General features: G+C 56.6%; 222 protein-coding genes, 2 tRNA genes, 1 other RNA gene and 1 pseudogene (2 of these 226 cut by a window edge). 128 read left to right on the plus strand and 98 right to left on the minus strand.

What is annotated here, in order from left to right; all coding sequences use genetic code 11:
* Positions 1–328: the final stretch of a DMT family transporter gene (locus tag OS190_RS02190; protein WP_267157022.1), read on the plus strand. It extends 542 nt beyond the left edge of the window; the window shows 328 of its 870 coding nt (coding positions 543–870); its start codon lies off the left edge, out of view; it ends in the stop codon at positions 326–328.
* Between the two features lie 63 nt (positions 329–391).
* Positions 392–1384 carry a GlxA family transcriptional regulator gene (locus tag OS190_RS02195; protein WP_267157023.1) on the plus strand — a complete coding sequence of 331 codons (993 nt, stop codon included), beginning with the start codon at positions 392–394 and terminating at the stop codon, positions 1382–1384.
* Between the two features lies 1 nt (position 1385).
* On the opposite strand, the gene OS190_RS02200 is transcribed toward OS190_RS02195, so the two are convergent.
* Complete coding sequence (locus OS190_RS02200) at positions 1386–2012, minus strand: class I SAM-dependent DNA methyltransferase (RefSeq protein WP_267157024.1); 627 nt, start codon at positions 2010–2012, stop codon at positions 1386–1388.
* Between the two features lie 39 nt (positions 2013–2051).
* A complete protein-coding gene (locus OS190_RS02205) occupies positions 2052–2570 on the minus strand; it encodes a glutathione peroxidase (protein WP_267157025.1) in 519 nt (172 codons plus the stop codon).
* A gap of 138 nt (positions 2571–2708) precedes the next feature.
* Between OS190_RS02205 and msrB the strand changes: the two genes are divergently transcribed.
* Both msrB and msrA read left to right on the plus strand, forming a co-directional pair.
* On the plus strand, positions 2709–3152 hold the full coding sequence (gene msrB / locus OS190_RS02210) for a peptide-methionine (R)-S-oxide reductase MsrB (protein WP_267157026.1): 444 nt from the start codon (positions 2709–2711) through the stop codon (positions 3150–3152).
* On the plus strand, positions 3149–3658 hold the full coding sequence (gene msrA / locus OS190_RS02215) for a peptide-methionine (S)-S-oxide reductase MsrA (protein WP_267157027.1): 510 nt from the start codon (positions 3149–3151) through the stop codon (positions 3656–3658). The genes msrB and msrA overlap by 4 nt, the downstream gene beginning before the upstream one ends.
* A 24-nt stretch (positions 3659–3682) precedes the next feature.
* Here msrA and OS190_RS02220 read toward each other — a convergent pair whose 3' ends face one another.
* From OS190_RS02220 to OS190_RS02265, 10 genes are all read right to left on the minus strand, one after another.
* Positions 3683–5689 carry a hydantoinase/oxoprolinase family protein gene (locus OS190_RS02220; RefSeq protein ID WP_267157028.1) on the minus strand — a complete coding sequence of 669 codons (2007 nt, stop codon included), beginning with the start codon at positions 5687–5689 and terminating at the stop codon, positions 3683–3685.
* Between the two features lie 64 nt (positions 5690–5753).
* Positions 5754–6782, minus strand: coding sequence for a tRNA epoxyqueuosine(34) reductase QueG (gene queG, locus OS190_RS02225; RefSeq protein ID WP_267157029.1), 1029 nt, complete (start codon positions 6780–6782; stop codon positions 5754–5756).
* Positions 6783–6848: 66 nt separating this feature from the next.
* A complete protein-coding gene (gene fzlA, locus OS190_RS02230; RefSeq protein WP_267157030.1) occupies positions 6849–7514 on the minus strand; it encodes an FtsZ-binding protein FzlA in 666 nt (221 codons plus the stop codon).
* 57 nt (positions 7515–7571) lie between these two features.
* Positions 7572–8240 (minus strand): monofunctional biosynthetic peptidoglycan transglycosylase, encoded by a 669-nt coding sequence (mtgA, locus tag OS190_RS02235; protein ID WP_416237359.1) that lies wholly within the window; start codon positions 8238–8240, stop codon positions 7572–7574.
* 111 nt (positions 8241–8351) lie between these two features.
* A complete protein-coding gene (locus tag OS190_RS02240) occupies positions 8352–9266 on the minus strand; it encodes a Hint domain-containing protein (protein WP_267157032.1) in 915 nt (304 codons plus the stop codon).
* Between the two features lie 139 nt (positions 9267–9405).
* The gene (gene gltB / locus OS190_RS02245) at positions 9406–13938 is read right to left on the minus strand and encodes a glutamate synthase large subunit (RefSeq protein ID WP_267157033.1); all 4533 of its coding nucleotides are present in this window, start codon (positions 13936–13938) and stop codon (positions 9406–9408) included.
* Positions 13935–14366: a GFA family protein gene (locus OS190_RS02250; RefSeq protein WP_267157034.1), complete on the minus strand. Its 432-nt coding sequence runs from the start codon at positions 14364–14366 to the stop codon at positions 13935–13937. The genes gltB and OS190_RS02250 overlap by 4 nt, the downstream gene beginning before the upstream one ends.
* 126 nt (positions 14367–14492) lie before the next feature.
* Positions 14493–15926: an NAD(P)-dependent oxidoreductase gene (locus OS190_RS02255; protein WP_267157035.1), complete on the minus strand. Its 1434-nt coding sequence runs from the start codon at positions 15924–15926 to the stop codon at positions 14493–14495.
* Between the two features lie 155 nt (positions 15927–16081).
* Positions 16082–16888, minus strand: a complete 807-nt coding sequence (locus OS190_RS02260) for an undecaprenyl-diphosphate phosphatase (protein WP_267157036.1) — start codon at positions 16886–16888, stop codon at positions 16082–16084.
* A complete protein-coding gene (locus tag OS190_RS02265; RefSeq protein WP_267157037.1) occupies positions 16888–17874 on the minus strand; it encodes a complex I NDUFA9 subunit family protein in 987 nt (328 codons plus the stop codon). Before OS190_RS02265 ends, OS190_RS02260 begins: the two co-directional genes overlap by 1 nt.
* A gap of 174 nt (positions 17875–18048) precedes the next feature.
* Between OS190_RS02265 and OS190_RS02270 the strand changes: the two genes are divergently transcribed.
* Positions 18049–18134, plus strand: a tRNA-Leu gene (locus OS190_RS02270).
* Positions 18135–18625: 491 nt separating this feature from the next.
* Here OS190_RS02270 and OS190_RS02275 read toward each other — a convergent pair.
* The 4 genes from OS190_RS02275 to OS190_RS02290 form a co-directional block, all read right to left on the minus strand.
* Positions 18626–19426 carry an SDR family NAD(P)-dependent oxidoreductase gene (locus OS190_RS02275; RefSeq protein ID WP_267157038.1) on the minus strand — a complete coding sequence of 267 codons (801 nt, stop codon included), beginning with the start codon at positions 19424–19426 and terminating at the stop codon, positions 18626–18628.
* A complete protein-coding gene (locus OS190_RS02280) occupies positions 19423–20595 on the minus strand; it encodes a Gfo/Idh/MocA family protein (RefSeq protein WP_267157039.1) in 1173 nt (390 codons plus the stop codon). Before OS190_RS02280 ends, OS190_RS02275 begins: the two co-directional genes overlap by 4 nt.
* The gene (locus tag OS190_RS02285; protein ID WP_267157040.1) at positions 20595–21650 is read right to left on the minus strand and encodes a sugar phosphate isomerase/epimerase family protein; all 1056 of its coding nucleotides are present in this window, start codon (positions 21648–21650) and stop codon (positions 20595–20597) included. The genes OS190_RS02280 and OS190_RS02285 overlap by 1 nt, the downstream gene beginning before the upstream one ends.
* Positions 21651–21733: 83 nt before the next feature.
* Positions 21734–22591, minus strand: a complete 858-nt coding sequence (locus tag OS190_RS02290; protein WP_267157041.1) for a sugar phosphate isomerase/epimerase family protein — start codon at positions 22589–22591, stop codon at positions 21734–21736.
* A gap of 269 nt (positions 22592–22860) precedes the next feature.
* Between OS190_RS02290 and OS190_RS02295 the strand changes: the two genes are divergently transcribed.
* The 4 genes from OS190_RS02295 to OS190_RS02310 all read left to right on the plus strand — a co-directional run bounded on the left by OS190_RS02295 (position 22861) and on the right by OS190_RS02310 (position 26681).
* Positions 22861–23748: a sugar phosphate isomerase/epimerase family protein gene (locus OS190_RS02295; RefSeq protein WP_267157042.1), complete on the plus strand. Its 888-nt coding sequence runs from the start codon at positions 22861–22863 to the stop codon at positions 23746–23748.
* A 73-nt stretch (positions 23749–23821) separates the two neighbouring features.
* Positions 23822–24991 carry a mandelate racemase/muconate lactonizing enzyme family protein gene (locus tag OS190_RS02300; protein ID WP_267157043.1) on the plus strand — a complete coding sequence of 390 codons (1170 nt, stop codon included), beginning with the start codon at positions 23822–23824 and terminating at the stop codon, positions 24989–24991.
* Between the two features lies 1 nt (position 24992).
* On the plus strand, positions 24993–25688 hold the full coding sequence (locus OS190_RS02305; RefSeq protein ID WP_267157044.1) for a FadR/GntR family transcriptional regulator: 696 nt from the start codon (positions 24993–24995) through the stop codon (positions 25686–25688).
* Between the two features lie 12 nt (positions 25689–25700).
* The gene (locus OS190_RS02310; RefSeq protein ID WP_267157045.1) at positions 25701–26681 is read left to right on the plus strand and encodes an NAD(P)-dependent oxidoreductase; all 981 of its coding nucleotides are present in this window, start codon (positions 25701–25703) and stop codon (positions 26679–26681) included.
* A 4-nt stretch (positions 26682–26685) separates the two neighbouring features.
* Here the strand turns inward: OS190_RS02310 and OS190_RS02315 are convergent, their stop codons facing one another.
* The 6 genes from OS190_RS02315 to OS190_RS02340 all read right to left on the minus strand — a co-directional run bounded on the left by OS190_RS02315 (position 26686) and on the right by OS190_RS02340 (position 32363).
* Positions 26686–27756: an ABC transporter ATP-binding protein gene (locus OS190_RS02315; protein WP_267157046.1), complete on the minus strand. Its 1071-nt coding sequence runs from the start codon at positions 27754–27756 to the stop codon at positions 26686–26688.
* A complete protein-coding gene (locus OS190_RS02320; protein ID WP_267157047.1) occupies positions 27756–28844 on the minus strand; it encodes an ABC transporter ATP-binding protein in 1089 nt (362 codons plus the stop codon). The genes OS190_RS02315 and OS190_RS02320 overlap by 1 nt, the downstream gene beginning before the upstream one ends.
* Positions 28844–29086 (minus strand): hypothetical protein, encoded by a 243-nt coding sequence (locus tag OS190_RS02325; RefSeq protein WP_267157048.1) that lies wholly within the window; start codon positions 29084–29086, stop codon positions 28844–28846. The genes OS190_RS02320 and OS190_RS02325 overlap by 1 nt, the downstream gene beginning before the upstream one ends.
* Positions 29083–30045 (minus strand): carbohydrate ABC transporter permease, encoded by a 963-nt coding sequence (locus OS190_RS02330; RefSeq protein WP_267157049.1) that lies wholly within the window; start codon positions 30043–30045, stop codon positions 29083–29085. The genes OS190_RS02325 and OS190_RS02330 overlap by 4 nt, the downstream gene beginning before the upstream one ends.
* A 1-nt stretch (position 30046) precedes the next feature.
* Entirely contained in the window at positions 30047–30952 is a 906-nt protein-coding gene (locus OS190_RS02335) for a carbohydrate ABC transporter permease (RefSeq protein WP_267157050.1), read from the minus strand.
* A gap of 100 nt (positions 30953–31052) precedes the next feature.
* The gene (locus OS190_RS02340; protein WP_267157051.1) at positions 31053–32363 is read right to left on the minus strand and encodes an ABC transporter substrate-binding protein; all 1311 of its coding nucleotides are present in this window, start codon (positions 32361–32363) and stop codon (positions 31053–31055) included.
* Between the two features lie 318 nt (positions 32364–32681).
* On the opposite strand from OS190_RS02340, the gene OS190_RS02345 reads away from it, so the two are divergent.
* The 7 genes from OS190_RS02345 (at position 32682) to OS190_RS02375 (ending at position 41319) form a co-directional block, all read left to right on the plus strand.
* Positions 32682–33872: a Tm-1-like ATP-binding domain-containing protein gene (locus OS190_RS02345; protein ID WP_267157052.1), complete on the plus strand. Its 1191-nt coding sequence runs from the start codon at positions 32682–32684 to the stop codon at positions 33870–33872.
* 8 nt (positions 33873–33880) lie between these two features.
* Entirely contained in the window at positions 33881–34732 is an 852-nt protein-coding gene (locus OS190_RS02350) for a phosphoenolpyruvate hydrolase family protein (RefSeq protein ID WP_267157053.1), read from the plus strand.
* Between the two features lies 1 nt (position 34733).
* A complete protein-coding gene (locus OS190_RS02355; protein ID WP_267157054.1) occupies positions 34734–35171 on the plus strand; it encodes a cupin domain-containing protein in 438 nt (145 codons plus the stop codon).
* Positions 35164–36327, plus strand: coding sequence for a M24 family metallopeptidase (locus OS190_RS02360; protein ID WP_267157055.1), 1164 nt, complete (start codon positions 35164–35166; stop codon positions 36325–36327). The genes OS190_RS02355 and OS190_RS02360 overlap by 8 nt, the downstream gene beginning before the upstream one ends.
* A gap of 156 nt (positions 36328–36483) precedes the next feature.
* Positions 36484–37002 carry a GbsR/MarR family transcriptional regulator gene (locus OS190_RS02365; RefSeq protein ID WP_267157056.1) on the plus strand — a complete coding sequence of 173 codons (519 nt, stop codon included), beginning with the start codon at positions 36484–36486 and terminating at the stop codon, positions 37000–37002.
* A complete protein-coding gene (locus tag OS190_RS02370; RefSeq protein WP_267157057.1) occupies positions 36992–38200 on the plus strand; it encodes an efflux RND transporter periplasmic adaptor subunit in 1209 nt (402 codons plus the stop codon). The genes OS190_RS02365 and OS190_RS02370 overlap by 11 nt, the downstream gene beginning before the upstream one ends.
* The gene (locus OS190_RS02375; RefSeq protein ID WP_267157058.1) at positions 38197–41319 is read left to right on the plus strand and encodes an efflux RND transporter permease subunit; all 3123 of its coding nucleotides are present in this window, start codon (positions 38197–38199) and stop codon (positions 41317–41319) included. Before OS190_RS02370 ends, OS190_RS02375 begins: the two co-directional genes overlap by 4 nt.
* Positions 41320–41371: 52 nt before the next feature.
* On the opposite strand, the gene OS190_RS02380 is transcribed toward OS190_RS02375, so the two are convergent.
* From OS190_RS02380 to OS190_RS02390, 3 genes are read right to left on the minus strand one after another with little or no spacing between them, the layout of a single operon-like run.
* Entirely contained in the window at positions 41372–42220 is an 849-nt protein-coding gene (locus OS190_RS02380) for a fumarylacetoacetate hydrolase family protein (protein WP_267157059.1), read from the minus strand.
* Between the two features lie 11 nt (positions 42221–42231).
* Positions 42232–44031 carry an IlvD/Edd family dehydratase gene (locus tag OS190_RS02385; RefSeq protein WP_267157060.1) on the minus strand — a complete coding sequence of 600 codons (1800 nt, stop codon included), beginning with the start codon at positions 44029–44031 and terminating at the stop codon, positions 42232–42234.
* Positions 44028–44786: an SDR family oxidoreductase gene (locus tag OS190_RS02390; protein ID WP_267157061.1), complete on the minus strand. Its 759-nt coding sequence runs from the start codon at positions 44784–44786 to the stop codon at positions 44028–44030. Before OS190_RS02390 ends, OS190_RS02385 begins: the two co-directional genes overlap by 4 nt.
* 225 nt (positions 44787–45011) lie before the next feature.
* Here OS190_RS02390 and OS190_RS02395 point away from each other — a divergent pair.
* The 3 genes and pseudogenes from OS190_RS02395 to OS190_RS02405 all read left to right on the plus strand — a co-directional run bounded on the left by OS190_RS02395 (position 45012) and on the right by OS190_RS02405 (position 48256).
* A pseudogene (locus tag OS190_RS02395) lies at positions 45012–45881 on the plus strand (sugar kinase).
* A 118-nt stretch (positions 45882–45999) separates the two neighbouring features.
* Positions 46000–47034 (plus strand): LacI family DNA-binding transcriptional regulator, encoded by a 1035-nt coding sequence (locus tag OS190_RS02400; RefSeq protein ID WP_267157062.1) that lies wholly within the window; start codon positions 46000–46002, stop codon positions 47032–47034.
* 1 nt (position 47035) lies between these two features.
* On the plus strand, positions 47036–48256 hold the full coding sequence (locus OS190_RS02405) for a winged helix-turn-helix domain-containing protein (protein WP_267157063.1): 1221 nt from the start codon (positions 47036–47038) through the stop codon (positions 48254–48256).
* On the opposite strand, the gene OS190_RS02410 is transcribed toward OS190_RS02405, so the two are convergent.
* The gene (locus OS190_RS02410) at positions 48236–49027 is read right to left on the minus strand and encodes an IclR family transcriptional regulator (RefSeq protein ID WP_267157064.1); all 792 of its coding nucleotides are present in this window, start codon (positions 49025–49027) and stop codon (positions 48236–48238) included. The two genes, OS190_RS02405 and OS190_RS02410, sit on opposite strands and share 21 nt — an antisense overlap.
* Positions 49028–49308: 281 nt before the next feature.
* On the minus strand, positions 49309–50016 hold the full coding sequence (locus OS190_RS02415; protein WP_267157065.1) for an aspartate/glutamate racemase family protein: 708 nt from the start codon (positions 50014–50016) through the stop codon (positions 49309–49311).
* Positions 50017–50187: 171 nt separating this feature from the next.
* Between OS190_RS02415 and OS190_RS02420 the strand changes: the two genes are divergently transcribed.
* From OS190_RS02420 to OS190_RS02460, 9 genes are read left to right on the plus strand one after another with little or no spacing between them, the layout of a single operon-like run.
* Positions 50188–51426: an NAD(P)/FAD-dependent oxidoreductase gene (locus OS190_RS02420; RefSeq protein ID WP_267157066.1), complete on the plus strand. Its 1239-nt coding sequence runs from the start codon at positions 50188–50190 to the stop codon at positions 51424–51426.
* A gap of 32 nt (positions 51427–51458) precedes the next feature.
* Entirely contained in the window at positions 51459–52448 is a 990-nt protein-coding gene (locus OS190_RS02425; RefSeq protein WP_267157067.1) for a TRAP transporter substrate-binding protein, read from the plus strand.
* Positions 52449–52499: 51 nt separating this feature from the next.
* Positions 52500–53306 carry a class I SAM-dependent methyltransferase gene (locus OS190_RS02430; protein WP_267157068.1) on the plus strand — a complete coding sequence of 269 codons (807 nt, stop codon included), beginning with the start codon at positions 52500–52502 and terminating at the stop codon, positions 53304–53306.
* Complete coding sequence (locus OS190_RS02435) at positions 53303–53824, plus strand: TRAP transporter small permease (RefSeq protein ID WP_267157069.1); 522 nt, start codon at positions 53303–53305, stop codon at positions 53822–53824. Before OS190_RS02430 ends, OS190_RS02435 begins: the two co-directional genes overlap by 4 nt.
* A 4-nt stretch (positions 53825–53828) precedes the next feature.
* Complete coding sequence (locus OS190_RS02440) at positions 53829–55139, plus strand: TRAP transporter large permease (protein ID WP_267157070.1); 1311 nt, start codon at positions 53829–53831, stop codon at positions 55137–55139.
* Between the two features lie 12 nt (positions 55140–55151).
* Entirely contained in the window at positions 55152–56087 is a 936-nt protein-coding gene (locus tag OS190_RS02445; RefSeq protein ID WP_267157071.1) for a hypothetical protein, read from the plus strand.
* Positions 56080–56817, plus strand: a complete 738-nt coding sequence (locus OS190_RS02450) for a 5-oxoprolinase subunit B family protein (RefSeq protein WP_267157072.1) — start codon at positions 56080–56082, stop codon at positions 56815–56817. Before OS190_RS02445 ends, OS190_RS02450 begins: the two co-directional genes overlap by 8 nt.
* Positions 56814–57842, plus strand: a complete 1029-nt coding sequence (locus OS190_RS02455; protein ID WP_267157073.1) for a 5-oxoprolinase subunit C family protein — start codon at positions 56814–56816, stop codon at positions 57840–57842. The genes OS190_RS02450 and OS190_RS02455 overlap by 4 nt, the downstream gene beginning before the upstream one ends.
* Before the next feature lie 2 nt (positions 57843–57844).
* Entirely contained in the window at positions 57845–58612 is a 768-nt protein-coding gene (locus OS190_RS02460; protein ID WP_267157074.1) for a LamB/YcsF family protein, read from the plus strand.
* A 159-nt stretch (positions 58613–58771) separates the two neighbouring features.
* Here the strand turns inward: OS190_RS02460 and OS190_RS02465 are convergent, their stop codons facing one another.
* Positions 58772–61711, minus strand: coding sequence for an ABC transporter transmembrane domain-containing protein (locus tag OS190_RS02465; protein ID WP_323370556.1), 2940 nt, complete (start codon positions 61709–61711; stop codon positions 58772–58774).
* A 198-nt stretch (positions 61712–61909) separates the two neighbouring features.
* Here OS190_RS02465 and OS190_RS02470 point away from each other — a divergent pair, with 198 nt between their 5' ends.
* The 4 genes from OS190_RS02470 (at position 61910) to OS190_RS02485 (ending at position 68959) form a co-directional block, all read left to right on the plus strand.
* Positions 61910–62290, plus strand: coding sequence for a DUF3307 domain-containing protein (locus OS190_RS02470; RefSeq protein ID WP_323370574.1), 381 nt, complete (start codon positions 61910–61912; stop codon positions 62288–62290).
* 313 nt (positions 62291–62603) lie between these two features.
* Complete coding sequence (locus tag OS190_RS02475) at positions 62604–64697, plus strand: DUF4214 domain-containing protein (protein ID WP_267157076.1); 2094 nt, start codon at positions 62604–62606, stop codon at positions 64695–64697.
* A 310-nt stretch (positions 64698–65007) separates the two neighbouring features.
* Positions 65008–68520 carry a S8 family serine peptidase gene (locus OS190_RS02480; protein WP_267157077.1) on the plus strand — a complete coding sequence of 1171 codons (3513 nt, stop codon included), beginning with the start codon at positions 65008–65010 and terminating at the stop codon, positions 68518–68520.
* Positions 68513–68959: a hypothetical protein gene (locus tag OS190_RS02485; protein WP_267157078.1), complete on the plus strand. Its 447-nt coding sequence runs from the start codon at positions 68513–68515 to the stop codon at positions 68957–68959. Before OS190_RS02480 ends, OS190_RS02485 begins: the two co-directional genes overlap by 8 nt.
* An 8-nt stretch (positions 68960–68967) precedes the next feature.
* On the opposite strand, the gene OS190_RS02490 is transcribed toward OS190_RS02485, so the two are convergent.
* From OS190_RS02490 to leuC, 6 genes are all read right to left on the minus strand, one after another.
* Complete coding sequence (locus tag OS190_RS02490; protein WP_267157079.1) at positions 68968–70095, minus strand: NAD(P)/FAD-dependent oxidoreductase; 1128 nt, start codon at positions 70093–70095, stop codon at positions 68968–68970.
* A 172-nt stretch (positions 70096–70267) separates the two neighbouring features.
* Positions 70268–71374 (minus strand): 3-isopropylmalate dehydrogenase, encoded by a 1107-nt coding sequence (leuB, locus tag OS190_RS02495; RefSeq protein ID WP_267157080.1) that lies wholly within the window; start codon positions 71372–71374, stop codon positions 70268–70270.
* 67 nt (positions 71375–71441) lie between these two features.
* A complete protein-coding gene (locus OS190_RS02500; protein ID WP_323370557.1) occupies positions 71442–72380 on the minus strand; it encodes an endonuclease/exonuclease/phosphatase family protein in 939 nt (312 codons plus the stop codon).
* A 29-nt stretch (positions 72381–72409) separates the two neighbouring features.
* Positions 72410–73234 (minus strand): hypothetical protein, encoded by an 825-nt coding sequence (locus OS190_RS02505; protein ID WP_267157082.1) that lies wholly within the window; start codon positions 73232–73234, stop codon positions 72410–72412.
* A 316-nt stretch (positions 73235–73550) separates the two neighbouring features.
* A complete protein-coding gene (leuD, locus tag OS190_RS02510; protein ID WP_267157083.1) occupies positions 73551–74156 on the minus strand; it encodes a 3-isopropylmalate dehydratase small subunit in 606 nt (201 codons plus the stop codon).
* 139 nt (positions 74157–74295) lie between these two features.
* Positions 74296–75702 (minus strand): 3-isopropylmalate dehydratase large subunit, encoded by a 1407-nt coding sequence (gene leuC, locus OS190_RS02515; protein ID WP_267157084.1) that lies wholly within the window; start codon positions 75700–75702, stop codon positions 74296–74298.
* Between the two features lie 250 nt (positions 75703–75952).
* Here leuC and OS190_RS02520 point away from each other — a divergent pair, with 250 nt between their 5' ends.
* The 4 genes from OS190_RS02520 (at position 75953) to rlmH (ending at position 79144) form a co-directional block, all read left to right on the plus strand.
* Positions 75953–77293, plus strand: coding sequence for a mechanosensitive ion channel family protein (locus tag OS190_RS02520; protein ID WP_267157085.1), 1341 nt, complete (start codon positions 75953–75955; stop codon positions 77291–77293).
* Positions 77294–77348: 55 nt separating this feature from the next.
* Complete coding sequence (locus tag OS190_RS02525) at positions 77349–78074, plus strand: hypothetical protein (RefSeq protein WP_267157086.1); 726 nt, start codon at positions 77349–77351, stop codon at positions 78072–78074.
* Positions 78075–78286: 212 nt separating this feature from the next.
* Positions 78287–78655: a ribosome silencing factor gene (gene rsfS, locus OS190_RS02530; protein WP_267157087.1), complete on the plus strand. Its 369-nt coding sequence runs from the start codon at positions 78287–78289 to the stop codon at positions 78653–78655.
* Between the two features lie 18 nt (positions 78656–78673).
* Positions 78674–79144, plus strand: coding sequence for a 23S rRNA (pseudouridine(1915)-N(3))-methyltransferase RlmH (gene rlmH / locus OS190_RS02535; protein ID WP_267157088.1), 471 nt, complete (start codon positions 78674–78676; stop codon positions 79142–79144).
* A gap of 46 nt (positions 79145–79190) precedes the next feature.
* Here the strand turns inward: rlmH and OS190_RS02540 are convergent, their stop codons facing one another.
* The 4 genes from OS190_RS02540 to OS190_RS02555 form a co-directional block, all read right to left on the minus strand.
* Positions 79191–79571 (minus strand): VOC family protein, encoded by a 381-nt coding sequence (locus OS190_RS02540; protein WP_267157089.1) that lies wholly within the window; start codon positions 79569–79571, stop codon positions 79191–79193.
* A gap of 68 nt (positions 79572–79639) precedes the next feature.
* Positions 79640–80380: an AraC family transcriptional regulator gene (locus OS190_RS02545; protein ID WP_267157090.1), complete on the minus strand. Its 741-nt coding sequence runs from the start codon at positions 80378–80380 to the stop codon at positions 79640–79642.
* Positions 80381–80492: 112 nt separating this feature from the next.
* A complete protein-coding gene (locus OS190_RS02550; RefSeq protein ID WP_267157091.1) occupies positions 80493–80846 on the minus strand; it encodes a hypothetical protein in 354 nt (117 codons plus the stop codon).
* A 45-nt stretch (positions 80847–80891) separates the two neighbouring features.
* Positions 80892–81578: a DUF599 domain-containing protein gene (locus OS190_RS02555; RefSeq protein WP_267157092.1), complete on the minus strand. Its 687-nt coding sequence runs from the start codon at positions 81576–81578 to the stop codon at positions 80892–80894.
* Positions 81579–81679: 101 nt separating this feature from the next.
* Here OS190_RS02555 and OS190_RS02560 point away from each other — a divergent pair, with 101 nt between their 5' ends.
* The 7 genes from OS190_RS02560 to OS190_RS02590 all read left to right on the plus strand — a co-directional run bounded on the left by OS190_RS02560 (position 81680) and on the right by OS190_RS02590 (position 88322).
* The gene (locus OS190_RS02560) at positions 81680–83128 is read left to right on the plus strand and encodes an FAD-linked oxidase C-terminal domain-containing protein (RefSeq protein WP_267157093.1); all 1449 of its coding nucleotides are present in this window, start codon (positions 81680–81682) and stop codon (positions 83126–83128) included.
* Positions 83129–83183: 55 nt separating this feature from the next.
* On the plus strand, positions 83184–84302 hold the full coding sequence (locus OS190_RS02565) for an FAD-binding protein (protein ID WP_267157094.1): 1119 nt from the start codon (positions 83184–83186) through the stop codon (positions 84300–84302).
* Positions 84299–84655, plus strand: a complete 357-nt coding sequence (locus tag OS190_RS02570; RefSeq protein ID WP_267157095.1) for a hypothetical protein — start codon at positions 84299–84301, stop codon at positions 84653–84655. The genes OS190_RS02565 and OS190_RS02570 overlap by 4 nt, the downstream gene beginning before the upstream one ends.
* Before the next feature lie 24 nt (positions 84656–84679).
* The gene (glcF, locus tag OS190_RS02575; protein WP_267157096.1) at positions 84680–86023 is read left to right on the plus strand and encodes a glycolate oxidase subunit GlcF; all 1344 of its coding nucleotides are present in this window, start codon (positions 84680–84682) and stop codon (positions 86021–86023) included.
* A 97-nt stretch (positions 86024–86120) separates the two neighbouring features.
* Complete coding sequence (locus OS190_RS02580; protein ID WP_267157334.1) at positions 86121–86909, plus strand: trypsin-like serine peptidase; 789 nt, start codon at positions 86121–86123, stop codon at positions 86907–86909.
* Positions 86909–87724, plus strand: a complete 816-nt coding sequence (locus OS190_RS02585; RefSeq protein WP_267157097.1) for a trypsin-like serine peptidase — start codon at positions 86909–86911, stop codon at positions 87722–87724. The genes OS190_RS02580 and OS190_RS02585 overlap by 1 nt, the downstream gene beginning before the upstream one ends.
* Before the next feature lie 127 nt (positions 87725–87851).
* Positions 87852–88322, plus strand: a complete 471-nt coding sequence (locus OS190_RS02590; RefSeq protein ID WP_267157098.1) for an Hsp20 family protein — start codon at positions 87852–87854, stop codon at positions 88320–88322.
* 219 nt (positions 88323–88541) lie between these two features.
* Here OS190_RS02590 and OS190_RS02595 read toward each other — a convergent pair whose 3' ends face one another.
* On the minus strand, positions 88542–90455 hold the full coding sequence (locus tag OS190_RS02595) for a vWA domain-containing protein (RefSeq protein WP_267157099.1): 1914 nt from the start codon (positions 90453–90455) through the stop codon (positions 88542–88544).
* A complete protein-coding gene (locus tag OS190_RS02600) occupies positions 90452–90985 on the minus strand; it encodes an RNA polymerase sigma factor (protein ID WP_416237360.1) in 534 nt (177 codons plus the stop codon). The genes OS190_RS02595 and OS190_RS02600 overlap by 4 nt, the downstream gene beginning before the upstream one ends.
* Positions 90986–91112: 127 nt before the next feature.
* Between OS190_RS02600 and OS190_RS02605 the strand changes: the two genes are divergently transcribed.
* Complete coding sequence (locus OS190_RS02605; RefSeq protein ID WP_267157100.1) at positions 91113–91802, plus strand: lysozyme family protein; 690 nt, start codon at positions 91113–91115, stop codon at positions 91800–91802.
* A 34-nt stretch (positions 91803–91836) separates the two neighbouring features.
* Here OS190_RS02605 and OS190_RS02610 read toward each other — a convergent pair whose 3' ends face one another.
* Positions 91837–93306, minus strand: coding sequence for an NAD-dependent succinate-semialdehyde dehydrogenase (locus tag OS190_RS02610; RefSeq protein ID WP_267157101.1), 1470 nt, complete (start codon positions 93304–93306; stop codon positions 91837–91839).
* A gap of 265 nt (positions 93307–93571) precedes the next feature.
* Between OS190_RS02610 and OS190_RS02615 the strand changes: the two genes are divergently transcribed.
* The 8 genes from OS190_RS02615 to OS190_RS02650 all read left to right on the plus strand — a co-directional run bounded on the left by OS190_RS02615 (position 93572) and on the right by OS190_RS02650 (position 102288).
* The gene (locus tag OS190_RS02615) at positions 93572–94795 is read left to right on the plus strand and encodes an MFS transporter (RefSeq protein WP_267157102.1); all 1224 of its coding nucleotides are present in this window, start codon (positions 93572–93574) and stop codon (positions 94793–94795) included.
* Positions 94796–94902: 107 nt separating this feature from the next.
* A complete protein-coding gene (locus OS190_RS02620; RefSeq protein ID WP_267157103.1) occupies positions 94903–95979 on the plus strand; it encodes a coiled-coil domain-containing protein in 1077 nt (358 codons plus the stop codon).
* A gap of 182 nt (positions 95980–96161) precedes the next feature.
* A complete protein-coding gene (locus OS190_RS02625) occupies positions 96162–97283 on the plus strand; it encodes a hypothetical protein (protein WP_267157104.1) in 1122 nt (373 codons plus the stop codon).
* 72 nt (positions 97284–97355) lie between these two features.
* Entirely contained in the window at positions 97356–99293 is a 1938-nt protein-coding gene (locus OS190_RS02630) for an AAA family ATPase (protein WP_267157105.1), read from the plus strand.
* Positions 99290–99895 (plus strand): hypothetical protein, encoded by a 606-nt coding sequence (locus OS190_RS02635; protein ID WP_267157106.1) that lies wholly within the window; start codon positions 99290–99292, stop codon positions 99893–99895. Before OS190_RS02630 ends, OS190_RS02635 begins: the two co-directional genes overlap by 4 nt.
* 145 nt (positions 99896–100040) lie before the next feature.
* Positions 100041–101381 (plus strand): DUF6638 family protein, encoded by a 1341-nt coding sequence (locus tag OS190_RS02640; RefSeq protein WP_267157107.1) that lies wholly within the window; start codon positions 100041–100043, stop codon positions 101379–101381.
* Positions 101378–101644, plus strand: coding sequence for a hypothetical protein (locus tag OS190_RS02645; protein WP_267157108.1), 267 nt, complete (start codon positions 101378–101380; stop codon positions 101642–101644). The genes OS190_RS02640 and OS190_RS02645 overlap by 4 nt, the downstream gene beginning before the upstream one ends.
* Before the next feature lie 11 nt (positions 101645–101655).
* Complete coding sequence (locus OS190_RS02650; protein ID WP_267157109.1) at positions 101656–102288, plus strand: DUF1523 family protein; 633 nt, start codon at positions 101656–101658, stop codon at positions 102286–102288.
* A gap of 5 nt (positions 102289–102293) precedes the next feature.
* On the opposite strand, the gene OS190_RS02655 is transcribed toward OS190_RS02650, so the two are convergent.
* Entirely contained in the window at positions 102294–103871 is a 1578-nt protein-coding gene (locus OS190_RS02655) for a DUF5928 domain-containing protein (RefSeq protein ID WP_267157110.1), read from the minus strand.
* A 141-nt stretch (positions 103872–104012) separates the two neighbouring features.
* On the opposite strand from OS190_RS02655, the gene OS190_RS02660 reads away from it, so the two are divergent.
* Positions 104013–104831 (plus strand): sulfotransferase family protein, encoded by an 819-nt coding sequence (locus tag OS190_RS02660; RefSeq protein WP_267157111.1) that lies wholly within the window; start codon positions 104013–104015, stop codon positions 104829–104831.
* 97 nt (positions 104832–104928) lie between these two features.
* Here the strand turns inward: OS190_RS02660 and OS190_RS02665 are convergent, their stop codons facing one another.
* Positions 104929–105888 (minus strand): hypothetical protein, encoded by a 960-nt coding sequence (locus tag OS190_RS02665; protein ID WP_267157112.1) that lies wholly within the window; start codon positions 105886–105888, stop codon positions 104929–104931.
* A 193-nt stretch (positions 105889–106081) separates the two neighbouring features.
* On the minus strand, positions 106082–106936 hold the full coding sequence (locus OS190_RS02670) for a LysR family transcriptional regulator (protein ID WP_267157113.1): 855 nt from the start codon (positions 106934–106936) through the stop codon (positions 106082–106084).
* Between the two features lie 197 nt (positions 106937–107133).
* On the opposite strand from OS190_RS02670, the gene smpB reads away from it, so the two are divergent.
* From smpB to OS190_RS02690, 4 genes are read left to right on the plus strand one after another with little or no spacing between them, the layout of a single operon-like run.
* Positions 107134–107622 carry an SsrA-binding protein SmpB gene (gene smpB, locus OS190_RS02675; protein ID WP_267157114.1) on the plus strand — a complete coding sequence of 163 codons (489 nt, stop codon included), beginning with the start codon at positions 107134–107136 and terminating at the stop codon, positions 107620–107622.
* On the plus strand, positions 107615–108259 hold the full coding sequence (locus OS190_RS02680) for a glutathione S-transferase family protein (RefSeq protein ID WP_267157115.1): 645 nt from the start codon (positions 107615–107617) through the stop codon (positions 108257–108259). The genes smpB and OS190_RS02680 overlap by 8 nt, the downstream gene beginning before the upstream one ends.
* A gap of 47 nt (positions 108260–108306) precedes the next feature.
* Positions 108307–109161, plus strand: coding sequence for a 3-mercaptopyruvate sulfurtransferase (gene sseA, locus OS190_RS02685; RefSeq protein WP_267157116.1), 855 nt, complete (start codon positions 108307–108309; stop codon positions 109159–109161).
* Positions 109161–110345: an amino acid aminotransferase gene (locus tag OS190_RS02690; RefSeq protein WP_267157117.1), complete on the plus strand. Its 1185-nt coding sequence runs from the start codon at positions 109161–109163 to the stop codon at positions 110343–110345. Before sseA ends, OS190_RS02690 begins: the two co-directional genes overlap by 1 nt.
* 70 nt (positions 110346–110415) lie before the next feature.
* On the opposite strand, the gene OS190_RS02695 is transcribed toward OS190_RS02690, so the two are convergent.
* On the minus strand, positions 110416–111690 hold the full coding sequence (locus tag OS190_RS02695) for an ammonium transporter family protein (RefSeq protein WP_267157336.1): 1275 nt from the start codon (positions 111688–111690) through the stop codon (positions 110416–110418).
* Positions 111691–111770: 80 nt separating this feature from the next.
* Positions 111771–112109 (minus strand): P-II family nitrogen regulator, encoded by a 339-nt coding sequence (locus OS190_RS02700; protein WP_267157118.1) that lies wholly within the window; start codon positions 112107–112109, stop codon positions 111771–111773.
* Between the two features lie 253 nt (positions 112110–112362).
* On the opposite strand from OS190_RS02700, the gene OS190_RS02705 reads away from it, so the two are divergent.
* The 8 genes from OS190_RS02705 (at position 112363) to OS190_RS02740 (ending at position 121449) form a co-directional block, all read left to right on the plus strand.
* Complete coding sequence (locus OS190_RS02705; RefSeq protein ID WP_267157119.1) at positions 112363–114582, plus strand: transglycosylase domain-containing protein; 2220 nt, start codon at positions 112363–112365, stop codon at positions 114580–114582.
* Positions 114583–114703: 121 nt separating this feature from the next.
* Positions 114704–116437, plus strand: coding sequence for a type I secretion system permease/ATPase (locus OS190_RS02710; RefSeq protein ID WP_267157120.1), 1734 nt, complete (start codon positions 114704–114706; stop codon positions 116435–116437).
* Positions 116434–117759: an HlyD family type I secretion periplasmic adaptor subunit gene (locus tag OS190_RS02715; protein ID WP_267157121.1), complete on the plus strand. Its 1326-nt coding sequence runs from the start codon at positions 116434–116436 to the stop codon at positions 117757–117759. Before OS190_RS02710 ends, OS190_RS02715 begins: the two co-directional genes overlap by 4 nt.
* 65 nt (positions 117760–117824) lie before the next feature.
* Positions 117825–118283: a RidA family protein gene (locus OS190_RS02720; protein WP_267157122.1), complete on the plus strand. Its 459-nt coding sequence runs from the start codon at positions 117825–117827 to the stop codon at positions 118281–118283.
* Positions 118280–119041 carry a glycerophosphodiester phosphodiesterase family protein gene (locus OS190_RS02725; protein ID WP_267157123.1) on the plus strand — a complete coding sequence of 254 codons (762 nt, stop codon included), beginning with the start codon at positions 118280–118282 and terminating at the stop codon, positions 119039–119041. Before OS190_RS02720 ends, OS190_RS02725 begins: the two co-directional genes overlap by 4 nt.
* Before the next feature lie 49 nt (positions 119042–119090).
* Positions 119091–120278, plus strand: a complete 1188-nt coding sequence (locus OS190_RS02730; protein ID WP_267157124.1) for a GNAT family N-acetyltransferase — start codon at positions 119091–119093, stop codon at positions 120276–120278.
* Complete coding sequence (locus tag OS190_RS02735; RefSeq protein WP_267157125.1) at positions 120275–120583, plus strand: 4a-hydroxytetrahydrobiopterin dehydratase; 309 nt, start codon at positions 120275–120277, stop codon at positions 120581–120583. Before OS190_RS02730 ends, OS190_RS02735 begins: the two co-directional genes overlap by 4 nt.
* On the plus strand, positions 120583–121449 hold the full coding sequence (locus tag OS190_RS02740; protein WP_267157126.1) for a mechanosensitive ion channel family protein: 867 nt from the start codon (positions 120583–120585) through the stop codon (positions 121447–121449). The genes OS190_RS02735 and OS190_RS02740 overlap by 1 nt, the downstream gene beginning before the upstream one ends.
* 48 nt (positions 121450–121497) lie before the next feature.
* Here the strand turns inward: OS190_RS02740 and OS190_RS02745 are convergent, their stop codons facing one another.
* Positions 121498–121986 carry a peroxiredoxin gene (locus tag OS190_RS02745; RefSeq protein WP_267157127.1) on the minus strand — a complete coding sequence of 163 codons (489 nt, stop codon included), beginning with the start codon at positions 121984–121986 and terminating at the stop codon, positions 121498–121500.
* A 107-nt stretch (positions 121987–122093) separates the two neighbouring features.
* Here OS190_RS02745 and OS190_RS02750 point away from each other — a divergent pair, with 107 nt between their 5' ends.
* The gene (locus OS190_RS02750; protein WP_267157128.1) at positions 122094–123302 is read left to right on the plus strand and encodes an NAD(P)/FAD-dependent oxidoreductase; all 1209 of its coding nucleotides are present in this window, start codon (positions 122094–122096) and stop codon (positions 123300–123302) included.
* Positions 123299–123859 (plus strand): 16S rRNA (guanine(966)-N(2))-methyltransferase RsmD, encoded by a 561-nt coding sequence (gene rsmD / locus OS190_RS02755; protein WP_267157129.1) that lies wholly within the window; start codon positions 123299–123301, stop codon positions 123857–123859. The genes OS190_RS02750 and rsmD overlap by 4 nt, the downstream gene beginning before the upstream one ends.
* Here the strand turns inward: rsmD and OS190_RS02760 are convergent.
* The 3 genes from OS190_RS02760 to sfsA all read right to left on the minus strand — a co-directional run bounded on the left by OS190_RS02760 (position 123843) and on the right by sfsA (position 126758).
* Positions 123843–125054, minus strand: coding sequence for an aminotransferase-like domain-containing protein (locus OS190_RS02760; protein WP_267157130.1), 1212 nt, complete (start codon positions 125052–125054; stop codon positions 123843–123845). The genes rsmD and OS190_RS02760 overlap by 17 nt on opposite strands.
* Positions 125055–125198: 144 nt before the next feature.
* Entirely contained in the window at positions 125199–126011 is an 813-nt protein-coding gene (gene map, locus OS190_RS02765; RefSeq protein ID WP_267157131.1) for a type I methionyl aminopeptidase, read from the minus strand.
* 33 nt (positions 126012–126044) lie between these two features.
* The gene (sfsA, locus tag OS190_RS02770) at positions 126045–126758 is read right to left on the minus strand and encodes a DNA/RNA nuclease SfsA (RefSeq protein WP_267157132.1); all 714 of its coding nucleotides are present in this window, start codon (positions 126756–126758) and stop codon (positions 126045–126047) included.
* 47 nt (positions 126759–126805) lie between these two features.
* Between sfsA and OS190_RS02775 the strand changes: the two genes are divergently transcribed.
* The 4 genes from OS190_RS02775 to OS190_RS02790 are packed head-to-tail and all read left to right on the plus strand — an operon-like array spanning position 126806 to position 129759.
* Positions 126806–127525, plus strand: a complete 720-nt coding sequence (locus tag OS190_RS02775; RefSeq protein WP_267157133.1) for a competence/damage-inducible protein A — start codon at positions 126806–126808, stop codon at positions 127523–127525.
* Positions 127522–128268 (plus strand): GNAT family N-acetyltransferase, encoded by a 747-nt coding sequence (locus OS190_RS02780; protein ID WP_267157134.1) that lies wholly within the window; start codon positions 127522–127524, stop codon positions 128266–128268. The genes OS190_RS02775 and OS190_RS02780 overlap by 4 nt, the downstream gene beginning before the upstream one ends.
* Complete coding sequence (locus OS190_RS02785) at positions 128258–128827, plus strand: peroxidase-related enzyme (protein ID WP_267157135.1); 570 nt, start codon at positions 128258–128260, stop codon at positions 128825–128827. The genes OS190_RS02780 and OS190_RS02785 overlap by 11 nt, the downstream gene beginning before the upstream one ends.
* Positions 128824–129759 (plus strand): OmpA family protein, encoded by a 936-nt coding sequence (locus OS190_RS02790; protein ID WP_267157136.1) that lies wholly within the window; start codon positions 128824–128826, stop codon positions 129757–129759. Before OS190_RS02785 ends, OS190_RS02790 begins: the two co-directional genes overlap by 4 nt.
* Before the next feature lie 7 nt (positions 129760–129766).
* Here OS190_RS02790 and OS190_RS02795 read toward each other — a convergent pair whose 3' ends face one another.
* The 4 genes from OS190_RS02795 to OS190_RS02810 all read right to left on the minus strand — a co-directional run bounded on the left by OS190_RS02795 (position 129767) and on the right by OS190_RS02810 (position 134818).
* On the minus strand, positions 129767–130489 hold the full coding sequence (locus OS190_RS02795; protein WP_267157137.1) for a hypothetical protein: 723 nt from the start codon (positions 130487–130489) through the stop codon (positions 129767–129769).
* Positions 130490–130667: 178 nt separating this feature from the next.
* Positions 130668–131573 carry a LysR family transcriptional regulator gene (locus OS190_RS02800; protein WP_267157138.1) on the minus strand — a complete coding sequence of 302 codons (906 nt, stop codon included), beginning with the start codon at positions 131571–131573 and terminating at the stop codon, positions 130668–130670.
* Positions 131574–131716: 143 nt separating this feature from the next.
* Complete coding sequence (locus tag OS190_RS02805) at positions 131717–132658, minus strand: CorA family divalent cation transporter (RefSeq protein ID WP_267157139.1); 942 nt, start codon at positions 132656–132658, stop codon at positions 131717–131719.
* A gap of 132 nt (positions 132659–132790) precedes the next feature.
* Positions 132791–134818, minus strand: coding sequence for an NADPH-dependent 2,4-dienoyl-CoA reductase (locus OS190_RS02810; RefSeq protein WP_267157140.1), 2028 nt, complete (start codon positions 134816–134818; stop codon positions 132791–132793).
* Between the two features lie 193 nt (positions 134819–135011).
* Here OS190_RS02810 and OS190_RS02815 point away from each other — a divergent pair, with 193 nt between their 5' ends.
* A complete protein-coding gene (locus OS190_RS02815) occupies positions 135012–135494 on the plus strand; it encodes an RNA pyrophosphohydrolase (protein ID WP_267157141.1) in 483 nt (160 codons plus the stop codon).
* Positions 135491–135967 (plus strand): hypothetical protein, encoded by a 477-nt coding sequence (locus OS190_RS02820; RefSeq protein WP_267157142.1) that lies wholly within the window; start codon positions 135491–135493, stop codon positions 135965–135967. Before OS190_RS02815 ends, OS190_RS02820 begins: the two co-directional genes overlap by 4 nt.
* On the opposite strand, the gene OS190_RS02825 is transcribed toward OS190_RS02820, so the two are convergent.
* Genes OS190_RS02825 through nth form a run of 3 tightly spaced genes read right to left on the minus strand, consistent with a single transcriptional unit; the run spans position 135964 to position 138211 of the window.
* Positions 135964–136554 (minus strand): GNAT family N-acetyltransferase, encoded by a 591-nt coding sequence (locus OS190_RS02825; RefSeq protein ID WP_267157143.1) that lies wholly within the window; start codon positions 136552–136554, stop codon positions 135964–135966. The genes OS190_RS02820 and OS190_RS02825 overlap by 4 nt on opposite strands.
* 4 nt (positions 136555–136558) lie before the next feature.
* Positions 136559–137548 carry an adenosine kinase gene (locus OS190_RS02830; protein WP_267157144.1) on the minus strand — a complete coding sequence of 330 codons (990 nt, stop codon included), beginning with the start codon at positions 137546–137548 and terminating at the stop codon, positions 136559–136561.
* A gap of 12 nt (positions 137549–137560) precedes the next feature.
* Positions 137561–138211 (minus strand): endonuclease III, encoded by a 651-nt coding sequence (gene nth / locus OS190_RS02835; RefSeq protein ID WP_267157337.1) that lies wholly within the window; start codon positions 138209–138211, stop codon positions 137561–137563.
* 91 nt (positions 138212–138302) lie between these two features.
* On the opposite strand from nth, the gene OS190_RS02840 reads away from it, so the two are divergent.
* The 3 genes from OS190_RS02840 to OS190_RS02850 all read left to right on the plus strand — a co-directional run bounded on the left by OS190_RS02840 (position 138303) and on the right by OS190_RS02850 (position 140615).
* On the plus strand, positions 138303–139172 hold the full coding sequence (locus OS190_RS02840) for a methylated-DNA--[protein]-cysteine S-methyltransferase (RefSeq protein WP_267157145.1): 870 nt from the start codon (positions 138303–138305) through the stop codon (positions 139170–139172).
* Between the two features lie 121 nt (positions 139173–139293).
* Positions 139294–139965, plus strand: a complete 672-nt coding sequence (locus tag OS190_RS02845) for a YiaD family glycine zipper/OmpA-like lipoprotein (protein ID WP_267157146.1) — start codon at positions 139294–139296, stop codon at positions 139963–139965.
* Between the two features lie 113 nt (positions 139966–140078).
* Entirely contained in the window at positions 140079–140615 is a 537-nt protein-coding gene (locus tag OS190_RS02850; protein ID WP_267157147.1) for an NADPH-dependent FMN reductase, read from the plus strand.
* Here the strand turns inward: OS190_RS02850 and OS190_RS02855 are convergent.
* Positions 140612–141019 carry a VOC family protein gene (locus OS190_RS02855; RefSeq protein ID WP_267157148.1) on the minus strand — a complete coding sequence of 136 codons (408 nt, stop codon included), beginning with the start codon at positions 141017–141019 and terminating at the stop codon, positions 140612–140614. The two genes, OS190_RS02850 and OS190_RS02855, sit on opposite strands and share 4 nt — an antisense overlap.
* 69 nt (positions 141020–141088) lie before the next feature.
* Here OS190_RS02855 and OS190_RS02860 point away from each other — a divergent pair, with 69 nt between their 5' ends.
* Positions 141089–141844, plus strand: coding sequence for an HTD2 family dehydratase (locus OS190_RS02860; protein ID WP_267157149.1), 756 nt, complete (start codon positions 141089–141091; stop codon positions 141842–141844).
* Between the two features lie 2 nt (positions 141845–141846).
* On the opposite strand, the gene OS190_RS02865 is transcribed toward OS190_RS02860, so the two are convergent.
* Positions 141847–142884 (minus strand): NAD(P)/FAD-dependent oxidoreductase, encoded by a 1038-nt coding sequence (locus OS190_RS02865; RefSeq protein ID WP_267157150.1) that lies wholly within the window; start codon positions 142882–142884, stop codon positions 141847–141849.
* 53 nt (positions 142885–142937) lie between these two features.
* On the opposite strand from OS190_RS02865, the gene mnmC2 reads away from it, so the two are divergent.
* Positions 142938–143612: a tRNA (5-methylaminomethyl-2-thiouridine)(34)-methyltransferase MnmC2 gene (gene mnmC2 / locus OS190_RS02870; protein WP_267157151.1), complete on the plus strand. Its 675-nt coding sequence runs from the start codon at positions 142938–142940 to the stop codon at positions 143610–143612.
* On the plus strand, positions 143609–144487 hold the full coding sequence (locus OS190_RS02875) for a DMT family transporter (RefSeq protein WP_267157152.1): 879 nt from the start codon (positions 143609–143611) through the stop codon (positions 144485–144487). Before mnmC2 ends, OS190_RS02875 begins: the two co-directional genes overlap by 4 nt.
* Here OS190_RS02875 and OS190_RS02880 read toward each other — a convergent pair.
* A complete protein-coding gene (locus OS190_RS02880) occupies positions 144443–146419 on the minus strand; it encodes a lytic transglycosylase domain-containing protein (protein ID WP_267157153.1) in 1977 nt (658 codons plus the stop codon). The two genes, OS190_RS02875 and OS190_RS02880, sit on opposite strands and share 45 nt — an antisense overlap.
* Positions 146420–146537: 118 nt before the next feature.
* On the opposite strand from OS190_RS02880, the gene dapA reads away from it, so the two are divergent.
* A complete protein-coding gene (gene dapA / locus OS190_RS02885) occupies positions 146538–147413 on the plus strand; it encodes a 4-hydroxy-tetrahydrodipicolinate synthase (protein WP_267157154.1) in 876 nt (291 codons plus the stop codon).
* An 82-nt stretch (positions 147414–147495) separates the two neighbouring features.
* On the opposite strand, the gene OS190_RS02890 is transcribed toward dapA, so the two are convergent.
* The 7 genes from OS190_RS02890 to pdxR form a co-directional block, all read right to left on the minus strand.
* Entirely contained in the window at positions 147496–148368 is an 873-nt protein-coding gene (locus OS190_RS02890) for a dimethyl sulfoxide reductase anchor subunit family protein (protein ID WP_267157155.1), read from the minus strand.
* Positions 148368–149114: a 4Fe-4S dicluster domain-containing protein gene (locus tag OS190_RS02895; protein WP_267157156.1), complete on the minus strand. Its 747-nt coding sequence runs from the start codon at positions 149112–149114 to the stop codon at positions 148368–148370. Before OS190_RS02895 ends, OS190_RS02890 begins: the two co-directional genes overlap by 1 nt.
* A 79-nt stretch (positions 149115–149193) precedes the next feature.
* Complete coding sequence (locus OS190_RS02900; RefSeq protein ID WP_267157157.1) at positions 149194–152007, minus strand: molybdopterin oxidoreductase family protein; 2814 nt, start codon at positions 152005–152007, stop codon at positions 149194–149196.
* A 13-nt stretch (positions 152008–152020) separates the two neighbouring features.
* Positions 152021–152779, minus strand: coding sequence for a sulfite exporter TauE/SafE family protein (locus tag OS190_RS02905; RefSeq protein WP_267157158.1), 759 nt, complete (start codon positions 152777–152779; stop codon positions 152021–152023).
* The gene (pta, locus tag OS190_RS02910; RefSeq protein WP_267157159.1) at positions 152772–153773 is read right to left on the minus strand and encodes a phosphate acetyltransferase; all 1002 of its coding nucleotides are present in this window, start codon (positions 153771–153773) and stop codon (positions 152772–152774) included. Before pta ends, OS190_RS02905 begins: the two co-directional genes overlap by 8 nt.
* A gap of 36 nt (positions 153774–153809) precedes the next feature.
* On the minus strand, positions 153810–155591 hold the full coding sequence (xsc, locus tag OS190_RS02915; protein ID WP_267157160.1) for a sulfoacetaldehyde acetyltransferase: 1782 nt from the start codon (positions 155589–155591) through the stop codon (positions 153810–153812).
* A 113-nt stretch (positions 155592–155704) separates the two neighbouring features.
* Positions 155705–157168, minus strand: a complete 1464-nt coding sequence (gene pdxR, locus OS190_RS02920) for a MocR-like pyridoxine biosynthesis transcription factor PdxR (RefSeq protein WP_267157161.1) — start codon at positions 157166–157168, stop codon at positions 155705–155707.
* Positions 157169–157596: 428 nt separating this feature from the next.
* Here pdxR and OS190_RS20530 point away from each other — a divergent pair, with 428 nt between their 5' ends.
* Together OS190_RS20530 and OS190_RS02930 are read left to right on the plus strand one after the other, a co-directional pair.
* Complete coding sequence (locus OS190_RS20530; protein WP_416237365.1) at positions 157597–157779, plus strand: hypothetical protein; 183 nt, start codon at positions 157597–157599, stop codon at positions 157777–157779.
* A gap of 150 nt (positions 157780–157929) precedes the next feature.
* Positions 157930–158454 carry a GNAT family N-acetyltransferase gene (locus OS190_RS02930; protein ID WP_267157163.1) on the plus strand — a complete coding sequence of 175 codons (525 nt, stop codon included), beginning with the start codon at positions 157930–157932 and terminating at the stop codon, positions 158452–158454.
* Between the two features lie 169 nt (positions 158455–158623).
* Here OS190_RS02930 and OS190_RS02935 read toward each other — a convergent pair whose 3' ends face one another.
* Both OS190_RS02935 and OS190_RS02940 read right to left on the minus strand, forming a co-directional pair.
* Entirely contained in the window at positions 158624–158884 is a 261-nt protein-coding gene (locus OS190_RS02935) for a YMGG-like glycine zipper-containing protein (RefSeq protein WP_267157164.1), read from the minus strand.
* A 158-nt stretch (positions 158885–159042) separates the two neighbouring features.
* A complete protein-coding gene (locus tag OS190_RS02940) occupies positions 159043–160452 on the minus strand; it encodes an aminotransferase family protein (protein WP_323370562.1) in 1410 nt (469 codons plus the stop codon).
* A 295-nt stretch (positions 160453–160747) separates the two neighbouring features.
* Here OS190_RS02940 and OS190_RS02945 point away from each other — a divergent pair, with 295 nt between their 5' ends.
* From OS190_RS02945 to OS190_RS02960, 4 genes are all read left to right on the plus strand, one after another.
* Entirely contained in the window at positions 160748–162514 is a 1767-nt protein-coding gene (locus OS190_RS02945) for a DUF4214 domain-containing protein (RefSeq protein ID WP_267157165.1), read from the plus strand.
* 370 nt (positions 162515–162884) lie between these two features.
* Positions 162885–163880, plus strand: coding sequence for a taurine ABC transporter substrate-binding protein (locus OS190_RS02950; RefSeq protein WP_267157166.1), 996 nt, complete (start codon positions 162885–162887; stop codon positions 163878–163880).
* Between the two features lie 106 nt (positions 163881–163986).
* A complete protein-coding gene (locus tag OS190_RS02955) occupies positions 163987–164793 on the plus strand; it encodes a taurine ABC transporter ATP-binding protein (RefSeq protein ID WP_267157339.1) in 807 nt (268 codons plus the stop codon).
* Entirely contained in the window at positions 164790–166058 is a 1269-nt protein-coding gene (locus tag OS190_RS02960) for an ABC transporter permease (RefSeq protein ID WP_267157167.1), read from the plus strand. Before OS190_RS02955 ends, OS190_RS02960 begins: the two co-directional genes overlap by 4 nt.
* 149 nt (positions 166059–166207) lie before the next feature.
* On the opposite strand, the gene OS190_RS02965 is transcribed toward OS190_RS02960, so the two are convergent.
* Complete coding sequence (locus tag OS190_RS02965) at positions 166208–168310, minus strand: DEAD/DEAH box helicase (protein WP_267157168.1); 2103 nt, start codon at positions 168308–168310, stop codon at positions 166208–166210.
* 210 nt (positions 168311–168520) lie between these two features.
* Between OS190_RS02965 and OS190_RS02970 the strand changes: the two genes are divergently transcribed.
* Positions 168521–169045 (plus strand): MarR family winged helix-turn-helix transcriptional regulator, encoded by a 525-nt coding sequence (locus tag OS190_RS02970; RefSeq protein ID WP_267157169.1) that lies wholly within the window; start codon positions 168521–168523, stop codon positions 169043–169045.
* 190 nt (positions 169046–169235) lie between these two features.
* Entirely contained in the window at positions 169236–171401 is a 2166-nt protein-coding gene (gene selD / locus OS190_RS02975) for a selenide, water dikinase SelD (RefSeq protein ID WP_267157170.1), read from the plus strand.
* Here the strand turns inward: selD and mnmH are convergent.
* Complete coding sequence (gene mnmH / locus OS190_RS02980) at positions 171394–172440, minus strand: tRNA 2-selenouridine(34) synthase MnmH (protein ID WP_267157171.1); 1047 nt, start codon at positions 172438–172440, stop codon at positions 171394–171396. The genes selD and mnmH overlap by 8 nt on opposite strands.
* A gap of 165 nt (positions 172441–172605) precedes the next feature.
* Here mnmH and OS190_RS02985 point away from each other — a divergent pair, with 165 nt between their 5' ends.
* Positions 172606–173235, plus strand: a complete 630-nt coding sequence (locus OS190_RS02985) for an MSMEG_1061 family FMN-dependent PPOX-type flavoprotein (RefSeq protein ID WP_267157172.1) — start codon at positions 172606–172608, stop codon at positions 173233–173235.
* 174 nt (positions 173236–173409) lie between these two features.
* On the opposite strand, the gene OS190_RS02990 is transcribed toward OS190_RS02985, so the two are convergent.
* Together OS190_RS02990 and OS190_RS02995 are read right to left on the minus strand one after the other, a co-directional pair.
* A tRNA-Ala gene (locus tag OS190_RS02990) sits at positions 173410–173485 on the minus strand.
* Positions 173486–173578: 93 nt separating this feature from the next.
* Entirely contained in the window at positions 173579–173911 is a 333-nt protein-coding gene (locus tag OS190_RS02995; RefSeq protein ID WP_267157173.1) for a TIGR02300 family protein, read from the minus strand.
* A gap of 122 nt (positions 173912–174033) precedes the next feature.
* Here OS190_RS02995 and OS190_RS03000 point away from each other — a divergent pair, with 122 nt between their 5' ends.
* The gene (locus OS190_RS03000; protein ID WP_267157174.1) at positions 174034–174720 is read left to right on the plus strand and encodes a M48 family metallopeptidase; all 687 of its coding nucleotides are present in this window, start codon (positions 174034–174036) and stop codon (positions 174718–174720) included.
* Here the strand turns inward: OS190_RS03000 and OS190_RS03005 are convergent.
* The 3 genes from OS190_RS03005 to OS190_RS03015 are packed head-to-tail and all read right to left on the minus strand — an operon-like array spanning position 174717 to position 175527.
* Entirely contained in the window at positions 174717–175034 is a 318-nt protein-coding gene (locus OS190_RS03005) for a DMT family transporter (RefSeq protein ID WP_267157175.1), read from the minus strand. The two genes, OS190_RS03000 and OS190_RS03005, sit on opposite strands and share 4 nt — an antisense overlap.
* The gene (locus OS190_RS03010) at positions 175031–175255 is read right to left on the minus strand and encodes a helix-turn-helix transcriptional regulator (RefSeq protein ID WP_267157176.1); all 225 of its coding nucleotides are present in this window, start codon (positions 175253–175255) and stop codon (positions 175031–175033) included. The genes OS190_RS03005 and OS190_RS03010 overlap by 4 nt, the downstream gene beginning before the upstream one ends.
* A complete protein-coding gene (locus OS190_RS03015) occupies positions 175252–175527 on the minus strand; it encodes a hypothetical protein (protein ID WP_267157177.1) in 276 nt (91 codons plus the stop codon). Before OS190_RS03015 ends, OS190_RS03010 begins: the two co-directional genes overlap by 4 nt.
* A 230-nt stretch (positions 175528–175757) precedes the next feature.
* Between OS190_RS03015 and OS190_RS03020 the strand changes: the two genes are divergently transcribed.
* Together OS190_RS03020 and OS190_RS03025 are read left to right on the plus strand one after the other, a co-directional pair.
* Complete coding sequence (locus tag OS190_RS03020; protein WP_267157178.1) at positions 175758–176408, plus strand: GntR family transcriptional regulator; 651 nt, start codon at positions 175758–175760, stop codon at positions 176406–176408.
* Between the two features lie 160 nt (positions 176409–176568).
* Positions 176569–177021, plus strand: coding sequence for a GNAT family N-acetyltransferase (locus OS190_RS03025; RefSeq protein WP_267157179.1), 453 nt, complete (start codon positions 176569–176571; stop codon positions 177019–177021).
* Here the strand turns inward: OS190_RS03025 and OS190_RS03030 are convergent.
* Positions 177018–177980 carry an acetyl-CoA carboxylase carboxyltransferase subunit alpha gene (locus tag OS190_RS03030; RefSeq protein WP_267157180.1) on the minus strand — a complete coding sequence of 321 codons (963 nt, stop codon included), beginning with the start codon at positions 177978–177980 and terminating at the stop codon, positions 177018–177020. The two genes, OS190_RS03025 and OS190_RS03030, sit on opposite strands and share 4 nt — an antisense overlap.
* Positions 177981–178059: 79 nt before the next feature.
* A complete protein-coding gene (locus tag OS190_RS03035; protein WP_267157181.1) occupies positions 178060–178656 on the minus strand; it encodes a LysE family translocator in 597 nt (198 codons plus the stop codon).
* A gap of 72 nt (positions 178657–178728) precedes the next feature.
* On the opposite strand from OS190_RS03035, the gene OS190_RS03040 reads away from it, so the two are divergent.
* Entirely contained in the window at positions 178729–179181 is a 453-nt protein-coding gene (locus OS190_RS03040; RefSeq protein WP_267157182.1) for an Lrp/AsnC family transcriptional regulator, read from the plus strand.
* A gap of 19 nt (positions 179182–179200) precedes the next feature.
* Here OS190_RS03040 and OS190_RS03045 read toward each other — a convergent pair whose 3' ends face one another.
* Positions 179201–180157 (minus strand): L-malyl-CoA/beta-methylmalyl-CoA lyase, encoded by a 957-nt coding sequence (locus OS190_RS03045; RefSeq protein ID WP_267157183.1) that lies wholly within the window; start codon positions 180155–180157, stop codon positions 179201–179203.
* Between the two features lie 250 nt (positions 180158–180407).
* Here OS190_RS03045 and dgcN point away from each other — a divergent pair, with 250 nt between their 5' ends.
* The 3 genes from dgcN to OS190_RS03060 all read left to right on the plus strand — a co-directional run bounded on the left by dgcN (position 180408) and on the right by OS190_RS03060 (position 183365).
* Entirely contained in the window at positions 180408–181409 is a 1002-nt protein-coding gene (gene dgcN / locus OS190_RS03050) for an N-acetyltransferase DgcN (protein ID WP_267157184.1), read from the plus strand.
* A gap of 56 nt (positions 181410–181465) precedes the next feature.
* Positions 181466–182431, plus strand: coding sequence for an N-acetyl-D-Glu racemase DgcA (gene dgcA, locus OS190_RS03055; protein ID WP_267157185.1), 966 nt, complete (start codon positions 181466–181468; stop codon positions 182429–182431).
* A 73-nt stretch (positions 182432–182504) separates the two neighbouring features.
* Positions 182505–183365, plus strand: coding sequence for a D-amino-acid transaminase (locus OS190_RS03060; RefSeq protein WP_267157186.1), 861 nt, complete (start codon positions 182505–182507; stop codon positions 183363–183365).
* Here OS190_RS03060 and OS190_RS03065 read toward each other — a convergent pair.
* Both OS190_RS03065 and OS190_RS03070 read right to left on the minus strand, forming a co-directional pair.
* Positions 183362–184246: a calcium-binding protein gene (locus OS190_RS03065; RefSeq protein ID WP_267157187.1), complete on the minus strand. Its 885-nt coding sequence runs from the start codon at positions 184244–184246 to the stop codon at positions 183362–183364. The genes OS190_RS03060 and OS190_RS03065 overlap by 4 nt on opposite strands.
* A gap of 103 nt (positions 184247–184349) precedes the next feature.
* A complete protein-coding gene (locus tag OS190_RS03070; protein WP_267157188.1) occupies positions 184350–184661 on the minus strand; it encodes a DUF1244 domain-containing protein in 312 nt (103 codons plus the stop codon).
* A 205-nt stretch (positions 184662–184866) separates the two neighbouring features.
* Here OS190_RS03070 and pyk point away from each other — a divergent pair, with 205 nt between their 5' ends.
* Positions 184867–186312 carry a pyruvate kinase gene (gene pyk / locus OS190_RS03075; RefSeq protein WP_267157189.1) on the plus strand — a complete coding sequence of 482 codons (1446 nt, stop codon included), beginning with the start codon at positions 184867–184869 and terminating at the stop codon, positions 186310–186312.
* Positions 186313–186341: 29 nt separating this feature from the next.
* Entirely contained in the window at positions 186342–186566 is a 225-nt protein-coding gene (locus tag OS190_RS03080) for a hypothetical protein (protein ID WP_267157190.1), read from the plus strand.
* A 17-nt stretch (positions 186567–186583) separates the two neighbouring features.
* Here OS190_RS03080 and OS190_RS03085 read toward each other — a convergent pair whose 3' ends face one another.
* Positions 186584–186964 (minus strand): nuclear transport factor 2 family protein, encoded by a 381-nt coding sequence (locus OS190_RS03085; RefSeq protein WP_267157191.1) that lies wholly within the window; start codon positions 186962–186964, stop codon positions 186584–186586.
* 199 nt (positions 186965–187163) lie between these two features.
* On the opposite strand from OS190_RS03085, the gene rpmI reads away from it, so the two are divergent.
* Complete coding sequence (rpmI, locus tag OS190_RS03090; RefSeq protein WP_064224949.1) at positions 187164–187364, plus strand: 50S ribosomal protein L35; 201 nt, start codon at positions 187164–187166, stop codon at positions 187362–187364.
* A 15-nt stretch (positions 187365–187379) separates the two neighbouring features.
* Positions 187380–187745: a 50S ribosomal protein L20 gene (gene rplT / locus OS190_RS03095; RefSeq protein ID WP_267157192.1), complete on the plus strand. Its 366-nt coding sequence runs from the start codon at positions 187380–187382 to the stop codon at positions 187743–187745.
* A 96-nt stretch (positions 187746–187841) separates the two neighbouring features.
* Here the strand turns inward: rplT and OS190_RS03100 are convergent, their stop codons facing one another.
* On the minus strand, positions 187842–188702 hold the full coding sequence (locus OS190_RS03100) for a glyoxalase superfamily protein (protein ID WP_267157193.1): 861 nt from the start codon (positions 188700–188702) through the stop codon (positions 187842–187844).
* Between the two features lie 238 nt (positions 188703–188940).
* Positions 188941–189618, minus strand: a complete 678-nt coding sequence (locus OS190_RS03105) for an OmpA family protein (RefSeq protein WP_267157194.1) — start codon at positions 189616–189618, stop codon at positions 188941–188943.
* Between the two features lie 202 nt (positions 189619–189820).
* On the opposite strand from OS190_RS03105, the gene pheS reads away from it, so the two are divergent.
* The 3 genes from pheS (at position 189821) to pheT (ending at position 194110) form a co-directional block, all read left to right on the plus strand.
* Positions 189821–190894, plus strand: a complete 1074-nt coding sequence (pheS, locus tag OS190_RS03110; RefSeq protein WP_267157195.1) for a phenylalanine--tRNA ligase subunit alpha — start codon at positions 189821–189823, stop codon at positions 190892–190894.
* Complete coding sequence (locus tag OS190_RS03115) at positions 190891–191412, plus strand: DarT ssDNA thymidine ADP-ribosyltransferase family protein (protein ID WP_267157196.1); 522 nt, start codon at positions 190891–190893, stop codon at positions 191410–191412. Before pheS ends, OS190_RS03115 begins: the two co-directional genes overlap by 4 nt.
* Before the next feature lie 298 nt (positions 191413–191710).
* Positions 191711–194110 carry a phenylalanine--tRNA ligase subunit beta gene (pheT, locus tag OS190_RS03120; protein WP_267157197.1) on the plus strand — a complete coding sequence of 800 codons (2400 nt, stop codon included), beginning with the start codon at positions 191711–191713 and terminating at the stop codon, positions 194108–194110.
* On the opposite strand, the gene OS190_RS03125 is transcribed toward pheT, so the two are convergent.
* On the minus strand, positions 194107–194985 hold the full coding sequence (locus tag OS190_RS03125; protein WP_323370566.1) for a LysR family transcriptional regulator: 879 nt from the start codon (positions 194983–194985) through the stop codon (positions 194107–194109). The genes pheT and OS190_RS03125 overlap by 4 nt on opposite strands.
* An 82-nt stretch (positions 194986–195067) precedes the next feature.
* Between OS190_RS03125 and OS190_RS03130 the strand changes: the two genes are divergently transcribed.
* Together OS190_RS03130 and OS190_RS03135 are read left to right on the plus strand one after the other, a co-directional pair.
* Entirely contained in the window at positions 195068–195700 is a 633-nt protein-coding gene (locus OS190_RS03130; protein ID WP_267157198.1) for a class I SAM-dependent methyltransferase, read from the plus strand.
* A 48-nt stretch (positions 195701–195748) separates the two neighbouring features.
* Positions 195749–196195, plus strand: coding sequence for a YtoQ family protein (locus OS190_RS03135; protein ID WP_267157199.1), 447 nt, complete (start codon positions 195749–195751; stop codon positions 196193–196195).
* A 74-nt stretch (positions 196196–196269) separates the two neighbouring features.
* Here OS190_RS03135 and OS190_RS03140 read toward each other — a convergent pair whose 3' ends face one another.
* Positions 196270–196968, minus strand: coding sequence for a glutathione S-transferase family protein (locus OS190_RS03140; RefSeq protein ID WP_267157200.1), 699 nt, complete (start codon positions 196966–196968; stop codon positions 196270–196272).
* Between the two features lie 149 nt (positions 196969–197117).
* Here OS190_RS03140 and mscL point away from each other — a divergent pair, with 149 nt between their 5' ends.
* Positions 197118–197552, plus strand: a complete 435-nt coding sequence (mscL, locus tag OS190_RS03145) for a large conductance mechanosensitive channel protein MscL (protein ID WP_267157201.1) — start codon at positions 197118–197120, stop codon at positions 197550–197552.
* Positions 197553–197776: 224 nt separating this feature from the next.
* On the plus strand, positions 197777–198313 hold the full coding sequence (locus OS190_RS03150) for a DUF2087 domain-containing protein (protein ID WP_267157202.1): 537 nt from the start codon (positions 197777–197779) through the stop codon (positions 198311–198313).
* Between the two features lie 52 nt (positions 198314–198365).
* Here the strand turns inward: OS190_RS03150 and ald are convergent, their stop codons facing one another.
* Entirely contained in the window at positions 198366–199484 is a 1119-nt protein-coding gene (gene ald / locus OS190_RS03155; RefSeq protein WP_267157203.1) for an alanine dehydrogenase, read from the minus strand.
* A gap of 141 nt (positions 199485–199625) precedes the next feature.
* Here ald and OS190_RS03160 point away from each other — a divergent pair, with 141 nt between their 5' ends.
* Positions 199626–200087: an Lrp/AsnC family transcriptional regulator gene (locus tag OS190_RS03160; protein WP_267157204.1), complete on the plus strand. Its 462-nt coding sequence runs from the start codon at positions 199626–199628 to the stop codon at positions 200085–200087.
* A 95-nt stretch (positions 200088–200182) separates the two neighbouring features.
* On the opposite strand, the gene rpsU is transcribed toward OS190_RS03160, so the two are convergent.
* Positions 200183–200389, minus strand: a complete 207-nt coding sequence (gene rpsU, locus OS190_RS03165) for a 30S ribosomal protein S21 (protein ID WP_025051451.1) — start codon at positions 200387–200389, stop codon at positions 200183–200185.
* A 112-nt stretch (positions 200390–200501) separates the two neighbouring features.
* Here rpsU and OS190_RS03170 point away from each other — a divergent pair, with 112 nt between their 5' ends.
* The 5 genes from OS190_RS03170 (at position 200502) to OS190_RS03190 (ending at position 204259) form a co-directional block, all read left to right on the plus strand.
* Entirely contained in the window at positions 200502–201188 is a 687-nt protein-coding gene (locus OS190_RS03170) for a COQ9 family protein (protein WP_267157205.1), read from the plus strand.
* A 92-nt stretch (positions 201189–201280) separates the two neighbouring features.
* A complete protein-coding gene (locus OS190_RS03175; RefSeq protein WP_267157206.1) occupies positions 201281–202015 on the plus strand; it encodes an energy-coupling factor ABC transporter ATP-binding protein in 735 nt (244 codons plus the stop codon).
* Entirely contained in the window at positions 201990–202586 is a 597-nt protein-coding gene (locus tag OS190_RS03180; protein WP_267157207.1) for an energy-coupling factor transporter transmembrane component T family protein, read from the plus strand. The genes OS190_RS03175 and OS190_RS03180 overlap by 26 nt, the downstream gene beginning before the upstream one ends.
* A 61-nt stretch (positions 202587–202647) precedes the next feature.
* Positions 202648–203193, plus strand: a complete 546-nt coding sequence (locus OS190_RS03185) for a biotin transporter BioY (RefSeq protein ID WP_267157208.1) — start codon at positions 202648–202650, stop codon at positions 203191–203193.
* A 79-nt stretch (positions 203194–203272) separates the two neighbouring features.
* Positions 203273–204259, plus strand: a complete 987-nt coding sequence (locus OS190_RS03190; protein WP_267157209.1) for an NAD(P)H-quinone oxidoreductase — start codon at positions 203273–203275, stop codon at positions 204257–204259.
* 277 nt (positions 204260–204536) lie between these two features.
* Here OS190_RS03190 and OS190_RS03195 read toward each other — a convergent pair whose 3' ends face one another.
* The gene (locus OS190_RS03195) at positions 204537–205181 is read right to left on the minus strand and encodes a ribonuclease T2 family protein (protein WP_267157210.1); all 645 of its coding nucleotides are present in this window, start codon (positions 205179–205181) and stop codon (positions 204537–204539) included.
* Positions 205182–205311: 130 nt separating this feature from the next.
* Here OS190_RS03195 and OS190_RS03200 point away from each other — a divergent pair, with 130 nt between their 5' ends.
* On the plus strand, positions 205312–206091 hold the full coding sequence (locus tag OS190_RS03200; RefSeq protein WP_267157211.1) for a DUF1013 domain-containing protein: 780 nt from the start codon (positions 205312–205314) through the stop codon (positions 206089–206091).
* A 286-nt stretch (positions 206092–206377) separates the two neighbouring features.
* Positions 206378–207565 (plus strand): type III PLP-dependent enzyme, encoded by a 1188-nt coding sequence (locus OS190_RS03205; protein ID WP_267157212.1) that lies wholly within the window; start codon positions 206378–206380, stop codon positions 207563–207565.
* 85 nt (positions 207566–207650) lie between these two features.
* Here the strand turns inward: OS190_RS03205 and recR are convergent, their stop codons facing one another.
* The 3 genes from recR to OS190_RS03220 form a co-directional block, all read right to left on the minus strand.
* The gene (recR, locus tag OS190_RS03210) at positions 207651–208244 is read right to left on the minus strand and encodes a recombination mediator RecR (RefSeq protein WP_267157213.1); all 594 of its coding nucleotides are present in this window, start codon (positions 208242–208244) and stop codon (positions 207651–207653) included.
* A 62-nt stretch (positions 208245–208306) separates the two neighbouring features.
* Positions 208307–208651, minus strand: a complete 345-nt coding sequence (locus OS190_RS03215; RefSeq protein WP_267157214.1) for a YbaB/EbfC family nucleoid-associated protein — start codon at positions 208649–208651, stop codon at positions 208307–208309.
* Positions 208652–208953: 302 nt separating this feature from the next.
* Positions 208954–210705, minus strand: a complete 1752-nt coding sequence (locus tag OS190_RS03220) for a DNA polymerase III subunit gamma/tau (RefSeq protein WP_267157215.1) — start codon at positions 210703–210705, stop codon at positions 208954–208956.
* A gap of 156 nt (positions 210706–210861) precedes the next feature.
* Between OS190_RS03220 and ypfJ the strand changes: the two genes are divergently transcribed.
* Positions 210862–211710, plus strand: a complete 849-nt coding sequence (gene ypfJ, locus OS190_RS03225) for a KPN_02809 family neutral zinc metallopeptidase (RefSeq protein ID WP_267157216.1) — start codon at positions 210862–210864, stop codon at positions 211708–211710.
* A 347-nt stretch (positions 211711–212057) separates the two neighbouring features.
* Here ypfJ and ffs read toward each other — a convergent pair.
* Positions 212058–212155, minus strand: an RNA gene (gene ffs, locus OS190_RS03230) — signal recognition particle sRNA small type.
* A 223-nt stretch (positions 212156–212378) separates the two neighbouring features.
* Here ffs and nudC point away from each other — a divergent pair.
* From nudC to OS190_RS03245, 3 genes are all read left to right on the plus strand, one after another.
* Positions 212379–213347: an NAD(+) diphosphatase gene (gene nudC, locus OS190_RS03235; protein WP_267157217.1), complete on the plus strand. Its 969-nt coding sequence runs from the start codon at positions 212379–212381 to the stop codon at positions 213345–213347.
* 75 nt (positions 213348–213422) lie between these two features.
* Positions 213423–213890 (plus strand): SRPBCC family protein, encoded by a 468-nt coding sequence (locus OS190_RS03240; RefSeq protein ID WP_267157218.1) that lies wholly within the window; start codon positions 213423–213425, stop codon positions 213888–213890.
* Between the two features lie 199 nt (positions 213891–214089).
* Complete coding sequence (locus OS190_RS03245) at positions 214090–214821, plus strand: MgtC/SapB family protein (RefSeq protein WP_267157219.1); 732 nt, start codon at positions 214090–214092, stop codon at positions 214819–214821.
* Between the two features lie 59 nt (positions 214822–214880).
* Here OS190_RS03245 and OS190_RS03250 read toward each other — a convergent pair whose 3' ends face one another.
* Positions 214881–215729: a prephenate dehydratase gene (locus OS190_RS03250; protein WP_267157220.1), complete on the minus strand. Its 849-nt coding sequence runs from the start codon at positions 215727–215729 to the stop codon at positions 214881–214883.
* Positions 215730–215857: 128 nt separating this feature from the next.
* Between OS190_RS03250 and OS190_RS20630 the strand changes: the two genes are divergently transcribed.
* From OS190_RS20630 to OS190_RS03280, 6 genes are all read left to right on the plus strand, one after another.
* Positions 215858–216355 (plus strand): c-type cytochrome, encoded by a 498-nt coding sequence (locus OS190_RS20630; RefSeq protein ID WP_267157221.1) that lies wholly within the window; start codon positions 215858–215860, stop codon positions 216353–216355.
* Positions 216356–216581: 226 nt separating this feature from the next.
* Positions 216582–218435 carry an extracellular solute-binding protein gene (locus OS190_RS03260; RefSeq protein WP_267157341.1) on the plus strand — a complete coding sequence of 618 codons (1854 nt, stop codon included), beginning with the start codon at positions 216582–216584 and terminating at the stop codon, positions 218433–218435.
* A gap of 9 nt (positions 218436–218444) precedes the next feature.
* A complete protein-coding gene (locus tag OS190_RS03265; RefSeq protein WP_267157222.1) occupies positions 218445–219530 on the plus strand; it encodes a microcin C ABC transporter permease YejB in 1086 nt (361 codons plus the stop codon).
* The gene (locus OS190_RS03270; RefSeq protein WP_267157223.1) at positions 219530–220636 is read left to right on the plus strand and encodes an ABC transporter permease; all 1107 of its coding nucleotides are present in this window, start codon (positions 219530–219532) and stop codon (positions 220634–220636) included. The genes OS190_RS03265 and OS190_RS03270 overlap by 1 nt, the downstream gene beginning before the upstream one ends.
* The gene (locus tag OS190_RS03275; RefSeq protein ID WP_267157224.1) at positions 220636–222213 is read left to right on the plus strand and encodes an ABC transporter ATP-binding protein; all 1578 of its coding nucleotides are present in this window, start codon (positions 220636–220638) and stop codon (positions 222211–222213) included. Before OS190_RS03270 ends, OS190_RS03275 begins: the two co-directional genes overlap by 1 nt.
* Before the next feature lie 42 nt (positions 222214–222255).
* Positions 222256–223074 carry a DUF2189 domain-containing protein gene (locus OS190_RS03280; protein WP_267157225.1) on the plus strand — a complete coding sequence of 273 codons (819 nt, stop codon included), beginning with the start codon at positions 222256–222258 and terminating at the stop codon, positions 223072–223074.
* Here the strand turns inward: OS190_RS03280 and OS190_RS03285 are convergent.
* Positions 223071–223340 carry a DUF6552 family protein gene (locus OS190_RS03285; RefSeq protein ID WP_267157226.1) on the minus strand — a complete coding sequence of 90 codons (270 nt, stop codon included), beginning with the start codon at positions 223338–223340 and terminating at the stop codon, positions 223071–223073. The genes OS190_RS03280 and OS190_RS03285 overlap by 4 nt on opposite strands.
* The gene (locus OS190_RS03290) at positions 223324–223491 is read right to left on the minus strand and encodes a hypothetical protein (RefSeq protein ID WP_267157227.1); all 168 of its coding nucleotides are present in this window, start codon (positions 223489–223491) and stop codon (positions 223324–223326) included. Before OS190_RS03290 ends, OS190_RS03285 begins: the two co-directional genes overlap by 17 nt.
* Before the next feature lie 251 nt (positions 223492–223742).
* Here OS190_RS03290 and OS190_RS03295 point away from each other — a divergent pair, with 251 nt between their 5' ends.
* Positions 223743–224648, plus strand: a complete 906-nt coding sequence (locus tag OS190_RS03295; protein WP_267157228.1) for a LysR family transcriptional regulator — start codon at positions 223743–223745, stop codon at positions 224646–224648.
* Here the strand turns inward: OS190_RS03295 and OS190_RS03300 are convergent.
* Together OS190_RS03300 and OS190_RS03305 are read right to left on the minus strand one after the other, a co-directional pair.
* Entirely contained in the window at positions 224629–226110 is a 1482-nt protein-coding gene (locus tag OS190_RS03300) for a D-alanyl-D-alanine carboxypeptidase family protein (protein ID WP_267157229.1), read from the minus strand. The two genes, OS190_RS03295 and OS190_RS03300, sit on opposite strands and share 20 nt — an antisense overlap.
* Before the next feature lie 256 nt (positions 226111–226366).
* The gene (locus OS190_RS03305; protein WP_267157230.1) at positions 226367–227083 is read right to left on the minus strand and encodes an HAD family hydrolase; all 717 of its coding nucleotides are present in this window, start codon (positions 227081–227083) and stop codon (positions 226367–226369) included.
* Positions 227084–227173: 90 nt separating this feature from the next.
* Between OS190_RS03305 and clpS the strand changes: the two genes are divergently transcribed.
* Together clpS and OS190_RS03315 are read left to right on the plus strand one after the other, a co-directional pair.
* Positions 227174–227515 (plus strand): ATP-dependent Clp protease adapter ClpS, encoded by a 342-nt coding sequence (clpS, locus tag OS190_RS03310; RefSeq protein ID WP_267157231.1) that lies wholly within the window; start codon positions 227174–227176, stop codon positions 227513–227515.
* A gap of 3 nt (positions 227516–227518) precedes the next feature.
* Positions 227519–227592 carry the 5' portion of a class I SAM-dependent methyltransferase gene (locus OS190_RS03315; RefSeq protein WP_267157232.1) on the plus strand. It continues 925 nt past the right edge of the window, so 74 of the gene's 999 nt are visible here — the first part of the coding sequence; the start codon lies at positions 227519–227521; its stop codon lies beyond the right edge, outside the window.

Genomic DNA, 227592 nt, shown 5'->3' on the forward strand with positions numbered 1-227592 from the left:
GCTGCAAATGTTGGTGGGTTGCGCTGCACTGACACTCGCAACCCTTGCATTCGAAACCCCACGGATCAACCCGACCTTGTCGCTGGCTCTGGCCTTTACCTATACCTGTTTGTTTCCCGGCCTCGCCGCGACGATCATCTGGTTCTGGTTGGTGAACCGCATCGGGGCTACCCGCGCGGCGACGTTCCACTTTCTGAACCCGTTCTTTGGTGTCGCGGTTGCGGCCCTGTTGTTGTCGGAAACGCTGGGTGCCCGAGACACCCTGGGTGTGGCGATCATCACGGCGGGTATCCTAGCCGTGCAAATATCTCGCCAGTCCAAGGTTTGAACGCGACATCCCATGCCGCATCTCAACGTCGATTTCGCGCAGAGCGGGGAGTAAGCTGGATGAATGGACACATCCGCTGCGCCACCAAAGCTCTATGCCTTTCTGTTGATCCCCGGTTTTTCGACCTTGGGGTTCGCGTCTGCATTGGATTGCCTGGCTCTGGCCAATCATCATCCTTCCGGACGTCAGTTTTACCGATGGCGACTTCTGTCTGAAGACGGAAGATCTGTCGCGGCCTATAACAATGTCAGAATCGAAACCGATACTGGATTGACTGAGCTTGAGCGCAACGAAACCCTGATCGTCTGTGCCGGGGAAAATGCCGGACGTGGCAGCACCAGAGCAGTATTGAACTGGCTGCGCCGCGAAACCCGCAAGGGCATGGACTTTGGTGCCTTGTCGTCAGGCACCTATATATTGGCCTTGGCCGGTTTAATCGGAGGCAAGCGAGTGACGACACATTGGGAATACAAAACAGCGCTCGCCGAGATGCTACCCGATGTAATCATGGAGGATACCCTGTATTCGGTCGATGGTCGCGTTTTTACATCCGCAGGCGGGGCGGCATCGATGGATCTGATGTTGCACCGCGTAGGTTGCGATTACGGCAATGAGATTGCCACATGGGTAGCGGACCAGATGGTCTACCATGCGCCACGCGTGCAATCACAGGGGCAACGCCTGTCCCAGCGGTCCCGACCTGAAGTGCGCAATGCCAAACTATTGCTGGCCATTCAGATCATGGAAAACAACCTGGAAGATCCGCTGCGCCCGGATGAAATTGCCACGCTGGTCAAATTGTCCACGCGACAGCTCGAAAGGTTGTTCGCACGATATTTATTCACCTCCCCCAAGCGGTACTATCTGCACCTCCGACTGGACAAAGCCCGCAACCTGCTGCGCCAGACTGATCTCAGCGTAACCGATGTCTGCGTGGCCTGTGGCTTTAAATCGCTGTCACATTTTTCCAAAAGCTACCGGGCGGCCTATGGCAATCCTCCCGGCACAGAAGCCTCCGACGGCAAGGTTCTTTGGTCAGGGAAAGACAAGCGTTAGGCTATCGCTTCCTGAACACAGCAATATGCGCCTTGTCATGTTTGTGCGATGCCTCGGTTTTGGGTCCGTAAATATCGACTATGCGATGTTCCAAATCCTCAATATCCGCCTCTAACAAGGAAAACTTTTCCGAAAACCCCCGTGCTTCGAAATGCTCTGCATTGATCGACAGGACAAAGAGGGCGCCCCGCCGTCCCAGTCTGATCACCTCGTTCAACGCTTCGGGGCCGACATGGCCATGGGTGAATGTCCCGGAACTGACAATCGCGTCATAGGTACCCGTTGCAATATCCAGCGGCCCTGTCAGATCACCAAGAAATGTGTCTCTATATATACCTTTTTCGGCCGCTATCGCCAACATATCCGGCGAAATATCCAGGGCATCCATTGTCAGTTGCACGTTGCGTGACACATATTGCGCGACCAACCCAGTGCCAGCACCGAGGTCCAACACCACCCCTTGTCCGTCAAACATCTCGATCAGTATTGTCGCCACGATTTGCGGCAAACGATAATCCATATTTTTGGCAAAGCCGTCATCATAGGTATCCGCCCAGTCTGCATATAGCCGCTGGTTGTCCGCCGGTGTTTCAAGCGCATAGGCCGTTTCAAGGTCCGGATCATTCATCGCAGGTTCCTTTTTGCGACAAAGCCTAACGCGGTAACTTCATTTCAACAACGGTTCGATCACGTTCAGTATTGTACGTGATTGCGGTTTGACCGTCGCTCCCCAGGTGCCAAGTACCGCACCCTCCGGTCCAATCAGAACTTTGTTGAAGTTCCAGCGGGGCACAAACCCGGTTTCTTTCTGGATCGCCTTGTAAAAGGGGTGCGCCTTTGCGCCCTTGACGTGCGTAATGTCCGCCATCGGCAGGTCAAGCCCAAAGGAAATCTCGCAAAACGTCTTGATCTCGGCACCGTTGGCGAGTTCCTGATTGAAATCATCCGAAGGCACAGCAAGAACAACCAATCCCCGGCCTTTGAAGGTGTCATATAACGCCTGCAGTCCAGCATATTGCCCCGTGAATCCGCATTGCGAGGCGGTGTTCACCACCAATACGGGTTGCCCCGCCCATTGGCCTAGGTTCAAGGTGCCCCCATCGATATTCGCAAATGTCATATCGCGCGGCACGGCCGCCGCATTTGTCCCTATGACGGCAAGGACGAGTCCGAAAATCCAATGCATATCCTATTCCCCTTATCGCTATTTCCTGCCGAACTCACGCAATCCGATCACATGAAGTTGCACAGATACCAGAAACCCTTTGAATTCCATGATAGCACCCCATCTTATAAAACAAATAAACGCGCCAAGGAGGACGTCATGTCAAAATACGAAAAACGCGCAGAGGTGGTCGCAAGCCTTTCGCCCGAAGAATATCACGTCACGCAGGAAAGCGGCACGGAACGCCCCGGCACGGGCAAGTTGCTTGGCAACAAGGAACCCGGCATATATGTGGATATCGTAACCGGAGAACCGCTGTTTGCGTCGGCCGACAAATACGAAAGCGGCTGTGGCTGGCCCAGTTTCACCAAGGCAATTGAAAACGTCACAGAACACCAGGACGTATCTTTGGGCATGGTCCGCACCGAAGTGCGCAGCAAACACGGCGACAGCCACCTTGGCCATGTCTTTCCCGACGGCCCGCCAGACCGCGGGGGGCTGCGTTATTGCATCAACTCGGCCTCATTGCGTTTTGTCCATCGCGACGACATGGTTGACGAAGGATATGGCGATTACTTCAACCAGGTGGAGGACGTGACATGACAACCGAACGTGCAGTATTGGCTGGGGGATGTTTCTGGGGCATGCAGGATCTGATCCGCAAACGTCCCGGCGTAATTTCGACACGAGTCGGATATTCAGGCGGTGATGTGCCCAACGCCACTTATCGCGATCATGGCACCCATGCAGAAGCGATTGAGGTGATCTTTGATCCGACGGTCACCTCCTACCGTGAACAGCTTGAATTCTTCTTTCAGATTCATGACCCGACGACACTCAACCGGCAGGGCAATGACCGCGGGATGAGCTACCGTTCTGCGATTTATTATGAAAATGAAAATCAGAAAGCCATCGCAGTGGACACGATTGCCGATGTAGAGGCATCAGGACACTGGCCCGGAAAGGTCGTGACCGAAGTTGAACCGGTTGGCGATTTCTGGGAGGCCGAGCCAGAGCATCAGGATTATCTGGAGCGTATCCCGAACGGTTATACCTGTCATTTTCCTCGTGCCGACTGGACCCTCCCCAAACGAACAGCCGCAGAATAAGGTCTGAGGCGGGGAGAACCCCGCCTAGCCAACTGCAATGCGTGGTCTGCCCGTCGCCTCAACTGTGATGGTCGCTTCGATGAAAACCCTGCGCGACTCCACGCCGGCACTGCGGGCGTCGCGCGTTACGCTAACTTGGATGTCGATCGCTCCTGCGGCTTCTGCTTCGGCGACAGCTTTGCTGCGCAAATTTGTCTCTAACAAAGCCAATGCAGCCTTTTGATCGCCAAAATCCTGGGGCCCCTCTGCCAGATGGGCACGGTATTTTCCCTCACTGGGTGAGGTGACGGTGCCCGTATGCCGCATCGTTACCCGCCCCACGACGGCACCAATCGCATTGGCGACCCCCGCATGGATGGGCAGGATCATCTCGCAATTCAGCAATGCCCCAACAGCCGGATAATAAGAGGGTGCCGAGGCACCCAGGCCCACAACAGCGGTATTCAAACCAGCTTCGACCCTGACCAGACCTGTTTGTCTGGACATGCCGCGCAGCATCAATTCATGCCGCGCCAGAATTTCCGGTGATTGGTTATATGGCGTTTCTTCTTCGCCAAAAGCAGTCTCTAACAAGGCCAATGCCGTCTGATGTGTCAGCTGGTCGATGATCATTCTGGCCACATTGTCTTCGGAGTTCGACAGGACATTCCCCGACCCTGTCCGCCGCCGCCCGAAAAGTTGCAATGCCTTGCGGGCCGCACCGGCATCCCATTCCATCACACGGCCCAACACATGGCTGGCATCCGATGGCGTCACACCTGCGTCCTGCACCAACCCACGTTCCACCAGGCGATTGAGTGCACCCTGTTCGATACGTGCACGCAATATTTCACCGCGCGGATGTATCCCGATGCCGATCCGATCCAATAAAGCCGCTTCGCGGGCTCCGATTCCTTCGCGGCTGACCCCCTGTACCGCTCGCACAAAGCGTCCGTCATGCTCTCCGGGGGTAACAGATCGCAACTGCTTATCCAGTGCTGCATGCACTACATCGGGGGCTTCCAGAGCGATTAATGACACGGGCAGCACACGCTTGGGGCCCAGAGTTACGCCTCCCTGCAGGCCTTCGGAAATGAAATGTACTTCGCTGTCTCCCCCCAGACCGGTCGTGCGCATCGCGACCGCTTCGACCATAGTGCGATAGGGCCCGACGCGCGCGCCGGCTGGATCGATCTTGGGCCGCCCGTCCTTGAGCAGGGCAACATCCGTCGTTGTACCGCCAATATCACTGACCAGGGCGTGATCCGCGCCCGTCAGCCACCGGGCCCCGACAATTGATGCCGCCGGACCACTCAGGATCGTTTCGATTGGCCGCTCACGGGCTTGGTCAGAGGAAATCAACGCGCCGTCTCCGCGCACGACCATCAGCGGTGCGGCTATGTCCAGATCTTTCAAGGTATCCTCGGCGCGGCCGATCAGCGCTTCGATCATGCCGATCAAACGGGCGTTCAATACAGCCGTCAACGCTCGTTTTGGGCCATTTAGCCTGGCTGACAGTTGGTGGGATGCAGAAATGGGGCAACCGGTAATTTCCGCGATCAATTCTGCCGCCCGCACCTCGTGGGCCGGGTTTCGCGTGGCAAATTGGCTGGCCACGGCAAAGCTGCTTACCTCCCCTTTGCAGCGGTCCAGAAAGGCTCTCAGCCCGCTTTCATCCAGGGGGGTAGCCTCGCCGCCGGAATGGCTATGACCCCCTTCCAGAACCACATAGGGATCACCCTTGAGCGCATCGGCCAATCCATGCCCTTGCAAGTCCTTTTCGCGGAAGCCGATATATACCAGCGCAACACGTCCGCCCTGGCCTTCAACCAAGGCGTTGGTCGCCAATGTAGTTGATAAAGAAGCAAGGGCAATCTGCGCGGGGTCCACTGCCGCTTCGCCCAGAACGGCACGCACTGCCGCCCCGATTCCAATCGCCAGATCATGCCGTGTCGTCAATGCCTTCGCAGAGGCAATAACTGTTTCTTCATCTCGAACCAGCACGGCGTCAGTATATGTGCCGCCCGTATCCACACCCAAAAGCAAGGCCATGAGGATCTCCTTCATTCCTGTTCCGGCAATGACGCCCCACACAAAGCTGGCGTGCCCCGTTGCATCACCCTTGGGGCAATTGTCCTACCGCCCAACGCGCCGCATCGGCAACGGCTGCATCAGGGTCACTGCACAAGCTTTGTGCCGTTTCCCGCAAGGAGGCCAGCCCCGAATTCCCGATGGCGTATAGAACATTGCGCACAAAGCGGTCCCGGCCGATCCGTTTGACCGGTGACCCGGAGAACCGCAGTCGGAAGGCGGCATCGTCCAACATCGCAAGCTCCGACAGATCCGATGCCTCGACGCCCGCGCCGTGATAGCGCAGGTCGCTCGCCTTGACTGCAAACTTGTTCCAGGGACAAACCGCCAGACAATCATCACAGCCATAGATCCTGTTGCCAAGCTTGGTACGAAGGGCAGGTTCGACCGGTCCTTTGAATTCGATTGTCAGATAAGAAATACAGCGCCGTGGGTCCAGCCGATAAGGCTCGGGAAAGGCATTTGTCGGGCAAATATCCTGACAAGCAGTGCAAGACCCGCAATGGTCCACTTCCGCGGGATCGGCGTCCAGGTGCAATGTCGTAAAAATAGACCCTAAAAAGGCCCAGTTCCCCCAATCCCGGCTTAGAACGTTGGTATGTTTTCCTTGCCAGCCAAGGCCTGCTGCCTGCGCCAGCGCCTTTTCAGGCACCGGTGCAGTATCTACGAAAACTTTTACTTCGCAGGTTTCCTGTTCGATTAACCAGCGCGCCAGTCGTTTGAGGCGCTTCTTGACGATATCATGATAATCGCGTCCCTGCGCATAGACGGATACGGCACCTTTCTCGGGGTGATCCAGAACGGCCAAAGGATCCTGCTCAGGTGCATAGGATTCTGCCAACATGATGACCGATCGCGCCTCTGGCCACAAAGCTGCGGGATTCCCGCGCCAGGCCATCCGTTGTTCCATCCATGCCATCTGTCCGTGAAAACCAGCCTCTACAAAGGCCGAAAGCCGCGCCGGCATTTCAGGCACATCCCAGGGACGGCATACCCGCGCGGCGACGAATCCCTCACTCAGAGCTTGTGAAACCAAACGTGCTTTCAGGTCCATTCTCTTTTTGGCCTTATATACCGTCCGCACTCTCGAACATGCGCTGGAACCAGCGTGGGGCGACAGTCAGAAATCCAGATCATTGTAATGCTTGGGTGGCGGGAAGCCCGGCACCTGATCTGCCAGGAGAGACCGAAAGGCGGGACGTGATTTGATCTTGGCGTACCAGTCCTTGACAACTTCCGAACGGTTCCAATCCACGTCGGAAATATAATCCAGCGAAGATAAATGTGCCGCTGCGGCAAAATCGGCCAATGTCATTTTGTCACCTGCCAGCCAGCGCCGATGATCCAAAAGCCATGTCATGTAGTCCAGATGGTATTTGATCGCCTTGGCACCTGCCTTGACGTTTTTACTATCTGGATACCCTTGCTTCATGATCTTTTTGTTGACCCGTTCATACAGGAGTTTCGACGTGACTTCGGAATGAAATTTGTCATCGAACCAGCTGACAAGCCTGCGTACTTCCAACCGCTGCAAGGAATCAGAAGGCAGCAATGACGGCTCTGGCCGGGTCTCTTCGATAAATTCGCAAATCGCTGCGCTCTCTGTCATGATGACACCGTCAAGCCGTAGTACAGGTACTTTCCCCGCCGGATTGCGGCGCAGGAAATCAGGGTCTTCTTCCCAATACTTTTCCTCTACCAGTTCCACCTCGATCTTCTTTTCAGCAAGGCTCAACCGAACCTTACGGCAGAAAGGGGACAGAGGGACGTGGAATAGGCGCGCCATTGGAAAAACTCATGTTGAAGAGACGATAATCATCCATGCCTGCTTACGTAGCGCAATTCAACTCTGGAAACAATTTGCACGACCATCCGCGCGAATGGTCGCCGCTCCCGCTCGCACCTGGCGGGCACGCTTCAGTACGAAGTTGCTGGGCTGCGACGCGGATCGCGTTTTGGGAGAGGGCAGGATCGCCGCCAGCCGCGCCGCTTGGGTCGCCGTCAGATCAGCCGCGGAAACGCCGAAATAATGTCTGCTCGCGGCTTCCACGCCGAAAATACCTTCATCGAATTCGGCGATATTCAGGTAAACTTCGATAATACGTCGTTTAGACCAGATCGCTTCGACCAGGGGTGTAATCAATGCTTCGGCGGCTTTGCGCACCCACAAGCGCCCGTGCCACAAATACACATTCTTGACTGTTTGCTGACTGATGGTTGAGGCACCGCGCGATGAACCCTGTTCAATCGCCAGTTTGATCGCAACGATGTCGAAACCCCAATGCTGGCAAAAATTTGCATCCTCTGCCGCGACCACAGAGCGCGCCATCACCGGGGCGACGCGATCAAGAGATACCCATGTCTGCTTAACGCCGCCCAACCGACGCGCTTCGGTAAACATATATGTTGTCGTAGGTGGGTTGATCACCGCACCCAGCACAACCAGCGCAACAACCAACAGGAATACAACCGAGATTACCCGCAAAACCCAGCGCCGCAGCCGCTTTCGCATGGGGAGTTTCGCCAGTTTCTTCTGTTTGGGTTTTGTTTTTTTTGTCGCCCGCGCCATGTGACAGCTATAGAGTGACGGAAGTGTTTTGTGAACGCCAATCAGACAGAACCATCAAGCTGCCAGTAGCGCCGCTTCGAACCGGCCCAGGACCGGGCGTGCCGTTGTCCAGCAGCTCGGCTCAGTTGTGGCCAGGTGTGGATACAACATCAGCATTTCTGTCATCACCGGATCGTCACCAGCACTTTGGGCTGGCCCCGCAAAGTAACTTTCCGAAGGGACACCCTGTCCGAAGACAATCTGATGCGCATCGAACATCAAATGGATATAACGTACCTCACCCCCCGTCACCTGGCGTATCGTATCTCCATTCACCAGGTGTTTCGCAGCGACAAGCACCTCGTGTTGACCGAAATACAGTTCTGCCTGCCAGCCGGTGACAAGTATGCGGTGTTGCGGTGACACGCAGAGCGGGGCGTCATTCCCTATGCTGCCGGGATCAAACTGGATGGGCGCAAAAACACCGGCAGCACGAAAGCTGTTGTCCAGAATTTTTCGGATTGCTTGTGGCCCTTGGTCCAGTGTCGTCACCATATCGCCGATCAACAGATCTTCGATCAGGCGCCCTCCGGCAGGGGTTTCGATCATGGTTCCCGGTGTGAAACACGTCGGCCCGAAACTGCCAACAGGTGTCTGTGTCGCGGTTGTTACAAATGTCGAACTGACAAAAGTGCCATTCTGCAACACCTGCCCGTCTGTCGGCGTAAAGACAGGTGTGCCACTGGCAAGGTAAAACGTAACACCCGTATAGGTAATGTTGCCGACTCCCGGAACATTGACCGTCAGCGTGTCATTTGGCCAGACCTGAGAGATGGCCACACCGTTAAAGGTATCTCCGGTACCGGTCTCAATGTTGCCGTCGTCATCCTCATCAACAAATTCGACCCGTGAAAACGTCAGCGCAGTGCCGACCGCAGGAGGTGCGCCGGGATCAACGGAAAAGAACTGGTCTTCGTATGCCGTAGGCATTGCCGCAAACCCCGATGTTTCAACAATCAGGGTTTGCAGGAGTAATTGGTGCTGAATATGGCAACAATTTAGTCAATTACGTCTAAATTGCGCACTGACAGCGTGGCCTGACCAAAGGGTTTCTTTGATCAGCCCATGATTATTCCGCAGGAATGGCCGATCTATCGTGGCCCAGCGGTGCTGCGAGATGGGTCAGCATTTCCTTGGGGCAAACCTGCAGGAAATACTGCTTTTCCAGGTCCCAATGTTGCAGGATGTCTGCGGCCTTGCGGCTGCCGGTTTCCTTCAGATGCCGCTCCAGAAGCTCTTGCAACTCGTCCAGCCAGTGATCCACCGTAACCGGACATGTTACCAATGTCTCACGGTTCATGACACGCTCCGCCACCTGGTCGGGATCATAGAGATAGGCCATGCCGCCGGTCATACCGGCACCAAAGTTTGCGCCAACCTCGCCCAATATGACTGCAACACCGCCTGTCATATATTCACAACCGTTAGAACCGCAGCCCTCGATAACAACCTTGGCACCGGAGTTGCGTACCGCAAAACGTTCACCCGCGCGACCCGCAGCAAACAGATAGCCGTCTGTCGCGCCATAGAGCACGGTGTTTCCGATTATGGTGTTTTCTGCGGCGATGATCTGGCTCGCCATTGGCGGGCGGACGACAATCGTACCACCGGACAGACCCTTGCCGACATAATCGTTGGCGTCCCCCGAGACTTCGAGTTTGAGCCCCGGCGCCGCAAATGCACCAAGAGATTGTCCCGCAGAGCCTGTCAATTTCACTGTAAGATGGTCAGGTTGCAGATTGTTGCGCATGCCAAAATTCTTGACGATATGGCTGGACACCCGGGTGCCCACTGTCCGATGCGTGTTTTGGATCGCATAGGACAGCTGCATTTTTTCGCCCTCTTCCAGAAACCGTGCGGCATCGCGCACGATCTGGGCATCCAGCGTATCAGGCACCATGTTGCGCGGCTTGTCACGGTCATAGACATTCTCGTGTGCGCCATCGACGGTAATCAGCAGGGGATTAAGGTCCAGATCATCCAGATGGGCAGAACCGCGTGACACCTGTGTCAAAAGATCTGCACGACCAATCACGTCATCAAGCGACCTTGCACCGATACCCGCCAGAATTTCGCGGACTTCGGTGGCGTAGAATGTGATGAGGTTCACAACCTTGTCAGCGTTTCCAGTGAACTTGCTGCGCAGAGCTTCGTCCTGGGTGCAAACGCCAACCGGGCAGGTGTTGCTTTGACACTGGCGCACCATGATACAGCCCATGGCGATCAGTGCAGCGGTGCCGATACCATATTCCTCGGCACCCATCATGGCCGCCATAACGATGTCACGCCCTGTACGCAGCCCGCCATCTGTGCGCAGGGTCACACGATCACGCAGGTTGTTCATCGACAGCACCTGATGCGCTTCGGTCAGACCCATTTCCCACGGCAAACCCGCATATTTTATCGAGGTCGCAGGCGAAGCACCGGTCCCGCCATTATGCCCTGAAATCAGGATCACATCCGCTTTGGCCTTGGCGACGCCGGCGGCAATTGTGCCCACGCCGGAGGAAGCCACCAGCTTTACCGTCACCTTACAACGCGGATTGATCTGCTTGAGATCATAAATCAACTGCGCCAGATCTTCGATCGAATAGATGTCATGGTGCGGAGGTGGAGAGATCAACGTAACACCCTTGGTCGAATGCCGCAGGCGGGCGATAAGATCAGTGACCTTCATCCCCGGCAACTGTCCTCCCTCACCGGGTTTGGCGCCCTGTGCAACCTTGATTTCAAGTTCCTCACACTGGTTCAGATATTCGGCGGTCACACCAAAGCGGCCTGATGCCACCTGCTTGATCTTGGCACTTGGGTTGTCACCGTTGGGTTCTGGCACAAAATGGGCCGGATCTTCGCCGCCTTCACCGGAATCCGATTTAGCGCCGATCCGGTTCATTGCCACGTTCAGGGTTTTGTGCGCTTCGGGGCTCAATGCCCCCAATGACATCCCCGGCGTTACAAATCGCTTGCGGATTGAGGTGATGCTTTCCACTTCTTCCAATCCCACAGGGGCACCCAGCGGTTTGATGTCCAGCAGGTCGCGCAAATGGATTGGGGGATTGCTTTTCATTTTGGCGGAATACTGCTGCCACATCTGATATGAGGCTCTGTTACAAGCCATTTGCAGCAAATGCATGGAAGAGGCTTCCCATGCATGGGTCTCGCCGGATTTGCGGGCCTTGTAAAAACCGCCAATGGGCAACACGGCGCTGTCTCCTTGCCAGCCCTTGGCATGGATGGCTTCGGCCTTGCGTTGGATCCCTGTGACACCGATGCCGGAAATCCGGCTGGTCATGCCAGGGAAATACTCTGCACACATGGCACGGGACAGACCGACAGCTTCAAAGTTCAACCCGCCACGATACGAAGAAACAACAGAAATCCCCATCTTGGCCATGATCTTGAGCAGGCCTTGATCAATCGCCTCGCGATAACGTTGCACCGCCTGTTTCAGGGTCAGATCCAGCAATCCACGATTGATGCGGTCATTCAGGGAATCTTCTGCCAGATAGGCGTTAACAACGGTCGCCCCACATCCCACCAGAACGGCGAAATAATGCGGGTCAACGCATTCTGCCGATCGCACGTTCAACGAACAAAAGGTGCGCAAACCCTTGCGCGTCAGATGGCTGTGAATGGCGGAGGTCGCGAGGATCATCGGCATCGCAACACTGTCCCCGTCGCTCAGATGGTCAGTCAGTACCAGATGTCCCGCCCCAGAGCGCACAGCATCTTCGGCTTCGGCTCTGATACGGGCCAATCCTGCGCCCAGGTTGTTTCCGCCGGGGGCAAACGAACAGTCAATTGTCGCCACATCGGCGTTGAAATGCCTGAACAGTTCGTCAAACTGGGCGTTCCCGACAAAAGGGGAATCCAGCACAAAAATCTCGGTCTGGCTGCTGTCTTCGTCCAACACGTTTTTCAAATTTCCGAACCGGGTTTTCAGGCTCATTACCCGAAATTCGCGCAAACTGTCGATCGGCGGGTTTGTTACTTGGCTGAAGTTCTGCCTGAAGAAATGGCTCAGCGGACGGTATTGTTTGGACAAAACAGCCGAAGGCGTGTCATCCCCCATGGACGCCAGCGTTTCCTTGGCGTCTTCGGCCATCGGTGCCAGTATTTGTTCCAGATCTTCGATTGAATAGCCCGCCGCCACTTGACGACGTCGCAATACGTTGCCCTCGAACACCGGCTTTTCGTTGACTTCGGCCAGCGCTGCATCCAGTTCGACAATCTTGTCAACCCATTCACCAAAGGGCAGTGCGCCTGCCAGCCTGTTCTTGATCTTGGAATCGTCGAACAGTTTGCCTTTTTGCATGTCCACGGCAATCATTTGCCCGGGGCCAAGTGCGCCTTTTTGCACAACATTCGCTTCGTCCAGCGGTACCATGCCCGCTTCAGATCCCGCGATCAGCATACCCTCGCTGGTGACCACATAACGCATGGGGCGCAGACCGCTCCGGTCCAGACCTGCACAAACCCAACGCCCATCTGTCATGGCCAAGGCTGCAGGTCCGTCCCAGGGTTCCATCACCGAATTGCAGTATGAATACATGTCCAGCCATGGTTTTGGTAAATCCACCGCCTGCTTGGACCAGGACTCCGGGACCAGCATCGTCTTGGCCATGGGGGCAGACCGTCCGGCACGTACCAGGACCTCAAAAACAGAGTCCAACGCAGCGGAATCGGATGAACCCGCCGCCACAATCGGTTTGATGTCTTCGGCCATGTCGCCAAATGCGCCGGAAGCCATGCGTATTTCGTGGCTTTTCATCCAGTTCAGATTGCCCTTCAGCGTGTTGATCTCGCCGTTATGGGCCAGCATGCGGAACGGCTGTGCCAACCACCATTGCGGAAAGGTGTTGGTGGAATAACGTTGATGATAAATCGCAAAGGCGCTGACAAACCTTTCGTCCAACAGATCAGGATAGAATTCTGCGACCTGTTCGGCCAACATCATGCCTTTGTAGATGATCGAACGGCACGACAACGACGCAATATACAAATGCGGAACCTGCGCCGCTATTGCCGCTTTTTCGATCCGGCGACGGATCACATATAGCTCCCGTTCAAAGGTCTCTTCATCCACACCCTTGGAATTGGAAATCAGGATTTGTTCAATTTCGGGACGGGTGGCATTCGCTTTTTCACCCAGTACTGAAATATCGACCGGCACATGCCGCCAGCCAAAGATATAATAGCCCATGCGCAGGACTTCGGTTTCGACAATTGTTCGACAGGTCTCCTGTGCCCCGAAATTTGTGCGCGGCAGGAACACCTGCCCAACTGCAAACAGTTCATCCTCTCTTGGGACATGGCCAGTCCGCTTGACCTGATCCCAGAAAAACTGCACGGGAATTTGCACGTGAATACCTGCGCCATCACCCGTTTTGCCATCAGCGTCCACCGCGCCACGGTGCCAGATCGCCTGCAAGGCCTTGATCCCGTTTTCCACAACCGCCCGACTGCGCGATCCGTCGACATTCACCACCAGACCGACACCGCAGGAAGAATGCTCTTCCTCGGGGGAGTACAAACCTTTTTCGGCCATCATCGCCCGCTTGGCTTCTTCGCGGGCGACCCATGCGTCATCATATTTTGTCATTCGGAAGTCTCCAGAGTCTCGGGTGCAAACAGTGCAAGGGTTTCATGTGTCGTCATTTTCTTATGCTCGCCAGCAAGGGCATATCCATGGGGACATTTGTCGCTGAAGAGTTCCGCCTTCAGCACACCGCCCCCCGCATTGGGGAACAATCCGGCGGACAGGTTCCGCGACCCATCCGCGTCAACCCCGTACCAAAGCGTCGATCCGCAGGTAGGACAAAAACCGCGCCCGCCCCAATCCGAGGATTTGAACTGCTGCGCAGGTCCGTTCACCGTGACACTCCCCGCGACAGTCTCAAGCGAGAAAAACGGCCCCGAAGTATGCTGGCGGCACATGTCACAATGACAGGCTCGCAAGCGCGGGTTGTCAACTTGGGCCGTGATCTGCACCGCTCCGCACAGGCATTGACCTTGGATGTCTTCAGCCATTGTTAAGGTTCCTTCCGTCAGGATGTCAGCACCACTGACCCATTCATCTATCGTTTACCGTTACGCTGCGCTGCGGCGGTGCATCGGGGGTGTACGCCCGGTGTACGGGGGGGGGTGCCCCCTGTATTATTCCGCCGCCATCACCGTTTCGCCGTTCAGTTTTTCAAGGATTGCCTCGGCACAATCGCGCCCGTCCTTGATCGCCCAGACCACCAGCGATGCACCGCGCACGATGTCACCTACAGCGTAAACACCATCCATTTCTGTTTTGCCTGTCACATACTCGGTCTTGATCGTGCCCCAGCGCGTCACCGGCAATTCCGGCTCGTTCCAAAGCGTTGGCAGGTCTTCGGGTTCAAAACCCAAGGCCATGATCACCAGATCGGCCTCTTCGACATAATCGGCACCTTCGATCACTTCCGGTGCCTGACGCCCCGTCGCATCCGGCGCACCCAGACGCATCTTCTGCACCATTACGCCCGTCACCGGATCACCGACAAATCCCTTGGGCGCGGTCAGCCATTCAAACTGCACGCCTTCTTCTTCGGCATTGGCCACCTCGCGCTGGCTGCCCGGCATGTTCGCACGATCCCGACGATACAGACACTTCACAGACTCGGCACCCTGACGGATCGACGTGCGCACACAATCCATCGCCGTATCCCCGCCACCAATCACAACAACGCGCTTTCCCTTGGCGTCCAGACGGCCAGAATCAAACTCTTCGACGGCATCACCGAAACTCTTTCGGTTGCTTGCAGTGAGGAAATCGATTGCGCGCTCAAGGCCCACGCCACCAACGCCGGGTGCCTGAATTTCTCTTGTTTTGTAAACACCTGTGGCAATAATCACTGCGTCATGTTTGGCACGAATATCGGCAAAACTGATGTCCTTACCCACTGTGCAATTCAGCTCGAACTTGACGCCACCCTGCTCAAGCTGGTCGTTACGGCGCATCACAATGTCCTTCTCCAGCTTAAAGCCGGGAATACCATAGGTCAGCAATCCGCCTGCACGATCATAGGTGTCATAGATCGTGACCTGCACGCCCTGACGGCGCAGCACATCTGCCGCCGCCAGACCACCGGGACCAGCACCAATGATGCCCACGCTTTCGGTCCGCTCTGCACGTGGCTTGATCGGCAGTACCCAGCCTTTTTCCCAGGCCGTATCGGTAATGTATTTCTCGACTGATCCGATGGTCACGGTGCCATGGCCTGATGACTCTATGACGCAATTGCCTTCGCACAGGCGGTCCTGTGGGCAGATGCGGCCGCAGATTTCGGGAAAGGTATTCGTCGCTTGAGATAGTTCGTAGGCTTCTTGCAACCGTCCTTCGGCCGTCAGGCGCAGCCAGTCAGGGATATTGTTGTGCAGCGGGCAATGGCTTTGGCAATAGGGGACACCGCATTGACTGCACCGGCTGGATTGCTCCTTGGCTTTTGTATCTGCGTATTCGGCATAAATCTCGTTAAAGTCATTGCGACGCAGGTCCGGGGGCCGCTTTTCCGGCATATCCCGTTCGATATTCACAAACTTCAACATCGGTTGTTCTGCCATGGTGCTTCCTTGCCTGTAACTGCCAGAAACCCCCAATATATCAGGCCAAGGTGAAATAAAAGTCAGCATTATTGACGTATATATCAGAAAAGTGATTATTCAGAAAAATATTTTTCCTGGATGCAGTGACAATAGATCCGGATCGGACCTAAATGCTAAAAACCACTCAACAACGCGATCAAAACTACGCTGCCAACTAAGATTCGCCACCAACCAAACAGCGCATAACCACGTTTGCTCACAAAATCTAAAAGCCATCTCACAACTAAGACCGCCGCAATAAATGCGCAGACGAATCCGATCGCAATTTCGTTCAAGGCGCTGACGTCCAACACGTTGCGGTTCTTGTACAAGTCGTAGGCAAAAGCACCCGCCATAGTTGGCATCGACAAGAAGAATGAAAACTCCGCCGCTGCCCGCTTGCTTGCACCCAACAGTAGGGCACCCACTATAGTAGAGCCAGAGCGCGACGTACCGGGAATCATCGCGAGACATTGGATAAACCCGATTTTCAATGCCATCGTTAATGGAAATGCCATTGCATCGTGGTGTTTTGGTTCCGGTGCAATACGTTCAACCAGCAACAGAATAACGCCGCCCAATATCAACATGACCGCAATCAGCATCGGCGTTTCAAAGAGCACGGTTTTGATGAAATCATGTGCCAGGACGCCGATGAAAACAGCAGGCAAAAAGGCGACCAAAACCGACAGAATAAACCGCCGCGCCTGCGGATCGTGGGGTGCATCGCGGAACACGGCCCAAAGTCGCCCAGCATAAATCGTCAGGATTGCCAGAACGGCACCAAGCTGGATCACCACTTCAAAAGTATTGCCTGCACTTTCAAACTGCAGGAAGTGCCCGGCCAACAAAATGTGACCTGTCGATGATACCGGAATGAATTCTGTCAAGCCTTCCAGCAAACCCAGAAAGGCAGCAATCAGCGTCGTTGACTCTGTCATTAACTGCTGCGCATGTTTTGGGCAGAACTCTTGATGGCGTCATACTGACCGGACGGGCGAAAGCGCCACAGATAGTCCGGGAGGATCGAGGCCATGGAAACCGGTTTGATTCCCAGATCGGCAAAGCCCTTTGCCCCTTCAGAGACAACATTATCCTTGGCAAGGTTTTTCAACTGGTCACGTGTCAGCGTGCCATTTGAGACCAGCCCAAACGTAACCGCCTGTACCATGTCAAAGCCCCAGGCCATGATTCCCGCGATCCAGGTCGGCAGGTTCAGGATCAGACGCCGGCGATTCACTACCTTCAGCATCCGTTGCATCAATCCACGAAAACTGTCTGTCTCGGGGCCGCCCAATTCGTAGATGCCGCCAGCAACCGCACCTGTTACACCCATGGCAGCAGCCTGTGCCACATCAACTACATAGGCTGGCTGAAAACGGCTGTTGCCGCAAGCAATCGGCAATACAGGGCTCATCCGGGCGATACCGGCAAAGCGATTGAAAAAGTCGTCTTCCGGTCCAAACATGATCGACGGGCGCAGGATCATTGCATCCGGCATTCGTTCAAGAACTGCTGCTTCGCCTTCTGCCTTGCTGACGGCATAGGCGCTGTCTGAATCTTTATCAGCGCCAATGGCGGAGATCTGTACCAGACGCTTGATGCCATTTGCAGCGGCGAGTCGTGCCACGCGTTCGGCGCCCTCGGTGTGAACGGCAGTGAAACTGTTTTTTCCGGATTCATTCATGATGCCGACGCAGTTTACAACCGCATCCGCACCAGCCATCGCAGCGTTGACAGAGGCATCATCACGGATGTTGCACAGGACCGGCTCAACCTGTCCGACAACTCCGTAAGGCTTTACAAATATTGCTTCGTTGGGACGCCGGACGGCCACACGGACACGCCAGCCGGCCTTTGCCATCTGTTGAGTGATATATCGCCCGACGAACCCGGAACCGCCGTAAATTGTTACCAGCTTGGCCATGGTGAAACTCCTGCATGTGCATGCCTAGGCCAATCATTTACCCGTCTGCCCAGTTCCGAACAAGCCGCAATTGGAAGCGACAGGCTGGAAGGCGGATTTATGAACTGTAGATTTCGATCAGAATGCAATTGACACTGGCCGTTCCGCCCCTTAGATCACCGCTTCACGTGACCTGCCCAGGTGGCGGAATGGTAGACGCGCTAGCTTCAGGTGCTAGTACTGGCAACGGTGTGGAGGTTCGAGTCCTCTCCTGGGCACCACTAAATCCCAACTCAGTGATTCAATATTCAGAAAAAATGGGGTAATCGTTGCCGCGGGGTCTGCATTGGGATCCACAATGGCCTAACCAAAGCACTGAGAATACCCCAAGTTGAATTGATTGATCTGAAATCAGAAAAGCGATTCCGCGAGACAAGCCATACAGAATCTACGACCCATAGGGATTTCATGCTCATACCTCCAGCAGTGATCCCGAGTCTTGACTGAACTATGGTTTGACTTAGATGGCATCTGATTGGTTGGCAACAGACCTGTTAGAAATGACAATCGCAGTCAAAGAGTTTGTGACCGGATCAAGGTCACATTCGAATATTTTCAGAGCACGAAGCACGGAGCGATCCGTTATGACCGATGCCACAATGAATTCTTCGCCGCTGTCGCTCACGCCGTGATCGTCAGTTTCCTGGTGAGAGTAGCGAGTTCAGCTTCCCAACCGTTTCCCGTGACGGTTTGAGGCTACCGGATTCCGAGCTCAGGCGCGTGCGATGAATCCGCCGTCGACGATCAACGTTTGTCCGGTCATCATTCTGCTTGCTCCCGAGGCCAGAAACAGCACAGCGCCGACGATGTCTTCGGGGGCAAGCGCCTCTGGCAGACATTGGTTGGCAAGTTGGTTTGAAATACTTTCGTCTGTCAGCCAAAGGTCCAGTTGCCGCGGGGTGATCACCATACCGGGAGCAAGGGCGTTGACGCGAATACCGGCAGGCCCGAATTCTCTGGCAAGACTCTGGGTGAGCGACACAATGGCGGCATTGGATGAGGTATAGACCGGAAAGCCGGCCATCCCAGCCATGTAGGCGACGGACGAGAAGTTGATGATCGTGCCTGCGCCGTTTGACTTCATCTGTTCAATGGCGGTTTGCGCGGCAAAGAAATATGCCTTGAGATTGATTGCCATCGCTCTGTCCCAGAATGCTTCGTCCACATCTTCGGTACGGTGGCGTTGATCGTTGGCTGCATTGTTAACAAGGATGTCGATCGGACCCTGCAGAATGCCGACCCTGCCCATCGCATCCTTTAGCGCAGGAATATCGGTGATGTCGCATTGGATGAAAACCGGACGCACGCCATGGCTTGCCTCTATGACATCACAAAACGCCGATCCATCAGATCGTTGTACAAAGGCAACTTTCGCACCCTGTTTGACGAATGCCTCGGTGACGGCGGCGCCGATCCCTGATCCGCCACCCGTGATGAAAACGGATTTCCCTTTGAGATCGGCATATAGCCCGACAGTGGCTGCTTGTTTGGTGGTACCCGAACCGTCATTCATCCGAGATCAACCCACGCCGCGTCGCGTTTCGAAGAGCGCAGGCAAGCGTCGATAAAGGCAACGCCTGCCAAACCATCGGCAGCGGTAGGATAAAGCACATCTGCCGGTTGCGGTGCCTTTGCGATATGGGCCCTGATGGCATGCGCCGCTTCGGAATAAATATTCGCAAATCCTTCAAGATAGCCTTCGGGATGGCCGGGGGGGATCCGGCTCATCCTTGCTGCCGCGTCACCTGCACCTGCACCGTTGCGCGTAATCATACGCTTGGGTTCGCCCAGAGGGGTGTACCACAAGGTATTCGGGTCTTCCTGGGCCCATTCGATCCCGCCTTTTTCGCCATAGATCCGCAGTGTCAGGGCGTTTTCATTTCCGGGTGCAACCTGACTGGCCCAAAGCAGCCCGCGTGCACCTCCTTCATACCGCATCATGACTGTAACATTGTCGTCAAGGCGGCGGCCGGGAACGAAGGTTGTCAGCTCCGCACTAAGCTGTTCAACGCTCAGGCCTGTGACAAAACCGGCGAGATTGAACGCATGTGTTCCGATGTCCCCGATGCAGCCGCCGCCACCCGACTTGTCGGGGTCGGTGCGCCAGGCAGCTTGTTTTTGGCCGGTTTCCTCTACGGCTTCGGTCAGCCAGTCCTGAACATATTCCACATTCACCAACCGGATTTTGCCAAGCAGACCTTCCGCCACCATTTCGCGGGCTTGGCGTATCATCGGATAACCCGTGTAGTTATGAGTAAGTACAAAAAGCGCATCGGATGCCTCGACCAGTTTGGCAAGGCTCTGTGCATCGGCGAGGGTTGACGTCATCGGTTTGTCACAGATCACATGAATGCCGCGTTCAAGAAATGCGCGGGCCACCGAATAATGCATGTGATTAGGTGTGACGATGGCGACGGCCTCGATCCCGTTTTCTCTCTGTGACTCTTGTTCGGCCATTTCCAGAAAGTCACCATATGCCCTGTCGGATGGCACACCCAGATCGGCAGCGCTGGCTCTGGATTTTTCGGGCGTTGAACTGAATGCACCTGCAACCAGTTCAAAGTGATCGTCAATCCGCGACGCGATACGGTGCACGCCCCCGATAAAGGCGTCGCGACCGCCCCCCACCATACCAAGACGGATACGGTCGGCGCGGTCTTCGGCTTTTCCTTGAATAGCCATCAGTCCAGCCCCAGCATCTTGCGGTTCGCGCCTGCGTCAGCACCATCCTGGGTAAAGTCATCGAAGGCTTTTTCCGTGACTCGGATGGTGTGATCCTTAACGAATTGCGCGCCTTCGATTGCGCCGTCTTCTGGGTGTTTGATCGCACATTCCCATTCGACAACGGCCCAACCGTCAAAGTTGTTGGTTGCCATTTTCGAGAATATTGATTTGAAATCGACCTGACCGTCGCCAAGCGACCGGAATCGGCCCGCACGGTTTTCCCAGGATTGAAAACCACCATAGACGCCCTTGCGTCCTGTCGGGTTGAATTCCGCATCTTTTACATGGAACATGCGGATCCGGTCTTTGTAGATGTCGATGTGATCAAGGTAATCCATGCACTGCAAGATAAGGTGGGACGGATCATACAGCATGTTGCAGCGTGCATGATTGTCGACACGTTCCAACAGCATTTCGAATGTGTCACCATCATGCAGATCCTCCCCCGGATGAATTTCAAAACAGAGATCGACTCCGTGATCTTCCGCGTGATCAAAGATCGGGCGCCAACGGCGGGCCAGTTCGTCAAAGGCTTCTTCAACCAGGCCGGCTGGGCGCTGTGGCCATGGATACATAAAGGGCCAGGCCAGGGCCCCCGAAAATGATACCGTCCGATCGATCCCGAGGTGCCGCGAAGCGGTGATTGATTTCTTGACCTGTTCAACCGCCCATTCCTGTCTTGCCTTCGGATTGCCCCGAACAGAGGGGGCGGCAAAGTTATCAAAGGCCGCATCATAGGCGGGATGAACCGCGACAAGCTGGCCCTGTAAATGAGTGGACAAATCGGTGATTTCGACACCGTTTTCGCGGGCTTGACCGGCCATCTCCTGACAGTAATCCTTGCTGGTTGCCGCCTGATCCAGGTCAAAAATGCGGGTATCCCAAGACGGAACCTCTACCCCGAGATAGCCGTATTCGGCTGCCTTTTTCGTGATGCCGTCCCATGTGTTGAAGGGTGCCTCGTCACTGACAAATTGTGCCAGAAACAGGCCTGGACCTTTGATCGTTTGCATATCGTTTCCTCCCGGTTGGACGTATGTGTTAACGGATTTTGGCGGAATCTCTGTCGTATTGCTTTGCCAGTGGATCCCGGTATTCAGTTGCGTTTGGCGATGTTCATGGACCTGACGATATGGGCAAATCCGTCGCGGTAGACGGCTTCGGGGCTTTCAGAAAAATCGCGCCATACCTTGGTTGCGGCGGCAAGGTCCGGCAAGCCGCGTCCGAATGCCTCGATGGTCAACCAGCCATCATAGCCGATTTCGTCAATGGCGGCGAAAGTGTCGCGCCAAGGGATGTTGCCGCGCCCCGGCACGCCCCGGTCATTTTCGGATATGTGGATGTGATGAACCACGTCTTTGTTGCGGATTAATGCGCCAATGGGGTCGGATTCTTCGATATTTGCGTGAAAAGTGTCGTACATTGCACGGATATTCGGGTGATCAATGGAACGAATATGTTCGCCAAGGGCGTCCATGGTGTTGAAGAGATAACATTCGAAACGATTAAGGGCTTCAAGGCAGACTGTAACGCCGCATTGTGCCGCATGCTCAGCGATCTGGCTCTGACTGATCCGCGAAAACGCGCGTTCTTCAGGCGTTGGCCCAACGCCGGAAAAGTGACCCAGAGTGGAGTGAAGCGGTCCGCATATACGGTCCGCCCCCAGTGCTGCCGCACGGTCCAACGCCCATTTCATCCGGTCAACTCCAGCGGTACGAACGGCGGGATCCGATGAAATCAAGTTCTGGCTGGAATCGCCCATTGCGGTGACGGCAGTGCGTTCCAGCCCCAGATTGTCCAGCATGCGACCGGTCGCGGCAAAATCTTTCTCGGATCCTTCGAACACAGGAATCTCTACGCCATCAAAACCGGTGGCGCGAATGTCGGCCAGCAAGGATTCGTGTTCTGGATCAATGCGCGTGGTCCATAGGAACATGCAGATGCCAATTTTCACGATAAGACCCCCATTTATCCCTATCTGGTATTACCAAAAATGCTTGATTGGTCAAGCTTGATCTGAATGATCGCGCGTGAGAAGGCTGCGGAGAAAGCCGCTATTTCCATATAAATCGGCGAAATTTACCTATAGATGCCAAAGTTCTCTTCTTGTTTTGCTTGACCATCCGAATTTTCGATTGCAAACTGGTCTAACCAATTTCGAACCACCATTAGGTCAAAGCGGAAAACGTTTTTACGGATATTCGAACAGGAAGAGGAAAGACTATGCATCTATCGACACATAACTGGATGCGGGCAGAGCCGCTCGAAACTACGGTGCGCCGGATCAAGAAGATGGGTTATGAAAGTATCGAGATTTCAGGTGAGCCGGATCAGTATAACACCAAAGAAACGCTTGCTTTGTTAAAGGAACATGATCTGCGCTGCTGGGGTGCTGTGACCCTGACTTTGGGTGAACGTAATTTGGCTGCCAAGGATCAAGGACAACGCGAACGGTCTGTTGATTACGTCAAAAGCGTTCTCACAATGGTAAGTGAGCTTGAGGGGGAGATCATCACACTTGTCCCTGCAACAGTCGGCAAAGTTGTGCCTGACGGCACCCCTGAGGAAGAATGGGGATGGGTGGTGGATGCCACCAAAGAGTGTTTCCATCATGCGAAAAAGGTAGGCGTGCGGATAGCTGTCGAACCCTTGAACCGCTTTGAAACCTATTTGTTCAATCGCGGCGCGCAGGCCTTGGCATTGGCCGATGCGGTCAGCCCCGAAGTCGGCGTGTGTTTGGATGCGTTTCACTTGAACATCGAAGAAGAAGACATGTTCCAGACGATCCGTGACATCGGTGACCGCTTGTTCGATTTCCATGTTGCAGACAACAACCGGTTTGCTGCGGGGCTTGGCCACATCGACTGGCCGCGTGTGGTACAGACGCTCAAGGAAATTGGATATGATGGCGCCCTTACCAATGAGTTTGTGGCTCCTGTTGACCGGACTCCGGCGGCCCCTTACCCGGATATGGTGGATACCGATCCAAGCGACATTTCTCCTGAACAGTTGAAATTTATTCAGGACCACGGGTCGAGCGTTTTGACCGAGAAGTTTTATGCTGAACAGATGCAGATTACTGCGGATACGATCCTGCCCCTGATCAAGTAAGTTCAGCATGCTTCGACCGCGGTGTCCCCCGCCGCGGTCGAATGGTTCAGGGCCCAACGACAAAGGGAATAAGATGAAAATTACATCTGCTCAGGCATGGTGGGTCCAGATTCCGATCGAATTGGAACAACAGCACGTCAGCGATTTTGGCCGGTTACGCACCTTTGACGCCGCGATCCTGCGATTGGAAACCGATGATGGGTTGGTCGGTTGGGGCGAAGCAAAGAATGCAGCAGGCAGCGCAGGTGACTATGGTACTTTGGTTCATCTGCTGAACAACGAATTCGGACCTCGTATTATCGGGCGTGACCCAGCAGACATTACCTGGATCTGGGAAGATCTGTATAATGGCGTCCGTGCGGAAAAAGCGCGCAGTTCCGGTCACGTGATGCCCGAACTGGCGCGGCGCGGTCTGACGATTTCTGCCATCAGCGCCATTGACATTGCCCTGTGGGATATTCTGGGCAAGGCTGATGGGAAACCGGTCTGGCAACTGCTGGGCGGGCGCAAGGCTGATCGCCTGCGCGCCTATGCCTCTGGTGGCTGGGCCGATAAGGACACTATCGGCGACCAGCTTCAGGGGTATATTACCAAGGGCGGATTTGATGGCGTCAAGATGCGCGTCGGGTCAATGGATGGCACGCCTCACCGCTCAGCCGAACGGGTGATTGCGGCGCGCAGGGCGCTTGGCCCCGATGTCGACCTGATGGTTGATGCCCATGGCACTTTTAATGTCGCCGACGCCAAGAGGTTTGCTTATCTGGTGCGCGACTGTGATCTGGCCTGGTTTGAAGAACCGGTTACTGCAGATGACAAAGCCGGCATGGCCGAGGTACGCGCAGCGTCACATGCGCCGATCGCGGCAGGTGAATCCGAGGCCACCCGCTTTGATTTTCGCGACCTGGTTGTTGGCCGCTGTGTTGATATTCTACAGCCGGACCCTGCCTGCTGTGGCGGTATCACCGAAGCGATGCGGATTGGCACTCTGGCCTCTGCCTTCAACTTGCGTCTTGCACCGCATCTTTGGGCTGGAGCACCGTGTTTCTTTGCCGGGTTACAGGTTTGTGCTGCCGCACCGGCAAGCTTTACAGTTGAGTTCTCTTTGGGTGCGAACCCGATGATCCATGACCTGTCCAGAACACCAGTCGAAGTGCATGACGGCAAGATTGCAATTCCGGAAACTCCCGGTATAGGGCTGGACATGGACGAGGGTGTGATCAAACAATTCGCTAAAAAAGGATGACATGCAGCAAACGGATTTCCTCCCAAAGTTGGCGACATATCTGATTGGTGTGGCCGAAAGTAACGCGGGTAAAGCACCTTCGGAACGTGAACTGGCGGAACATTTTACCGTGAGCCGAGGACAGGTGCGCGAGTCGCTCGCCATCCTTGAGGCAATGCAGGTGATCGAACGGCGCGCAAAATCCGGTATTTATCTGCGCAAGGACCAGCGCGGAATCGAACAGCTTGCGTTTTTTGCTCGTGCTGGACTGCCGGTTGATCCCCGACAGATATATGAGGCTGTCGAGGTACGTAAAATCCACGAGATCAAAGCTGCGGAATTGGCCGCGGAACGCGCCACCGAAGAAAACTTTTCTACGCTTGAAGACATACTGGCACGGTCAGAGGCACGGATCGCGGCCGGTGAGGGCCTGAGCAAACTGGACCATGACTTCCACCTTGAGATTGTCCGCGCCACCCAGAACGAGGTTTTTTACAACCTGTGCACCACATTCTATGTCCTGAGTGAAAAAAGGCTTTCGATCTATTTCAAGGAAGGGGACCGGAATCTGCGCTCTCATCAGGAACATCAACAGATTTACGAGGCACTTCGGCGGCGCGATGGGGCGCTCTCCATGGCGCTTATGAACTCGCATCTGCGCGGTGCGATGAGCTACTGGTCAGAACTGCTGGACGTCAAAGAAACAAACGCGCTTTAGCAAGGGGGCGGCATGTCGGAGTCCAAAGTAATATTTTCCACTCACATGCTTCACCCCGAGGTGACAGGGGAGTTGCAGAGGCTTGGCGATTACCGCGTCGCGAGCGCCCCGACACCCGAAGTAATCACAGCCGAAAGCAAAGGAGCGCAGATCATTGTGGTGCGCGCAAAAATCCCGCCTGGGATCATCACCCGTGAAAAGGGGTTGATGGCCTGTGTCAGGCATGGTGCGGGGCTGGACATGATACCTGTCGATGTCGCGACACATGCAGGTGTGCTGGTTACAAATGTGCCCGGGGCAAATGCCACAACAGTAGCTGAACACGCCATCTGGTCCAGTCTGGCACTGTTTCGAAGGTATCCGATGATGAACCATGATCTGCGGCAAAACGGTTGGGAAGCAGGGCGTAAACATGCTGATTTCGGGCGCGAACTGTCTGGAAAAACCATCGGGATCCTGGGCTGCGGCAACATCGGGCGCCGGATTGCGGCAATGGCGCGTTTTGGCTTTGGTTGCGATGTGATCGCCCAGACCCGGACCCCAGCCAACCTGCCAGAGGGAATCACGGCGGTTTCATTTGATTCTTTGCTTGCGCAATCAGATGTATTGGTTTTGTCTTGTCCGTTGACAGAGGAAACGACAGGCATCATCAGCCGCGATGCCATCGCGAAAATGAAAAAGGGGGCGCTATTGATTAACGTGTCCCGTGGGCCTGTCACCGATGAGGGCGCAGTAATAGAAGCGCTGGCTGCAGGACATCTTGGTGGTGCCGCAATAGATGTATTCAGCGTACAGCCCTTGCCGTCGGATCATGCGTTTTTCAAGCTGCCCAATGTGATCCTGACGCCCCATATGGCAGGAATCACCGAAGAAAGCATGCTTCGCTTGGGGCAGGGTGTCGTTTCGGAAACGAAAAGGATCCTGGCAGGGGAACGGCCCGTCAATCTGTGCAATCCCGAAGTTTGGGACAGTTATCGCGCTCGTTTCTCCTGACGTTTCACTGTATCGAAAGGTTTAGCCCACTGACCGGATCAAAATAGAGCACCTTGTCAGGTTTCCAGCCAAATCGAACGGTATCGTCAATCTTTACCTTCATCTGCGCTGACACTGTTGCATGTACATGCGTACCATCCAGATCCAGCGTCAGAATTTTGATAACTCCATGGTTTTCAACGTCGAAAATCCGCGCTTCTGCAGGTGCATCCGGTGAAATCAGGACATCTTCGGGGCGGATCCCGAAACGAATGTTTTGTCCATCTTGCGCCTTGGAATTCGCGATGGATAGTGCATGCCCCCCGATATTCAGCACTGCCTTGCCACCCTTTACGACGCCGTCGACCAGGTTCATCGGCGGGGTGCCTACGGAACGCGCAACAAAGGTGTTCAACGGCTTTGCATAGATGTCATCCGGTGTGCCTACCTGTATCAACTTGCCGCGGTCCAGGACACCGATCTTGTCACCCATGGACATGGCTTCAACCTGATCGTGGGTTACAAAAACAAAAGTGGCACCCAATTCCTGATGAAGCTTTTTCAACTCGACGCGCAATACGTCGCGCAGGTTCGCATCCAGCGCAGAAAGGGGCTCGTCCATCAGGAACACCCGAGGCTGACGAACGATGGCGCGTCCAATGGAAACACGCTGCATTTCACCGCCCGACAGTCTTTCAACTTTGCGGTCAAGCAGCCGGGTAATTTGTAGCGTCTCGGCCGCCCGTTCAACCCGTTGAGTTATCTCATCAGCGGTAAAATTTTGCGTGCGCGATTTCAGCGGAAACTCCAGGTTTCCCCGCACGGTCAAGCGGGGATAAAGTGAATATTGTTGCAAGACCAGCGCGACATCGCGCTCCGCTGCGTTCCATGTGGTTGCATCTTGACCGTCGATCAGCACGGTTCCGGTGTCGGGCTTTTCAAGGCCAGCGATCACGCGCAATGTTGTGGTTTTGCCCGCACCGGTTTGTCCCAGCAAAACAAAGAATTCGCCGTCCTTGATGTCAATATCCACACCGCGCAATGCTGTGTTCGGGCCAAATTTCTTGGAAATGCCCTGAAGTTCAATATCTGCCATCAGGCGGCCCCCCGCAAATTCAGTTCTGTTTGATTGTCAAAGAAATGTGCCTGAGCGGTATCCAGCCCGACCCAGACAGTTTGACCTTCGCCGCCGACAAAACCACTGGCGGTACGGACGCGTAAAATGGCTTCTCCGAGCCTCACATCAACGATGTCGTGACTGCCGAGAGGTTCAATATTGGTGGTCACTGCCTCTGAGTATCCTTTGGTTTTTTCATGGCTCAACAGTATCGCCTCGGGACGCAGTCCAAGTGCGATGCCTGCACCGGGCTTGGACAAACCGGCCAACATGCCTTCGCCAAAGGAAAAATCCGTTTCGACCCCTTTAAGCGCCACCCTGGTTCCGTCTATTTGAACATCAACGACGTTCATCACAGGTGAGCCGACAAATTTGGCGACAAAGAGATTGCTGGGCTTCAGGTAAATTTCGTCCGGAGCGCCCACTTGTTGCAGCACCCCATCGTGCAGAATGACCATCCGGTCGGCAAGGCTCATTGCTTCGATCTGGTCATGGGTCACATAGACGGAGGTCGAACCGCGCGCGATATGAAGCCGCTTCAGCTCTGCCCGCATTTGTTCGCGCAATTTTGAATCAAGTACACCAAGTGGCTCGTCCATCAAAAGCGCCTGTGGCCGACGAACAAGCGCACGGCCTATTGCCACACGTTGCATATCACCACCTGAAAGGGCAGATGGCTTGCGATCGAGATGCTGGGCGATTTGCAGCGTTTCGGCGGTTTCATTGACGGCGCGATTCCGTTCTGCGGCATCCATGCGTACCGCACGCAAAGGAAAGGCGATATTTTCGCGTACAGTCATATGCGGGTAAAGCGAGAAAGACTGAAATACGAATGCGATGTCACGGTCAGCGGCTTTGCGGTCCTGCACTTCCTTTCCGTCGATCAGGATCTTGCCGGATGTTACCGTTTCCAGACCTGCAATTGCGCGCAATGCTGTCGTCTTGCCACCGCCGGACTGGCCCAACATGACAACAAATTCGCCGTTTTCGATGGTCAGGTGCAGGTCTTTCAAAACTTGATTTTGACCAAAGAACTTCTGGACATTTTTCATTTCGATCTGCGCCATCAGTGGGTGCCCCCCGTCTTGTTGACGTCCACGCTGGCGTCTTCCTGATACCGCTCTTCCGGTTCAGGGTCAGGCGCTATCTTTGATGTAATCATAAAGCTGACGAGCCCGAGTAGGGTCAGCGTCACACCGTATTTGTGTAAAAACAGGCTCCATGGCTGGCACAGCGAGATGATGCCAAAGATCATCAGGCTTTGAGCTGCGGGTGCGAGGTAGCGTTGATTGATGGATCTGAAACTCATTTGCGGATTGCCCCGAATGACATGCCGCGCAGTAGGTGGTTGCGCAGAAGGAATGTGAAGATGGCGACGGGGATCAAGAACAAGAGCGTACCTGCTGCAATGACGGTCCAGTCAGGCAGGCCGCTGCCGACCTGCGAAGGAATATAAGGGGGTGCGGTCTGGGCATTGCGGTTGGTCATGATCAACGCAAAGGCGTATTCGTTCCAGGCCGTGATAAAGCAGAACACCGCCGTTGCCGCCATGCCGGTCAGCGCCTCGGGCAGGACCACTTTGAAAAATGCCTGCATGCGGGTGTAGCCGTCGACCAGCGCTGCTTCTTCGTATTCTTTAGGAATTTCGTCGATAAACCCTTTCATGATCCATACAGCAAAGGACAGATTGAAAGCGGTATAAAGAATAATCAGCCCCAGATGTGTGTCGTTGAGACCGACTACGCGGTACATTAGGAACATGGGGATTGCGACGACAACAGGCGGTAACATGCGGGTGGACAGGATAAAAAACATCCAGTCGTCTTCGCCCTTTACCTTGAAGCGGCTGAAGCCATATGCCGTAAGGGTACCCATACAGACGGCAACCACCGTTGAAATGATCGAAACGATCAGGGAGTTCTTGAAACGATCACTGTAACCAGAGGATCGTACTTCGCCTGTCTTTCGATTACGCACCACTTTTTCACCACCGTCGACAACCATTTTTTCCCACCAGGGGGCGGATTCGTATTCTTCCTGGGTTGGCTGCTCTCTCAGCTGCGACCGTTTGGTGAACAGTTTCACAAAGGGGGAAACCTCGGGGGTGAAGAACACGGTCGGTGGAATTGTCGTTGCCAGATTACGGGGCTTGAAGGCTGTTGCAGTGATCCAGTAGATCGGAGTCAGCATGATGATCAGGGCAAGGAAAACCGCGGCTATCGCTGTACGGTTCGTCCATTTTTCGCGGGGGGTTCGGACACCAGCCATATCAGCGCGCCTTTACTTTATTTAGGTATTTCACATAGATATTGGTAATTGCGACAACCATAATCAGCACGATGTAGGCAAATGCAGAGGACATGCCGGTCTGCCATTCCTGGAAGGCCATCTTGTATAGACGGATCGCGATCAGTTCGGTGTTGGGCTGGGAAGACAGGACATAGGCCAGATCAAAGGTTTTGAAGGCTTCCATCGTGCGAAAGATAATCGCGATCATCAGGATCGGGGCCACCAGTGGCAATGTGATCCGGAAAAAGGTGTAAAAACTGCCCGCGCGGTCGATTTCGGCAGCTTCGTAAAGATGTTTTGGAACGGCGGACAAACCGGCCAGTGACAACAACATGACAAAGGGTGCCCACATCCAGATATCGACGATGGCGATGGCGTATAGCGCCATATCCGGATCAGCGAGCCATTCAAACTTTCCCAGGCCAAGGAAATAATTGATGATGCCAAAATTGGGATCATACAGCAGCTTCCAGAACAGGCCGACGACAGCCATCGACAGCATCATTGGCAACAACAGTAGTGTGGTGATCAGACCTTTCGCCGGAATCGAGCGGTTCAACAACATCGCAAGGCCAAAGCCGACGATGACCTGTCCGGTGACAGAAATCAGAACATATTTTGCTGTGATGGAAAAATTCTTCCAGATGAACGGATCGTTGAGCAATTCGCGATAGTTCTGCAGGCCGACAAAATTTGCAGGCGCATTCGTGGATGCGCGAAAATCGGTAAAGGAATAGCCAAGCGAATAAAGTAACGGAAAAATGTTAAAGACGATCAGGAAAACAATCGTCGGCACGATAAAGAGATTGCGAATACTCAGATCGCTCATCCCCTTGGCCGCAGCATGAGATTTCGGATCTAATCGGGTCATGACTTCAGAGGGCACTGGGATGCTTCCTTTGATCTTCAAAGAGATGGGGCTTTGGGTGTCCGGGGGGAGAAAGGGGCGCGCCAACGCCCCTTTCTTTGGTTAACTGCGGATGGAATTACTGACCGCGACCGTACTTTTTGAAGGTTTCTTTCCAGTCCGCTGCCAAAGCGTCCAGCGTTTCCTGGGCAGAACCCTGATCACCGATGATGAATGGATACAGTCTCTGGTTGGCAGATGTCAGCAGTTCAGCAAATTCAGGCACGGCCCAAAAATCCTTGACCTTGAACATCGTCTGGTAAAACGCCTCGTTATAAGGTGTTGCCTTGCGGAACTCTTCGGATTCCAGGACTGCTGCACTTGCGGTATAGCCGCCCAACTCAGCCCAGCGTTTTTGGGTTTCATCCTTGATGAACCATTCCAGGAACTTCATCGATTCCTCCTGGTTCTCGGAATACTTTACAACGGAAATACCCTGTCCACCGAGTGCCGCAAACTGATCGCCATCGGGGCCCGCCGGATTTGCGAAGAACCCGGTGTTGGCCGCATGTGGGTTGGTTGCTTCGTTCAAAAGGGCTGGAAAGAAGGCAAAGTAGTTCATCGACATGGCCACCAGGCCTTCGGTGATTGCCTGATTGTTTTCAACAAAAAACGTCTTGGCCCAGCCCGGAGGGGTGTATCCGTAGAGTTTCTTGTAATTCTCAAGCGCGGCAACTGCCTTGGGTGAGTTGACGTAGCCGTCGACTTCGTAGGTTTCGAAGTTGCCCAGATCGGCACCATAGGAAAAGATTGCGTTTTCGACCCCCATCACCATCGCATCGTAACTGTTGTCGGTATAGATCGCGATGCCGTAACGATTTTCATCGGGCCGGTGGAAAAACTCGGCAATATCGGTCAGCTGCGCCCATGTGGCAGGCGGTGCAAGATCGTATCCATATTTTTCCTTGAAGGCGGTCATTTCAGCCGGATCTTCGAACCAGTCCTTGCGATATGACCAACCCACGGCATCCCCTTCGGCAGGGACGGCCCAGTATGTGCCAGAGTTGCCAGGATATTCAGCGTAGTATTTGACTGTTGCGGGGGCCATCACTTCGCCAAGATTATTGGCATCAAAGAATTCAGTCAGATCAACGTAGTGACCGCCCTCAGATGCGGCACCCAACCACTGACTGTCACCGACGATCATGTCATAGGCGCTGCCGCGCGCGTTGAATTCGGTAAATGCCTTGGTCTGGAAGTCGGCCCATGGCGTTGTCTCAACGGTCACAGAAATCCCGGTTTCCTCTTCATACTCGTTCGCAAGTTCCTGAAGGTAGTTGGCCGGATCCCATTCGGCCCAGAAGATCACCAGATCTTCAGCCCATGCCGCTGGCGCGGTGAGCGCACCAAGCGCGACTCCTGCCAGCATTCCATTCATAGTCTTTTTCATTTCGCTTCCTCCCAGATTTTGTTCCAAATTGCCTTTTGGCGTCTTGGCCTCCGCAGTTCTCCAACAAACGGAGCACATCGTTGGCAGTCGTCTTTGATAGACCTCTTTTTGGTACTACCAGATAAAAGAACCTGTCAAGGCTTTGTTTGGAGCGATCTACCCGGCATTATTTGGGGAAAATTAGTAAATCGCGTGATTATCGTGCCTAAATGACGGTACATTACCTCTTTCGATCTGTGGGATCGTGAATAAAAATGATGGACTTTGCGCTTTCGATCAGAATAATTGGCCAGACCAGATTGGAGGGGAAGCGGCTACATGATTCATCTCGTTGGCACATTTGACACCAAAGCAACCGAGATCGCTTATCTATATGATCTGCTGTCGAAGGGGGGGCAGGAAGTCTGCACAATTGACGTAGGTACACGCAGCACAGCAACACAAATGGACGTACCCCGGACAGAGGTGATGCGTTTTCATCCCGCAGGTGCCGGTTTTGTGCAATCAACAGAGAATCGCGGACAAGCGGTCGCGGCGATGGCGGCGGCATTTTCAGGTTATTGTCATGCGCAGGGTCAAACGATTGACGCTATCATCGGCGTTGGCGGTGGCGGTGGCACATCAATTGTCACCGCCGGTATGCGCGCGTTGCCATATGGTGTTCCCAAAGTCATGGTTTCAACACTCGCTTCGGGTGATGTGGCACCCTATGTTGGCACCAGTGACATCATCATGGTGCCTTCAGTAACCGACATTGCCGGATTGAACAGGATCAGCCGCCATATCCTGCATAATGCTGCCCAATCGATCCTTGGCATGGCACTTCATCCATATGTGGCAAAAAATGAAAACAGGCCAAGTCTGGGTCTGAGCATGTTCGGAGTAACGACTCCATCGGTCACCCAGATCTCTTCGCTTTTGGGGCAGCAGTTTGATTGTGTGGTCTTCCACGCCACCGGAACAGGTGGGCGTTGCATGGAACAATTGTTGACCGAGGGGATGTTGGACGGATTGATCGACATTACTACGACCGAGATTGCGGATGAACTGGTTGGTGGGGTTTTGTCTGCCGGGGCAACAAGGCTGGATGCGGTGATCGCCAGCGGTGCACCCTATGTTGGTTCGGTTGGTGCCTTGGACATGGTGAATTTCTGGGCCCCGGAGACAGTTCCGGAAAAATTCAAAGACAGGTTACTCTATCATCACAATGATAATGTCACGCTGATGCGGACCTCTGCCGCAGAAAGCGCAGAAATCGGTACCTGGATCGCTGGCAAGCTGAACAAGGCGACGGGGCCTGTGCGGTTATTGGTGCCGGAAAAGGGCGTGTCGGACCTTGATATCGAAGACGGACCATTTTGGGATCCAAAGGCAGATGCTGCCCTCTTCGCTGCGCTGGAAGAGGGGTTGAAGCAAACTGAGACCCGCCAGCTCATACGGCTGCCATATCACATCAATGACACTGCTTTCTCTGCTGCTGCGGCTCAAGCGTATCTCGACATCAATTAGGAAATACCATGACAACAATACCTCGCGCGACCATCCTCAAGAAATTCACAGCTTTGATCGAAGCCGGCCAGCCGATCATCGGTGGTGGTGCGGGGACCGGTCTTTCCGCAAAATCCGAAGAGGCCGGTGGCATTGATTTGATCGTTATCTACAATTCGGGCCGCTACCGGATGGCCGGTCGAGGATCGTCCGCCGGTTTGCTGGCCTATGGCAATGCCAACGAGATCGTCAAGGAAATGGCGGTAGAGGTCTTGCCAGTGGTCAAACACACGCCGGTTCTGGCGGGTGTGAATGGCACTGATCCCTTCATTCTGATGCCGCAGTTTCTGCAAGAGCTCAAGATGATGGGATTTTCCGGCGTTCAAAATTTTCCGACAATTGGATTGTTCGATGGGGCCATGCGCCAAAGCTTTGAGGAAACCGGTATGGGTTTCGACCTTGAAGTCGATATGATCGCACAGGCCCATGCGCTTGACCTGTTGACGACGCCTTACGTGTTTAACCCGCAAGAAGCTGTTGCAATGGCCAAGGCAGGCGCGGACATCGTCGTGGCCCATATGGGTGTTACGACCGGTGGTACCATTGGCGCGACTTCAGCGAAAAGCCTTGACGATTGTGTTGCCGAGATTGACGCCATTGCAGCGGCTGCGAAATCCATACGCGAAGACATTATGGTCATTTGTCACGGCGGGCCGATTGCCATGCCGGATGATGCAGCCTTTGTGTTGCGGCATTGCGCGTGTTGCCACGGGTTTTACGGTGCCAGTAGTGCGGAACGTCTGCCAACCGAAATTGCCATCCGAGACCAGATTAAACAGTTCAAGGGGATGGATGTGAACACGAGAAAGAAAGAGGGTTAAAATGGCCAAGATGGACAAGCATTTTGTTTATCCCGCCGGGGTGGACAATTTTGGGTTTGATTGGGGGCGATTGGCGCTGACCTGCGCACCAGAGGTGAATGGTGCCACCCAATTCTCAGCCGGAGTTGTGTTTGTCCCTCCGGGTCAAGGGCACAGCCGTCACAACCATCCCGGCGCGGAAGAGATCATATTCATCATCAGGGGAACCGGTGAGCAGATGATCGAAGATGCAGACGGCACGCCAGAAACACGCGAAATCGGTGCCGGATGCACGGTGTTCATTCCCGACGGCCGCTTTCACGCTACCCGCAATATCGGAACTGAGCCAATGGAGATTTTCGTAGTTTATTCACCCACGGGGCCGGAAAAGCTGCTGCGCGATGCGCCTGATTTCCGCTTGATCCCCTCTGATGAAGATGACGGAGGGCGCGATGACTGATCTCAGTTATGATTTCGATCACCTGGACAGCCTCATGGAGGAGGCTGGACTGGATGTGATTTTGGTAACATCCAAACACAATGCCCAATACCTGATGGGCGGATACAAGTTCATCTTCTTTTCCGCCATGGATGCTATCGGGCATGGCCGTTACTTGCCCGTGGTTGTCTATTTCAAGGGGCAGCGCGACCGGACCGCCTATATCGCCAATAAGATGGAGAAAGGGGAACATGAAAACGCACCACTATGGGTGCCGCATTTTTATCCGATGGCCTGGGGCAGTGTGGACAGTATCACGCAGGCGATCAGCCACCTTCACGAAATGGGTTTCAAGGCAGGGCGCATTGGCATTGAACCACCGTTTTTGCCTTCTGATTCAAAAGAAGTCTTGTTGGACGCCCTGCCAGACTCCGAGTTCATCAATGCTACATCGGTCCTGGAGAATCTTCGCGCCGTAAAATCTATGGCTGAGTTGTCTCTGCTGCGCGAAGCATCAGAAAAGATCACGGCATCCATGCAAGCAACGATTGCCGCATCAGGAGAAGGAAGTACCAAGCACGAGATCATCGAACTTTTGCGCCAGGAAGAAACCAAGCGTGGGCTGCAATTTGATTATTGCTTGTTGACCTTGGGTGCCAGCCACAACCGTGCCGGGTCAGATCAGGCATGGGCCAAAGGTGACATCCTGTCGATCGATTCAGGGGGCAATCTATGTGGTTATATCGGTGACATATGTCGGATGGGTGTGTTGGGCGAGCCGGACGCCGAACTTGTTGATTTGCTGGGTGAAATACAAGAAATTCAACAGGCGGCTTTTGCAGAAGTGCGCGCCGGGGCAGCGGGCGGGCATGCGATTGCAGCGGGCCAGGCGGCCTTGGCCAACCAGCCCAATAAGCAATACATCGATTTCTTTGGTCATGGCATGGGGTTGGTCAGTCATGAAGCGCCATTCCTGTTGACCAATCATCCTGTCGCTTATGAAGGTCGTGATGCAGACAAGCCCTTGAAGGCCGGTATGGTTCTGTCGATTGAAACTCACATGCAACATCCCAAGCGAGGTTTTATCAAGCTGGAGGACACGCTGGCAGTGACCGAAACCGGTTATGAAATGTTCGGAACCGAAGGGCGTGGTTGGAACCGGAGCGACAAATTCTGAAAATCTATTGCTGGCCGATTGAATTCTTAGCCTGTCGTCAGTTTCGATAGCAAAACCGCAATGAATTGATCTGATGTTTCCGTTCAGTCAAGACTGAATAAACTTGACAATGAACTTGCGATGCTCCTAAACGCGAAAATTCGTCAGGAGCTTTTGATGTCAGCGGAACAATCCCTAGATGTTATTCGTAGCGAATTCATTGAAAAGACCGGCCTAATCAGTCAGGCCGAAGGCTTGCCGCGTATCGCAGGGCGCGTTTTCGGAATGTTGATCTTTGATGGCGATATGGTTTCTTTCAGCGACTTGGCTACGGGTTTGCAGGTAAGCCGTGCAAGCATCAGTACCAGCATTCGCATCCTCGAAGAGCGCGGTCTGGTGAAGCGCATGACCAAACCCGGCGAGCGGCAGGATTATTTTCAACTGGCCCCCAATCCCTATGCAACCATGTTGACTGGTATTCAGAAGCGCACTCTCGCAACCAGATCCGAGATCGCAGATACCATCAGCAAATTGCCAGCGAATGCCAGTGCGGCCGATCGTTTGGCGGCCTATGCGGATTTCTATGCCTCGCTGGATTCCGCGATAAAACTGGCGTTGGATGAATTGGACGCTCCCACAACTTCAAAATCGGGGCAACATCCCGCAGCCTCAAAGGATCTGAGCGATGACAGGTAAACCGGCAACCACTGGCAAAAAGCCAAAATCGCCAAGTGCAGCTGATGCAGCCAAGTCCAAGGAACGAATGACCAAAGATGATGCTGCGGCACATCAAATGCAGCAGGAATTGGTTTTTACATCAGACAAGGGCGCCGCGCGCTCAACCTGGATCGCGGCATTTCTTGTGCTGGCCATTGTCGGCTGGATGGGTAGCGGGTTCATATTCCCAACCGAAAAGGCCTCATCTGTTGCGCGCCGCGAAGATCCTGCACCTGTATCCGTCGCGGTCACAAATTCAGTGGCGGACACAGTAACTCAATATTATCAGGCAGAGGGTCAGGCCTTGCCGGATCGTGATACGAAACTGCGCGCAGAGATTTCAGGTGACATTGCCGAAGTCCTTGTCGTCAAGGGCCAGGATGTCAAAGCGGGATCCGTCATTGCACGTTTCGATCCGACAAATAACGAGGCTGACGCCAAGCGTGCAGCAGAAGAACTTGCCCGTGTGCAGCGCGAATTTGACAATGCCGAAAAACTGCTTGAGCGTGGTGTCGCGACGGCAGACCGTGTCGTGCAGGCCCGCGCCGCACTGGCAAGCGCGCAAGCGCAGGTGATCGCGGTCGCCCAGTCTGCAAAGGCACTGACCATTACAGCGCCCTTTGACGGGCGGATTGAAACACTTGATCTGGATGCCGGTGAATTTGTCTCTTCTGGTGCCGAAGTCGGTCGTTTGGTTGACATCACGCCCTTGACCGTTGCCATTCAGGTGCCTCAGCAATCTCTTACCCGTCTTGCTGTCGGTCAAACCGCGAAGGTGAAATTCATTACCGGAGAAGAGCGCGAAGGAACCGTCACCTTTGTCGGCAGCGCGGCCGCATCCGAAACCCGAACGTTTCTGGCGGAAATCGAAGTCGCCAATGAAGATGGTGCGATTCCAGCGGGGATTTCTGCAGAAGTTGTGATACCGACGGGCGAGGTCGTGGCGCATTTCCTGACCGCCTCGATCGTATCACTGGATACTTCCGGCACGCTTGGGGTCAAAACCGTCAATGCTGACAAAGTGGTCGAATTCTTCCCGATCGAGATCGTGCGGGCGCAGATTGACGGTCTTTGGGTGACGGGATTGCCAGAAACGGTTGATGTGATCACCGTCGGTCAAGGCTATGTCAATGATGGTGAGACTGTCGTGCCCTCAGCAGCGGAGAAACCCCAATGAATGCCATCATCGACGCGGCCTTTTCGCGGTCGCGCGTTGTCGTGATGGCGCTTTTCATGGTGCTGACCGTCGGCGCGCTTGCCTATGTCTCTATCCCGAAAGAAGCCAACCCCGAGGTACCGCTGCCGCTGTTTTATGTTTCCACCGGTCTGGATGGTATCAGCCCAAGCGATGCCGAACGCCTGTTGCTTGAGCCGATGGAAACTGAATTCGCTTCGATTGCCGGTCTCGACAGTATGAAGTCCGATGCTGCGGAGGGGTTCGCGAGCATCCAGCTTGAGTTCCTGCCAGGGGGTGACAACGACGAAGCGTTGGACAAGGTCCGCGAAGCGGTGAACCGTGTGGAATCCGAATTGCCCGAAGACGCACGCGATATTACGATCACCGAGATCAACACTGCGCTTTTTCCGATCATTACGGCAATTCTGTCCGGGCCATTGCCGGAGCGCACATTGAATTCACTTGCTGAGCGGCTTCAGGAAGAAATCGAAGGCCTGGAAGGTGTGTTGGAGGCTGAAATCGGCGGGCAACGGTTTGAATTCCTTGAAGTGCTGATCGATCCCACCGTTTTTCAAACCTACAATCTGTCATTTGACGAACTGATCGGGCAAATCCAACGCAACAACCGCCTGATCGCGGCTGGCGCCATTGAAACGGGGTCGGGGCGGATTGTGTTGAAGGTTCCCGGCCTGATCGAAAATCTGAGCGACGTAATGAACATGCCGGTCAAGGTGCGCGGCAATGCCGTAGTGACGTTTGGCGATGTCGCCACGATCCGTCGCACGTTCGAGGATCCTGATTCCTTTGCCCGCATCAATGGCCAACCTGCACTGGCGCTTGAGGTTACCAAACGTTCGGGCGCGAACATTATCGATACCGTAGCTGACGTCAAAGCCCTGGTGGAAGAGTTGCGCGTCGACTGGCCCGATAATGTTGAAATCACCTATCTGCAGGACCAGAGCAAGCAGGTTAAAGACATGTTGAGCGACCTGGAAGCGAACGTGATTGCAGCGGTCATTCTGGTTATGATCGTCATAGTTCTGGCGCTGGGCATAAGATCTGCCATCCTTGTCGGACTGTCGATTCCAGGTGCCTTTCTGGCGGGCGTCATCGCGCTTTGGATGATGGACTATACAATGAATATCGTTGTGCTGTTCTCGCTGATCCTCGTTGTTGGCATGTTGGTGGACGGGGCGATTGTCACAACCGAACTTGCTGACCGCAAGTTGCAAGAGGGAGTATCGCCAAAAGAGGCCTATGCATATGCCGCCAAACGCATGTCCTGGCCGATCATTGCTTCTACTGCGACGACCCTCAGCGTGTTCTTTCCTCTGCTCTTCTGGGCAGGCATGGTGGGTGAATTCATGAAATTCCTGCCCACAACCGTGATACTGACGTTATCGGCGTCATTGTTTATGGCGCTGATTTTTATCCCTGTTGTTGGCGGTTTGATCGGTAAACGTCAGCCGCAGCCGGCCAAGGCCAAGCGCGCGTTGCATGCGGCCGAAATCGGTGACCCTCGTGAGATGGGCGGCTTTACCGGTGCATATGTACGTCTGTTGGCCTGGGCCATTGTGCGCCCTGTCACGACGTTGTTGCTGGCGGTTGCGCTTTTGCTGGGCGGTTTCGGCCTGTATGGTCAGTTCGGTAAAGGCATCAGCTTTTTCCCCTCGGTCGAACCAGACTTCATGCAGGTTCAGGTACGTGCGCGGGACAATTTCTCGATCTTTGAACGTGATGCATTGGTCCGAGCGGTCGAAGATCGCATCCTGGGATATGATGAGATTGCCAGCATTTATGCACGATCCATGATGAGCGCCGGGAGAGGCGATGAGGAAACCATTGGTACGCTGCAACTGGAATTAACCCCCTGGGACACCCGCCGCACTGCTGCCGAAATCGGAGAAGACATCCGCAAAAGCGTGTCGGACATCGCCGGGATCGATGTGCAAGTGCAAACCGAAAGTGGTGGCCCTTCCGCTGGAAAGCCCGTGAATCTACAGATCACCGCACGTGACCCACAGGTGCAGGGCAAGGCGGTGCAGCAAATCAGGGACATAATGGACAGAATGGGTGGCTTTACCGATGTGACGGATACCCGTCCGGTGCCGGGGGTGGAGGTTTCGATCCTTGTGGACCGCGCCGAAGCGGCACGTTTTGGCGCGGATGTCAGTTTACTGGGGCAAGCTGTTCAGCTTTTGACCCAGGGCATTACCGTGGCGGATTACCGCCCCGAAGATGTGGATGGATCGCTTGATATTCGTGTGCGTTTCCCCCGCGAGGAACGGTCCCTGGCAGAGCTTGCCGGACTGCGCGTTCCAACGACATCCGGTCTGGTTCCGATTTCGAATTTCGTGACCTTTGCCCCGTCCGAGCGTACAGGCGTTATCCGTCGGATCGACGAAAAGCGTGTGACCACGATCGAGGCCAATGTGGCCCCTGGTGTTCTGGTGAACGATCAGGTCGTCGCTTTGACCGCATCATTGCAAGCTACCGATCTGCCGGAGGGCGTGGAATTCAGCTTTGCAGGTGAGGCCGAGGATCAGCAAGAAAGCATGAATTTCCTCATAGGTGCCTTTTTCGCCGCAATTTTCATGATGTTTGTCATCCTCGTGATCCAGTTCAACAGTTTCTTTCAGGCCGTTGTCGTGATGAGCGCCATCGTCTTTTCAATTGCAGGGGTCTTGTTGGGCCTGATTGTCACTGGGCGGCCCTTTGGTGTCGTGATGGGGGGAATTGGGGTGATCGCATTGGCGGGCATTGTTGTGAACAACAACATTGTACTGATCGATACTTATAATGACCTGCGGAAGGCCGGGCGTTCCCCGCGAGAGGCAGCGCTGCGTACAGGTGCCCAACGCCTGCGCCCAGTGATCCTTACATCGGTGACCACCGCGCTGGGATTGATGCCGATGGTCATCGGGCTGAACCTGAACTTCTTTACCCGCGAGATAGTCTATGGGGCACCTTCAACCCAGTGGTGGACCGAGCTTTCCTCTGCCATCGCGGGCGGACTTGTCATTGCGACGGTGTTAACACTGGTGGTTACACCTGCGATGCTGATGCTTGGAGAACGGAAAACGAACCGCAAGGAGCAGCAATTACAGCCGGCTGGGTAGCGAGACAGAGATCCCGTATCAGTCGCCATATCTATTGGTGACCTGTGTAAGGTCAGGCATCCTGCCCGACCTTCTGTCGCTGTTGACCCAAACCCTGGATTCCCAGTTCCATCACATCCCCGACCTTCAGGAATACAGGCTCCGGCTTTACGCCCAATCCGACACCAGGTGGCGTGCCCGTCGCGATCACATCGCCGGGGTGCAATGTCATCAACCCGGAAAGGTGTTCGATGATTTCAGCCACCGAAAAGATCATTGTCCTGGTATTGCCGTTTTGCATCCGTTTCCCGTTCACATCGCAATACATCGACAGGTTCTGTGGGTCCGGCACCTCGTCCCGCGTGACCAGCCATGGACCTGTCGGACCAAAGGTGTCGCATGATTTGCCCTTGGTCCACTGGCCGCTTAACCTGGATTGAAAATGCCGCTCTGACACGTCATTGACGATGCAGTAGCCTGCAACATGGTTCAAGGCCTCTTCTTTCGAGACATATTTGGCGGTTTTGCCAATGACGACTCCCAGTTCAACCTCCCAGTCGGTACGGGTCGATCCGCGTGGCATGATCACATCGTCATAGGCACCGACAATTGCGGAGTTCGCTTTGAAAAACAGTATCGGATGTTCGGGGATCGCAGCACCGGTTTCGGCGGCGTGATCGGAATAATTCAACCCGATACAGAGGAATTTTCCGATATTTCCAATGCAGGGGCCGATGCGCTGTTCACCCTCCACAACCGGCAGGCTCGCAGGGTCGATGCCGCGCAGTTTCGCAAGCGTCGCATCATCCACTGTTGCGCCTGTGATGTCTGCCACATGTGCCGAAAGATCGCGCAGAAGGCCTGCATTGTCCAACAAACCGGGTTTTTCCGCGCCTGCAGGTCCGTATCGAAGTAGTTTCATGAGATCATCCTTTAGTGGTTGTCACGCGGCATGAATTTGCGCGCGATGTCCTGATATTTGTCCGCCCCTTGCAGTGTCATGCCGTGATCAAGTCGCCCGACCTTCTCGCGGAATATTTCCTGCCAGGGGGATTGGCTTGCGGGGATGTCATACCCGCCATTGGCGGCTAATTTGCGCGCACGGTCATTCAACGTATCCAGCGGCACCAGCATGTTTACCGTGCCCCTGGCGAGATCGATCCGCACGGGATCGCCGTTTTGTAACAGGGCAAGCCCTCCGCCATCCGCCGCCTCGGGAGCGGCGTTCAGAATTGAAGGACTACCAGAAGTTCCAGACTGCCGCCCATCGCCGATACAGGGCAATGCCTCGATTCCCTGTTTGATTAGGTAGGAGGGTGGACGCATGTTCACCACCTCGGCGGCACCGGGATAGCCCTTGGGGCCTGCGCCGCGCATGACAAGAATACAGTTTGCGTCGATATTCTCGGCTGTATCGTCGATCCGCCGGTGAAAATCCTCAGGTCCGTCAAAAACCACAGCCCGGCCTTCGAAGGCTTCGGGGTCGTCGGGGTTGGATAAATAGGATTTGCGGAACGCCGGTGAGATTACCGAGGTTTTCATGATCGCGCTTTCAAACAAATTGCCTGACAGGTTCAGGAATCCTGCCTGCGCTTTCATTGGATCATTCACAGACTTGATCACATCGGTATTTTTTGACCGTTGCATCGCGCAATTGTCGAATATCGAAAATCCATTGACCGTCATCGCCTGCGGGTGCGGCAACAGACCAGCGGCAACCAATTCGCCTATCACCGCTGGCACGCCCCCGGCCAGTTGATAGTCTTCGCCCAGATATTTGCCCGCCGGCTGCATGTTGACCAATAGTGGAATGTCGTGGCCGTGTTCCTGCCAATCGTTGTTGTCCAGGGAAACACCCAGGTGCCGTGCAATGGCGTTCAAGTGAATTGGGGCATTGGTGGATCCCCCGATGGCAGAGTTTACCACGATGGCATTTTCAAAGGCCTCGCGGGTCATGATCTGCGTTGGCCTCATGTCTTCCCAGACCATGTCGACGATCCGCTTGCCTGTCTCATAACTGATCTGCCCGCGTTCACGGTAGGGGGCGGGAATTGCAGCGGCACCGGGCAATTGCATGCCCAGGGCTTCGGCCAGCGAATTCATCGTCGTCGCTGTGCCCATGGTATTGCAATAGCCGACCGAAGGGGCAGAGGCGGCGGCGATCTCCATGAACTCATCGGTGTCGATGTTGCCAGCGGCCAACTGCTCGCGTGCTTTCCAGATGACCGTGCCGGAACCGGCTCGTTCGCCTTTCCACCACCCGTTGAGCATCGGCCCAACTGACAAGGCGATGGCGGGAATATTCACCGTTGCCGCCGCCATCAGCAGGGCGGGGGTTGTTTTGTCACATCCGATGTTCAGAACAACACCATCGAGAGGATAACCAAACAGTGTTTCAACCAAGGATAAATAGGCAAGGTTGCGATCGAGCGACGCAGTCGGGCGTTTGCCGGTTTCCTGAATCGGATGAACCGGGATTTCGATACATGTCCCACCTGCGGCGATGATCCCGTCGCGCACGCGCTTGGTCAACTCGATGTGATGCCGGTTGCAGGGCGACAGGTCGCTGCCGGTTTGTGCAATCCCTATCATCGGTTTGCCCGATTGCAGTTCGTCGCGGGTCAGCCCGTAATTCAGGTACCGTTCAAGATAAAGCGCCGTCATTTCCAGATTGTCGGGGTTCATGAACCATTTGCGCGAGCGCAGATCGCCGATGTCGATTTTCCGTTTCATTGGCCTGACCAACCTCCGTCGATGATGTGGGTATGTCCGGTCGTAAAGCCGCTTTCGTCACTGGCAAGGTAAACAACCAGTGCCGCGATTTCTTTGGCTGATGCGACGCGGCCCATTGGCTGGCGGGTCACGAATTGTTCCAACGCCTTGTCGTAACTTCCCAAGGCGTCGCCGAGCGCGCGCACACGTTCATGCCAGGAGGGGCTTTCGACCGTACCGGGGCAAATGCAGTTACAGCGGATACCTTGTTTGATATAATCAACGGCGACGGATTTGGTGAGTCCGACAACCGCTGCCTTGGTTGTGCCATAGACAAACCGGTTGGGCGCACCAATGACAGAGCCTGCAGCGGATGACATGTTGATGATTGACCCGTTTCCGCGCGCCAGCATTCCTGGAAGCGCGGCGCGAATAGTGCGCATCATGGATCGCACATTCAGGTCGAATGCATCAACCAATTCATCATCAGTGGCGTCCAATACGGTTCCGTGATGCACAAAGCCTGCACAGTTGAAGAGAACATCCGGATCAGCCCGTTCCATGCCGTTCGCGATACTCTTGGGATCCAGGACATCCAATTCCATGATCTCGATATTCCCAGCTGTTTCTTCCCGAATCGTGGACAGAGTTTTCAGGTTCACATCCGTGGCGAAAACCTCAGCACCTTCGTGTGCCATAGCAATTGCACTGGCACGCCCAATTCCCTGCGCTGCTGCCGTGATCAATACGCGTTTGCCCCTAAGTCGTTGACCCATATCGCTAAACCATCCCTTAATGCCGCCACGACCTTGCGCGTCCTCAAAGCATTCTCTGCAGACTCTGAAAACGATGCGGTTTGTCGCTCTTGCTTGCCGGCACCCTATGCGCCTGTGTTAGCGTATGACAGAGATTGGAGTTTGGCCATCACCCGACTGCGTTCATGCGCCAGCCCAGAACATCGGCCTTCAGCGGGTCGAACCAATTTGGAAAAGAAGCCAGGGATGACGCGTGTGGCATGTATCGGGGAGGCGATGATTGAATTGTCAGTGGCAGAGGAGGGTACACTTCTTGGCGTTGCGGGCGACAGCCTGAATACAGCGATCTATTTGCGCCGCACTGCCCCCGCGCTAGAGATTGAATATGTGACCTGCCTGGGGGATGATCCGTTTTCTCACCGCATTCTGGATTTTATCAAAGACCGGGAAATTGGCACGTCTTCAATCAGCCAGATCACAAACAAGTCACCGGGCCTATATGCGATTACGACCGCCCCTGACGGTGAGCGCAGCTTTACCTATTGGCGTGGTGATTCCGCTGCCCGGGACCTGTTCGCAGATGGCGATTTTGCATTTCTTGGCGGTTTTGACATCGTATATCTATCGGGTATTTCACTCGCAATCCTGCCTCATCCCGTCAGGCTGGACCTGCTGAACTGGCTGAAGAAGTCGAAAGTTTCTGTCGCCTATGACAGCAATTACCGCGCGCGACTCTGGGACAATGTGGCACATGCCCGACTGATCACCGATGCTTTTTGGAAACGCGCCGACATCTTACTGCCTTCGATCGATGATGAGATGACGCTTTTTGAGGAATCCGAATCCGAGGTCCTGGTACGATTTTCCGGATAAAAAGGTTTCGGTGCGCTGAAACGCGGTGCCGACGGACCTTTGTCTTTGGGCTGCGATCTTCGCCAATCCTACCCGCCTGCCACCCGGGTTGTGGATACCACCGCCGCCGGTGACAGCTTTAACGGCGGCTATCTGGGTGCGTTGTTGGCTGGAAAAAACCAGGCAGAGGCACTGATGACGGGACATCGTCTTGCTACACAGGTTGTCCAGCATCGCGGCGCGATTGTCCCCGCATCCATTTAACAAACCGGCGACATTGGTTGCAGTGAAGCCTGGATCAAGCGCGCGGGATTTGCTCTGGCCGCTTGTACGTTGGTCATGCTTCGCGCTAACTGTTGACTGAACAACCGAGGTACCCAAATTGACAACTTCTGCCAAACGCCCCCTTACTCTACGGGATGTCTCTGATGCTTGCGGTGTTTCTGAAATGACAGTCAGTCGGGTGCTGCGAAATCGGGGTGACGTATCAGTGGCAACGCGCAGCAAGGTGCTGGCCGCAGCCAAGGAACTTGGCTATGTGCCCAACCAGATTGCAGGTTCGCTTGCGTCACAGCGGGTCAATCTGGTGGCTGTGATTGTCCCATCCCTGAGCAACATGGTTTTCCCGGAGGTTTTGACTGGGATCAACCAGATTCTCGAAAATTCGCCACTGCAACCGGTGTTCGGCGTGACGGATTACCTGCCTGAAAAGGAAGAGCGTGTTCTATACGAAATGCTTTCGTGGCGGCCCTCCGGCGTGATTATCGCAGGGTTGGAACATTCCGAGGCAACCTGCGCCATGCTGTCGAATTCGGGTATTCCTGTGGTTGAAATAATGGATACGGATGGCAAGCCGGTGGATGCCATGGTCGGAATTTCGCACCGCCGGGCAGGGCGCGAAATGGCGGCGGCGATCCTCAAGGAAGGGTATGAACGGATCGGCTTTATGGGCACGAAGATGCCTTTGGATCATCGCGCGCGCAAACGCTTTGAAGGGTTCACTGAGGGTTTGGCCAAGGCAGGTGTCGAGATTGAAGATCGTGCCTTTTATTCGGGTGGTTCTGCGCTTGCCAAGGGGCGCGAAATGACACAGGAAATGCTTGAGCGCTCTCCCGATCTCGATTTTCTGTATTATTCCAACGATATGATCGGTGCCGGAGGGCTGCTTTACCTTATTGATCAGGGCATCGATGTGCCGCAACAAATCGGGCTGGCCGGTTTTAACAATGTGGAATTGCTGCAAGGATTACCGCGCCAGTTGGCGACGATGGATGCCTGTCGCATCGAGATTGGGCAGGCGGCAGCCAAGATCATTCTCAACCAGACCCTGGAAGATCCAGACCCGGATGTTCCGAACCAACTGACGTTGACCCCGAAATTGTCTTATGGGGATACACTGCGCCGTAAACGTCTTTGATATGTTGACGCTGACCAACGGGCAGGCGCGCCGGGTTTTTCTGGATCGCCACAGATTGTCGGAAACCCCGCAAGGCGCGGCAACCGGTGATGACCTGTTGGCACTGATCAGTAGCCTCGGCTTTGTTCAACTCGATAGCATCAATACTGTTGCGCGGGCGCATGATCTGATCCTGTTTTCACGGCGTCCCCGGTATCGGCCCAATGCGCTCAAGGCGCTTTATGAAAAGCACCGGCGTTTGTTTGAACATTGGACACATGATGCGGCGGTCATCCCTTTGGCGTTCTACCCGCAATGGGAATTGCGTCGTCAGCGTGATGCTGCGCACCTGCGCCGGCGCTGGAAAAAGGATAGGCGCGACGGATTTGAAAAGCAGTTCCAGATCATTCTGGATCAGATTCGCACGGAAGGGCCGGTCTGTTCGTCGGATGTTGGTATGGGGGAAAAGCGCGGTTCGGGTGGCTGGTGGGATTGGCACCCCTCCAAGACGGCGCTGGAATACCTCTGGCGCAGCGGTGCGTTGTGTGTGGTGGGGCGAAATGGCTTTCAGAAACAATATGATCTGACTGATCGTGTATTGGATCAGGTTCTTCTTGATCCGGCAAATGTCCCTGACACCCAGACCACGATAGATTGGTGCTGTGATCAGGCGTTGTCACGGCTTGGCTTTGCGACACATGGGGAAATTGCGGCTTTCTGGGCGCATGTTTCCCCCGCTGAAGCGCGGATATGGTGCCAGCATGAACAGGCCGCTGGTCGACTGGAACAGGTCCAGATTACAGGTGCAGATGGGATTCCGAGACCGGCCTTTGCCCGACCGGGACTGGATCAGGATGCAGCGCTTGAACTGGTGCCCACAAATCGTCTGCGTGTGCTTAGTCCGTTTGATCCTGCCCTGCGGGATCGCAAACGGGCAGAGCGCTTGTTCGGGTTCAAGTACCGCGTCGAGATGTTCGTGCCGGAACCGCAGCGCCGCTTTGGCTATTATGTCTTTCCTGTTTTGCAAGGGGACCAGCTTGTCGGGCGAGTCGATATGAAAGCGTTCAGGCAAGAAGATACCCTGCGGGTGCGCGCCCTTTGGAGCGAAGGCTCAATCCAGTGGGGCAAGTCGCGTCAAGCAGCCTTTGAAGCAGAGCTGGAAAGGGTCAGGAAGCTGGCAGGAGTCAGTCGGATTGAGTTCGAGGATGGCTGGATTCGTGGCTCAGCGCAGCATCATCTCTGACAGATCGTCAGCAGCGCGGTGCAGGCGATCCAGATTTTCCTTGAGGTAATCCAGGCTGGCCCGTTGGTGGGGGGCGTGAATGGACAAGGTAGAGGTCAACCGCCCCAAATTGTCGAGGATCGGCACCGCAATTGCGACCATCCCTTCCATGAATTCTTCATTGTCCGTGGAATAGCCCTTGCTGCGGATCTGATCAATTTCCTGAACCAGCATATCGGGTTCGGTCAGCGTGTGCTCTGTATGGGAAACCAGAGGGGCATTGGATAGATATTTCGCCAAATGTCTTGGTGGCAATGTCGATAGGTACATTTTGCCGCTGGCTGTGCAGTGAAATGGTACCGTCGTACCGACAGGCATCTGGATGCGCAGCGGCCATTTGGTTTCAACCCGGTCAATATAGGTCATGCCATTTCGGTCGGGTGTGGCGAGGTTGCATGTTTCACCGACATCTTCTGTCAAGGCATTCAGTACCGTCAGTCGCAAGGTGCGCAAACGGGTTGTCGACATTACGTTGATCGAAAGCGCGCGCAACCGTTGGCCAGGGGAATAGGACCGCCCGTCGATGTCTCGCTGCAAGAATCCTTCTTCTTCCAGTCTGTGGAACAACCGGTGTACGGTGGGTTTGGGCAGGCCCAGAACCTCGTTTGCAGATGTCGGTGTGACGGGCACGCCGACCCTCGCGACTTCTTCCAGCAACAATAGCAACCGCAAGTTGGTTGGGATCGTTTTGTCCGAGGTGCTTGCGTCGGGCATGACTGGTGTCGTCCTCATGTGTTAACTGCATCGCACGGCAGTTTAGGTTATCAGGTTTCCCTTGCCGGAGAGGAACCCAAATATAGCCCGCCCCGAAGAAGCAATTTGGCAAGTGCCGGACAGGCGCAAGGCCGAACCATACAATGACCAATGAGTTTAGATAGAGTGATGCGTAGCGCAACGGTCGCTAATACGGAACCCCCGTTGCTCCCGCCGGTGTCCTATCGGTTCGAGCCGCGGTGCAGGGAGGTCGCGCCGATCGGTGCATGGATTGGATGATCCCGTGCAATGGCCCGGCATCAAGGGGAGGGGGCGTCAAAGGCCGCCGGTGCCAAGCCTGCCTGGAACCAACAGAGGTATGAATAGACAGAAAACACTGGCCGCCCAGTGACCCTTCCAATCTCAGCCGCATAGGGAACCATGTTGGTACATTCCAAAATGATCGCTCCGACGTCTGGATATTCTGTGATCAGCCGGGATGCTGCCGCTGCCATCTCGATCCGTGCGGCGGCGACATCCAATGTCGTTTGGTTCCTCAGGATTGAGCGTGCGAAACTGCTGCCTTCCATACCTTGGATTGGTGTTTGGGCTGGGACCCCTGCCGCTGCCAGATGAGCGGGCGACAATGAGTCGGCGGAAATGGTTACAATGCCCAGGCGTTTATCCGGTGCCAACATTGGCAACACCTGCCCGGCCTGTTCCAATGCCGAGGCGGCAACCGGAACGCCAAGAGCCGCAACCAACCGGGGCCTGATCAAAGCCAGAAATCCGCAGGTTGTTGCGATGCCAGTGCACCCTTGTGCGATCAATTCGCGCCCCTTGTCGACAAAGGCCTGAACAAAGGGTTCCATATCGTCGCAGACAATCGCTTGCGGTGTTGCCCCGTCGACGACGCCATAGCGTACCTGAAAGGGCCATGTCCGGGCATTCCCGACGTCACCTGGAATACGCGGAAAGCGGGTGTCGAGCATGAGGATGCCCAGTGTTTTCTGTGTGGTATTTTTCATGACTGTCCCAAGCTGTGGATCTTGAAACCATGCTCAGGGATCAGGGCGTGAACAAGAAAAAAGCACACAATGACAATTTGTAAACATTTTGTTGATGTTTTGATTTTTTTTGACATGATGCCTTAGGGGAGAATCGATTTTGCGGAACAGACAGTTTTCAGGGATGGTCAGTTGACCCGTCACGTAGCGGTCATCGGGGCGGGGATCGTTGGTGTATCCGCTGGCATCTGGTTGCGCCGGGCAGGAATCGACGTCACCATTATTGACCGTGGATTGCCGGGCAGCGGTACCTCGCACGGAAATGCGGGTGTGCTGGCGGCATGTTCGATGGTACCCGTTACTGCACCCGGTTTGTTGGCAAAAGCACCCGGCATGTTGATCAATCCCGATTCTCCTTTGTTCATGCGCTGGCGCTACCTGCCCAAGCTATTGCCATGGCTGGGCAGGTATCTGGCTCATGCCAATGACGCTGATACACGTCGCATTGCGCTGGGACTCACCTCCATTGTCGGCGACTCGGTTGAGCAGCATCAAAGCCTTTGTGACGACCTGGGCTTGAGCAGTTGGATCACCCAAAGCGATTATTGTTTTGCTTACAAGGACCGCGCAGCGTTTGACGCCGAAAGCTATACTTGGGCGCTGCGCCGCGAAGCCGGTTTTGCGCCGCAACTGATTGAAGGGCAGGAGATCCGCGATTTTGAACCCGCACTCGGCCCCGATATTACTTGCATGGCGATCATGAAACACCATGGCTTTATCCGTAATCCTGGTGGCTATGTGCAGGCACTGGCCAAAGCGTTCACCGAAATGGGTGGAACGGTCCTGCAAGCCGAAGTCATGGATTTCGACCTGAGCGGCGGCACAGTGTCTGCCGTGCAAACCACGCATGGCACGGTTGCCTGTTCCGAGGTCGTGCTGGCCACAGGTGTTTGGTCAAGATCCATGATGGCAAAGCTGGGCTTGAACGTCCCACTCGAGGCAGAGCGCGGCTATCACATCGTGTTCGAGGAGGCGACAGGCGGGCCATCACGGCCGACAATGATTGCCAGTGGTAAATTTGTTGCAACCCCGATGGATCAGGGTCTGCGCTGTGCGGGTATCGTGGAATTCGGCGGGTTGAGTGCCGGTCCATCCAAGGCGCCGCTTGCCCTTTTGCGCAGACAGGCGGCACGTGCCTTTCCCAACCTCAAGGCGAAATCCGAAATTGAATGGCTGGGCCACCGGCCTGCCACCTCCGACAGCTTGCCGTTGATCGGACAGGTTGGCGAAACGGGTGTCTATACCGCCTTTGGCCATCAACACATTGGCTTGACTGGTGGGCCAAAAACGGGCCGACTGGTGGCAGGACTGATCAATGGGGAGCAGGTCAATACCGATCTGACACCCTATCACCCACAACGCTTTTCATAAAACCACAGAAAACCAAAAAAGGGAGACGACAAATGAAACTGACAACCAAACTCATGACAGGGGTGGCTACAGCGGCTGTCGCACTGGCCGGCGCTTTGCCTGTAATGGCCGCTGAGAAATGGGACATGCCAATGGCATATTCCGCCTCGAACTTTCATTCCGAAAACGGAGTTGAATTTGCAAAATGTGTTGGTGCCGGTACCAATGGTGACATCGAAATCACCGTACATCCCGGCGGTTCACTGTTTGCAGGGGCTGACATCAAACGCGCAATTCAAACCGGACAGGTGCAGATCGGCGAGCGTCTGCTGTCGGGGCACCAGAACGAAAATGCGGTCTTTGGATTTGACAGCGTTCCGTTCCTTGCACCCTCGTTTGACGATAGTGCAAAACTGTTCAAGGCAGCCAAGCCGAAACTGGACGAAGTTCTGGCAGAGCAGAACCTGACCATGCTTTATGCCGTGCCATGGCCACCGCAAGGCTTGTACTTCAACAAAGAAGTCAACAGTGTGGCCGATATGGCCGGGACCAAGTTCCGTTCGTATAACTCAGCCACAGCGCGCTTGGCCGAATTGACCGGCATGTTGCCCGTGACGATCGAAGCGGCGGAAATCTCGCAGGCCTTTGCGACCGGGGTCGCGGAATCCATGATTTCCTCTGGCGCAACGGGCTATGATCGCAAGGTTTGGGAAAGCCTGACGCATTTCTACGAGGTAGATGCCTGGCTACCGTATAACTACGTTTTGGTGAACAATGATGTCTGGTCGGATGTTTCCGACGCAAACAAAGCGGCGATCACTACATGTGCGAACGAGGCATCGGCGCGCGGTTTGCAGGCCTCCAAGGATTATACGCAATTTACCATGGATGGTCTGGCCGAAGGCGGCATGACCGTAGGTCCAGCAAACGACGCGTTTATGGCGGAACTGCGTGAAATCGGCGCAACGATGACGTCAGAGTGGCTTGAAGCTGCCGGTGAGGATGGCAAGGCCATCGTCGACAGCTTTAAGGCGATGCAATAAACGCAAAACAGAAAAGGCGGGGTCGCTGCGCAAGCGGCCCTGATCTATCCAATGACATTTGATGCATTCATTTCTGCAGAACGCAACGGTTGGCACAGCCGTGCAGAAATATATGCAACTCATACCGCATATGCGACCTTGCAGATTGTTCCGGCAATGCTGGATGCGCTCGGCCTCCGCCCGGGTATGCGCATGTTGGATGTAGCATGTGGCCCCGGCTATGTGGCTGGTGCCGCTGCCGCACTCGAGATGGATGTGCAGGGCATCGACTATGCCACGGGCATGATCGCCGCTGCGCAAAAGCGGTTTCCAGATTTGTCATTCAAGGTCGGAGATGCCGAGGCGTTGCCCTTTGCAGATGCAGATTTCGACGCGGTGGCCTGTAACATGGGCTTGTTCCATATGGCTGACCCGCTGCAGGCAATGCGCGAAGCTGGACGTGTGCTGCGCAATGGTGGCCGGTTTTCCTTTAGCCAATGGGCTGCGCCGGGTGAATCGACCCTCTATGGTCTGCTGTTTGCCGCTCTCAAGGAAACAGCAGACCTCAGCCGCGCTGATCCCGCACCGGATGCCTATGTGTTGTCGGATGTGAAAGTCGTGCAGGACATGCTTTCCAAGGCGGGATTTACAGACATCAAAACCACACGACTTGAAACCGTATTGATTGCTCATGGGGCCGACTTCTTTGATTTTTTTATGAAATTTGGCGTAAGGGTGCCGCTGATCGTTGGGGCGCAAAACCCCGATGTGCAGCAACGTCTGCGCGACCGGATCAACGCCGACATGGCCCCGTTCGCAACTAATAAAGGTTTCGAAGTCCCGATGCCCAGCCTCCTATATACTGGAACCAAAAAATGACAGTTCTGCGCCGCACTCTCGATTTTCTCTATCGCGCGGCGGGAGTCCTTGCCGCCGTTTGTCTAATCGTAATCCTGTTGCTGATCGTGGTTCAGATGCTTGCGCGGTGGACGGGTGCGATATTCCCCGGTGCCCCGGATTACGCCGGCTATGCCATGGCTGCTGCCAGCTTTTTTGCCTTTGCCAATGCATTGAACCGGGGGGCGCATATCCGGGTTTCTGTTGTTCTCAATGCTGTACCTGCAGGTATCAAATATTTGCTTGAAATCTGGTGTTTCGGTCTTGCAACGGCAATCGTCTGGTACTTCACTTATTACGCCTATTGGTTTGTCTACTGGTCATGGAAGTTCACCGAGATCAGCCAGGGGCAGGACGCCAGCCATCTCTGGATACCGCAATCTGTCATGGTGATCGGTGGTGGACTATTGGCCGTCGCGCTTACCGATAATCTGGTTAGCGTATTGCTGAAGGGCGAGCATCGCATCGTTCGTGATACCATCGAAAGCCACGGGGAATAACGCCATGACAGAACTTTATGCCATCGGTCTTTTCCTTTTTGTCCTGTTTTTGCTGCTTGGCACCGGCGTTTGGGTTGGCCTTGCCCTGATGGGTGTTGCCTGGGTTGGAATGGAGTTGTTTACCACTCGACCAGTCGGAGATGTGATGATCACGACAATCTGGGCCTCCTCATCTTCCTGGACATTGACCGCCTTGCCCCTGTTCATCTGGATGGGCGAGATCCTGTATCGCACGCGATTATCCGAAGATATGTTCAAAGGTCTGTCTCCTTGGCTTGCGCGTTTGCCTGGCGGTTTGGTGCATACCAATATCGTGTCCTGCACCGTCTTCGCCGCGGTCTCCGGGTCCTCGGCAGCGACGTTGACGACCGTGGGTAAAATGGCAATTCCCGAACTGCGAACGCGTAACTATCCCGAAAAGATGGTGATCGGCACGCTCGCCGGTGCGGCAACCCTTGGGCTGATGATTCCGCCGTCGCTGGCGCTGATCGTATATGGCGTGACAGTTAACGAAAGCATCACCAAGCTGTTCTTTGCAGGTGTTTTCCCCGGTCTTGTGCTGGCCGCGATGTTCATGGGTTATGTGGCCATCGTCAGCGTCACCTCCAAGGACTGGAATCCCAAGGTTGAAAACGGGATGAGCTTTTCTGAAAAGCTTTCCAATTCCCGATTCCTGATCCCGGTCTTTGCGCTGATCACCGTTGTCATCGGATCAATGTATGCGGGACTTGCGACCGCTACCGAAGCGGCCGCAATCGGTGTGATCGGCGCATTGGCGCTGGCCTTGATGCAGGGGTCATTGAATTGGGGAAGTTTCCGCGAAAGTCTGATGGGAGCGACACGCACCTCTGCAATGATCGCGCTGATCCTCGCAGGGGCTGCCTTTCTGAAACTGTCGATGGGGTTTACCGGTTTACCTCGTTCGCTGGCCGATGGCATCGCGGCGATGGAACTCACCCGCTTTCAATTGCTGATGGCGCTTTTGATGTTCTACATCGTGCTGGGCATGTTCCTTGATGGGATCTCCGCCATCGTGCTGACCATGGCGGTTGTCGAACCCATGGTGCGTGGCGCAGGCATTGATTTGATCTGGTTCGGTATTTTTGTCGTTGTCGTCATCGAAATGGCGCAAATCACGCCACCGATCGGCTTTAATCTTTTTGTCCTCCAGGGCATGACAGATCATGAAATGGGATACATCACCAAGGCTGCCTTGCCGATGTTTGCAATCATGGTCCTGATGGTTTTCGTGCTGATCTGGTTCCCTGAAATCGCGACCTGGTTGCCTGACAATATGCGCTCGGGTCCGTCTTGAGGGTGATGGTACATGCACCGTATCCTTTGGCTGGCGTCGATACATGCGCGGCTCTGTCTCATTGCCGGGCTTGTAGGCGGGCTGTTGTTTCCTTCCTTTGCCGCGATGCTGGTGCCATGGCTGTCGCATCTGGTGGCAATTCTACTGCTTGTCACCGCGCTGCGTATCGGGCATCGCGCAGCGCTGGGAGCGGTCTCCGATCTGCGCTGGGGCCTCTGCGCGGTGGCAGTGTTGCAGATGATCGTGCCTTTGGCGTTGCTGGGCCTTTTGACCCTGGCGGGTCTGGCACAGACACCCGCTACACTTGCCATCGTGCTCGCTTGCGCTGCGCCGGCAATCACCGGCAGCGTCAATCTGGCGCTGTTGCTCAGGCTCGACGCGGGACGGATGATGCAACTTCTGGTGCTGGGCACGGCGGCCTTTCCACTGACCGTGTTGCCTGTCCTGGCCTTCCTGCCCCAGGCCGGCCCGCCCGCCGTCGTGATCCTTGCGGCCGTCAACCTGTTGCTGGTGATCATCTTGGCCGCAGGGCTTGGGTTTGCCCTGCGCAAACTGCTTTTTCCAAGGCCGACCGAAGGACAGATAAAGGCGCTCGACGGGTTATCGGTACTGGCCTTCTCTTTCATCGTCGTGGGGCTGATGGCTGCGCTGACGCCTGCTCTGCGCAGCGACCCTTGGACCGTGGCAAAATGGGCTTTGCTTGCATTTGCGATCAGTTACCTTTTGCAACTCCTGACGCTGCTGGTCTTGCGCCAAAGCCGCCTTCGCGCCTTGGCCGGACCCTTGGCCATCGGCGCCGGAAACCGCAATATCGCAATCTTTCTGGTGGCACTGCCCATCGAAATTCTGGCGCCGTTGATGGTGTTTATTGGCTGCTGGCAATTGCCGATGTACCTCACACCCATGCTGCTGCCGCGACTTTACCATTGGGCGCTCAACCATGACTGACTGGCCGCTAATTCGTAGTGTTGGACTGTCGGGTATTCTTGTTACCTTCGCAGAGACCATGACGGAACCCGCCAACCGGGCCGCACTCGCCTTTCGTTCGGCTGTAGATGCTCAAGACTGGCCGGAAGTATCAGAAACCAGCACCTCACTGGTTTCGACCTTCCTTGAGGTCGACCTGGCCACCACCCCGTCAGAAGCGATGACCGAGCGGTTGCAAGACCTGTTGCAAACCCAGGACTGGTTTGCTGCGGATCTCCCTGCGGGGCGCATGCTTTGGCATGTTCCGACGCTCTATGGTACTGATCTTGCACCGCAGCTTGAAGAGGCGGCAGAGGTCGCAGGTGTTGATCCCGATGCGGCGGTGGCGGAAATCTCGACCAGTCGTGTGCGTGTCTTGACTCTCGGCTTTGCCCCGGGACAGCCCTATATGGGAGAACTCTCCGAAACCTGGAATATTCCGCGCCAACAAGGGCTTACCAAGTCTGTTCCGGCAGGTGCCCTGATCATTGCAATCCGCCAGCTAATTGTATTCACCAATGCCGCCCCGACGGGTTGGCGCCATATCGGCCAGACAATGTTCAAAACCTTTCGACCTGAGGCAGAGGCACCCTTTACGTTATCGCCCGGTGACGAGCTGATCTTTCCGTCGATTACACGCCGCGAATTCGATGAGATTGCGACCAAAGATACCTCCGGTCTTGGCGGCGCAACCCATGAGCCCCTGACATGAGCGCTCATTTGACTATCATCCAGGCTGGTCCGGCGATGAGCCCGCAGGATCAGGGCCGCCCGGGTTTTCGGGCCAGAGGCTTGACCATCGGCGGTGCACTGGACCGGACGGCCTTGTTCGAAGGGGCGGCCCTGCTGAACCAGCCCGCCACCCTGGCGGCGATCGAAATGGCTGGCAGTGGCGGCAGCTTTCGTAGCGATGCAGACATCCGCATTGCGCTGACCGGTGCAACCATGGCTGCAAGCATCGAAGGCGAGAACATCGCCTGGGGGGCCAGTCACCTGTTACCGGCCGGCGCACAATTGAGTATCGGCGGCGTACGAAATGGGAGCTATGGTTATCTGCATGTGGGTGGCGGTTTTGCCACGCCGCTGATCATGGGGTCGCGGAGCAGTCATTTGGCCTGCGGTATTGGTGCTGTGCTCAAGGCAGATGACAGATTGCCACTTGGTGCTGACACCGGCCAACAAACTGCGATGACTCTGCCTGCCTCCGACAGGTTTGGAGGGGGCAAGGTCCGAGTGGTTGCATCGATGCAGACTGCTTCATTCGATGACAGCACCATCGATCGTTTTACCGCCACGACCTTTCGGCGCGATGCCCGCGCAAACCGGATGGGGGTGCGCATGGATTTTGACGGCGAGGGCTTTGCAACCGGGGCGCAACTGAGCATCGTTTCCGAAGTGGTGGTTCCCGGCGACATCCAGATTTCGGGGGATGGGGCTCCTTATGTCCTGATGCATGAATGCCAGACAACGGGAGGGTATCCGCGTATTGGATCGGTCCTGCCCTGCGATTTGCCAAAGGTCGCGCAGGCGCAATCCGGCGCTGCACTCACGTTCGAATTTGTCGACATGGATGAGGCGGTTCTGTTGCAAAGCCGCCATCTTGCCGCATTGAAATCATTGCCTAAACAGTGTCAGCCGCTGATCCGTGATCCCGTACTGATCCGTGATTTGCTATCGTATCAATTGGTTGGCGGAGCGATCAGCGCCACGGCCGACCCTTTTCAAGAGGAACCTTGAAGATGAAATCCGTAGATTTGAATGCCGATATGGGCGAAAGCTTTGGCGCATGGCACATGGGCGATGATGCGGCGCTGTTGAATATCGTGACCTCGGCCAATATTGCCTGTGGCGGCCACGCCGGAGACGCGGATGTGATGGCTGCGACAATGACGCTGGCGCATCGGAATGGTGTTGGTATCGGGGCGCACCCCGGTTTCATGGATCTGGCTGGATTTGGCCGCAACCGCATGGCCGTGCCACGTGCAACATTGCAAAACCAGGTGCGCTTTCAGGTCGGCGCGGCCTTGGGTATGGCACGGTCGGTCGGTGCAACCGTGCGTCATCTCAAACTGCATGGTGCCATGGCGAACATGGCGTCCGAGGATGTGAGCCTGGCGAAAGACCTGTATGAAGCCGCGCTCAGTGTTGCGCCCGATCTGATTATCATGGTCCTTTCCGCAACCGCACAACAGCAGGCGGTTGAAACCCTCGGTTGCGCCTGGGCGGGTGAAATCTTCGCTGATCGGGCTTACAATGATGATGCAACCCTCGTGGATCGTTCTTTGCCAGGTGCAGTCATTCATGACGCGGAAATCGCCGGTGCCCGTATGGTCGAAATGATTCAGGCGGGGGCCATCATCACAGAAAACGGCAAACATATCGAAACGCGGATCGACACGATTTGCCTGCATGGCGATACTGCTGAAGCGGTCCAGATCGCATCTTCCGTGCGTCGCCAGCTTGAGGCCGCGGGCATCACCCTGGCGCAGTTCTCCGGTGTGACCTAGGCGCAGGCCTCTCTACCTTGAATCATCAATGGCCGGCAGGTTTGTCGGAAGACACCTGTGTTGTTGCCATGTGTGATGGAACAACTCGTCCTGCCCGGGCCGGCCTCGTCATGCGCGAAGTCTGATACAGGGATCGCCCAGAATAATGGGGTTCTGTGATTATGAAACGTAGCCCGCGACAACCTGCAACAGCCGGTAGGCCGTGCGGGCATCGCTGCCTACCACGTCAAGGAATTCTTCCGCACCGATGCGTAGGCAGGTCAGTTCCGTTGCTGCCCGCATGTCCAGCGCGCGTGGTTCGTTTCGGATCAGGCCCAATTCCCCGACCAGCTTGCCCGGTCCTGAAGTGGCTATCAGAATATCGTCACCATCGGCGACCGGCAGCAACAGGTCAGCCGTCCCTTCGGTAATCAGATATGCACCGCTGGAAGGATCGTCATCCTTGTGGAACACATAGTCGCCCGGTTTTGCGGTGTACCAGCGGGCACTGAATGCCAGCAGACGTAGCTGTTTGCGTTCCAGTCCCGCGAACAGGTCGGTTTGCTCCAGAGCGCGAAGTTTGCGGGACAAATCGGCACTGACGGTGTCGTCTTCGTCAGCGGTAACATCACTGTCGAGGTTGGACATACGCCCTTGTTGCAATACGAATTGAGCGTCAAACCCGCTAATGTCCTCAAAGCTGGGTTGCAGAACGATGATCGTGGTTTCGGGAAGCAAGCTACGCAAGCGTCTATGCAGCCCCGCACGGGTTGGCGCATCGAAACTGGATAGCACGTTGTCGAGGATCAACACCTGTGGTCGCTTGATTGTGGCGCGGCTGATCGCGAGTGTTTCAGTCAACAATGCAGAGAGGTTGGTGCCGCCCAGGGTCAGCGGCAGATCAAAGATCAGATCCAGGACCAGTCCTTCCAACTGCACGGCATACAGCGCGTCAACAGCAGCGTTTCGGACTGCATCAGCCTGGGCACCGGCTGTTTCGGCAATCTTGCCGAACAAGACATTCTCCATCACGGTCAAACCTGCGACGGGTTTGTCAGCGGCGATCGGATTCATCAGCTCTGACAGGCTGTCCTGAAGATCTGCGGCATGGGTTCGGCGGATTTCGAGGACCCGATCAATGATCTTGTCAGGAAAGGCCGAACCGAGCTTTTCTGCTGAGATGGCAAAGGTGACGGCCAGAAGCGAGGCTTTGTCGACGACGCTGAGTTCGGCACCGTCGCGTTGCTTGGTCCGCAAGCTAACAGCGGCTTCGAAGGTTTCTGTATCAAGCCCGAGTTTGCGGAAAAGGGGATGATCGGTGCCGTCTACGCCAAAGGTTTGGCGTAAAACATCGACCGTATCGACGGCGAGTTGAAGCAGGTCCCGTTCGAGATCAAGGGTGGCCAACAGATCGAGAAAGACAGTCTGTTCCTGCAAAAGAGCGGGGGTCATCCGGACCTTGGGCGTGGCAAAAATCAGATTTTCGGCAACGGGCAATGCTGGATTGAACTGCTCTTTGTCAAAGATATGTACATGTTCAGCCAGATTTGCGGCTTTGAGGTTTTTCGCGACGCTTGTGCGTAGATCGACCAGCGCCTCGGCGAGTTTGGGGTGTGCCTCAGCTTCGAACCGTTGATCCATGCCGCGTGAAAACAGCGTCCTGTCGATTTCCATGCCTTTGATCAGGGTCAGCCACCAGGCCCGCAATTCGTTTTCGTTTTTGATCTTCAACTCCAGAAGATCAAGCCAGTCGGCCCCTGATGCATCGGTGCTGTTGCCGGCTGTGGCGCTTTCCAGAGCCATGGCCGACAAGGGCCCTCCGTCCTCTTTCGGGTGCATCTTGAGAGGAAGAACCACGTTGTCGCCAAAGCTTCCCTGAAACATGACTGGTCGCGAGGTGGCATAGCCGATGCGTTTTGCGATTGTCGCTTGATGCAGAGTTGACAGGGGCTCTCCCGCAAGGCTGACATTTCCGGCCGAAGGGGTCACTTCGCGCAGCAGCACTTCTGCAAAGGCACGGCGATCCTCATCACTGAGCGCGGTGATCGCAACAGTGCTACCCGGGGCGAAGCTGACGCTGATTTCTTCGAGCACCGCGTTGCCGTCTGCATCCTCGACGCTGATGTTCCTGAAGGTGACATCTCCGACCAGCAATGGGATGTCGCCGGGGTCGCTGGTAAACAGTTGGTCGTCAATCATGCCACTTGGCGCAAAACGTTCGATGATGGTGTCCCACCGCAAGGACATGTCTTGTGTCTGGTTGTAATAGGCCAATAGTTCCTTCCACGGGCTGGACAGGTCCTTGTAGGCGGCAAGTGCTGCAACCAATGCACCCACGGTCACCTCACCTTTTATCGTCAGATAGCCGCCAATGGAATAAAAGAAGAAAGGGGTAAGTTGCCCGATGAAGTTGTTGAGAAACTTCATAAAGAACTTTTTCTGGAAGATGTCGAACCGGATGGCATAGAGCCGCCCCAATCGTTCCGAGATCAATGCCAGACGGTACCGCCAGCCGCCATTGGTGCGTAATGTGCTGGCCCCTGCCGCCCCTTCGCCAATCTCCGCGGCGAGTCCACGGATCTGGATCACGCGTTTTTTGTTCAGAAGGTTGATTTTCTTTTGAAGTTTGGGGATGAGCCAGGCCTGCAAGGGGATCAACGCACAGGCAGCAAGACCAAAGGCAATGCTCTGAATGAACAGGAATACGAGGATTGTCAGCATCTGCCCGGCCTGCAACACGGGCTGGGCGATTGCATCCCCCATCAATCCGCCCATGGGTTCGGATTCCGACGTGACCATGGACACCAGTTCACCCTGGCTGGTGCGTTCGAAATAGGGTGCGGGAAATCGCAGGATACGGGCGATCAATGTATATCGCAGACGGCGTAGCATGCGCTCGGCCAACACCCCTTTCATGGTGTTGATGCGCATTTTCATGATGCCGTGGGCAAAAACCGACAACAGGAATATCCCGCACAGGATCAGCAGAAATGTGATCTGATCCACGTTGATGCCATAGAAATTTATATTGTCCGATGTCGCACCGATGGCATCATTGATGATGCGTTTGGGCAGTTCCAGTGTCAGGAATTGAAACGGGAACAATGACAGCGTAACCACCAACAGGATCAGTTGGTCGCGCTTGGAATACTTCCAGATGAATGTGAAAAGCGAGCGTTCGATGGAAATGTCCAGATCTAAATACAGTAGATGTTGTCACCCACAGGCTTAGCAACAGCTTGCCTTTGAAATCAAATGAATTGCGCCTTCTTGTGAAACCACTACCATAAGGATCCAGGAGGATGGCTCTTGGATACGGTGCTGCAAACGGCCTTATTGTTGATGATATTGCTGCAGGTGAAACACCTGTTTGCTGATTTTTTCCTGCAGACGCCCCGCATGTTGTCAGGGCGTGGTGTCTATCTGCATCTGGGCCGCGCGGAACATGCGGTGCTGCATGCGATCTTGTCTTTTCTGGCTCTGATGCTGTTTGGCGCGTCCACGGCCTGCGCTGCCACGCTTTGCCTGCTGGAATGGATCATTCATTATCACATCGACTGGGCCAAGGGCCGCCATTCCGAAATCAAGAAGTACAGCCCGGCCGATGCAGGATACTGGCGTGCTTTTGGTGTGGATCAACTGATGCACCAGATCACCTATGTTGCAATGATCTGGGCCTGGGCCAAATACGTTGCCTAACACGTCGAATAGCGACTGACTCGCTCTGATCCTGCAATACCCTCAAAATCACTGTTGCCTACTCACGAACAAACCATTTCCAGCCCTGCCATTGTAAGGCAAAAATATGGCCAATTTTGTTCAAATCGACATATTTTACCGGATATAAACGAAATGCTTGAAGAGTGACTCTCAATTCTGGCAATTTCGGGGCAGTGGGTGCCGTGCTTGAATGGTAGCGCCAGTTCCGCTGGTTGTGAGTTGAGGTAAACCGCCAATGTCATCTATGACGCTTTCAAATCTTCGGAAGACAGGCCAATTCGTATCTGGAGAAATGTTTGGCGCCAATGCGGTTTTCCAAGCGACCGATAGCGGCCTGCCGACGGCGGAATATACCGATGCGGCGGAAGTATTGGGCGTCCAGAACATTCGGTTCGGCGGTGGTCAGGCCGATCTGGATCTGACGAAACCCAATGCGGCTGGGGCGTTACCTGTTCCGGGTGAAAATGCAATCAACATCGTTGAGATGACCAACGGCCAACTCTGTGCTGAATTGGTGACCTTTCTTGACTGGTGTTCGGCGGCAACTGCGAACGGTACACCCACCAAAGCTACGCTGATCATTCCGACCAAGCATCTGAACAGCACGGATTATGCCCTCTTCGCAGATCAGATAGAGGTTTTTGCAACCGCTGTCATGCTTCAATACGGCGATGTGATTTCAGCCTTTCAGATGGGCAATGAATACTGGGAGATGGGCGAAACCGCCTATGGCATCAAGGCATCACTGGGGGCCGAAGCACTGGGTCGCGGCATGGTAGCGGCCGGCGTGATCGGTGCGGACCAGCCTGATGTCCTGGTGCAGATGGGTACGGCCGGGAATATGGGGTCCGAATTTCCCGCAACACCTGGCGTTTCAGATTTTGCTGCCCGCAATCAGGCCGCCAACCACCAGATCATTGACCAGCTAAGCGATGAAGCAATTGCCATCATAGATGGCGTGACCGAACATTATTACTACAATAAACAGGACTACACATTTGCCGACATCGACAACGGGGTCAAAAATATCAATAAGGATTATGAAATCTGGGCTGACCGTCTGAGCGATGATCTTGATTTGCACATCACCGAATGGAATGTGAAAACTACCGCTGAAGCACAGCACGGCATGGCCGCGGGATCCAGTATTGTAAAGCAATTCGAAAACATGATCGCCATCGGCGTGGATGGTGCCCATGTCTGGGCGCTGGACTATCATTCGCGCACCGCCTTGACCTTGGATACCGATGAAGGTGTTCGGCTGGATGCGCAGGGGCGTTTGACCAATTCCGCCCAGGGCGCGGTTTTCGGTCTGATGTCCGATGCTTTGGTCGGCAAGGAGTTGATCAAGACCAGTTTTGCCAATGCACTGCCTGACATCGCCGTTACTGCCTATGTCGATGCGCAGGAAATGGTATTTTACATCACATCACGCAGTTTCGAGACAACCGCGTTTACATTGGATCTTGCTTCAAGATTGCCGACCTATGCGCCGGTCACCGGTGTTCAGATATCCATGGATCTGAACAGCTCAAACGGCTTGCAATGGAAAGCTGGCGTCAAGGCCGATAGCGTGCAGATCAATGGGCAACCATATTTTTATAACGAACATGATGTTGATGTGATCCTGAACGACATGGTTTTTGCCGATGCCAGCCAGATCGCGTTAGAGTTGGACCCCTTTGAAGTGGTCGAGCTGACAGTCGCCCTCGGCGGGCCATCCGTGCCTTCCACAGCCGATCAACCAGACTCGATTGGGGCGGTTGACCACAGTCATTTCCGGGGCGACGACAGCGACAACATGATTCAGCTTTCGGACAACCTGACCAATGTCGACGGTGGCGCAGGGATCGATACCCTTGTCGTAAACCTCATGCGGGCAGAGGCGAGCCTCACTTTTGACAATTCCGGCAGCGCGGTCTTGTCAACCGCCAGATCCGCATCTCACGTCACGTTGAGCGACGTGGAGCGGATCAAATTTGTTGATGGCACACTCGCACTTGATGTCTCTGGGAACAGCGGCCAGGCATATCGTCTCTATCAGGCCAGTTTCGATCGTACGCCGGATCAGGCTGGGCTTGAGTTCTGGATGAAGCAACTTGATAGTGGATCGCTTTCCCTGATCGACATTGCGGAAGAATTCCTGACATCCGCGGAATTTGCCGAGGCTTATGGTCAAAATGAAGCGTTGTACGACACACAGTTCATTGATCTTCTCTATGAAAACGTACTGGATAGATTGCCTGATGAGGCCGGATACGCATTTTGGCAATCGCAGGCAGCCCTCGATCTGACGCGCGAGCAAATGCTGGTTTCTTTTTCGGAGAGTGTTGAGAACAAGGCGAATGTGGCCCTCGAAATCAGCGATGGTATCTGGTTCGGCTAATCAAATGCCGGCGCTGGAAATGGCTTGAAACCAGACGCGGTTCCACCGCGTAGTTTACCCCCCCCCTTTCAGATTTTTGCGTAATTGCTATTGACCCCTAGGGTGCGAACCCCGTGCGTACCGGGGTCCTGTCCGGCTGAGGCGATTGGCAGTCGGCTCCAGTTTTGCCCGCAAAAATTCGCCTTGTCTGAGTGCCAGAATCGTTCCACCCTGAGCAGGCTATTTTGGGGCGTTTATTTTCCGAGCTGTCGACCGCGCTTTTTACTCCTCCTTTATTGCCCGAGACTATTCGTTCAAAAGGAATTCGCATATGCTGAGCAGCGCCGAAATCATTGCCCGCTATTATGTAGGCTACTACAATCGTGCGCCTGATCCGCTTGGCTTCGCCTTCTGGATCAATGCCTACAATGAAGGAGTAGCAACGCTCGACATCGCGAATTTCTTTGCTGATCAGGCAGAAACGCGCGCGCTTTATCCCTATTTTTCTGATCCGGCCACTTCGACGCCAGAGGCTTTTATCACCTCGATCTACCAAAATCTTTTCAACCGCGATCCCGACGGGGCAGGCGCGGCGTTCTGGCTTGATGCTTTGACCACCGGCGCGGTGAACACGGGCCAGATGATCGAAGCAATCATCGGCGGCGCGACAACCAATCCCGATTTGGCAGTGGTTCGCAACAAGGTGAGCGCAGGGATCTATTGGGAAGATCAGGCCAATAATTTTACTAATTTTGAATATTCCCAAACAGCGGCGGAATCGGCAACCACCATACTGGATATTGTCACCGACAAAACCGCCAGCCTCACGGAGTCCCGTGCCCAGACCAACAAGTTTTTTGCCACTCTGACAGAGGACAAGGGTACGCCCGACGACGGGCTGACAAATGATGGCAATGAAGAAGACAAGATTGGCCTGTCCGATCAGGGCCCCTTGTCAGAACAGATAGCTTCAGAGGATGAGATCGGCCTGTCGACGTCGCAATCGGCAGATGTCCTGAACCTGACGGCGTTTCGCAATGATGGACGGTTTTCGGGGATTGACGGGCAAGGGGGCACGGTGGTTGTGATCGACACCGGCATTGACCTGAACCATCAGGCGTTTGGCCCCGACGCGGATGACAACGGCGTTGCGGACAGAATAATCTATGCGCGTGATTTTACCAGCGAAGGTGATGGCACCGCCAATGATGTCCAAAGCCACGGATCACATGTGGCATCCATCATCGGATCGTCCGAAGTGGGCTATCTTGGCGTTGCGCCCGGTGTGAATATTGTCGCCTTGCAGGCGCTCGACAATGGCGGTAGCGGCACCTCACGCAGCATAGAAGACAGCCTCAGATGGGTCATCGACAACGCCGAAGCGCTGAACATTGTCGCTGTGAACATGTCGTTAGGTACTGATGAAAACGTGAACATTCAAACGGTGCACCCTGTCTATGGCGATGAATTGCGGTTCCTGGACAACCAATTGGGGGTGACGACCGTTGTTGCTGCAGGAAACTCCTATGAACTTTACGAATTTGAGGGGGCGACGCCCCTGGCAGCAGACCCCTACACGCTCGCGATCGGGGCCGTTGGCGGTCAAGTAATTTCAAGCGGCGACATTGCGGCCTTTTCACAGCGTTCCGCCGATATTCCGACGATTTTCGCACCGGGCGTAGGTATCAATGCCGCAATCCCGGGCGGTGGTGCAGCACATAAAACCGGCACCAGCATGGCTGCGCCACATGTGGCAGGTATGGTCGCGCTGGCTCAGCAACTTGCGCAACAGGAATTGGGGCGATTCCTGTCATCGGGAGAAATGCGCCAGTTGCTGACGCTAACCGGCACCCGTTTCGTCGATGATGCAAATCCTGATGACCGTGTTTTCAACACCGGCGCTGAATATGGGCGTGTCGATATGTTTGAAATGGGGTTGGCGATCCTTGAACTGGCAGGTAGCGGTGGCTCGTTGCCCCCGTCTGACCCTGAAACTCTGCCGCGCAACGGGGACACCATTCCAGACTCTATAGCCACAGATGCCAGAATTGCAGTAGATGGATTTCTGCAAAGCACTGTCAATTACGGAGGCGACCTTGATTATTTCGCGGTTTCGCTGGAGGCGGGGACCTATGAGATTTCACTGAATGGAGCGGCCACAAACAGCGGTACCCTCAGCGATCCGGTGCTGACACTGTTGTCGGGGTCGGGGGCGTTTTTGGCCACCAATGATGATGGGGGCACGGGTCTGAATGCGCTGATCGCATTCACTGTCAGCACAGGCGGGGAATATTACATCAGCGCAGGCGCTTATGGATCAGCAACCGGCAGTTATGAACTGGCGGTTGTTCAGACCGGCGGACACGACAGTGAAATCGGCGATACGGCTGCAACAGCCAGCCTTCTCACCATCGGTCAGCCCGTCACAAACGCGCTGGAATTCGGCGCAGACCGCGACTGGTTTGCGATCGATCTTACGGCTGGTCAAACCTATGTTTTTGACATGGTTGGTGGCACTTTGGCAGATCCATTTCTGTTCTTGTACAACGCAGATGGATCTGCGGTGGGTGCCAATGATGACGGCGGCGCGGGGCAAGATGCCAGTCTGGAATTCACCGCAAACCGTTCAGGAACCCATTACCTTTCGGCAGAGGCCTATTCGAACGCAATGACCGGAACCTATACTCTGTCGGTGGCATCATTGGGCAGTGGCAGTGACGATTTTGCCGATAACATCAGTACAACGGGCGTCCTGATTGCCGAAGGTGGTGCCGCCACAGGCAGGTTAGAACAAAGCGGTGACAGCGATTGGTTTCGCGTCGATGTACAAGGCAATACCACCTATGATTTCCGGCTTGTCGGCACCGGAGGCACCGATACATTGGGAGACCCCTATCTCTACCTGTACGATTCAACTGGAGGGCTGATTGGCTCTGACGATGATGGCGGTGAGGGGCTGACTTCACTCATCAGCTACAGCACCAGCACAAACCACACGATCTATTTGGCCGCTGATGCATTTGGGTCCTCGGCGACCGGGGCATACAGGCTTGAGGCGACGGTAACTTCCCGCACGCAGGTTGATATCGCGGGTGACACCACTACCACTGCGACGCTCGCACCGGGACAATCGATCTTGGGCGCATTGGAAACCCCCGGAGATGCGGACTGGTATGTCGTTAACGTAAACGCGGGGCAGACCTATGACTTTAGCCTAAGCAGAAGCGGCCTTGACCCGATCAACGATCCCTATCTGATCTTGTTGGATGGGTCCGGTAACCTCATTGGTATCGACGATGATGGCGGTGAGGGGCTGAATGCCATGTTGTCCTTTCAGGCTCATGCAAATGGTCGCGTATTTGTCTCGGCCGAAGCCTTTGATCTGGAAAATGACGCAGGCACATATGAAATAAGTTTGGCGTCAACACCGTTTGGCAATGTGGATACCCCGTCAAACACATCTACCACCGTTGGGATTGCGCCGGGCCAATCGTTGATTGGTACGTTGGATGGTCCGGGTGACACAGATTGGTATTTCCTCGATATTGTCGCAGGCCAGAGTTACCAGATTGATCTGACGCGCGGCGGTTCCGCCCCGATCGTCGATCCCTTTCTAGTGATTTTTGATGGTGCGGGTGCCTTTGTCCTATCCGATGACGATGGAGGCAACGGCCTGGACGCCCATTTGGCCATCACGGCCAACACAACCGGCCGTATCTATCTTTCTGCCGAAGCCTATGACATAAACAACGATCTCGGGACTTACGAATTAAGTGTTTTGCAAGGGGTTAGTACGACCTCACTGCAGGGCGTGTCGCATGGTTCCAGTGGTCTGTATGAATAGACGGGCTACAACTTTGGGTGGCTGTTTTGCCATGTTGATGACGGGCTGCACACCGGCTTTCGTGCCGATGGCTCAAGGCATTGATCTTGCGACATTGGATGAAGGGTTCTTTATGTCCGAACAGAAAACCGTGCCATCCAGATCGGGAACGGTTTCGGTCGATGGAGCAACGCTGGAATGGACAGTGGCAAATTCTGTCCTGAACTACAAAATCGCGGTCGAGGTTGTGAATGCCTGTTACAAGGCAGGGCCGTTGACGGTTGAATTTGCCGAAGGGCTTGTTGTTTTGAATGCGGCCCTTGCCTATGAAAAAACAATCTGTGCGCAAGTCTTGCAACAGGTCACCTATGAGGGGAGTCACGAGGTCCCGACAGAGAGCTTTGCAGTGGTTGCACATGTTCATGATGAACGAAGCGGACGTATTACCCAGATCAAATAGTGATGCGCCTATACCTGTCCAAGGCGGCTGGGGCCGACCGTTTCGGGATCAAACCCCTGATCGGTAATATAGGCAGGTATCTGACGACCAAGGATCTGCGCCGCGGCAACTTCTGCCAACGCGGGCGCAGACTGTATGCCATATCCGCCCTGTCCGGCGAGCCAGTAAAAACCATTCACAGAACCCGAAAACCCCGCCACCGGTGCCCCGTCCGGAACAAAACTGCGCAGTCCTGCCCATTTGTTTTCGATCCGGCGCACCTGTAGGTCAAAAGCGGTTTCAATCCGGTCCACACAAATCGCCACATCCAGTTCATCTGGCTGCGCATCACAGGGATCGCTTGGTGTTGCATCTGCGGGCGATACCAGCAGCCGTCCTGCGTCCGGTTTCAGGTAGAATTGTTCCTGCACATCAATGGTAATCGGGTAGTCGCCTATGGCCATCTTGTCAGGCGCAGCAATGATCAGGGCGGTCCGGCGCTTGGGTGTCAGACCGATGTGTTCGGCCCCCGCCCCTTGGCCAATCATACCTGCCCAGGCCCCTGCCGCGTTCACAAGGATTTCGGCACGTATGTCACTGTGTCTGGTTTCAATCTGCCAAGGGTCGCTTTGGGTGATCTTTTGTGCTTCGGCATTGGTGATCAATATTCCGCCCGCCTCTTTGAACTGACGCAAGAACCCCTGGTGCAAGGCGCTCACCTCGATGTCCTGTCCGGCTGTATCAACGAGGGCAGCCTGAGCATAGTTGCTGCGCACCAGCGGGTTCAGGGCGCGCAAACCTGCTTCATCGACAATGCGAACGGTGTCGGTTTTGACTTCGCCTTCCAGCTGATGCAGCGCCGTCAACTGGTCGGCGCGCGCGATCATCATCATGGTGCGCGGCGTAAAGAGAGGGGTGTCGCTAAATCCATCCGGCGGGTTGGTGAAAAACGCTTTGGAGGCGCGGGTCAATGCACGGATCGGGGCGGGGCCATAGCTGGGGGCATAGACAGCGGCTGAACGACCGGTGGTGTGATACCCTGGCTGGCTTTCCATTTCCAACAGGGCGATGCGCTTGCCTGCCTGGGCCAGATAGGCGGCGACCGATGCGCCCGCGATGCCCGCACCGATCACGGCGATGTCGAATTCCTGTGCCATGGCATCCTCGATGAAAGTTTCCCGGTGTTCTGACCTTCATTTGCTACGCTGGATCCGCCTTTGGCAAGCATGAGGATCTCGCTACGATCAAAGGTAATTGGCCAACAACGAGATCAGGCCGCAAGTTCCGATTGGAACTTGCGGCCTGATCCTTCCAATTCGCGGACTTGGTTTACAGGCTGGCTTCCAGAGCGGCGAGGATAGCATCGCCCATGTCTGTCGTACTGATCGGTGTGCCGCCTTCCGGGCCCATCAGGTCAGCTGTCCGCGCACCGTCGGCCAATACCTTTTCAACAGCGCTTTCCAGACGGGTGGCTTCTGCGCCCTGATCAAAGGAATAGCGCAGTGCCATGGCAAAGCTGAGAATACAGGCAATGGGATTTGCCTTTCCCTGTCCGGCAATGTCCGGAGCAGAGCCGTGAACCGGTTCATACATTGCTTTGGGGCGGCCCTCGGCATTGGGGGCACCAAGGGACGCAGAAGGCAACATGCCAAGCGAGCCGGTCAGCATCGCAGCACAATCAGACAGGATGTCACCAAAGAGGTTGTCGGTGACGATAACGTCAAACTGCTTGGGCGCGCGAACCAATTGCATTGCACCATTATCTGCGTACATGTGGGACAACTCGACATCGGGGTAATCTTCGTCGTGAACCTTTTGCACGACTTCGCGCCACAGGATGCCGGATTCCATCACGTTGGCTTTTTCCATTGAACAAACCTTGTTGCTGCGACGGCGTGCCAGTTCAAATGCAGAGCGCGCAACGCGGTCGATCTCTGATTCCGTATAACGCTGGGTGTTTATTCCTACACGTTCGTTGCCCTCTTCAATGATGCCACGGGGCTCACCGAAATAGACCCCGGAGGTCAGTTCGCGTACGATCATGATGTCGAGGCCTGCAACCAATTCGCGCTTGAGCGAAGAGAAATCGGCCAGCGCATCAAAGCACTGTGCAGGCCGTAGGTTTGAAAACAGGTCCATTTCCTTGCGCAGGCGCAGCAGGCCGCGTTCTGGTTTCACGCTGAAATCAAGGTCATCGTATTTCGGGCCACCGACGGCACCCAGCAGGACAGCGTCCACCTCCAGAGCGCGCGCCATGGTGTCGTCATGTAGTGGGGTACCGTGCTTGTCATAGGCCGCGCCACCGACAAGATCATGCTCAACATCAAAGGGCAGGTCGCGCTTGGCACCGAACCAGTCGATGATACGGGTTACCTGACCCATGACTTCGGGGCCGATGCCGTCACCGGCAAGGATAAGAAGGGTTGGGTTGGCCATAGGGCGCTCCTTGAACATATATGTATTGGGCGGACGTAGCCTGATGGGCTCTGAGGGTCAAGAACGCCTAGCGCGTGAGGTCAACCCAGACAAGTGAATGACGGCTTGCGGTGGGATCCGCCATCACAACCTTGGCATCCGCAACTTTCCAGTCTGCGGAAGGCAGAACATAGTCCACACGCATCGGACCGGTCTGAGCGAAGGTGACGGTTGGCTGCCCCGGAAGCGGATCTTGCAACCGCGGATCGTTCAGCAAGTTCCGCATGGCAATGCTGCGCCCTTCGCCCCTGTCCGGGTCCAGGTTGGCACCGCCCATCAGGATGAACCGTGCTTCGGGCGAGGGGCCAAACGCGCCATCGAGGTAGTGGCTCCAAAACGCTGTCTCATCGTGGTTGCGTTTTCCGTTGCGATCTTCGGGCCCGTCAAACACCGGTGGCGCGGCATGGTAGGCAAGGATCGTAACAGGGCCCAGGGTCGGATGATCAATCGGTATGACCCAGTGCCCATGAGAGGACAGTCGCTGAACCGCTCGGGCCTTTGCACTGGGGTAGGGTAGGCCATCTGTCTCTGGCGACAGGGCGTGCGGCAGGTTCTGCCACAGCATTTCAGAATGGTCCTGAACATCATGCAACAATACTGGATATTTCGACAGTAACGCCATGCTGCCTTGCCCGTAAAAGTGGCCGTAACTCTGGGCATCGCCCGGCCCGCCGGTGTTACCATCCCCGTCCATGTCATAGGCAGTCATGCGGCCAGCGTTGGGCGGAGCGGAAAAATGGTGAGGGTAGTCTGCCTCTTGCGCCAGAGCGGCCAGTGCAAGGTTTTGCATGTCATAGTCGATGCCTTGCAGGATAATCACATCCGGCCGGGCGTTGGTGATCTGTGCCAGGACTGCATTGATCTGCGCATCCGTGCCGGCAAGTATGTCACGTAGCAACAGGCCGGGGCCTTTGCGAGAGAGGTCAGTATTGAAAGTCGCGACACGCAGTGTGTCTGCGGTTGCCAAAGTCCCCAGAAGGCTTAGGCAAAGGGCGATCAGGCCGCTTGCATGCCATCTTCGGCCTCGGCGTATGTTCTGCGGCGTTTGTCTTCGATCATCTCTGCCACACGGCCCATCGCGATGCCGCGCATGATCATGCTTGCAGGAAGAAAGGCCCATGCGGTGATTGTCCAGATGATTGTTTGCGGGTTCTGCAATGAAATCGGGTCTATCAGATCAACCGCCGCTTTGACCACTGCGGGGATGAGGAACGGAAGCAGGAAGCCGAGGGCAATATTCACGCGCGCATCACGCTGAAGCCGGTTCAACACATCGCCGCCAGCGGTTGGATCGAACAAAGGTAGATTGACCCAAACGTTGAATGCTCCCTGACGGGCTGGCCACCCCATGATGCGCACCAAGATCAAAAAGGCGGTCATCGCGATAAGAGAAACAAGATAGGCGATGCCTGCCGTAATGCGCATGGAGGACACCAGGGTAGGCTCTGAATCGGTGGGCAACATCAGCACGACAAGACGTACCGGCGAATAGGGGAAATCGATGGCGTTGCCAATGATCGTGCCAAGTGATGTCAAACCGTCGGTCAATAACGAGGGCTCTGACTGGCCTTTGAAGATGAGGCTGAGCATCATGACCGTGGTTGCTAAAGCAATGAAACGCAGACGGTTGAATGGTGGCGCGTCGCGGAATTCGACAATGCTGGGCAGGGTGGAATTATATTCAACAAAGGTCAGGAACGCGGCCAGAAAGGCCACCAAAACAGTTATTTGCGTGGAGTCTATCGCTGCATCTGGCAGCAAGAGCGCCGGTGTGGCAATCAAAATGGCCACCATCAGACCCCGCGTTGCCGCGCCTGTCATTCGTCCTATCACTACTTTGCCCTTCCAAATCGGCCAGACGCGATACATGCCGCGTTCTTGTCCCAACTTGTCGTCCCCAGAAACCCGGAGACTTGCCTCATTTCTGCCCAATTTGTGCCTTCTTTCGCCTCAGTCCTCAAGTCACTGGTCAACGATCGGTAATAGCTAGGGCGATTTGAGGGAGAGGGTGGTGCGTTCTTGCATCTATTTCAGGGCAGAAAAAAGGCGGGTCGCAAGATATTGTGGGCACCGCAGGAGTGCCCACAAGGTTCGCGTAAAACGTGTGCGGCACACGTGTTAATTGATCAACGCATTCTCAGACCCAGGGCCGGCTTTGAGCGGCGGCGGCCTCAAAGGAATCGATGGCGGCGGCTTTTTCCATGGTCAGTCCAATGTCATCGAGGCCATTCATCAGGCAATGCTTTTTGAAGGAGTCGACTTCAAACGAGAAGACTTCGCCGTCCGAGGTGGTCACGGTCTGTGCTTCAAGGTCGATGGACATACGGGCGTTGGCCCCTTTTTCTGCGTCCTTCATCAGAACATCGATTTGTTCCTGGGGCAGGGCGATGGGCAAGATGCCGTTCTTAAAGCAGTTATTATAGAAAATATCGGCGTAGCTGGGCGCGATGATACAGGTGATGCCAAAGTCGGCGATGGCCCATGGCGCGTGTTCGCGTGAGGACCCACAGCCAAAGTTATCGCCGGCCACAAGGATCTGCGCATCGCGGTACTGTGGTTTGTTCAGCACGAAATCCGGGATCTCGTTGCGGTCGTCATCATAGCGCATTTCATCAAACAGGTTCACCCCAAGGCCGGAGCGCTTGATGGTTTTGAGGAACTGCTTGGGAATGATCATATCGGTATCGATGTTGATCAGCGGCAGGGGGGCGGCGATGCCGGTCAGTTTGTCGAATTTGTTCATCTTAATGAACTCCTAATTTTGAACCACAAGATGTGGTGGTGTGGGGGAGATGTTTCAGGGGGTGCCACCTGTGCACCCTGCGTACACCCCCCATGCACCGCCGCAGTGCGGCATGCGGCACGGGAGGTGGGGCAGTGCCTTACATCATCTCCCGCACATCGGTCAGCTTGCCTGTGATCGCCGCTGCTGCGGCCATCGCGGGTGACATCAGGTGGGTGCGTCCGCCCCGGCCCTGACGGCCCTCGAAGTTGCGGTTGGATGTTGCCGCGCAGCGCTCGCCGGGGGAGAGCTGGTCGGGGTTCATCGCAAGACACATGGAGCACCCGGCAAGGCGCCATTCGAATCCTGCGTCAATGAAGATTTCGGCAAGTCCTTCTTCCTCGGCCTGGGCGCGGACAAGGCCGGAACCGGGGACAACCATCGCGCGGATGCCGTCTTTCTTTTTCTTGCCCTTCAGGATTTCCGCGGCGGCACGCAGGTCTTCGATGCGGCCATTGGTACAGGACCCGATAAATACGGTGTCGATTTCGACGTCGGCCAGCGGTGTCCCGGCGGTCAGCCCCATGTAATCGAGCGAACGCTGTGCGGCCTCTACCTTGCCACCCTTGAAGTCGGAAGGGGCAGGCACATTTGCCGTGATGGGCAGAACGTCCTCTGGTGAGGTGCCCCAGGTCACGACCGGTGCAATGTCTTCTCCCTTGAGTGTGATCACCTGATCCCAGACGGCATCATCGTCAGAATAGAGGGTCTTCCACCAGTCCATCGCGGCCTCCCATTGTGCACCCTTGGGGGCGTGGGGACGACCCTTGCAATATTCAAAGGTTTTTTCATCGGGCGCGATCAGGCCGGCGCGCGCGCCGCCCTCAATCGCCATATTGCAGACGGTCATACGTCCTTCCATGGACAAATCGCGAATCGCCTCGCCACAATATTCGATGACATAGCCGGTGCCGCCAGCAGTGCCGGTGACGCCGATAACAGACAGGGTGATGTCTTTGGCCGTGACACCGGGGCGCAGTTTTCCGGTGATCTCAACCTTCATGTTTTTGGACTTTTTCTGGATCAGTGTTTGCGTTGCCAGCACATGTTCGACTTCGGAAGTGCCGATACCATGAGCCAATGCGCCGAATGCACCATGGGTGGCTGTGTGGCTGTCCCCACAAACCACGGTCATGCCGGGCAGTGTCCAACCCTGTTCTGGGCCGACGATGTGAACAATGCCCTGACGTACGTCAGACACCGGATAATAATGGATGCCAAAATCCTTGGCATTCTTGTCGAGCGCTTCGACCTGAATGCGGCTGTCTTCGGTCATGGTGGCAGCATTGGCGCGATCAAGCGTGGTGGGTACGTTGTGATCAGGCACGGCGATGGTTTTGTCGGGGGCGCGCACAGTGCGGTTTGTCATGCGCAGACCTTCGAATGCCTGTGGGCTGGTCACTTCATGAACGAGGTGACGGTCGATATAGAGCAGGCAGGTGCCATCTTCGGCCTCATGAGCGAGATGGGCATCCCAGATTTTATCATAGAGCGTTTTGGGGGACATTTGGTCCACTCCCGTATTGTAAGGTTGATAAGCAGTCAAAATGCGGCGCAGCCGCGGAAGGCGGGCGTTTATAGCTGGGCCAGCACTGTGCGGGTCGCCCCGAAGAAGCGTTCGCGCAAGCGGTCACGGTCTGTTGAATCGATTATGCGTTTCATAGGTCTCAGATACCTGTCAAAGGCATGTGCTGCAAGGGCCGCAGGGTTGCAGACACGCGGTGTGCATGCAACGATTTCTGTAAACAGGAGAAGTCATGAACGAAGTCACCGACCCCTTTGCCGAATTTGTTGCAACGATTGAAACGCTTTGGGTCACTGCCATCAACTTTCTGGCTGGTGTGGCAACGCCGGGATGGAAGCAAAACCAGTTGTTCATCCTGATCGGACTGGTGGCAATCGCATGGCTTTTGCATGCCAGCAGCGGCAATTTTGTGGAGCGCTATGTGCGGTCGCATGAAGGTTGGGCCAAGTGGCAGTTGCGGATGATTGTCCAGATCAAGCGGCAGCTTGGCTTGATCTGGTTCGCCCTGATGGCATGGACGGTCTATCTGGTGATGCAGAACATCACCTGGCCTTCGCGGTCCTATCTCATCGGGTTGGCGGCGACCTTGACTGCGGTTTGGGTGTGTACGGCCTTTGCATCCCGTCTTGTGCGCAATCGTCCGCTCAGGCGGACTGTCAAATGGGCGATGTGGATCTATGCCACGCTGTATCTGTTGAACGTATCCGATGATGTTGCAGTATTTCTGGACAAGGTCGGTCTGGAGCTGGGTGGTTTCCGGCTGTCCCTGTTGACGCTGCTTACCGCTGTTGTGGTGATAGGGGTGTTGTTCACAATGGCACGGATCATCAGTCAGGCGACCTCATCGACGATCCGCAAGAACGAAGACATCAGCCCATCAATGCAGGTTCTGGCGGTCAAGGGTGTGCAACTGGCGCTTTATGGCATGGCCTTCTATCTGGGGGTCAAGGCGGTTGGTATTGATTTGACCGGTCTTGCGGTGTTGTCGGGTGCGATTGGTGTCGGCCTTGGTTTTGGCTTGCAGAAGGTGGTATCCAACCTTGTGTCGGGTGTGATCATCCTGTTGGACAAGTCAATCAAGCCCGGTGATGTGATCTCTCTCGGAGAGACCTTTGGCTGGATACAGACACTGGGTGCGCGCTATGCCTCGGTGGTCACGCGGGACGGCAAGGAATATCTGATCCCGAATGAGGATCTGATCACCGGACAAGTGGTCAACTGGTCCCATTCCAATGATTTTGTGCGTTTGGATATTCATTTCGGCACCGCATATGGCGATGATCCGCATCAGGTGCGCAAGCTGGCGGTTGCTGCGGCGGCGGGTGTGGAGCGCGTGTTGAGTTTCAAACCGCCCGTCTGTCATATCGTGGGATTTGGCGACAGTTCGGTGGATTACATCCTGCGCTTCTGGATCAGGGACCCCACAGGCGGTTTGACGAATATTCGCGGCAATGTGTATCTGGCCTTGTGGGACACCTTTCAGGAACATGAGATTTCTATCCCCTTCCCGCAGCGCGAGGTGTTGATGCTGGACAACAGCAAGTTGTCGGTCAGCACGCCCGACAAGGATTGAATTGCGGCGGGCACCGGGTACATTGCGCGGGATGGATGAAGGAGCGACGACAGGCATGACGGACAGGCGACCGGTTGTGTTGATCCTGGGCAGCGGGCCGAATGTGACGGTAGCGACGGATTGGCCCGCATCATGGTTTGATCGCATTGTCGTGATGAACAATGCCTGGCGGGTGCGCCCGGATTGGGATGTTCTGGTCTATCCCGAGGATTTTCCCGGCCGGAAAATGCCGCCTGCGGAGTGCTGGGATCGGCAATTGATCGGGGCGGCGGCCTTTGTGCCGGCACAGAACCTTTATGGCGGGTTTGTGCATGCGGGGGCGACGATGGCCTTTACCACGGCCTATTGGGCATTGGCCGCGCTGGACCCTGGTGTGTTGGCGTTCATGGGCTGCGATATGGTCTATCCCGTGACGGGTGACACCCATTTTTACGGCAAGGGCAAGGCGGATCCGCTGCGAAAGGACATTTCCCTGCGGGATCTGGGGGCGAAATCGGCACGGTTGGCGATGATCGCGGCAGCGCAACATTGCGCCTGTGTGAACCTGTCGACAGGCGAATCGTCGTTGGTGTTCGAGCGGGCCAGACCGGAGCGATTGCGCGGCGGAATCGCGCCGGTGCAGGTCAACCGTGGCAAGGTGGCCGCCCTGCGCGAGCGGGAAGCTGCGCTGGGATATGAAACGCCCACCGGGCGCTACCGGAACGATGTGGCGGCCTATGATATGGGAGAATTGGAACAAATTGATGCGGGCTGGCGTGCGCTGCTGATCGAATCGAGCTGAGCGGGGACATGGGGCTGGTCATCTGCGATTGTTTTGTGCCAATGACGGCCGGTAATGTCACAGTTGTGCCCCTTGTCATTGAAAAGTTACGTTGGCGTTGTTAAACTTAGGTATTCCCCAGCGCCGGGGGCAAGGCGGCGCGCCCAAAGGAGGACAATGTCCTGGCTCTACATACTGACGCATCCCTGCATGCGAAACCAGAGGCGGCGCTGATGGCGCGTACTTCTGATATGACTTCAAGCGACGCGCTGTTGGTCAGCATCCTTCAAACCCTTGAAGACGACAAAGCGGAAGACATCGTGCAGATCGATCTGCGCGGCAAGACCGAGATCGGCGATCACATGGTGGTGTGTTCGGGTCGTTCGACCCGTCAAGTTTCCGCGATTTCGGAAAAGCTGGCGCAGATGATCAAGGATGAGTTCGGCCGTACCCCCAAGATCGAGGGCAAGGATGTCGGCGACTGGGTTCTGATTGATGCAGGCGACGTGATTGTACATGTTTTCCGTCCCGAAGTTCGCGAATTCTACCAGTTGGAAAAGATGTGGATGGACGGCGGCGAAGTCGCTGCGCCGCAAAGCTGATCTGACAGGCCGCGCATCATGCGCATTCATATCTGTGCGGTGGGCCGTCTGAGGGCGGGCCCCGAGAAGGAACTCATCGACGACTATCTGAACCGGTTTGAGCGGACGGGACGGTCCTTGGGCCTTGGCCCTGCCCGTATCGTCGAGGTCGAAGACAAGAAGGGTGGCGGCATGGCAGCCGAAGCCGGTTTGCTGGAACGTGCGCTGCCCAGCGGTGCGTTGATCTGTGTGCTGGATGAACGCGGGCGCGTTGAAACCTCTCCAGATTTCGCAAAACGTCTGGGTGGCTGGCGCGACATGGGGCGCGGCGACGTTGCCTTTGTCATTGGCGGGGCGGACGGTATCGACAAGGCGTTGCGGGGGCGGGCCGATCATGCGCTGTCCTTTGGCAAAATGGTCTGGCCGCATATGATGGTGCGGGTGATGTTAAGCGAACAATTGTATCGTGCGACGTCCATTCTGGCGGGCGGGCCGTATCACCGGGTCTAGAGGTGTACATGGACAGACCTTTGTGTCTGTCCATGCTGTGATCGGCTTACTTCATAGAATTAAGGCCGAACATATTGCCTTCGCTGTCCTGACAGACACAGACCCAGCCATATTCGCCAATTGAAAACTTGGGTTGAATGACCTTGCCCCCGGCCACCTCAACGCGGGCTTGTTCGACAGCGCAATCCTGGGACGCGAAATAGACGATGGTGCCGCCGACGCCCGGTTTTGCATGTGGCGCTTTGGTCAAGGCACCGGCGGCACCGTAGTTGCCCATGTCCGCGGGAAAACTCATCATCTGGGATTCGCCGGTTGGATCACCCATCGACTCAAGCTTGCGGTCCAGCACGGTCTCGTAAAAAATGGTGGCCCGATCCAGGTCGTCCACGTAAATGTCAAACCATACAACTGCGTTCATCCGAGACATGTTCAATTCCTTCTTATGTCGTTCGTGAGGCAGATCTAGCGGGGCTGGACCCTCAAGTATTGTAGATTTCAGACATCAAATTTTTTCGCGTATTTTCCAGGCGTGTACCCCGTGGCTTTGCGAAACGAGTGGATAAAGTGGGACTGATCGGCATAGGACAGCGACGGATCACCGATCAAGGCCTGTTGCAGGCGCAGCACCTTGAGAAAGTCATGCGGGGTGAATCCGGTTGTCCGTTTGAGCGTGCGTTGGAGTTGGCGGGGAGACAGGTTTGAAACCTCAGCCATATCCGCAACAGAGTAGATGCTATCGAGGTGGTTGAAAATTCTCTCGGTGACGGGGTTGGAGACTACGAAACCCTGTTCGACCAGACCTTCAACCAAGGCCGTCAGGACGGATTGGTTTGCGGCGAAATCCTGTTTCACCAGCGATTGATTGGTCGGGATCAAGGGCAGATCACCGGTATAGGGGCTGTCGATCATGCCGTAAGACACCTGTTCAAGAGCGTTCTGCCAGACACCGGGCAGAAAGCGGATGTTGATGTAGCGGAAGATGCGGCCGAGGTTCAGCTCTTCGGAAGAGGCGCGGAGTTTGGTGACGCCAGTTACCTGCGGGTTGAGCTGGTCAAATACTATGTAGGTGCAGGCATCCGGCAATGCGTGAAAGCGGTAGTCGTCGGGCAGGGCCCCTTTGGTATCGAGTTCCAGAAACCGATGCACAATGCCGCGTAGGTGCTCTGGTGGTTCTGTTTCAACAAAGCTGACGGATTTCGCCGTCTTTTCCCTGCTGTTGCCCTTGGGGTTATACATCTTGCTGCGCTTCTTGTTCGCTTGGGTTTAGGTCAGAAGGGCGGCTATTCGTTGCCGTATTTCGGGACGGCAAGCATGTCGAGGCGCCGTTTTCGCGGGCAGGAGTGACAGGTTACCTGAGTTTCACCTTTTTAATTTCTTGCGACCAACCGTTGACGGTATCGTGCGCCTGAATGCCGACTTCGCTAAGTTCGGCTGGCAGTTTCACACCTGACAGGGAGCGGGTGAAAGGTTGTTCGGTGACATGGGGGTGCGCGAGGTTGCGCAGGCCCAGGACATTACCCTGCATATCGACAATACGCCAAGCGTCGACATAATCATCCCATCCGGTGTCGTTGTGGCGCAAGGTGACATCGAAGGTCCAGGTTGAATCGACCTTTCTGACGGAGACCTCCTGTATGGTGGGGGCATCCGCAAAGGCGGTCGAACAGCTGAGGACAAGAACGGTAAGACAGCGTTTGAACATGCTAAAACCAATCATGATATATTGGGTATATAATCCACTGTACCATTATTCCAAGAGTATGCCACGTGACTGGGAAGCGAATTCTCGCCGCCAGATCACAATAAGTGTCAAAATTGCACCAGCCAGCAGCAGGAGGGCGCCACCCAGCCAGCAAATCGCGGCCAGTGCAAAATAAACGGAGCGCAGTCCGCGATTGAAGCTGCGGGCCGCTGTGACATTCACTTCGCCGGTTTTATGGGCCATTTTGGGAGCGTTGGGATGTGCCGGATCATTTGGCACTGCACCCATGAGGACGGAGCAATAACCAAATAGGCGGTTGGACCAGACGAATTTCAAAAAAGCGTTGGTGAGAAAGAACACAACCAACAGGAGTTTGATTTCAAAAACGACCGGCGGTTGGTGCATCAGCGTGAGATCTTGAGCGACGCCCACGAGGCGTTCTGAATTGCCGATAACAGCCAGAGTACCGCCAAGGGCGATCATGGAAGTGGAGGCAAAGAAGGACGTACTTTGCCGCAGGGTCGCGAGGGTCTGAGCGTCAAAGATGCGCGGGTCACGGGTGAGCATCTGTTGCATCCATTCGCGACGATAGTCGGCCATGAGGCGCGAAACCGATGGTTTGCGGCTGCCGTTTTCGATCCGCCAGCCGATCAACAGCCAGAGGGTCAGGAGCGTCGCAACAGCGGCGAGATCAAGGGCGGAAAACAGGGCAAGGCGATCGGTCCAGTTCATGTTACCGTCTTAGGGCGAAGAGATGCGGCTTGCCAGTGGGTATGATTGGTCATATTAATTTACCAAAATAGCGCGCGGGAGTGCCGTCAAGGAGACAAGTCATGCAAATGCCCATCCCGAATGCTGATGTGATTGCCCGCAAGGCCCGTGTTGTCGCGCGCCTGCTAAAGGTTTTGCCAGCGGATGCGGTGATACATGCTGAGCGCGAGACCAAAGCCTATGAGTGTGACGCACTGACGGCCTATCGCTGTCCGCCCCTGATTGCGGTGTTGCCGTCATCGACCCGTGAGGTGTCCGAAGTCTTGCGCATTTGTCACGAAGAGGGTGTGCCGGTGGTGCCGCGTGGTTCGGGCACTTCTTTGGCGGGGGGGGCCTTGCCGACGGCGGATTGTGTGATTCTCGGTGTGGCGCGCATGAATGAGGTGATCGAGACGGATTATGACAACAGGCTGATCCGGGTACAGGCGGGGCGCACGAATTTGTCGGTGACCGGCGCGGTGGAAGCGGATGGTTTCTTTTACGCACCGGACCCGTCGTCGCAGCTGGCCTGTGCCATTGCGGGCAATATCGCGATGAACTCCGGCGGGGCGCATTGTTTGAAATACGGAGTGACCACCAACAACCTGCTGGGCGTGACCATGGTGATGATGGACGGTGAGGTGATTGAAATCGGCGGTGGGTATATGGATGCCGGCGGGCTGGATTTGCTGGGTGTGATCTGCGGGTCTGAAGGGCAGTTGGGAGTGGTCACCGAAGCGACCCTGCGCATCCTGCCAAAGCCCGAAGGGGCGCGGCCCGTGCTGATGGGGTTTGATGACAACGCGGTTGCCGGGGCCTGTGTGAGCGACATCATCAAGGCGGGTGTTTTGCCGGTTGCGATTGAATTCATGGACCGGCCCTGTATCGAAGCGACCGAGGCCTTTGCCAAGGCGGGCTATCCGATGTGCGAGGCGCTGCTGATCGTCGAGGTTGAAGGGTCCGATGCGGAGATCGATCACCAGTTGGCAATGATCATGGAGATCGCCCGGCGGCACAATCCGGTCGAGCTGCGCGAGAGCAGGTCGGCGCAGGAGAGTGCGGCGATCTGGCTCGGGCGGAAGTCGGCCTTTGGCGCGATGGGGCAAATCAATGATTACATGTGTCTGGACGGGACGATCCCGGTCAGTGCTTTGCCACAGGTGTTGCGCCGTATCGGCGAGATGTCCGAGGCCTATGGGTTGAATGTGGGGAATGTGTTTCATGCGGGGGATGGAAACATGCATCCGCTGATCCTGTTTGACGCCAACAAACCCGGCGATCTGGAGCGTTGCGAGGCCTTTGGTGCGGAGATTCTGAAGCTATGCGTTGAGGTTGGCGGCTGTCTGACGGGCGAACATGGGGTCGGCATTGAAAAGCGCGACCTGATGTATGTGCAATATGACGCGGCAGATCTGGAAGCACAGATGGCGGTGAAGGATGTGTTTGATCCTGCCTGGTTGTTGAACCCAGCCAAGGTGTTCCCGCTGGATGCATCGGCGGCACGACGTGTCGGGGCGCTGGCGGCGCAATGACCGCGGGCGGGTGGCGTCCGACGCGAGTGCGGACGGTATATAAGGCCAAAAAGAGATGAATGTCGTGACAGAACAGGAACTGGCGGAATTTGTTGCGCAGACGCGGGAGCCCTTGTCGGTACGGGGCGGCAATTCGCGGCGCATGGCGGGCCGTGGCGCGCCCCTGTCGGTGGCGGGGATGACGGGCATCACGTTGTATGAACCCGGGGCCTTGACGATGGTGGCGCGGGCCGGGACACCGCTGGCCGAGATCGAAGCGGCGCTGGCGCGCGAGAACCAGAGGCTTGCCTTTGAGCCGATCGATCACAGCGGGTTGGTCGGTGCACCGGCCGCAGCCACGATCGGCGGTGTCTTTGCATCGAACGCAAGCGGGCCGAGACGGCTTGTTGTGGGTGCGGCGCGGGATTTCCTGTTGGGTGTCCGCTTCGTTGACGGACGGGGTGTGGTGGTCAAGAATGGCGGGCGGGTGATGAAGAACGTCACCGGTTATGATCTGGTCAAGCTTCTGGCGGGGTCCTTTGGGACATTGGGCGTTCTGAGTGAAGTATCCTTCAAGGTGATGCCGCGGGTCGAGACGCAGATTTCACTGGTGTTGCAGGGGCTTGACGATATGGCGGCGGTTGCGGCCATGAGCCGTGCCATGGGCAGCCCCTATGAGGTCACCGGGGCGGCGCATGATCCGGCGGCGGCGCGGACGGTGCTGCGGCTTGAAGGGTTCGAGGCGAGTGTTGCCTACCGGAGTGCGCGGTTGCGCGAAATGTTGAAAGAGTCCGGGGCGGAAATGACCCTACTGGATGAGGCCGGCTCCGATGCCTTTTGGTGCGCGCAGCGGAATGTCGCGGCCTTTCAGCAAGAGGTGGGAGATGTCTGGCGTGTGTCGTGTAAACCCTCTGATGCGCCGGGGCTGGTGCAGCGGGCGCAGGCACAGGCGCATTTGCTGGATTGGGCGGGTGGCCTGATCTGGGTGCGGCTGCCGGCGGGCAGCGACCTGCGTGCCAGATTGGGTTCCTTTACCGGGCATGCGACCCTGGTGCGCGGTACGGATGAAACAAAGGTGCGCCTGGGTGTGTTTCAGCCGCAGCCGGCGGCAATTGCGCGGGTAAGCGCAGCCGTGCGGGCCAAGTTTGATCCAAAGGGTCTGTTCAACGCCGGTTTGATGGATGCGGTTGGATGACGCTTTTCCTGCTTTTTCTGGTTTTCTTTATCGGTGGACCGCTGGCGTTTCGCGGGTTGACCGGCGGGACCCTGGGGCAGGGCAGTTTGGGGATCGGGACCGCGGTCTGTGCCGCAACCGGCCTTGGGTTGCGCTATGGTTTGCCGGATCTTTGGGGGTACAATCCAGTGCTGACGGTGGCTTCGCTTGCATTGATCTGGTTCGCCTGGATTGGCGTGCTGGCCTATGGCGCGCAGAAACTGCGCCAGCTTGATGGCGGGCTGCGGATGCGGCGCTGGACCGGTATGATTGGTGCGGCGGGAACAACGATGCCGTGGTTCGGGCTGGTATCGGCAAATTTAATTCAGGGGTGATCCCCGCAGGTTTTCGGAGCTTTCATGCAGACCACTTTTACCGAAGAGCAACTGAGCGATCCGGCCATCCGGCGCAGCAACGAAATATTGCGTGCCTGCGTGCATTGTGGGTTTTGCACTGCGACCTGTCCGACCTATCAGGTTCTGGGGGATGAGTTGGACAGCCCGAGGGGGCGGATCTATCTGATCAAGGACATGCTGGAAAACGCACGCGAACCGGATGAGAAAACGGTCAAGCATATCGACCGCTGCCTGTCCTGTCTGGCCTGTATGACGACCTGTCCTTCGGGTGTGCATTACATGCATCTGGTCGACCACGCACGGGAATATATCGACCAACGGTACAAGCGCCCCTTTGCGGATCGTGCCTTGCGGTGGATGCTGGCGCGGATTCTGCCCCATCCGATGCGGTTTCGAGTGGCGCTGTTGGGGGCCAAGATCGGCCGCCCCTTTGCCCGCTTCATGCCGGATGCACGGCTGAGGGCGATGTTGGAGATGGCACCGCGGCATGTTCCGCCGGTCAGCCGCAATGATGATCCGCAGACCTTTGTTGCCGGAGGTGTGAGGCGAAAGCGTGTGGCGTTGATGACGGGCTGTGCACAAAAGGCGCTGAACACGGATATCAATGACGCGACCATCCGGTTGCTGACGCGCCGGGGCTGTGAAGTCGTGGTAGCCGAAGGCGCCGGCTGTTGCGGCGCCTTGACCCATCATATGGGCAAAACATCAGAGAGCCACAAGAGCGCCGCCAGGAACATTCGGGCCTGGGTGGCCGAGATTGACGGAGAAGGGTTGGACGCGATTGTGATCAACACCTCGGGCTGTGGCACAACCGTCAAGGATTACGGGCACATGTTTCGCAACGACCCTGACCTGAGCGCGGATGCGGCGCGGGTATCTGCCCTTGCCAAAGATATATCCGAAGTTCTGGTCGACCTGGATAATGGTCTCCCCCGACCGGTTGTTGCGGCGGTGGCTGACGGGCTGACCGTGGCCTATCATGCCGCATGTTCATTGCAGCACGGGCAACAGATCAAGACTTTGCCGAAGGAGCTGCTGAAACGGGCGGGATTTACGGTGGTGGAACCGGCTGAAAGCCATCTGTGTTGCGGTTCGGCGGGAACCTACAATCTGATGCAGCCTGTGATTTCGGGGCAGTTGAAAGAACGCAAGCTGCGCAATCTTGAGGCCCAAAAACCGGACATTATCGCGGCGGGGAATATCGGATGCATGATGCAGATCGGCTCGGCGGCTCGCGTGCCGGTCGTGCATACCGTTGAACTGCTGGATTGGGCATCCGGAGGGCCAAAACCCCCGGCCATAAATGACGGAAATTTGCAAAATTCCGCAATTCCGCGCCTTAGTTGACACATTTTGCCCTAATTTTGCCGCAAGTCGCAGCTATCAGCGAGGTTTCAGGCAAAAGCGGGGATAATCTGTGCGACGATGGGTGGCTCTTACCTTGATGATGACGGTCATCACATCCACGGCCCTGGCGCAGGATGCTCGGCTGAAACGTCTGGATTCAGGCGTGAATGCGACGGCCTGGGAAGCGGTGGGACGCCTGGATATAGGCGGCACCGGTTTTTGCACGGGTGCGCTGATTGCACCGCGGCTGGTTTTGACAGCGGCACATTGCCTGTTTGACCGTGATACCAAGCAACGGATTGATCACGGCAGTGTCCAGTTTCTGGCCGGGTGGCGCAACGGGCGCGCCGGAGCCTATCGCGACATAAGACGTGCTGTTGTGCACCCCGAGTTTATTTATGACGGTGATGTTTCTTCGGATCGCGTGCGCAATGACCTGGCTCTGCTGGAATTGCAGCAGCCCATACGAAATACCACGATCAAACCTTTCAGCACGGCATCCCGGCCGCGGCCGGGAGATTCAGTTGGCGTTGTGAGCTATGCCAAGGATCGTTCCGAGGCACCTTCCTTGCAAGAAGTCTGTAAGGTGCTGGCTCAGCAGGAAGGTGTACTGGTTACCTCCTGTTCGGTTGATTTCGGGTCAAGCGGCGCACCGATATTCTCGTTTCAGGACGGGGAGGCACATATCGTGTCTGTCGTGTCAGCCAAGGCCGAAGTGGACGGCAAGCGTGTATCACTGGGCACGGCGCTGGGTGCGACCTTGGCGGTGTTGCAGGCGGAACTGGTCGCCGGAAAAGGCGTTTTTCATGACGGCACGCCGCGGCGCAAACGCGTTCTGGTGGGGCAGGGCAATACGAATACCAGTGCAAAGTTTGTGAAGCCATGATGCGGTTTGGTTTTATTGCAACCGCCCTGTGTCTGGTCCTGTCGACGCTGCCGGCGCAGGCGCAATCAAGCAAGTTGCGTGCGCTGGACACCCAGAACGAGGCGGCGGTGTGGCAGGCGGTTGGCAGGTTGAACATCAGCCGATCCGGGTTCTGTACCGGTACTTTGATCGCCCCTGATCTGGTGCTCACGGCGGCGCATTGCGTTTACAACAACGCGGGCGAGTTGGCCCGTGCAGATAATATCGTGTTCGAGGCCGGATTGACCCACGGCAAAGCGGCGGCAGTGCGCAAGGTTGCCCAGATCGAGGCGCATGAGGGTTATGATCCGAAGCGCGGTCTCAACATGGATAACGTTCGTCATGATGTGGCGCTCGTACGTCTGGAGAAACCGATTCCGACGCACGAATTGGACCCCTTTGTTGTGCATCAGGGAAATGTGCCTGGTGGGCCAGTGAGTGTCGTATCCTATGGCCGGGGGCGTTCGGATATGCTTTCGCGTCAGAAGCAGTGCCAGGTTCTGGATCAGCGGGACCGCATCGTCGTGCTTGATTGTGATGTGACATTCGGGTCCAGTGGTGCGCCGGTATTCACGCATCTGAACGGGCGGGGGCGCATTGCCGCTGTCATTTCGGGAATCGGAAAACATCGGGGCAAGAAGGTCGCCTTTGGTATGACATTGCCAGTGTTGGTGTCGGAACTGAAACGTCAGATGCGGGCAAATAAACCACAATTTGGTGTGAAAATGCGCCGTGTGACAATCGGTGGCAACAAATCTTCTTCCAGCGCGAAATTTGTCCCTGCCAAGGGGTCTTGAATCCGCAAACCAGCCTCACCACATGAGTGATGTCGAGATGCCTAGTCAGGGTCTCGGCAACTGAGAAAAGGCCTGTCCAATTGTGGAAGGTCTGAACATTCAATCGCTCTAAAATGAGGATGAACATATGCGTACTTATGATTTTGCACCGCTTTATCGATCCACTGTCGGATTTGACCAGATCGCCAACATGATGGATCGTGTGCTGAGCGCCGAGACCGCCACCCCAAGCTATCCCCCTTACAACATCGAAAAACTGGATGATGATGCCTATCGTATTTCGATAGCGGTCGCGGGTTTTTCCGAAGCCGATCTGTCGGTCGAAGTGCGTGAAAAAGCCTTGATTGTCTCTGCGCGTAAAGCAGAAGAGGACGAGGCCAAGTCGTATCTGCACCGTGGCATTGCAACCCGGGCGTTCGAACGCCGCTTCCACCTGGCCGATCACGTACAAGTGACCGGTGCCGAGCATGTTGACGGGATGCTGCATATTGAGCTGGAACGTCAGGTGCCCGAAGCCCTGAAACCACGCCAGATCCAGATCGCATCGGATGTGAAGCGGGTCGAAAAGGATGTCGTGGACGCCAAAGCCGTCAACTAAAGTGGGTGCTACCTGCGCCGAACTGGCGCAAGGGGCCCTTGTTGGAAGACGGTGACAGAGGTCTTGTTTTCCTCCCCCGAAACAGACCCTGAAAGGTCCGGTGCAATTGCACCGGACCTTTTTTTGTTGAAGGTAGACAGGGTTTTCTGTTGTGCCAGGTCGGGTCAATTTGACCTGAGTGGTCGGCAGACCCGGAGAGGTGGGCCTGCCGATCCTGATTCAGTTTTGCGACAGGCTTTCTGCCAGGCGCATAAGTTGGATCGCTTCGGTGCGGTATCCAAAGGGATCGTCGCCTTTGGTGCGGGTGGCGAGAGCGATGGCATCGGCATAGGACCAATCGCCAGTATATGTGCCGTCGCGCAGCAACTGTCCAAATCCCGCGATGGCAGCGGCGAAGGATGCATTACCCACATCAGAGGTCGTAATAGCGGTTTCGATCAACTGGCTGCTGGCGTCGCCGGGTGCCTTGTAGCGCAGGCGCAGGAAGGCAAGTTCGTCATTTTCGCCTGTCGACGCTGCACTTGTTTCGGCGGAGCCGTAGCGCAGGGGGCTGTTGCGTTCTGCGGGAGACCCCTTGGGGGTGACCTCATAAATCGCGGTGACCTGGTGGCCTGCACCGATGTCGCCAGCGTCTACCTTGTCGTTGTTGAAATCCTCGCGGTTCAGGGCGCGGGTTTCATATCCGATCAGGCGGTATTCCGATACGGTGGAGGGGTTGAATTCGACCTGAATCTTGACGTCATCGGCAATCGGGAACAGTGCGCCGGAAAGTTGATCGACCAATACCTTTTGCGCCTCTGACAGGGTGTCGATATAGGCAGCCTGACCGTTGCCGTTCTGGGCCAGTGCCTGCATCGTGGCGTCATCAAGATTGCCCCGGCCAAAGCCCAGGACACTGAGGTAGGTACCGGAGTCACGCTTGTCTGCGATATAATCCTTGAGCGCCTCGGGATCGTTCAGCCCGACGTTGAAGTCACCGTCCGTGGCGAGGATCACGCGGTTTACATCACCCTTGTTGGCCATGGCGGCGGCGGTGGCATAGGCCTGTTGCAGACCTGCCTGACCCGCGGTTGATCCCCCCGCGCCGAGGTTGTTCAGGGCGTTAAGTATGGTTGCGCGTTCCGAGGCCGCTGTGGGGGCAAGAACCTGACCCGCACTGCCCGCATAGGTGACGATCGCGACCTGGTCTTCGGGGCGGAGTTGTCCCAACATCAAGCGGAAGGATTGCTTGAGCAACGGTAGTTTGTTGGGCTGTTCCATGGAGCCTGACGTGTCGATCAGGAAGACAAGGTTGAGCGGTGGCCGGTCGGCCAGATCAGGCAAGGCACCCTGGATACCGATTTGCAAAAGCTGGGTGTCGGGATTCCAGGGGGTCTGGGTGATGGACACAGTCGGGGAGAAGGCCGCATCACCCTGAGGCGCGGTGTAATCGTAAGGGAAATAGTTGATCATTTCCTCCACCCGTACGGCGTCTTTGGGAGGCAATTGGCCGTTGGTCAGGGAATTGCGGATCACGGAATACGAGGCGGTGTCAACGTCAATTGAGAAAGTCGAGACCGGGGATTCAGTGGTTATGTTTACCGGATTCGTGTCGGCGTTGGCAAAGGCTTCGGTGTCCGCCTCGGGCAAGATCACTGGCGGTTCCATGACCAACCCACTTGCTGCCGGTGCCGACATCTTGGCGCGGCTTGACGGGGCGGGGGCACCAAGCATGTTGTCGCTTGCCATCTCCATTGTGACCATCGGGGCGGTATGCTCAACGATCACGGGGGCTTCTACAACGGGTTCCGACATCTCTACCGGTTTTCGCAGTTCGGCTGGCGCGTAAGGCGCGTCGGGGGATTGTGGCAACACCCGGTCGCCCAAGGGCGACAGCATCACAAGACCAACAGCAACAATGGCGGTCGAGGCCGTAAGGCCAGCGCGGGAGGTAAGGGTATTCAGCATATTTCTAACTCCTGAGACAAGGCCCGTTTTCGGGCGATCAGAAGTAAGACGTGCGCCATCCCGCGATCCTTGGAGATCCGCGAAATTTTTTTGCGCGAGGGTGATGTTTTCTGCGCGGCGGGCAGGATCGGGGGGCGGTGTTGCACCGCTCATCAGGGATTTCAGATCGTCGAGGTCGTCGCTCATTGCGTTTCCTCCTGTCGCAGGGCTGCGAGGTGTTTCTTGGCCTGGGAAATGCGCCAGCTAATGGTGCCTTCGGGAACTCCCAGGATGTCGCTTGCCTGGGCATGGGTCATATCATCGAGAACCAGCGCCAGTGTATCGCGCAGATCGTCAGGCAAGCTGCGCATGGCGGTTGTCAGCCAGTCGATTGCCTCTTCGGTTTCGGCCTCTGCGGCGCGGCGGTTCACTTCCCAATCGCCCCAGCCACTGGCTGCTTTGGCGTGGGTGGCGGCGCGGCGGCGACGGTCGTGGGCGGCGTTGACGCAGAGGCGGTAGGCCCAGGTGGTGAATGCGGCCTCGCCCTTGTAGCTTTGCAGTTTGGCCGGTAGCGCGGCACAGATGTCCTGGGTCAGATCTTCGGCTTCGGCCTGTGATCCGGTCAGGCGGAAGCACAGACGGAACAGGCGGTCATACTGACGCTCGATCAGCGTGGCAAAGGCCGCGCCATCGCCGCCAGCGGCCGCCAGGGCCAGAGAGGTATCATCGGTTTTCATCAGCATCACCAAAGTATGACGGATGTCATTGGTCAATTCTTGGCCGATGACAATATTTTTCTGGTCTGAACGGCTTGGCAACCTTTTTGGGCGATTTAGGGCAGGTCTTTATCTGGCTGGAGTGCTGATGCGTCTGATTATACTCACCTTGATCTATTTCAGCCTGTTGGTCGGTGGTGTCCGGGGACAACCGGTTTCCTTGTTGGGGGGTGTTGGGGCAAAGTTTGTGTCGGCGCGGCCGACATCCGACCCGAATGCGCCGGGTCTGTTTATTGGCCAGCGGGTGGTCGTCACGGCGCGTTTGAAAATGCCGTCGCCGACGGGGTTGCAGGGAGCGGATGTTGAGGTGATCCGCACCATGATCGAAGAGGCGGAATCGCGTCGTGACGGCTATGATGCGGTGCAATTCGGGGCGGTGGTCAAACCACCCAAGCGGCCGACAGAGATGACATTGGCCGAGATTTTCACATGGATTGACAGCACACCGGGGCAACCGCATGCGATCGGCTTATATCAGTTTGTGCCCGATACACTGCGCCGTGTGGTGCAGGACACGGGGATCGAAGAAAATGAAAGGTTTGGGACAGCGGTACAGGACCGCCTGGCTGATGTGTTAATCATCGAAGCCGGTTTGCAGGATTTTCGCGCCGGCACGCTGGGGCGGACGGAGTTCATGAACAATCTGGCGAAAATCTGGGCCGGTTTGCCGAATTCGACCGGAAAGTCGCATTACCATGGATATGCAGGCAACAAGGCGTCGGTGACCTGGACCCGCTTTGAAGAGGTGATGGCACGGATCACACCCGAAACCGGGTGAAGGGTGGAAAGGCGGGGATAACCCCGCCTTACAATCAAACGCTCATGCAGATGTATTTCATCTCCAGATAATCCTCGATGCCGTGGTGCGAACCTTCACGGCCAAGACCGGATTGTTTCACACCGCCAAAGGGGGCCACTTCGGTAGAAATGATTCCGGTGTTCACGCCGACGATGCCGTATTCCAGTGCCTCGGCGACCTTGTACACGCGGCTGAGGTCCTTGGCATAGAAGTAGCTGGCCAGACCGAAAATCGTGTCATTTGCCATGGCAATCACTTCGTCTTCGTTTTCGAATTTGAACAGAGGGGCGAAGGGGCCAAAGGTTTCGTCCTGAGCGACCATCATGTCCTGTGTTACGCCGGTAACGATGGTGGGGGGCAGGAAATTGCCGTCCATCGCGCCATTGCCGCCAAGGATAACAGTGGCACCCTTGGCAACCGCATCGTCGATGTGTTCCTTGACCTTTTCACCGGCGGCGGGGTTGATCAGTGGTCCGAGGTCGACGCCTTCTTCGAGGCCGTCACCGATTTTCAGTTGTTCGACACGAGTCTTCAACCGGGCGGCAAAGTCGTCATAAACGCTGGCTTGTACATAGATCCGGTTGGCGCAAACGCAGGTTTGGCCATTGTTGCGGAATTTGCACAGGATGGCACCTTCGACGGCCGCATCCAGATCGGCATCATCAAAGACGATAAAGGGCGCGTTGCCACCCAGTTCCATGGAGCATTTCATCACCTGATCGGCCGCTTGCTTCAACAGGATACGCCCGACCTCTGTTGAGCCTGTGAAGGTGATCTTGCGCACAGCGGGGTTTTCGCAGAATTCTTTGCCGATGGCAGAGGACGACGACGAGGGCACCACGTTGAAGACGCCAGCAGGAATGCCGGCACGTTCCGCCAAGACGCCCATGACAATGGCGGAAAGTGGTGTTTCGGCGGCAGGGCGGGCGACAAAAGAGCAGCCGGCAGCCAGTGCTGGGGCAGCCTTGCGGGTGATCATCGCATTGGGAAAGTTCCAGGGCGTGATCGAGGCGGCAACGCCAATGGGTTGTTTGAGCACGGTGATACGCTTGTCGCGCTGATGACCGGGGATGGTTTCGCCGTAAATACGCTTGGCCTCTTCTCCGAAAAACTCGATGAAGGACGCGCCATAGCCGATTTCGCCCTTGGCCTCAGCCAGAGGTTTGCCCTGTTCGGCGGTCAGGATGACGCCGAGATCATGCTGGTTTTCCATCATCAGATCGAACCATTTGCGCAGGACGGCGGCACGTTCCTTGCCGGTCCATTTGGCCCATTCCTTTTGCGCTGTTTCAGCCTGTGCAATGGCACCTGCAACCTGTGCGCGGCTCAGGTTTGCAACCTTGGCAATCACATCACCACGGGCGGGGTTCAATACGTCGAAGGTTCCGTCGTCGCCATCCACCCATTTCCCACCGATGTAGGCGCGGGTTTCCAGCAGGGTTGGATCGGTCAACAGGGATTTCAGGTCGGTTTCATTGGTCATTGGTGTTCTCCGCTTGGTTGCGGGACTCCTTTCAATTCTGGTTCGGTTTGTCCAGTTTTTCTTGGCCCATCGGCGCATTCGGGGTTTTTGTGCCGATGCTGACCAACGGGCTGCGCAATGACTACTGGACGCCGTGCCCTATGACGTTGAAAGTAGCGGGCATGAGCATGATGGACGTGATCAGCGCATGGAGACCTAAAAAGGAGGGGCCCTTTGGAAATGGGGGAGGCATGACGCAGGTCAGACGCAATGTAGTGCAAAGGAAATGAGCGTTTCAGCTGCCATGATGCGCAACGTCACATTGTATCCTTGGTTCAAGTTTGCGCAGAATTTGTTGTTCTGGCAGGCGGTCTGGTTCCTTTATTTTCAGACGGCACTTTCTGCAGCCGAGGCCATCATGCTCTATGCGGTATATGATGTCGCAACCACTGTGTTGGAAGTGCCGTCCGGCTATCTGTCGGACCGGATCGGGCGCAGACGCACCTTGATCTTGGCTTGTGTGGCGGGCGCATTGGGTGCAGCGCTGATTGCGGGGGGGCAAGGGTTCGTCGTTTTTGCAGTGGCACAGGTCTGTCTGGGGACCAGTTCGGCCTTTGCTTCGGGAACCGACAATGCGATTTTATACGAATCCCTGGCTGCGGACGGTCGGCCCGAGCAGGTTGAAGCACAGGAAACACGCGGCTGGCGGGCGTCCCTGACCGGTCTGGCGTTGTCGGCGGTCACAGGTGGTGTTCTGGCCAGTTATTCATTCGAATTGGCCTTTGCGGCGGGTGCGGTGGCGATGCTGGTTTGTCTGGCCCTGGCCTGGTCGTTTAGCGAACCTGCCCATGATGCCACCGGGGCAGATCATTTCGGAATGGCGGCGCAGTGGCGGTATTTCAGGCACTCGATGAGGCAATCCGTTCTTGTCTGGCTCTTTATTCTGTCGGTTCTGATGTACGGGTTCAGCCATGTTCCCTTTGTTTTTGGTCAGCCATTTATCGCGCAGGCGATGGAGGGGGTGGTCTGGCCTGTCGAAGCCCCGGTGGTCAGCGGGGCGGTGTCTGCCATGATGATGCTGGTGTCGGTTGTTGCCTCGTTGATTGCAGTAAATTTACGGGCGCGGATCGGCCTGGCGGGGATCCTGTTGCTGGCATTTGCGATACAGATCGGGCTTATTGCCATGCTGGCGCTGACCAGTTCGGCGCTGGCGATTGGTGTACTTTTGTTGCGGATGGTCCCGAACTCTTTTGCGCGACCGTTTATCGTGGCACGGATTCAGCCCCTTCTGGGAGATCAGGGGCGGGCAACCTATCTGTCATTGCAGAGCTTTGCGGGAAGGTTGTTGTTTGCGGGCAGTTTGCTGTTTGCCGCAGCCTATGCGCCGGCGGGGGCAAGCATGGCCTATGGCGATATTCAAACGACATTGGCAGGCTATGCGCTTGCCGGTGCTGTGGGCTTTGCGCTGTTGTTTACATTGGTGCGCTGGGCGAGACTGGAAACCGACTGACCCCTTTTCAAGCGCATGCGGTTTTGCGACAGTTATAACAAGGAGGGATGTAAATAGTTTTTACATCCCCTATATTACGTCTAACTTATTGAAAACGGGAGTGCCGCATGGCCAATTTAGACGCACAGGTCAGGGAATCGCAAAGCCAGGTCGCCGAGGCACAAAGCAAGATTGCCGAATTGACCAGCCGGATCGAGACCGCGCGTAACAAACTCAAGAGCGGCGACGATGCGATGATGGACATCGAAAACGCCACTCTGGAAGATGTTCATGCCCATACCGAAGTGATGAATGCGAATATCGCCGAGTTGATCATGGGGCTGGACGATGTCACCGCCGGATTCAGCCGTGATTTTGACGAGATGCGGAACAAGACGGGCTGGGAGAGTTTTGTCGGGATTTTCGCCCGTGCCAAGTCGGATGCAATGCGCCAGGAACGTGTGCGCTCTGCTTCCATCGATGACAAGCTGCAGGATCTTATTTCCAAATCCGATACGATTGTGAATTTGCTCGAAGGGCAGTTGGCGATGCTGGAAGAACAGAAGGTCAAGGTCGAGGACAACCTGACCGAAACGCTGGACGAGCGGGAGATGACTGTTTCCGAACTGGAAACAATCCGAAGCGATATTCAAGGCATGGATCCGACCATCATCAAGCTGGAAAACGCGATTGCATCGGAAATGGATGCGGCCAAGCGCACCAAGCTGGAGACCGAACTGGCCGAGGCAAATACAAAGTACAACGCGCTGGTGCAGGACGAACAGGTGAAGCTGGCGAAGTCACAGACGCTGGAGAGGTATATCGAAAAGGGCAAGACCTGGATCGATTCGCTGCAAAATCAGGCAGCGACGCAGATGGTGCTGATCAACAAGTTGCAGACGGATACCAAGCAACGTGTTGTTCTGTATGACGCTTTGACCAAGTCGCTGAAGACCGCACAGCAGCAGGACGTGGCGCACCGGATCAACGAGATCGGCGTCAAGACGGATCAGGAGGCGCAATCGGCCATGGCCGGGATTGGTGCGGCGACCAACGCGCGCATGGCCGAGATGATGGAGAAACACGAGGATCACATGGTCTTCGCGCGTGAGGTACTGGAGGCGAAAGCCAAGGCCGACGAGAGGTTCGCACGGCGGTTCCAGAAGATCATCGAGAAGCATGACAGCAACCAGTATGGGGCGTGAGACATTAGGAAGATCAGCTTGGCTGTTTGCCACGGCTGGCATTCTTGTTTTTCCCCTGTTGTTTGTAGATGTAATTTCCGAAGGGTTTCCGCTGCCTTTCGAGATCGTGGTTGCTGCCTTGCTTTTTACGTCTGCTTTCGTTTTCCGGGAACCGGGCCGTTCCTGGTTTAGAGGTGATCAAATTGACTGACCTCGTTCACGATCATGTCGACCTTTCCGGTACCTATGGGTCGCGCCGGTATTTCCGTAAATTCGAAAACATCATGCAGTATATGTTGCATGTGGCGGGTGTGATGGAGGCCGAGGGCAAGCTGAACCCTGACGAGGTGAATATCCTTACCCGCTATGCGGCGAAGTTAAATCATACGTTCAAGGCTTTGGGCTTGAAATATCTGCTGGCTGGGCGTGAGACAGGGCGGTTCTTTGGTGCGCTGACCATGGATGTGCGCGACAGCGGTTTTCCGGTGGCCGAAGAATTGATGACCATGGCAAATGATGCCCAGCGGGCGCAGAGGCTGTTGGAGGATATGGCCCCGGTCGAGGCGTTGAAGGACCAGATGGTGCAGACCATTCTGAGCGAGCGCAAGGTGCCGACGAAGCTGCAGTTTTCTCTTTCCCAGCGGCTCTATTACGAGGAATTGGCGAAGGGTGATCTGTTTTGGGTCCAGAATGATGCGCAGTCGCAGTGGTTGGGCAACATCGCCGAAAGACGACGCCAGTTCCGACTGCATTGGGCGACTTATGACAGTCAGGTGAACTTGCCGGTGATTTACATGATGGAGGTGGAGGACAGCGGGCGCATTGGCTTGCCCAAAGACCAGCGGCGCTGGCCGGAGGTGCAGGCGCACCTGAGTGCGCAGGCGCTGGGCGGGCTGAAGCTGTTGACCATCGCCAAGGGGTTTGACGAGGATTTCGACGATCTGCACCCCAAAAGATTGCGGCGGTTCCATCTGGGGCCGATGTATTCGCATTCCTACACCCGTCAGGCAGGGCCGTTGCGTTCGGTTCTGGCGGAGGCCAAGGCCCCCGAAGGACAGGACTGGGCGTTGGTCTGGACCGAGGAGGAACTGGTCTCGGATCGGGTGGTTGCGCAGAAATCAGGTTGGTTTTCGACGGTGGAGCGTGAAGTTTTCGCGCTTGATCCCTTTGCGGCCAACGGGCCGGATCTGGGGGCCACGCGGCAGGAGCGGTCGATCATTCTGCCGCAGCGGGTGTTTCAGGTGCTGGATGAAAAACAACCTGCGGGGTTTGCCTCGGTACGCAAGTTTGTGGTCAGTGCCAAGGGGCGGGTGTTGCAGTATTGACCTGCGGGCGCGGTCTGTGTGGTTTTGTGTCGGATTCGAGTTTATTGGCAAGATGAAAGAGGGGGACGCGCGATGAGCCGGACGTCAGATGCGATGGAACTGCGCGAAGAGGATATTGCCGGTCATGTGGGGATGGCACAGGCTTTGTTGGAGGGGTTCGACCATGCGCCGCGGATCGGCACGGGGGCCGGTGGCGAGGCGGTGGAGCGGTCTTCGGGAATCGGGACGCGGCGGCGGTTCCGGTCGACCACGCCGGGGTTGGTGACCCGGCGCCGGGTGACGCCGGGGGCGGTGTCCCTGATTGCGCGGGTCGAGGGCGCGGATGGCGATGATGCGCTGATGTCCCCCCTGCAGGCGACGGTGTTGCATGGGCTGCGCCGCGCGATTGCGATTGCCCTGGCGGTAGCTGAGAATGTTGCGGAACAATCGGGCTTGGGCGACCTGAAGCGGGCGAACCTTGAGGGATCTTTGCCTGCGGCGCGCAGGGGAGAGTTTGCCGAATTGCTGGCGGCGGAGGCCCTGGTCACGCTTTATGTCTTTGGCAATGCGGCGGCCTATTTTATGTCGGCGCATGTGCCGGAAGTTGCTGTCGAGGTCGGTGAGGTCGAGGAGGTGTTGATCGACAACGGGCAGACCGCATTGCATGGTGCACTATGGGAATTGGATCAGAAGATTTCGGCACATGGCGCGGATGATGCCCATGTGGTGGCGACGGTGGCAGCGTTTGCCGAATCCTTGATGGAGAAGGTTGCGCTGCGTGCGCAGACCGCATCGCGGTTGGAGGGGTTCAAGGCGGCAAGCTGGCGCGTGGAGGCGGATGATTTCACCGTTTCGGGGTTTTCGCCTGCGTCCAAGGCGAAATCGACCACGCTGACGATGACGTTCAAAAAACCCAACGAGGTTGTCGGCAACCATATTGCCAAATATCAGGCGATGAAGTTGGCGAAGATGCTGATGGCCTATGACTTTGACCGGCGGCTCAACCCTTTTGCGGAGTTGGGCGGATTCATCTTTACCTTCATGGGGGATGGCGCGCCGGGGACGGGCAAAACTACGCTGATTCAGATGATGGCGGGGTTGATTTCCGAATACTGCAATAACGCGGGCTATCCGTTTCGCTATCAGAACCTGAGCACGGATAATATCGACAGCTATCAGGGCAAATCGGGGCAGAACGCGAAGGCGTTTATCAATAATATCATTGATCCTGGCGTCATTGGTTTTGGCACGATTGACGACATCGACCAGTTGGCGGGCAAGCGCGGCGACAGGCAATCCTCTGCCGGACAGTTGGAGATTACCGCCGTGCTGATGGAGAGTTTTGCGGGGGCCAATACCGTTGTGCGCGGGAATTGCACGTTTGGGATGTTTTCGAATTATCCCGAGAATGTGGATGATGCCTTGCGCCAGCGGGCGGGGGCGCGGTTCCTTGTGGACGGGCCGCAGACGCGGGAGGATTACGTGGATATTCTGTACCTGCTGATGGGCAAGAACCATGATATTCCGCTGGGTGATCATCAGGTGTTCGAGGCGCAGGCGATCAAGAAAGCCGTTGCCGCGTCCTTTGAGGGGCATTCGAAACCGCATGAGGCGGGGTTACTGACGGTCTATAACGCCGTGCAAGAAAAGATCGGCGCGCTGGACACGATCAACAAGCTGGGCACGTATCTGAAGGCCATTCAGGAGGCCGATCCGCGCTTTACGGGCCGGGCGATCAAGAACATCACGGATGCGGTGAAGGTGCGGGCGATGGACTTTGAATTGCCCGATGAATGGATGGAGCAGCCGGATTTGTTCCTGTTCAAAGGGTATGACGAGAAGAAGGCGATGATTGAGGGGATGCGCCAGCCGATCACGGTGGAGATGGTGGTGCAGGAGATCAACCGCTATGCGGATAGCGAATTCCGCTATGCGGATAAGTCGGATGAGGTGGCGATTAAGAACGCGGTGCGGGATATGCAGCGGATGGAGGCGGCTAAGAAGCGGTATTTGAGTGGGGGTGCGGAATGAGTAGCCTAACACCTGTTTCGGAGGCGTTAACGGCAATGGCAAATTGGATGATGGCGTTTGCAGCTTGCGCAGGTGCCCTAGTAGCGTTCTCAGGCCTATATTCTTGGAAAAAACAAGGAAAATGGCAGAAAAAGTATGAGATATTAAAAGAGGCTCTACTCGGTGTCCGAATGCGGCATGAGGCGTTCCAAATGCTTCGCAGTCCATTATTCTTCGCAGGTGAATACGAAGCTGAAAATCTTAATAATACCAAAGAGAAACTGGGAGTTTGGAGCGAACAAGTTGTTATAGAAAAACGAGCACAGAATTTAAGAGAGGCCCGTGAAAAACTTTTTCCGACAAGGATAGAAGCTTCAGTAATATGGGGACGGGAAATCGAAGGTTACTTCGAGGAGATAGATAAGATCGAGGTGAGAGTTTTCGCGGCTTTTCGCTCATTGAATGTTGGAACGCGAATGCCTGCAAGAGCTACAGAGGCTGAGGTAGCATTTAGAAGAATCGCATATTCTTCCTCGGATGACCCTATCGGTTCAGATTATGCGGAAAAAATCAGACATCTAGAGAGCTTTCTTACCAAAAAGCTTGAGAAACTGCTTAAATGAATCACTTTGCACACTGCAACCTAATGTCTTGCCATCCTTCCCCCTCAGCACATCATGCGCCCTTCCCCATGGGGGGAAGGGAAGGGCGCGCATCTGCTTTGCAGATGCAGGATAGACTGAGGGCGCAGTATGGCAGGAGGGTGATATGCAACGGTTAATCAAACACGGCCTCATGTTCGGCAACCTGTTCCACGTGCATTCCCCCGCGCTGGTCGACCGCTATAACCGTGCGCTGCACCATCTGACCGGCAAGCGCACCGATCTCACCGACTTCCACATCGACATTTCGGGGTATTCGCCGGAAGTGGGTGATGACCTAAGCGACCACGCCTACCTCAACCACCAAGGCGTCAACCGTCAGTTTATTCTGCTCAGTATGGAGCAGCGCACCGCGCCTTTGCTTAACATGAAATTCTCGACCTCACGCGCGATCCTGCAAGACTTCATCGCCGAAAACGAGGCGCAGTTGTTTGCCCTGACGGCGCGGGATGCGGTGGCGGGGGAGTTGGTGAATTCGGTCTATGATGTCACCACGCCTGCGCGTCTGTTTGACATTCGCCGCGTTGAGATCGAGGCGGATACGACGGCGGGCACCGTGAAAGACGCTGAGAAACTGGGCGCGATGGTGGACCGGTTCAAGACGGAGCCGGATGGGTGGTTCGACGATGTGCTGATTGCCGAAATGATCACGCTGGCGGGAAAAACCGGTGATGTGCTGCGCAACCCGGTGCGGCTGAAACAAATGTCTTTTGATCAGCGCAACTTCTGGACGGCGCATTTTGGCGGGCTCTATGTGTTTCAGGACCTGGAGCATCCGGCGGTGATTGTGCCATCGGGCAAGGATCATCTGGGCACATTGCCGGTCAAATACACCTTTGATGGGGACGATCGGAACCAGATTGCAAAGTTCTTTGAGTATAATGACCTCACCGAAACGATTGTCGAAGGGCGCAAGGACGCGGCAGCGGCGATCCTGCGTCAAAAGATGGATTTCATCCTGGTTGATGCCGTGGCGGGCCAGGGGGATCTTTCAGGGGCGACACGGGCGGATATGCGACGCCTTGCGCGGCGCTATCATGACGTGTTGCCAGAGGAATTTCATGCGCTGGGCGCGCTGGTGAACTGGGCCGAGAACGGCGGTAAATGGCCGCGCATTTCTTCGGATCATCCGGCGTATTTCTATACGTTGCGGGCGGCAGATACCAAGGATGCGGCGCTGGTAAATATGTTGCTGGCTGAACTGGCGCCCAAGGATGCGAGGCAGATGTTCATCTGCCACAAGGAATTATTTTATGCGACCTACAAGCAATGGCCGGAAGCGAAGAAGGCATACGTTGTAGATTTCCTTGTGGCCGAGTATCAGGTGGACAAGGCTGGCGCGCGCCAAACGTTGTTCGGCCATGACGCCCCGATGGCAGAGCCTGTGGCAAAACGTGATATGATTGCGCGGGTTGGCCCATGGGGCGCGGTGAGGAGAAACAGATGATCGGATTTATCCGTCTATTCGGGATACTGTTTATCGCGTTGACGGTGATCTATGTGTCGCTGTCGCTGTACAGCCGGGCGGTGCGCAAATCCAAGCTCAAGCAGAAGTGGTACGAGGGCAAGCAGTTGGTGGACCGTGATACCTTTGTGCAGCGGGGGCTGGAACGCTATGACGGGTCGATCCGGCGCAAGTTGATTCTGGGCGTGTATATCGTGCCTGTCGGGGTGATCGCGCTGATCATCTATCTGACGAATTTTACCTGAAAGGTTTGCCGATGTTTAGGGTTATCAAGTGGGTTTTTTGGGTGACGTTCTGGGTCCTGGTTGGGGCCATGTTTCATTACACGCTGCCGCAGGTTGATATTGTGCGGGTGACGGACACCTACGAAAAACGAATTGATCCGGGCGAGAATTCATTGTTCTGGGCGCAGGCGGATATCGGGACGGACGGCACGGTAGCGAACCGCGATGTATTCTTTATCCAGACCCGGCGCGCCAAAGGTGACGTGATGGTGTACCGCAACGAGGATACCGGTTGGGGATGGCCGCCGTATTTCAAATTCGACACTTCAAATTTGCAGGCTGAAGCGGCGGATGCGAAATCGACAGCGGATGCCCCACAATATTACGCGATCAAACATTACGGCTGGCGGAACGAGTTTTTTACGATCTTCCCGAATGCGATTTCGATACGGGCGGTTGCGGGGCCGGATGCGTCCAAGGGGATTCCGTTCCTGAACATCTTTATCCTCACGCTGTTTGCAGCAATTGCCTGGGCGATCTGGGTGCGCTGGCGCAGATTCCGAATGGCGCGGATTGATCCGACTCTCGAAGCGATCGAGGATGATATGGCCGAAAAGAGCGGTGCCGTCCGGCGCTGGCTGGGATCGTGGAAAAAGAAGACCTGAGCCGTCTAATCTGCGAAGAGATAATCCGTCGAGGCGATTTCAAGTGCTTTTTCCGGCGGCACCGCGAGGAAGGTGGTCAAGGCGTCGGCGTTTTTTTCTGCTTCGGCCGTTTCGCGCATGCGCGTCAGATGTTCGAACTGAGCGTCGCGGATACGGTCGCTTTCGAATACCATATCATTGCGGATCGTGGGCAACAGGCGTTCCAGTGTATCCGCCGAGGTTTGATCCCCCGCCAGGCCAACACGCATTGCATGACCGGTCAGGTAATCATCAGAGAATTGGCATTCGATTTCCAGAATGCGGGTGACAGAGCGGTCCGCCGCAAAGTCGTTCAGCAGATCAAGGTTGGCGGGATCCATACAGATGATCAGTTTGTCGGTTTCGAAGTAGTCAAACAGCATCCGCATCAATGCGCGCCGGTGTCGGTGGCGTTTTTCGAGCGTATTCTGGATGCCGCCCAGGTCGGGCAGCGGTGTGTCCTCTTCGTTGAAGAGATATTCAATGGCGGGCACATTTGTGACCTGCCGAATGCGTTCCAGCACGCGTTTGGCAACATGCCATTTCTTGCAGACCACAATCAGAAGTTCGCGTTCGCGCCCCAAGGTGGATTCGGTTTCCCAGAACCGAGTGGCAAAGCGACGCCCGACGCGGCCACGCCCTGACAGGAACTGGAACAGGCTGCGCCCTTCGTTGCTGATCTGATATTGAACGCTTTGCGCAACATACAGCAATCCAAGGCGGCGTTTCAGATCCTGTGCTTCGGGGCTGATCTTGCGGGCGAAAAGATAGTCCTGGGACAACAGCAACTCATAGTGATCGTTGTAAAAGGTGACCGGCATGCCGTAGTCGGTAAACATCAGGAAAGTGAGGGTGCGGGAACGGATTTCCTTTTCGGGAACCAGATGGCGCACAAGGGTTTGGAAGAAGGTTTCATCGGGGATCCAGGTAGTGCGGAAAAACCGCGCCACGTCACGGCGTTCGCGCACGAACTTGAGCACCGCCTCAATGGTGCGTCGACGCAGGCACCACCATTGCGACCCGATCATGATTTGCAGGTCTTTCGGGATTTCGCGTTCGAGGCCAAAGCGTTTTTGCAGTTCGAAGAGGAAGTAGAACAGCTTTTTGTGCTCTCGCTCGTTCACGAAATGGCGATAGATCAGGCGCTCTTCCTTCCAACCGGTCTTGATCCAGTCGCTTTCGAAGTAGTCGAAACTTTCGATGAAGTCCGCATCGTTTTCGTCGAGAAATTTGTGCGTATATTCCGCGGATTTGATCGCCATGCAGTCCCCTGACAACATGTAGAAATGCGAGGCACGGGGAAAGGCATCGACAGCGGATTGCACGGCATTCAAGGTCGCCTGAACCAGTGACCATTCCCCCCAGCCGCATTTGATGCGTTTTTTGGCAAAGGTGACGTTCTGGTTGTCCTTGAGGGCCTCTTTGATTTGCTTGAAATGGGCGGGCTTTGCCGAGGCGTCAAAGTGGATCGACATATAGTCACCAACCGCAGTCAACCGCTCCGCTTGCCGGATGACGGCATCGGGGTCCTTGTGGCAGAGAAGAATATAGGCGATTTTTGCCATTTTATGGACGATGGCCCCTTTTGCCTTTGATTGTTTCGTTGATAAAGGGGATGACGGATTGAATAAACACCATTAATTTGCTTTTTTAAGCCAATATTGAACTGTTGCCAAAAGCAGTCATCACAACAGAGGGCGTGCAGAATGGGGTTTCCAGGGACCTGGATGACGGAGAGTGAGAGCGTGGTGTACCGTGTGGTGCCCAAATGCGCCTGTTCGACCATCGGGCAAATCATGTTTTATTCTGATCACGGGACCTTTTTTGACGGGGATATCCATGATGCGCAAGCGGGTATGCACAAATGGGCGCTGGAGGCGTCACAGGTGCCGATTACCGCGAATGTGACAAACCATTCCTCTTATTCCTTTACCTGCGTGCGCAACCCTTACACGCGTATCCTGTCGTCGTTCTTTGATAAAATTTGCGGGATTCAGCGGAATGGCAAACGCTATCGCGGCAACCTTGTACCGTTGTTGATCCAGAAATATGGTATCGATGTGGGGGGAGAGGACGGCAAACAGGAGTTTGACCAGATCCAGAGTTTCCGACGGTTTTTGTTGTTTGCGCGTGATACCATCCGCTGGCGTCGTCCTATGGACCCGGATATTCATTGGTCCGCCATGTCTGGCCACGTCAGCACGTTTATCGTGAACGGCGGATCCTATGACAAGATCGTCTGGACCGAAAAGTTCAATGAAGGCATGCAAGAGGTTCTGGATTCGATCAAGACTCCGAAAGAGGTCAAGATCGAAGACATCCCGCGGTTCAACGAAAGCGAAGGCCACGGGCCTAAACGTGCGCATCCGGTCGAGGATTATTTCGACGATCTGTCGATGCATCTGATCCGCGAGATCTACAAGCGCGACTTTGACCTGTTCAAATATGATTTCGACAATCCAGGCAACAAGATGCCAATTGGCGAGATCGACCTGGACGAAGTACACGCCAAACTGGGTGATTGACAGGCAGGCACCAGTATCTTCGCGCCAGAATTACATGCGGCCCCAACCTGCATCTGCCGATTGCCCAAGGGGAGACCGGCAGATGGCGGCGGTGCGATTACAGTTCTTTCTTGAGGTCAACGCGCTTTTTCTTTGCGGCCTTGAATTTGGCCGAGGCGTCGTTGGCAGCCTTGGTCGCTTTTACATATTTCGTCATGGCCGCCTGAAAGGTTGCGTCGGACGATGCCATGTTCGATTTTAACGTTTCATAACGCTTTTGCGTATCCTTGAGATCCTTTTTGACCTTTTTCAAGGTTTTCTCGGCTTTGCCGATTTCGGCCCCATCGGCAATCAACGCGTCAATTGCACCAGCGGCGGACATCAGTTTGCCGGATCCTTTCCCAACCAGATCAACGGCACCTGCATATTCGCCGGCGGCGGTTTTGACCCCCGCGCCGGTTGTCGGCCCGGTTGGCCCGAGGGCGGCATCAGCGGCCAGTCGTGTCGCGGCAGTGCCGAGGACGAGATAGGCCAGTTGAGCCCCCTTGAGTGCGGGCAACACCGAAGTCACGCCGGTTATGGCGACATTGATGGCGCGCTGTGCCTTGGCGCCTGTCACATCCCGTTTGGCTGATTTCAGCTGTTTTTCAAGTTTGGGAATGTCGGCCTGCAGTTTTTTCACCTGCGCCTGCTGGCTTTTGACGATAAGTGCGAAGAGGATCAAAAGACCGGCCGCCTGCGAGGCGGTCTTGTGGGTGTTGTGGGCGGTGAAGATCGCGTTGCTTTCTTCCAGGATCATGATCGAAGTGTTGAAGGCATCCATTGCGGCCTGGGCCTTTTTGACGCGACTCATGGTCAGTTCGTTTTTCTCGATGTCCTCAAACGCCGCGTCGCATTTATCATATAGCTTTTCAACGATGTTGTAGTCTTTCTTGTAACTCGAAACCAGTTTCTTGGGGTAATGCGCGATTTCGGCGCTTTTCAGGTTCACATCCGTAACGTCCGTGACGTCGCTATAGTATTCTTCGATGTTCTCACGGAAAAAATTCAGGGCTTTGGTCTTGAACTCAGTGCTCATGGCAAAGGGCCTCCGGTAAAATAATTTTGAAAACCTGGAATAGATTGTGGTCTAGGTTGTTTGCACTGCCAGCGCCCTCAGGGTGAAATCCACTGATACGTCTGTCAGTGAACAGAACTTAGGAAAGCTGTTTCAGAGAAAGAAGCGGCATTGCTGCAAGGGGTTTATGCAGAAATGCCCATAGCCGAGGCGATCAGAGCAGAAAACCGGACTCGAAGGACTCTCTCAAGGTTGCGATGATCGCCTGTGTGCGGTGGGTTTGGCGCGTATCGGGATGAGCATGAAGATGCAAAACGCGAAAAAAGGCGGGCTGGTGGCCGCTGATCCGTTTCAATCCGGGGTCATTTTCGCCCAGACACATCGGCAAGAAGCCCTTTCCGATCCCTGCGCGTACCGCCGTGCGTACCAGTTGCGCATCCAGAGCGGTGACGCGAATTTGCTCCTGTTCGGCCCGGTGTTTTTCCAGAAAGTGGACCGGTGCCCTTTTGGGTGAATCCTCATCAAAGAAGGACACCCAGTCGAGAGTCCGTTCTTCGATGTCCTTGTGGCAATAAAGGGCAAAGGGAACCGCGCCGAGCGGTTCGGCGATGTCGCCGTGTCGTGGCGGGGCCTCAAACCACAAGGAAACCGTGGCATCCGATTGAACGGGCACGTCGGATTCCTTGAACAACAAGCGCACGGAGATGCCGGGAAAGGCGTCAAGAAACCCTGGCATCACCTTTTCCGTCAAGCGGTCCAATATCCATGCGTTGCTGAGGATGCGGACAAGGCCGGAGGGTCCTTTTTCCTCTTCGCAGGCCTGTTCGGTGATGTGGTCTATACTGCGTTCTGCTTTGAGGGCGAGGGGCAAGAGCCTTTCGCCCACTTCGGTCAGTTGCAAACCGCTTTTTGAGCGTTTGAACAATGTCGTTCCGAGGGCGGTTTCCAAAGCAGACAACCTGCGGCTGACAGTGGATTGGTCGAGGTCCAATTGTACCGCCGCACGTGCGATGGAGCCTGAGCGTTTGACCGCCAGTGCAACCTTGAGATCATTCCAGTCCAGGGACATGAACACTCCGCTTTGATTTAGCCATCAATCTCGTGACACACCGGTTGCGCATGCCACGGATGGCGATGCCCAAACCTAAAGTACTCTTGTCAGTTTGGATAGGTTTTCGTCCGTCCGGCGGGAATTTCAAAGCTCTTTGACCGTTCAAGGCCTCAGTTTGCTTGCATGACGCCCTGCGGCATCCTACATCCCTCTTCATGAGCCAGGTAAAATCGTCTTCCAAATCAGACCCGAACTACAAGGTCATCGCCGAAAATCGCCGCGCTCGGTTTGATTACGCGATCGAGGACGACATAGAATGCGGAATCATCCTTGAAGGATCAGAGGTGAAGTCGCTGCGCATGGGCGGGGCCAATATCGCAGAAAGTTATGCCGCAGTCGAAGATGGTGAATTGTGGTTGGTGAACAGCTATATCGCACCTTACAAACAGGCCAAGACCTTTGGGCATGAAGAACGCCGCCGGCGCAAGTTGCTGGTCAGCCGCAAGCAACTGTCGGATTTATGGAGTGCGACGCAGCGCAAGGGGATGACCCTGGTGCCGCTGGTGATGTATTTCAACCATCGTGGCATGGCCAAGATCAAACTGGGCGTCGCCAAGGGCAAACAGAACCACGATAAGCGAGAGACAGCGGCAAAGCGCGACTGGTCCCGGCAAAAGTCGCGATTGATGAAGGATCATGGCTGAGGCGCTGACCCTTATCGGGTTTCATCACTCCGTTTATACTTGGGTTGTGCGTTTTGCGCTGGCTGAGATGGGGCTAGAGGCCCGTTATGTTGAAGCTGACCCCTTTGCGGTGCCACCTGATCCGGTGTTGGCCCGCTACACAGCTTTGCGTCGGGTGCCGGTGCTCTGCGACGGGGGGTTCTGTTTGACCGAAACGGCGGCAATCCTGCGCTATCTGGATCACCTAAGCGATCGCCCGACATTCCAGCCCCGCGATGCCAGGGCTGCGGCACAGATGGTGCAGATCATGGGCCTGGTGGATGCGGATATATATCCTATCCTGATCCGGCAGGTGTTTTCAGGCGGTTACTACCGTCCGGTGGTCATGCAAGAACCGGGCGACTCCGAACAGGTTCACGCGGGACTACAACGTGCTGCACCCTCCTTGACCGTATTGGATCAGATTGCGCGCGAGGGGCGACAGTTGAGTGGCGAAGTTCTTTACCTGGCTGATTTTCATCTGGCCCCGATGCTGTCCTATGCGCTGCGGGTGCCCGAAGTGGCTAAGGTGATTTCAGCCTATCCCAGTCTGGCGATGTGGTGGGCAAAAATTGCCAGTCGCCCGGCGCTCAGCGCCAGTGATCCTCTTGCCGTTTGAGTGATCCGAGGATAGGCAGGGGCGACCCTGAACGCAAAGGATGCGCTATGCCTGATGATCCCAAAACGCTTGTTTCAACCGAATGGCTGGCCAAACATCTCAAAGACCCTGATTTGCGCATTCTGGATGCGTCGTGGTATTTGCCGGATGAAGGCCGCGATGCCAAGGCGGAGTATAACGAAGCGCATATCCCGGGCGCGCGTTTCTTTGACATTGACGAGATTTCCGACGCGCGGTCCGATTTGCCCCACATGGCCCCCCCGGTTGAGAAATTCATGTCGCGGATGCGCGCAATGGGTGTGGGCGACGGGCATCAGGTCGTGGTGTATGACGGTGCCGGATTGTTTTCTGCGGCGCGGGTTTGGTGGCTGTTCAAGTTGATGGGTCAGGAGAATATCGCGGTGCTGGACGGGGGGCTGCCCAAATGGGTAGCCGAAGGCAATGCCACTGAAGACATGCCGCCGATTCCGCGGGACCGGCATATGACGGTGCGTGTCCAGAATCAATTGGTGCGCGATGTGACGCAGGTGGCGCAGGCCTCTAAGCTGGGCAGTCCGCAAATTGTCGATGCCCGTGCACCGGCGCGGTTCCGTGGCGATGCGCCTGAACCACGTGAAGGTCTGCGTGCGGGGCATATTCCGGGCGCGCGAAATGTGTTTTTCGCCACGCTGTTGAACGAAGACAAGACGATGAAATCACCGGCAGAGATCAGCACGATCTTTGAGGCGGCAGGCGTTGATCTGGACAAGCCGATCATCACCACGTGCGGGTCCGGTGTTACGGCTTCGATCCTCGCGCTGGCGCTGGAGCGGGTCGGCCATCCGGATTGGTCGCTATATGATGGATCATGGACAGAGTGGGGCATGTTCCCCACCGTATCCGTGGCAACAGGAGAGGCATAATGTTTGAAACACTAAAAGAACCCAGCCCGGATGCCATTCTGGGATTGGTCAAGATGTACCGCGAAGATCCGCGCGAGGCCAAGATTGATCTGGGTGTCGGCGTGTACAAGGATGCAACGGGTCTGACGCCGGTGATGCGGGCAGTCAAGGCGGCAGAGCAGCGGATCTGGGAAGTGCAGGACAGCAAGGTCTATACGTCACTTGCGGGCGATCCGGCTTTTGCCGATGCGATGGTTTCGCTTGTCCTGGATGATGCGGTGCCACGCAATACGGTTGCGGCCATTGCTACCCCTGGGGGCACTGGTGCCATCCGTCAGGCGTTTGAGTTGATCCAAAACATCAACAAGGATGCGCGGGTTTTCGTATCTGATCCGACTTGGCCAAACCATCTGTCGATCCTGTCATACCTGGGGATAGAGGCCGTTTCCTATCGCTACTTTGACAACGAGACACGTGGTGTCGATTTCGATGGTATGATGCAAGATCTCAAGGCCGCCAGAAAAGGGGATGTGATCCTGCTGCATGGCTGTTGTCATAACCCGACAGGGGCGAACCTGAATTCGGCAGAATGGGATGCCGTGATCAAGCTGCTGCAGGACAGTGGTGCAACACCGATGATCGACATTGCCTATCAAGGGTTTGGGGACGGGTTGGAGGCGGATGCCACCGCGACACGCAAGCTGGTTGCGGCTGTACCCGAGGCCTTGGTTGCGGCCAGTTGTTCCAAGAACTTTGGCATTTATCGCGAACGTACGGGCATATTGATGGCAGTGTCCAAAAACACGGATGCGCAATCACTGCATCAGGCGTCGCTTGCCTTTTTGAACCGCCAGAACTTCAGTTTTCCCCCTGATCACGGTTCGCGGATTGTGACGACCATTATGGACGATGATGATTTGCGCCAGGACTGGATGGCAGAGGTGGAAGCAGTGCGTTTGGGCATGTTGGGGCTGCGCACACAGCTGGCGGCGGAATTGCAGCGTTTGTCGGGGTCTGACCGATTTGGGTTCATCGCGCAGCACCGCGGGATGTTTTCGCGGATCGGCACAACGCCCGATAAGGTTGAGGCACTGCGGGTCGAGCATGGCATCTATATGGTCGGTGACAGCCGCATGAACATCGCCGGGCTGAACGCGCAAACGGTACCGATACTGGCGCAGGCAATTGTTGATGTCGGTGTCTGACAGCAATGATTGCGTGACAGGGAAAAACCCGGACCAAATGGCCCGGGTTTTTCGGGGGCCGGGTAGGAACCTAGCCTTTTGAAAATTCGGGATAGGCTTCCATGCCCAGTTCCGACACATCGAGACCCGTGATTTCGGCCTCTTCGCTAACGCGGATGCCCAGAGTTGCCTTGAGAATGAGCCAGACCGCCCCCGAGGTGGTAACCGTAAAGAAACCCACCACAAGGATGGCATAGATCTGAGTGCCGAGGTTTGCCTCGCTATTGGTCAGAACCACAGCGAGAGTTCCCCAGATTCCGGCACAAAGATGCACGGGAATTGCGCCGACCACGTCGTCAATCTGGAACTTGTCCAGAAGCGGGACGGCGAAAACTACGATCACGCCGCCGATGCCACCGATCAGTGAGGCCATGCCGAGTGAGGGCGTGAGGGGTTCCGCTGTGATGGAGACAAGACCGGCAAGAGCGCCGTTCAGGATCATCGTGAGGTCGGGTTTCCCATAGAGGACCTGTGTCAGGATGAGGGCGACGACAGCGCCACCGGCAGCCCCGGCATTGGTGTTGGCAAAGATGCGGGAAACATCCGCGATGTCGCCAACAGACCCCATCGCCAGTTGCGAGCCGCCGTTGAATCCGAACCACCCGAGCCAGAGGATGAACATGCCCAATGTCGCCAGCGCAAGGTTGGAACCGGGCATCGGATTCACGCGGCCGTCCTTGTATTTGCCGATCCGTGGGCCCAGGATGATTGCTCCGGTAAGGGCGGCCCATCCGCCAACGGAATGGACGACTGTTGATCCCGCGAAGTCGAGAAACCCGCCTTCGTCAAGAAAACCGCCGCCCCATTTCCACGAGGCCTGTATCGGATAAATGATACCTGTGAGGAGGATCACGAAGAACAGAAAGGGCCAGAGTTTGATCCGTTCGGCCAATGCCCCTGATACGATGGAGGCCGTCGCGGCACAGAACATCAGTTGGAAAAAGAAGTCCGAGCCGGTCGCAGCATAGGATGCATCGTCGGCATTGGCGAGTGTAACGCCGACGGCTTCCAGAACTCCGGTGCCAAAGACACCTGACAGCACACCTTGGACCGACCAGCTACCCAAAGGATACATCAGGTTATAACCGAAGGCCCAGTAGGCAAGCGTGGCCAGCGAAAACAACGCGACGTTTTTGGTCATTTGCATCGTGACGTTCTTAGAGCGGACCAATCCGCCTTCGAGCATGGCAAACCCTGCAGCCATGAAGAAGACCAGAAACCCGCCAATCAGGAACAGAAGCGTGTTCATGATCCAGATCATTTCTGTGGCAATGGCAGCAGTATCGGCATCTTGTCCCATGACCATGGTTGGCGCAGCGCATGCGCCGGTAAAAATGAGAGCTTTTTTCAACAATGTCATCGTTTGTATTTCCTTGTTACCCTGATCTAGATGGCGTCATCGCCGGTTTCGCCGGTGCGCACGCGCACGGCCTGTTCCACGTCGATCACAAAGATCTTGCCGTCGCCTATCTTGCCGGTTTTGGCACTGCGCGAGATCACCTCGACGATCTGGTCAGCGACGGCATCGGCCACGACCAGTTCGAGTTTGATCTTGGGCAGGAAGTTCACGACGTATTCGGCACCGCGATAAATCTCGGTATGGCCGGATTGTGCGCCGAACCCCTTGATTTCCGTCACCATCAGGCCGCGAACGCCCGCTTGGGTCAGTGCTTCGCGTACTTCCTCAAGCTTGAATGGTTTGATTGTTGCAATGATGAGTTTCACCTTTGGTCCCTCTTTGGTTGCCAGGCTGATTTTGAATTGTGCAACTGCAGCAACTTGCATTTCGCGGGATGTGGAAAGGGCCGGCGGCCTAAAACGGAGGTCAAAAGCGGAATCGCCGCATAAAATTTAATCGAATGCTGTAATATGCTTAAAAATTGAGCGACTGTTTAATCCTTGATGTTGCAAGCAGGTGCTAAACAATCCGATCAAAGCGGTCTATGTTGCCAAAAAGAGTAGCCGAGCAGGCCAAGTTATGAGTGACAAACCCAAGCGCAAACGCCCCTTGGTGGCGGATAAGCGGTATCCGGCCAAAGGCAAGGCCGCGGCCAAGAAACCGGTCAGGAAACCGACCAAAAAGGCGGCACCGGCGCGGCGCAAGGCCACGAGCCCCAAACGGGCGCGTCGCGGTGGCATCGTTGGATTTCTCGCAGCTCTTGTGTCCTGGATCCTGCGCATGATCTGGAAAATCACCTGGCGGTTGACGGCGGTGGCTGTGCTGGTGCTGGCGCTTGCGGTTGGCTATCTCTACACCACCCTGCCGCCACTTGAGGCGCTGCTGGATGGTCGCGCCAAGGGGTCCGTGACCCTGCTGGATCGCAATAACGAAGTGTTCGCATGGCGCGGTGATCAGTTTGGTGGCGTGGTCACGGCCTCTTCTGTATCGCCGCATCTCAAGAATGCCGTCATCGCGACCGAAGACAAACGGTTCTATCGCCATTTCGGTGTCAGCCCGCGCGGTATCGCATCCGCGGTCAAGATCAACCTTTCCGAAGGACGGGGACCCTTGTCGGGACATGGCGGGTCTACAATAACACAACAGGTGGCCAAGCTGATCTGTCTGGGCGAACCTTTTGATGCCTCGACTGGGATTACCGAAAAGGAATACGAAGCGAATTGCCGCCGATCGTCGATCCAGCGCAAGGCCAAGGAAGCGTTGTTTGCCATGGCGATGGAAGCAAAATATTCCAAGGACGACATTCTGTCGATCTATCTGAACCGTGCCTATATGGGCGGCGGTGCTTTTGGGGCCGAAGCCGCATCACAGCGGTTTTTTGCGAAACCGGCATCGGCGGTGAATGCGGCGGAGGGTGCGATGCTGGCAGGGCTTTTGACCGCGCCAAGTTCGCTTTCGCCGACGAGCAACCTGGATCGGTCGCAAAATCGTGCCGCAACTGTAATCCGGTTAATGCGGGATCAAGGGTATCTTACCGACCAAGAGGCGGCGGCGGCGACGGCCAATCCGGCCGAGCTGTCGGAGGCGGCAGAGGCGCGGGCAGGGGGCTATTTTGCCGATTGGGTGATGTCCACCGGGCCGGAATTCTTTACCCGAAACACCACCGAAGACGTGCGTATCACCACCACACTGGACCAGCGTATCCAGAAAGCCGCCGAAGAGGGGTTGAAATGGGTGTTCGACAACAAGGTGCGGGACGGATCCAAGGCGCAGGCTGCGATTGTAGTGATGTCGGCAGACGGGGCGGTGCGGGCGATGGTTGGGGGGCGGCGCACGAAGGTATCAGGCGCATTCAACCGGGCGACCCAGGCGCTGCGCCAGACCGGATCGGCATTCAAACCGTTTGTCTATGCGGCGGCGCTTGATCTGGGATATTCGCCGAATGACCTGATCAAGGACGAACCCTATTGCCTGAACATTCCCGGATCCGGTGAATGGTGTCCGCGTAACTATACCAACAATTTCAAGGGAACGGTGACGCTGACGGAATCGCTCAAACAGTCGTTGAACATCCCTGCCGTCAAAATTTCGGAAAGCGTGGGCCGTGAACTGGTTAGCCATGTGGCTACGCAGTTCGGCATTCAAAGCGATCTGGCGATCGGTCCGGCTTTGGCTCTTGGGGCGTCGGAAAGCACCCTGATCGAGATGACAGGTGCCTATGCTGGCATCCTGAATGGCGGTTCCTCGGTCACGCCCTATGGTTTGGTCGAACTGTCGCTACTGGGGGACGACGAACCGTTGATGGGCAGCGGTGGCGGCATCGGCGAACGGGTGATCCAGGAGGATGCAGCGCGCCAATTGGTCTATATGATGGAAAAAGTCATTTCCGAAGGCACCGGCAAACGGGCGCAGTTCGGAGGGCGTGAACTGGCGGGTAAAACCGGCACAACCTCGGCTGCCAAAGATGCATGGTTTATCGGTTTTTCCGCAGATTATGTGGCCGGTGTCTGGATGGGGTATGACGACAATACGCCGCTAAAGGGTGTGACGGGTGGTGGTTTGCCGACAGACATCTGGCGCGAAGTGATGAGCCGCGTGCATGAAGGATTGCCGGTGAAGCCGTTGCCGATGTCTGCCCCGGTGCCACAAAGTGGTTTGGGTGAAGCGCCGCCGGCACCGCAACAACCGCCTTCCAACCCAGGCAAACAAGGCACGATCATTGATCAGGTGTTGCGCGATATTTTTGGCGGGGATGGCAATGGCACGATAACGACCGCGCCGAATGCCGGTGACCGGTAAGCGCCGCTTAACCTAAATGTCAGGCTGAGGGCCATCGCAATCCGATCTTAATGCTTCGTAGTTTAACTGCTTCGGAAATGCCCTGCGTCACGCCGCAGACCGAAACCGGAGCAGTGCCCCCGTGAATGCGGAAAAACCCAATCGTGGATATGCAGAATTGCGCGCGGTGCGCCGGCGCAGTCGCGTGTTGTTGTGGTTTGTTGGATTGTTCAGCCTGTTTGCCAATCTGCTGATGCTGACCGGCCCGATGTATATGCTGCAGGTCTATGACCGCGTGCTTGGTTCCGGATCGGTGGAAACCCTGGTTGCACTGTCTTTGCTGGTTGTGTTTTTGTTCGGGGTTCTGGCAATCATTGACGGTGCGCGTGCGCATATCATGGCGCGGATCGGCATGCAGTTTCAGCGTGATCTGGATCAGCGGGTGTTTGACGCGATGCTGCGCAAATCCGCTGTTTTGGGTGATGCGCAAAGCCGTGCGGGCTTTGACCATCTGGATGCCGTGCAGAGATTGTTGGCGGCACCTGTAATCATCGCTGGATTTGATATGCCCTGGACGGTGATTTTCTTTGGGGCGATTTTTGTGTTCCATCCCTTGTTGGGCTGGCTCGCCTTGGGCGGGGCGGCCACGCTGGTCATGATTACAATTGCCAATCAGATACTGTCACGGCGCAGTCAGGCAGGCGCGGGAGAGGCGGCGCGTCAGGCGGATAGCGTGGCAGAGCAGATCATGACCGAGGCGGAAACCGTCAAGGCGCTGGGCATGGGCGAGGCGGCCATGGCGCATTGGAAACAGGTGCGGCTGACTGCGCAAACGCAACAGATGTTTTCATTGGATCTGGGCAGCGGGTTCTCGGCATTGACGCGTACACTGCGGTTGTTACTGCAATCCATGATGCTGGGTCTGGGCGCATGGCTGGTGCTGGGTCAGGCAATGACACCGGGGGGGATGATTGCCGGTTCCATCTTGCTGGGTCGTGCCCTTTCTCCGATTGAAACGCTGGTGCATCAATGGCCCGTAGTGCAACAGGGAGTACAGGGGTGGCACGGGCTTGCACATTTGTTGAACGCGATACCGATACAGGAGGAGCGTTTGCCGCTGCCTGAGCCGACGGGACAATTAAAGGTGCATGCACTTACCCTCGTTCCGCCTGGAGAGCGCAAGGCGGTGCTGAAATCCGTCAGTTTCCACGTCGCACCGGGCCAGGCGGTTGGCATTATCGGACCCTCAGGAAGCGGAAAATCAAGTCTTGCCCGGGCGTTGAGTGGCGTCTGGCCGGTCGCAGGCGGGGACATCCGGCTGGATGGGGCAACATTGGATCAATACGGTTCAGAAACCTTGGGAAAACACATCGGGTATTTGCCGCAGCGGGTGCAGTTTTTCGACGGGACTGTGGCACAGAACATCGCACGGCTGGCGCAGCATCCTGATGAAAGCAAAGTAGTCGAAGCGGCCAAATGCGCAGCGGCGCATGACATGATCCTTGGATTGCCGCAAGGTTACGACACTCTGGTCCAGGCAGGTCGCTTGCGCCTGTCTGGTGGCCAGATGCAACGGATTGCGCTGGCGCGTGCGCTATATGACAATCCGGTCGTGCTGGTTCTGGATGAACCAAACGCCAACCTCGATAATGCCGGATCGCAGGCGTTGAATATGGCGGTGCGCCGGATCAAGGCGCGCGGCGGTGCCGTATTGATCATGGCACATCGGCCGGCAGCCATACAGGAATGTGAGATGTTGCTGGTGCTGGACGGTGGCGTGCGCATTGCCTTTGGCCCCAAGGACGAGGTGTTGTCAGGCATGGTCAAGAACGTCGAGGCCATCCGGCGTCCGCAAAGGGCGGCGGGGATGACATGAAAAGGGGTGCGCAACGACCGGATCCGCGCGCCGGTCTTTCCGCGCGGCCTCAGATTTTCACCGGCTGCGCTGCTATTGCCGTTCTGGTGGTGGGCGTGTTCTACTGGGGGTTTCGCGCAGCAATATCCGGTGCAGTTGTTGTTTCCGGCACGATTGAGGGTGCGCAAAATCGCCAGGTTGTCCAGCATCCAACGGGGGGCGAGGTGGCTGCGGTAAATGTCCGCGACGGGCAACATGTCACTGCCGGCGAGGTTTTGTTGCAACTGGATACACTGCGTCAGCAGGGGGCACTGGCCTTTGCCAAGGCGCAATTGTTCGAATTGCGCGCCCGCCAGCAGCGTTTGCATGCAGAGCAGGCAGGTCATCGGTCGGTCGAATTTGATGCGGGGATGGCCGCGCGTGGTGCGGACAACCCGGCATTTGCAGAGATATTGAACAGGCAGCGCATGTTGTTTCGTATCCGGCAACGCAACATCGACAGCGAAATGATCCGGTTGGAAAATCGCAAAGAACAAATCGCGACCGAGATGCAGGGTCTGGATGCCCGCGAAACCGCACTGTTGCGGCAGCTTGACCTGAACAGGCAGGAACTGGAGACACAGCGGTCATTGCGGACGAGGAAGCTGACCTCGATCAATGCGGTGATTGGTCTGGAGCGTGAAGAGGCGCGACTGCAAGGTTCTCTGGGGGAACTGGCGGCTGATCGGGCTGTTGCAGCACAACGGATGATTGAGGCCGATCTGGAGTTGACGCGCATCGTGGCGAGACATCTTGAATCGGGGCTGACCACGGCGCAGGATCTGGATGCACCGATCCGGGAATACCAGCGCGACGTGGCTGCGCTGCGGCTTGAGATTGCGCAGGCCAAGGTGCGCGCACCTGTTTCCGGGATTGTCTATGGCATGACGATCCGCGCCGGGCGGGCGGTCTTGCGGCCGGCTGAACCGGTGCTTTATATCGTGCCGCAGAACCGTGGGCTCATTGTCGCTTTGACCGTGCAACCACGCCAGATTGATCAGGTGGCACTGGGCCAAAGCGTGAAACTGCGCCTGTCCGCGCTTGATCAGGAGATGACGCCCGAGGTCCAGGGCAGGGTCATCCAGATGTCAGCGGATGTCATCACCGATCCGGCAAACGGGCAGAGTTATTACCGGGTGGAAATGGAACTGCCTGCCGCAGAATTGCAAAAGTTGCCTGTCGGTGTACAGCTTTTGCCGGGGATGCCTGTTGAGGCGTTTATCCACACCAAAGCACATTCTCCGATGGTCTATCTTGTCAAACCCCTGGCGGATTATTTTGCGCGTGCTTTTCGCGAAAGCTAGGTCTTTTCGTTTGCGCTGAACAGGGCTAGCTTCCGGCGCAATACAATCACAAAGGAGTATCCATCATGTCCATCGCCAACCGTCTTGCTGAACTGGGTGTCACCCTGCCTGATGCGCCAGCCCCGGCCGCCAATTATGTGCCCTATGTCCAGGTGGGCAATATGGTCTATGTCTCGGGCCAGATAAGCAATGGACCGGATGGTCTGATTACCGGCAAACTGGGCGCCGACATGGACGTTGCGGCGGGTGCTGAAGCTGCCAAGACCTGTGCAATCAGCCTGCTGGCGCAGGTCAGAGCCGCCTGTGGTGGCGATATTGAGCGGCTGGTCAGGGTTGTGAAATTGACAGGTTTTGTAAATTCCACGGATGATTTCACCGATCAGCCCAAGGTGATCAACGGCTGTTCTGATTTTCTGGTAGAGGCGTTGGGTGACAAGGGGCGTCATTCCCGTTCTGCCGTATCCGCACCATCGCTGCCGATGGGCGTTGCTGTCGAAATCGAAGGTATTTTCGAAATCGCATGACGTTGCATCGCGCTTTTTATGACATCCCGCTCGCGCATCGGGCGTTGCATGATGTGAATGACGGCCGGCCTGAAAACAGCCGCGCCGCTATTCGCGCAGCAATCGAGGCGGGCTATGGGATCGAAATCGATGTACAGCTCAGCGCGGACCAGGGGGCAATGGTCTTTCATGATTATGCCTTGGACCGGCTGACCGATGCCAAGGGGGCCCTGCGGTTGTGCAGCGCTGCCGAGCTGAAAAAGATTCCGCTGACCGGTGGGGACGAAGGTATCCCAAGCCTGGCAGAGATTCTGGAGATTGTCGCAGGTCAGGTACCACTGGTGATCGAATTGAAGGATCAGGATGGAGCGATGGGACCGGACATAGGACCGCTGGAGCAGGCCGTGGCGAATGCGTTGGTCGGCTATCAGGGGTTGGTTGCGGTGATGTCGTTCAACCCGCATTCGGTGGCACAAATGGCGGCATTATGTCCTGAAGTTCCGCGGGGGATCGTCACCAGTGCCTTTCGGTATGAGGACTGGCCGTTGCCACGTTCGGTCTGTGACCATTTGCGCGAAATACCTGATTATGATCGCGTCGAGGCCAGTTTTGTCAGCCACGAAGTGATTGATTTGGCTGCCCCGCGTGTGGCTGCGCTGAAAGATCAGGGGGCGATGATCTGTTGCTGGACGATCAGAGACCCGGTTCAAGAGGAGATTGCGCGCCGGGTGGCGGATAATATCACCTTTGAGGGCTATCGCGCGGTGATTGATGGTTGATTCTGTCGGTTTGGGCCACAGATAACATCCAAGGCAGCGAGGGCAGCAGATGAACGCGCAGAGTATCGACATCCGGCTGATGGGCGACATTGCCGAGATTGGTCAGACCGAATGGGATGCCTGTGCCTGCCCCGAAACGGCCGATGGCAGCCCGCCGCGCGATCCGTTTACCACATATCGCTTTCTGTCGGCACTGGAAGACAGCGGCAGCGTTGGCCCCGGAACCGGCTGGCAACCACAACATGTAGCGGCCTTTGTTGATGGCCGGATGATCGCGGTTGCGCCACTCTATGCCAAGATGCATTCACAGGGTGAATATGTGTTCGATCACAATTGGGCAAATGCATTTGAACGGGCGGGGGGGCAATATTACCCGAAATTGCAGATCGCCGTACCACATACCCCAGCAACCGGTCGCCGTTTCCTGACCCGTCCAGGGTTTGAAGACATCGGCAGGCAGGCGTTGATCCAGGGGGCAGTCCAGGTCACAGAAAACAACAATCTGTCCTCATTGCATATTACGTTCTGCACCGAGAAAGAGGCGCGCTTTGCCCAGAACCTCGGGTTGATGGTGCGCAAGAACCAGCAGTTTCACTGGCACAATGACGATTACTCCGATTTCGACGGGTTTCTTGCCAGTCTTAGTTCGCGCAAACGCAAGAACATCCGTAAGGAACGCGCGCAGGCGCAGGGGTTTGGCGGCACGATCGAGACCTTTTCGGGTGATCAGATCCAGCCGGAACATTGGGACGCCTTCTGGCAATTCTATCAGGACACGGGGTCACGAAAATGGGGGACGCCCTATCTAACCCGTGCGTTTTTTGACATCATGCAGGACAGGATGCGCGATGACATCGCCCTGGTACTGGCGCGGCGCGACGGTCGGTGGATTGCCGGGGCGTTGAACTTTATTGGTGCAGATGCGTTGTACGGTCGATATTGGGGCTGTGCCGAACATCATCCCTGCCTGCACTTTGAACTGTGTTATTATCAGGCCATCGACATCGCCCTTGCCAAGGGGCTGCGGACAGTCGAAGCAGGCGCGCAGGGCGAACATAAACTTGCTCGCGGGTATTTGCCGACTGCGACATGGTCGCTGCACTGGATGCGGGATGCGGGATTTGCCAATGCGGTGGGCGAGTATTTGCAGGCGGAGCGTGATGCAGTTGACCATGAGATTGAAGTTTTGACAGAATACGGACCGTTCAGACGGGTCCAGGTTGAGGAACAGGAATGACAGAGAAACTGAGCGAAGAGACACGGCAAACGGTATTGAAACCTTTGTTCGGATCCGGTTGGGCTATGGTCGAAGGCCGCGATGCAATTCACAAGACATTTGAATTCGGGAATTTCGTGGATGCATTCGGTTGGATGACTCGGGTCGCTATCTGGGCGGAAAAATGGGATCACCATCCGGAATGGAGCAATGTATACAAGACGGTCGAAGTCACACTGACGACCCATGACGTAGGCGGATTAAGCGCGCTGGATGCCAAATTGGCACGCAAGATGGACGGGTTGTGCAAGGGTGGACAGGACTGATGGAGGATGTGGAAAACACGATCAAATCCGCGATGACAACCGAGATCTGGCAGGGCAAGTCGATGGCGGATCTGTTGACGCTTGAGTTCCTGGCCTCTGCAGCAGGGTCTTTGTTAGGGGCTATTGCGATCCTGCTGCTGGGGTGGATCGTTTCATCGTGGTTGCAAGGACGCGTATCCAATCTGGGGCGCAGGAACAAACATCTGGATGAGATGTTGTTCGATTTCCTTGCCTCTATCGTGCGCTATGTGGTCCTGGGCTTTACCTTTCTGTTTGTACTCAACACCTTTGGGGTCCAGACCACGTCGGTTGTCGCGATCATCGGTGCGGCTGGTCTGGCCATTGGTCTGGCCTTGCAAGGTACGTTGTCCAACGTGGCAGCGGGGGTCATGTTGATCCTGTTCCGTCCGATCAAGATTGGCGATTTTGTGGAAGTTGCGGGCGAGATGGGCACGATCAGGCAGATAAACCTGAACTTCACAGAGCTTGCCGATACCAGTAATGTGCAGGTGATTGTCCCGAATGCAAAGGTCTGGGGCAATGTGATCACCAATTATTCCACAAATGACCGACGCAGGGCCGAATGGACATTCGGTGTCGGATATGGGGCCAATCTCAAGGATGCGGAAACGATCATTCGTGATACAATTCTGGCCGATCCTCGCGCCTTGGACGAGCCGCCCCCCTTTGTTCAGGTTACAAACCTGGGTGATAGTTCCGTCGATTTTCTGGTGAGGGTGTGGTGCAATGCATCCGATTATTTTGTCTTTAAAGCTGATATGACGCGGCAGGTCAAAGAAGCGCTGGATGCTGGAGGTGTCGATATTCCGTTCCCGACACGCACGATGATTCAGGCGTCAGGGTAACACGCGAGAGCGGTATGAACGGGGCGCTTTTTGCGCCCCGCTCGTCGATTACATGGAGGCCAGCAGGCCCTCACCACCGGAGACTTCGCAGACACCGGGGTTTTCTTCTTCCTGCAGCAGGGTCACCTTGCCGTCATCGACCAGCATCGCATAGCGTTTGGATCGTGCGATCAGGCCTGCGGGGGCTGCATCAAAATCCATTCCAATTGCCTTGGTAAACTCGGATGAAGCATCGGCAAGCATCGTGATGCCTGCTGCCGTTGCGCCTGTGGCCTCGCCCCAGGCGTTCATTACAAAGGGGTCGTTGCAGGAAATACAGATGATTTCGTCTACACCTTTGGCGTCAAACTGGTCCTTGGTACGCACGAATGAGGGCACATGCGCAGAGTGACAGGTCGGAGTGAAGGCACCCGGTACGGCAAATACCACGACTTTGCGGCCCTTGACCTTGTCGGCCATGCTGACGGGCGCGGGCCCCTCTGCACCCATCTGAACCAATGTTGCATCCGGCAGCAAGTCGCCTTGGGAAATTGTCATGAGAAATACCTTTCATTTGATTGCGCTTGTCTGTGTCAAACATATAGGTTTTGCAAGCGGGCACGACCAGTCATTCGAAGTCACAATAATTGCGCGGGAGAAAATTCATGGGTCATGTGATTGTAGTCGGGGCAGGACAGGCAGGATCGTCCTGTGTTGCGAAACTGCGCAATGGCGGATTTGACGGCAAGGTGACGTTGATCGGGGCTGAGCCCGTACCGCCCTATCAACGCCCGCCGTTGAGCAAGGGATATCTGATGGGCGACATGACGTTGGAGCGGTTGTTCCTGCGCCCCGAAAGCTTTTATTCGGAAAATGACATTGATCTGCGGATGAATGCCTGGGTTGAGGGAATTGATACCGACGCACAGGTTGTATCCCTGGGCGGAGAACGCCTGCGGTATGATGATCTGGTTCTGTGCACGGGATCAGAGCCGAACCGCCTGCCTGCGGCAATTGGTGGCGATCTGAGGGCTGTTCATGTGGTGCGCGATCTGGCCGATGTCGATGCGATGGCACCGCGCTTTGTTGCAGGTGCTCGGGTGCTGATTGTGGGCGGCGGCTATATCGGACTGGAGGCGGCTTCGGTTGCCGCGAAACTGGGCCTGCAGGTGACATTGATCGAGATGTCAAAGCGAATCCTGCAACGGGTTGCTGCGCCGGAAACAAGCGCCTTTTTCCGTGATCTTCACAAAGGGCATGGCGTTGATATTCGCGAGGGTGTCGGCCTGGAAACCCTGCTGGGCGATGGGGATGCCAGCGGGGCACGGTTGAGTGACGGATCGGAACTGGAGGTTGATTTCGTCATTGTCGGAGTGGGGATACGACCGGCCACGGCATTGGCGCAAAAGGCCGGGTTGGCGATAGAAAATGGCATCAGGGTTGATGCGCGGGGACGTGGTTCTGCGCCGAATGTCTGGGCCGCGGGCGATTGTACGTCTTTCCCTTATCGCGGCGGGCGCATCCGGTTGGAATCTGTTCCCAATGCCATCGATCAGGCGGAATGTGTGGCCGAGAACATCATGGGTGGCACGAAAGACTATATCGCCAAGCCTTGGTTCTGGTCGGATCAATATGATGTCAAACTGCAGATTGCGGGGTTGAACAGCGGATACGACAGGGTTGTGACGCGGCGAACGGATGCGGATAGCGTCGCTTTTTGGTATTATCGCGGCGCAGAGTTGCTGGCCGTGGACGCGATGAATGATCCACGAGGTTACATGGTCGGCAAGCGGTTGATCGAAAGCAATAAATCGCCGGATCCCGAAGTGATTGCGAACTCAGAAACAGACCTCAAGGCCTTGCTGAAAGCATGAGGATCATTGCGGGCGCGTTTCGCGGCAGGGTATTGGCAGAGGTGGGCAAGGGCGATGCGGAAGCCCATTTGCGGCCCACGTCGGACCGGGTGCGTGAAAGCCTGTTTTCGATGCTTACACATCACAACGTGTTGAGGGGTGCCCGCGTGCTGGATCTTTTTGCAGGAACCGGTGCATTGGGGTTTGAGGCGCTTTCGCGCGGGGCTCAACGTGTCTGTTTTGTGGAGAACGGGCGGGTTGGCCAACGGCTGATCGGCGAAAACATTGCCAAACTGGGGGTACAGGACAAGACGGCGTTGATGCGCAATGACGCGACGCGATTGGGATCTTGGTCCGAGCCGCCATTCGATTTGGTTTTCCTTGATCCGCCCTATGGCAAGAAGATGGGGCAACAGGCATTGCAAAACGCGCAGGCGGGGGGATGGCTGGCACCGACCGCAATGATCATCTGGGAAGAAAACACATTTCAGCATGCACCAGAAGGTTTTACCCGCCTGGATCGGCGCAAGTATGGCGATACCCATGTGACCCTGCTTGAGGTTACATCGCAGCCTTGATCGCGGCACCTAACCGTTGCATCCCCTCTCTGATCTGGGCGTCATTGGCCATCGAAAAGCTGAGTCGCAAGGTATTCGCGCCTGAACGATCGGCAAAAAAGGCCTGCCCCGGCACAAATGCCACCTTTTGATCTGCAAGCGCAGAGCGCAGCAGATCGCCGCCGTTCATTGCCTTGGAAAGGGTGACCCAGATAAACATGCCGCCTTCGGGTTTGGTCCAGCTGACACCTTCGGGCATATGTGTCTGCAATGCCTCCAGCATGATGTTGCGTCTTGCGGCATAGGTGCGGCGCAGCTTGGCTGTGTGTTCGGAGAATACCGCCCGCGCCACTGTATTGATAGCCATTTGGTTGAGCGTCGCAGAATGCAGGTCCGCGGCTTGTTTCATCAACACCAGTTGACTGATCATGGTTTGTGCACCGCAGACCCAGCCGACCCGTAAACCCGGAGCCAGGGTCTTGGAAAAGCTGCCACAGTACACTGTACGGCAGACGTCGATCGTGCCTTTGCGTTCGATTTCCAGCGCCAGCATCGGCGGGATCGGATCCCCGTCATAGCGCAGGGATTGATATGCGGAATCTTCTATCACCGCGATGTCCAGTTCTTCGGCCAGATCCAGAATGTTTTCGCGAGCGCTACGGTCTAGCGTTTCGCCGGTTGGATTGGCGAAATCAACGGAAGCATAGGCAAATTTCACCCGACCACCTGCGGCCTTGGCGGTTTCGGCGTAATCCGCGGCAGAGCGGTTGCTGCCGGGGATCAGCCGATCATAGGTGGGTTCATAGGCATTGAACGCCCCCAGTGCGCCCATGTAAGTAGGCCATGTAACCAAGGCAGTGTCACTGGGAGAAAGCATTGATTTCCCTAAATAATCAAGAGCCTGTTGTGATCCGGAGGTGATCAGCACATTGTCGCGGCTGCATGAAATGCCAAGGGTCGACATCTCATCCACGATCCAGTCGCGCAGGGGGGCGTAACCTTCGGAAACGGAATATTGGAGAGCTGCACTGCTGTTTTCGGGGGACAAGGCGGCGCGCATGGCGTCCTGAAAGGCATCGACAGGAAACAAGGCAGGATCGGGGATACCGCCGGCAAAGGAAATGATGTCCGGTTGATCCAGCAGCTTGAGCAGCTCGCGGATCTCGCTTGCCTTCATCCGCCCCATGCGGGTGGCGAAAACGTTTTGCCAATTCACGTCAGAATCCCTTCCCTATTTCGGGCAGGACAGCACAGGCGGGTAATTATGGCAATGGTTATTACCTATTGGCGCAGGGAAATTTCAGATCCCGAGGCGCAGAGGTGCTCTGCTTTGCGTATCTTCAGGCTCTGGGAAGGCGGATCAACCGTAGGTCGGGTGGAATTTTCCCGCAGGTGATAGCGTGAAGATTTCGCAGCCGTCGTCGGTGACACCGATTGAATGTTCGAATTGTGCGGACAGGGATTTGTCGCGGGTCACGGCGGTCCAGTCATCGCTCAGCGTTTTGGTTTCCGCACGGCCAAGGTTCACCATGGGTTCGATCGTAAAGAACATGCCCGCTTCCAGCACTGCGCCTGTTCCCGGCTTGCCATAATGCAAGACATTCGGCGGCGAATGAAAAACCCGTCCCAGACCGTGACCGCAAAAATCGGTTACAACCGACATGCGCTGTGCTTCGACAAAGGTCTGTATAGCGTGGCCGATGTCACCAAAGGTGTTGCCGGGTTTGACTGCATTGATTCCGCGCATCAGGCTATCATGGGTGATGTCGATCAGGCGTTCTGCCTTGCGTGACAGTTTGCCTGCGACATACATGCGGCTGGTGTCACCAAACCAGCCGTCAACGATAACGGTGACGTCAATGTTCAGGATGTCGCCGTCTTTCAGCTTTTTCTCACCGGGAATGCCGTGGCAGACCACGTGGTTCACGGAAATGCAGCTGGCGTGCTTATAGCCTTTGTAACCGATGGTGGCGGATTTTGCACCGGCATCGTCGACCATTTTTTCGATCAGACGGTCCAGTTCAGCCGTGGTCTGGCCAACAACGACATGGGCCGCGATCTCATCGAGGATCGTTGCGGCAAGTTTGCCGGCGGCGTGCATCCCTGCAAAATCCGAGGGATCGTAAATGCGAATGCCGTCTTTTGTCTGACGGCCACGGTGTTGTTCGTTCACCGGTTTCTCCAATCGGTTATCATTTGCACCGTCCTAGCGCGTCGGACTGACAAGGACCAGAGGGTCACCGATCGTGACCTCTTGGGGTGTGATATGGGTCCCGATGCACAAGGTTTCCACCCCTGATCTTGTCGCACTATCATGCGCGGCGGTGTAGGCAGGGTCAATATCGGCGGCCATTGTCACCCTGTTGCAGTCGGTGCGCTGCACGAGATAAAGCAGGACGGCACGGTGACCGGACTGGGCAACTTGCGCCAAAGCACCCAGATGTTTGGTGCCCCGCTTGGTCACGCTATCGGGGAATTCTGCAAGGCCGGGCTGGCGCGAAAGGGTGACGGATTTAACTTCGACATAGGCGTCGGGCAGGCCCGTGCCGCTCAACAGAAAGTCGATCCGGGAATTGCTGTCGTATTTCACTTCGGGCCGGACGGTCGTATAGGCTGAAAGTCCGTCAATTTGACGCGCTTGCAATGCGGCACGCACGGCCCTGTTCGGCAGGGATGTATCAACGCCAGTAAAGTGACCGTTTTCATGGTCGACCAGACGCCAGCCGTATTTCAGCTTCTTTTTGGGGTCGTCATTGGGTTCAAGCCATATTTTCATGCCCGGTTCTGCCAGTCCCATCATTGATCCCGGGTTGGCGCAATGGGCGGTTACTTCGCGACCGTCCTCCAGCCTGCAATCGGCCAGAAACCTTTTGTAGCGGCGGATCAGGCGGGCAGGAACAAGTTCGGTTTGAAAGCGCATGGGCAGGGGCCTATACCTTTGTTCAACCCCGCTCAAGGAGAAGCGCAATGCCAAACCCCACTGCAGCCATGATCGTGATCGGGGATGAGATCCTGTCAGGGCGGACCCGCGACAGCAATATGCATCATCTGGCAGGGCAGTTGACCGAAGCCGGCATCAACCTGTGCGAAGCGCGAATGATCGGGGACGAAAGCAAGACGATTATCGACGCTGTTCGCACGATGTCTGTGGCCTATGACCATGTCTTTACAAGCGGGGGGATCGGGCCGACTCATGATGACATTACTGCCGATTGTATCGCCGCCGCTTTTGGAGCATCGATTGATGTGCGCGAGGATGCGCGCGCGATCCTGGCCGCGCATTATGCGAAATCGGGAACCGAGTTGAACGATGCCCGTTTGCGCATGGCGCGTATTCCCGAGGGGGCGACCTTGATTGACAATCCGGTGTCTGCCGCTCCGGGTTTCAAACTGAAAAACGTGTATGTGTTGGCGGGGGTTCCGTCGGTTTTCACTGCAATGGTTGCGTCGGTCCTGCCGACGTTGACGGGGGGCAGACCATTGATCAGCAGAACCTTGCGGATTGATCGGGGTGAGGGTGACATTGCTGGGCCGTTGAGGGTGTTGGCAGATGCCTTTCCGGCCTTGTCGATTGGATCTTATCCGTTTCAGAAGGACGGTAAATATGGTGCCCATATCGTGATACGCGGTACAGAAGAAACCGAGATCGAAACAGCCATGGCCCAGCTTGGCGAGGTCTTTCCATGATCCCATCCTTGCCGCAGCTTTATGAGGCATGTGACCAGACATGGCCCGCTGCCCGCCGCTTTGACGATGGCAATTGGACCTATCGCGAAGGGCAGGGTGGTGGCAAACGGGTCTCTGCCGCGACAGCGTTGAACGACAAGGCACCGGCCGATGTTTCAACTGCCGAAGCGGGGATGGCGGCACTTGGCCAGTCGCCGCTGTTCATGATCCGTGAAGGTGAGGTGGCACTTGATGCAGCGCTGGATGCGCGCGGCTATGCCATCATTGATCCGGTGCATATTTACACGCTGCCGATCGAACAATTGACCGATCAGGCAATTCCCCGCGTGACCGCCTTTCACCTTTGGGAGCCGCTGGCAATCATGCGCGAAATCTGGGCGCAGGGGGGAATTGGCCCTGAACGATTGGCTGTGATGGCACGCGCAGCCCGCAAAACTGCGATACTGTCGCGTTGGAATGAAAAGCCGGGGGGCGTTGCCTTTGCCGGTGTGCATGAGGAAGTCTGCATGGTGCATGCCGTCGAGGTCTTGCCGCATCAAAGGCGTATGGGCGTTGCACAATGGATGATGCGCAGAGCGGCATTCTGGGGGCGGGCGCAAGGGGCAAGGCATATCTCGGTGCTGTGTGTGGATCAGAACGAAAGCGCTAACGCGCTGTATCGCGCTCTGGGATTCACACGCGCTGGCGGCTACCATTATCGGTATCGCCCCGATCAACCAGAAGGAATCAGCCATGGCCGATAATATGCCGACCGCCCTGAATTTGCCGATGATGGACCCGCTCCCGGAGCCGACGCAAAAATATTTTGATGTCTGTCAGGAAAAGCTGGGCATGATTCCCAATGTCTTGCGGGCCTATGCCTTTGACGAGACAAAGCTAAATTCATTCACCGCGCTCTATAATGACCTTATGTTGGGCGATAGCGCGCTGAGCAAGCTGGAGCGCGAGATGATCGCGGTTGCGGTTTCTTCAGTGAACAAATGCTATTATTGCCTCGTCGCGCATGGGGCGGCCGTGCGGGCCCTGTCTGGTGATCCGGCTCTGGGCGAAGCACTGGTGATGAATTACAAGGTCGCGGATCTGACAGAGAAACAGCGGGCGATGCTGGATTTCTCGGTACAATTGACCAAGGAAAGTGCCAGCGTCGAAGAAAGCGACCGCCAGCGGTTGCGTGATGTGGGGTTTAGTGACCGTGAAATCTGGGACATTGCCAGTGTAGCCGCCTTTTTCAATATGACGAACCGGGTTGCCAGTGGAACAGACATGCGCCCCAATGCCGAATACCATTCACAGGCACGATGATCCGCGCTGTTACGGCACTATTGTTGTTTATGGCGGGGCCGTTGGGCGCAGTAGAGTTTAATCTCCCCGTTACTGCGCGACAAACCGTTGTCCGTGACACGGACCCAGACATCTATGACGCGCCGGTTGGCGTTTTTGCGCAGAACGCCGTACCTGTCATTACGGTTGAAGGGGAAATCCGGCGTGCCGCCTGGCGGTTGGATTCGCCGGGGCTCACCCCGTTTCAGGTGATGCGACCGCTGCGCGAGCAATTGGTCGAGGCCGGGTTCGAGATCGCGCTTGATTGCCGGGATGTTGTTTGTGGCGGATTTGATTTCCGATTTGCGACAGAGACCTTGCCGGGTCCCAATATGTACGTGAATATCCGGGCCTTTCATTTTGTCACCGGATTGCAACGTGTTGACGGTGAAGTGCGTGTAGCGGTGACCGTTCTTGCCAGTACGTCGGCAACCTCGGCCTATGTCCAGATCATCCATGCGGGCGGTGCGAACGAAGATGCACTGACAGTTGAAACCACCGCCGGTCTACCGGCAGCTGCCACACCGATGCGCGACGGAGATTTGGCAACCGCCCTGTTTGAGGCAGGACATTCCGCACTCTCGGATCTGGATTTTGAAAGCGGCAGCACTGCATTGGGGAAAGGCCCCTTTGACAGTTTGGTTGCATTGGCGGCCTTTATGGCAAGCTGGCCGGAACAGCGTATCGCGTTGGTCGGACATACAGATGCCGTTGGCAGTCTGGAGGCGAATATCGGCGTTTCGCGTGCGCGTGCACGGTCTGTGCGTCAGCGGTTGGTCGATGAATTCGACATCCCACCCGAGCGTATGGATGCAGAGGGCATGGGCTATTTGTCACCCGTGGCCAGCAATCTGGAGGCCGCAGGTCGCGAGCGCAACCGTCGTGTCGAAGTTGTGCTGCTTGGTTCTGACTAGTCGGGGATTATAGCAAGCTGATGGTGGACCGTGCCGACAAAGTCTCGCGGGCGAGCTGTTCTGTGGCGGAGATATGCCAATCTAGGCCACCGTGGCCGGCCTCAGAGGCCGCTTTCAGGTTTGCAGCCGCCTGTTTGGATTGAGTTGCGGTTTGCAACAGGGCTTCAGCCAGAGCGGCGCGGTCCTGGCGAATGGTGGCGAGGCGTTTGTCATGGGTTTCCCTGCTGATTTGACCCGAGGCGAAGGTAAGCGAAAGCCTGTTAAGTTCGGCGTCTTGCCGCGCCAGCAGGTCGGGGAGTGAGGTTTCGATCATTGCGAAGCTGTCGTTGGCTTTGCGAAGGTTGCGTACCAATGCGTTTGGAGAGGCGAGGGCAACGCGGCGTTTGACCTCTTGTTTGCCGGAGATGTTACCGGCCAGCGCGCCGCCTGCAGCGCCAAGGGCGGCGGATTTCACGCAATTTCCTGTTGTGCTGGCAGCCAGAACGCTGATGCCGCAGCCAATTGCCGCCCCGATCATGGCACCCTTCAATGTCGAAGCACGCACGATAGCATTCGCGTGCTGGGTCAACGCCTCTGCCTGTTCGGTCAAGCCATCCGAAACCAGCACATTGCTGTGCACACCGAGTGGATTGACCTCAAGGCGCGTTGGTGGGGTATCTCGCGCTGTTTGGCTGCAGGCCGCGAAGGTGAGCATGGCTAGGGTCGATACAAGAGTGCGTTGTATGGTCATGGGCCTGTTTTCTATATTGTTTCCGCAGTGGATACACAGCGTTTTGGGCGAAAATGAGGCCTTGATTCAACCTATAGGGAAAAGTTTCGAAGCCATCGACCGCGGCTCAGACGAAAAAGACCCCCGATGCCAGTCATGGTACCGGAGGTTCAGTCTCACCGAGGGAGGCGGTGTTTGGTTACCAGTCGCTGGGGCCTTTGTCGGCAAATTCATGGACAAGAAAGTCGATAAAGGCACGGACCTTGGGTTGAGTGAAACGGCCCGGTGGATAGACGGCATAGATGCCCTGGGTCTCCAGCGGGAGGTCAGGAATTGCGTCTTCGACAAGACCCTTTTCCATCGCATCGGAGTAGAGAAAGCTCGGCAGATAGGCGATGCCGAGACCGGAAATCGCGGCGTTCAGCAGGCTTTGCCCGTCATTCACAGATAGCCAGCCAGCGGTGCGCACCTGGCGTTTTTCACCCGAAGGCGCGGTCAGTTTCCAGACATTGCCGCTGGATTGATTGGAGTAATGCAGCAGCTTGTGGTCATTCAGATCGTCGATTTTTTCGGGGCGTCCGTATTCCTCGAAATATTTCGGTGATGCGATCATACGTTTGGTGGTTTCGGTCAATTTGCGTGCCCGCAGCGTACTGTCTTCCAATTCACCAATGCGCACGGCCATGTCAAAACCTTCGCTGATCAATTCGACATAGCGGTTGTTGAGGACCATGTTCACCGTGATGTCCGGGAAATCCGAGAGGAATTCCGACAGCGCAGGTGACAAATGATTTACGCCAAAATCTGTTGCAACAGAGATGCGCAGCAGACCCGAGGGAGCAGATTGCATCGATGTGACCAGTGCATCCGCTTCGCCTGCATCATTCAGGACCCGGCGGGCGCGGTCGTAATAGGCAAGGCCGATTTCGGTCGGGCTGACACGCCGTGTGGTGCGGTTGAGCAATCGAGCGCCCAATCGCGCCTCCAACGAGGAGACGTGTTTCGAGACAGCGGATTTTGAAATCCCCATCTTCTTGGCGGCATCGGTGAAGCCGCCTTGATCCACAACTGTGGCAAATGCTTCCATTTCCGTCAGGCGGTCCATACCCGCTCCTTCACATCACTAACTTCGAAGGTTGGTATGCAGACCAATTCAGGCAGGATCGGGGCAGGGATGGGACAGTAGCAAGGTAATTGGAGGATCGTTCCTAACGGGGAAACAGGTGAACACTGTGTTTCCCGCAGGGATTACAGCCAGCGTATCAACCGCATGACGACAACGATCACCACCGCCAGTCCAACAATGCCGAGACAAAGGAGGGAAAAGGCAAGTGGGTTCTGCAGCCCCGTCATACCGGCAATATTGACACCGAACAGCCCTGTCAGAAAACTGAGGGGAAGGAATACGCCTGCGGCGACAGACAGGACATGCGCATGGCGGGCCTGTTTGCGGGCGACATCCAGATCATGATCGTCCTGCACGGTGATCAGCCGCTCGCGCTGAGCATCGAGTTCTTCGACAGTGATGGTCGTGCGGTTGGCCTGTTCGCGCAACAGCAGGCGGTCGGGCCCGGGGATCAAGGGCAAATCGCTGTTGGCCAGTTTCACCAGGGCTGCGCGTTGTGGTTCCAGATAGCGACGCAGGCGGATGACGCGGCGGCGCGTCAGCGGCAACTCACGGGGAATCGGCGTGGTGTCGTCATCCAGATCAGCCTCGAAAAACTCTGTAAGCTTTGAAATCGTCATCACCTCTTCCTGCACGCGCAGGGTCAGGCGGGTGACAAGGGCGGTGACAAATGCCGCCGGTGTTGGCGGAGCCATTTGGGCCAGGATTTCCTGTTTGATGTCGTCGATGGCAAACACGCGCCGCAAGCGCACGGTGATGACCACATCCTCCGCCACCCACATGCGGATCGAGACCATCTGCTCCGCCGGCTGGCCTTCGTTCAGATTGATGCCCCGCAGGTTTAACAGCAACCCGTCCTCATAGCTGTCGCAGCGCGGGCGGGTTTCGGGTTGTAGCAGGGCACCTGCCGGAATCGGTGCCAGATGTTTGGCACACCAGGCAGGCAGGTTCGGATCGGACAGGTCGAAATGCCACCAACGATACCCTGTGCTGCCTGTGAGATGGGTGCCTGAGGGTATGGTTGCGCTGCCGTCTTCGGAGATGTCAAAAACGCTGAGTGTCATAGCGGGCCTGTATTGCTGTGCAGGCAAATGTGTACCCTGCGCCACGACGAGGCAACAGCGGCGGTGCAGAAGGGGGCATTTTGTGCAGGTGACAGACGGGTGCACATTGCGGCACCCGCCCAAAACTCCGGTTCAGAGCGTTGCAGCCAGTCGGGTTCCCTGATCAATGGCGCGTTTAGCGTCGAGTTCCGCTGCAACATCCGCACCGCCGATGACATGGCAGCTCTTGCCTTTGGTCTCTAGCGCGTCGGCCAGCGAGCGGTCGGACAATTGACCGGCACACAGAACAATTGTATCGGCTTCGATCAGGGTCGGGTTGTCGCGTGTCTCGCCAAAGCTGATATGCAGGCCGTCGGCGTCGATCTTTTCATAGTTCACGCCTGCGATCATCTTGACCTCCTTCATGGTCAAAGAGGCGCGGTGAATCCAGCCGGTGGTCTTGCCCAATCCTTTGCCAACCTTGCTGGTCTTGCGTTGCAGCATGGTCACTTCGCGTGCTGCCTTGTGCGGTTGAGGCCCTTCGGGGGCCAGGCCTGCGCGGTGCTCTGAAGGGTCTGCGACCCCCCATTCCTTCATCCATTCGGGCAGATTGAGGGTTGTGCTGTCGCCGTCCTGCACCAGATGTTCGGAGACATCGAAACCGATGCCGCCTGCGCCGATCACTGCGACCTTCTGGCCAACCTTTGCGGTACCGTTCAAGACGTCGATATAGCTGACGACATTGCCGCTGTTTTGGCCGGGGATCTGCGGGTCACGCGGGACTACGCCGGTTGCGATGATCACCTCTTCAAAACCATCAAGATCGTTGGCGCTGACTTCGGTGTTCAGGTTCACCGTGATACCCAGTTCATCGACCATGGTGCGATACCAGTCGACAAAGCCCCAGAATTCTTCCTTTCCAGCCACCTGTTTGGCGAGGTTGAGTTGCCCGCCGATCTCGCTTGCGCGATCAAAGACAGTGACCTTGTGACCGCGCTCGGCCAGGGCCAGTGCAGAGGAAAGCCCCGCCGGACCGGCACCGACGACGGCGATGGATTTTGCCGTACTTGCCGGTGTCAGCAGCAGTTCGGTTTCGTAGCAGGCGCGGGGATTGACCAGGCAGCTTGAGATTTTGCCGCCAAAGGTGTGGTCAAGACAGGCCTGATTGCAGGCAATGCAGGGGGCGATCTGTTCGGATCTGCTTTCCATTGCCTTGAGCACGAAATCAGCATCTGCCAGCATGGGTCGTGCCAGCGACACCATATCGGCGCAGCCGTCCGCCAAGACCTCTTCGGCAACGTCGGGCGTGTTGATCCGGTTTGACGTGATCAGGGGGATGCCCACCTTGCCCATCAATTTCTTGGTTACCCAGGCAAAGGCCGCGCGCGGGACGGAAGTGGCAATGGTTGGAATGCGGGCTTCGTGCCAGCCGATTCCGGTGTTGATGATTGTCGCACCGGCCTTTTCAATCTCGACAGCCAGTTGCGCTACTTCGTCGTAGGTGGAGCCATTGGGCACCAGATCAATCATCGACAGACGGTAGATGATGATAAAGTCCGTTCCGACCGTTTCGCGCACGCGTTTCACCACTTCGATCGGCAGACGCATGCGGTTTTCATAGGAACCGCCCCAGCGGTCATTGCGCTTGTTGGTGTGACTGACAAGGAACTGGTTGAGGAAATAACCCTCTGATCCCATCACCTCGACCCCATCATAGCCTGCTTTCTGCGCCAGAGCCGCACAATTCGCAATGTCGGCAATCTGTTTTTCGATGCCCGCTTCGTCCAATTCCTTTGGGGCAAACATCGAAATCGGTGATTTTACCGGGGAGGGTGCCACACAATCGGGGGTAAAGGCATAACGCCCCGCATGCAGAATCTGCATCGCGATTTTTCCCCCGGCGTCATGCACACGTTTGGTGATGACCGAGTGGTTTTCGACATCCTTGTCCGAAACCATCATTGCGGCACCATGCGCCACCGATCCTTCCGGGTTCGGCCCGATTCCGCCGGTGACCATCAAACCGACCTGGCCGCGTGCGCGGGTTGCGTAGAACTCTGCCACGCGGTTCCAGTCTTTGGTTTCTTCCAACCCGGTGTGCATCGAGCCCATCAACACGCGGTTTTTCAATGTTGTGAAACCCAGATCGAGCGGGGCAAGCAGGTGTGGATAATCAGACATGGGCGGGCCTTTCTGGCTATGGCGGTATTGGGCGTGACATCACCGGAAATGGCGAACCGAGTCACGCGCAACGCCGCGTCATATGACTGCTATTGGATATCACGACGGGATGAGTGACAAGGGCACGTGGCCCCATTGGCCGAACCATGCTACGCCAATGGCCAAGAAAACGTGAATCAGAAAGCCTGCGCCAATGACCCCTGAAGAGATTGCGAAACTGCCCTATCGACGCTGTGTCGGGATTATGTTGCTCAACACCGAGGGCGCGGTTTTTGTCGGCCAACGCAAGGACAACTACAAGGAGGCCTGGCAGATGCCGCAGGGCGGAGTCGACAAGGGCGAGACACCGCGCGATGCGGCGCTGCGCGAGTTGGAAGAAGAAACCGGCGTCACGGCTGATATGGTGTCAATCCTGGCAGAGACCGGAAGTTGGCTGGCCTATGATCTGCCGCATGAACTGGTGCCTAAGCTGTGGAAGAGCAAATTTCGCGGACAGGAACAGAAATGGTTTCTGATGCGTTTTCACGGAAACGATGATGAAGTGAATATCGTGACAGAGCATCAAGAGTTTTCCGCCTGGAAATGGGTGCCAGTTGATGAACTGGTTGCCGGAATCGTGCCGTTCAAGCGGTCGGTCTACGAAAGAGTGCTGATAGAATTCGAGGTGCATTTATGATCCGGTTGCTGGTTACGATCCTAACGCTTGCGGCCCCGCTGCCCGCCCTGGCGTTGTCCTGTTTGGCACCGACGATCGAGGGAAGTTTTGCCCGCTATGCCGCGGCGGAAGAGGCCTATGTGGTGGTCAACGGGCGCTTGACCCTGGATCAGACGCGGATGCCTGAAGGGATGACTGAAACCACGCCACCCAGAATGACACATGTCGCGGCGCGGTTGTCGGGCACCTTTCTGAACAAAAAGGGATTTGTACTGCCTTTTGACAAGGAGGTGACCCTGGAAGTTTCCTGCGTCGGACCCTGGTGTGGACAGATACAGAATGACACCGATGTACTGGCTTTCCTGCGCAAGGATACGCAAGGATATGCATTGGCGATCGGTCCTTGTGGCGGTGCGGCGTTCAGCGCGCCGGATCCTGCGATGTTGAAACGGGTCACACAATGCCTGGTCCGCAGGGATTGTTCCGCGGACTAGCGGATCAGGGGCACATGCGGTGCGGCGTTTGTGGGCAGGTGCCCGGATAGACGCGGATCATTGTCGACTTCGACCTGACGCTTGTAGGGGGTGAACCCGCTGCGCTGATAGAAATCCAGCGCTTGGGCACTATCGAGGGTGCAGGTGTGGACATGGAAGCGTTTGATCGGCGCAGCCCAGGCCAGCCGGATTGCCTGATCCATCAGGTATCGCCCGGCACCAGTACCGATCAGGGCCTTGGTCAGCCCGAAATAGGCCAGTTCGCATTGGCCGTTAGTTCGGAAATCCAGTTCAAGCAGTGCCTCGTCGCGCCCGTCCTTTTGCAGCGTGTATAGCGCTACATCGGGATCATTCAGGATGGACGCCAATGCGCAATCCTCCAGCCTGCGCCGCCCGTACCAAAGCCAGTCAGTACCGACGCGGTCAAACATATCGCGATACCAGGCCAGGTCCGCTTCGACCCGGCGAAAGGTGATGTCGTGCGGCTCGGCCTTGCCGCTGGTGGGCGCGGGGGCCAACATCTCAAGATGAGTCACTACCATCGCCACCTTGCCCGCAGGTACGTCGTGCAGACCGTCCTTGATCATCTGTTCAAACCAGCCCTTCGGCCTTGAACGCCGCGAGCATGTCCTGTTGCGGGCGTGGGCCGATATGGCTGATGACCTCTCCCGCACAGAGATTGCCCATGCGTCCGCAGGTTTCCAGATCGGCACCTCTGGACAGTCCGAAAAGGAAACCCGCCGCGAATTGGTCGCCCGCGCCGGTAGCATCTACAGGAATAACCGGGGTCACGGCCACATCAATGCGGGTGCCGTCCTTGATCAATGTCACGCCCTTGCCCGAACGGGTACAGACCACATTGGCACAAATATCGGCAGTCTTGGACAGGGCCTGTTCAAAGTTGTCTGTCTCAAACAGGGATTTCACTTCGGCTTCATTGCCGATGACAAAACCCAGTTCGTTCTTGATCAGCGACAGGAAATCAGGCCGGTGACGCTCGACACAAAAAGGATCAGAGATTGAAATACCGGCGAGGCCCCCGCCCGCATTTGTCGCACGCGCTGCCTCGCGGAAAGCCGTCTTGCCTGCGTCCTGATCAAACAGGTAACCTTCAAGGAACATCATCCTGGCGTTGCCTGCAACATCGCCGGAGACATCGTCAGAAGACAAGCCGGTGGAAATTCCCAGATATGTGTTCATCGAACGCTCACCGTCGGGTGTCACAAAGATCATGCTGCGTGAGGTCGGTGTATCGCCCTCCGCAACTGGGGGGTTTACAAAATCAATGCCGTGATCGGCCATGGCACCGGCATAAAACCTGCCCAGAGCGTCGTCACGCACCCGTCCGATAAAGGCGGTTTGAAGACCCAGCGCGCCGGCACCTGCGATTGTGTTGGCAACTGATCCACCGGGCGTTTGCACACGGTCATTCATCGCAGCATAAAGCACTTCTGCACGATCCTGTTCGATCAATTGCATGATGCCCTTTTCAATACCCATATGGGCGAGAAAACTGTCATCGTTCTGGGTGATCACATCAACAACAGCGTTGCCGATGCCAACAAGGTCATATGTTTTCATGTAAGAGATCCTTTAAGGAAGTTCGGTCTTGTCCTCGAAGGGACAGAGATCCTTGATGATACATGTCGGGCACTGGGGTTTGCGGGCCTTGCAATGGTAGCGGCCATGTAGGATCAGCCAGTGATGGGCGTGCAACTGGAAATCCGCGGGAACGTTGTCTTCGATGGCGCGTTCCACCGCGTCAACCGTCTTGCCCGGTGCTATCCCGGTGCGGTTTCCGACACGGAAGATATGGGTATCGACCGCTTGGGCCGGCTGTCGCCACCACATGTTCAACACGACATTGGCGGTTTTGCGACCGACACCAGGCAGGCTTTGCAATGCGGCGCGGGAATTCGGGACGATACCGCCATATTCATCGACCAGTATCTGGCTCAACTTCATGACGTTCTTTGCCTTCTGGCGGAACAAGCCGATAGTCTTGATATGCTCTGTCAGCCCGTCAATGCCGAGGTCGAGCATCTTTTGCGGGGTATCGGCGATCTTGAACAGTGCTGCTGTGGCTTTATTCACGCCTGCATCGGTCGCTTGCGCGGAAAGGGCGACGGCAACGACGAGGGTATAGACGTTCACATGATCCAACTCGCCTTTGGGTTCGGCATCGGCTGCCTCAAAGCGGGTGAAAATTTCGCGGATGGTGTGATAGTCGAGTTGTTTGGCCATAGGCGTCGGTATGCGCGATGCAGCACTTGGGAGCAAGCGGTTGCGCATGTTTCGGGTCGCATGCAGGGCTTTTGCCACATAGATTGGCTGCATGAACGCAAACACACATATCCCCGCTCTTGATGATGGTTATCATTACAAGGTCATGCGCCGTGCGATTGACCTGCTGGATGACGCCGAGGAAACCCTAACGCTTGAGCAAATCGCTGAGAAAATGGGCATGTCTGCCGCGCATTTCCAACGGTTGTTTTCGCGGTGGGTGGGGGTCTCACCCAAACGGTATCAGCAATATCTGATGTTGGGACAGGCCAAGGAAATGCTGCGCGACCACGCCACCACACTGGAGGCTGCCCATGAGGTCGGATTGTCCGGAACAGGCCGCCTGCACGATCTGTTTCTGAGATGGGAAGCGATGAGCCCCGGTGAATTTGCCCGTAACGGTGCGGGTCTCGTCATTCACTGGGGGTGGTTTGACAGCCCTTTTGGGGCGGCATTGGTCATGGGAACTGAAAAGGGCATTTGTGGTCTGGCACTTGCCGCCGAGACGGGCGAGGAGGAGGCAATGCGCGATTTGCAGGGCCGTTGGCCCGGCGCGCAGTTTGAGGAACATGCTGAAATACTGCGCCCCTGGGTGCGCAAGGCCTTTGGCGTCGCGGATGACGGGGAGGAAAAAGCGCCACTTTATCTTATCGGGGCACCTTTTCAGATCAAGGTGTGGGAGGCCCTTTTGCAGGTGCCTTCGGGCCAAGTCACCACCTATTCCGACATTGCGGCCTCCATCGGCAGGCCGAAAGCGGTGCGGGCCGTGGGTACTGCCGTAGGGCGCAATCCGGTTTCCTGGCTGATCCCCTGCCACCGCGCCCTGCGTAAATCCGGTGCTCTGGGGGGCTATCATTGGGGGTTGCCCGTCAAACGTGCGATGCTTGCTTTTGAAGCGGCACGCGCAGAAGGACAGGGTTAAGTCATAAGCAAGATACTGCCGATAGTATTTTCCCCGTGATTTATTCCGGCATTCGCCCCATATATACTGCATTAGACCAAGCGCCCTGCCCGAACGGGGCCGATATACAAAGGCAGTTAACATGATTTCTTCTAAACTTTCGTTGGTCGCTCTGGTGGCGGGTGCTCTGACATTGGGTGCTTGTACGCAACCGGGCGGCAGTATTCTGGCACAGCCGGGCGACCCCAACCAGAAGACCAAGAACGGCGCATTGATCGGAGCGGCCTCCGGTGCCTTGATCGGTGCCCTGGCCAAAGACGACAACCGTGGTGATGGTGCGCTGGTAGGTGCGGTATTGGGCGGCGCTTTGGGTGCGGGGATTGGCTATAACCTTGACAAACAGGAAGCCGAACTGCGTCAGCAGATGGGCGGCGATGTGCAGATCGTGAACACTGGCGACCGTTTGATCGTTACTCTGCCTAATAACCTGTTGTTTGCCACGGGAAGTACGGCTTTGACTCCGACACTTCAGGGGGACTTGCGGGCATTGGCCCAGAACGTTCAGGTCTATGCCAACTCCACCCTGCAGATTGTCGGACATACCGACAGTGACGGCGATGCGGCCTTTAATCAGACACTGTCCGAAGGGCGCGCGCGATCTGTTGCCAATACCTTGATTGCCAACGGTGTGCCGCCGCAGCGGGTGCAGACATTCGGTCGCGGCGAAAGCCAGCCGGTCGCGAGCAACCTGACGCCGGACGGCAAGGCGCAGAACCGTCGTGTCGAGATTGTGATCCTGCCAAACCCATCCTGATCAACAAACTTTGCAAAAATGCACAGAGCCCCTGCGATTTGTGGGGGCTTTTTGCGTTTCGCGCACAGTAATCAGGTTGTAAAGGTAACCGAAAATCTATTTGGAGACATGACATGACATCCCCCAAACTACTTGCAATTTCAGGGTCTTTGCGCGCCGAGGCGACGAATACAAAACTCATGCGCGAGGCTGCGCGGCTGTTTGGCGACCACGAATATACCGAGGCTGATATTGCCTTTCCCTTGTATGATGCCGACGACGAGGTGGCGCAGGGTGTGCCAAAGAAGGTTCAGAAGGTTGCAGCGCAAATCGCTGCCGCCGATGCGGTGATTATTTCGACGCCCGAGTATAACAAGGGTCCTTCCGGTGTGCTCAAGAATGCTCTGGACTGGATCAGCCGTGTTGAAGGGAATCCCTGGAACGACAAGCCGGTGGCCGTGATGTCAGCCGCTGCCGGCCGTGCAGGCGGTGAACGCGCGCAAATGGTGCTGCGAGGATTCATGGTGCCGTTCCGCCCGCGTATCCTTCAGGGTCCGGAGATCCATCTTGCCGCCAGCAGTCAGGCCTTTGATGAAAACGGCCATCTGACAGGCGAGATCTACGTCAAGGAATTGACGGCACTGATGGTCGCTTTGCGCCGGATGATCTAATGTTCAACCGCGATCTCGACAAGGTTGCGGTCGGGGTCTCGGATGTAGATCGACGTGAGGGGCGACATGGTCCCGGTGCGTGCAACCGGTCCTTGTTCAATTGGGACGCTGCACCTGTCCAGATGTGTCATCCAATCGGCCAGCGGCAGATCAGTCAGAAAACACAGATCGGCGCTTCCGGGTGTGGGCCGCGCTGCTTTTGGTTCAAATTCTGCCCCCTGTCGGTGTAGGTTGATCTTGGTATTGCCAAAGCGCAAGGCCTGGCGGATTTCGCCATCGGGCGTGGTGAACTGATGGAGGGTCATGCCCATGGCCGTCGCGTAAAACCGGGTGTTTTGCGCGATGTCGGCGACAGTCAGGACCAAATGATCGAGGGATTTCACAGTCGGTTCCGCTTGCGGCATGGTCCTGTTCTCTTCTAATTGTCCGGTATGAAATCTGACCGGATTGAAGCCACAAGTCAAAGCGATGTGATGGATGCGGCTCGCGCCAATGCGCTGCAGGCCGCTTTGGGTGAAACTGCGCGGTTCAGCCGGGGTGATCCGTTGCCGCCGTTTTTTCACCAACTCTATTTCTGGGATCCGCAGCCGCCTGTTGCCCTGGGCCGTGATGGCCATCCCGCAGTCGGGGGATTGATCCCCGATATGGGGTTGCCACGACGGATGTGGGCGGCGGGGCGGTTGGCCTTTCAGGCTCCTCTGCGCCTTGGTGTGGCGGCCACGCGCACCAGCAGTTGTGAAAGGGCCGTGCTGAAACAAGGACGCAGTGGGCCGCTCGGTTTCGTGACGCTACGCCATGACATAGATCAGAGCGGTGTCCACTGCCTGACCGAGTGGCAGAATCTGGTCTATCGCCCAGATCCCGACGCAGAAGCGGCGCGGATCTCTCCGCCCATGGCCCCCGTCGATGAGACACATCACCGCGAGGTGAGGTTTTCGTCGACGTTGCTGTTTCGTTATTCTGCCCTGACCTTTAATGGTCACCGCATTCACTATGATCTGGACTATGCCCGCGATGTCGAAGGATATGCCGGGTTGGTCGTGCATGGCCCGCTTCTGGCGCAACTGTTGATGTTGATGGCACAGGATCATCTGGGCCCGTTGGCGCGGTTCGACTTTCGCGCGACAGCGCCCCTGATACATGACGAAACGGCATATCTGTGCATCAAGGGACGAGATTTGTGGGTGCGCGGCGCGGACGGGCGGCAATGTATGATCGCCAAAGCCTGAGGCTACAGATTGTCTTCGACACGGAAGCCCTGGGGGATCGTGTCATGCCCTTCCAACATCAGATCGACCATGACTTCCGCAACTTTTGGTGCCATGCCAAACCCGATTTTGTAGCCGCCGTTTGCGATGAAATGCCCCGTTTTGCCGGGCCAGGTGCCGAGCATCGGTGCACGGCTGCGGGCACGGGGGCGCAGGCTGGCCCAGCGTTCGATCACCGGCGCATCCTGCAGGGCAGGAACGGCGGTGCGCGCGGCCTTGATAACTGTATTCAAGGAGTCATCGGTTGTGGTGGCCGAGCGATAACTGCGTTCCGTGGTTGAGCCGACAGCGACTGTGCCATCGCAATGCGGTATGATGTGGACGCCGGCGGCGTATAGTTGTGGCATGCCGGAAGCATCATGTTTCAACAAGGCGGCCTGCCCCTTGACGCCGTTGCCCATGCTGCGTGTATGTCCTGCGGTCAGTGCTTCCAGTCCCGCTACTCCCGTGGCCCAAAGCACCTGTCCGTGATCCGTCCCTTCGGGGAGGACGGTGACATCCTGTGCCGCCAGGGCAGCCACCAATGCCTGACAGGCCTTGCGCGGGTGGATCAAGGCGCTGAGGCTGTCGTGGATGAGATAGCCTGTTGTGCTGCGAGGCTGCCAGCCAGAGGACTGCGCAGGCAAGACCTGCCAGGTGGCGTGGTTGTTCCACAGGGGTATTGCCGACTGCGCCCGCTCGTTTGCCAGACGCAGGGCATGTTCATCAGCGATCGATTGCAATCTGCCGTTGCGGGCATATCCCGGGGAAACACCGCCTGCGGCGTAGATCTGTGCCCAGAACCGGTCTGCCATCAAAAGGCTTTCCAGCTGGAAGGCCTTTTTTGGGTTCCATCTTTCTGGCACATGCGGGGCCAGTGCGCCCACGATACCGCCGCTGCTGCCCGCACCCGCGCCAAAGGGGTCAATGAGTTGGACGCGCGCGCCGCGCTGAACGGCGACCCAGGCAACGGCCAGCCCGAAGATACCCGCGCCACGTATTGTCAGATCATATATTGCCAAGGGCCGCTCCTTCGCGCACATCTGCGCCATGTCTTCCTTTACGCGGTGTGCTCGTGCAGAACCAGATAGATCAGATTACTTGGCGTGATGGGAACACTCCGGTGTCCACGCGTTTTGACGATCCTTTCTTCAGTTTACAGGATGGCGTGGCGGAAACCCGGCATGTGTTCATGCAGGGCAACCACCTGCCGGCGCGATTCGTCCCGGGTTTTCACATTGCTGAATTGGGGTTTGGCACGGGATTGAACCTATTGATAGCTTGGGATGCCTGGACTGATTTGGCGATGGCGGGACCGCTGCGCTTTACCAGCTTTGAGGCGTATCCGATGACGCAGGCCGACATGATCAGGGCACATCGTTCCTTTCCGGCATTTGGCGGCAAACGCGATCTTTTGGCGCAGGCGTGGAGCGGCGCTGGAGGTGTAATCGAACTGCCCGGGTTGCATGCCGAGGTGATCGAAGGCGATGCCCGCATTACTCTGCCCAGGTGGCATGACAAGGCGGATGCCTGGTTTCTAGATGGGTTTTCCCCCGCGAAGAACCCCGAGATGTGGTCGTCCGAATTGATGGTTGAAGTCGGCAAGCATACGCATGCGCATGGTACTGCAGCGACCTATACAGCCGCAGGGTTCGTACGCCGCGGCCTAGGTGATGCGGGTTTCACAGTAGAACGTGTTCCGGGCTTTGGCCGCAAGCGCCATATGACCTGTGCACGGATGCCGACATGAGCCAGGGCAACAACATTCAGCTTGGCATCGTGTTGATGGTTGCAACCACCATTGTCTTTGCCCTCCAGGACGGGCTGTCACAGCATCTGGCGGCAGAATACAATGTGCTGATGGTGGTCATGATCCGCTATTGGTTCTTTGCTGCCTTTGTGATCGCGATTGCGCGGCGCAAAGCCGGAGGGATCAGAGCCGCGGCGCGTACGTCACAACCTGTAATACAGGCATTTCGCGGGCTACTGCTCTCAGGGGAAATTTGTGTCATGGTGGCGGCGTTCACCATTTTGGGTCTGGTGGAAAGCCATGCGGTGTTTACTTGCTATCCTTTGCTTGTGGCGGCGTTGTCTGGTCCGGTACTGGGCGAACGTGTCGGCTGGCGGCGATGGTGCGCGATTGGTGTCGGCTTTGTCGGTGTGATGATCATCCTGCAACCGGGGATGAATGTGTTTGATCCTGCCGCTGCGATCCCCTTGCTGGCAGCGACAATGTTTGCGCTTTATGGCTTGCTGACCCGCTATGTCGCGCACGAGGATACAGCGGCCACCAGCTTTTTCTGGACTGGCACTGTCGGGGCCGTCGCCATGACATGCGCAGGCGTATGGTTCTGGGAGCCGATGATAGCATCGGACTGGGTATACATGGGGTGTCTCTGCGTGACCGGCGTGACCGGTCACTGGTTGCTGATCAGGTGCTACGAAGTGGCAGAGGCCAGTGCGGTCCAGCCCTTTGCTTATCTGCAACTGGTTTTTGCCGCGATCATCGGGATCAGCATCTTCGGAGAAACCGTGCGCACCAATGTCGCAGTCGGAGCAGGGCTGATCATTGCCGCGGGCCTATTCACTTTTTGGCGCGAACGGCTTCAACGTATCGCCGGTTAATTCCTTGCTGAAAGGGATCGGTAGAGGGTCTTTGCCCAGCCGCGCCCGGTATATTGGCAGGCTTTCGGTGACGCGCATGATGTAGTTTTGCGTTTCGCGAAACGGCACCATTTCAATCCAGTCGACGATGTCGATTTCGCCCTTGCGGGGATCGCCGTAGTCTTTGATCCAGCGCGGCGGACGTGCGGGACCGGCGTTGTAGGCGGCGGATACCATCACCACATTGCCGTCAAACCGGCCTGCCATCTGTGACAGATATTCCGCGCCCAGTTGCGCATTGTAGACTGGATCAGCTATCAGGCGATCGGTCGTGTGCAGGGGCAGGACACCCAGGTCACGGGCCACATCCTTGGCGGTTGCGGGCATGATCTGCATCAAACCACGCGCACCAACACGACTTTGTACCACGGGGTCAAATTCGCTTTCGCGTCGTGCAATTGCCAATGTCATTTCCGGTGCCATGGGCAGATCTTCCTGCATAAGCGGATGCAGTGCATAATAAGCGGCAGGAAGGGTAATCCCGCGCCGCGCCGATCGTTTGCCGATCATCACAGCCAAATGTGGCTGGTTCACGTCAATGGCTGCTTGGCCCAGCAGCAGGAGGTCTTCGGGCACCAGCTGATCCGCGAGATGGGTCCAGAAGCGTTCCGCAACGCTCAACTCCCCCGAAGCCTGAAGCAGGAGCCCCGCTTCAAACAGCGGATCCGCGACCAGGGGGGATGTGCGCCAGTCCTTTTCAGGGGCGATGCGTCCGGACAGGCTGGCATCAAAGGGCAAGCCGGCGCGTTCGGCCGCCAGCAGCCCGTAAAAAGAGGTCTGGTATTCGGCACCCATCGCATAGGCGAGCGCCGCCTCCTCGGTCTTGCCCAGGGCTTCAAGCGCGCGACCCTGCCAATATCCGGCGCGGCCTTGAGAGATCGGTGATCGTACGGCGCTATCATGATTCAGAAAATGTTGCAGCGCCGCTTCTGGTTCGTCAAGAAACCGCAGCGCGATGTAACCGGACAACCATTCGAGGTCGGCATAGTTAGACCCGGATTCAAGGAAATGCAGGGATGCCATCGCATAGGCGCGTCTTGGATCGCCCGAGCGCATTTCGCCACGCGCCAGAGCGCGGCGGCGGTTGGCCCAGGCCTCTGGCACGCCCAGAGCATCCGGTCCGGTGCTGTGTTCGATCAGGAGTTCCTTGGCATCCTGCACCAGACCCTTGCGGATCCGCCATTCAAAGCGGTCCTTTTGCAAACCGGGGTCTTTGGCCTGAGCGGGAGGGAGCGCATCAATCAATGCGTTCACATTGGCGTCGCGGCGCTGCAAAGCAATACGTGTCTTGGCCAATGCGATCTGGTCTTTATCCACCAGGTCGAACATCTGTCGGGCTTCGTCATGTTCGCCTTGCCAGAGCATTTCGGCCAGGCGGGCCTTGTGATGCGGTTCCAGGATCTCTGCATGGCGGGTCAGAAACAGGGCCTGGGAGGTTGCACTCATTGGCATCGTACGCCAGGCGAGAACGACATTGGCTTTGGCGTCGCCTGTTTCCCCCGCCCGCATCAATGCTGCGGCATGAGCGAGCACGCCGCGTGGAGTTTGCGGGGGCATTTCAGCAAAGAAGGACAGGATGGCAGCGTCATCCTGTGCAATGACTTCATCCTCGGCCCGTTTGCGCAGATATGCCTCTCCCGGCCAGTCGGGGCGACGGTCGAGAAAGGCGCGGACCTGTTGAAATGTGCCACGTCCTGCCCGCAAGCGGTGCCATTCGATTACATCAAGGGCAACCTGTCCGTCACGTGCCGCCAATTGTGCGGCGGCATCCCAATTGCCATTGCGCATTGCTGCCATGGCCCAGCCCAGGGGGCGCGGGCGCTCTGCCAGAACGGGCAGTGCAGTGATGAAAACAAGCAGCAGGGCGGTCAGAATCCGTGTCATCACTTGCATTTCCTGTGGGCAAAGGGCTAGAGCCTTGCAACATAGCCCAAGGGGCGGCGCAATCAAATCACTTCGCCGTCTTTGTCCCCGTCCGGTTCTGCCGGCCAGCACATAAAGGAGCGTGCAAATGTTTAAAGGCTCTCTGCCTGCCCTCGTCACGCCGTTCAGGAACGGCGCGCTGGATCTGGAGACACTGAAAAAACTCGTGGAATGGCACATCGGCGAAGGGTCGGACGGGTTTGTCCCCGTCGGTACCACCGGCGAATCGCCCACGTTGACCCACGGCGAACATGAAACCGTGGTCGAAGAGGTGGTCAAGGCGGCCGCCGGACGTGTGCCTGTGATCGCCGGCGCGGGATCCAACAACACGGTCGAGGCCATCCGACTGGCACAGCATGCCGAAAAGGTTGGCGCGGATGCGATTCTGGTCGTCACGCCCTATTACAACAAGCCGACGCAACGCGGGCTGATCGCGCATTTCACCGCCATCCATGATGCCTGCGGTCTGCCGATCATCATCTATAACATTCCACCGCGTTCTGTCATCGACATGACACCGCAGACCATGGGGCAACTGGCCAAGCTGCCGCGTATTGTGGGGGTCAAGGATGCCACCGGCGACCTTGCGCGCGTCAGCATGCAGCGGATCACCTGCGGCACGGATTTTTGCCAGCTTTCTGGCGAAGATCCGACTGCGCACGGCTTTAATGCACAGGGTGGGGTGGGCTGTATTTCGGTCACCGCAAATGTCGCGCCCGCCTTGTGTAGCCAGCTTCAGGCGGCTTGCGCCAAGGGTGATTACACTGCGGCCCTGGAAATTCAGGACCGGTTGATGCCGCTTCACAGAGCGATCTTTACCGAACCGGGCTTGGTCGGAGTGAAATACGCCATGTCCCGATTGGATCTCTGCGCGGATGAGGTGCGTCTACCGTTGACCAGTCTGACGGACGAAACCAAGGCCTTGGTCGACGCAGGCATGCGGCATGCAGGCTTGTTGAAATGAAGCCGTAAAACATAGGGCGGGATGTACCCCGCCTTATGATACTTGTTGATGTGGGACGGGTTTCCCCCCCCGCCAACAGGGACTAGCGCTTTCCGTAATACAGGCCGACAACATGTTCGGCCTGGGCAAAGAACAACCATCGGGCGGTCAAGACGCCTGCAACATGGGCGAGCACGGCGAAGACCGCAAGGATGTGGTTGAACGGTAAAAGCAGCAGCAGGACGGGCAGCAGACACATCAAGACGAGGGCGATGATGCGCAGCTTTCTCGCGTGTTTGCGCCCGATCACATGTACAAATTCACGCAGCAGATAATTGGTGCCGGTATGGGGTGGTTCGAACGCCCGTACCGTGCCGATGTTGCCCAATCGCGTGGCAGAGGCCATGTCGGTGCCGCTTTCAGCCAGACGTTTGTCCCCCATGATCCAAGTCAGGAGCTGGATGCCTCCGGCCAGCAGGATCAGGATCGCTGCGGCTGTGACCTGACCGGCCAACAATGCCCCCCCTGCAAAAGAGAGCGAGAGAAAGTTCAGAGGTGTCAGGGGCATGTGCCAGCGCGGCACGGTCTTGAGTTGGGCATAGATCATCGAAGTGGTGAAAACCGTTGCGATGGAAAACAGCGCGCCCAGAACGCCGAGCAAGGTCCAGCGGGCATCAAAGAACACGAGGCCCAACCCGTATAACCCCATCAGGACGAGGGCGGCGACCGCGCAGCAGGCCTCGCGGCTGAGCCAGCTTGAACGCCATTGGCTAAAGGCCTTGAGCGCGCGTTCAGGGTGACCGAGGTGGAAGGTAGAAGAGATCAACCCGCCGACGGCCAGAAGATAGGCAATGGCGAAAAAGGCAAATGCCGATCCGCCGGTGACGGCGGGTATGCCCAGTCCAAGCCAGACCAGCAGGCCGAAACCGAGGCCGGAGAAAACTGAGAAGAAGATGACGGAGGGTGCCGGATGCATCAGATTTTCTCCAGGGCTTTGTCGAGCCAGCCTAGGAAACCCTTGGGTTCACCGATTACGGGGTCGAGATAGGGGGCGAGCACGTCGATCTCGGGCAGGGCATCCTTGGGGCGTGGGGGCAGGTATTTGTTGACAGGTTTGGTGCCTTGTTCAGGCATCAGATCGACGCCACCGCGGTCCTTCACCAACTGGCTGACTGCGGAGTTCGGGTCGCCCAGATCGCCAAAGTGACGGGCACCGGCGGGACATGTGCGCACGCAGACCGGTTCACGGTCGATCTCGGGCAGGTTTTCATTGTAGATCCGGTCCACGCAAAGCGTGCATTTTTTCATCACCTTCTCTTCTTGATCCATTTCGCGGGCACCGTAGGGGCAGGCCCAGGCGCAGAGTCCGCAGCCGATGCAATCGCTTTCGTTCACCAGAACGATGCCGTCCTCGACACGTTTGTAACTGGCACCGGTGGGACAGACGGTGACGCAGGGGGCGTCTTCGCAATGCAGGCAGGATTTTGGGAAGTGGATCAGCTGGGCAGTTCCCTGGTCGGGCTGTACTTCGTAGGAGTGCACGCGGTTGAGGAACGTACCCGAGGGATTGGCACCATAAGGATCCTGATCCGATAGGGGCGCACCGTAGTTTTCGGTGTTCCAGCCCTTGCAGGAGATCACGCAGGCGTGGCAACCGACACAGGTATCCAGGTCGATGACAAGGCCGAGTTTCTTGTCGGTTTGTTCGGGAAGGGTCGTCATGTGAGGCGCTCCTTGTTGAGATTGGACCGGGGGCCAGCCCCCGGACCCCCGGAGTTTAGATTGCAAGATGAAGATGCGGTCATTTGCCGACCTTCCATGCCAATGTGTCGGGGCCTTGGCCGACAGGGGATTTTATTGGTGGATATTCGGGGCGGGATTCTTTGGGTGCGACGGTTTTTTCGATCCGTACCTTGAGGTCGAACCAGGCCGCCTGTCCGGTGATCGGATCAGAATTGGCCCATCGCATGCCATCCGCCTTGGGTGGGAGCAATTCATGGATCAGATGGTTGAGCAGGAAGCCTTTGGTCGCTTCCGGTGCATCTCTGTCCAGCGCCCATGCGCCTTTGCGTTTGCCGATGGCATTCCACGTCCAGACGGTATTTTCGTTCAGCGCGGCCATTTCCATCACCGGCACAGTGATTTCGCCGTGCGGAGAGGAAACCCGCGCCCAGTCGCCATCTGTCAGGTCGTTCCGGCGCATCAATTTGGTTGGCAGGTAGAGCGGGTTGTGCCCGTGCAATTGCCGCAGCCAGGCGTTTTGCGACCCCCATGAGTGGTACATCGCCATTGGGCGCTGGGTCAGCGCGTTGATGGTGAAACCCTCGTTGCCTTGCTGATCGGTTTCATACCAGATGGGCAGGGGCGACATGGTGTCTTTGATCCGCTGGCGCAGGTGTTCGGGGGGCTGTCTCTCGCCGTGGCCTTCGGCGGCCAGTTGGAATTTGCGCATGGGTTCAACATAGAGCGAAAACAGATAGGGTTGCGGGCTGTCAAACAGGCCCATGCCCACGGCCCATTCCTGATATTTCATGTTCCAGGGTTTATAATATTGCGCGCCATCTGGGATATGTTTGACGAAGAAGCCACCGTTATCGATATAATTGTCGATCTGGCTGGCGTTGACGCCGCCACGCCCGGATTGCAGGCCCTTCTCCCCCAGGCGCCAGCCCGCCAGCGGGCCGATGCCGGGGCGGCGTTCGTGGTTGGTGATGTAGTCCGCATAGTCGGCGTATTTCTGGCTGCCATCGTCGTTCACAAAACCGGGCAGGCCCAGTTTCGCCCCAAGATCACATAGCGCGGACTGGAAGCCTTTGACATTGCGGTCCGGCTCCACCACCGGCCAGCGGATGGCATCGGCGGCGGCATCCGCTTCACAGATCGGACGGTCCAGCAGCGAGATACAATCGTGCCGTTCAAGGTACGTCGTGTCGGGCAGGATCAGGTCGGAGTAGGCGACCATTTCAGAGGCATAGGCATCCGAGTAGATGATATGCGGGATCACGTATTCGCCGTTCTCATCCTTGTCCGTCAGCATCTCCATCACGCCACCGGTGTTCATCGAGGAATTCCACGACATGTTGGCCATATACATGAATAATGTGTCGATCTTATAGGGATCGCCGGCATGGGCGTTGGAGATCACCATGTGCATCAACCCGTGGCTGGACATCGGGTTTTCCCATGTGAACGCCTTGTCGATGCGGGCCGGGGTGCCGTCGTCCTTGAGGGCGAGATCGTCTGGGCCCTGCACGAACCCGAGATGCGGACCATTCAGCGGAGCACCGGGTGTCATGCCGATATGGGGTTTGGGATGCGCTGTGGCAGGCTTGGGGTAGGGGGGTTTGAAGCGAAAACCGCCGGGTACTTCGACCGTGCCGAGGATGATCTGCAGGGTGTGCAGGGCGCGACAGGTCTGGAAGCCGTTGGCATGGGCCGAAATGCCGCGCATCGCGTGGAAAGACACGGGGCGCCCTGTCATGGTTTTGTGCGTCTCGCCGCGGAAATCCGTCCACTCCTGGTCCAGTTCGAAGGCTTCCTCGAAGGCGACCCGACCGATTTCAGCGGCGATGGCACGGATGCGTTTGGCGCTGATCCCGCAGCGTTCTGTCACGGCTTCGGGGGCATATGCGTCACTGAGATAGAGTTTGGCCATATTGTGAAAGACGGGGACATGGGTGATGCCCTTGGCACGGTGTGTGGCGGAAAGATCAGGTCTGACGCCGGGTTTGTCAAAGGCCGCCAGTTTGCCTGTTGTGCGATCGATCACCAGCTGTTTGCCATTCTCATCGCGCAGATATAGGCCGTATTCGGTCGACTTCTCATCGCAGTTGAGCAACACGGGAGCGTCCGTATATTGCGCCAGATAGTTCAGATCGATCTTGCCTGCTTTCATCAGGCAATGGATCATCGACAGGATGAACAAGCCGTCCGTACCGGGGGTGATTCCAACCCAGTCATCGGCCACCGCGTTATAGCCGGTGCGGATCGGGTTGACGCCGATCACGCGCGCGCCACGTCCCTTGATCTTGCCTATGCCCATCTTGATCGGATTGGAATCATGGTCTTCGGCCACGCCGAAAAGCATGAACAGTTTTGTATGGTCCCAATCAGGCTGGCCGAATTCCCAGAAAGCACCGCCCATCGTGTAGATGCCAGCAGCGGCCATGTTTACGGAACAAAAGCCGCCGTGGGCGGCGTAATTGGGGGTGCCAAAGGCCTGTGCCCAGAAGGAGGTGAAGGATTGTGATTGGTCGCGACCTGTAAAGAAGGCCAGTTTTTCGGGGTTCTCGTTGCGAATGGGTTCAAGCCAGTCGGCGGCGATTTGATAGGCTTCGTCCCAGCTGATTTCTTCGAATTCGCCCGATCCGCGTGGGCCGACCCGCTTTAGCGGGGCCTTGAGGCGCGAGGGGGCGTTGTGCTGCATGATGCCCGCCGAGCCTTTGGCACAAAGAACCCCCTTGTTCACCGGGTGGTCGCGGTTGCCTTCGATATAGGCAACCTGACCGTCCTTCAAATGCACGTTGATACCGCAGCGGCAGGCGCACATGTAACAAGTTGTCTTGCGGATTTCGTCCGATACCTTTGGGCTCAGGTCGATCTTGGGCTGATTCATATCGGCGGTTCCTTCAAATGATGCTGCGCAGGAGTGACAGGGCCCCGAGGCCGATCAGCAGGGTCAGGCAGACACTGCGATAGTAGGGCTGTAATTTCGGCGTGAACAGCTTTTGCCCCAAAAAGACGCCCAACAGGCAAGGAATAAGTATGAAAATTCCGCGTGTTGCGGATGTGCTGTTCATGGTGCCGTAGTAGAGGTGGGTAAGAAAGGAGGTAAATGAACCGAAAAAGAGAAAAGTCACTAGCGTCGCCCGCATCACTTTGGGTTCCATTTCCCGGGCCAGAATATAAAGCGCAACAACCATGCCGCCGACGCCGGCGAGGCCGGTGACGATACCGGCAACAACACCTGTCGCCCCAGTTCCTGTAGTGCTGTCAAGCGCGCGCAGGCGTACCTTGGCCAGTTGCAGGATCGCCAGGGTAATCAGGATTACGAGTGCAATCTGTGCCGATAGCTTCGGGTCCAGTCTGGTTGTCAGGCCAAGCCCAACAAAAACACCTGTCATGCTGCCCAGGGTAAGGATGGCGGCCACCTTGATATTCGCACCGTCCCAGCCGCCGCGCATCATAAGCAGCGAGGCACCCAGTTCCGGCCACCACATCATGGGAAGCAATTCAACTGGTGGCAAAATCAATACCGCAAGGGCCAGACTGAAGGCTGACAGTGCGAAACCTGTGAAACCCTTCACCAATCCTGCGGCAAAAAAGATCGCCGAGAGAGCAATGCCCTGGGCGAGGGTCAGGGACAAGAGCGACCAGAGGTTATCCATCGTCGGCCTGAAGTACGGTGACGGCAATCATATTGGTCACATCCTCGGCTGTACATCCCCGCGACAGATCGTTGGCGGGTTTGGCGAGGCCTTGCAGCACGGGTCCGATGGCGGAGCATCCGCCTATGCGCTGGGCGATCTTGTAACCGATGTTGCCTGCATCAAGGTTGGGAAAAATCATGACGTTGGCGTGGCCCGCGACGGATGAGCCGGGTGCCTTGGCGCTGCCCACCTCAGGCACAAAGGCGGCGTCAAACTGGAGTTCGCCATCCGCATCCAGATCGGGGTGTTTCTCTTTCAGGAGCGCCATTGCCTCTGTTACCTTGGTCACCGAGGGATGCCTGGCACTGCCCATGGTCGAGAATGACAGCAAGGCCACACGGGGAATTTCGCCCAGTAGTTTTTGATGCGATGCTGCGGAGGCAACAGCAATCGCGGCAAGTTCTTCGGCGTTGGGGTCGATCACAAGACCGCAATCGCCAAAAGTCATGGCAGCCCGACGCGAGGGATGATTTGCAGGCAATGCCATCAGGAAAAAGCTGGATACCAAAGATGCCGTTTTGGCCTTGCCGATCACCTGCAACGCGGCGCGTACGGTGTCTGATGTGGTGGCGACGGCCCCGCCGACGGTACCATCAGCATGGCCGTTGCGCACCATCATCGCGGCAAAGACCAGCGGATCGCGTGCTTGATCCGCGGCGAAATCGGCACGGATATTCTTGTGTTTGCGTAGGTCGTAGTAGGACTGGGCAACGACATCAGTCATCGGGGAAGTCGCCGGATCCTCAATGTTGATGGCATCATTGCCCGTGGCACCCGCCGCGGTCAGGTGTTTCTCGATCTCGGTTTGAGGTCCGACCAAGGTGACACGGGCAATGCCGGTGCGGGCGGCCTCAACGGCACCGGCCACGATCCTTGGATCGTGGCCTTCGCTGAGAACGATATGGGCAGGCCGTGACGCTGCGCGTTTGCGAAGCTCTTGCAGCATGGTCATGGTCTGTCCTTTTGGTGAGGGAACTTTTCAGCTCCCTTAGGTGGTTGTCTGTGGACGCATGTCATCTTTGTTGATGCCTGCAACAGACACTGGTTTTTTCATTGCGTCGCGACGGAAAGGTTCGCCCAACTCCTGGTTCAAGACAACTTCGATGAAGGTAGTGACGCCTTCTTTCATTTGTTCGTTGACGGCCGTGTTAAGTGCGGTTGTCAGTTCTTCCATACCCGTCACTTGTACGCCCTTCAGGCCGCAACCTTCGGCGATTTTGGCGTAGTTCACGTCGAGGTTCAACTCGGTCCCGACAAAGTTGTCATCGAACCACAGGGTTGTGTTGCGTTTTTCCGCGCCCCACTGGTAGTTGCGGAAAATAACCATGGTGATTGCAGGCCAGTCTCCGCGCCCGCAGGCTGTCATCTCGTTCATCGAAATGCCGAATGCACCATCACCGGCAAAGCCGATCACAGGCACATCGGGGCAACCGATTTTGGCACCCAGGATCGCAGGCAATCCGTAGCCGCAAGGCCCGAACAGGCCCGGTGCCAGATATTTGCGGCCTTTCTCAAAGGAAGGATAGGCGTTGCCGATGGCACAGTTGTTGCCGATGTCGGAAGAAATGATCGCGTCCTTAGGCATTGCGGACATGATCGCACGCCATGCTTGGCGCGGGGCCATGTGGTCCGGCTGGCGATTGCGTGCACGTTCGTTCCAGTCGATGCCTTCGTCGGTGTCTTCTTCATGATCCATCGAAGACAATTCCTGCGCCCAGCGGGATTTTGTCAGCCCTACCAGGTCCTTGCGTTCCTGACGGCCTTTGTCGCCTGCGCCCGCTGCGAGGTTTGCAAGCAACTGCTCGGCCACCCGTTTGGCATCGCCTTGAATTGCGACATCGACCTTTTTCGTCAGGCCAATCCGGTCGGAATTGATGTCGACCTGGATGACCTTGGCATCTGTCGGCCAGTAGTTCATGCCGTAGCCCGGCAATGTCGAAAACGGATTCAAACGGTTGCCAAGAGCCAGAACAACATCAGCCTTCTGGATGATCTCCATCGCCGCCTTGGAGCCGTTATAGCCAAGCGGGCCAAGCGCGAGAGGGTGTGAGCCGGGGAAGGCGTCATTGTGCTGATAGTTGCAGGCAACCGGTGCATCCAGCGCTTCGGCCAGTTTTGCAGAGGCTTCAATGCCTCCCGACAGGATCACACCGGCCCCATTCAGGATCACCGGGAACGCAGCTTCTGAAAGCAACTTGGCCGCGTCCTTGACCGCCTGTTCGCCGCCCTGAGGCCGTTCAAGACGGATGATCTGGGGCAATTCGATGTCGATGACCTGTGTCCAGAAATCGCGCGGTACGTTGATCTGGGCAGGTGCGGAGCCGCGCCGTGCCTTTTCAATCACGCGGTTCAGGACTTCGGCCATGCGCGATGGGTCGCGAACCTCTTCCTGATAACATACCATGTCCTCAAACAGCTTCATCTGTTCGATTTCCTGAAAACCGCCCTGACCTATGGTTTTGTTCGCTGCTTGCGGTGTGACAAGCAGCATCGGCGTGTGGTTCCAATAGGCGGTCTTGATCGGTGTGACGAAGTTGGTAATGCCGGGGCCGTTCTGCGCAATGGCCATCGACATCTTACCGGATGCGCGTGTGTAACCATCCGCGATCATGCCGCCCGATGTTTCGTGCGCGCAATCCCAAAATTTGATTCCCGCTGCGGGAAACAAGTCAGAGATCGGCATCATGGCGGAACCAATGATCCCGAAAGCGTTGTCGATGCCGTGCATTTGCAGGACTTTAACGAAGGCTTCTTCGGTGGTCATTTTCATAGCAGCATATCCTTAATATTTCGTAGGGGGTGCGAATCTGGGTGTTGAGGCGGAAAATAGGGTTATTGAGGGATGTGGGTTAGGGCCAAATAGGCATAGGCAATAAGTCCATATTAAATCGCTGCCGCGATCTCCTGGGCGATCAGGTCGACACCTTCGCGGATGCGCGAGCTGGGGATCGAGGAGTAGGCGAGGCGATAGTAGTTTGACGGCTGGTGGGAGCCTGCAAAAAACACGCGACCGGGTTCGATCAATACACTCCTGGTTTGCAGGCGGCGGGCGAGAACGTCGGTGTTGACTCCCGCCGGTGCACGCATCCAGAAAGACGAGCCGCCATGATACCCACGGCCGGAAATGTCGAGGCTCCGGGCGGCCAGTGCGGTTTCCATCACGTGACGACGTTCCTGCAAGGCGGCACCCATGCGCCGGATCAGCGCGTCGTAATGACCAAGTGACAGGAAGTAAGCGGCGGTGCGCTGGATGTGGCCCGGCGGATGGCGCAGCACGGAAGCCCGCAAGGCGCGGGCCTCGCGGATGAAGGGTTCGGAGCCGACCAGATAGCCAAGACGAAGGCCCGGAAACAGCGATTTCGAGAAGCTGCCGACATAGATTACACGACCATCCGTATCGAGAGATTTCAAGGCAGGTGAAGGTGACTTGAGGAAGGACATCTCGAATTCGTAGTCATCCTCGACGATCAGCGCCTCCATTTCGCGCGCCCGATCAAGCAGGGCGCGACGGCGATCCATGGGCATGGTTGCATTCGTCGGACACTGGTGACTGGGCGTGGTAAAGATGACATCGGTGCTGGGCGGGATCGCGTCGGGTGGAATGCCGTATTCATCAACCCTCACAGGCGCTACATGACACCGTGATTGAGACAGGATGTCGCGCAGCGCAGGATAACAGGGGTCTTCAAGGACGGCGTTCCGACGCTGGGTAAGCAACACCTGAGTTGTCAACCAGAGGGCATTTTGCGCGCCAAGAGTGATCAGGATCTGCGCCGGTCGGGCGGTGATGCCGCGTCGGGGCAGGGTGTGACGGGCGATGAATTGGATCAGCTGCGGATCGTCCTGATCGTAATAGTCAGTTGTCAATGAGGTAAAGTCGCGCTGGCCTAAAGCCTGAAGCGCACAGAGCCGCCAGTTCGCGTGATCAAACAGCGTCTGATCGGCCTGTCCGTAGATAAAGGGATAGCGGTATTTGGCCCAGTCCTGTGGTTTCGAAATGGAGACGGCACCGCTGAATTTCTGACCGATGGCGCGGGTCCAGTCGACGGCATCCTGCCCTTCGGGTGCAGCGTTAAATGTGGGGGGGGAAGGGGCGTTTTCGGAGACAAAATAACCTGAGCGTCCCTTGGATACGAGGTAATCATTAGCCAGCAATTCTGTATAGGCGATGGTGACGGTGATGCGGCTGACGCCCAGATGGGCTGCGAGTTTGCGGGTGGAAGGGAGCTTTTCACCCTGTTGGAAGCGACCCGAAAGGATGCCCTGCGCGATCATCTGCTGAATCTGTTGTTGCAGGGTGCCTTGAGCGTCGGGATTCAGGAAAAAGGTTTCAACGGGAAGGGTCATGGGTGAAGTATACACTGGACCGAAATCTGTTTCAATCTGGCATTATGGGGATGTGAAAACACCAAATTAATGCAGCTATCCTAACATTTGCTTCAGGCAATGTGAACGCATAAATGAGACCTTGGATTTCATTAAGGTGGAAAATTGCCGCAGCACGGGGGATGTTCCCAGTGCACCCCCTGTGCACCATGCGGTGCATTCGGGACGCGACAAGGTTTGTGGGCATCAATGCGAGCTTGTGACAAGCCCAAAGGAGATTGCGATGAACAGGCGTGATGCATATGCGCAGATGATGTATGAATTGGAGGACCTGCAAGGCCGGCTGCGCGATGAGTGGCTGAGTGACAGTCTTCCGCTGGCGTGGGATGGAGTATGGATCACCGAGCCCACGCGCAAGGACGCGGGTGACAATCCGCATCGACAGGGACATGCTGCGCTGGTTTCGCAAGATGGGCGCGGGGTACGGACCGCGTCTGAACCAGATATTGCGGATTTATTGGCTGGCCCTGCTGGGCGGCGGGATCAAGAGGTTCCCGAGTGACGACAATATCCCAAGGTTGCTGAATAAAGGGCATGAGAAAATGCGGAAAAAGTACAAGGATTTTCCGTGAGGGGGATGGCGTGGGCATCCCTGTCGGGGTTCGAACAGATCTGTGCTGTTTTTCTGTTGAGCGTGAGGCCGCTATGGCGATGCGTTGGAATTGACTTCGTTGCCATGATGGAGGAGCGATGTGGCACTGATAAACAGGCAGGATGCGTTGATGACAGAAATATCCGTTGATTTGGTCGTTGAGGATGACGAAATTGAAGCCGTGCAGGCGCTTTGCCAAGACTGGCTGGATTGGCATTGGAAAGCATATCCCGACGATTGGCCGACCGAAGGCAATCCGATGGACCCGCAAAGATTCCAAAAGATCCTGGAGGATCTGCCGGGCCTACACGCAAGGCCGCGTGGCGGTATCTTTCTTGCGCGACTGGATGGAGAACCCGTCGGGTGTGTGATGTATAATGAAGCTGATGGGATGACTGCCGAACTCAACCGGTTGTTCGTGCGCGAAAATGGCAGAGGGCATGGTCTGGGACGAATGATGCTGGAGCGCATGTTCGAGCAGATGAAGTCGGATGGTTATAAAAGGGCGATTTTTTCGTCGGCGAAATTTCTCACCCATGCAAAAGAGATGTACCAGGACGCAGGTTTCGTCGATATGCCACATCCGCAAGCTTTCCCTGAGGCTTGGCGTGAATATGTCTACTTCATGGAGCGCAGGCTTGATCCGTCGGAATGAAACTGTGCATGCTACCTTCGGCTCGCCGGAAATTCCGATCATAAGTGTTGTTAAAGACTATCCTTCCGATCACTGGTTGAGGCGCGTCCGTGATGCTGACGCTCCGTAATGCAACGTCAAAAGGCCCCCGCGCGATGCAGGGGCCCAAGGGTGTCACTTCAGCACGTGATCAGGGGCAGGCTGCGGTATAACGCGAACCGTTCGGGCGTTGGTAGACGCATGATCCTGATTGTGTGCGTCCGATATAGCTGCCTGCGGCAGCTCCGGCGGCACCGCCCACCAGAGCGCCGACGACCTTGTCATCATCGCCGGAAACGGCGGCACCAGCGGCGGCACCAACTGCGGCACCTGCCAGTGTGCTGGTTTGTTGATCTGTTGCACAGGCCGCGAGTGCGGCCATGAGAGGTAGCGAAAGAAGTAGCTTTTTCATGTTTTTCTCCAAATCTGGTCTGATAGGCAAACACGAAGGGTAGGGAAAAGGTTCCGTATTAATTCAAATTCCGGCTGGATCGTGCGGTAACCTGATTATGATGCAAAAAGACCGCCGGAGGATGCCGGCGGCCTAAGCTGTTGTTACAGCAGGTGTTTTCAGCCGAAGACGCGGCCCAGAGCACCATCTACTGCCGATATGATCTGGTCGATGTCGTCCTTTTGCGCGATCAGGGCAGGTGAGAAGCACAGGGTGTTGTTCTTGCCCGGAACGGAGCGGTTGGTCATGCCGATGATTACGCCCTGGTTCATGCAGTCCCCGACAACAGCGGCGGCCTTGGATTCGTGGACCGCTGCGCGGCTTTCGCGGTCTGTGACCAGTTCCGCGCCCAGGAACAGACCCTTACCGCGCACGTCACCGATAACCGGATGCTTGTCGGAAAGAGCGTGCAGTTGGTCGAGCATGTAGTCGCCCTGCGCCAGAGTGTTTTCCAGCAGGCCTTCTTCTTCGATGATGGCGATGTTTTCGAGTCCTGCCGTCGGTCCTGCCGTGCAGCCACCAAAAGTTGAGATGTCGCGGAAGTAATCCATCGTGTCCGAGGCATCTGTCTTGAACATATCAAAGACTTCTTCGGTGGTGACGAGACAGGAAATGGCGGCGTAGCCGGAAGCGACCCCCTTGGCCATTGTGACCATGTCTGGTTTGATACCGTAATGCTGGTAGCCGAACCATGTGCCGGTACGGCCAACGCCACAGACAACTTCGTCGATGTGCAGCAGGATCTCATATTTCTTGCAGATTTCCTGCACGCGGTCCCAGTAGCCGTCAGGAGGCGTGATGACACCGCCGCCGGCGGTGACAGGTTCAAGGCAGAGGCTGCCGACGGTGTCGGGGCCTTCGGCGAGGATGACCTTTTCGATCTGGTCTGCGGCCCAGACGCCGTAGTTTTCCTGTGGTGCGCCGTCTTGTTCAAAGGCGCGGTATTCCATGCAATGGGGAACGCGTACGAAGCCGGGGGTGAAGGGGCCGTATTGTGCGTTGCGTTCGTCCTGACCACCGGCGGAGAGCGCCGAGATGGTGGTGCCGTGGTAGTCGCGGTCGCGGTAGAGGACCTTGTGTTTTTTTCCACCAGATTTCTTGTGGGCAATCTGGCGGACCATTTTGAAGCCCTTCTCATTCGCCTCGCTGCCAGAGTTGGCATAGTAGACGCGGCTCATGCCGGGCATCTTGGAGATCAGTTTCTCTGCAAAGTGAGAGCCGGGGATGGAGCCAGCAGAGCCTGCAAAATAGTTGAGCTTGATCAACTGGTCGCGCACGGCATTGGCGATGCGTTCCCGGCCATAGCCGACATTGACTGTCCAGACACCGCCGGAAACAGCGTCGAGGTGTTCTTTGCCTTTTTGATCCCAGACGCGCATGCCTTTGCCTTCGACAATAATGCGGGGATCGACCTGGTTGTCGGGATTGGCGTCCATGTATTGTTTGTGCTGGCTGAGGTGATGCCAGATGTGGGCGCGGTCTGCTTCGACAACGCGTGAGAGATCGTTTTCTTTGAAATTGCCGTCCATTGTCAGACCTTTCGAATAGAGTGTCGGGTGAAATCGGGGCGGGAAGTTCCCGTGCCGCTCAATCAATGCTGGCAAATCCTAGAATCGCGTAGGGCCAGACCTTATGAAATGGTAGCGCCAGAATCTTTGGGTGTCTAATGGTTATGGGATTCCAGGTGACGCACTACGATAGGTTTCCGACTCGGGGTATGTCGCAAAAGATGTCTGTACCGCCGTTTGTTTGTTGACATGGGGCGGGTCTGGATCGAGTGTGAATTGCACCCTGCTGGTGCAGTTTTTTCACGAGGAAATTCAAATGATCCCGACCAACTCGCCGTTGCTCGCCGCGTTGACGCCCTATGCACAATCAGATGTGCACACGACCACGAATATCACTTTCAGTTTTCTTGGCGCCGGGAGCGAGGTCGACCCCGGCAATGACAGTGGTGATTTGACAAACTCGCTTTTCTGGACCGATGCGCAGCGCGATTTTGTTCGGGATATTTTTGCTTATATCTCAACAGTTGTGAACCTGACCTTTGAAGAAGTTCCAGTCGGCGACAGCGTCAACATCGAATTTGTCCATATTGCCCAATTCGACGATCCATCAACAACGGGTGTTTCCATTCCTCAAGCACCGGGAATCTCAAAGATCTTTGTGCCTACAGAATATATTGGCCTGACTGATGTGACCCTGATCCATGAAATCGGTCATTCCCTTGGCCTGAGCCATCCCTTTGACGGACCGGGCAAGTTGCCGGGTGTGACCGTGGATGGTGATCTGGGCGACTTTAACCACAATACGGAATTGGCGACCCGGATGTCCTATAATCCCGGCGCATCGAACGCACATCCCGGCCTTGATATTACCGGGGAGCCATCAGCCTATGGTGCGTTGGATATTGCAGCCCTTCAACTGTTGTATGGCGCAAACACAGGAACCGGTGCGGGCGATACCGTCTATGGCATCGATCCCACGTTGATAACCATCTGGGACACCGGTGGTCACGACTTGATTGATTTTTCCGGTGCCACCGATAATGCCGAGATCGATCTGCGCCCTGCCACGCTTGAGCTGGACGCAGGTGGCGGGGGGTTCCTGTCCTTCATTGGATCCAATGGCGGTGCAGTGGCCAACGGGGGCTACACTATCGCCTTCGGTGTCGAGATCGAAGATGCGCGCGGCGGCGCAGGAGATGACAAGATCACCGGTAATGAGTTGGCAAACCTGTTAAGTGGGAATGGCGGAAACGATGTTATTGATGGCGGTGACGGCTTTGACATGGCGCTCTTCTCGGGCAACCAAAGCAGTTATACACTGGTCTTGAACGCCGAAGCCACAACTGTAACGGACAGACGTGCAGGCGGGGACGGCAGCGATAGGATTTCCAATATCGAAGCGGTAAGCTTTGGTGGCGGTGCTGACGCCGCCTTTGACCTGACCAGGTTTGCGGGGACGGAAACCCTGACTGAAACGCAGATGGAAAGTTTCGTCGAACTTTACATCGCCTATTTCAACCGTGCGCCGGATGCGATCGGGTTGAACTTTTGGGGGACAGCCTTTGCCGGTGGGACAACGCTTGAGCAGATGGCGACTCTCTTTATTGATCAGGACGAGACACGCGCGACCTATGCAGCGGACCTGAGCAACGCGGATTTCGTGGCTGCGGTTTACAACAACGTGCTGGGCCGTGCAGGCGATCAGGAAGGTGTTGATTTCTGGCTTGGCCATCTGAACGATGGCACGGTTGGGCGGGACCAGTTCATTCTGGGTGTGCTGGGCGGTGCCAAGTCACCGATTGCAAATGCCACCGAAGCACAGATGATCCAGCAAGCCGCAGATCAGCAGCATCTGAGCATCAAGACAGACATTGGTGTCTATTATTCAATCACCAAAGGCATGTCGGATGTCAGCAATGCCTCTGCTGCGATGGCTTTGTTTGACGGATCGGCGAGCAGCGTCACCGCCGCGCAGAACGCGATAGATGGCTACTATGCTTCGGCACTTGATGGGGATAGCGGTACATTCCTGTTGCAGCTGGTCGGCGTGGTCGACGATCCATTTGGTTCGGCACTGGTTTAAGCCCCAGGTTGTGATGAACCCCTGTTAAAATCTGACCAGTCCCGTCTGAATCACTGGACTGGTCATGGTGACACAGCCTCATAGAGAGCTGCATTTCGCGTGAATTCGGCGTGGTGCACCATCAATTCGGACTGGATTGCGACGCTTTGGTTGCATGAATTGTCGCTTTGAGAATTTGGATGTCCTAATCTCAATCAAGGCGACAGAATTTATTGCTCTTCGCGAAAAGAACGGACAAGATGTTTCCGGATGTGTGGATTTTGCATCAAGAATGAGATGTTTGGTTTCATTTTTGCGCAATTTTACAATGCAGGTTCACGAACAACACCTCTTCAACAAAGGGGGGACAATGACCAATAGGGAGAAGAACATGATTAAGAAAACAACAACGGGCTTTGTCGCTGCGGCGCTCATGGGGCTGACAGGTCAGGCTGCCCTGGCAGATGGCCACGGTGAAATTACGGTTGGCTATTTCCTTGAGTGGCCAATGCCGTTTCTGGCAGCCAAAGCATCGGGTGCCTATGACCAAGCGCTGGGCATGAAGGTAAACTGGGTTTCTTTTGAAACTGGAACAGCGATGTCGGCGGCCATGGCGTCCGGGGATGTCCAGCTTTCTGTTTCTCAGGGTGTGCCGCCATTTGTTGTGGCAACATCTGGCGGTCAGGACATTCAGATTGTGGATGTTGCTGTTTCCTATTCGGACAACGACAACTGCGTTGTGAAATCCGATCTGGAAATCGACAAGAATTCGGCAGGCGAGTTGGCCGGCAAGAAAGTGGCCGTGCCTTTGGGTACTGCGGCACATTATGGTTTCCTGCGTCAGATGGACCATTTTGGTGTCGATATTTCCACGCTTTCCATCGTTGACATGGCCCCGCCGGAAGGTGCCGCTGCGCTGTCGCAGGGTGCCGTGGATTTTGCCTGTGGTTACGGCGGCGGTCTGACCCGGATGAAAGAATATGGCAATGTTCTGCTGACTGGTAAAGAAAAAGAAGAACTGGGTATTCTGGTGTTTGACGTTACGACGGCACCGGCAGCTTTCATCGCTGAAAATGGCGATACCGTTGCCAAGTTTGTTGGTGTGACCGCTGCGGCAAACGCAGAATGGAACGCTAACAAGAGTGACGAGATGCTTGCCGTGATTGCCGAGCAGTCGGGTATGGATGTCGAGGCAACGCGTGCTTCAATCTCAAGTTTTGTCTTTCCGTCCATTGATGAGCAGCTTTCGCAAGCCTGGCTGGGGGGCAACGCTGCGACCTTCATGAAAGGTGTGGCACAGGTATTTGTCGAGGCAGGATCGATTGATTCCGCTCTGGACAGTTATGAAGGTGCCATAAACACCGGACCGCTTGAAGCCGCGAAATAAATGCATGGCGGCGCGTTCCCGTCCGGGGGCGCGCCGTTTCTCTTTTGACGAAACCGAGGTGGGCGACCCCTGCCCTTTTGACCCCGACGGGATGGGACAGCATGGAATGACCGGACTCTCCATAGAAAATCTGTCAATGCGATTTGATTTGCCGGATGGCGGCACGGTTCAAGCATTGCAGGATGTGTCGATTGATTTGAAAGCGGGCGAATTGTTGAGCGTGCTGGGCCCTTCGGGGTGTGGCAAGACAACGTTGCTGAACATTGTTGCAGGGTTTCTGGCACCGACCTCGGGCGTGATGACCTTGAACGGCCACAACATCACCGGACCGGATGCAGAACGCGGGATGGTGTTTCAGCAGGGTGCCTTGTTCGAGTGGATGTCGGTGCGTGAAAATGTCGGCTTTGGTCCTTCGATGAAAGGCATGCCGAAGAACAACAAGAAAGAGATCGTGGATCACCTGCTGGATGTGGTGGGGTTGCAGGATTTCAAGGAAAAGGCAGTGTACGAACTATCCGGCGGTATGCAGCAACGTGTGGCGTTGGCCCGTTGTCTGGCAAATGATCCGGATGTGATCTTGATGGATGAACCATTGGGCGCGCTGGATGCCTTGACCCGCGAAAAGATGCAATCGCTGGTGTTGAAACTGTGGAAAGAGACCGGCAAGACGATCATCCTGATCACCCATTCCGTTGAGGAAGCGCTGTTGCTGGGCGAACGGCTGATTGTGATGGCCCCGCGTCCCGGGCGCATTCACAAGGAATACCGTCTGCCTTTTGCTGAGCTGGGTGTTGGTGCGGATCTGCGTGAGGTGAAGAAACATCCTGATTTCGGGCCCAAACGTGAAGAGATCCTGAACATGATCTGGGACATGGAAGAAGAGATTATGGGCACCACGGAGAATGCGGCATGATACCCCTGATTATCTATATCGCGATCTTTGTTGCGGCCTATTTCATTGTCACCAAATTGGTGCAGGGCGCAGGGACCAGAGATTATACCTCGTTGAAGACGGTAACCTTTGGCGATGAAAGCGCCGTCAGGCCCAACCGTGTCGCCGGCATCATTTCGATTTTCACGATCTTTCTTATGTGGGGGGTATTTACCGGGTCGACATTGTTGCCGAAGTTTCTGCATGCGCCCGCCCCCTTCATGGGGGAGACCAGTTTTACCTATACGGCGCAGGTGGAAGGGCAAGCCCCTGATGATGCCACGGTGACTGTCATCGTGCATCCTCGCGAAGAGGAGGTCGAGCTGCCCGAAATCGATCCGGGCGACGGCTTTGCCAAGAATGACGTCATATCGATTGCGCAGTGGCGGTCCGGGCTGGTGCGGGTTGATGCCAACGACGCATTGACCAAAAAAGATGGTGCAAAGGTCATCGCGATCAACGGGCAGAAGATTGCACCGGGCGGCACCGTGAAGACGGAACACGGCAAGGTAAAGCTTTCGGACAAGGGGACGCCGAATTTCACACCGTCCAAAGGCTGGCAAATGGAACCGCTGTATTTGCCGGCACCTGAAAAGGTCTGGGAACGGTCGGTGCAAATTGCATCAGAAGGCTTTCGCAACTTTTCGTTGCTTCAGCATCTGGGCTCCTCCCTGTTTCGGGTTGTTGTCGGCTTCTTGCTGGGCGCCATCGTCGGAATCCCGCTTGGCTATGCGATGGGGTTGAGCAACTGGTTTCGCGGCTGGTTCGATCCGATTGTCGAATTCATGCGTCCGGTGCCGCCACTGGCCTTGATCCCGCTGGTGATCATTTGGGCGGGTATTGGCGAGGCAGGCAAAATTATCCTGCTGTTTCTTGCGGCGCTTTGGATCATGGCGATTGCTGCAAGGTCCGGTGTGTCCGGGGTCAAGATCTCAAAGGTGCATGCTGCCTATTCGCTGGGCGCGTCAAAGTGGCAGGTCATGCGTTATGTGATTGTGCCCAACTCCCTGCCTGAAATTTTCACCGGTGCGCGTGTTGCAATGGGTGTGTGTTGGGGAACGGTTGTGGCGGCAGAACTGGTCGCGGCGGAACAGGGGGCGGGTATGATGATCATGACCGCATCCAAATTTCAGCTTACCGATATTGTGATCATGGGGATCATTCTGATTGGTGTGATCGGCTTTGGTATCGATATGCTGATGCGGGCGGCCGAGAAGTTTCTGGTGCCGTGGAAGGGTAAAGGTTGATCCAACCCTGAGTTAAGACGCCGATGTGATACGCAAACAAAAAGCGCCGAAGAGTATCTTCGGCGTTTTTCTTTTGTGCTGGGTGGTCCCGCTTTCTTTCAAAGAAAGCGGTCGGAACCTTTGAAAGTTTCCGGTCCTTGTGGCCGCTGTTACTTGCCCCGGCGCGGGGTGGTGGCCCCGCCTTTGTTCTTGGGTTTGCCGCCGGCTTTGCCGATCTTGTTCGGTGGGGTAAAGCGTTTGGATGGGTCTGTGGCGCGTTTGTAGGTTTTCGCGCCACCACTGCCTTCTTCGCGGGCTTTGAAGGGTTTGCCGCTTTTGGGTTTTGCACCGCGCGGGGCGTTCGCCTTGGGGCTGTCCTTTTTCCAGACCGCTTTGGCCTTTGGTTTTGCAGGCGCGTCCCCGTTTGCCTTTGGCCTTGGGGTAGCACCGGGTTTCATCGGGCTGCGCTCTGTCTTGTGAGACTTGGGCGGGCGTTCGCCTTTGGGCTTATCCGCATGTTTGTGTTTTGGTTTGTCGAATTTGGGCTTTTCCGCACGTGCCTCGCCCGCTGGGGCGTTTGCAGGGGCAGGGCGCGGTTTACGCGGGGCCGCTGCGGCATCGGGGTCATAGCTGGACTTGCGGTGTGGCGGTTTTGGGCCTTTGTCGGGGCGTGGCCCACGGTCCGACCGGCCACGGGGCAGATCGGGGGCCTTGTCGAGTTTGGTGACAATGGCACCGGCTTCGACCACGCGATCGGGGCCGATTGCATTCATAAATTTATCCGCTGAGGACGCGAGGATTTCGACAAAGCTGTGATCCTGCTGGACGCGTATTGCGCCGATGTCGTCCTTGGTCAGGTCACCCTTGTTGCAGATCATTGGCAGCAATGTGCGCGGTTCGGCTCCATCATTGCGTCCGGTTGATATCGAGAACCAGACCGATGGGCCAAAGGAAGGGCGCGGGCGATCGTCCTTGTTGCCCGGATCGGTGAGGTCTTCGGGGGCGGAGGCACGGGCACGATAAAGGTTCACGAAAGCAGTGGCGAGTTGTTCCGGTGTGAACCTTTCGGTGAGAGAGGTCACGAAATCCGCGGCATCACTTGGGGCGGGGTTCGACCATGCGGGATCGGCAAGCAGACGTTCTTCATCTGCGGCGTTGACCTCTTCGGCGGTGGGGGCACCTGCCCAGGTTGCAGAGAGCTTTGCCCAGCCCAACAGGCGGTTTGCTTTGGTCTTGAGTTTGGCGGGGACGATCAGGGCGGAGACCCCCTTGCGCCCGGCACGGCCGGTGCGCCCGGACCGGTGCAGTAATGTATCTGCGTTGCTTGGCAGATCGGCGTGGATCACCAGTTCGAGGTTGGGCAGGTCAATGCCGCGGGCGGCGACATCGGTGGCGACACAGACACGCGCCCGGCCATCGCGCAAGGCTTGCAGGGCATTGGTGCGTTCGGATTGCGACAATTCACCGGAAAGGGCGACCACTGAAAAGCCGCGGTTGGTGAATTTCGTTGTCAGGCGTGTCACTGCGGCGCGGGTGTTGCAAAAGACAATGGCGTTCTTGGCTTCGTAAAACCGCAATACGTTGATGATGGCGTTTTCTGTGTCGCGCGGATGCACGTTCAGAGCACGGTATTCAATGTCTGCGTGCTGTTTGGCCTCACCGATGGTGGCGATTCGCTGCGCGTCTTTCTGGTAGGATTTTGCCAGTTTGGCGATGGCAGCCGGCACGGTCGCCGAAAACATCAATGTGCGGCGGTCTTCGGGGGCTTCGGACAGGATGAATTCAAGCTCGTCGCGAAACCCCATGTCGAGCATTTCATCCGCTTCGTCGAGAATTACGGCGCGCAAATCGCTGAGGTCGATGTTGCCACGTTTGATATGGTCACACAGGCGACCGGGGGTAGCGACGACCACATGTGCTCCGCGATCAAGGGCGCGGCGTTCGCTGCGCTGGTCCATGCCGCCGACGCAGGTGGTCACCGTTGCCCCAGCCTTGGCATAAAGCCAGGTCAGTTCGCGGGCTACTTGCATGGCGAGTTCGCGGGTCGGCGCGATGACCAGTGCCAGAGGGGCATCGGCAGGGCCGAACCTTGGTGACTCTCCCAGCAAGGTTGGGGCCATGGCGAGGCCGAAGGCGACCGTCTTGCCCGAGCCGGTCTGAGCCGAGACCAGGAGATCGGCCTCGGTCAATGCCGGGTCGGTGACGGCAGTCTGTACAGCAGTCAGTGTTTCATAGCCTTGGGCTTCAAGCGCATCTGCGATTGTCTGGATCACGGGTTTCGTCCTGTTCTGAGGGGAGCCGAGCAACCTGCGCGGCAGCCTCAGGCCGGGGGCCGAGGCGTGTGTTTCGCCCGCCCTTAAGGGTTTCGCGCATGAATGTACATGGGTTTGTTTTCAGCGCCGGTCCCCACCTGATATGGCGAGTTGACATGAAATGCGAAGTTTCTCAACTAAATGGCATTCTGTTGCGCCTATGGAGGACTTATGACCGGTGGATTGGAGACGAGAGTCGATGGTGCCGGGCATGTGGGCAAACATCCGGTTGTCGAGACGATAGAGGAAGTGTTTAGCTTTAGATTGCAGCGACTTGTCGCTGTTGAAGAGCGCGTCGCGCAGGGCAGGACATTGCGTTTTTTTGACCTGAGCACGAATGAATGGCGGTTGCTGGCACTGGTGCAGGGGCGCGCGCCAGCCCGTGCGCGTGCCTTGGCGGATCTGTTGTTGATGGACAAGAGCCAGACAAGCCGGGTTGTCAAATCACTGCTGGCCAAGGGGCTATTGTTCACCTCGCCCGACCCGGATGACGGGCGTGCCAGCGTGCTGGAGCTGACAGGCAAGGGGGCGAAACTGTATATGCGGGCATTTGCGGAAGTCATGCGCAACAATCAGCGTATGCTGGAAGTCTTGAGCGTTGAGGAAGTGCTGGCCTTTGATTTGATACTGGCCAAGCTGACCGGGCGCTGTTGTGACTTGCTTGATGCGCGGCTGAAGCGACGGTTGACGCGCTAGGCCAGGTTTTAACCGGAAGCTCCGGTGCGATCACCCCAAGGGGATTTCAATGGCGGCCTGGATGCGCATACTGGTATGGGACAAGCGCGGGGCAAGCCCGCATGCGATTTTATTGATTTGCCTTTGGCAAATCGGGATTTGAGGCTCTGCCTCAAACTCCGCGGTATTTTGGGCCAAAAAGAGAAGTTTCGTGTTGAATACTGTGCCTTTTACGCGTGATCTGGTGTTGGTCGGAGGTGGGCATGCTCATGCGCTGGTGTTGCGGGCCTGGGGGATGAATCCCATGCCGGGGGTGCGGGTGACGCTGATCAATCCGGGGCCGACAGCACCCTATACGGGGATGCTGCCCGGCTATGTGGCAGGGCATTACGGCCGTGATCTTCTGGAGATTGATCTGGTTCGTCTGTGCCGCCATGCCGGGGCACGTCTGATTCTGGACAGAGCTGTGGGGATTGACCGGCACCGCCGGGAGGTGATTCTGGCGGATCGGCCTGCGGTGGCTTATGATGTGGGGTCGATCGATGTGGGGATTACGGCGCAGCTGGATGTCGCCGGATTTGCCGTGCATGGGATCGGGGCCAAGCCGCTGGATGGTTATGCGGCCCGATGGCGGGAATTTCTGGCGCAGGTCACACGGGGTGACATTGATCCTGTGGTGGCGGTCATCGGTGGCGGTGTGGCGGGCTGCGAACTGGCCATGGCGATGGCTTTTGCCCTACGCGGTGCGGGGGTGGAACCGCGTGTGACGGTCATTGAGGCAGGCCCACAGGTGTCAGGAATGGGCGCGCAGGCGCGGCGTCATGTCCTGGACGCGATGGCGGATCTTGGCATCGCCCTGCGGGTCAATGCCGAGGTGCGTGAAGTCACGGCGGGTCAGGTGGTGATCGAAGGGCAGGCAGCGGTGCCTGCGGCGCTCTGCGTGGGGGCAGCCGGAGCCTTTGCCCAGGAGTGGGTCGCCCGCACGGATTTGCCGCAGCAAGCGGGATTTATAGAGGTTGGTCCCGATCTGGGGGTCTCGGGGGATGCGGCATTGTTTGCGGTGGGCGATTGTGCGGTGATGCCGCATGCGCCGAGACCCAAGGCGGGGGTTTTTGCGGTGCGGGCGGCACCGGTATTGCACCGCAATTTACGGGCCGCCCTTAGCGGCGGTCGGCGCAGGAAATGGACACCGCAAAAGCACTATCTGAAACTGGTTTCGCTGGGGGAAAAGTCTGCCATCGCGGAAAATTTCGGGCTGGCATTGTCGGGGCCGTTGCTTTGGCGCTGGAAGGACCGGATTGACCGCAGGTTCATGCAGCATTTGCGGAATTTGCCGGCGATGGTGGCCCCGGCGGCAACCGGCGTGGCAGCATTGGGCGTTGCCGAGATGATGGCGGCCAGGCCTCTGTGTGGCGGCTGCGGTGCCAAGGTGGGCGGAGGTGTGTTGACCGGTGCCTTGGCGGGAATCGCGCGTGGGAGCGGGGAGGTGGTGACTGGTACCGGCGACGATGCGGCAGTGCTGCGTCAGACGGGGGGCGGGTTTCAGGTGATCAGCACCGATCATCTGCGCGGTCTGATCGAAGACCCCGCCCTGATGGCGCGTATCGCGGCAGTTCATGCCCTGGGTGATGTCTGGGCGATGGGCGCGCAGCCGCAGGTGGTGCTTGCCTCGATCGTACTGCCGCATATGTCGGCGGTATTGCAGGCGCGGATCCTGAAGGAAATAATGCGCGAAACTGAAGCAGTGGTTCAGGCGGCGGGAGCGCAGTTGGTCGGGGGGCATACGACCATGGGGGCGGAGCTGACCCTTGGGTTCACGGTGACGGGCACGCGCGAGAAGATGCCGCTGACCGTGTCTGGGGCGCAAGCGGGAGACGTATTGATTCTGACGCGGCCGATCGGATCAGGGGTGATCATGGCGGCGGATATGGCAGGACAGGCAGAGGGGCGCGATGTGGCAGCGGCCCTTGGTGTGATGGCCAGCCCGCAGGATCGGGAGGCAGAGGTTCTGGGTAAGGTCGCCCATGCGATGACGGATGTGACGGGCTTTGGATTGGCGGGGCATGTGCGGGCGATCTGTGTGGCGTCGGGGCTGGATGCGGTGCTGCAGGCGGAGGCGATACCGGTTTACGCGGGGGCACGGGCCTTGTCACGGGCGGGAGTCTCTTCGAGCTTGATGCCCTCCAACCGGGTGGATGCGCCGGTTGCAGGCAAGGATGACCCGTTGATGCATGATCCGCAGACGGCAGGGGGGTTACTGGCCGCTGTGGGGCAGGATCGGGAAGGAGAAGTCAAGGCGGCCCTGCAGGCGCGGGGATGTTGCGGTGTGACCATCGGTCGACTGTCCCGGGGCAATGGCCGTGTAGAGCTTAGGTGACTTCGGCGCAGATGGCTTTGGCGGCCTTTGCGAGGGTTGCCTCGTCGAGGTCGGGCAGATCAACCTGTTTGATGGTCCGCTCCCCGACAGGCGTGGATTTGGCATAGCGCGGATCGTAATGCGCCGAAATCAGCCCTGCGGCGAGGGAGACCCAGTCGCGGTTTCGGGCCTGGGCGTGCCAGCTGTCGATGTGGCTGGCTGAATGATAGGGGCGCAAGCGGTCGATCAGACCGGCCAGTTTCGCGGCGTCCTGGGTCAGATCGCCATAGGCGCGGCAGAGGAATTCTGCGCGCGCGGTAATCGGCGCGGTTATCCGGATCTGTGCCGCCCTGTTCATTGCGGTCCAGAGTGCCGGGGGAATCAGGCGTGCGCCGATCTTGCTGCTTTCTGCTTCGACAAAGGTAATCCTGTCGGGATCGAGCGTGCCCAGCGCGGCGGCAATGCTGCTTTCGAACATCTTTTGCGCCGGCTGCGCCTTTTCAATGCTGCCAAACAGTGATCCGCGATGTGCGGCCAGACCTTCGAGGTCAAGAATTTGTGCATCCTGTCGGGCAAGGTGGTGCAGCAGGGCGGTTTTGGCCGTTCCGGTGCCGCCCTGGATCAGGCACATGCGATGGTTGACCGGGGCTTCATAGAGGGTATCGACGACGGCGCGGCGATAGCTTTGATAACCGCCTTGAAGCAGGCGTACACGCCAGCCGATCTGATCGAGAATCGTTGCAAAGGCAGCGGAGCGTTGTCCGCCGCGCCAACAATAGACCAGTGGCTGCCAGGCACCGTCCTTTTCCGCGAGTGAGCCCTGGAGATGACGGGCGGTGTTCTGAGCAACCAATGCGCCGCCGGTCTTGCGGGCGTGGAAGGGGGAAATGCGGGCGTAGATCGTACCTATCTGTGCACGCTCTGCGTCATCCAGCACCGGCAGATTGATGGCACCGGGGATGTGATCCCTGGCAAATTCGCAAGGGGCCCGCACGTCGATGATTGTGTCAGCGGTCAGGGTTTGCAGATCAGCCAGCCTGTTGAGGATGAAGGGGGTCATGGGATGCCTTTGCGCAGCATGCGCTTGAGCGGCTGTTTAGCGGGTATGGGGCAGAGGGCCAAGTGGGGTCGTGTCCGGTGCGCGCAATGCCCTGTGCGCAATAATTGCTTTGCGGACCGTGCGGCGGTCGTTAGGGTTGTTTTCATTTTCCGACTGGAGGGTCCTGTGCTTAGCGTTGATGAGGAGATCAGAACTGTTGAGCGGCTGCGGGAGCTGCTGCCGACGGAAGGGTTTGTGAATACCTTTCTGAAGGTGAGTGACCGGCTGAATGATGTGGCCCGCAGGTTCATCGGACTTGCGCCCTTTGTCATCGTGGCGACAAAATCGTCGGAAGGGTTGATTGACGTTTCGCCCAAAGGGGACCCTGCCGGTTTTGTCGAAGTCTATGACGATCGGACGCTGATCATTCCTGACCGGCTTGGCAATCATCGGGTCGACGGGTTTCAGAACTTGCTGGAAGACCCCAATGTGGCGCTTTTGTTCATTGTGCCCGGTCATGGTGATACGCTGCGTATCGCAGGCAAGGCACGCATCGTTCGGGATGCTGCCATCAGCAAACGCCACGGGATCAAAGGACGTGAGCCGCTGCTTGCGCTGGTAATTGATGTCGAAGAGGCGTTCATGCATTGTTCGAAATCGCTGATCCGGTCACGTCTGTGGCACCCGGACGGATGGCCGGAACGCAAAGCGGCACCGACATTGGCTGAATGGGTGTTGGCAACGGTTGACCGTGATCAAACGCTGGACGAGGTGCAGGAGGATCACAGCGCGGATGAAGCGGCCCGTCTATATTAGAGACTGGTATCAAGCCATGCGGAAACTGCGGGGCTGCTGCCCGAACCAGATTGTAGGGCGCAAAACCGATTCCCGCGGAATCGAACTGTTGTCACAGACTGGCGGCAGAGCGGATGGAGGTCAGTCAGCCTTGAAACAGGCCCAAGACGTTTCACCAACTTCACAGGAAGGAAATGGTGGAGCATAGCGGGATCGAACCGCTGACCTCCTGCATGCCATGCAGGCGCTCTCCCAGCTGAGCTAATGCCCCATTGGGCCGTGGCCCAGGGTCGTGGCGCGTGACTAGTGCCTAGTGCGGGCGGGATCAAGGGAAAAATTCTTTCCTTGCCCGCCCAGCGCGAAATTAGTCGTCGTCGGGTGTCGCAACGTCGGCGATATCGTCCAGTGGAACGGTATCATCATCATCGTCGTCATCGTCGAGGATATCGTCGTCGAGGTCCACATCCACGTCATCCTCGTCGTCGAGTACTACATCCTCGTCGGTTACATCCTCCGCGTTCTTTGCCTTGGCTGTTACCGCATCTTCGGCATCAGCGGCGATCATCCGCGACTTGGCTGCGTCGATCTCCAGTACCTCGCCGGTATAAGGGCTGATGATGGGATCTTTGTTCAGGTCGTAGAACCGCTTGCCCGAGGTCGGGCAAAGACGTTTGGTTCCCCATTCTTCCTTGGGCATGAAACACCCCTTCTTAAAATTTCATTTGCTTGGTGATGTTGGTCTAGCTGATTCAGGGCAATTGCCATATGAGGGGGGGATAGTCAAAGGCTTTAGCCTCCGCTGCCTCGAGAGCCCCTCCATTGAACGACATAACCTTGCCCGGCACCCCCCCTATTGATCTGATTTTGCGCCGTTCCGCCCGTGCGCGGCGGATCACGCTGCGGATTTCGCAATTGGACGGGCGCGTGACCCTGACCGTGCCCAAACGGCTGGCGGCACGGGAAGCGGTCGCTTTTGCCCGCGCGAAAGAGGGGTGGATTCGTGATCATCTTGAGGCGCGGGGGGCGGATGTGCATGTGGGATTGGGGACAGAACTGCCGTTGGGTGGTCGCCTGTTGCCGGTGGTGGCGGGCGTGGGCAGATCCGTGCAGATTGGCGAAACAGGGATTGCGGTTCCGGGACCGAAAGAACGTGTAGGCGCGCGGCTGGGTGCCTATCTGAAACAGGTGGCGCGGGACCGGCTGGCGGGGGCCTGCGATGATTATGCTGCAAGGTTGGGGCGGCCCTATTCGCGGATCACAATGCGCGACACGCGGTCGCGATGGGGATCCTGTACCAGTGACGGCGGGCTGATGTTTTCCTGGCGTCTGATCATGGCCCCGCCCGAGGTGCTGGATTATGTTGCGGCGCATGAGGTCGCGCATCTGGCCGAGATGAACCATTCGCCCGCGTTCTGGGCGGGAGTGGAGCGGATTTACGGACCGTACAAGGCACCACGTGGCTGGTTGCGACAGAACGGGAACATGCTGCACCGGTATAAGTTCTAGGCGAGTTTTAGCATCGTGATTCCCGCGATGATCAGGGCGATTCCGGCAAGGCGCGCGGGCGTGGCCGCATCGCCAAACAGCATGATGCCGGCCAATGCCGCGCCAATGATACCGATTCCGACCCAGACGGCATAGGCGGTACCCAGCGGCAAGTCTTTCATCGCGGCGGCAAGCAGCCAGAAGCTGATGAAAGCGGCCACACCGGTCAGCACGCTTGGCCCGATTTTGGTGAAGCCGTCGGAGGCTTTCATCGCACTTGCCCAGATGATTTCGAACAGGCCGGCAATGATAAGAAGGAGCCATGGATTGCTCATGTTGTTTCCTTTGGATTGGTGTTTTCGGGCAGAACAAACAGATCATGCACACTGACTTCCAGCCTGGCGGCAAGCTTCAGGGCCAGCACCGTTGAGGGCACAAAGACGTTGTTTTCTATGGTGTTGATGGTTTTGCGTGACACGCCAACAGCCTGAGCCAATTTCGCCTGCGTCAGCCTAGCGGTCTTTCGGTGTTCGGCAAGATGGGTGATCAGGGTCATTTTCGCCTCCACAGTTCAAGATACATATGAGTCAACGGTTTCACGACCGAGATCAGCATGAGCGTGACGGCCAGTTGCTTGGCACCGCCAAGGTCGGCCTGCCATATCAATACCCTCGTGATGATTGCAGTCCAGAACCCAAGATTTTCGGCGCTACGCCGGTCGGCTTGATCGATTTCGACCGGCGATGCAACGGTGTTGCAAGAGCCTGCAAAGAAGGTGGTCAGGGTAAAGATCACGGCGATGACAATGCCGCGGTGATCATGGGCCAATGGGGCAGCCCTGCAAATGTTGCGCCGAATAAAGTTGCAAGCACATAGGCGGCACAGATGATCCCTGCCACTGCAAGGCCGATGGTTCTGATTTTCACGAAGGCTTGTGTCGAGATCTTGTTGGAGTCGTTCATCATGTAACTTGCAGGTGACATAGGGCTGAAAACTAACGCCAAGGTTACTTGTTATATTATTCTTGACGGGTTCTGAGATTGTGATCACATGGAGGTATGACCCTGACCGCCCGCCCTACAGAAGCCACCACAGTGGCCCATGACCGCGTGTTCCGACATCTACGCAGCCGGATCATGCATGGGGATCTGCCGCCCGGTCAGGCCTTGACCCTGCGCGGGATCGGCAAGGACTATAACGTGTCGATGACACCTGCGCGTGAGGCGGCACGGCGGTTGGTGGCCGAAGGGGCGCTGACCATGTCGAGTTCGGGACGCATTGCCACACCGGAACTGAGCAACGACCGGATCGAGGAGCTGGCCGCGCTGAGGGCGCTGTTGGAGGTCGAGCTTGCCAGCCGTGCCTTGCCGCGAGCGCATATGGCCTTGATCGAGCGGATGCAAATCATCAACACGGCGATTGCCGATGCGGTGCAGCGTGGTGATGCAGTTGCCTATATCCGCACCAACCTAGAGTTTCACCGCACGCTTTACCTGCGTGCGCAGGCCCCCGCGATGCTGGCCATGGCAGAGACCGTGTGGTTGCAGATGGGGCCGACGATGCGTGCCCTTTACGGCCGTTTGCGCCGTACCGAGCCACCGCAGTTTCACCGGTTGATCCTTGCCGCACTCAAGGCGGGGGATGAACCGGGGTTGCGGCTGGCGGTGAGGTCGGATGTGACGCAGGGGCTGCGGATGTTGGCGGGTTGACCTGAGGCTGCGGGTTTTGCATGGTTCGCGCATGTCTATGCCATTGCATATCTGTTCTTATCGTCGCTTTCCCTGATCGCGGCCAATTTCCCTATTCAAGAGATACCAGCCGCCACTTGCGCGGTTTTTTCGTTTGTGGCGTCCGGTTTGGAGACCTCAAATGACAGAAAGTTCAATTCGACCCGTTGAATCTGAAGACCTGCCTCTGGTGCTGGACATGGTGCAGGGTTTGGCCGCGCATCACGGGGATGCGGCGCAGGTTACCCTGTCCGATCTGGCGCGTGATTGTCTTGGCACGGAACCCTGGTTGCGGGTTTTGGTCGCGCAAGAGGGCAGGGCGCTCTTGGGGTATACGGCATTGTGCCCGCTGGCGCAGTTGCAGTTTGGTGTGCGCGGGATGGACATGCATCATCTGTTTGTTCAGCCGAAGGCGCGCGGCGCTGGTGTCGGGCGGGCCTTGATTGCGGCATCGCTGGCGCTGACCAAATCACTTGGTTGTCGGTATTTGACTGTTGGGACGCATCCTGGAAACAAGGCCGCCGCGGCCATCTATCAGGCCGCGGGGTTTGAAAGCCTGGCACCGCCGGGGCCGCGGTTTCGGATGAAGTTCTAGGCCGCCAGCCCCTTGGCACCCATGTCCAGATATTTACGACGACGGTCTGCAATCAGCGCCTTGGCATTTTTGCCGTCCAATTCCGCCAACATTTCCTCGATCGCGGTGCGCACCGATTCGATCGCGGCCTCCGGATTGCGGTGGGCACCGCCTTTTGGCTCAGGAATGATGCGGTCTGTGACGCCCAATTTGCGCAGGTCATCTGCTGTCAGGCGCATGGCTTCTGCCGCTTCGCGCATTTTCTCTGAATCTTTCCACAGGATCGAGGCGCAGCCTTCCGGGGTGATCACGGAATAAACGGAATGTTCCATCATTGCGACGCGGTTGGCGGTGGCGAAAGCGACGGCGCCGCCGGAGCCGCCTTCGCCAATGATCACGCTGATCAGTGGCACGCCGATTTGAAGACATTTCTCGGTCGAGCGGGCAATCGCCTCGGACTGGCCGCGTTCTTCGGCACCTTTGCCGGGGTATGCACCTGGGGTGTCGACCAAAGTGATCACGGGGAGGTTGAACTTGTGTGCAAGCTCCATCAGGCGCACGGCCTTGCGGTACCCTTCGGGACGGGCCATGCCGAAGTTTCTTTCGATTCGCGATTTGGTATCGTTACCTTTCTCATGACCGATCACGACAACAGGCTGATCGTTAAACCGCGCCAGACCACCCATCACCGCCAGATCGTCGGCAAAATTACGGTCACCGGCAAGGGGGGTGAATTCACTGAACAATGCTTCGATGTAGTTCTTGCAGTGGGGGCGTTCTGGGTGGCGGGCTACCTGGCACTTGCGCCAGGGTGTCAGCGAGCCATAGAGATCGTCGAGCATTTTGACGGCTTTGGCGTCCAGCGCCTTGGCCTCTGCGGTGATGTCCATTTCCTCGTTTGCGCGGGCCAAAGCGCGTAATTCTTCGGCTTTGCCTTCAATCTCTGCAAGTGGTTTTTCAAAATCGAGGTATTGTGTCATTTTGGTCTCCGCCTTTGGGCATCTATATGGCGGCTGCGCAGAGGGTTTGCAATCAATAGCACGGCACCCGTGGCGCCTATCACCCCATTTGCAGCAAAGGATAAAGCGATGCAATCAACAGCGCGGCCATTGTCCAGTTGAACAGGCGCAAACGTCCGGGGTTGGTCAGGAAACGCGCCATTTGCTGACCCATAACGGTCCAGAAAGACACGGAAGGCAGGTTTACCATGGCAAAACACAGCGCCCCGATAAGCAACATCCATGCGCCATTGTCGGCGACATAGACTGTGATGGCCGTCAGGGCCATTGCCCAGGCCTTGGGGTTGACCCATTGAAAACTGGCAGCTTGAAGGAATGTCATTGGGCGGCTGTCGATACTGCGGGTTCTGATCGGGGCGGCATTTGCGATTTTCCATGCCAGATACAACATATAGGTGACACTGGCGAATTTCAGCAGGGTGTAGGAGATGGGAAAACGCTCAAAGACCTGCGCAAGGCCCATGCCCGTCAACAGCATCATGACCGCAAAACCTACAGAGATCCCCAACATATGCGGCACGGTGCGTCGGAAACCGTAGTTTGCGCCCGAGGCCATGAGCATCAGGTTGTTTGGCCCCGGTGTGGCAGAGCTGACAAAAGCGAAGAGCGCAAGCGCGGGGAGGATTTCTATGTTCATGCGCAATGTTTGACATGTATACGCTGGCAGGTAATTGTGAATCTACGCCAAATTTCGGAAATATCACAATAAATGATGGGCTTGGATCAAATTTACGAAAGTATATTGCGCGAGCTAGGTCGTGATGGCCGGATCAGCAACATCGAGCTGGCGAATCGCGTGGGCCTGTCGCCCTCTGCCTGTTTGCGCCGTGTGCAGGAACTGGAGCGGCGCGGCGTGATCACCGGCTATCGTGCGGTGCTGGACCGCGCGGCGATGGGGGCGGGGTTTGTCGCCTATATCGGAGTGGGGTTGAATGATCACTCAAAGGCCAGTCAGGAGGCATTTGAAAAGGCGATTTCGGCGGCCCCCGAGGTACGGGAGTGTCACAATATTACGGGAACAATCGAATATTTGCTGCGTGTCGAATGTGCCGATCTCAAAGCCTACAAGAATTTTCACACCGATATGTTGGGGGCCTTGCCGCAGGTGAATGGAATCACCTCTTACGTGGTTATGGGGTCCCCCAAGGACGAGCGGGCCTGAGCCCGCCTGCAGGACTGGATCAGCCGGCCAGCATTTCGGATTGGTGCACGATCACTTCGGCCTGTTTGATGCTGGCGATGTCCACCAGACGGCCTTTGTAAACGGTTGCGCCTTCGCCGTTGGCCTTGGCGGTTTCCATTGCAGCGAGGATTTCGCGGGCTTCGGCGACGGCCTCTTCGGAGGGGGTGAAGATTTCGTTGGCCAGGGCGATTTGTTTGGGATGGATCGCCCATTTTCCGACCATGCCAAGGGTTGCCGAGCGGCGGGCCTGAGCGCGATAACCTTCATCATCAGAGAAGTCGCCGAAGGGGCCGTCCACCGGCAATACCCCATGGGTGCGGCAGGCGGCCACAATCGCCGCCTGTGCCCAATGCCATGGATCGGACCAGTGTTGCGTGCCATCGCGCAGCATATAGTAGTTTTCCTGCGTGCCGCCGATGCCGGTGGTCTGCATCCCCATGGAGGCGGCAAAATCGGCGGCGCCGAGGCTCATCGCCTCGAGGCGGGGGGAGGACGCGGCGATTTCTTCCACATGGGCGATGCCGGCCGCGGATTCGATGATCACCTCGAACGAGATGCGTTTCTTGCGGCCCTTGGCAGCCTCAATCGCAGTGACAAGCGCGTCGACGGCGTAAACATCTGCAGCGCAGCCCACCTTGGGGATCATGATCTGGTCAAGCCGGTCGCCCGCTTGTTCCATCAGGTCCACCACGTCTTTGTACCAATAGGGGGTGTCGAGCCCGTTGATGCGCACCGACAGCGTTTTGCTTCCCCAGTCGATGGTATTCACCGCGTTTATGACATTGGCGCGGGCGCTGTCCTTGTCCGAGGGGGCGACGGAATCTTCAAGATCAAGGTTGATCACATCTGCCGCCGAGGCCGCCATTTTGGCAAAGAGTTTGGTGTTGGAGCCGGGGCCGAAAAGCTGGCAGCGGTTGGGGCGTGCAGGGGCGACTGGCTGAATGCGGAATGACATGGCGGGGTCCTTTGCTGCGACATATTATTACGATAATTCACTGGTTCGCTGGTATTAAATTGCGCGTCGACCTGCAAGCCGCATTTCGCAGGCGCAGCATTCTTCACAGGCTTTCGCGCAAGTATATTGTGGAATGGGATCTTTGTGCGGGACATTCTTGCAGGAATGTGGCCAATTGCGCCCGATGCGCGATAGATTTGCAGGGCATATTGGTGAATATGATGCGAATCCATGTACGAGAGGAAATGCCATGATCGAAACACCCTATTTGCTTTTCTTGGGCGATGCGCCTGACCAGTTGGCTGCGAAGGTGGCGCAGGGGATCAAGGATTGGCGCCCGGAGAATGCCGTGGGCCAGTTCCGGCTTGCGGGGTGTGCGGCGACTGTCGGCCTGAAGGATATGACATTGGCCGAAGCCAAGGCGGCGGGGGCAAAGACACTGGTTATCGGTGTGGCAAACCGCGGCGGGACAATTTCACAGGCATGGAAAGAAGTCCTGATTGAGGCGTTGGGAATGGGCTTTGATCTTGCATCGGGGCTGCACAACCTGCTTGGCGATGAGGGGGATCTGGTTGCCGCCTCGCAGGTCAATGGGCAGACCTTGCATGATGTACGTGTACCAAATGTGCAATATCCCATTGCAGATGGCACCAAACGTCGCGGGAAGCGGGTTCTTGCGGTCGGGACCGATTGTTCCATCGGCAAGATGTATACGGCGCTTGCGCTGGATGCGGCGATGCAGAAAAGGGGGATGAAAAGCACCTTTCGTGCTACAGGTCAGACCGGGATTCTGATCACCGGGTCCGGCGTCCCGCTGGATGCGGTGATCGCGGATTTCATGGCCGGTGCGGTGGAATATCTGACGCCGGACAACGACGATGATCACTGGGATATTATCGAAGGTCAGGGCAGTCTGTTTCACGTCAGCTATTCCGGTGTGACGCTGGCATTGATCCACGGTGGCCAGCCTGATGCGCTGATCCTTTGTCATGAGCCGACACGCAAGCATATGCGCGGGTTGCCAGGTTATGGATTGCCGACAATCGGGCAGGTGGGTGAGCTGGCCCTGACCCTGGCGCGGGTTGCGAATGCGCAATGTCAGATTGCCGGGATTTCGATCAATACGCAGCATCTGTCTGCGCAGGAGGCGCAGGCCTATTGTGAAAAGATCGAGGCGGAGTATGGATTGCCTACCGTTGATCCCTATCGCCACGGTGCTGAGCGGTTGGCGGAAGCGCTGGAAAAACTGTGACACCTGTGGGTGTCGGGATTTCGGACGGTATATAAGGCCAAAAAGAGGAGCAAGAGATGCGCATAGAGGTGACACCGGACATTTTCAGATTGGCGGAGGTGTTTACCATTTCACGGGGATCGCGGACCGAGGCCAAGGTGCTGACTGTTCGGGTTTCGGACGGGACGGTGACAGGCCGGGGCGAATGTGTGCCCTATGCGCGCTATGGCGAAACGCTGGAATCGGTAACGGCACAGATCGAGGGGTTAACTGGGGAGGTGACCCGTGCCGGTCTTTATGACCTGTTGCCGGCGGGGGCAGCACGTAATGCGGTGGATTGTGCCCTGTGGGATCTGCAGGCCAAGCAGACCGGCAAGCGGGTTTGGGAATTGGCGGGGTTGCCTGCGCCCAAGCCTGCGATAACCGCCTTTACCCTGTCATTGGCCGAGCCAGAGCAGATGCGGGCGCAAGCGGCCAAACATGCGCATCGGCCGTTGTTGAAGATCAAGCTTGGTACGCCGGACGACATGCCGCGGCTGGAGGCCGTGCGAGCGGGCGCGCCGGAGTCGACGATCATTGTGGATGCGAACGAGGGTTGGACGGCAGAGGTTTATGCGGATCTTGCCCCGCATTTGCTGCGTCTTGGTGTTGCACTGGTTGAGCAACCCCTGCCGGCTGGTCAGGATGATGCCCTGATCGGGCTTGCGCGTCCTGTGCCCGTATGTGCCGATGAATCTGCGCATGATTGCAGCACCTTGCCCAATCTGAAGGGAAAATATGACGTGGTGAACATCAAGCTGGACAAGACCGGGGGGTTGACCGAAGCGTTGAAATTGCGGGCCGCGGCCCTAGCCGAGGGATACGATATTATGGTCGGCTGCATGGTTGGATCGTCGCTTGCCATGGCACCGGCAACCCTTGTGGCGCAGGGGGCCAAGGTTGTGGATCTGGACGGGCCGCTTTTGTTGGGCGAGGATCGTAGGCATCCATTGAAATTCGACGCTGACGGGGTCCACCCGCCTGCAGTCGCGCTTTGGGGCTGAAGCAAGCCCGGAACCTGTGCCAGTGGCAGGGTTCCAATGAGGAACGGGCGCTGCCCCAAGGAAAGGAATACAGATGAGAATAGTTTATGTGAACGGTGAATATCTGCCGGAGAATGAAGCACGGATTTCGATCTTTGACCGTGGGTTTCTGATGGCGGACGGGGTTTACGAGGTGACCTCGGTACTGGATGGCAAGCTGATCGACTATGACGGGCATGCGGTGCGGTTGAACCGGTCACTTGAGGCCTTGGAGATGCGCAACCCGATCAGCAAGGATGACCTCCTGGAAGTGCACCGGGAACTGGTGCGGGTGAACGAAATTGATGAAGGTTTGATTTATCTGCAGATCACGCGGGGGTCTGACGGCGACCGTGATTTTGTCTTTCCCGATCCCGAAACCACGGTGCCGACGATTGTTCTGTTCACCCAGGCAAAGCCGGGACTGGCGGAAAACCCGGTGGCTGAACGTGGGATCAAGGTAATCTCGATCGAAGATATTCGGTGGGGGCGCCGCGACATCAAGACGGTGCAACTGCTCTATCCGAGCATGGGCAAGATGATGGCCAAGAAGGCGGGCTGTGATGATGCCTGGATGGTGGAAGACGGCTGTGTCACCGAGGGTACGTCGAACAACGCCTATATCGTGAAGGGCAACAAGATCATCACGCGGGCTTTGAGCCACGACATTCTGCACGGGATCACACGGGCGGCGGTCATGCGCTTTGCCAAAGAAGCGCAGATGGAAGTGGAAGAACGTAATTTCACCATTGATGAAGCCAAGCAGGCGGACGAGGCTTTTGTCACCTCTGCGAGCGCCTTTGTGATGCCGGTGGTTGAAATTGATGGTGTGGCACTGGGCAGTGGTAAGCCGGGGCGGGTCGCACCGCGCCTGCGCGAGATTTACCTAGACGAAATGCGCAGGGTGGCGGTCTAAGTTTCCATAAGCTCTGGCAGGGTTGTGACATAGGTCTGGATGAACGGAATGTCGGCGGCGGTCAGCCCTGACAGGGTGGCGACATCCTGATTGTCGACGGCGGCGTGGATCAGGCCAGATTGCGGATCAAAGGTAAAGCGCACCGTCGGGTCGACGGGGGCTTGTTCCATGAACACAAGGCTGAACAGGTCGTCGCGCAGGTCGAAATCGGTGACGACGACCGGGGCACCGGGGGTCTGGAGCGCGGTTGCGACAACAAATGAATCCTTGCCTTCGCCACCGGTCAAGATGTCGCCGTCGTCCCCGATAAGCGTATCATTGCCGTAGCCCGCATGCACGGTATCGGGGGTGCCTGCGTCCTTTGGGTCAAGGGTGCCGTCGTCCTGCAACCCGTCTATGGTGATAATTGTATCCGGTCCAAGATCGCCGTGAATGTGGTTGTTGCCCTGGGTGTCGATCAAGGTATCGGCCCCGTCACCGCCACGGATAAAATCATCACCGGCATCCTGAGCGAGACCGGAGGGTGCAGCGGTGGTGTCATCGCCGTCCCCGAGAAATATCCTGTCATCGCCCGCGCCGCCCCAGCCGGCGTCGTTACCCGCGCTGCCGAATAGGCGGTCGTCGCCGATGCCACCTTCGAGCGTGTCGTCGCCGTCGTGGCCGCCCAACAGATCATTGCCCACAGCGCCAAAGAGATAATTGTCCAGAGCGTTCCCCTGCACATGATCCTTGGCATCGGTACCGTCAAAACTGGCGGTGGTTTCCGAGAGAGTATGCTCAACCGGGGGGTCGTCTTCCGGGGTGTCGTCCTTTTCGGAAGACAACAGCTCTATCGCGAGGCCAAGGCCAAGGAGAGAAGGAAGAAGGATGAGTTCCAGCACCGGCGTCACCTTAAGAAATGGCTAACGTGCCTATATGTGCTGGGGATTGTGGCAAGAGGTTTCGGAGAATGGGGCGATTGTGCGATTTCGAAAACGTGGGCCGCTATGCCTTGCCCACATTTTCGGTAAAGGCTTTCTTGAAGGCTTCTTGCTGTTCTGGCTTTGCCTCAGTTTGATAGTTCGCTTTCCAGTCGTCCATGGACATGCCGTAGAACAATTCGCGCGCTTCCTGTTTGCCGATCTCGACACCGCCTTCGGCGGCTGCTTCTTGATACCAGCGTGACAGGCAATTGCGGCAAAAGCCGGCCAGGTTCATCATGTCGATGTTTTGTACATCGGTGCGGTCCTGCATCAGATGGCGTTGCAGACGGCGGAAAGCCGCAGCCTGAAATTCGATTTCTTGTTGGCTTGGCATGGAAAACTCCTTTGTCCTCAAGCTGGGGTGGCAAGGGGCTGCTGTCAAGTTGGCGCGGGGTCTGGCGGCTCAATTGGCGCTGGCCGTGCTTTCATATTTGTGAAATCTTTGACAGGCACTACAGTAGTGTGTAGGCGGTAATGAGCAAATGTTAACGCTAACATAGAATTTGGGTACTGGCTGACGACCAGGAAGGATGCACATCATGAGACGCCTGCGGAACGTAAAGATTGTAGCAACGCTTGGTCCGGCCTCGGACAGCTATGACATGATCGAGGCGCTGCACAAGGCCGGGACGGATGTGTTTCGCCTGAACATGAGCCACGGCAGCCATGATGAAATCCGTGAAAAGCACCGGATCATACGTGAGGTAGAGAAGAACCACCAAAGCACGATTGGTATTCTGGCGGATTTGCAGGGGCCGAAACTGCGGGTTGGCGTGTTTGCAGGGGATAGTGAAACACTCGTGGCGGGGGCGCATTTTCGTCTGGACCTGGATGAAACCGAGGGGGATGCCGGACGTGTATGTCTGCCCCATCCCGAAATCTTTGCGGTGTTGAAGCCGGGCGCGAGCCTGTTGGTCAATGACGGCAAAATCCGTCTGAAGGTGATTGACTGTGGTAAGGATTTTGCTGATTGCGAAGTGGTGACCGGCGGAGTGATTTCCAACCGGAAGGGCGTGAATGTTCCTGATGTGGTATTGCCATTGGCTGCCCTGTCGGAAAAGGACCGCGCCGATCTGGAATTTGTCTGCGAATTGGGTGTGGACTGGCTTGCCTTGTCGTTTGTTCAGCGGCCGGAGGATGTGACCGAGGCCAGGACCCTGGCCAAGGGGCGTGCGGCGTTGTTGTCGAAGATCGAAAAGCCATCAGCGGTGGATCGGTTCGAAGATATTCTGGCGGTCAGCGATGGTATCATGGTGGCACGTGGCGATCTGGGTGTGGAGTTGCCGGTACAGAATGTACCGCCGATCCAGAAACGCATGGTGCGGAAGTGTCGCGCAGCGGCCAAGCCGGTGATTGTTGCGACACAGATGCTTGAATCAATGATCGAAAGCCCGATGCCGACCCGCGCTGAAGTCAGTGACGTGGCAACGGCGATCTACGAGGGGGCGGATGCGGTGATGTTGAGTGCAGAATCCGCCGCGGGGGATTATCCGATTGAAGCGGTGACAACGATGGACAATGTCGCGCGGGAGGTCGAGCAAGACCCGACCTATACCGAGATCATCGAATCTTCGCGCAAAGCCGACCGAATGACGGTGGCCGACGGTATCGTCGCCGCGGCGCGTGAGATTGCGGAAACGACGGACATCAAGGCCATCTGTTGTTTCACGCAAAGTGGCACAACCGCATTGCTGACGGCCCGCGAACGGCCCCGTGTACCCGTGATCGCGCTGACCCCTTTGATTGGAACTGCACGTCGTCTGGCACTGAGCTGGGGCACAAATTGTGTGATTACGGGCGATGTCGACAGATTCAAAAAGGCGGTGGTTTCAGCGGTGCGGGCAGCGCGCGACGGAGGATTCGCAGGCGAGAACGATTATGTTGTCGTGGCTGCGGGTGTGCCGTTCAACGTTCCGGGCAGCACAAACATTCTGCGCGTCGCCCCCTGCGACGAACGTTTGATCTTTGCCGCTGACCCGGAGTAGTATTCGAGCAGTTGTGCCAGGAGGATACTATGGACCCAGACCTTGCTTTGTCACTTGGGCTCGTCATTGCGGCGTTTTCGGTGCCATCCATTTTGTCAGCGATTTCTGACCGGCGTGCGCCGCGTGCCTCTGCGGTGACGATATTGATCGGCGGCGGTCTGGTCCTCTGGGCGTTGCAAACCAAACCGGGCGGCTACACCTTGGGGCAGGTGCCCGATGCCTTTGTTTCCGTGGCAGCGCGTTATCTGCCCTGAAGCGGAGGTTTGGAAAATCATTCGACCAGCGGCGTGTCCTGACTGAAGATGTTGATCCAGCGGTCGCCGTCGTTTTGCCAGATTGAGCTGACAAACATGACTTCGTTTTGGTCGTTGGATGAACGCCGAAAACAGGCGCGGTAACTGATCAGCGCATGCTCAGGGCCAAGCGGCAAAACCTTGATGTCGTGCATGTCATAGCCAAGCACCATTGCACCATTGGCCAACTGCCCGCTGTGATCCTGTTTGGTAGCGAATCCGTCTGAATAGACGCCCAGAAACGCATCGCCCAGCAGTGTCTCATCCGCGCTTACGTCACCGGACACCAAGGCATCCCAAACCTGTTGTTCATAACGGGTGATGGTTGCAAGCAGGGTTCGGGTTGTTTGCTCTGTCATGGCGCCCAATGGATTTGACGATCAAAGTGGGTGCAGATGCGGAAGCTGGGTAGAACTTTGCCCGCAATCTGCAATGTGACCCTGCATACCTCTTGCCAAAATGGCAACACCCTCCTATACGCCCAATTTCAACCCGTGCGGCCGGCCTATGTGGCATGCCGAGTCGCGCGTTAACCGAACTCAACAAACGGAGACGGAAATGCCTAAGATGAAGACGAAATCGAGCGCCAAAAAGCGCTTCAAGATCTCGGCGACCGGCAAGGTCATCGCGGGTCAGGCTGGTAAGCAGCATGGCATGATCAAACGGACCAAGAAGTTCATCCGTAACGCACGCGGCACGACAGCATTGTCTGCGCCTGATGCAAAGATCATCAAGGGCTTCATGCCCTACGACCGCTAAGATAGGAGACCTAGCATGGCACGAGTAAAAGGTGGGACAGTTACCCACGCCCGTCACAAGAAGATCGTCAAAGCCGCCAAAGGTTATTACGGTCGTCGTTCCAACGTCTTTAAGGTCGCCACACAGGCGGTCGACAAGGCCAACCAATATGCAACCCGCGACCGCAAGAATCGCAAGCGCAATTTCCGCGCCCTGTGGATCCAGCGGATCAACGCGGCAGTGCGTTCACATGACGAAGCGCTGACGTACAGTCGTTTTATCAATGGTCTGAACCTGGCCGGCATCGAAGTGGACCGTAAGGTTCTGGCCGATCTGGCGGTGCATGAGCCCGAAGCATTTGGTGCGATTGTGAAAACAGCACAGGACGCGCTGGCAGCGTAAGCGCTGTACTAACTCAAGACAATGAAAAAGCCGCGTTCTGAAAGGAGCGCGGCTTTTTGCTGTTGTGGGTAAGGCCGGATGAAATCTTGGTTTTAATCAGCGATGAATACGCAAACTCTCAATCAACCCAAGCGGATCTGTACTTCGCGCGACATAGAGCGTTAAGCCGTTTCTCCCATTAACGCTCTCATGCACGACGTTTGCCATGCGCGTTTTTGCATCCACAAAGTGCTCAGAAGTTTGGAAGGGCTTCTTTTCTTTGGCGTGCCAAAAGCAAGTCAGTTCTTCACTATCGACAAACTTCTTCTTCTTTATCCCTTCGAGCAAAGGCTCGTAGAAGGCTTCGGGATGTGTGTCGAATCCCAAGCGTTCAAGCCAGACTAGAACCGCCCCGAAAGCGGCGGGTCGAAGTCCTTGGAAACCGGTGACGGAGGTCTCGCGTGCCCCTGGGCGGTGGAATCGAGACACGGTCTTAACTTTTGAAATTTTGAGAATGCCCTCTGACCCCATATCAAAAATCATACCGCCAAGGTCGACGTCCAACGTGTCGAGGTATTCTTCGAGGGCAATCGTGGAAATGATCTCGTCCTTGAGTAGTGTCTTGGCTTTGGCCAACGTTTTGGCGTTGACCTTTGTGTTTTTTGCACGCTCAAGACCGCTCCAAAGTGCTTGGAGTACTCGCTGTTCGACATGGTTTCCAGGGAGGGACTTTGGCGTGGTATCTGCGGGTTCAGCGCCCGAAGTCATATTAGCATCTATCGGCGCAAGAATGCTTTTTGAGTTACCGATAAGAGAGTTGAGCCGTCCCCAATCCGGTTCGCCATGCACTCGGGCGATTAGCTCCAAGGCTTGTCCGTGTCCGATTGCGTAATTTGGGGCGAGGGCGGTTCGTAGGCGCTTTGCCTGTGCCTTTGCGATAGCGGGAGTGGCCGGAAGGCCCATTGATTGATCTGTCATGATCGTCCTTTGCTAAGGGTCATCGAAGTCGAGGGCTCGGTCCATTACCGCCACGAAGACCCAAAAAAGGGTGCTATGCTGCGACTTTAAATGCATATGTTCTTCGAAGGGTAACCCCGGACCGGAACGGCCATATGCTGCCTGAATATAGGTGGCGATTTTCCAGCCTAGAATCAAGTGCTGATAAGTCGGATTAATTCCTGCCCTGCCCAACAACCTGACAACGGATCTATTGTCATCAGGGTTTGCGCATGACCCTGAAATCAACACGGCGGTCGGCGTTGTCTTCTTCATCGGATCCCTGGGACAGGGGTTCGCGCGCGCCGAGACCGATGGCTTCGACGGACGATGGATCGACGCCGAGCATCAGCAGGGTATCCAACGTGCGGTCGGCGCGTTCCCAACTGAGCGCGAGGTTCACGGAATCTTCGCCGCTGCTGTCCGCATGTCCCGCCACCATGACATAGGCAGCATCGCATTCCATGATCGCCTCGCTTATGCGTGAGAGGAGGGCGGCATTTTGGGCCTCAACTTCGCTGCTGCGCTGTTCGAAAGCGATGGAAACAGGGCGCAGGAACTGCTCAAGCCCGTTGACGCAATCAGGTTCGGGCGTTGTTTTCCGGGCGGTGAAAACGACGGTGCCATCAGGCGGTTCACTGTGGCTAAGGCTATTGTCGGAAAGACCGAAGGTGGCGGGTGGTGGCGGCGCGACAAGCTGTGCCATCGCCCTGGCGGTGGCTGCGCTGGTGGCGGTCTGCTGTATCTCTGAACCATCCTGCGCCGCGAGGCGGAGACCGCTGATCATTGCCACCGCCAGCAGCATTGCGCCAACACCCGCAATAATCGCACGGATCGTGCCGGGCCGTCCCTGGCGCGGCGCAGACGTGACTTGGGCTTTGGGACGAAACAGGGACACGGTTGCTCCTTGGGGTGGCTACGAGATATGGAGGTTTGATTGAGCAATACACCATAATGTAGGCCTCGGCTAAGGTTTCCTGCCTGATTTTCACCGGTTTGGTAATTTTTCTGTGGATAAGACCTGTGCGCCACTGGTGTCGGTGGGTTGCATTTCGCAGGGGCGGCAAGTAGCAGGAAGCAAGCGAATTGATAGGTGCCCGATGGACGATCTCAAGCAGAAATACCTGAAGCTGATTGCGGATGCAGTGGATGAATCCGCGCTGGAGGAAATCCGGCTGGCGGCTGTGGGAAAAAAGGGCGAAGTCGCGTTGAAAATGCGCGAGTTGGGCAAGATGACTCCGGAAGAAAGGCAAACGGTCGGCCCCGCGCTGAATGCATTGAAGGACGAGATCAACTCGGCGCTGGCGGCGAAGAAAGCGGCGCTGGGCGATGCGGCGCTGGATGAGCGTCTGCGCTCTGAATGGTTGGACGTGACCTTGCCGGTGCGTGCGCAGCGGATGGGATCAATCCATCCAGTGTCGCAAGTGACCGAGGAATTGACCGCGATCTTTGCCGAATTGGGGTTCTCTGTCGCCGAAGGGCCGCGCATCGACACAGACTGGTATAATTTCGACGCGCTGAACATTCCGGGGCATCACCCCGCGCGGGCCGAGATGGATACGTTTTACATGCACCGCGCTGAAGGCGACAACCGCCCGCCGCATGTGTTGCGCACGCATACCTCGCCAGTGCAAATACGCACGATGGAGGCCAAGGGCGCGCCGCTGCGCATCATCTGTCCGGGTGGGGTTTATCGTGCGGATTATGACCAGACGCACACACCGATGTTCCATCAGGTTGAGGGGCTGGCGATCGACAAGGACATCTCCATGGCGAACCTCAAGTGGGTGCTGGAAGAGTTTTTTGCCGCGTTTTTCGAGATTGACGGCATCAAAACCCGTTTCCGCGCCTCCCACTTCCCGTTCACGGAACCCTCTGCCGAGGTTGATATTCAATGTTCATGGGTCGACGGGCAATTGAAGATCGGCGAGGGTGACGACTGGATGGAAGTGCTGGGTTCCGGCATGGTGCATCCGAAAGTGTTGCAGGCGGGTGGGATTGATCCGGACGTCTGGCAGGGCTTTGCCTTTGGCATGGGGATCGACCGGATTGCGATGCTGAAATACGGGATACCGGATTTGCGGGCGTTCTTTGACAGCGATCTGCGCTGGCTGCGGCATTACGGGTTTGCGAGCCTGGACCAGCCGAATTTGCATGGTGGTTTGTCGCGGTGACGGCGCTTGATGTTTTTGTTTTGGAGATGGAGAAACAGAGACGTTCGAGTTGGTTTTATCACTTCACAGCTGCCGACAACGTGCCTGGCATTCTGACTGATGGGCTATTGTCAAAGCAAATTCTGGATTCATTGGAGGTGCCTTATTTAGGGTCAGGTTCTCAGCAAAGTCGCACAAGTGACTTTCAGTCTGGAGTGAATGATTATGTTTCACTATCCTTCACGCCCGATCATCCGATGCAACAGGCTGTAAAAAGAGAAAACCGTGTTGGACCTATGAAGACAATCAAGGTTCATCCATACGTTGTTGTGCTGGACGAAGTCGTTTTTTGTGAAGGGATGGCAAACGCTAAGGATGCGGAATTCTGGAAGTTGCCTGACGCTATCAAAAAGGGTTTAATTGATTTCGAGGCATTGTATGACGAGTCCGCGAGCGTTAGCGCCGAGCGGTTGGATAAGGTCACGAAATACGAACTCTTGGTTCTGAACTGTATTCCGCCAAAATTTCTTCAGCGCTGATGTCGTGTCGAGTCCGCCGTGCAGTTCACCTGTTATGTACGAGCACGGAATCAAGGCTGCTTGCAGCCGCCGTGCCATCGACGGCCCGCCCCACCGGGCTGGCGATTTGGCGCGGCTGGGTACGCCCTTTATAAGTCTCATCACAGCTGAACCATAAACCGCCAGAGAACCAGCGTCGTATCGCCACCCCGCGAGCCGTCGAAGGCACGGTGCGTGTTGTGCATACGTCAAACCGCATTGATCCCCGCCCCGTTTGGCGATACCGACTGAACCCAAGCATAGGCACGAGGATTGAGACATGAAATTCACGCTTTCCTGGTTGAAAGACCATCTGGAGACCACGGCCACGGTCGATGAAATCTGCGAAGCCCTGACCGACCTTGGCCTTGAGGTTGAGGGCGTCGAGGATCGCGGGGCGCGGCTGCGTGATTTTACCATTGGGTATGTCAAATCCGCCGAAAAACACCCCGATGCGGATCGTCTGAACGTCTGTCAGGTTGAGACCGACGAAGGTGTGATGCAGATCATCTGCGGTGCACCCAATGCGCGGGCGGGGATCACCGTGGTTGTGGCCAAACCGGGTGTCTATGTGCCGGGGATTGATACGACCATTGGCGTCGGCAAAATCCGTGGCGTTGAAAGTTTTGGTATGATGGCGTCAGAGCGCGAGATGGAGCTGTCAGAGGAACATGACGGGATTATCGAACTGCCGTCTGGCGAGGTAGGGCAATCGTTTGTTGATTGGTTGGCGGAACATGATCCGGCCAAGGTCGATCCGGTAATCGAGATCGCGATTACACCCAATCGTCCCGATGCGCTGGGTGTGCGTGGCATTGCGCGCGATCTGGCGGCGCGGGGTTTGGGAACGATGAAGGCGCGGGATGTTGCGGCGGTTACGGGCACGTTCCCCTGTCCGATTTCGGTGAGCATTGACGAAGATACGCTGGATCAATGTCCGGTGTTTTATGGTCGCGTGATCAAGGGTGTGAAGAACGGGCCAAGCCCTGTCTGGTTGCAGGATCGGCTAAGGGCGATTGGCTTGCGGCCGATTTCGTTTCTGGTCGATGTGACGAATTTCTTTACCTATGACCGTAACCGTCCCTTGCATGTCTTTGACGCTGACAAGGTGGCAGGCAATGCGCTGCGCGTACATCGTGCCAAGGGGGGCGAAACCCTGATGGCGCTGGATGACAAGGAATATGTATTTGCCGAAGGTATGACGCTGATTTCGGATACCAAGGGTGTCGAAAGCATCGGCGGCGTGATGGGCGGGCTGGGCTCAAGCTGCACCGCCGAGACAACCAATGTGTTTGTCGAATCCGCCTATTTCGATATGGTGCGCACGGCCTTTACTGGGCGGGCTCTCAAGATCAACTCGGATGCGCGGTATCGGTTCGAGCGAGGGATTGATCCGGCGTCGGTGCCTTGTGGCATCGACCTTGCAACCCAAATGATACTGGAACATGCGGGTGGCGAAGCCTCTGAGATTGTCGTTGCAGGGGCGGTGCCAGATACATCGCGGGCCTACAAATTGGATACCGATCGGGTTCAATCCCTGGTTGGCATGAGTATTCCGGCGCAGACCCAGCGCGACACCTTGACTGCCCTGGGTTTTGAGATCGAGGGCGATATGGCCAAGGTGCCAAGCTGGCGTCCTGATGTGCAGGGGTCGGCCGATCTGGTTGAAGAAGTTGCGCGGATCGCATCGCTGACCAAGCTGGAAGGAGTGCCCCTGCCGCGTTTGAGCGACGGGGTGCCACGTCCGATACTGTCGCCACAGCAGCGCCGGATTGTCGCGGCGCGGCGGGCGGCTGCGGCCTTGGGCTATAACGAATGTGTCACCTATAGTTTCATTGATCAGGCCTCTGCAGCCTTGTTTGGCGGGGGCACCGACGAAACCCGTCTGGAAAATCCGATCAGCGCAGACATGAGCCACATGCGCCCAGCCTTGTTGCCCGGATTACTGCAGGCGGCAGCCCGTAACCAGGCGCGTGGCTTTGCCGAAATGGCGCTTTTTGAAGTCGGGCCGGCGTTTAGCGGTGGTGAACCGGGCGAGCAGGTTTCGTTGGTGAGTGGTTTGCTTGTCGGGCGGACCGGGCCCAAGGATGTCCACGGTGCTTCGCGCAGCGTGGATGTCTATGACGTCAAGGCAGACGCGGAAGCGGTTTTGTCGGCCATGGGTGCGCCTGAGCGTGTGCAAATCCTGCGCGGGGCCGACGATGGCTGGCATCCGGGGCGACATGGCAAGATTTGCCTGGGGCCAAAGAAAGTACTGGGTATTTTCGGTGAGGTCCATCCACGGATACTGGCGGCGATGGATGTGAAAGGCCCAGCAATGGCCTTTACCCTTTGGCCGGATGAAGTTCCGATGCCGCGCAAATCCGGTGCCACACGTCCGGCTCTCAAAATCAGCGACCTGCAGGCTGTTGAACGTGACTTTGCCTTTGTTGTGGATGCGGGGGTTGAGGCCCTCACCCTGGTGAATGCTGCAATGGGCGCGGATAAGGCGTTGATCGAAGATGTGCGCGTGTTTGATGAATTCATCGGCGGATCACTGGGTGAGGGTAAGAAATCGCTCGCTATTACGGTACGTATGCAACCCTCGGACCAGACGCTGAAGGACAAGGATATCGAAGCGGTCGCCGCCAAGGTAATCGAGAAAGTCACCAAGGCAACCGGCGGCGTTTTGCGCGGTTAAGACAGGCCTTGCGCGAGGAGATCAAACACCAGCCTGATGCGTGGGCTGGTGTGAATTTCGCGGTGGGTGACAAGCCAGACGGGATAGTTCACCTGCAGATGTTCGGGCAGGATCCTTTCGACCTGCGGCGTTTTTGCGGCGACTTCAGAATCCATCGGACTGATGCCGAGACCAGCCTTGCACATTTCCCAGGCGACGACACCGTTTTCAGATACGATTCGAAAGTTTTCGGGTTCGACGGGGATGCCGAGGTCCGCCATATAGGCGTGCATGCGCGGCACATGGCCAAGGGCAATCCAGTCATGTTGGGCGAGGTCGCCAAGTGAGTTCGGGCGTCCGCGGGCCTCCAGATACGAAGCTGCGGCGAAAAACTGGCCGCTTTTTTCGCGCAACAACCGTGCCACGAGGTTCGGCTGTTCCGGTCTGACATTGCGCACGGCGATGTCCGCCTCACGTTGCATCAGGTCCTCGATGGTATTGGACGCGACGATTTCGACGGTGATTTGCGGTGCGCGCAGGCGGATGTTCTGGACGATTCCGGGCAGTTCATAAGCAGAGGTGATGTCGCTGGCGGTGATCCGAACCAATCCGCTGAGACCGGAGCGCTGGCCGCTGGCGGATAGGGACAGACGGTTGGCAGCGCTTCCCATTTCCCGGACATGAGACAATAATTCCTGCCCGGCTTCGGTCAAGGTCAGACTGCGCCCGTTGCGTTCAAACAGCATCAGCGCCAGCGCGGACTCGAGCGCGGCGATCTGGCGGCTGAGGGTCGGCTGCGTCAAGCCTAGAAACCGTGCCGCCGCAGAGAGCGAGCCATGGTCCGCTGTCGCGAGGAAAGCGCGCAGATGGTTCCAGTCGGTTTGATCCATATTCATGCAAAAATGTATATATTACCTGCAAAATTCGTCAATTCCGGGGTTGCATATACACATGTATTGAGGCCCAAAGGAGAATGATATGAAACAGACCGCAAAGTTCTGGGATAAACATGCCGCCAAATACGCGCTGTCGCCAATCAAGGATCAAGCGGCGTATGACTATACGCTGGAACGCACACGCAGTTACCTGAAAGCGCAGCATCGCGCACTTGAGATCGGGAGCGGGACTGGATCAACAGCCCTGCGGTTGGCAGGGAATGTTGCGCAATACACCGGGACGGATATTTCGCCAGAGATGATCAGGATTGCAACGGAAAAGGTGAAGGCCGCGGGCGTGGACAACCTGCGTTTCAGGGTTTGTTCAGCCGGCCAGTCAGCGCAGGAGGCCGCCGGGGTGGATGTCGTGATGGGGTTCAATATTCTGCATCTGACAGAGGACTTGCAGGGAATTCTTGGCAGCTTGCATCGAAATCTGGCGCCGGATGGCTTGTTGATCACCAAGACCCCCTGCCTGGGGGAGCCTTCGATCGGTGTGATGCGGGTGGCTCTGCGGGTTTTGATCCCGGTGATGCAGTTTTTCCGCAAGGCACCTTTTGTCCAGACCCTGAGTTTTAAGCAACTCGAAACCATGATCACAGAGGCCGGGTTCAAGATTGTCGAAACAGCGACGGCACCTAAAATGAGCCGCTATATCGTGGCGCGGCGGGCATAGACCTTTGCAGTGGACCTGCTAGATAGTGCAGCAGCAACGGAGGGTAACGTGTTAAAAGTTTATCTATCAGGCGAAATTCATACAGATTGGCGCGAACAGATTATTGCAGGTGCGGACGGCCTTGATGTGTCTTTCAACAGTCCGGTGACAGATCACGGGGCCAGTGATGATTGCGGTGTCGCGATTCTCGGGCCGGAGACAGACAAATTCTGGCATGACCGCAAGGGGGCGCAGGTGAATGCGATCCGCACCCGCAAGGGGATCGCGGATGCTGATATTGTGGTGGTGCGGTTCGGCGAACAATACAAGCAGTGGAATGCGGCCTTTGATGCCGGATACGCCGCCGCACTTGGCAAGTCGTTGATTGTTTTGCACGGGCCGGATCATGCCCATGCGCTGAAAGAAGCGGATGCCGCTGCGCTGGCTGTGGCGTCGGAACCTGAACAGGTGGTGCAGATCCTGCGCTATGTGTTGACGGGTGCATTGCCCACCTAGGGAACGGTCAGCACGGTTTGCGATAAAATGCCCGGCGCTGCGCGGCGTCGGGCATTTGTTTTTTGCTGTGCGGCTTAATCGCGTGGCGGAATGAACAGCCCCTTTTGCACGGCGGACCGGGCGGAAAAACGATCCAGATAAGCCACAAGGTTCTTGTGGTCTTCCCAGTGCAGCACATCTTTGGCACCGTAGAAATCCAAGGCGCGCAACCAAGGGGCAATTGCCATATCCGCGATCGAATACGCGCCGGTGATCCAATCTTTGCCCGCCAGTTCGAGGTTGAGCACATTCAGCAGGCGACCTGCTTCGTCCAGGTAACGCTGTTGCGGGCGTTTGTCCTCCCATTCGGAACCGGCGAATTTGTAGAAAAAGCCAAGCTGTCCGAGCATTGGGCCAAGGCCCCCCATCTGGAACATCAGCCACTGGATGACATGCGCCCTTTCCGATGCGCTGGATCCGATGAACTTGCCCGTTTTTTCAGCCAGATAGATCAGGATCGCGCCGGATTCGAAAAGGCCGATCGGCTCTCCGTTTGGCCCGTTCGGATCAATGATGGCGGGGATCTTGTTGTTGGGGTTGAGCGACAGGAATTCCGGGCTTTTTACGTCTGCGTCAGCAAGGGTCACCCTATGCGCTTCATAAGGGATGTCCATTTCCTCGAGCGCGATGGCGATCTTGACCCCATTTGGTGTTGGAAATGAGTATAGCTGCACGACATCCGGATCTTGTGCAGGCCATCTTTTGGTAATGGGGAAGGCGGACAGGTCAGCCATTTTTCACTCCTTGTTGCAATAATGATATTGGATAGACCATTTTCCCCGCAATTACAGTATTACCGCTGTGCATTGATATGATAGTTAGTGTGCAACGGCGAACCGACTGAGCGAACAGAGGCCGTGCGTTGTTAGAGAAGGGACACTTTATGATTCAAGAATTCAAAGACTTTATTGCCAAGGGCAATGTCATGGACATGGCCGTTGGTATCATCATCGGTGCGGCATTTACGGCGATTGTGACATCGCTGGTGGGTGATTTGATCAACCCGATTATCGGCCTTGTGTCGGGTGGCGTTGATTTCACCAACAACTATGCTGTTCTGGGTGGCGAAGTACCGGCGGGTGCATCGCTGGAGGCAGCGCGTGAGGCCGGTGCCTCGGTCTTTGCCTATGGGGCCTTTATCATGGCGGTTATCAATTTCCTGATCATCGCATTCGTGGTTTTCATGTTGGTCAAGATGGTCAACCGCGTGAAAGCCGCTGCAGAAGCACCAGAAGAAGTGGCCCCTGAGGTTGATACCGGTCCTTCCGAGCTGGATGTTCTGTTGGAAATCCGCGACTCGCTTGCGAAAGGCCGCTGAGGCACGCCACCGCGACCAAGATGCCGGAAAGCCCGCCAGTCTGGCGGGCTTTTTCGTTGCTTGCCGGGGCGGTTTCGCGCTATGCAGCCAGTGGTTGGCAGTCACCGAGGCGTCGCTGTTCCTGATGGAAAGCTAAATCTGCCCTTTGCGCAGTGTTGTCAGTTGTTCAATGCCGCGTCCGTAAGTCAGCGACCACGGCCTGATGCGGCGACGAAGGACATGACATGTCAAAAGAAGCCATTCCGCTGACTGTAGCGGACATAACCCCTTTTGCGCGTAATCTCTCAAAGGCGCTGAAACAGGCCGAGGGTGTGCCAACGCATCTGGCGCTGTTGAACATGCTGGCGCGGGCGGCCGGGTTTCGCAATTACCAGCATATGCGTGCCTCGCAATCCGCAAGGGACCGGTTGGCCAAGGTGGTACCCGTGACGGATTTCAAGCGGGTGGAGAAATGTTTGCAGCAGTTCGATGCAGCGGGGGTGATGCTTCGCTGGCCTGCCAAACGTTCTGTGCAGGAAATCTGTCTTTGGGTGATGTGGTCGCTTTTTCCCCGGGGTGAGGTGATGCAAGAACAGGATGTGAACGGTATTCTGAATAAAGCCCATGCCTTTGACGATGCAGCGCTGTTGCGGCGTAGCCTGATCGGAATGACCCTTGTCAGCCGGAAATCGGATGGGACGAACTATCGACGGATTGAGCAGATCCCCCCGCCCGAAGCAGTAGCTGTCATTCGCGCGGTTTCATTGCGTCGTAAAGGGTGAAACAAGCGGCCCCCAACCGAATAAGGGCCGCTTTGATTGCTTGTGGGGCGCGTTATTGTTTGATCGCCAGCGCCGGGTCGAGGACATCAATGCCAAGTGCTTTGCCCACCGCATCATAGGTGAGCTGCCCGGCATGTACGTTCAACCCGTTCAACAGGTTTGCGTCGTCCGCGCAGGCCTGACGCCAACCCTTGTTGGCGAGCGCCAGCATGAAAGGCATGGTGGCGTTACCCAATGCGATCGTCGAGGTGCGCGCAACCGCGCCAGGCATGTTGGCCACGCAATAATGGATGATGCCGTCCACCTCATAGATCGGGTCCTGATGAGTGGTTGCTTTGGAGGTTTCAAAGCATCCGCCCTGGTCAATCGCCACATCCACCAGAACCGACCCGGGTTTGAGCAGCGACAGCTGTTCCCGGCTGACCAGCATTGGCGCGGCGGCACCGGGGATCAGCACAGCGCCAATCACCATATCCATGCGCGGCAACAGGTCTGCGACGGCGGCCTTGTCGGAATACTGGGTGGTCAGGCGCCCCATGAACACATCATCGAGGTAGGACAGACGCGGTACGGACCGGTCCAGAACGGTGACATTGGCACCCATGCCTACCGCCACCCGCGCGGCAGCCGTCCCGACGACCCCGCCACCGATGATCGCGATATTTGCAGGCCGCACGCCGGGCACGCCGCCCAGCAAGACACCGCTGCCGCCATTGGCCTTTTGCAAAGCCCAGGCACCGCTCTGCGGGGCCAGACGACCCGCCACTTCTGACATTGGTGCCAGCAAGGGCAGGCCGCCCTTGTTATCGGTCACAGTTTCATAGGCAATTGCCGTACAGCCTGAGGCCAGCAGATCCTTGGTCTGGGCGGGATCGGGGGCAAGGTGCAGATAGGTGAACAACACCTGGCCTTCACGCAACATCTTGCGTTCAACGGGCTGTGGTTCCTTGACCTTTACGATCATGTCTGCGGCGGCAAAGATTTCCTCGGCAGTGCCCATGATCTTGGCACCGGCGGTTTCGTAATCGTTGTCCTCAAAGCCCGCACCGACACCGGCACCGGCCTGGATGATGACCTCGTGGCCTGCAGCTATGGCTTCCTGCGCTGCGTTGGGGGTGAGGCCGACCCGGAATTCCTGTGGCTTGATCTCTGTCGGGCAACCGATTTTCATAATGCGTTTCCTTCATGTTCGCAATTTGCACGAAAGTTAGGCATTCCTTGTCGCAAAGCGGTGCGAATTGTATTGGTCTTGACGCCAATACCCGCGATATGTTTGCGTCCAAACACGGTTTGAAGCGAAAGTTGTGCAGAAATGAACTTGGATGAGATCGACAAACGCATTTTGCGGGCCTTGCAACGCAATGGCCGCATGTCGAATGCAGAGTTGTCAGACGACGCACATTTGTCGCCTTCGGCATGTCACCGTCGCGTGCAGCGGATGGAAAAAGAGGGTTACATCAAGGACTATGTTGCCTTGTTGGATGCGCGCAAACTGAACGTCCCTACAACGGTTTTTGTCGAAATCACCCTGCGGGGACAGACCGATGATATTCTATATTCATTCGAAAAATCGGTGGCGCGGATCCCGGATGTTCTGGAATGTCATCTGATGGCGGGTTCTGCTGATTATCTTCTCAAGGTGGTGGCAGAGAATACAGAGGATTTCGCCCGTATCCACCGCCAGTATCTAGCGCGTTTGCCCGGGGTGCAGGGGATGCAGTCTAGTTTCGCGCTTAGAACGGTGTTCAAAACGACGGCGCTGCCAGTGGTCTGATAAGGCAGGTTGCGACCGGCTTGTTGCAAAACAAAAAACCCCCGTTGCCGTGCAGCAACGGGGGTTCTCAATTCTGAACAAACGCTTCAGATGATTTACATCATACCTTCGCGCTGCAGTTTCTTACGAGCCAACTTACGGGCACGACGGATCGCTTCCGCTTTCTCACGCGCTTTTTTCTCGGAAGGTTTCTCGAAATGTTGCTTGAGCTTCATTTCACGAAACACACCTTCGCGCTGGAGTTTTTTCTTCAGAGCCCGAAGGGCCTGATCGACGTTGTTGTCACGAACACTAACCTGCATGTGGTTTTCACCACCTTTCTAGGATAAAGTTGCAATGATTTGCAGGAAGCCGGTCTATAACAAGGCGACCTGCGTTTGTCGAGTCTCTCAGCTTTGCTGAAAAGGAATACCTATGTCTGATCCCAAACAAGATCTGTTGGAGGCTGCGTTGCTTCATGTCGCGTTTGATGGCTGGTCAGAAGCGACCTTCAAGGCGGCGATTGCCGATAGTGGGGTTGATCCTACCGTTGCCCGTGCGATTTGTCCGCGTGGAGCGGTTGATCTGGCTGTTGCCTATCATCAACGCGGGGATGCACAGATGGTAACGGCGCTTGGGGCACAAGAGCTTGGCGACATGCGGTTTCGTGACCGGATCGCGCTGGCGGTGCGGTTGCGCCTTGAGGCATGTGCGGACCGCGAAGCCGTGCGCCGCGCCAGCGCGTTATTCGCGCTGCCGCACTACGCGCCGGACGGAGCCAGGTTGATCTGGGCAACAGCGGACAGAATATGGGAGGCGCTGGGGGATACATCGGACGATGTGAATTGGTATACCAAGCGGATGACTTTGGGCGGGGTGTATTCCGCAACGATCCTGTTCTGGCTGGGTGACAACAGCGAGGGGCAGGCAGCGACATGGGATTTCCTGGAACGTCGGATCGACAATGTGATGCAGATCGAAAAGCTGAAAGCGCAGGTCAACAAGAGCCCCACGCTCAGCAGATTGATGGCGGGGCCGCATTGGCTGATGGGGCATATCAAGGCACCTGCGCGCTTTTCCAAAGGCGATTTTCCTGGGTCGTGGACCGCACCGGGCGAGTAGGGAGATGACAGGCCGTGATGACCGTCGCACCCACCCTTTACATTGAAAAATGACCTGTTAGGCAACGGCATCGCGTATAAGACCGAGAATACATGACCCTCACGGCCCCTTCCCTTATCGACATGCAAGAGGCGACCTATGTCGTCGACGGCAAGACGGTCCTGTCCGGCATCACGCTTAGGACGGATGCACGCCGTATCGGTGTTGTGGGGCGGAACGGTTCGGGCAAGACAACTTTTGCGCGGATGCTGGCGGGGTTGGTGGCACCTGACAGTGGCACGGTGCGCATTGCCGGTGTGGATGTGGCGCGAGACCGCAAGGCGGCGTTGGAATGTGTCGGAATCCTGTTTCAAAATCCCGATCACCAGATCATTTTTCCCACTGTGGAGGAAGAGATCGCATTCGGCTTGACCCAACTGGGACGGGCGCAGGTCGAGGTGCAGCAAGCTGTAACCGCAATGTTGGCAAGGTTTGACAAGAAGCATTGGGCCAAGGTGGCGATCCACCAATTGTCGCAGGGCCAGCGCCAGTTGGTGTGTCTGATGTCGGTCCTTGCCATGGCCCCGCGTGTGATTGTTCTGGACGAACCCTTTGCCGGTCTCGACATCCCGACGACACGCCAACTTGCGCGGCTATTGCAGGGGCTGGATGTGACTCTTGTGCTGATCACACATGATCCCGCGATTCTGCGCGGGTACGACCAGGTCTTGTGGATCGATGGCGGCCAGATCGTGAATAGCGGCGAGGCCGCGCCGGTCCTGGCCGCCTTTGACCGCGAGATGATGCAATTGGGGGACGGTGATGATCTCTCTGACCTCGCCGGTTAGGACGGCGGCGCATGATTGGCCTGCGGCAGGCAAGCTGGCGGGGCTCTGTCTGGCGACGGTCGTTTTGTTTTCGGTTGGTGACATCTCTTGGCATTTGTTGTTTTTGCTGGGCACCGCAATACTTTATGCCCTTCCGGGACCGGTATTCTGGCGCAGCGGTGCGGCACGCCTGCGTGGCCTGTGGCCTTTTGTGGCCTTGATCCTGATCTGGCATCTGGTGACGGCAGACCCTGGCGGCGGCGTGGTGATCGTCCTGCGCATGTTGACGGCGGTGGCTTTGGCCAACCTTGTGACAATGACAACGCGGCTGACCGATATGATGCGTGTGGTACGCCTGTTGTTGGCACCGCTCCAGCATGTCGGTATCAAACCGCAGCGGGTGGAACTGGCCATGGCGCTGGTGATCCGCTTTACTCCCGTGCTGGTGCTGAAAGGCACGGCGCTGACCGCCGCCTGGCGTGCACGGTCTGCCCGTCGGCCGGGATGGCGCGTTATCCTTCCCTTCGCTGTATTGGCCATTGATGATGCGGAACATGTCGCCGAAGCCCTGCGCGCGCGTGGCGGTTTGTAGCATTTTCCGTTGAAGGTTTTTGCAATCTGGCCTATCGCTGCCGAAAACCAAAGGAAACGCCATGGAACGTAACGTCGCCCTTATTGCAGTATTTGCCGCTCTTATCGCCGCGTTGGGCCTGATGCCGACGCTGATGCTTGCCACCGGAGTGCCGATCACGGCGCAAAGCCTGGGTGTAATGCTCTGCGGCACCGTATTGGGGGCAAGGCGTGGCAGTTTGGCAGTGCTGTTGTTTCTGGCGCTGGTTGCGCTCGGGCTGCCCTTGCTTGCCGGTGGGCGTGGCGGCTTGGGTGTCTTTGCCGGACCGACGGTCGGGTTTATTGTCGGTTTTCCGATTGCTGCCTTTGCCACTGGTTTCGTGATGGAGCAGACACGCCGCATGCCCGTCGGGTTGGCCGCGGGGATTGCGGCCGCGATTGGCGGCATATTTGTGCTCTATCTTTTCGGGGTACTGGGTTTCATGATGGTGCTGAACAAGGGAATGAGCGAAACGCTGGCGATCCTCGGGGTATATATCCCCGGTGACATCATCAAGGTTGTTCTTGCAGGGCTGATCACGGCCGGTCTGGCCAAGGCGCGTCCGGCAAGCGTGCTGTCGCGCAGCTGACCATACCATCTGAGGGCCGTTCCGGGCAGTCGCGCCGGTGGTTCCGGGAAACGCTCTTGCAGCCATAAGGGGACGTAGAATGTCACAGACGATGCGCGCAGTAGAGATCAGCGAACCGGGCGGCCCCGAGGTTTTGAAACTGGTCGAAAGGCCAAGGCCCGAAGCCCGGCATGGGCAGGTGGTGATCCGGGTTGCTTATGCGGGTGTGAACCGGCCCGATGCGCTTCAACGTGCGGGCAAATATGCCCCGCCACCGATGGCAAGCGATCTGCCGGGACTGGAAGCCTCGGGTGAAGTGGTCAGCGTCGGTGCCGGTGTCTCTGGCCTGAAGGTTGGGGACAATGTGTGCGCATTGTTGCCGGGTGGTGGCTATGCGGAATATGTGGCAACTCCGGCGGCGCATTGTTTGCGTGTCCCTCGCGGGATGGGCATGAAGGAGGCCGCCTGCCTGCCTGAAACCTTTTTCACCGTCTGGTCAAATGTCTTCATGCGCGGCGCGCTGAAAGCGGGTGAACGGTTTCTGGTGCATGGGGGGTCGTCAGGGATCGGTACTACCGCGATCCAGCTGGCGCATGCCTTTGGGGCACGGGTGTTTGCAACGGCAGGAACAGATGCCAAGTGTGCAGCCTGTGTCGGGCTGGGTGCGGAAGCAGCGGTGAACTATCGTGATACGGATTTTGTAGATGTGCTCAAGGCTGAAGGCGGCGCTGACCTAATCCTCGATATGGTTGGCGGCAGCTATATCCCGCGCAATATAAGCGCCCTGGCTGACGATGGGCGCCTGATCCAGATTGCCTTTCTGCAAGGTCCGAAGGTGGAGCTGAACTTTGCCATGCTGATGACCCGTCGTCTGACCATGACGGGATCGACGCTGCGTCCGCAAAGCGATCTCGCCAAGGCACGGATTGCGCAAGAACTGGCTGAGGCGGTGTGGCCCTTGCTGGATGCAGGACGGGTAGCCCCTGTGATGGACAGCGAATATGCCATTGAGGAGGCAAGTGAAGCCCATGCCCGAATGGAAAGCAGCGGTCATATCGGCAAGATTGTTCTGCGGATCGGGGGATGATCCGATGGACGCGGGCAAGCCCGCGACATGATTATTGTCTTGATAAACGCCAGCGGGCGGCGCGTGCCGAAGCTGCGGACGGTATTTAGGGCCAAAAAGAGAAACGTTTTGTTAACCACCCCAGGTGATAAAGGGGCTACGGAGCAGGCTGCGGAGCCTATGTTCCGTGCCAAGAAGAGAGCGGATGCTTTCTGAAGGAAGAGGGGAGACACAGGTTTCCCCTCTTTTTGGCCTAATATACCGTCCGCACTGTCTACGCTGTGGTGCGGTTCATGGTTCAGCGCAGCGGTGCAAACAGTGCTTTTTGCAATTTGCAATCCTTGACGACGTCCTGTCCGCAGGGCACCGGATCCAGGGATTTTGACAGGCATATCCGGGCTTCCTGGATCTGGTTTTTGCGACAGGTGATGGTGATGCCGTCAGCAATCATACCGGGATTATCCTTGAGAAAGGCGTCTTCGACCACCGAGGCGGGCAAGGCGATCTGGCGATCAAGCTTGCGAAATACCGTCGGTCGGACAACGCGGCCATAGGCCTCTCGTGAGAGGGCGTAATAGGCGCTGGCCGTGAGGCCGGTGCAACTGCCGTGTTTTTTCCACTGGTGCCAGGCCAGTCCGGCCGTCCCCATGATGTCGGCCATGCTTGCTGTCATTGTGCGCGAGGGAGGGCGGTTCACGGTTTGACAGAAGGCAGGGTAGCCGCGGTGAAATTGCGGCCAAAGGCCATGCATGATCCAGCCGTGCCCCGTGCCTTTGGCGCATTGGGCGGCATTGCGCGCATCGCCTTCCAGCAGGCACCAATTGGGTGACCAGCTGAGGGCCAGTACATAATAATCAAATGCACCTGGCTTGTTGCCCTCGGCTCGGGTGTCGGTGGCAAGGGCGAGGAAGGTGGCGGCGAGGCCAACAAAAAGCAAGCGCATTGGGTCTTTCCTTATCTGAGCGCCCTCAGTATAAGCCAGCCAAGTTCCCCGACAATGGAAACCGTCTCGCGCCAACGAGACAGCCTTTTCAGGCGACGGGAAAGTTATGTTTTCGAGAGGAGAGACCATTATGGCAAAACCGATTATGGCCAAGGCAACTGCCGTGTGGCTGGTTGACAATACCACCATCAGCTTCAAGCAGATTGCCGATTTTGTCGGCATGCACGAGTTGGAAGTACAGGGCATTGCCGACGGGGATGTTGCGGCTGGAGTGAAGGGATTCGACCCGATTGCGAACAACCAGCTTACGCAGGAAGAGATTGATAAGGCGCAGAATAATCCGATGCACAAGCTGGCACTGAAGTTCCATGCCGCTGCGCAGGGTGAAGAAAAGCGGCGCGGTCCACGATATACGCCCCTTTCAAAACGTCAGGACCGGCCTGCATCCATTCTGTGGCTTGTCAAGTTCCATCCGGAATTGACGGATGGCCAGATTGGCAAGCTGGTTGGGACAACCAAACCCACGATTCAGGCGATCCGCGAACGGACGCATTGGAATATTTCGAATATTCAGCCGATTGATCCGGTTGCCCTGGGGCTGTGCAAGCAATCCGAGCTGGACGCGATTGTTCAGAAGGCGGCGGCCAAGAAGGCGGCGGCGGGTGAGGTGATGACCGACGACGAACGCCGCAAGCTGGTCAGCACAGAGCAAAGCCTTGGCATGGACGCGGAACCCAAGATTCCCACTGCCATCGAAGGGCTGGAAACCTTTACCCTGTCCGGGGATGACGCCGCTGTGGAAGACGAGAAGGATGACAGCAACTATCTGGATGCTGACAGCTTTTTCACCTTGCCAGAAGGTAGTGGTGACAAGGACGAGGATGCCGACAAGGAAGAAAACAAATCCTGACCTATTCACGAGGGATGCGCGAAAAGGGCGTTGGGGGAAGCCAGCGCTCTTTTTGATTCCGGCAGCGTGGTGTTGAAAACGCAGCTTTGGGAGGTTGGGAAGAAAAATGTCAGCTGCTGCATTTTTAGGCTTGTACGAATCTGAAACAGGCGTAAACGCCGCGCTACAGACGCCAACGCACGCGCCTCTGGCCGGTCAGCAGATTCTGACTGACCCGCGTTTATGCAGCGACGGTAACGTCTCTTGAAATGACTATTGGGGTTTGCTCCCCACCTGCTCTTTGGAGATGACCATGAACGCACCTGTCTTTGGCACCTTTGGTGCTGCCTTTCCCGTAACCCCCTTTGATGCTGATCCAGCGGCTGCCTTTATTGCGGCGCATCATTTTGATCGCCCGACACTGGTGGTGTCGCGCGCGAAAGTGGCCGCGCAATTTGATGAATTGCAGGCGGGTCTGGGCCGGGCGCGGATTCACTATGCGGTCAAGGCAAACCCCGCCCCTGAAATCATCCGCACACTGGTAAATAAAAAGTCGGGTTTTGATTGTGCGTCGCGGGGCGAAATCGATCTCTGCCTTGCACAGGGCGCAAAGCCGGATCAGATTTCCTTTGGCAACACGATCAAGCGGGCGTCAGACGTGGCCTATGCGCATGGCGCGGGCATCACCCTGTTTGCTGCTGATAGCGCCGCAGAGCTGGACAAGATCGCACGGCATGCACCGGGTGCGCGGGTTTATATACGTCTGATCGTCGAGAATTCGCTTGCGGATTGGCCACTTAGCCGCAAGTTCGGTTGTGCCGGGTCTGCCTTGCCTGCTCTGCTGGATCATGCGCAGACTTTGGGTCTGGTCGCTTATGGGCTGTCTTTCCATGTCGGGTCACAGACCCGCAAGGCGGAGTACTGGAACCCGGTATTGGATCAGGTTGCTGCGCTGTGGCATGCGGCACGTGCGGCGGGTCATGACCTGCAACTTTTGAATATTGGCGGCGGGTTTCCGGCCTACTACGGGCAGAACATTGACGCGCCGCGCCGCTATGCCGCCGAGGTGATCCGTGCGATCGACGCACGGTTTGGTGATGTGGCGCATCTGATGGCGGAGCCGGGGCGCGGATTGGTTGCTCAGGCGGGACACATTGCCGCTGAGGTCATGCTGGTTTCGCGCAAATCCGAAGCTGATCTGCATCGCTGGGTCTATCTGGACATTGGACGGTTTTCCGGCCTTGCCGAGACCGAGGGCGAGGCGATCCGCTATCAACTGGTCACTTCCCGTGATGGGGGCGAGACCGGCCCCTGTGTTCTGGCGGGGCCGTCTTGCGACAGTGCGGATATTCTCTATGAAAAGCGTCCGGTACAATTGCCGCTGGATTTGCAGGACGGTGACAAGGTGATGATCCGCTGTTGCGGGGCCTATACGAGTTCCTACAGCTCTGTCGGTTTCAATGGGTTTCCTCCGCTGGATGTGATTGTCCTGTAAAGTGATCATATCGCGGGGGAAGGGCCGTCTGCTTTGGGAGGGGCGGGCGGCCAACTTGCGGGGCGGGCTGCGGCGATAGGTCGTGCTATAATGCCTTGCGGGCGCGCATCGCCGCAATGATGGTGCCGTCATCCAGGTAATCCAATTCGCCGCCTATCGGGACACCCTGTGCCAGTGAGCTTAGCTGAACCTTGCCCTCCAGTTGATCCGCGATGTAATGAGCTGTTGTCTGTCCATCTATCGTGGCATTAAGGGCCAGGATCACCTCGGTGATGTCTTCGGTTGCCACGCGATCGACCAAGCGCGGGATGCGCAGCTCCTGCGGGCCAATGGCATCCAGCGCGGACAATGTTCCACCCAGGACGTGATAGCGCCCGTGAAATACGCCCGAACGTTCCATCGCCCAGAGGTCGGCCACGTCCTCGACCACGCAGATTTCGCCATTGGCACGTTTGTTGGCTGTGCAGATGTCGCAGATGTCTGCAGTGCCAACGTTACCGCAGTTCAGACATTCCCGTGCCGTTGTCGCCACGGTTTGCATGACATCGGCCAGCGGTGTCAGCAGCAGGTCGCGTTTGCGGATCAGATGCAGTACCGCACGTCGGGCCGAACGGGGTCCCAGGCCCGGCAGCTTTGCCATCATGTCGATCAGGGCGTCAATGTCCTGGGTTGAACTCAAGGGGCGGTACCTGTTTCGGGTGGAAGAATGAGTTTAGGGGCAAGATGAAGCAGCGGCCGGTGCTAGAACGGCAGTTTCATATCCGCAGGCAAGCCCATGCCTTCGGTCAGTTTTGCCATTTCTGACTGGGCACGGTCCGAGGCTTTGGACTGGGCGTCCTTGATCGCAGCCAAAATCAGGTCCTCGACAACTTCCTTTTCATCGCCGTTGAAGATCGACGGGTCGATGTCGAGCCCTTTGAGTTCGCCCTTGGCGGTGCAGGTTGCCTTGACCAGACCCGCGCCGCTTTCGCCTGTGACAGTGATCTTGGCCATGTCGTCCTGAAGCTGGGCCATCTTGCCCTGCATTTCTTGCGCTTTTTTCATCATGCCGGCCATATCGCCCAGTGCACCTAATCCTTTGAGCATTTTCTTCTCCTATGATGTGCCGCTGGCCTTTGGGCGCAGGGCGAAAATTGGGGTTGTCCCACATATCGCAGCACAATGGGCGATGAACAAGATGGGGTTGGCGATGCAGTCCTTTTTGATGGTAAATGAGCGCATACCGGTCGGATCGGATGGTTGGTCAGAACAGATTACCATGCCAAGACTCCTCCGTAGCGAGGCGGACAGCAACAAAAGCCGGAGTGGCCCAAGAGCGTGACCGGTTCGGACCAGACCGTCGCATACCTCTGCCTCTGCCCGGGTTGAGGCGGGCAGGTGAACGAATGCTACTCTTCTTCGAAGGGGTCCCATTCGTCTTCTACCTCGGGCAGCGCGTCTTTGTCCGCTTCTGCGGCGATTTGTTCGGGGGTGCGAATGTTGCCAATGCTGGCCTTGGGGAAGGCTGAGATCACAGCCTGCCAGAGCGGGTGGGTCTTGACTTCTGCCATCAGGGCGTTTTGCCTGGCGTCCCTGACTTCGGCGATGGTGTCACCGCCGCCTTCGTTCACAAGTGTCACCGCCCAGCGATTGCCGGTCCAGCCTTGCAAGCGATGGCCCAAACGTTGCGCCAGATCGCGGGGGGCGTTTTCGGTGGGCACAAATTCGATGCGGCCGGGTTGGTAGGCGGCAAGACGCAGGCAGGTTTCCACCTCGACCAGCAGTTTCACATCGCGGTTGGCGCGGATCAGTTCGACCACATGGTTGAAGGTTGGAAAACGGCCAAGAGCAGCGTCGAGATCCTGGGCGAGGGCGGTGGTTTGCCCTGCAGCAGTGGGGTTGGCGGCCATGTGAGCCTGGGCCTGGTGAACCGCCTGGGCGCCGGAGGGGCTGCCTGCGGTATTGCCCCCGCCCGCGTGTGGGGAAGCGGCGGGTGGCGGTGTCGTGTTCTGCAGCTTGCGCACCAGTTCTTCGGGGCTGGGCAGGTCGGCTACATGGGTCAGGCGGATGATTGCCATCTCGGCGGCCATCATGGCGTTGGGGGCATTTGCCACTTCGTCCAAGGCCTTGAGCAGCATTTGCCAAAGGCGGGTCAGGACACGCATCGGCAGGTCATTGGCCATCTGAGTGCCACGATTGCGTTCCTCGGGGGAGATGGTGGGATCTTCGGCGGCTTCCGGGGTGATCTTGACCACTGAAACCCAATGGGTGATCTCGGCCAGATCACGCAGCACCGCCATCGGGTCGGCCCCGTCGGCGTATTGGCCGGAAAGTTCGGTCAGCGCTGCGGCAGCATCGCCGCGCAGGATCATGTCGAAGAGGTCGAGCACGCGGCCGCGGTCGGCGAGACCGAGCATCGCGCGAACCTGTTCGGCAGTGGTTTCGCCAGCGCCGTGGCTGATGGCCTGATCCAGCAGGGAGGTGGCATCACGCACTGAGCCTTCGGCGGCGCGGGTGATCAAGGCCAGGGCATCGTCAGCGATTTCCGCGCCTTCGGCAGTTGCGATCTTGCGCATCAGCGCGATCATTACCTCGGGTTCGATCCGGCGCAGGTCGAATCGCTGGCAACGCGACAGAACGGTCACAGGAACCTGACGGATTTCTGTCGTTGCGAAGATGAATTTGACGTGTTCCGGCGGTTCTTCGAGGGTTTTCAGCAGGGCGTTGAATGCACCCTTGGACAGCATGTGAACTTCGTCGATGATATAGACCTTGTAGCGGGCTGAGGCAGCTCGGTAGTGTACGCTGTCGATGATTTCGCGAATGTTGGCAACGCCGGTATTCGAAGCCGCGTCCATTTCGATGACGTCGACGTGGCGTCCCTCCATGATGGCGACACAGTGTTCGCAGGTGCCACAGGGATCCGTGGTTGGTGTGCCGTGCCCATCCGGACCGATGCAGTTCATGCCCTTGGCGATGATTCGCGCGGTAGTGGTCTTACCGGTGCCCCTGATCCCCGTCATCACAAAGGCTTGGGCGATGCGGTCTGCTGCAAAGGCATTGCGCAGGGTGCGCACCATGGCGTCCTGTCCGACCAAATCGACAAAGGTCTCCGGGCGGTACTTGCGGGCCAATACGCGGTAGGCGGTGCTATTGGACATGAAAACTCCTGATGCGGGGATTCGCGGTGCTGGCCCAAGGTAAGCGGCAAGTCGGAGGGCGTAAACCGCTGACGGGCTGCGGTAACGGACGAATGCCCTATTGTGTGGACCGTCCTGAGCGTTGACAATAGCGGGGTTAACAGACGGGAGCGCGCTATGCGGCTTAGAGGGATCAGAAGAAGCAAAAATGTTGAGGTACGCAGGGGAAATCCGCGGCGGCGCGCCGGTGGCAAGGCGGGAGGCCTTGGTGTTGTGGGGGTATTGGCCGTTCTGGCGATCGGGTATTTTACGGGCATGGATGTTACCCCCTTGTTGCAGGGAGGCCAACCGCCACAGGCGCAGCAGGGCGGGTCAGTGTCCGAAACGGACAAGCGAGCGACGCAATTCTCGGCGCAGGTGCTGGCGACGACCGAAGATGTCTGGGGCAAGGTTTTTCCGCAGCAGTTGGACCGTACCTATGTGCCGCCCAAACTCGTGATCTTTTCTGGTATTACGCAAAGCCCCTGTGGCGGAGCCTCAGGGGCGACAGGTCCGTTCTACTGTCCGGCGGACAGCAAGGCCTATCTTGATACGCAGTTCTTTTCGATGTTGAGCCAGCGGATGGGGGCGGGGGGTGATTTTGCCGCCGCCTATGTGATTGCCCATGAGGTTGCACATCACGTGCAGAACCAGTTGGGTATTCTGCCCAAGGTCAATGCGGCGCGGCAACGGTCTGGCGAGAGGGAAGCGAATCTGTTGACCGTGAAACTGGAATTGATGGCGGATTGTCTTTCCGGCATCTGGGCGGCGAATGTGCAGGGGTTGATGGAAAAGGGTGACTTGCAAGAGGCGCTGAACGCGGCCCGAAAAATCGGTGATGACCATTTGCAGCGTCAGGCGGGGCGGGTACCGCAACCGCATACATTTACCCATGGTACGTCGGAACAGCGGGCGCGGTGGTTTGCGCGGGGGTTTGAAACCGGCGCTGTGGGGCAGTGTGATACCTTTGCCGCGCGTCAACTGTGACGGAGTACGCCCGCCTATGATGACGCTACAGTGGCGGTTCGGGGGGTGTGCCCGCTGCAACAAGCGTGATTCTGGCGGATTGCGGAAAGCTATAAGTTTGGTTTTGCCTGCGGGTGCGACGGCGGCACGGGCTGAGAGAATAGGAAGGTTTGTGCAGCGCCGGTGTTCGGGCGGCAGGACGCCCTGGCGCTAAAGGTGCGCCATGCCTTATCGGCAGTATTCTTTGAATGTGCCTGTCAGCTTTGATGCTTGAACATTAGAAAAATTCATTAGAAATTTCTGAATGCTCTCGTGGTTCCCAAATGAACGACTGTCGCCACAACGCTTTTTGCTGTGCGAAAAGGATTGGGTGAGAGATTGATAACGACCCAAGCGGGACTCGTTGTGGCTGCTGCCTTCCGGCTCTGACCAAGTTGGCGAGGCGCCTGCCCGCACCAACCTCTCGATCAGAAATATATGACGCCCGCACCTCAAGTACAAGGGGGGATGGGCAGGGTTCGGCCGGGGTGCGGATTTTTGAAACCTGGAATTGGCACGACAGGCGGCAGGCGCGATCGGGCGTTCCAGCCAGCGTTGGAATTTTCTAAAGGAAGGTTGAAACGCCCGATTGTGCCCAGCGACCAGATGCCACACAAAGGGCAAAACTGGACGGGTCAAGGGACAACTACATGCGTCATGCGGAACAGGTAACTTTTGGCGGGTCCAGGCTCGACCGTGCGGGGGAGATTCGCGACAATCCAGCGGTGGTGAAATTTGCACGACAGGCTGCGGATAGCCGGGCCATTCTCTTCTGGCGTGGCAAACCCCTGATCGATCCACGACGCCCTGCATCACTGGTACGACTGCCGATGGACCATCCGGTCCTTGCCGAGGCTGTGGAAGAACCGATTTTGTTGGGGCGCGAAGATGGGGCTGCGCGGTTTGCTTTTGATATTTCAGACTGGACACCGGAAGCCTTGGACGACGCTGCGCTTGGCGCGTTTCTTGATCCCAGCGAACAGCGCCATCCGGCCTTGGGTGATGATATGGTATTTGCGGAATTGCGTCGGGTCATGACATGGCTGACCCCGCGTGACGCAGAACTGGCCGCAACTGGCAAAGCGATCATCAGCTGGCATGAAAGTCACGGGTTTTGTGCCCGATGCGGCGTAAAATCGCATATCAGTCAAGCCGGATGGCAACGTCGGTGCCCTGCTTGTGACGCTTGCCATTTTCCGCGCACGGATCCTGTGGTGATCATGCTGATTACCCGTGGAAATTCGGTCTTGATGGGCCGTTCACCGGGCTGGCCACGAGGGATGTTTTCCTTGCTGGCCGGATTTGTCGAGCCGGGAGAAACGCTTGAGGCGGCGGTGCGCCGTGAGGTTTTCGAGGAAGCCGGCGTGCAGGTCGGCGCGGTGAACTACCTTTCCAGTCAGCCCTGGCCGTTTCCGGCCTCTTTGATGATTGGCTGTCAGGGGGTTGCCACCAGTGAGGACATCACCGTTGACCCCGTCGAGATCGAGGCGGCCATGTGGGTGAGCCGTGAAGAGATGATGGAAGTCTTTGCCGGCAACCATCCTGTCATTCTGCCTGCACGCAAAGGGGCGATTGCACACTTTTTACTAGAAAATTGGCTTGCGGATAGGCTGGATTGACGCAAGAATTAGAGAACAATAGATTCAAGGCCTCGTGCTGAGGCAGCAATTGAACAGTATCGGCAGGGCAGGCAGATGAAATTTTCTACTAACGAAGATATTGAAGCACCGATTGACGCAGTATTCGATCTGCTCTGTGACTTTGAGGCTTTTGAACGCTCTGCGATGCGGCGGGGTGCCGAGGTCCAGCGGACCGACCAGTTATCGGTACCAGGGGTCGGCATGACGTGGCAGGCCGCGTTTCACTTGCGGGGCCGGCAACGGCAAATGGAAGTCGAGATGGTTTCCTTTGAACGTCCGCAGGAAATCGTTCTTGAAAGCACTTCCCCCGGCACCTTGGCGACCACCAGTTTCGAATTGATCGCCTTGTCGCGCAGCAGCACACGGGTCAAGGTCGAGATAGAGATCAAGCCGCTTAACTTGTCTGCGCGTCTGTTGGTGCAATCCTTGAAGCTGGCGAAAAAGTCTCTGACCAAGAAATTCAAGTTGCGGGTGGCCGAATACGCAAAAAACCTTGAAGATCGGTACAAACGACAAGCCTGACCCCGGCGGTGCGGGCTGGGCGCGAAAAAACATCTCGAGGCTGGCGCAGATCAATTGCGATGTGATCTGTCTATTCTGGTGTGCGTGTCGTAAATATCGTCCAATTGGTTGTTGTTGCGCCTGTTTCGCCGGTTGATTCTGATAGGTTTGACAAGGTCAGACCGATAAAGTTGCAGCCCAGATCGAAAGGGCAATGCCGATGATCTACATTTTTTCCGACATCAACCTGATGTTGCTGGCAGCAACGGGGAATATGGCCATTGCACTGGTTATGGGCGCGATCATCGGGTCGGAGCGGCAGTTTCGCGGCCGCATGGCAGGCTTGCGCACCAATGCGCTGGTGTCGTTGGGTGCGGCTGGTTTCGTCACATTTGCTGCCCTTTTCCCCGAAGACATCAACCCGACGCGGGTCGCGGCACAGGTTGTGTCTGGCATCGGTTTTCTGGGGGCGGGGATTATTTTTCGGGACGGCTTCAATATTCAGGGGATCAATACGGCCGCCACCCTTTGGTGCTCCGCTGCGGTTGGTTTGATCAGTGGAACGGGGCATGTTTTTTATGCGATTGCGCTGACTTCGCTGATTGTCTTTTCGAATTTGGGTTTGCGACCGATTGTGCGACGGCTCAAGAATGCAGCGGCAGAAAATACTGATACGGATCAGGTGTTTGAGCTGACGCTGGTTTGCCTGTTGGAGGATGAAAAAGCCATTCGCGGGATTCTGGTCGCGCAATTGGTCAAACGGGGTTTGACCCTGCGCCAGATCGAAAGCCATGTAAGCCGCGAGACCGTTGAAATCATCGGGCAGGTGGACGGGGCAGAGGCGGACCAGGCCAAGATCGAAAAGACGATCGCGCAGATAGGTACCGAACCCCACGTACGCAAGGCGCGATGGTCCGTGATTGATGAGGATGCGGTGCGCTTTCGCGATTAAAACCCTGGCGCGGGATGAACGTGTCGTCCGGGTGGCGGCTGCCCCGGGGCAGGCCGGGTTTATGTTTTGCTGCGCCGAGGGTGGGCAGGATAAACGCCAAGAATATCCAACATGTTGGTGAAATAGCCCAGTTCCTCCAGCGCACGTTTGACGCCCGGATCATCGGGGTGGCCTTCAATATCCGCGTAGAACTGCGTTGCGGTAAAGGATCCGCCGACCATATAGCTTTCCAGTTTGGTCATGTTCACGCCGTTGGTCGCAAAGCCCCCCATTGCTTTGTAAAGAGCGGCGGGAATGTTGCGGACTTCGAAGACGAAGGTGGTCAGCATTTGTTCGCCACGACGCGTCAGGTCAATGTCGGGTGCCATCAAAAGGAATCGGGTTGTGTTGTGGTCCTGGTCCTCGATGCCGCGTGCCAGAACGTTTAGGCCATGAATGTCAGCGGCGACTTCGCTTGCCAGTACCCCTTCGGTAGAACCTGCGGTTTGGGCGAGATCCTCTGCCGCCCCGGCGCTGTCGGCGGCGGCCTCATAGGTGATGCCCTGCGCATCAAGATAGCTGCGCGCCTGGGGCAGCAGAACCATATGGGCGCGGACATGTTTGACATCGTTCAAGGCAACGCCGGGTCGTGCCATCAAGGCAATGCGCACGCGCACAAAGGCCTCGCCGATGATATGCAGCCCGCTTTCCGGCAGGAGGCGGTGAATATCCGCCACACGGCCATAGGTGGTGTTTTCCACCGGCAACATTGCTAAATCCGCACGGCCTTCGCGCACGGCGCGGATAACACCTTCGAAGGTTGTGCAGGGCACGGGAATCAACTCTGGGCCTGCCTGCAGGCAGGCCTCGTGGCTGTAGGCCCCCAAGGCACCTTGAAATGCGATACGCGGTGTTTTGGATTTGGACATCGGGGCAATCCTTGGTACTTTGATGCTCGTCGGGGCGATTGGTCGCGGTAAGTACACCTTGCCTGCGATAAGGGAAAGCAATAGATACGCGGCTGAAACGTCTCAACTGACAGATACGGGCCAGATTTATGTTCGACACAATGACAATCACGAAACTTGCCAGCGGCTTCTTGGGTGCCTGGCTGATCCTATTGCTTGGCAAGTGGGGCGCAGAAGGGATTTATCACGCGGATGCGCATGGCGAACAGTCATATGTGATCGAAGTGGCAGGTGCCGCAGAAGCCGCGCCGGCAGAAGAAATCGACATCGAGGCCTTGATGGCCGACGCCGACGCTGACAAGGGGTCAAGCGTCTTTCGTAAATGCAGCGCCTGTCACAAGGTGGATGGTACCGATGGTGTCGGTCCGCATCTGAATGGCGTGGTCGGGCGTGATGTCGCATCGGTTGGCGGTTTCGGATATTCCGGTGCCTTGAACAGTCTTGAGGGAAACTGGACCGCGGAGGCGTTGTTCGGGTTTCTGGGCAGCCCCAAAGGCTATGCGCCAGGGACAACGATGGGTTTTGCAGGTCTGAAAAAGCCAGCGGACCGGGCAAATGTCATTGCCTATCTTCAAAGCATCAACTGATCGAAACGTCTTTGACAAGAACAAGCCGTCCTTTTTGGGCGGCTTTTTCATGTGTGTTTCACAAGATAACATATTCGCAACTTGTCTCTTGGTATGCGGCACAGTTAGCTTGCATGAAACCTGATTGTGTTTTGCGAACCAAAGGATGTGCCTGATGACCAAAGCCCTGACCTGTGTTTCCCGTCCAACCCATTTTTTAAATGGCTGCGTCCGTCGCATCGCGGGGATGGTCATTGGTGCGACGTTGGTTCTGGTTGGCCCGGTATTTGCCGAAAATACCATCAAAAGCCACGGATATTCGTTTTTCGGTGATTTGAAATACGGTCCCGATTACAAACATTTCGACTATGTGAACCCCGATGCCCCCAAGGGTGGCGAGATTTCGATAGCAACTTTGGGCACATTTGATTCGATGAACCCCTACACCCGCAAGGGGCGCGGTGGAGCCCTGTCGACGGTCATGTACGAAAGCCTGCTGGGAGAAGGGGTGAACGATCAGGCCCCTGCTGATGTTTATGCCGAATATTATTGTCTGCTCTGCGAAAGCCTTGAGTATGACGAAGGCAAGAACTGGGTGATCTTCTACATGCGCCCTGAGGCACGGTTTTCGGATGGCACACCGGTTACAGCCCATGATGTTGCCTTTAGCCAGCAATTGATTCTGGATCAAGGTTTGCAATCATACGCCGATGCGGTCAGCAAACGTATCGCAAACATCGAGGTGATCGACGATCACACTATCAAATACACCTTCAACCCCGAAGTGTCGCGACGCAGTCTGATCGAAGTGGTTGGCGGCATGTCCGTCTGGTCCAAGAAATGGTACGAAGAAACCGGCGCACGGCTGGACGAAAGCCGTCTGGAAATTTCACCTGGGTCAGGTGCCTACATGATTGATGAAATCGACGTGAACCGGCGCATCATTTATAAGCGCAATCCGGAGTATTGGGGCAAGGATTTGCCATTCAACGTAGGCCGCAACAATTTCGATGAAATCCGGATCGAATATTTCGGCGATGAAAACTCTGCCTTTGAGGCGTTCAAGGCGGGTGAATATACCTTTCGCAACGAGGGCAATTCCAGGCAGTGGGCGACGGCCTACGCATTTCCTAAAGTGCAGAACGGGTACATCATCAAGGAAGCGATACCTGATGGCGCACCACCGACCCCGTCTGGCATTGTCTTTAACCTTGGACGGGAGGTTCTCAAGGACCGTCGCGTACGCGAGGCTGTGGCGCTGGGTTTTAACTTTGAGTGGACCAACGAATCGCTGCAATTTGGATTGTTCAAACAACGGGCCTCTTTCAATCAGGACACGCCGTTGATGGCAACGGGCAAACCCCAAGGTGCAGAACGCGCATTCTTGGAATCGCTTGGCGATCTGGTTCCGCCAGAAATGTTGACTGAAGAGGCGCGCATGCCGCATACATCGGACGCAAAGCGTCTGCTGGACCGTCGCAATGCCCGTGCGGCGATGAAATTGCTGGATGATGCGGGTTGGGCCGTGGGAACTGACGGCAAGCGCCGCAATGCGGCGGATGAACCGCTGCGCCTGACTTTCCTGTTAAACTCCGCCGGGTCAGCGACACTGAATGCGGTGGTTGAGAACTTCTTGTCGAACCTCACCAGCATGGGAATCGAAGCCGTTCTTGAACGGGTCGATGCCTCCCAATATACGCTGCGCGAAAGGGATCGTGATTACGATTTGGTTTTCGACTCCTATATCCCATTCCTCAGCACTGGGGGGGGATTGCAGCAGGTTTATGGATCAGAAGCGGCGTCCTATTCGTTATTCAACCCTGCCGGGCTGGCCAGTCCTTTGGTTGATGAAATCATAGAAGCCTCGCAGCGCGTCACCACCAAAGAGGAAACCGATACCACGCTGATCGCGCTTGACCGTGCTCTGCGGTATGAATTCTTCATGATTCCTGTTTGGTACAATGACGTGCATTGGACCGCATATTATGACCAATACGAACATCCCGAACCGATCCCGCCCTATGCCTTAGGGTATATGGATTTCTGGTGGTACAATGCCGACAAGGGGGCTGCGCTGCGGGCCGCCGGTGCGTTGAGATAAGTTTTTCCCATGGGCACCTACATCCTACGACGGTTATTGCTGATCATTCCGACGCTGGTTGGGATCATGTTGATCAACTTTGCACTGGTGCAATTCGTGCCCGGTGGTCCGGTTGAACAGGCGATTGCGCGGATTCAGGGCGGGGGTGATGTATTTGGCGGCTTTGCCGGTACCGGTAATGATGCGGGCAATACAGACCTTGAAACGAATGACAACTACATCGGCGCACGCGGCCTACCGCCGGAATTTATCGAAGAGCTTGAGAAAGAATTCGGGTTCGACAAACCGCCGGTTGAGCGGTTTTTCAACATGATGTGGAACTACGTCCGTTTTGATTTCGGAGAGAGCTACTTCCGCTCTATTTCGGTGATTGATCTGATCAAGGAAAAACTGCCGGTGTCGATCACACTGGGGCTATGGTCGACCTTGATTGCCTATCTGGTGTCGATCCCGCTGGGCATCCGCAAGGCGGTGCGCGATGGCTCGCGATTTGACACATGGACCTCGGGTGCGATCATTGCCGCCTATGCGATCCCCGGTTTCCTCTTTGCAATCCTGTTGCTGGTGATGTTCGCAGGCGGGTCATATTGGCAGATTTTCCCGCTGCGCGGCCTGACCTCGGATAATTTTGACCAGCTCAGCCTGTTGGGCAAGATCGGGGATTATTTCTGGCACATCACCCTGCCTGTGTTGGCTTCAACCATCAGTGCCTTTGCCACGCTGACCTTGCTGACGAAGAACAGTTTTCTGGACGAGATCAAGAAACATTACGTTATGACCGCCCGCGCCAAGGGATTGTCAGAACGTGCGGTGCTTTACGGCCATGTATTCCGTAACGCCATGTTGATCGTGATTGCCGGATTCCCGGCGGTGTTCATCGGCGTGTTCTTTGGCGGGTCGCTGATCATCGAAACGATTTTCAGCCTTGATGGATTGGGCCGGCTGGGGTTTGAGGCGGCGGTGGCGCGCGATTACCCAATTGTATTCGGCACCCTGTTCATCTTTGGCCTGATCGGGCTGGTTGTTGGTATCCTGTCTGACCTGATGTATGTGCTGGTTGATCCACGGATTGATTTCGAGCGGAGGGAAGGTTGATGGCCTTGTCACCGCTGAACCAGCGCCGCTGGCGCAATTTCAAGCGCAACCGCCGCGCCTATTGGAGCCTGTGGATTTTCGCCATCCTGTTCGGTATTTCCCTGTTTGCGGAATTTGTGGCCAACGACAAGCCGATCCTCGTGAACTATCGCGGCGAATATTATACCCCGATTTTCAACTTCTACCCCGAGACCGCCTTTGGCGGCGATTTCCAGACCGAAGCGGTGTACCGCGATCCAGAGGTGAAATGCCTGATCGCGACCGGTGGTCTGGATCTGTGTTTCGATGATCCAGATGCCTATATCGAGGACGCGCAGGACGGTGTGATCGAGGGTGAGGAGATCAGCAAAGGCTGGGCGATCTGGCCGATCATCCCCTATTCCTTCAACACTGCCGTTGACCGCCCCGGTGCCGCCCCGCTGCCGCCAAATGGACAGAACTGGCTGGGTACCGATGGCACCAAACGCGATGTTATGGCGCGGGTCATCCACGGCTTCCGCCTGTCGATCATGTTTACCCTGATTGTCACCGGCCTTGCCTCGCTGATTGGGGTGATTGCGGGGGCGGTGCAGGGGTTCTTTGGCGGCTGGGTTGATCTGATCTTTCAGCGGGTGATCGAAATCTGGTCTTCCACCCCGTCGCTTTATGTCATCATCATCATGTTTGCGATTTTAGGGCGCAGTTTCTGGCTGCTTGTGTTCCTGTTGGTGCTGTTCAGTTGGACATCCCTTGTGGGTGTGGTGCGGGCTGAATTCCTGCGCGCGCGCAACCTTGAATATGTCCGTGCCGCCCGGGCGCTGGGTGTCAGCAACGTCACAATCATGTTCCGTCATATGCTGCCCAATGCCATGGTGGCGATGCTGACGATGCTGCCGTTCATCATCACCGGCACAATCAGCACATTGGCGATCCTTGATTTCCTCGGCTTTGGTTTGCCATCCTCGGCACCCTCCCTGGGAGAGCTGACCTTGCAGGCGAAACAGAACCTGCAAGCACCCTGGCTTGCCTTTACCGCCTTCTTTACCTTTGCGATCATGCTGTCGCTTCTGGTGTTCATCTTTGAGGGCATTCGCGATGCCTTCGATCCGCGAAAGACGTTTTCCTGATGGCACTGCTTGAAGTCAAAAACCTTTGTGTCGGTTTCCGTCAGGATGGCAAGCTGTCCGAGGCGGTCAAAGGTGTCAGCTTTCACGTAGAGCGGGGCGAGACCGTGGCGCTGGTGGGTGAATCCGGTTCAGGCAAATCGGTATCGGCACTTTCAACCGTGTCCTTGCTGGGCGACAGTGCCGAAGTGTCGGGCTCTGTCACCTATGACGGGCAACAGATGATCGGCGCGGATGATGCGCTGCTGCGCAAGGTGCGGGGCAATGACATCAGTTTCATTTTTCAGGAGCCGATGACCTCACTGAATCCGCTGCACACCATCGAAAAACAATTGGGCGAGAGCCTTGCCCTGCACCAGGGCCTTGCCGGTGCTGCTGCCCGCGAGCGTATTCTGGCCCTGTTGGACCAGGTCGGCATCAATGATGCCGAAAGCCGTTTGGGTGCCTATCCTCATCAACTTTCGGGTGGGCAACGTCAACGGGTGATGATTGCCATGGCACTGGCGAACAAACCTGACGTGCTGATCGCGGACGAGCCGACAACAGCGCTGGACGTGACCATTCAGGCGCAGATTCTGGACCTGCTGAAAGACCTCAAGGACCGGATGGGCATGGGGCTTTTGTTTATTACCCATGATCTGGGTATTGTGCGCCGCATCGCGGATCGTGTCTGCGTGATGCAACAGGGCGAAATTGTCGAGCAGGGGACAACGGCGGATATTTTTGAAAATCCCCAACATCCCTACACGATCAAACTGCTGAGCGCTGAGCCAACGGGGCAGCCTGAACCTGTCGCTGTCGGAGCGCAAGAAATCGTCAGCACCGAACATCTGAAAGTCTGGTTTCCGATCACCAAGGGGTTGTTGCGGCGTACTGTCGGTCATGTGAAGGCCGTGAATGACGCGAGCATTTCTGTGCGCGCCGGTGAGACTCTGGGCATTGTGGGTGAATCTGGTTCGGGCAAAACCACGATGGCGCTTGCCATTATGCGCCTGATTTCCTCCGAAGGGGGAATCAGATTTATGGACCAGGATGTGCGCAAGTGGTCCACGCGAGAATTGCGCCGTTTGCGCAGCGAAATGCAGATCGTTTTCCAGGACCCTTTCGGATCGCTGTCGCCGCGCATGACCTGTTTTCAGATCATTTCCGAAGGGCTTGGCATTCATGGGATCAGCCGGGGAAAGGACCAGCGTGCCCTCGTGCGCGAAGTGATGCTTGAAACCGGGCTCGATCCGGAAACGATGGACCGGTATCCGCACGAGTTTTCGGGGGGGCAACGCCAGCGTATTGCCATCGCCCGTGCCATGGTTCTGCGGCCCAAGCTGCTGGTTTTGGACGAACCGACAAGCGCGCTTGATATGACGGTGCAGGTCCAGATCGTAAAGCTGCTGCGCGAACTACAGACGAAATACGGGTTGGCCTATCTGTTCATCAGTCACGATCTCAAGGTTGTGCGGGCGATGTCGCACAAGGTCATGGTGATGAAGCGCGGTGACGTGGTCGAATACGGGGATGCCGAAGACCTGTATGAGCGTCCCAAGTCCGAATATACGCGTAGCCTGTTACAGGCGGCGTCCTGATGGCCCGCGCAGATTGCCACACCATTTCAAGAGCGCTAGAAATTGATCCAGATCATTTTAGCCAGCGCCAGTTTGGGCAACACTGAATTCATGAATGCCAGACCCCACGGCGCACCAGACCTGCGCAGTCCTACATTTTCCGATTTCAGGAACAGTCTGGCCGCAGGCTGGCGCGATTTCATTGCCGCGCCGCTGGTTGATCTGTTTTTCGCCAGCTTTTTCGTGCTTGCCGGACTTGTAATGGCGGCGATTACCTATGTGACGGGCACAACCTTCTGGCTTATCCTTGCGGTCATGGGCTTCCCCTTGGTTGGCACCTTGTGCGCCTTGGGGTTCTATGAGGTAAGTCGGCGGAGGCAAGCCGCAGAGCCATTGCGACTGTCCGAGGTTATTTCTGTGGTGCACCAACATCTGGGCGGGCAACTGCCATGGTTGGCGGCGATTATCATTGTGACGTTCCTATTCTGGTTCTTCCTTGGCCATATGATCTTTGCCTTGTTTCTGGGGTTGTCCCCAATGACGAATATTTCGACCTCATTTGGTGTATTCATGACCGTCGAGGGGGTGAGCATGTTGGCTTTCGGAACCATGGTGGGTGGGTTCTTTGCGCTGTTTGTCTTTGCCATCAGCGTGATGGGAATGCCGATGCTATTGGACCGCGACCTGGACTTCATCACGGCTTTATTGCGCTCGATTGCTTCGGTAAAGGCGGCACCGTTTCACTTTGTGGTATGGGGCGCAACGATCGCCGTCCTGACGCTGGCTGCTATGGTTCCGGTGTTTCTGGGGCTGTTTGTGGTGATGCCGGTCCTCGGGCATGCAACATGGCATCTTTACAGTGCCCTGATCCTGTCCGATTAGGCGTTCATCATCCCCGCGATCATGGCAAACAATGCAACGATGTGGATTAGCATGATTGCTTTGTCTTTCCACAGAACACCGACAGTGAACCAGCCGACAAGGCCGATCAGAAACAGATAGATGTTAAGTGGTGTCATGCCAAAGGCCGTGGCAGTGTATCCCATGATCTGTACCAGGGACGCCACCCATTTGAGCAAGGTGATGCCGGTGTCGCGCTCAATGAAGGGGGGACGCAGCCGTGGCAGCGTGTCAGCCAAACCGCGCATATGATACCTCCGATGCTTCCGGGAATGCGGCATGAGCCGGAACGGCACGCGTGGTACCGACCACGCGCCCGATTCCAGCAACGGGCCACAGGCCCAGGGTGAATTGGTCGTTCTGAATGTCACTCAGATCCGGTGTTGTTACAGGTGGCATTTTTTTCACAATTTCTTTGGGTCGATGCATGTGGTTTTGGGTCCGAGAAGCCAGCGGCGAAACTTCTTTGGTTTGCTTGGGGGAACCTCGCGCATCTGGATACATTCGGTCCGTGTCGCGGTCATAAATGAAGCAGCGAGAAGATCTAACATGGTTTTCCCTTCCTTGAATGAGACCATGTTAAGATCCATAAAGAAAACAGGCGTATTTGCGAGTCATTGAAAATCGGGTTATGTAAGCAGGAGTTACTTATGGATTGGCGCAACCTTCCCCCTCTTTCGGCTCTCAGGGCTTTTGCAGCCTTTGCCGACACGCGCAATGTTGTCGCTGCAGGGGAGGCCTTGGGCGTCAGTCATGCGGCGATCAGCCAGCAGTTGCGCGCGCTTGAAAGCTACCTTGATGTGGCCCTCCTGGATCGGACGGGGCGTAACCTTGCCCTGACGCTTGCCGGGGAGCGGTTGGCCGAAGCATTGCTTAACGGATTTGCCGGAATGATTGATGTGGTTGACGAAATCACCGGCCGCCAAGAATTGCGTCCAGTTCATGTTTCCGTGACGCCAACCTTTGCGGCCTCATGGCTGATGCCGCGGCTTTCAAAGTTCCGGGCGCTTCATCCTGTGGTCGACATCACGATTGATCCGTCGGCCAAGGTTGTCGACATGGCCGCGGACGGCATTGATATTGCGATCCGATACGGGGTTGGCCCCTGGGCGGGTGTGGAAACAGAAATGTTGTTGCAATCCCCGATGGTGGTGGTGGCGGCCCCGTCACTGGTGGGGGATGCGCAAATCACCAACCTTAATGATCTGGCGCGTTTTCCCTGGCTGGAAGAACTCGGCACGTCGGAAGCGACAAACTGGCACCGTCGGTTTGGCGTACCGCGCGCGGAACTCGGCATGGTACAAGTGCCGGGAAACCTGATGCTGGATGGCGCACGTGACGGGCAGGGGGTGGTCGTCACTGTGCGTGATTTTGTGGCCCGTGATATTGCTGCGGGGCGTCTGCGTGAGTTGCATGTCGAAGACAAAGCGGGTGCAGGGTACCATATTGTCACGCGGCCGGGGGTTCAGCGGGCCTGGGTCAAGGCATTTGCAGCATGGTTGCGCCGCGAGGCCCGCGAAGATGCGAAGGCGCGGATCAACCAGGCCCAATCATAAAGCAACTGACATTACGCGCGGCCAGGCGCCGGCATGCAAGATCAGCGGTTTCGCGGGTCATGCCCAAGAAGTTGGCGTCAAATCCTTGTGGGCGGCGCACCACTTTGCGCAAGGAGCCGTCGAGGGTCGACATCTCTGCCAGTGCTGTTTTCAGCAATACCTTTTCTGCGGCGAAACGGCTGGGGTAACGCCCCACATTCACACCCCAGTGACGCCCCCCCGAAGTTGAGACACGGGTGACGATTTCCTGTTCCACCACACGCTTGGTACGCTTTGCCACCGTTGTTGTGGGTTTGGGGCGCAGCGACGGGCGGATCGAAGCGCTGGCCGCGGCAAGCGTGATTTCGGGGGTTGAAGGCGTTGGCGGTGCCAGCGCGGCTGAAGCAACGGCTTCTCTCAGGGCGGCGGTGACATCGGCGTTTGTTACCGGCTTGTCCTGAACCGTGGCGACCAACACCGGTTCCGGCGTTTCGGTCACTGGCCGTAGATGGGGCCGTTTGGAAGTTTTCACAGCACCGACCAGCCGGATTGTCTTGCCCGCGCCACCTGCCACCGATCCGGGGTTGGTGCTGGGATTTTGCGGTGCGGTTTCCACATCTGCATAGACGGGAGGCACAGGTTTGCGCAGGGGTGCACGGGATGGGGCACGTCGGAAACCCATATCCATCAATCTGGCGACTTCAGCATTGCGTGATGCGGTGGATTTACCACCGAAAACCGTCACGATGATGCGTTCGTTGCCGCGTTCCGCCGAGGCTGTCAGATTAAATCCAGCAGCGCGGGTATAACCTGTCTTGATCCCATCAGCGCCTTTATAAGACGATAGGAAGCGACGGTTGGTATGGCTGACTTGACGGACACCGGCATCTGCGGTGATGCGGGAAAACAGATTGTAGTATTGTGGAAAGTCATAGAGCAGGTGGCGGCCCATGATTGACATGTCGCGGGCTGTCGACAGGTGGCCAGCCTCGGTCAGACCATGCATGTTTTTAAAGGTGGTGCGGGTCATGCCCAGAGCCTTGGCCGTGCGGTTCATCCGGCGGGCAAAGCTGGCTTCGGAGCCGGAGATTGCCTCGCCGATCGCGGTGGCGGCGTCATTGGCCGATTTTACGGCAGCGGCGCGTATCAGATAGCGCAGGGCAATGCGCTGACCTGCACGCAGGCCCAGTTTGCTGGGCGGTTCAGAGGCCGCTTTCTTGGAGATTGTGACCTTGGAATCAAGTGAGATTTCACCGTGTTTGATGGCTTCAAAAGCGACATACAGCGTCATCATCTTGGTGAGGGAGGCAGGGTGCAGTCGGGTGTTTTCGTTCTGCGCGTGGATCACCTTGCCCGTTCGGGCATCCATGACATAAGCAGCATAGGGGGCTGCCAATGCGCTGAGTGGTACAATGACCAACAGCCAGATCGCCGTGACAAAAAACAACCCGTAACGGGCCGACGAAACGCGTCGCGCTTTCATGTTGAACTGCCTTGTTCTGCCTCAAGACCGCCGATTTTTCGACTGGCCATATTTTTATGAACCAAGCCTAGCACAGGTCTGAATTCCGTTAAACCCTTCGAATTAAGACGAATTGCGAAAAAATCTGCAGTGAATTGTCAACATTTGGGGGCAGCGAGAAGTTGGAATACCATGGGGGGTATTGTGTCAGGAATGTGGCAGGATCTGGGCGGCTTTGCCCAAATTCCTTTTGGCGGTTTGGAGGGTATTATCTCGGCTATTCCAGGGGCTGGCGGGTGAGGTTTTCAATAAACCCCGGGAGCGCGCCCAATCGGTCGATTTTTCCAAACCTTGGCTCGTTTTTTGGCGTTTCAGTCTGTTCATAGATCCAAGTCAGCCCGTGAGGAATATGCACGCCCCAGCCTCCGGCAGCCAACATCGGTACTACATCCGAGGCTATGGAATTGCCTGCCATCAGCCCCTGATCTGGACCCGTGCCATGGCGCGCAAAGATTTTTGCATAAACGGAGGGTGTCTTGTCCGAGACAATTTCCACCGCGTCAAAGTGACTTCGCAGGCCGGATTGAGCCAATTTGCGTTCCTGATCCAACAGGTCGCCTTTGGTGATCAGGATCAATTTGTAAGCATCTGCGAGAATGGTGAGCACCCTTTCAACGTCGGGCAAAAGCTGGATTGGATGGGACAGCATATCGCGCCCTGCGTCGAGGATCTGGCTGATCACAGCGGCCGGAACCTTGCCATCTGTCACTTCGACGGCTGTTTCGATCATCGAGAGGGTGAAGCCTTTGATCCCAAATCCATAATGCGGCAGGTTGCGGCGCTCTGCCGCAAGCAAACGCGCCATCAGGGGTTCCTTGTCCGTATGATCGCGCAACATATCTGCAAAATGATCCTGGGTGAGGGCAAAGAATTTCTCGTTCTGCCAAAGCGTGTCGTCCGCATCCAGCCCTATGGCGGTTAGTGTGACGCTCATTTGCTTCAGACCTCTTTCAAAAAACGGTGGTAAGGTTATATAACGGCTGTCGCGACTCACAATCGTTCACTCTAACCCGCCGGAGCAGCAATGCGCCTTGATCCAATCATGATGGCCGACCGTTCGGATGAAGACAACGATACCGGTCTGTTGGTCAAAACCAAACCCAAGACAAAGCGACCACCGATGTATAAGGTGTTGCTGCTGAATGATGATTTCACACCGATGGAATTTGTCGTGCATGTTCTGGAGAGGTTTTTTGGACTGAACCATGCACAGGCGTTTGAGATCATGCTGGTTGTCCATAAGAAGGGGCTGGCAGTTGTGGGTGTGTTCAGCCACGAGATAGCAGAGACCAAGGTGGCACAGGTGATGGATTTTGCGCGCCGACATCAGCATCCGTTGCAATGCACCATGGAAAAAGAAGAATAGCGCGTGATTGACGCACGTTTGCAAGTTGCGCTGAGCGGCGGGGGGCTGGATCTGCCCGACGCGGGACGTATGGCGGT

Origin of the sequence: Sulfitobacter sp. F26204 (assembly GCF_026410305.1) — a bacterium.
In the GTDB taxonomy this organism is placed as follows: domain Bacteria; phylum Pseudomonadota; class Alphaproteobacteria; order Rhodobacterales; family Rhodobacteraceae; genus Sulfitobacter.

Excerpts from the sequence above, each read along its gene's own strand:
- OS190_RS02935 (WP_267157164.1), bottom strand. The coding sequence starts at position 158,884 with ATGAAAAAGCTACTTCTTTCGCTACCTCTCATGGCCGCACTCGCGGCC.
- OS190_RS03070 (WP_267157188.1), bottom strand. The coding sequence starts at position 184,661 with ATGCCAAGCCAACAAGAAATCGAATTTCAGGCTGCGGCTTTCCGCCGT.
- OS190_RS03160 (WP_267157204.1), top strand. The coding sequence starts at position 199,626 with ATGAACTTGGATGAGATCGACAAACGCATTTTGCGGGCCTTGCAACGC.
- OS190_RS02610 (WP_267157101.1), bottom strand. The coding sequence starts at position 93,306 with ATGACCAATGAAACCGACCTGAAATCCCTGTTGACCGATCCAACCCTG.
- OS190_RS02450 (WP_267157072.1), top strand. The coding sequence starts at position 56,080 with ATGACTGACTGGCCGCTAATTCGTAGTGTTGGACTGTCGGGTATTCTT.
- OS190_RS02265 (WP_267157037.1), bottom strand. The coding sequence starts at position 17,874 with ATGGCCAAGCTGGTAACAATTTACGGCGGTTCCGGGTTCGTCGGGCGA.
- OS190_RS20530 (WP_416237365.1), top strand. The coding sequence starts at position 157,597 with ATGCTGCGCTGGTTTCGCAAGATGGGCGCGGGGTACGGACCGCGTCTG.
- rsfS (WP_267157087.1), top strand. The coding sequence starts at position 78,287 with ATGGCGCGTACTTCTGATATGACTTCAAGCGACGCGCTGTTGGTCAGC.
- OS190_RS03020 (WP_267157178.1), top strand. The coding sequence starts at position 175,758 with ATGACCCTGACCGCCCGCCCTACAGAAGCCACCACAGTGGCCCATGAC.
- OS190_RS03185 (WP_267157208.1), top strand. The coding sequence starts at position 202,648 with ATGGAACGTAACGTCGCCCTTATTGCAGTATTTGCCGCTCTTATCGCC.
- mtgA (WP_416237359.1), bottom strand. The coding sequence starts at position 8,240 with ATGCGAAAGCGGCTGCGGCGCTGGGTTTTGCGGGTAATCTCGGTTGTA.
- OS190_RS02305 (WP_267157044.1), top strand. The coding sequence starts at position 24,993 with ATGCAGCAAACGGATTTCCTCCCAAAGTTGGCGACATATCTGATTGGT.
- pyk (WP_267157189.1), top strand. The coding sequence starts at position 184,867 with ATGAGACGCCTGCGGAACGTAAAGATTGTAGCAACGCTTGGTCCGGCC.
- OS190_RS03240 (WP_267157218.1), top strand. The coding sequence starts at position 213,423 with ATGAAATTTTCTACTAACGAAGATATTGAAGCACCGATTGACGCAGTA.
- OS190_RS02485 (WP_267157078.1), top strand. The coding sequence starts at position 68,513 with ATGAATAGACGGGCTACAACTTTGGGTGGCTGTTTTGCCATGTTGATG.
- ypfJ (WP_267157216.1), top strand. The coding sequence starts at position 210,862 with ATGCGGCTTAGAGGGATCAGAAGAAGCAAAAATGTTGAGGTACGCAGG.
- OS190_RS03220 (WP_267157215.1), bottom strand. The coding sequence starts at position 210,705 with ATGTCCAATAGCACCGCCTACCGCGTATTGGCCCGCAAGTACCGCCCG.
- sseA (WP_267157116.1), top strand. The coding sequence starts at position 108,307 with ATGCCTGATGATCCCAAAACGCTTGTTTCAACCGAATGGCTGGCCAAA.
- OS190_RS02635 (WP_267157106.1), top strand. The coding sequence starts at position 99,290 with ATGAGTAGCCTAACACCTGTTTCGGAGGCGTTAACGGCAATGGCAAAT.
- OS190_RS02940 (WP_323370562.1), bottom strand. The coding sequence starts at position 160,452 with ATGGACGGCAATTTCAAAGAAAACGATCTCTCACGCGTTGTCGAAGCA.
- OS190_RS02645 (WP_267157108.1), top strand. The coding sequence starts at position 101,378 with ATGATCGGATTTATCCGTCTATTCGGGATACTGTTTATCGCGTTGACG.
- OS190_RS02665 (WP_267157112.1), bottom strand. The coding sequence starts at position 105,888 with ATGAGCACTGAGTTCAAGACCAAAGCCCTGAATTTTTTCCGTGAGAAC.
- OS190_RS02945 (WP_267157165.1), top strand. The coding sequence starts at position 160,748 with ATGATCCCGACCAACTCGCCGTTGCTCGCCGCGTTGACGCCCTATGCA.
- OS190_RS02840 (WP_267157145.1), top strand. The coding sequence starts at position 138,303 with ATGAACGCAAACACACATATCCCCGCTCTTGATGATGGTTATCATTAC.
- OS190_RS02370 (WP_267157057.1), top strand. The coding sequence starts at position 36,992 with ATGACAGGTAAACCGGCAACCACTGGCAAAAAGCCAAAATCGCCAAGT.
- OS190_RS02775 (WP_267157133.1), top strand. The coding sequence starts at position 126,806 with ATGCCAAACCCCACTGCAGCCATGATCGTGATCGGGGATGAGATCCTG.
- OS190_RS02240 (WP_267157032.1), bottom strand. The coding sequence starts at position 9,266 with ATGCCTACGGCATACGAAGACCAGTTCTTTTCCGTTGATCCCGGCGCA.
- OS190_RS02630 (WP_267157105.1), top strand. The coding sequence starts at position 97,356 with ATGAGCCGGACGTCAGATGCGATGGAACTGCGCGAAGAGGATATTGCC.
- OS190_RS02545 (WP_267157090.1), bottom strand. The coding sequence starts at position 80,380 with ATGTATAACCCCAAGGGCAACAGCAGGGAAAAGACGGCGAAATCCGTC.
- OS190_RS02695 (WP_267157336.1), bottom strand. The coding sequence starts at position 111,690 with ATGGTCATGGGACAAGATGCCGATACTGCTGCCATTGCCACAGAAATG.
- OS190_RS03150 (WP_267157202.1), top strand. The coding sequence starts at position 197,777 with ATGTCAAAAGAAGCCATTCCGCTGACTGTAGCGGACATAACCCCTTTT.
- OS190_RS02440 (WP_267157070.1), top strand. The coding sequence starts at position 53,829 with ATGACAGAACTTTATGCCATCGGTCTTTTCCTTTTTGTCCTGTTTTTG.
- OS190_RS03285 (WP_267157226.1), bottom strand. The coding sequence starts at position 223,340 with ATGCGCGGTTTGGCTGACACGCTGCCACGGCTGCGTCCCCCCTTCATT.
- OS190_RS03085 (WP_267157191.1), bottom strand. The coding sequence starts at position 186,964 with ATGACAGAGCAAACAACCCGAACCCTGCTTGCAACCATCACCCGTTAT.
- OS190_RS02250 (WP_267157034.1), bottom strand. The coding sequence starts at position 14,366 with ATGGCTGAAGACATCCAAGGTCAATGCCTGTGCGGAGCGGTGCAGATC.
- OS190_RS02480 (WP_267157077.1), top strand. The coding sequence starts at position 65,008 with ATGCTGAGCAGCGCCGAAATCATTGCCCGCTATTATGTAGGCTACTAC.
- OS190_RS02585 (WP_267157097.1), top strand. The coding sequence starts at position 86,909 with ATGCGGTTTGGTTTTATTGCAACCGCCCTGTGTCTGGTCCTGTCGACG.
- OS190_RS02620 (WP_267157103.1), top strand. The coding sequence starts at position 94,903 with ATGGCCAATTTAGACGCACAGGTCAGGGAATCGCAAAGCCAGGTCGCC.
- OS190_RS03100 (WP_267157193.1), bottom strand. The coding sequence starts at position 188,702 with ATGACAGATCAATCAATGGGCCTTCCGGCCACTCCCGCTATCGCAAAG.
- OS190_RS02220 (WP_267157028.1), bottom strand. The coding sequence starts at position 5,689 with ATGGCCTTGCTTTTGGGTGTGGATACGGGCGGCACATATACTGACGCC.
- OS190_RS02285 (WP_267157040.1), bottom strand. The coding sequence starts at position 21,650 with ATGCAAACGATCAAAGGTCCAGGCCTGTTTCTGGCACAATTTGTCAGT.
- OS190_RS03200 (WP_267157211.1), top strand. The coding sequence starts at position 205,312 with ATGGCAAAACCGATTATGGCCAAGGCAACTGCCGTGTGGCTGGTTGAC.
- OS190_RS03205 (WP_267157212.1), top strand. The coding sequence starts at position 206,378 with ATGACCATGAACGCACCTGTCTTTGGCACCTTTGGTGCTGCCTTTCCC.
- OS190_RS02615 (WP_267157102.1), top strand. The coding sequence starts at position 93,572 with ATGAGCGTTTCAGCTGCCATGATGCGCAACGTCACATTGTATCCTTGG.
- OS190_RS03080 (WP_267157190.1), top strand. The coding sequence starts at position 186,342 with ATGGACCCAGACCTTGCTTTGTCACTTGGGCTCGTCATTGCGGCGTTT.
- OS190_RS02820 (WP_267157142.1), top strand. The coding sequence starts at position 135,491 with ATGATCCGGTTGCTGGTTACGATCCTAACGCTTGCGGCCCCGCTGCCC.
- leuC (WP_267157084.1), bottom strand. The coding sequence starts at position 75,702 with ATGTCCCCCAAAACGCTCTATGATAAAATCTGGGATGCCCATCTCGCT.
- OS190_RS02795 (WP_267157137.1), bottom strand. The coding sequence starts at position 130,489 with ATGACCATACAACGCACTCTTGTATCGACCCTAGCCATGCTCACCTTC.
- OS190_RS02680 (WP_267157115.1), top strand. The coding sequence starts at position 107,615 with ATGGCTGAGGCGCTGACCCTTATCGGGTTTCATCACTCCGTTTATACT.
- OS190_RS03005 (WP_267157175.1), bottom strand. The coding sequence starts at position 175,034 with ATGAGCAATCCATGGCTCCTTCTTATCATTGCCGGCCTGTTCGAAATC.
- OS190_RS03295 (WP_267157228.1), top strand. The coding sequence starts at position 223,743 with ATGGATTGGCGCAACCTTCCCCCTCTTTCGGCTCTCAGGGCTTTTGCA.
- OS190_RS03300 (WP_267157229.1), bottom strand. The coding sequence starts at position 226,110 with ATGAAAGCGCGACGCGTTTCGTCGGCCCGTTACGGGTTGTTTTTTGTC.
- OS190_RS02740 (WP_267157126.1), top strand. The coding sequence starts at position 120,583 with ATGGAGGATGTGGAAAACACGATCAAATCCGCGATGACAACCGAGATC.
- sfsA (WP_267157132.1), bottom strand. The coding sequence starts at position 126,758 with ATGCGCTTTCAAACCGAACTTGTTCCTGCCCGCCTGATCCGCCGCTAC.
- OS190_RS03180 (WP_267157207.1), top strand. The coding sequence starts at position 201,990 with ATGATCTCTCTGACCTCGCCGGTTAGGACGGCGGCGCATGATTGGCCT.
- OS190_RS02365 (WP_267157056.1), top strand. The coding sequence starts at position 36,484 with ATGTCAGCGGAACAATCCCTAGATGTTATTCGTAGCGAATTCATTGAA.
- OS190_RS02375 (WP_267157058.1), top strand. The coding sequence starts at position 38,197 with ATGAATGCCATCATCGACGCGGCCTTTTCGCGGTCGCGCGTTGTCGTG.
- dgcN (WP_267157184.1), top strand. The coding sequence starts at position 180,408 with ATGATCGAAACACCCTATTTGCTTTTCTTGGGCGATGCGCCTGACCAG.
- OS190_RS02295 (WP_267157042.1), top strand. The coding sequence starts at position 22,861 with ATGCATCTATCGACACATAACTGGATGCGGGCAGAGCCGCTCGAAACT.
- msrB (WP_267157026.1), top strand. The coding sequence starts at position 2,709 with ATGTCAAAATACGAAAAACGCGCAGAGGTGGTCGCAAGCCTTTCGCCC.
- OS190_RS02735 (WP_267157125.1), top strand. The coding sequence starts at position 120,275 with ATGACAGAGAAACTGAGCGAAGAGACACGGCAAACGGTATTGAAACCT.
- OS190_RS02345 (WP_267157052.1), top strand. The coding sequence starts at position 32,682 with ATGATTCATCTCGTTGGCACATTTGACACCAAAGCAACCGAGATCGCT.
- OS190_RS02955 (WP_267157339.1), top strand. The coding sequence starts at position 163,987 with ATGACCGGACTCTCCATAGAAAATCTGTCAATGCGATTTGATTTGCCG.
- OS190_RS03130 (WP_267157198.1), top strand. The coding sequence starts at position 195,068 with ATGAAACAGACCGCAAAGTTCTGGGATAAACATGCCGCCAAATACGCG.
- OS190_RS03035 (WP_267157181.1), bottom strand. The coding sequence starts at position 178,656 with ATGAACATAGAAATCCTCCCCGCGCTTGCGCTCTTCGCTTTTGTCAGC.
- OS190_RS02430 (WP_267157068.1), top strand. The coding sequence starts at position 52,500 with ATGACATTTGATGCATTCATTTCTGCAGAACGCAACGGTTGGCACAGC.
- OS190_RS02970 (WP_267157169.1), top strand. The coding sequence starts at position 168,521 with ATGACCGGTGGATTGGAGACGAGAGTCGATGGTGCCGGGCATGTGGGC.
- OS190_RS03245 (WP_267157219.1), top strand. The coding sequence starts at position 214,090 with ATGATCTACATTTTTTCCGACATCAACCTGATGTTGCTGGCAGCAACG.
- msrA (WP_267157027.1), top strand. The coding sequence starts at position 3,149 with ATGACAACCGAACGTGCAGTATTGGCTGGGGGATGTTTCTGGGGCATG.
- OS190_RS02385 (WP_267157060.1), bottom strand. The coding sequence starts at position 44,031 with ATGAAACGGAAAATCGACATCGGCGATCTGCGCTCGCGCAAATGGTTC.
- OS190_RS02715 (WP_267157121.1), top strand. The coding sequence starts at position 116,434 with ATGAAAAGGGGTGCGCAACGACCGGATCCGCGCGCCGGTCTTTCCGCG.
- OS190_RS02905 (WP_267157158.1), bottom strand. The coding sequence starts at position 152,779 with ATGGATAACCTCTGGTCGCTCTTGTCCCTGACCCTCGCCCAGGGCATT.
- OS190_RS02640 (WP_267157107.1), top strand. The coding sequence starts at position 100,041 with ATGCAACGGTTAATCAAACACGGCCTCATGTTCGGCAACCTGTTCCAC.
- OS190_RS03010 (WP_267157176.1), bottom strand. The coding sequence starts at position 175,255 with ATGACCCTGATCACCCATCTTGCCGAACACCGAAAGACCGCTAGGCTG.
- OS190_RS02340 (WP_267157051.1), bottom strand. The coding sequence starts at position 32,363 with ATGAAAAAGACTATGAATGGAATGCTGGCAGGAGTCGCGCTTGGTGCG.
- OS190_RS03040 (WP_267157182.1), top strand. The coding sequence starts at position 178,729 with ATGATGGGCTTGGATCAAATTTACGAAAGTATATTGCGCGAGCTAGGT.
- nth (WP_267157337.1), bottom strand. The coding sequence starts at position 138,211 with ATGGCCAAACAACTCGACTATCACACCATCCGCGAAATTTTCACCCGC.
- OS190_RS02650 (WP_267157109.1), top strand. The coding sequence starts at position 101,656 with ATGTTTAGGGTTATCAAGTGGGTTTTTTGGGTGACGTTCTGGGTCCTG.
- OS190_RS03290 (WP_267157227.1), bottom strand. The coding sequence starts at position 223,491 with ATGCCACCTGTAACAACACCGGATCTGAGTGACATTCAGAACGACCAA.
- OS190_RS02280 (WP_267157039.1), bottom strand. The coding sequence starts at position 20,595 with ATGGCTATTCAAGGAAAAGCCGAAGACCGCGCCGACCGTATCCGTCTT.
- OS190_RS02880 (WP_267157153.1), bottom strand. The coding sequence starts at position 146,419 with ATGCAAGTGATGACACGGATTCTGACCGCCCTGCTGCTTGTTTTCATC.
- ald (WP_267157203.1), bottom strand. The coding sequence starts at position 199,484 with ATGAAAATCGGTTGCCCGACAGAGATCAAGCCACAGGAATTCCGGGTC.
- OS190_RS02300 (WP_267157043.1), top strand. The coding sequence starts at position 23,822 with ATGAAAATTACATCTGCTCAGGCATGGTGGGTCCAGATTCCGATCGAA.
- OS190_RS20630 (WP_267157221.1), top strand. The coding sequence starts at position 215,858 with ATGTTCGACACAATGACAATCACGAAACTTGCCAGCGGCTTCTTGGGT.
- nudC (WP_267157217.1), top strand. The coding sequence starts at position 212,379 with ATGCGTCATGCGGAACAGGTAACTTTTGGCGGGTCCAGGCTCGACCGT.
- OS190_RS02815 (WP_267157141.1), top strand. The coding sequence starts at position 135,012 with ATGACCCCTGAAGAGATTGCGAAACTGCCCTATCGACGCTGTGTCGGG.
- OS190_RS02810 (WP_267157140.1), bottom strand. The coding sequence starts at position 134,818 with ATGTCTGATTATCCACACCTGCTTGCCCCGCTCGATCTGGGTTTCACA.
- pdxR (WP_267157161.1), bottom strand. The coding sequence starts at position 157,168 with ATGACCCTTCCCGTTGAAACCTTTTTCCTGAATCCCGACGCTCAAGGC.
- OS190_RS02520 (WP_267157085.1), top strand. The coding sequence starts at position 75,953 with ATGAACGAAGTCACCGACCCCTTTGCCGAATTTGTTGCAACGATTGAA.
- OS190_RS03305 (WP_267157230.1), bottom strand. The coding sequence starts at position 227,083 with ATGAGCGTCACACTAACCGCCATAGGGCTGGATGCGGACGACACGCTT.
- OS190_RS02255 (WP_267157035.1), bottom strand. The coding sequence starts at position 15,926 with ATGGCAGAACAACCGATGTTGAAGTTTGTGAATATCGAACGGGATATG.
- OS190_RS02360 (WP_267157055.1), top strand. The coding sequence starts at position 35,164 with ATGACTGATCTCAGTTATGATTTCGATCACCTGGACAGCCTCATGGAG.
- OS190_RS02580 (WP_267157334.1), top strand. The coding sequence starts at position 86,121 with ATGATGACGGTCATCACATCCACGGCCCTGGCGCAGGATGCTCGGCTG.
- OS190_RS03045 (WP_267157183.1), bottom strand. The coding sequence starts at position 180,157 with ATGTCATTCCGCATTCAGCCAGTCGCCCCTGCACGCCCCAACCGCTGC.
- OS190_RS02525 (WP_267157086.1), top strand. The coding sequence starts at position 77,349 with ATGACGGACAGGCGACCGGTTGTGTTGATCCTGGGCAGCGGGCCGAAT.
- OS190_RS02725 (WP_267157123.1), top strand. The coding sequence starts at position 118,280 with ATGACGTTGCATCGCGCTTTTTATGACATCCCGCTCGCGCATCGGGCG.
- OS190_RS02845 (WP_267157146.1), top strand. The coding sequence starts at position 139,294 with ATGATTTCTTCTAAACTTTCGTTGGTCGCTCTGGTGGCGGGTGCTCTG.
- OS190_RS02805 (WP_267157139.1), bottom strand. The coding sequence starts at position 132,658 with ATGACACTCAGCGTTTTTGACATCTCCGAAGACGGCAGCGCAACCATA.
- OS190_RS03215 (WP_267157214.1), bottom strand. The coding sequence starts at position 208,651 with ATGCTCAAAGGATTAGGTGCACTGGGCGATATGGCCGGCATGATGAAA.
- OS190_RS02390 (WP_267157061.1), bottom strand. The coding sequence starts at position 44,786 with ATGGGTCAACGACTTAGGGGCAAACGCGTATTGATCACGGCAGCAGCG.
- rpmI (WP_064224949.1), top strand. The coding sequence starts at position 187,164 with ATGCCTAAGATGAAGACGAAATCGAGCGCCAAAAAGCGCTTCAAGATC.
- OS190_RS02590 (WP_267157098.1), top strand. The coding sequence starts at position 87,852 with ATGCGTACTTATGATTTTGCACCGCTTTATCGATCCACTGTCGGATTT.
- mscL (WP_267157201.1), top strand. The coding sequence starts at position 197,118 with ATGATTCAAGAATTCAAAGACTTTATTGCCAAGGGCAATGTCATGGAC.
- OS190_RS02315 (WP_267157046.1), bottom strand. The coding sequence starts at position 27,756 with ATGGCAGATATTGAACTTCAGGGCATTTCCAAGAAATTTGGCCCGAAC.
- OS190_RS02600 (WP_416237360.1), bottom strand. The coding sequence starts at position 90,985 with ATGAAAACCGATGATACCTCTCTGGCCCTGGCGGCCGCTGGCGGCGAT.
- rplT (WP_267157192.1), top strand. The coding sequence starts at position 187,380 with ATGGCACGAGTAAAAGGTGGGACAGTTACCCACGCCCGTCACAAGAAG.
- OS190_RS02655 (WP_267157110.1), bottom strand. The coding sequence starts at position 103,871 with ATGGCAAAAATCGCCTATATTCTTCTCTGCCACAAGGACCCCGATGCC.
- OS190_RS02380 (WP_267157059.1), bottom strand. The coding sequence starts at position 42,220 with ATGAAACTACTTCGATACGGACCTGCAGGCGCGGAAAAACCCGGTTTG.
- pheS (WP_267157195.1), top strand. The coding sequence starts at position 189,821 with ATGGACGATCTCAAGCAGAAATACCTGAAGCTGATTGCGGATGCAGTG.
- glcF (WP_267157096.1), top strand. The coding sequence starts at position 84,680 with ATGCAGACCACTTTTACCGAAGAGCAACTGAGCGATCCGGCCATCCGG.
- OS190_RS02690 (WP_267157117.1), top strand. The coding sequence starts at position 109,161 with ATGTTTGAAACACTAAAAGAACCCAGCCCGGATGCCATTCTGGGATTG.
- OS190_RS02995 (WP_267157173.1), bottom strand. The coding sequence starts at position 173,911 with ATGCCCAAGGAAGAATGGGGAACCAAACGTCTTTGCCCGACCTCGGGC.
- OS190_RS02730 (WP_267157124.1), top strand. The coding sequence starts at position 119,091 with ATGAACGCGCAGAGTATCGACATCCGGCTGATGGGCGACATTGCCGAG.
- OS190_RS02320 (WP_267157047.1), bottom strand. The coding sequence starts at position 28,844 with ATGGCGCAGATCGAAATGAAAAATGTCCAGAAGTTCTTTGGTCAAAAT.
- OS190_RS02890 (WP_267157155.1), bottom strand. The coding sequence starts at position 148,368 with ATGCATCCGGCACCCTCCGTCATCTTCTTCTCAGTTTTCTCCGGCCTC.
- OS190_RS03025 (WP_267157179.1), top strand. The coding sequence starts at position 176,569 with ATGACAGAAAGTTCAATTCGACCCGTTGAATCTGAAGACCTGCCTCTG.
- OS190_RS02660 (WP_267157111.1), top strand. The coding sequence starts at position 104,013 with ATGGGGTTTCCAGGGACCTGGATGACGGAGAGTGAGAGCGTGGTGTAC.
- OS190_RS02900 (WP_267157157.1), bottom strand. The coding sequence starts at position 152,007 with ATGAATCAGCCCAAGATCGACCTGAGCCCAAAGGTATCGGACGAAATC.
- OS190_RS02460 (WP_267157074.1), top strand. The coding sequence starts at position 57,845 with ATGAAATCCGTAGATTTGAATGCCGATATGGGCGAAAGCTTTGGCGCA.
- OS190_RS02605 (WP_267157100.1), top strand. The coding sequence starts at position 91,113 with ATGCGTCTGATTATACTCACCTTGATCTATTTCAGCCTGTTGGTCGGT.
- OS190_RS02750 (WP_267157128.1), top strand. The coding sequence starts at position 122,094 with ATGGGTCATGTGATTGTAGTCGGGGCAGGACAGGCAGGATCGTCCTGT.
- pheT (WP_267157197.1), top strand. The coding sequence starts at position 191,711 with ATGAAATTCACGCTTTCCTGGTTGAAAGACCATCTGGAGACCACGGCC.
- xsc (WP_267157160.1), bottom strand. The coding sequence starts at position 155,591 with ATGAAAATGACCACCGAAGAAGCCTTCGTTAAAGTCCTGCAAATGCAC.
- OS190_RS02490 (WP_267157079.1), bottom strand. The coding sequence starts at position 70,095 with ATGGCACAGGAATTCGACATCGCCGTGATCGGTGCGGGCATCGCGGGC.
- clpS (WP_267157231.1), top strand. The coding sequence starts at position 227,174 with ATGCGCCTTGATCCAATCATGATGGCCGACCGTTCGGATGAAGACAAC.
- OS190_RS02275 (WP_267157038.1), bottom strand. The coding sequence starts at position 19,426 with ATGAATGACGGTTCGGGTACCACCAAACAAGCAGCCACTGTCGGGCTA.
- OS190_RS03270 (WP_267157223.1), top strand. The coding sequence starts at position 219,530 with ATGGCCTTGTCACCGCTGAACCAGCGCCGCTGGCGCAATTTCAAGCGC.
- OS190_RS03060 (WP_267157186.1), top strand. The coding sequence starts at position 182,505 with ATGAGAATAGTTTATGTGAACGGTGAATATCTGCCGGAGAATGAAGCA.
- OS190_RS02830 (WP_267157144.1), bottom strand. The coding sequence starts at position 137,548 with ATGAAAACATATGACCTTGTTGGCATCGGCAACGCTGTTGTTGATGTG.
- OS190_RS02195 (WP_267157023.1), top strand. The coding sequence starts at position 392 with ATGGACACATCCGCTGCGCCACCAAAGCTCTATGCCTTTCTGTTGATC.
- OS190_RS02570 (WP_267157095.1), top strand. The coding sequence starts at position 84,299 with ATGACGCTTTTCCTGCTTTTTCTGGTTTTCTTTATCGGTGGACCGCTG.
- OS190_RS02555 (WP_267157092.1), bottom strand. The coding sequence starts at position 81,578 with ATGAACTGGACCGATCGCCTTGCCCTGTTTTCCGCCCTTGATCTCGCC.
- OS190_RS02310 (WP_267157045.1), top strand. The coding sequence starts at position 25,701 with ATGTCGGAGTCCAAAGTAATATTTTCCACTCACATGCTTCACCCCGAG.
- OS190_RS02720 (WP_267157122.1), top strand. The coding sequence starts at position 117,825 with ATGTCCATCGCCAACCGTCTTGCTGAACTGGGTGTCACCCTGCCTGAT.
- OS190_RS02445 (WP_267157071.1), top strand. The coding sequence starts at position 55,152 with ATGCACCGTATCCTTTGGCTGGCGTCGATACATGCGCGGCTCTGTCTC.
- OS190_RS02895 (WP_267157156.1), bottom strand. The coding sequence starts at position 149,114 with ATGACGACCCTTCCCGAACAAACCGACAAGAAACTCGGCCTTGTCATC.
- OS190_RS02200 (WP_267157024.1), bottom strand. The coding sequence starts at position 2,012 with ATGAATGATCCGGACCTTGAAACGGCCTATGCGCTTGAAACACCGGCG.
- OS190_RS02785 (WP_267157135.1), top strand. The coding sequence starts at position 128,258 with ATGGCCGATAATATGCCGACCGCCCTGAATTTGCCGATGATGGACCCG.
- dapA (WP_267157154.1), top strand. The coding sequence starts at position 146,538 with ATGTTTAAAGGCTCTCTGCCTGCCCTCGTCACGCCGTTCAGGAACGGC.
- dgcA (WP_267157185.1), top strand. The coding sequence starts at position 181,466 with ATGCGCATAGAGGTGACACCGGACATTTTCAGATTGGCGGAGGTGTTT.
- OS190_RS02540 (WP_267157089.1), bottom strand. The coding sequence starts at position 79,571 with ATGTCTCGGATGAACGCAGTTGTATGGTTTGACATTTACGTGGACGAC.
- OS190_RS02410 (WP_267157064.1), bottom strand. The coding sequence starts at position 49,027 with ATGAGGACGACACCAGTCATGCCCGACGCAAGCACCTCGGACAAAACG.
- OS190_RS02260 (WP_267157036.1), bottom strand. The coding sequence starts at position 16,888 with ATGACAGAGTCAACGACGCTGATTGCTGCCTTTCTGGGTTTGCTGGAA.
- OS190_RS02745 (WP_267157127.1), bottom strand. The coding sequence starts at position 121,986 with ATGACAATTTCCCAAGGCGACTTGCTGCCGGATGCAACATTGGTTCAG.
- OS190_RS02950 (WP_267157166.1), top strand. The coding sequence starts at position 162,885 with ATGATTAAGAAAACAACAACGGGCTTTGTCGCTGCGGCGCTCATGGGG.
- OS190_RS02860 (WP_267157149.1), top strand. The coding sequence starts at position 141,089 with ATGGATGCGGCTCGCGCCAATGCGCTGCAGGCCGCTTTGGGTGAAACT.
- OS190_RS02930 (WP_267157163.1), top strand. The coding sequence starts at position 157,930 with ATGACAGAAATATCCGTTGATTTGGTCGTTGAGGATGACGAAATTGAA.
- fzlA (WP_267157030.1), bottom strand. The coding sequence starts at position 7,514 with ATGGCGCGCCTATTCCACGTCCCTCTGTCCCCTTTCTGCCGTAAGGTT.
- mnmH (WP_267157171.1), bottom strand. The coding sequence starts at position 172,440 with ATGACCCCCTTCATCCTCAACAGGCTGGCTGATCTGCAAACCCTGACC.
- queG (WP_267157029.1), bottom strand. The coding sequence starts at position 6,782 with ATGGACCTGAAAGCACGTTTGGTTTCACAAGCTCTGAGTGAGGGATTC.
- OS190_RS02550 (WP_267157091.1), bottom strand. The coding sequence starts at position 80,846 with ATGTTCAAACGCTGTCTTACCGTTCTTGTCCTCAGCTGTTCGACCGCC.
- OS190_RS03265 (WP_267157222.1), top strand. The coding sequence starts at position 218,445 with ATGGGCACCTACATCCTACGACGGTTATTGCTGATCATTCCGACGCTG.
- OS190_RS02960 (WP_267157167.1), top strand. The coding sequence starts at position 164,790 with ATGATACCCCTGATTATCTATATCGCGATCTTTGTTGCGGCCTATTTC.
- OS190_RS02800 (WP_267157138.1), bottom strand. The coding sequence starts at position 131,573 with ATGGACCGCCTGACGGAAATGGAAGCATTTGCCACAGTTGTGGATCAA.
- OS190_RS03250 (WP_267157220.1), bottom strand. The coding sequence starts at position 215,729 with ATGTCCAAATCCAAAACACCGCGTATCGCATTTCAAGGTGCCTTGGGG.
- pta (WP_267157159.1), bottom strand. The coding sequence starts at position 153,773 with ATGACCATGCTGCAAGAGCTTCGCAAACGCGCAGCGTCACGGCCTGCC.
- OS190_RS03175 (WP_267157206.1), top strand. The coding sequence starts at position 201,281 with ATGACCCTCACGGCCCCTTCCCTTATCGACATGCAAGAGGCGACCTAT.
- OS190_RS02325 (WP_267157048.1), bottom strand. The coding sequence starts at position 29,086 with ATGAGTTTCAGATCCATCAATCAACGCTACCTCGCACCCGCAGCTCAA.
- OS190_RS02455 (WP_267157073.1), top strand. The coding sequence starts at position 56,814 with ATGAGCGCTCATTTGACTATCATCCAGGCTGGTCCGGCGATGAGCCCG.
- OS190_RS02205 (WP_267157025.1), bottom strand. The coding sequence starts at position 2,570 with ATGCATTGGATTTTCGGACTCGTCCTTGCCGTCATAGGGACAAATGCG.
- OS190_RS02505 (WP_267157082.1), bottom strand. The coding sequence starts at position 73,234 with ATGACAGGCGCGGCAACGCGGGGTCTGATGGTGGCCATTTTGATTGCC.
- OS190_RS03170 (WP_267157205.1), top strand. The coding sequence starts at position 200,502 with ATGTCTGATCCCAAACAAGATCTGTTGGAGGCTGCGTTGCTTCATGTC.
- OS190_RS03275 (WP_267157224.1), top strand. The coding sequence starts at position 220,636 with ATGGCACTGCTTGAAGTCAAAAACCTTTGTGTCGGTTTCCGTCAGGAT.
- OS190_RS03030 (WP_267157180.1), bottom strand. The coding sequence starts at position 177,980 with ATGACACAATACCTCGATTTTGAAAAACCACTTGCAGAGATTGAAGGC.
- OS190_RS02355 (WP_267157054.1), top strand. The coding sequence starts at position 34,734 with ATGGCCAAGATGGACAAGCATTTTGTTTATCCCGCCGGGGTGGACAAT.
- OS190_RS03190 (WP_267157209.1), top strand. The coding sequence starts at position 203,273 with ATGTCACAGACGATGCGCGCAGTAGAGATCAGCGAACCGGGCGGCCCC.
- rpsU (WP_025051451.1), bottom strand. The coding sequence starts at position 200,389 with ATGCAGGTTAGTGTTCGTGACAACAACGTCGATCAGGCCCTTCGGGCT.
- rsmD (WP_267157129.1), top strand. The coding sequence starts at position 123,299 with ATGAGGATCATTGCGGGCGCGTTTCGCGGCAGGGTATTGGCAGAGGTG.
- OS190_RS03140 (WP_267157200.1), bottom strand. The coding sequence starts at position 196,968 with ATGGCTGACCTGTCCGCCTTCCCCATTACCAAAAGATGGCCTGCACAA.
- OS190_RS02825 (WP_267157143.1), bottom strand. The coding sequence starts at position 136,554 with ATGATCAAGGACGGTCTGCACGACGTACCTGCGGGCAAGGTGGCGATG.
- rlmH (WP_267157088.1), top strand. The coding sequence starts at position 78,674 with ATGCGCATTCATATCTGTGCGGTGGGCCGTCTGAGGGCGGGCCCCGAG.
- OS190_RS02850 (WP_267157147.1), top strand. The coding sequence starts at position 140,079 with ATGACATCCCCCAAACTACTTGCAATTTCAGGGTCTTTGCGCGCCGAG.
- OS190_RS02565 (WP_267157094.1), top strand. The coding sequence starts at position 83,184 with ATGAATGTCGTGACAGAACAGGAACTGGCGGAATTTGTTGCGCAGACG.
- OS190_RS02875 (WP_267157152.1), top strand. The coding sequence starts at position 143,609 with ATGAGCCAGGGCAACAACATTCAGCTTGGCATCGTGTTGATGGTTGCA.
- OS190_RS02790 (WP_267157136.1), top strand. The coding sequence starts at position 128,824 with ATGATCCGCGCTGTTACGGCACTATTGTTGTTTATGGCGGGGCCGTTG.
- OS190_RS02670 (WP_267157113.1), bottom strand. The coding sequence starts at position 106,936 with ATGTCCCTGGACTGGAATGATCTCAAGGTTGCACTGGCGGTCAAACGC.
- OS190_RS02415 (WP_267157065.1), bottom strand. The coding sequence starts at position 50,016 with ATGAAAAATACCACACAGAAAACACTGGGCATCCTCATGCTCGACACC.
- OS190_RS02425 (WP_267157067.1), top strand. The coding sequence starts at position 51,459 with ATGAAACTGACAACCAAACTCATGACAGGGGTGGCTACAGCGGCTGTC.
- OS190_RS02560 (WP_267157093.1), top strand. The coding sequence starts at position 81,680 with ATGCAAATGCCCATCCCGAATGCTGATGTGATTGCCCGCAAGGCCCGT.
- leuB (WP_267157080.1), bottom strand. The coding sequence starts at position 71,374 with ATGGCCAACCCAACCCTTCTTATCCTTGCCGGTGACGGCATCGGCCCC.
- OS190_RS02780 (WP_267157134.1), top strand. The coding sequence starts at position 127,522 with ATGATCCCATCCTTGCCGCAGCTTTATGAGGCATGTGACCAGACATGG.
- OS190_RS02350 (WP_267157053.1), top strand. The coding sequence starts at position 33,881 with ATGACAACAATACCTCGCGCGACCATCCTCAAGAAATTCACAGCTTTG.
- OS190_RS02475 (WP_267157076.1), top strand. The coding sequence starts at position 62,604 with ATGTTTGGCGCCAATGCGGTTTTCCAAGCGACCGATAGCGGCCTGCCG.
- OS190_RS02330 (WP_267157049.1), bottom strand. The coding sequence starts at position 30,045 with ATGGCTGGTGTCCGAACCCCCCGCGAAAAATGGACGAACCGTACAGCG.
- OS190_RS02405 (WP_267157063.1), top strand. The coding sequence starts at position 47,036 with ATGTTGACGCTGACCAACGGGCAGGCGCGCCGGGTTTTTCTGGATCGC.
- OS190_RS02595 (WP_267157099.1), bottom strand. The coding sequence starts at position 90,455 with ATGAGCGACGACCTCGACGATCTGAAATCCCTGATGAGCGGTGCAACA.
- OS190_RS03195 (WP_267157210.1), bottom strand. The coding sequence starts at position 205,181 with ATGCGCTTGCTTTTTGTTGGCCTCGCCGCCACCTTCCTCGCCCTTGCC.
- OS190_RS02855 (WP_267157148.1), bottom strand. The coding sequence starts at position 141,019 with ATGCCGCAAGCGGAACCGACTGTGAAATCCCTCGATCATTTGGTCCTG.
- OS190_RS02705 (WP_267157119.1), top strand. The coding sequence starts at position 112,363 with ATGAGTGACAAACCCAAGCGCAAACGCCCCTTGGTGGCGGATAAGCGG.
- leuD (WP_267157083.1), bottom strand. The coding sequence starts at position 74,156 with ATGAACAAATTCGACAAACTGACCGGCATCGCCGCCCCCCTGCCGCTG.
- OS190_RS02435 (WP_267157069.1), top strand. The coding sequence starts at position 53,303 with ATGACAGTTCTGCGCCGCACTCTCGATTTTCTCTATCGCGCGGCGGGA.
- smpB (WP_267157114.1), top strand. The coding sequence starts at position 107,134 with ATGAGCCAGGTAAAATCGTCTTCCAAATCAGACCCGAACTACAAGGTC.
- OS190_RS03125 (WP_323370566.1), bottom strand. The coding sequence starts at position 194,985 with ATGAATATGGATCAAACCGACTGGAACCATCTGCGCGCTTTCCTCGCG.
- gltB (WP_267157033.1), bottom strand. The coding sequence starts at position 13,938 with ATGACAAAATATGATGACGCATGGGTCGCCCGCGAAGAAGCCAAGCGG.
- OS190_RS03260 (WP_267157341.1), top strand. The coding sequence starts at position 216,582 with ATGGTCATTGGTGCGACGTTGGTTCTGGTTGGCCCGGTATTTGCCGAA.